The sequence below is a fragment of the Halioglobus maricola genome (assembly GCF_009388985.1).
Taxonomy (GTDB): Bacteria; Pseudomonadota; Gammaproteobacteria; order Pseudomonadales; family Halieaceae; genus Halioglobus; species Halioglobus maricola.
Window position 1 is genome coordinate 3,414,969 of sequence record NZ_CP036422.1, and the last position, 226,609, is coordinate 3,641,577.

Genomic DNA, 226,609 nt, shown 5'->3' on the forward strand with positions numbered 1-226,609 from the left:
TGCGGCATAGGAGAGGTCAATCAGACGGTCGCCGTGGAACGGGCCGCGGTCATTCACCCGCACCACCACACTGCGCCCGTTGTTCAGGTTGGTCACCCTGGCATAGCTGGGCAGCGGCAAGGTCTTGTGGGCCGCCGAGGGTGCGTACAGATCGAAAATTTCGCCATTGGATGTCTTGTGGCCGTGGAACTTACTGCCATACCAGGAGGCAGTGCCCTGCTCCCGGTAGTTGCGATAGTCCGTGAGAATCTCGTACGTGACGCCGTTGACGGTGTAGGGGCTCTTGTTCCCGGCCGCAAGGATTGGGTCCGCCCGGGGCACGGCATCCTGCACATCGTCCGGGCCGATATGTTTCAGCGGTGCGGCATCCTGCTGCTGCTGGTAGCGAGTGGCCTGGTACTCATCACTGGCACTGGGTTCATAGCCGGGCTTTGAGTCGCTGCCAGAACAGGCCTGCAGCAGTGCCGCGAGCATCAGCCCCGCAGCAAGCGGGCGCCCCCTCATTCGCGCATGCCCTTGCCGATCGCCATGCTCAGTTGGTAGACCGCCATCGCGTACATGGCACTGTGGTTGTAGCGGGTAATCACATAGAAGTTGTGCAGTCCCAGCCAGTACTCCATGCTCGCCGGCTGCTCGAACTCGATGGCGATCGCCATGGCCTGAGAATCTTCGGTATCCTTGAACTGGAACCCAGCGGCAGCGAATTCACCCAGCGTGTAGCGCGGCTTGAGCTTGCGCCCGCGGCTGAGCATTTCCTCCGGAACTTCTGCCGGCGGCTCGGCCGCGAGCACAACCTTCTCTCCCGGCCGCCAGCCATGTTCGATAAAGTAGTTGGCCACGGAGCCAATGGCATCGGTCTTGTTTTCCCAGATATCGGTCTTGCCATCGCCATCAAAGTCGATCGCGTAGTGGCGATAACTACTGGGCATAAACTGACCGAAGCCCATGGCTCCCGCGTAGGAGCCCACCGGCGTCAGTGGATCCATTTGCTGGTCGCGGGTCAAGATCAGGTAATGCTTGAGTTCACTGGTGAAAAATTCCGAGCGGCGCGGGTAGTCGAAAGCCAGAGTAGAGAGAGCATCGATAACCCGGTAGCTCCCTCGAATTTTGCCGTACAGGGTTTCGACGCCGATGATGGCAACAATGATCTCGGCAGGCACGCCGGTTTCTGCCTCTGCCCGCTCCAGAGCGTCCTTGTTATCCCGATAAAACGCCTGCCCACCGGCAATTCGCTTGTCATTGAGGAAAATCTTGCGGTATTCGTGCCAGGCCTTGGTCTTCTCCGCCGGCCGGTTCATGGCCTTGATAATACTGTCCTGGCGGTGGGCATCGGCCATGATGGTCAGCAGGGCTTCGCGCTCAAAGCCCTCTTCCTCTACCAACTCGTCAACCACCGCCATCGCCGCGGGATTCGCGCCGTAGTTGTCCTCGGCCAGCGCGATGACGGGGCTCAACAGCGCGGCTGCGAGTGCGATTCTTAAAGTCTTGTACATAGTTGTATCTCGCTTTTGTGGGCGCGCCTAGCGCGTCACCAGTTTTCTTTCCGTACTCACCGCCATCAGGATACCGAAACCAGCCATCAGGGTAACCACCGATGTACCACCGGCGCTCACCAGCGGCAAGGGTACCCCCACCACGGGTAACAGGCCGGCGACCATGCCCATATTCACAAAGATGTAGACGAAGAACGTCAGGGTAAGGCTACCTGCCATCATCCGGCCAAAACTGGTTTGGGCGTTAACCCCAATCCAGAAACCGCGCAGCAGGATCAAAACATAAATGGCCATAAGGACCATCACACCGCGCAGGCCATGCTCTTCTGCCAGCACCGCGATAATGAAGTCAGTATGGCTCTCCGGCAGAAAATCCAGCTGCGACTGGGTACCATCCAGCCAGCCCTTGCCCTTCCAGCCACCGGAGCCAATCGCGGTTTTGGACTGGATGATATTCCAGCCCGCGCCGAGCTTGTCGCTCTCTGGATTGAGCATGGTGAGAATACGCTGCTTCTGGTATTCCTTGAGCACAAACGTCCATGCGGGCCAGGCCGACGCCAGCGCCAGTATCACCGCACCGAAAATGTAGCGCCAACCAATGCCCGCCATGAACAACACAAAAAGGCCTGAGGAGGCGATCAGGAGCGAGGTACCCAGATCCGGCTGCTGCAGGATGAGCAAAAAGGGGATAGCGACCAGCACCAGCGCCGCCAGAATATGCGTGAACCGCGGTGGCAGCGCCCTGTCGGCGAGGTACCAGGCAACGGCCATCGGCACGACCAGTTTCAGGATCTCAGACGGCTGGAAACGAAATCCGCCAATCTGCAACCAGCGCTGGGCCCCCTTGGCGCCCACGCCGAAAAACATCACGCCCACGAGCATGGCGACGCCGGCCAGGTATAACCAAGGCGACCACCGGGTATAGCGCTGCAGGCTGATCTGAGCGCCGAGGATCAGGATCACGTAACCCACGGCAAAATATCGCCCCTGACGAATCACAGCGCCCATACTCTGGCCAGAGGCACTGTACAGCACAAACAGGCCGTAGCCGGTCAGCATCATCAGCAAAATCAGAAGCGGAAGGTCGATATGAAAACGAGCGAAGGCGCTGGGCCTGCGCGCGAGATCCGCACTGCCCTGGTGGGGCATCTGCCTGACGTAATCGCCCATCAGGCAGGATCCTCATAATCTGAGCTACCAAGCAACCAGGTGTCGATTACCTTGCGTGCTATGGGCGTAGCCGCCGAACTGCCGCCACCGTTCTCAACGATAATGGCCACCGCAATGGTCGGAGCTTCGGCGGGTGCAAAAGCGATAAACAGACCGTGGTGACGGTGACGTTCATTGACCTCGTCCTCGTCGTACACTTCACCCTGGGCGATGCCAATCACCTGCGCAGTACCGGTCTTGCCAGCCATGTTGTAGCGAATACCCTTGGCCAGATACTTGGCCGTACCCTTCTTGCCATGCACCACCTCAAGCATGCCGTCGTAAACAGCAGCCCAGTTTTCCTCTTTCGCCACCAAAGGCTGGAGTTCTGGTGCTTCCAGAACCTCACCGTTTATCGAGTGCAGGAAACGGGGAATACGTCGCTCACCCTTGCTCGCCAACACGGAAGTCGCAGCCGCGAGCTGCATGGGTGTCGTCAACATGTAACCCTGACCGATACTGGCGCTAATCGTCTCACCGGGATACCAGGGCTGCCCCAGGGCGTCTCGCTTCCACCGGGTTGAGGGTAAGACACCCTTGCGCTCATTCGTGGTATCTACCCCGGTGCGATCCCCGAGGCCGTAGGGCTCGAGATACTCGTACATGGTATCGATGGTCAGCTTGCGGCCCAGATCATAAAAATACGTATCACAGGATTCGGCAATGGCCATCTTCAAATCAACTTCTGGCGCATGGCCAGTACCGCGAATGCGCAGAATCCAGTCGCGATAGCGATGCCTGTCTCCGGGCAGGCTGTACCAGCCAGGATCCGGCACGGTGGTCTCAGGCGTCACAGTACCGGATTCAAGCCCCGCCATGCCCATCATCGGCTTGATAGTCGACCCGGGGGGATATTGGCCCTGTACCGCGCGGTTGAAGAGCGGCACGTCGGGCGAATCCCTGAGGGCGCTGTAGTCCTTACTGCTAATGCCATTGACGAACAGATTAGTGTCGTAGCCGGGTGTGGATACCAGGGCAAGAATACCGCCGGTATGCGGATCCATGGCCACCACGGCGCCGCGGCGATCTCCGAGCGCATCGGCGGCTGCCTGCTGCAGGCGAATATCCAGATGCAGGGTAATATCTGAGCCCGGCGCCGGTGGATTGCGCTCCAGCACCCGCAGCACCCGACCGTGGGCGTTAGTCTCGACGTTCTGGTAACCCACGTCGCCGTGGAGCATATCCTCGTAGTATTTCTCTATGCCAACCTTGCCAACGTGGTCTGTGCCCGCGTAGTCGCTTTCGTCGAGTTCCAGCGCCTCGCGTTCATTGATCCGGCCAACATAGCCGAGGGCGTGGGAAAACAGTTCGCCGTGCGGATAATGGCGCAACAATTGTGCTTCCACCACAACACCGGGCAAGCGATAGCGGTTGACCGCCAATGCCGCCCGCTCCTCCTCTGTGAGCCGGAACCGGAGGGCTACAGGTTCATATGGGCGACGCCGTTTCAGGCGGGTTTGAAAACGTTCGAGTTCACTTTCGCTGATGGGCACCAGGCCGGCGAGGACGGCCATGGTCTCGTCGAGTTCGCGCACTCGCTCCTTGATAACCGAGAGAGTAAAACTCGGCCGGTTGTCGGCCAGCAACACACCATTGCGATCGTAGATCAGGCCACGCTTGGGCGGCAGTGGTTGCAACTGAACCCGGTTGCGGTCCGACTGGGTGACGTATTGTTCGTAATCGGTGATCTGGAGACTGTGGTAGCGGGCAAAGATCACCCCCAGCATACCGACGACAACGATGATGGCAGCCACCGTTCTCGCGCTGTAAATGCGGGCCTCCCGATGAGGATCCTTCAGTGCGATGGGCTGGGGCATGAAACAGCGTGGCCTGGTGCTTTCTTATGTAGGGGAAACTATTCGCGATGATACGGGTGATTGACAGTGATTGTCCAAGCCCGATACAGCTGCTCTGCCAACAAAATTCGCACCAGTGGGTGTGGCAGGGTCAGGTCAGAGAGCGACCAGCGCCGTTCCGCCTTCTCCAGGCAGGCTTTGGAGAGGCCATCCGGGCCGCCGATGAGCAGACTGTAGTTGGCGCCGGACATCTGCCAGTTGGCAAGCTGGTCGGCCAGTTGCTCGGTGGAAAGTGACTTACCGCGAACATCCAGGGCGATCACCTTGTCGCCCGCGGGAATAGCCTTGAGGATCTGCTCCCCCTCCTTCTCCCGCAATTTATCCGCACTGGTGCCCTTGCCCCGCTGAGCTAGCGGAAGCTCCTTCCACTCTACCTTGAGTTCGCGCGGCATGCGCTTGCTGTATTCGTCTACCCCCTGGCTGACCCAGGGGGGCATCTTGGTACCAATGGTGATGATGCGCAGGCGCATCAGTCAGCGTCGGGCTTGGGATGATCCGCCCACAGGCGTTCCAGGTCGTAGAAATCACGGGTGGCAGGCAGCATGACGTGAACTACAACGTCGCCAAAATCTACCAGTACCCACTCCCCGGCGTCCTCACCTTCAACGCCCAGGGCTCGCTCGCCCTGCTTTTTGGCTTCGAGGCAGACATTGTCCGCCAGAGATTTCACGTGACGGTTGGAGGTGCCACTGGTAATGACCAGATAGTCCATCACATCGGTAAGCCCGGTCACGTCCATGGTCACGGTATTTACCGCCTTGAGATCGTCGAGTGCTTCGACGACCAGTTCAGTCAATTGCTCAGCTTGCATCGCGTAGATGGCTGTTCATAGATGTGCCATTCCTCTTCATAGATAAAGTTGTCTCTCCTGAATATAGTCCAATACGCACTCGGGGAGCAGGTATCGGGGGGAGCGTCCGTTTGCCAGCAGCTCGCGCACCTCGGTTGAGGAGATGTCCAGCGGCCTTAGTTCCTGCACAAGCACGCTGCCGCAGGTATCCCTGTGCAGCACATCCGACGCGTCAGCCCGGTGCTGTGCCAGCCAATCTGCCACCTCCCCCTCAGTAGGGAATTGCCAGCCTGGCCTGGCCAGCACGACGATATGAGCCACATCGAGCAGCTCATCCCAGCGGTGCCAGCTGTTGATCTTGTGTACCGCGTCACTGCCCATCACCATGGTCAGGCTGTGGCGCTGATCGAGTTCAGCACGCAGGTCGAGCAAGCTGTCGATCGTATATGACACGCCCTCGCGCTCTAGCTCACGACGGTCACAACGCAAGTGGGGCTCGCCAGCAACAGCCAACTCAACCATGGCAGCGCGATCCTCAGCACTGCACATGGGTGCCTGCCTATGCGGCGGCGTGGCACAGGGCATCAATCGCAGATGATCGAGGTCAAGGTGTTCAACCAATTCGAGCGCCGAACGCAAATGGCCGTAGTGCACCGGATTAAACGTTCCACCGAAGACGCCTACCGGCGTCAGTGGCCTGGCAGCAGGGTTCAAGTGCGAACCTGACCCTCGCCCATCACCACGTATTTCTGTGAGGTGAGCCCTTCAAGGCCAACCGGCCCGCGAGCGTGGAGCTTATCGGTTGAAATCCCGATTTCCGCGCCGAGACCATACTCAAAACCATCGGCAAACCGGGTCGAGGCATTGACCATGACCGAGCTGGAATCCACCTCTCGCAAAAAGCGCATGGCCCGCCCGTGATCGGCAGTAACAATACTCTCGGTATGCTGGGAGCTGTACTGGTCGATATGTGCCATCGCCTGCTCCATGTCATCTACCACCCTCACCGCGAGAATGGGCGCGAGATACTCTGCGTGCCAATCCTCTTCAGAGGCAGCCACTGCGCCCGCAATGATTGCCCGGGTGCGCTCACAGCCGCGCAGTTCAACGCCCGCACTGCCGTAAGCCTGTTCCAGGCGCGGCAAGATAGCAGACGCTTCCGCAGCATGCACGAGCAGCGTTTCCATGGTGTTGCAAGTACCGTAGCGCTGGGTCTTCGCATTAACCGCAATACTCTCGGCCATATCCAGGTCCGCACCCTCGTCGATATAGACGTGACAGACCCCATCCAGATGCTTGATCACCGGTACTTTGGCGTCGGCGCTGATGCGTTCAATCAGGCCCTTGCCGCCCCGGGGGACAATCACATCCACGAACTCGGGCATAGCGATCAGGCGACCCACAGCTGCGCGATCAGTGGTGTCGACCACCTGCACCGCCGCCGCGGGCAGCCCGGCCTGTTCCAGACCCTGCGCGAGACAACGCGCTATCGCAAGATTGGACGACAAGGCCTCTGAACCGCCGCGCAGGATGGTGGCGTTACCGGATTTCAGGCACAAGCTCGCTGCCTCGACGGTCACGTTCGGCCGCGACTCGTAAATGATGCCAATGACACCCAGGGGAACGCGCATACGCCCGACCTTGATGCCACTGGGCATGGTATTCATATCGGAGATGGCACCCACGGGGTCGGCCAGCGATGCGACCTGGGTCAGACCTTCCAGCATCGTATCGATACGCGCCGGTGTCAGCTCAAGCCGGTCCATCAGCGGGCCCTCGAGGCCATTGGCCGCGCCTCGCTGCAGATCTTCTGCGTTGGCAGCAGCCAGTTCCGGTCGAGCAGCATCCAGCAAGTCGCGCGCGGCCAACAAGGCATTATTGCGCGCGGCGGTTGTGGAAGCGGCCACCTGACGCGCTGCTGCGCGTGCCTGGCTGCCCAACTGCTGCATGTACTGCTCTACGTCCATTTCAATTCAAGTCGCTTGGGAAAAAGGCCGGCAATTATACCCGGTCTTGGTTCGTTCTCCACCCACCCTTTGTTGCTTCTATATAAGCCGGCACGGGGGGCAAAAAAAAAGCCCGGGACAATGCCCGGGCTCTTCGTCTGGCAACTGTCACCGAGAACTACAGCTCTTCAGAGTTCTCAGACAGGTAGGCAGCCACACCATCGGGCGAAGCATTCATGCCCTTGTCACCCTTGTTCCAGCCAGCAGGGCAAACTTCGCCGTGCTCTTCGTGGAACTGCAGTGCTTCAACCAGACGGATCAGCTCGTCTACGTTCCGGCCCAGGGGCAGGTCGTTCACCAGCTGGGAGCGAACATTGCCTTCTTTGTCGATCAGGAAAGCGCCACGGAATGCCACACCACCTTCAGCTTCAACGTCGTAGGCACGACAGATGTCATGACGCACGTCAGCAGCCATGGTGTAGGTCACAGCGCCGATGCCGCCGTCATTGATGTCAGTGTTGCGCCACGCGTTGTGCGTGAACTGGGAGTCGATGGACACAGCCACGACTTCCACACCCAGCTCGCGGAACTTGTCCATACGGTGGTCCAGAGCAATCAGCTCGGAGGGGCATACGAAAGTGAAATCCAGCGGGTAGAAAAATACCAGACCGTATTTGCCGGCCATGGCTTCGGAACGCTTGTAGGAATCGACGATCTCGCCATTGCCCAGTACCGCGGCCACGTCAAAATCAGGTGCAGGTTTGCCAACTAATACGCCCATTTGTTCTTACTCCAATATAAAGGGTCATACAGAAAACGAGGCGCTGCCTCGCAGGTCGGGTGTGAATAATACACAGGCTATGTGACAGCGCAATTTGATTCTGCGCATCCCCAATATAGGAAAAAACTATCAAGACTCCTGCAATGATTGTTTGGTCGCGATATTTAGTGAGAAGACTCATCAATATCGACTGTCCGAGGGCAGTTTACGCGAATGTAGTTGACAATCATTCTCGTTATTATTAACGTAACCATCATCTTCTACAAAATTGAATCACCGCACCAGAAACCAAGCTTATGTACGTCTGTCTCTGCAAAGGTATTACCGACACCCAGATCCGTGCCGCCGTCCAGGATGGCGCGAGTTCACTGCGTGAGGTCAACCGCAACCTGGGTGTGGCCAGCCAGTGCGGCAAGTGCGGCATCATGGCCAAGGAAATCGTGCAGGAGTCCCTGAACGATCTGGCGGAACGTGACGAGCAGCTGTTCTACGCCGTCAGCTAAACCCCTTCGAATACAAAAAAGCCCGGGCACTGCCCGGGCTTTTTTGTTTGTGCTTTGGCTAAATGAATAGCCAGCGCGGCTTACACCACGCCCACGGTTACTCGCTCTCGGTCTGGGCGGCCGCAGCTTCCTTGACCAGCGTCTGCAACTCACCGCTTTCGAACATTTCGGTGACGATGTCACAACCACCGACAAGCTCACCACCTACCCACAGCTGGGGAAAAGTCGGCCAGTTGGCATACTTGGGCAAGTCGGTGCGCACGTCTGGATTGGACAGCACGTCGACATAGGCAAAGCGCTCGCCACACTGCATCAGTGCCTGCACGGTGCGCGCAGAAAAACCACACTGGGGCTGATTGGGAGAACCCTTCATGTAAAGAAGAATCGGGTTGCTTTCAATTTGTTCTTTGATGGTATCGATAGTATCCATGTCAATTCCTGTTGCAATGTACGTCTGTGCCCCCGGATTCGAGAAGGCGCATCCTGTCTCAAGGCCGCGCATTCTAACCCATTCTGGCGCCAAAATATCCACGCGCTTTTCAGGTGATTTACAAGCGCCGCGACGGGGTCTATAGTGCTCGGTCCCCAGGCAGCCCGAGCTGCCTTTTTTTGTTTGGGCTTCCGCAAGAAATGGGGACGGAGCCCACGAATTACAAGGAGTTAGCAGCATGTCGGCCTTGATGCCCACTTACGCCAGATTACCCGTTACTTTCAGTCATGGAGAGGGGGTATACCTCTTCGACACTGAAGGCCGACGATATCTGGACGGCATCTCCGGCATCGCCGTCAACGGCCTGGGGCACAATCACCCCGGCGTGACCGCCGCGATCCAGGATCAGGCCGGCAAACTGGTGCACACCTCCAACCTGTACGGTGTCGGCCCGCAGGAAGAACTGGCTTCTCGCCTGGCCGAGATTTCCGGCATGGAGCGCTGTTTTTTCGGCAATTCGGGCGCAGAAGCCAATGAAGCGGCAATCAAGATCGCCCGCCTCCACGGCCACAATCGCGGTATCGAGAAGCCCGCCATCGTGGTGCTGGAAAACGCCTTCCACGGCCGCACCATGGCCACGCTGAGCGCCACGGGTAACCGCAAGATCCAGGCAGGTTTCGAACCCCTGGTCAGTGGCTTTATCCGCGCGCCCCGAAATGATCTGGAAGCTATTCGCCAGATCGCTGTAAACAACCCGGATGTGGTGGCCTTCTTTGCTGAGCCGATCCAGGGCGAGGGCGGCGTTCATCCGCTGGACGAGGACTACCTCCGAAGCGTACGCGCACTGTGTGAAGAACAGGGCTGGCTGATGATGCTGGACGAAGTCCAGACCGGCAATGGCCGCACTGGCACCTGGTTCGCTTACCAGGGCATGGGCTTCACCCCCGACGTAGTGACCACCGCCAAGGGCCTGGGTAACGGTGTCCCAATTGGTGCCTGCCTGGCCCGCGGCGAAGCAGCGGCAACTTTCGGCCCCGGCCACCACGGCTCCACCTACGGCGGCAACCCGCTGGTCTGCGCGGCAGCGCTGGCGGTGGTGGAGGCTATTACCGGCGAGGAAGTGCTGGCGAACGTGGAACAGATGGGCGCCTTGATCCGCGACGTCATCACCTCAGACCAGGCAGCCGCGCCGCGTATAAAAGAAGTGCGAGGCCGTGGCCTGATGCTGGGTTTCCAGCTGGACCGCGACTGCCCCGGGCTGGTCCAGGAAGCCCTGGAGGCCGGCCTGCTGATCAACGTCACCGCCGGCAATACGGTGCGCCTGCTCCCTCCACTGATCATTAGCGAACAAGAAGCGCGCGAACTCGCCGAGGGCGTCGCCAATCTGATTGCCGGCCTCTAGGCCGCGTCGTAAAAAGTTTTAGAGGAATAAACAATGGCCCATACAAGGCATTTCCTGACCCTATTGGACTTTAGCCCCGCGGAATTAAACGACATTATCGCGCGGGCAATAGAGATGAAGAAAGAACACCGCGCAGGCGCAGATCAGCGCAAATTTCCCGGCCAGGTGCTGGGCATGATCTTCGCAAAGTCGTCTACTCGAACTCGCGTTTCCTTCGAAGCGGGCATGGCCCAGCTTGGAGGCCACGCCATGTTCCTCTCGCCCACCGACACCCAGCTGGGTCGGGGCGAACCGATTGAAGACTCGGCGCGCGTCATTTCCTCCATGGTCGACATCGTCATGATCCGCACCTTCGGCCACGACATCGTTGAAACCTTTGCGGCGAATTCGTCTGTACCCGTAATCAACGCGCTCACCGATGACTTCCACCCCTGCCAGCTGCTGGCGGATATCCAGACCTACGTCGAGCATCGCGGCAGCATCGCCGGCAAGACCGTGACCTGGGTAGGCGACGGCAATAACATGGCACAGAGCTATATCAATGCCGCACGTCAGTTCGACTTCGAGTTGCGTATCGCCTGCCCTGAGGGCTACGACCCCAGTGCCGAACTCCTTGCGGCCAACGCCGGACGTGTGAGCATTGTGCGCGATCCCATGGCCGCCGCCGAGGGGGCAGATCTCGTGGTCACCGACGTGTGGGCGTCCATGGGCCAGGAAGAAGAGCAAAAGCAGCGAGAAGCAGCCTTCGCCAACTACCAGGTGAATGGTGAACTGATGTCGCGTGCCGCCTCGGACGCTCTCTACATGCACTGCCTGCCAGCCCACCGCGGCGAGGAGATCAGTGCCGAGTTGATGGATGCGGCAGACACCGTTATCTGGGACGAAGCAGAGAACCGCCTGCATGCGCAAAAAGCGCTGATGGAGACCCTGCTACTGGCAAATCAGTAGCAGCATTGCTGTGGGAACCGCATGGTGCCCACAGCTTCATAACAAACCCACATATCCGCTCCCTTTTTTAGAACAAAAAATTCATAATCGCTCTGTCATATGGCCACCCCGCCAGATTCATGGGCTTTAGCGTAAGTGGCCACCTACCTAGCCCCCTATCAACAAGTTATCCACAGAATAAACCCAGTATGGTGCCTTGCATAACCGGGGGGGCCGCATTATCTTGTACCTATTCCAGCGACAAACCCCAATATATGGGATATCCGGTGATCAAAAAATAAGCAAAATGCATCGGGATGTAACGTCACTGTTACCCTTCTGCACAGTTTAGGATCATCAAGACACACCGCTGAGAAGAATTAGGAGATCGCTTCCAGCTGAACCCTCGACCAGGGGCCAGCCATTAATCGGAACGCGAGAGAAACAGGGGAGTTATCGCCACCCGGCAGGAGAACTGGGCTACCCAGTCACCCGTTTTGTGGCCACCAATCCTCTTCCGACAAGCAACATCTGACAACAATAAGGCGAACAGCCACAAGGAATCGGAGAGATATGCAAACAGAGACCAATCCCAGCGGCACCAGCACCGGAGCCACCAGCCCAGAACTGAACACCCCCGTGAGCGGCGGCATCGCGGCTACTGCCCCGGGCCAATTGCGCGTTATCAAACGCAATGGCACGGTCGTTCCCTTCGAGGGCAGCAAAATTTCGGTGGCCATCACCAAGGCCTTCCTCGCTGTTGAGGGTGGCACAGCCGCTGCATCCAGTCGGATTCACGAAACCGTCGCCAAATTGACTGAGCAGGTCACCGCTACCTTCAAACGACGGATGCCCTCCGGGGGCACTATCCACATGGAGGATATCCAGGATCAGGTCGAGCTGTCGCTGATGCGCGCCGGTGAACACAAGATCGCCCGCGACTATGTGATCTATCGCGAAGAGCAGGCCCGCAAGCGCGCCGCCAAAGCGTCGCTGTCACAGGAAACCCAGGACGCGGCCAACGCCATCGGTGTGGTACAGGCAGACGGCAGCCGTGTCCCGCTGGATCTCGAGCGTCTGCACACGATTGTCAGTGAAGCCTGCGATGGTTTGTCTGACGTCAGTGAAGCCGATATTCTCGACGAAGCGCTGAAGAACCTCTATGACGGTGTGACCGCCGACGAATTATCCACCTCACTGGTGATCACCGCTCGCACCATGATCGAGCAGGACCCAAACTACAGCTACGTGGCCGCCCGCCTGCTGGAAGACAACCTGCGCGCCGAGGCACTCTCGTTTATGGGCCTGGCCAATAGCGCCACCCACGCCGAAATGGTGCAACTGTATCCAGCAGCGCTGCCCGCCTACGTTGCCAAAGGTGTAGAGCTGGAGCTGCTCGCCCCGGGGCTTCTCGATTACGATCTGGAACTTCTGGGCCGCGCCATCCTCCCTGAGCGCGACAAGCAATTCACCTACCTGGGCCTGCAGACTCTCTACGACCGCTACTTTATCCACAGCGATGAAGTGCGCTTTGAGCTGCCACAGGTATTCTTTATGCGCGTGGCCATGGGCCTCGCCACTGAAGAAGCCGATAAGAACGCCCGCGCAATTGAGTTCTACGAGCTGTTGTCCTCCTTTGACTACATGAGCTCTACCCCAACCCTGTTTAACGCCGGTACCCTGCGCCCGCAGCTCTCTTCTTGCTACCTGACAACCGTCCCGGACGACCTGCATGGGATCTACGGCTCCATTCAGGACAATGCGATGTTGTCCAAATTCGCCGGCGGCCTCGGCAACGACTGGACACCGGTGCGCTCACTGGGCGCCTACATCAAGGGCACCAATGGCAAAAGCCAGGGCATTGTGCCCTTCCTGAAAGTGGTGAACGATACCGCGGTGGCGGTAAACCAGGGCGGCAAGCGCAAGGGCGCGGTATGCGCCTACCTCGAAACCTGGCATATGGATATCGAGGAATTTGTCGAACTGCGCAAAAACACGGGTGATGATCGTCGCCGCACTCACGACATGAACACCGCCAACTGGATTCCCGACCTGTTCATGAAACGGGTATTCAACGACGAAGAATGGACTCTGTTCTCCCCCAGCGACGTGCCCGACCTGCACGATCTTTACGGCAAGGCCTTTGAAGAGCGCTACGCATACTACGAGGCTATGGCAGCCGCCGGCGAGATCAAACTGTTCAAGACCGTGAAGGCCGAGAACCTGTGGCGCAAGATGCTGGGCATGCTCTTTGAGACCGGCCATCCCTGGATCACCTTCAAGGACCCCTGCAACATTCGCTCCCCGCAGCAACATGTCGGCGTGGTGCACTCGTCTAACCTCTGTACCGAGATCACCCTCAACACCAGTGCCGACGAGATTGCGGTTTGTAACCTGGGCTCAGTCAACCTGCCCCAGCACATCGATGAAAACGGCCTCAACCTGACCAAGCTGCGCAAAACCATCGGCACCGCCGTGCGCATGCTCGACAATGTCATCGACATCAACTACTACTCGGTGGACACCGCACGCAACTCGAACATGAAACATCGCCCGGTGGGCATGGGCGTCATGGGTTTCCAGGACGCACTGTACAAGCAGCACATGTCCTACGCTTCGGAGGAGGCAGTCACGTTTGCCGACCGCTCCATGGAAGCGATCAGTTACTACGCCATCGAAGCCTCCAGCGCGCTGGCGGCCGAGCGCGGCACCTACTCCAGTTACGAGGGTTCGCTCTGGAGCCAGGGCATCTTCCCCGTCGACTCCCTGCAAACTCTGGTCAATGAACGCGGTGCCGATTACATCTCGGCGAACTTTGACCAGACATTGGACTGGCCGGCCCTGCGTGCGCAAGTTCAGCAGAACGGAATGCGCAACTCCAATGTGATGGCGATTGCTCCCACAGCTACCATCGCCAACATCACCGGTGTGTCGCAATCCATCGAACCCACGTACCAGAACCTGTATGTGAAATCGAACCTCTCCGGCGAGTTCACCGTGGTGAACCCTTACCTGGTCAGCGATCTCAAAGAGCGCGGCCTATGGGACGGCGTGATGGTCAACGACTTGAAATATTACGACGGTTCCGTCCAGGCCATCGACCGTGTCCCGGACGACCTCAAGGCCATTTACTCCACCGCCTTCGAGGTGGAACCACGCTGGCTGGTAGACGCTGCCTCACGCCGCCAGAAGTGGATCGACCAGGCCCAATCACTGAACCTGTATATCAACAACGCCAACGGCAAGAAGCTGGATATCACCTATCGCATGGCCTGGTACTCGGGCCTCAAAACGACCTACTACCTGCGATCGCTGGCCGCAACCGGCACTGAAAAGTCCACCATCGATACCGGGGCACTCAACGCGGTATCCAATGAAGCAGCCGAGCCAGCGCCCGTGCCGGCGGCCTGCTCACTGGACGACCCCGACTGCGAGGCCTGCCAGTAGGCAGCAGGAAAGGGTAAACACAATGACAAGCAGAGTAACAACAGCCAGGGGAAAAACTAGATGTTGAGTTGGGATGACTACCACAAAGAAGAAGCGACACCGGCCGCAGCGGCACCACAACAAGCCGCCAAACCGCAAGCACTGGTAGCCGAAATGGAGACGCCACCTGGGGCAGTGGCAGTTCCACGAGAAGAACCGCAGCCAGAACCCGAGGTAGCCGCTGCACCTGTATCTGCGCCGCCGAATGATCCCGTGGCGCGCGCCGCGGAAGCCGTGGCCAGTATCGACGTGGCTCCTGGTCTGGAAGAGCTGGAAATGGGCGCCGCCCGGGTTTCAGTCGATGAAAAGGCAATGATCAATTGCCGCGTCGACCTCAACCAGTTGGTGCCGTTCAAGTACGACTGGGCCTGGCAGAAATATCTGGATGGCTGCGCCAATCACTGGATGCCCCAGGAAATCAACATGACGGCAGACGTCGCCACCTGGAAGAGCGCAGACGGCTTGTCCGAGGACGAGCGCCGAATCATCATGCGCTCGCTGGGCTATTTCTCTACCGCCGACTCACTGGTGGCGAATAACCTGGTGCTGGCAATTTACCGCCTGATCACCAACCCCGAATGTCGACAGTACCTGTTGCGCCAGGCATTTGAAGAGGCCATTCACACCCACGCCTACCAGTACTGCATCGAATCTCTTGGCATGGATGAAGGCGAAATTTTCAACATGTACCGAGAAGTCCCCTCGGTGGCCGCCAAGGCCGCGTGGAGCCTCAGTCATACCCACAGCCTGAGTGACCCCACTTTCAACACAGGCACCCTGGAAACTGACCAGGAACTGCTGCGCAACCTGATCGGCTTCTACGCAGTAACCGAGGGCATCTTCTTCTACTGCGGCTTCACCCAGATTCTATCCATGGGCCGGCGCAACAAAATGACCGGGGTGGCAGAACAATTCCAATACATCCTGCGTGATGAGTCCATGCACCTGAACTTCGGGATCGATGTGATCAACCAGATCAAGCTCGAGAACCCCCAGTTGTGGACAGAGAGCTTCCAGGACGAAGTGATCCAGATGATTCTGGAAGGCACTGAGCTCGAAATCCAGTATGCACGGGACACCATGCCCCGCGGCGTGCTGGGAATGAATGCGGCGATTATGGAGGAGTATCTCCACTTTATCTGCAACCGACGCCTGTCACAGCTGGGCCTGCCTGAGCAGTTTACCGGCGCCCAGAACCCATTCCCATGGATGAGCGAAATCATGGATCTGCGCAAGGAGAAGAACTTCTTCGAAACGCGGGTTATTGAATACCAGACGGGTGGAGCCCTTAGCTGGGATTGATAGCCCTTAGCTGGGATTAATAGCCCAGCTGAGATTAAGAAACCAAGTCCAGCCGGCTGCCCCTGCAGTCAATGGGGCGGCTGGATGGCACCAACAGCGGTAGGTCGAATAACGAGGACTTTTTTATGCCAGAGAACGACAGACCCACGGAAACAGAGACCATTCTGATGGCGCTTGACCAGATCAGCCAGACCATCGATGTCATGACCAGTGTGGTAAATCGCTTGCGCAACTACGTTCACCAGCAGGAGGCAGCCGCTGCAGAGCAGTCCCAGGAGCTGGCGGCGGAAATGCAGGGCGACCACATCATTCACTAGCGAACGCCCGATTCGCGGCGGTGTCGGGCATGGCCCCGAGGCCCCGCCATCCCTACCTCTACCGCACTGGTGGCGCTGGCGGCCACTCTTCTGGCGCCCACAGCCATTCGGTAATAGAGCTTCCTGACGCAAACTGCGAATGTGCCCATAATCAGGACGACAGCCATGACCAGCAAGAAAAGATGTGAACCCGACGAAACCATGCTCATCGCACTGGAAGAAATAGGCCATACCCTGCAAGTCATGGAAAGCCTGTTCCAAAGGCTGGAAAAGCACGTTCACTCACGCATGGGTGAAGCGCAGGAATCTGGCCATGCCCAGCTCGACCACGATATCCCGTCAGAGCGCACCGTTCACTGACGCCCTTGGCAGCGGCGGTCAACCGCGTATCATCCCTGGTGATACCCTTCAGGAGACCGCCGTGTTCGCCGCCTTTGATCGAGTCTATATCGACGTACCCTCACCGCACGATGCTATCGCCGAGTACGCCACACTGCTTGGTGTTGTCGCGGACGGCAGCCGCCTATCTCTCGCCAATCTTGATATCTGCCTGCGGGGCGATACTGAAACTGCAGCCATAGCCGGCCTGAATCTGCTCGACACGGCGTTACCACCGGCTACCGAGCAAGTTGTATCAACTGGCGAGATGCCCATCCAGCTAGCGGCCTCAAACTATCGCTCGCCCGACTACCGAAGCACCGACTCTACGACCGGCATTTATGCCGTGGATCATATTGTCCTGCAGACCCGCGACGCCGACGCCTGCATCGCCCTGTTCCGCGACCAGCTGGGCTTGCGCCTGGCACTGGACCAGGCCGTACCTGAATGGGGCGGCCGGATGCTCTTTTTCCGTCATGGCAAAATGACACTGGAGGTCATCCAGAATCTGAAAGAGCCGCCACCAAGAGACTTCTTCTGGGGTATCACCTACCTCTGCCACAACATCGACGAAACCATTGAGTTGCTGGACGTACGAGGCGTCGCTCACTCACCCATTCGCGAGGGTCGCAAGCCGGGCACACGCGTTGCCACCATCAAGAGCCATGCACTGGGGTTGCCCACGCTGATCATCGGGCCAGCCTGAAATTTGATCCAGAATATCCCTTCCCGGTACTGTCTGTACTAAAGTGATACGGTAGAAACCATCAGCCCAGAGAGGAGAAAGAACACGTGAGCACCATTATCGACGGCGTAGATTACGGCCCCCTGCACCAACTCATCGGCACCTGGTGGGGCGACAAGGGCCTGGATGTGGCCCCGGAGCCAGATGGCGATGACAAGCACGCCTATATTGACCAGATCATCTTCACCCCGGCGGGCGCCGCTGAAAACGCCGAAGAACAAAATCTGGTGTGCGTGAAGTACCACCAGCTGGTCCGCAAACGCAATAAAGGCACTGTCTTCCACGACCAGATAGGCCACTGGATGTACGAGCCCAGCAGCGGAATCATCATGCACTCGCTGACGATTCCACGCGCCGTATGTGTCCTGGCGGGTGGCGAGTTACAACAGAACGGCGATGAAACCATCTTCGATGTTGCAGCGACCCAGGGCAGCGAGACCTTCGGCGTGGTGCAGTCACCTTTCATGCTCGAGAAAGCAAAAACCACTGCTTTCAAAATGACCATGAAGGTCTCGGGGGATGAACTCGTCTACGAGGAGACGACCTCATTGGATATCTACGGCCGTCTATTCGAACACACCGACGGCGCAACGCTACAGCGTATCGTTTACGACTAGCGGCGGTAGCTCAGGCCCACTTTGATGGTGCGCGGCATATTGCGCCGCGCGCCGATCAGCTTCCCGCAGAACATCTGAACCTTTCCAACGCTGCCGCAGTTCGCCCCTGAAAGGGGGGCTTTACCCGGGCAATGTAATCGCTGTAAACTTCACCTCTCGAACCGGTGCCATTAGCGTAAATCCGCCCCCATTATCACGGGCATCAACTACACTTATGGCCCCCTCACCGAGCAGCGGCTACACTCCAATGCCTCGATTAACACCCCACTAACCTGAGACAGGACACCGACATGATCTACCAGAGTGACCAGCTCACGATCACGCGCCTCGAAGGCGACATCGCGGAGCTGAACTTCGACCTGCAGGGCGAATCCGTCAACAAATTCGACCAGGCTACTGTTGCCAGCCTTACCGCTGGCCTCGACGCCCTCGAAGCCGAGAGTGGCATCAAGGGCCTGCTGGTCACATCCGGCAAGCCAGTCTTTATTGTTGGCGCGGACATCACTGAGTTCGTCAGCCTGTTCGGCGCGAGCAAAGAAGAGATCAAGCCCTTCACCGGCACCAACAACAAAAACTTTAACCGCCTCGCGGCCCTGCCATATCCATCTGCGGTCGCCATCAATGGCTTCGCCATGGGCGGCGGCCTGGAAGTGTGTCTGGCCTGCGATTTCCGCATCATGAGCACCGCGGCTAAAGTCGGCCTGCCCGAAACCAAGCTGGGTATTCTCCCCGGCTGGGGTGGCACCGTGCGTCTACCGCGCATCATCGGTGTCGATGAAGCTGTGATGTGGATGGCCACCGGCGCGGACAAGCGCCCCGACGACGCGCTGAAAGCCGGCGCTGTTGACGCTATAGCGGCTCCCGAACAACTCCGCGACGTGGCATTGGCAACCCTGAACAATGCCGTCGAGGGCAACCTCGACTACGAAGCTCGCCGCGCCGAGAAGCACGGCCCCCTGCCCCTGAATGATATCGAAGCCATGATGAGCTTCTTCACCATCAAGTCCATGGTCGGTCAGCAGGCTGGCAAGAACTACCCCGCGCCGATCAAGGTCGTAGACGTGATTGAGCAGGCCCGCAAGATGAGCCTCGAAGAGGCCCTGGATGTGGAAGCTGAAGGCTTTGCCGAGCTCGCCACAACACCCGTCGCTGCGGCGCTGGTTGGCGTATTCCTCAACGACCAGCTGCTGGGCAAGGTCGCCAAGGGCTGGGAGAAAAAAGCTGACAAGAAGATCGAACACGCTGCCGTACTGGGCGCGGGCATCATGGGTGGCGGCATCGCCTACCAGAGCGCGTTCAAGGGCACCCCGATCAAGATGAAGGACATCAACCAGGACGGTCTCGACCTGGGTCTGTCCGAGGCCAACAAGCTGTTGGCCAAGCGCGTTGCAAAGGGTCGCATGACCCCCGCTAAAATGGGCGACGTTCTCAACAGCATCGACCCCACTCTTACCTACGCCGGCTTTGAAGACGTCGATATCGTGGTTGAGGCCGTGGTCGAGAACGAGAAGGTCAAAGGCATTGTCCTGGCTGAAACCGAGAAAAATATCGACAAGGACGCCGTACTGGCCTCCAACACCTCTACTATTTCCATCACCCGCCTGGCGGAAAACCTGGAGCGGCCTGAAAACTTCTGCGGCATGCACTTCTTTAACCCGGTACATGCTATGCCACTGGTAGAAGTGATTCGCGGTGAGAAGACTTCCGATAATGCCATCGCCCGCACCGTGGCGTATGCCAACAAGATGGGCAAGAAAGCGGTTGTCGTTAACGACTGCCCTGGATTCCTGGTCAACCGGGTACTGTTCCCCTACTTTGGCGGCTTCAATGCCCTGCTGCGCGACGGCGCTGACTTCCAGGCGATCGATAAAGTCATGGAGCGTTTTGGCTGGCCCATGGGCCCCGCCTACCTGATGGACGTTGTCGGCATCGACACCGGCGTTCACGCTGCCAACGTGATGGCAGAGGGTTTCCCCGACCGCATGCAGCCCGACTTCAAGAGCGCTACCGAGGTGATGTTCGAACTCGAGCGCTACGGCCAGAAAAATGGCAAGGGCTTCTACGAGTACGTCACTGACAAACGCGGCAAGCCGAAGAAAGTCGTCAACGAAGACGTCTACGGCATGATCGCTGACGTCTGTGGTGACCGCGCCGAGTTTGAGAAAGATGACATCATCATGCGCATGATGCTGCCCATGGCCATCGAGATGGCTCGCTGCGTCGAAGAAGGCATCGTCGGCACACCCGCCGAGGCCGATCTGGCGCTGCTGTACGGCGTGGGCTTCCCGCCCTTCCGCGGTGGCATCTTCCGCTGGATGGACACCGTTGGCATGGCAACCATAGCAGCTGCCTCAGAGAAGTTCGCTTCGCTGGGCAAAGCCTATGAGCTGACCGACAACATGAAAGACATGCTTGCCAACGGCAAGACCTACTACTGAGTTAGGCGAGAATTAAGGAGAAATACTGTGAGTTTGAATCCGAAAGACGCAGTGATTGTAGATTACGCCCGCTCAGCCATGGGGCGTTCGAAAAACGGTTGTTTCCGCAACGTACGCGCAGACGACCTGTCTGCCGCTGTCATCAACGGCATGCTGGCCCGCCACGAGTCATTTGACCCGGCGGAAATCGACGACCTGATCTGGGGCTCGGTGATCCAGCGCGGCGAACAGGGCATGAACCTGGGCCGCATGGTTGTGCTCAATGCCGGCTTGCCCCACACCGTCCCGGCGCAGACAGTCAATCGCCTTTGTGGCTCCTCCATGAGCGCGCTGCACACCGCAGCCGCGAACATCATGGCAGGCGTCGGCGACGTATACCTGGTGGGCGGTGTGGAACATCTTGGCCACCTGCCAATGATGGACCCTGCCAACGTGGACCCGAACCCTCGCATGGGTCGCTCCGTGGCCAAAGCCGCAGGCATGATGGGCATGACGGCTGAAATGCTGGCGCTCATGCACGGTGTCAGCCGCGAAGATCAGGACAAGCTGGGGCTGCGCTCCCACCAACTGGCCCACAAAGCCACACTGGAAGGCAAGTTCAATCGCGAGATCATCGCGATCGACGGCCACGATGAGAACGGCGCACTGGTCTCGGTCACGGCAGATGAAACTATCCGCCCCGAAACCACTCTGGAAGGCCTCGCGGCCCTGAAGCCCAGCTTCAACCCCCAGGGCGGTACCGTCACTCCCGGCCAATCCTCGCAGATCTCCGATGGCGCCTCTGCGATGCTGGTAATGTCTGCCGAGAAAGCCCAGAGCATGGGCCTGACGCCGATTGCCAAGATCCGCTCCATGACGCTCGCCGGTGTGGACCCCTCCATCATGGGCTACGGCCCTGTGCCGTCCACCCAGAAAGCCCTGAAGCAGCTGGGCCTGACCATCGACGACATCGACATGGTTGAGCTCAACGAAGCCTTCGCAGCACAGGCGCTGCCTGTACTGAAGGATTTGGGCCTGCTGGACAAGATGGAAGACAAGGTGAACGTCCATGGCGGCGCGATCGCTCTGGGCCACCCCTTCGGCTGTTCCGGCACCCGCATCACCGGTTCACTGTTGAACGTGATGGAAGACCGGGACCTGACCCTGGGTATTTCTACCATGTGTATTGGTCTGGGCCAGGGTATTACTACCGTGGTCGAACGGGTGTAACACCTGCTCTTTGACAGCGCTGCTTCAGCAGCGCCCACAAAAAAGGCCCGCTTTAGCGGGCCTTTTATTTATTTAGACAGCCCTGGTTTCGATACCGCCGCTACAAGCTGCTCAATGTGCAGCAGAAGACCCTCAGCCGGTGGTGATCAGCTGGTCTACCCGCTGCAACGCCGCCACCAGTCCACCTACCGACAACTCGCTGCCGCGAAAGTACTCTTCTGCCATCGGCGCGATACTGCACTTCTCTGGGAGAGGGCTTTGCTCGTCCAGCATCCGGTAGATTGTTGGAAGAAAAACAAACTGCAGCCACTGTGGCAGCGTCAGTGTGTCAACACAGAAAGGCTCAGTGGAAGCCAGCGCCTCAGTAGAAGGCGCTATCTTCTCCCACAGGCTCAACTGGCGCAGCTGGGCTTCGACATCAATCAGGACTTCGGCAATTTCGGTGTGCATGGTATCGCTCAACACTCTGTGGGCAGCATTCTACAACGAACTATGAGTAAACGCCCTGCAGCTTTTGACCCCGACACATAGCGGAGTGTAATCTGCCAACTCAAGCGGGTGTAGTTCAATGGCAGAACGGCAGCTTCCCAAGCTGCATACGTGGGTTCGATTCCCATCACCCGCTCCAATGCTTGCTGGGCTTTCACATGCGTGTTCTTGCTACCAATATCTCCCAACCCAGGGAAATCCAGTTCCGCGGCGAGACCCACCTCACGGGCATTTTCAAGACACCGACTGAAGAGCCTGTCTACCTCGGCCGCGAAGGGGTCCGAAACGATGCCGTGATCGATCTGGTTAATCACGGCGGGCGTGACAAAGCGATATATGCCTTTGCGTCTGATCACTACGACTATTGGCGCGACACCTTGGACAAGCCAGACATGCCCCCTGGCGCATTCGGCGAAAACCTGACTATAAGCGGGCTGATTGAGTCCGATATTCATATCGGCGATCAGCTGGCCATCGGCAACGCGATTCTGGAAGTGAGCCAACCGCGGGTACCGTGTTTCAAACTGGGCATTGCTCTGAACGACGAACGCGCGCCCGCCCTGTTCACCCGCCACTTCTTCACCGGCGTGTATTTCAGGGTCCTGCGCGAAGGTGAGGTCAGAGCCGGTGATACGGCATCAATCGTCCATCGGCACGGAGCCGCAGTGAGCGTTCACAGCCTGTTTCGCGCCAGATACGACTCCGCCTGGGACAGCGCGACAGAGACGATGGAAAGCGCGCTGGATGTGGCGGCGCTTGCGCCCGAGTGGCAGGAAAAAGCCCGGACATATCTCGCCAGACGTTAAGCCCGCAATGACCTCAGCCCAGTTCGCGTCTGAACGGCGGCAGCGACTCCAGAATGGCCTGGCCATAGCGTCGGGTTTTGATACGTCGATCCAAGAGCGTTACCCGGCCGCTGTCGGTCTCGGTACGCAGCAACCGGCCCGACGCCTGTACCAGGCGCAATGCCGCATCCGGCACACTGATTTCCATAAAGGGGTTCTTACCCTGGGCTTCCATCCATTCTGCCAGCGCTGCCTCCAGGGGGCTGTCGGGCACTGCAAATGGAATCTTGGCGATCACCACGTGACGGCAATAATCACCTGGCAGGTCCACGCCCTCGGCAAAACTCGCGAGGCCAAAAATCACACTGCCGAAGCCACTGTCGATCTCGTCGCGATGGCGCCGCAATATTTCCTGCTTGCTGTAGTCACCCTGCATCAGAATGCGATCGCCCAGCACGCCGGTAACGCCTGCATACACATCCTGCATCTGGCGACGGGAGGAAAACAACACGAGCGAACCCTCATTGATGTCCAGCAGCCGCGGCAATTGCTCGATGATGGCATCTGTGTGTGCCTGGGCATCGCCCGGGTCACAGTCCATCGCCGGCACCGCGAACACCGCATTGCCGTAATCGAATGGGCTGATGACCTGCTTGAAGCGACTATCACGTGGCGCTCCGGAATGCAGAATAAAACGCTCAAAGGAATTCAACGCAGTGATCGTCGCAGAAGTAATAATTACTCCCGCCGCCCGCGACCATAAATTGTCTGTGAGAATATCCGACGCGAGTACCGGGCTGCAGCGCAGGTCAAATGCGTACTGCCCACCACTGGTCACCATGGTGATCCAGCGCGCCACCGGCGGCTCACTGGGCTCTCCTCCCTCAGCATAGGCCCGCCACAGGGCGAGCGCTCCTTCGGCGCGCCCCAGCATACCGCCCAGATTGATGTGCCAGGTCTCCAGGTCCGAGCGATCCAGACCGGAAAAGTCATCCTCCAGTGCGTCTTCCAGCACTTTCTCCATGCGCCCGAGCACACCCGCGAATTTGTCAAAGCGCTCTGCGAGAGACAGCGACAGGACGCGTAATTCTTCCGGCACAACACCGTGATCAAAACGCACCTGGGGGTCGTCCCGGCTTCCCTCCGGGTCAATATCCTCGAACAGAACGGCCACCTGTTGCTCGACCGCCTGCAGGCTCATCACCAGCTCGTCGACATCGGCGGGAAGGTTCGCGAGCAGGCGCTCCAGATTGTCCAGTGGCGCCAGTATCGGCGCGGCTTGACCGAACGCCTTTTTACAATCCTGCAGCCAGCTCACGGTGGTGTGCAGCCGACAGAAGCTGGCGAAATGCGACAGTGTCTTGTCCGGCAGGTGATGGCCCTCGTCGAACACGTAGATGCAGTCGTCGGGATCCGGCAGAATGGCGCCGCCACCCAGCGCCAGATCGGACAGCGCCAGATCGTGATTGGTCACAATGATATCGGCGTTCTGCAATTGGTCCCGCGCCTTGAAAAAACTGCACTGGGAAATATTGGGGCAGCGCCGACCCGTGCACTGGGCGTGATCTGTGGTGACTCCCCACCACACTTCATCTGCGATCGTGTCGGGCCAATTGTCTCGATCACCATCCCACTGACCGCGGCCCATGGCATCGATCATGGCATTGTAAACAGGCACGGCCTCGGCACTGGCGGGGGTATTCATCTCGTCGGGATAAAGCGCGAGCATACCGCTCTCGCCCTGCCCTTCCATCAACTGGCGATCGAGCTTAGACAGGCACACATAGCGGCGGCGTCCCTTGGCCAGGGCAAACGTAAATGCGAGACCGCTGTGATGACGAATGTCCGGCAGGTCTTTATTGATGAACTGTTCTTGCAAGGCAATCGTGGCAGTGGCCACAACCAGGCGCTTCCCCAGGGCCTGGGCCATAGGGATTGCAGAGACAGCGTAGGCGATGGTCTTACCGGTACCGGTACCGGCCTCGATCACACAGACCGCAGGTTCGTTGGAGGGGGCCTGCCCCGGGCCGGGAATTCTACTCAGAGCATTGGCAATTTCGGCGATCATCTGGCGCTGACCCCAGCGTGGGGTGAGCTCTTTGCTCTCCATCAGCGCCGTATAGGCGGCGCGAATGTCGTCCTTAAGTTGGTCCGTCAGCAAGGGTATTGAATGGGTTCAGCCCGTTGCTGTTCCGCCAGATCCAATTTGTTCATTACCACATTGGCGTAGATCGCCAGCGCGAAAGGCCGATGCGCCTCGGGCATGGCGTTAATGCGAGCTTCGAACTCCTCGCGGGAGCAATCACCGTCTTCGGAGTAAAAATCGTCAGGAATCGCTGGGGCATACTCGCCATAAAGCATTTCATAGGCGTACCGATTGGTGGGGTGCAGGCAGTACAACTCGAACACCTGGCGATCGATTTCCTGGGCCACATGATCGGCATCATCAAAACGCGGGCCCAGCGGTGTGCCAAAAGAGACATGCACACGACCTTTCTGGCCTGCGATGCCCTGGCCAATCGAGGCCACATCTTCCTGCTCACCTTTCTCATAACTGCCGTTCTCGGCCAACTCATGCAGTTCGTTGGCCTTCAGCGCATCACAGGGATCCAGTTCATAGGAAATCGCCACCGGGACAATACCCAGGCCGGCGATGTGATCACCAAAACTTTCATTGCTCTTGTCGCGACTCATGCCGATCATCTTGATCACGGCGGGCTCGGTGCGATCGTGGCCGTCTTTGGCCCGCCCTTCGCGCTGGGCCAGCCAGACCGGGTTGCCGTCGGCCCGAACCGAATGGCGAATGTAGTTGGCCAGATTACGCGACGCTGCAAGCAATTCTCTTGGTCCGCCCAGATTACGTTTGACGATAAAACTCTTATTGAGCCGCATCAGGTCAGAAACCCAGGATTTCGTCAGCAGATTATCGCCGATCGCAATACGCACGGTTTGGTGCCCGCCCTGATGCAGTGCGTAATTGGTAAACGCGGGGTCCATCGCGATATCGCGGTGATTGCTGATAAAAAGATAGGCGCGGGAAGGGTCGAGGTTTTCAAGGCCCGACACCGTGAAACCACCGCAGGAGTCGGCGATCATTTTCTCCACATGTGTTTTGATAACCATCTGCATGCTGTGGACATCCTGAACGTCCTTCAGCTGCCGCTTGAGCCCCATGCGCACCAGCGGACGACGCAGGAACGCGGGTAATCGGGCCACAAAACCCTCGGTGCGCTCTCCGAGCAGATCGAGTAGTTCGGACTCGCTCAACAGGCGCGAAAGTACGTCAGTTACCTCGTGGTCCTGGTAAGGGCGTATATCTGCGAAGGGATCAGACAAGCTCAGTTCCTCAGCCTAAAAAATAGCCGTAAACAATACCCAATATTGCCCTGCTAGTCATGCTCATGACTGACTTAAATACACCTTTCTGCTAACCTGCCGCGGCTAAAGCAAGAATTCACCATTTCTGGAGGAAATATGGACGCGGCAAGTGCCTCACTCACTACCCTTGGCGTAGCAGCAATGCTGGTCAGCTACATTCTGATGATGATTACTTCCTGGAAGGAAGATTATGCGTGGGGCCTGTGCACCCTCTTTCTGCCACCGCTTTCCTACCTGTACGGACTGGCGCGCCTCGACAAGGCTGGCGATGCCTGGATCGTCGCGATTGTAGGCTGGTTATTGATCTGGTTTGGACTCGGCTAAACCCGGACTGTTACTTTCGGGAAGTATTACCTAGATTTAATGTTTCCCGAAAAAACCCTCCAAAATCCCCATTATTTTATTTTAAAACAATAACTTATAGAAAAATAACGTCACGAAACTCTTCGCGACCGTTACTTCAATTCTCAAATAATTACCTATTAGTAACACTCCACAGCCAGCGAACCGCCGTATAATGCCGGTACTTGCAACGGGAACTCTCTGTGCATCGCACGACCCATTTCAGGTTCCATAGGAAAACATTGAGGTTATTAGTGATGAAATTCATCAAAGTCGCGGCATTTGCCGCCCTGGCAACAGTATCCGCCGGCAGCTTCGCTGCAAAACCCACCAGCATCGTGTTCGACGCGAACAACGAAACCGCTGACGGCACCCCCTTCGCCACTTACTACGTAAAGTGCTCCAATGGTAAGAAGCAAGAGCTGACAGCCTGGGATGGCCGCAAAAAGTGGTGCGTAGGCGACGCAACCAGCGAAGATTGTCAGAAGAAGCAAATCAAGGCAGCCAAGGCCGCCTGTAAAGCTGCCTGAGCCCGTCTCTGCCCAGTTGCAGGAGCCTGACATTCGGGCTCCTGTTCCTGCACCCCTACACCAGATAGCGCCGGCGCAACTCCGCCATTTCAGCATTCCCAACGCCTAGCGCAGACTCAAGATACGTCTCCACCGACCCGAACTGCTCATCGATACTGAGCAGGGCCATTTCCAGATAATCCTCGTGGACTTCCAGCATCGGCCTCACTGCCGATGAATCCATGTGCGCCATGTCATACTTTGCCTTGAGTCGCTCAATTTCCCGCTCGGGCAGGAAAAAGCGCGAGGTGAGCATATAGTCCCGCATAACGACATCCCGCGGCACGCCCAGCGCCAACAGCATCATCGCTGCCGCAAAACCTGTGCGATCCTTGCCCGCGGCACAATGGACAAGAAAACGGGCGTCTTCGGTCTCCAGGATCTCGTGAAACATCCGAGCATAGGTGGCCTGCTGCCCCTCAACGAAGTCACGGTTAATCTCCCGCATGAAGGCGAACATGGCCTCGCGCCCGAACTCGAGCTGACCACCCCCCTGCTGCTCCGCTTCCTCGAAGAAACGTGAGTTGCTGCCGGGGATGATGGGCAGGCTGCTGATTCGGGGGGCTCCCTGGGCCGGCATGCGGCTCGGGTCGCTCTCCTGTTCCTCAACCCGACGAAAATCAAAGACCACATCGAGATCGAGACTGCCCAGCAGATCGAGATCGCGATCAGTAAGGGCAGAAAGCTGGCCAGAACGGTATAGGTACCCCCACTTCACTTGCTGCCCGGCAGCGTTGCGATAGCCGCCAAAATCGCGGAAGTTCGGTGTTCCTTCCATACCCAGTTTGCGCTCGGTGGCCACCACTTCATTGCCATGCTCATCGCGCAGGCGGAAATAGTGGCGCTTGCCATGAGGCAGGCCACTCACCTTCGCACGGCGGTCGGGGTAGTGTTCTACATCATGGGCGACTTCCAGCACTGGCTCCACCACCACGGCCTGATCGGCCTGCTCTGTATCCCACTCAAGATGATAGTCACCGCCGGCATCGCGCCAGACATGCACTGCATCAGGTATCAACATATTGCTACAACTCTCTATTACGGTGCCGCAAAGAACCGCATCTATTCCTCGCGATAGGCGAACACGGCCTTGAGCAGGGTGCGCACCAGGGTCAATTGGTTTTCAAGCGCCTCTTCACTGAAAGGGTCTTGCCCCAACAGATCGCGATACATTGGCGCCATGGTGACATAGGACATCACAAGATTGTTAAAACCCATCACGGCCCAGGGCTGCAGTCCCAATTGGTGCAATTGACCAAACTGATCACTCATCCCGGAGCGCTCATCCATCGGCTGAAACATAGGCTGGAACAAGCGTTCAATAATTTCATTGGTATGGGGCCCGCCTGAGAGGGCCGCATGCTGCAGCAGTCGCGCCAGGTTTGGGTTGGCGTGATGCTGCCGTACGATCGTTTCCAGCCACTGCATCACCCGGTCTTTGTCTGGCACTTTCTGGCTCGAAAGCGCCGCCAGCGGACCGCTGAACTCGGCAATCAGGCGCTCGAGCACGGCTTGGTACAACGCTTCCTTGTTGCGAAAATGGTTGTACAGACTGGGGGAGCGAATGCCCACCCTGTCAGCAACATCGCCCAGGGAGGTGGCGCGATAGCCCTTCTTCGCGAAAAGGTCTTCTGCGGCGTCGAGGATGCGCTCTGCGGTGGTGCGCGGCGCTGATTCGGGGGCTACTTCAATTGACATATAGGCGATGTAGACTCGGGCGCTTCGGCCATCAGGTAACAACTAATAGCCATTAGTATACTCACAGGACCCAAGCGATGACACAGCACAAGCCCACCGTTAGCGCGAGCAAGCAGACAAAAGCTGCCGGCAGTATGATGACCAAGCCCGGCCGCACCGGTATCGCGCGACTAACCGCCGCCACGCGCTATTCATGGCAGGGTTTCAAGGCGGCTTGGCTGCACGAAGAAGCGTTCCGGCTCGAGGCAAGCCTGGCCCTGGCTTTCGTGCCGCTGGCGTTCGTTCTGGGTGAGTATCTCGCCCACCAGATCGCCCTTGTGATCACCTGTGGGCTGGTCATCCTGGCGGAGGTCATCAACACCGCCATCGAGTCGATTGTCGACCGAATAGGCCCGGAGCACGACCCGCTATCGGGCCAGGCCAAAGATCTCGGCTCAGCAGCCGTTTTCGTGACCCTGAGCCTGTTCCTGCTGGTATGGCTGGTGAGTGCTTGGCATTATTTCCAGGGGGGCTGAATCCGGTTGACAAGCGCCACCCTAATGTGAATAATCGCGCCTCTTGAATTTTTGACCTCCAGAGGACATTAAAGTGGCCAATTCCCCACAAGCTAAGAAGCGCGCCCGCCAAGCCGAAAAGCGTCGCTCACACAACGCCAGCCTCCGTTCGCTGGTTCGCACCAACATCAAAAAAGTACTCGCTGCTATCGACTCTGGCGACGCTGAAAAAGCACAGGCTGCTTACGCAGCGGCTGTGCCTGTCCTGGACAGCATGGCTGACAAGGGCATCATCCACAAAAACAAGGCCGCTCGTCACAAAAGCCGCCTGAACACGCAGGTCAAAGCGCTCTCCGCGTAAACCTTGCGAACACAAAAAAGCCGGCTTATAGCCGGCTTTTTTTATGCCTGAAGGCGCGGCATGCGCCGCGCCCCAAACAAGACCCATCAGGCTGCCGTATCCGCCTCGTGCTCCCCGTGGGCAGCCTTGAAGTTCTCGAGCATGCTCTGCTCATGAGCCTGAGCCTCAGAGGTGTCGAGCGGACGCTCCAGCGCAGCCCAGTCTATATCCCCGTCGGTCGCCATGTTCTCGTATTCGAGAATCCCCAGCTCTTCAAACTTGGGCCTGATCTCATCGGTTAACAGGCCAATACGAGCCAGATTCGGCACAACGCGCTGGAACAACAAGTTGCGGAAAGTCGCCATGACGAAGCCGTCCAGCACCCGGCGACGAGCGTCTTCCACATCCCAACCAAAGTGGGCAAACACATCGGTCATGATCAGGCGCTCGCGGCTGATAACGCAGGCCTCATAGGCGAACTGGGCCCGCTCGTTCTTCTCCTCTTCGGAAAGCGTTTTCACGAATTCTTCCAGGTAGTTCACACCAAAGGTCACGTGACGCGCTTCATCTCGAATCACCAGGTACACCACATCTTTGAGCACCGGATCAGGCGTCGTTTCCCGCGTGGTGTTGAAGGCCGACAGCGCCAGCCCCTCGATCACGATCTGCATGCCGATGAACTTCATGTCCCAGCGCTCATCAGTGAGGATCTTGTCGATGATGCTCTTGAGATGCGTGTTAATGGGGTACATCATGCCAAGTCGCTGCTGCAGGTACTTATTGAATACCTCCACGTGACGCGCCTCATCGAAGGTTTGGGAACCGGCGTATAGCTTGGCGTTCAGGGTGGGTGCGCAGGAACACAGCTGTGATGCCACCAGCAGGGCACCCTGCTCCCCGTGCAGGAACTGGGACAAACTCCAGGCGCTACTGTGCAGCCAGAATTCTTTCTTTTGCTCATCACTGAGGGCCATATAGGGCGGATAGTCAGTGAGATTCATGATGTCCGCTTGCGCGGCGGGGTCAAACTCGGGCCAGGGCCGATCCCAGTCGATATCGACTTCGGGATCCCAGTTGAGCTGCTTGCCCAGATCGTAGAGTTTCTTGATCCGGTCGTCCTGGATGCTGTAGTTCCAATTGTAGGCACCGGTCAACGGTGTCTTGAAAATCTCCGCGATATGATCCACATCAGCGGAGGTCAGCACGTCCTCCATATCAGGCGTGATATCCGGATTATCGGATTCCGCAAACGTCTGGATTTTGCGCGGCGCTTTGTCAGTCCAATTCACCTGCATAAGGGTACTCCCTCTTTTATTCATTAATGTTGCAACAATATCGACCAACGAGGCACGCGCAACAAGGTGAAGTATTGTCAATTTGCGGTCAAATGTGGCCAAATAGGGCATGCCGACAAAAACCACACCTGCTCAATACGCTCTCATCCTGATCGACATGGTCGAACAGCGCGGTGGAGAGCGCCAGCAACTGTTGCAAGGCACCAGTATGGCCAGCGGCAGTTTTGCCAGTATCGGCGCGCGGGTAGAAGAAACGGACTTTAGCGGGCTGGTCACCAATGCCCTCTCCATGACTCGCGACCCGGCCCTGGGCTTACACCTGGGCATGCGCCTCAATCTGGGGGCACATGCAATCCTGGGGCAGGCATTCATGACTTGCCGCAACCTGGGTGAAGCACTGGACCTGTTTCTTAAATACCACCATCTTTTGTCCTCAAACCTGAGCCTGGCGTTTGACGCAGGCGAAGACTGGTGCTGTCTGGCGAGCACTGAACGGCCACTGGAGCTGCCGGAGCAGTTCTCTTATGAATTGTTGTTCGCCGGCATACTCAACACCCTGCGCGGCCTGCTCAACGACCCCAATCTGGAAGTGCATGTGGACTTCCCCTACCCGGCACCAGACCACGCTGACGACTACTACCGAGTGTTCGGTCCGCAGGTGCGCTTTGATTGCGCTAAGCCGGCACTTCGCTTCCACTCTCGACTACTCACCACAGCTCTGCCTGCTTCCAACCCGGCGCTGCGCAGCCTTTACGAACAGGAATGTGCCCGCCTGCTGGCCGACCTGGAAAGCGAGATGTCGGTGGAAGAACAAACCTTGCGCCTGCTGCGCAAACTGGAGGGGCAATATCCACAAATGCCGCAGGTTGCCCACATGCTCAACCTGAGTGCACGCACCTATCGCCGGCGCCTGCAGGACGAGCAACAATCCTTCCAGAACCTGCTCGACCGTGTGCGCGCGGAACACGCCACCCACTATCTAATCAATACCCGCCTGCCGCTATCCACTATCGCTTATATGGTGGGCTTCAATGACTCTTCCAATTTCCGCAGGGCCTATGCCAAGTGGACCGGCGATTCCCCAGGCGAGGTAAGACGTGGCGGCTAGAGCCCTGGCGATACATATGGGCAGGGAAGCGGCTCAAGCCATCGAACGGGATGGCTGGACCCCGGCTCTCTTCAGCCTCTTGCTCGGCGCATCCGGCGGTCCAAAGTGTTTTATCCTGGCAGGCCTGGACCGATACCTGTTTAACGATTTCCTGCAGCGCAGCGATGCCCCCCTGAGCACCCTGGGCTCCTCAATCGGCTCATGGCGCCACGCTTGTCTGGCGCAGGACGACCCGGCCGCTGCGGTAGATCGAATGATCCACCACTACATGCACCAGAGCTATAGTTCTGCCCGGCCCGGGCCGGAAGAAATCAGCGCCGGCAGTCTGCAAATTCTGGATGCGATCCTGGGTGAACGCGGAGCGCAAACCATCGCCAATCACCCCCGTATCCGCAGCCATATTGTTACCGCGAGGGGTCGCGGTGCCGCCGGCAGCCGTTCCAGTGCACTGCTGGCCACCGGCATGGGGGCGGCGGCACTGGGGAATACTGTGAGCCGAAAGTGGCTGCGACACTCCTTCCAGAGAGTGGTCTTTCACAACAGCGAGACACCGGAAACCGGCCTCTCATTCCCGGATTTCGATACCGCCTACACTCGCCTGCAAGCTGACAATGTCGCACCCGCCCTGCACGCAAGCGGCTCGATACCTTTTGTTCTCACCGGCGAGCGCGATATACCCGGCGCACCACAGGGTCAGTACTGGGACGGCGGCATCATCGACTACCACTTCGATCTGGAGCAGTATCACGGCGACGGCTTGATTCTCTACCCGCACTTCAGCGCGAATATTGTGCCCGGTTGGTTCGACAAGTTTTTGCCCTGGCGCAAAGCGCCCATCGACGACGCGAGGCGCCTGGTATTGCTGTGCCCCGATGAGCGTTTCGTTGCTGGACTGCCCGAGGGCAAGATACCCGACCGATCCGATTTCACACGCATGAGTGAGGAGGCAAGGATCAGCTACTGGCAAGCCTGTGTGGAAGCGGCCGGCGCTATGGCGGAGGAATTCGCCTCTCTGGTGGAGGGCTCCGACCCGCTGGCCGGAGTAAAGGTGTATACCTAGCTGACGTGTTCGTCGAGGTAGCGCTGTACTTCCTTGCGCAACGGGCCCTCAAACATGGAGGCCAGCAGACCCAACTTCACTGACACATCGATCAATCCGTCGTGAAACGAGAGCTGCCCATCTACCCCGGCCCCCTTAATGCGCACCTTGTCACCATCCCAGCGCGAGCGCACCCCGTGATCGCGGGCAAGGCTCTCAGCGAGGCCTTCCGCCGCAGCGCGCACGTCGTCCTTGGGCATGGTATAGGGTTTGGTTATGCGGAAACCGGCCATCTATCACCTCGTTTTTTGCCGAAGTATAGATCAAGCAGCGTCCGCGGGCACTCTCGCATGGCTAACTGAACTGGTTATCCACCAGGGTAAACACCTGGCCAACCACCTCCTCTTGCTCCATCCGCGCCATCAGTGTGGCGTCCTCGGAATAGGCCACAGTGCGACGGCCGTCATCCAGATCGAACACCGCAACACCGCGCCAAGGGTTGCTGCCTTGATAAAGCACGGTATAACCGGCGACAGTTGCCTCAGACTGCACATCTGCAACGATCTCCCGGACGTCCAGCTCGGCCTCGACCTGCGCTGTGACATCGTCAAAGCCCCAGTCACTCTCTCCCGGGTCACAGGACCACAGTGCCACCCCCTGCTTGGTCAGGAAACTGCTGACTGTCGTTACCAGGCCGGTCTCGTCAGGCTGCTGCCGCAACAACTGGGCCATGCGGACGGTCGCCTGATATACAAAGTTATTCAGTGGTCCGCCGCCAAACGGCATAGCCCCCGTCACCGAGAGGTCGCCCTCACCGGACATGCCGAATTCATGTAACTGGGACCGGACCGCCAGCGGGAAACAGGAATACAATTCACGCAGCTTGATATTGTCAAAATCGACCCCCGCTCGCGCCGCTGCGGCCCGGCCGGAGAGGCGGAAGCCAGGGCAACCGCCGAGGTCACCCCGGCTCGCCACCACCGACATGAAATTCGCTTCCGCGAAGGCTCTGGGGAACACCCATTGTGAACGAGGAATGCCCAGGCGTTCCGCGGTGGCAACGTTGCAAAAAATCAGGCCCGCGGCCTGGTCAACGTTCCACTGACTGTTGTGATATTTCGCATAGGGAAAGGCCAACATTCGGTTGCCAGGGCCCGGCTCGACGATCTCCTCGGCGGTGACCGGCGCATCACTCCAGGCATCGGGATTCTCAGCCGCTATCTCACTGAAGCGCGCGTACATCGCCCCCATCTGGGCTCTGTGTTCATCCGGGGTAAGGCCCTGCTTGTAACGCAGCGCACTGTCCATCATTGCGTAGTAACCGACCGGCATACCCAGGCCGGCGGCAGACTCCACCTCAGACCAGATCTCAGCTTCCGGGTGCAGGCTGAGGTCGGGCTCTTCATCCTGCTGTATGGTCTCCTCGGCTTCCGCTCCGGCCTTGGCGGCACACAGGCTGCGGTACTTGGCCTCGCCACCCACAACCACCGCTACCGAAATTTCTCCGTCAGCGATGCGCTGGCAGGCTCGCGTGAGCAGAGTCTGCTGCGATACACCAATCTCCGCCAAAACAGTGGTGGCCCGATCGGCCCCGATCGCCCGGGCGACAAGCCGAGCAGGGTCGCTGTAGCCCCAGATACCCTTGGGCACGAGAATTTCGTCTGCGCTGGTGAGCAAGTCTGCGCTGCCTGCATCCTGAGCTGCATCGCGCACCGCGCGCTCCATCAGCGCAATAGCCTCCTCCGCTTTATTGAAGTCAGCATTTTTCTGCTGGACGGCGCTAACGCCGACCAGAACGGGAGTATTGGGGTTCATATTAGTCCTGAATAAAAGTAGATGCGTACCACTGTAGCATGCCGATTTTCTCTTCCAGAGATTTGTCTGGCTCCATTTCATAGACGTTGCGGAACCCGATAACAACATCGGTCACGCCTATCGATTCAAGCCTTGCTATACCCTCTTCGGTGAACGCATCCTGCCCAGTGGTGAAGAAGCGAAACGGTCGGTCTGCGGTACCGTACTCTTCTCGCAATTGATTAATACGGCCGATATAAGATTCGACTTGCTGAGTATCTGCGCCGGCACACATCCAACCGTCGCCTACCCTGGCCGCGCGCTTGAGAGCCACGTCTGCGTGCCCGCCAATCAACAAGGGAGTAGCGACACCCGTGGTCGGGCACATCTTGTTGGCCGGCATCTTGATCAAATCCCCGTCGTAGCCAAAAAACTCACCGGTCTCAAGGCCGCGCAAAATATCAATCTGCTCATCAAAGCGCTTTCCGCGCTTCTCCCAGGGCACGCCGCAGATGGCAAAGTCCTCTTCCCATGGGCTGATGCCGATCCCGAAATCAAAGCGATCACCGGACAAGGCCTGGATACTCTGCACTTGCTTCGCCACCGGCGCCACCTGGCGCACGGCGAGCTTGTAGACGAAAGTGGCAAAGCGAATCCGCTCAGTGACGGCGGCCATTCCGGTCACCGCAATCAGCGACTCCAGAAACGGCACGCTCTCGAGGAACTCCCGCGAGCCATCCTTGTTGTACGGATACTTTGAGCTGGCCTCCTCGGGATAGCAGATGCTGTCTGGGATGACGATCCCATCGTATCCCGCCGCCTCTGCGGCCTGGGCCATAGGATAATAGTGGCCGGGGTCACACATACCTACCTGAAGGCTGAATCTCATCGACTTTCTCCTGAATTCGGTTAATTGCGCTCTACTGTATCCCGCTGCATCCGTCAGGTCAGCGGCTCCTTGAATTTTCCCGGTATCGGCCTCAAATACTGAACCCACACCCGTTCAACTCTGTACGCTAGCGGTGAGGAACGAGATCAACACCACACAACGCGCTGCATGCGCCAGAAGTGACTAAACTGAAGCCATGAGTAATAAAACCCTGCCCTCACGCGACCGAGCCCAGCGCTTTCTGTTTGAGGAAACCGATATCCGCGGCGAGATCGTCCAGCTGGACGCCACCTACCGCGACATTCTTACCGTGCACCAATACCCACCGGGCGTTGCACGCCTCCTGGGTGAATTCATGGCAGCAGCCGTGTTACTCGCTACCACGCTCAAATTCGAGGGCAAACTGGTGCTTCAAGCCCGCTCAGAGGGCCAGATTCCACTGCTCATGGCTGAATGCAACAGCCTGCTGCAGGTGCGCGGCATTGCCCGCGGCGCGCAGGAGGCTACGGCTGACAACTTCGAGCAATTACTGGGTGGCGGCCAGTTGGCGATCACCATCGACCCTGACTCAGGCCAGCGCTACCAGGGTATTGTCCCGCTACAGGGATCCCTGGCCGCCAGTCTGGAGATGTATTTCGAGCAGTCCGAGCAACTGGGCACCCGGTTCTGGCTAAGCGCGAACGAACAGTCCGCGGCCGGCATGTTGCTGCAGCAATTGCCCACACAGCTGGTACCAGACCCAGCCGAACGGCAAGCCCACTGGGAACATGCCACAACCCTGGCGGCCACGCTCAGAGACGAGGAATTACTGGGCCTGGCTGCGCCGGAAATCGCTCATCGGCTCTACCACGAAGACCCATTGCGGCTGTTCGAAGCACTGCCGGTCAGTTTCAAATGCACGTGCTCCCGCGAGCGAACGCTAGCAGCCCTGTCCAGCATCCAGACAGCCGACATTGAAGAACTGCTGGCAGAGCTGGGCAGCATCACAATGGATTGCGAGTTCTGCAACCAGCAGTACCAATTCGTCCGTGAAGACCTCGATGGTGTCCTCGGTGAAAGCAAGCCTGTCGTCCATTGATCGTCTTTATGGCGACAATCAGTTATTTCATACCCGACGCGTTTCGCATCTGCGGACGATTCTGACATAATTGGCGCCCCAAAATAGCCGCTATGAAGGCCGGAGCACTGATTTCGGCCCATGAACAGGACTCACAATGACCGCCAAAAGCCAGACTCCGCAAGAGTTTACCGACCTTGCGCCATCCCTCCTTATTGAACAAGCCCTAGCGCGCGGTGAAGGTACCCTCACTGACACTGGCGCCCTGCTGATCACAACCGGTAACCGGACCGGCCGTTCCCCGGCTGACCGCTTTACCGTGCGCGAACCGAGCACGGAAGAGAGTATCGATTGGGGCAGCGTGAATCGGCCTTTCGACGCCGATAAATTTGACGCCCTCTGGGACCGGGTAGAATCCTATCTGGCAGAGCGCGATCGTTTTGTCTCTCACCTGCATGTTGGCGCCCACGAAGACCACTACATCCCGGTGAAAGTCACAACCGAGACCGCCTGGCAGAACCTGTTCGGTCGCAATATGTTTATCCGCCCCGAAAGCGACAGCTACAACGCCGGCCGCAAGGAAGAATGGAGTATTCTCAACGTCGCCAGCTTTGTCTGTGAGCCCGAGCGCGACGGCACCCATTCTGATGGTGTTGTCATCGTAAACTTTGCCAAACGCAAAGTATTACTGGCTGGTATGCGCTACGCCGGCGAAATGAAAAAGTCCATGTTTGCAGTGCAGAACTTCCTGCTGCCTGAAAAAGATGTGATGCCCATGCACTGCTCCGCCAATGTCAGCGAAGACGGCGACACCACCTTGTTCTTCGGCCTCTCTGGCACCGGCAAGACAACGCTTTCAGCCGACCCTGAGATGTTCCTGATTGGCGACGACGAGCACGGCTGGGCCAAGGGCTCTGTATTCAACCTGGAAGGCGGCTGCTACGCCAAAACCATCAACTTGTCACAAAAGAATGAGCCCATTATCTGGGATGCCATCCGCTTCGGTGCCATCGTGGAAAATGTCGTCGTCAACGACGCGCGTCACGCCGACTACGACGATACATCCCTCACCGAGAACGGCCGTTGCTGTTATCCGCTTGAACACGTGGAAAAGCGCACTGAGACCAATGCCGGCGGCGAGCCCAAATGTGTCATCTTCCTAACCTGTGATGTATCGGGCGTACTGCCACCAGTCTCCATCCTCTCCAAGGAGGCTGCGGCCTACCACTTCCTGAGTGGCTACACCGCCCGCGTTGGCTCGACCGAGATTGGCGCTGAAGCTGGCATCAACCCGACATTTTCTACCTGCTTTGGCGCACCTTTCATGCCGCGCCCTGCCGGTGACTACGCCGAGTTGCTGATGAAGCGCGTGGAAGACTTCGACTCCCAGGTCTACCTGGTCAACACCGGCTGGACAGGTGGCTCCGGCGCTCCTGGCGGCACCGGTGCGCGCTTCCCTATCCCGGTAACCCGGGCCGTTGTGCATGCCTGCCAGAGCGGCGCACTGATAGGTGCGGACACCACTCACATCGATACTCTCAACCTGGATTTCCCGACGGTCATTCCCGGCGTAGACGCAAACTATGTCGATCCGAAGGCATCCTGGGGCGACGATGCAGCCTATGAAGAGCAGGCTGCAAAACTGGCTGCGCTGTTTACTGAGAACATCAAGAACTTCGACGTCTCCGACGCCATCATTGCAGCCGGCCCCAAAGCCGACTGAGCGACTATCCTCGCTAAAAAAGCCCGCCGTCGCGGGCTTTTTTTTGCCTGGAGAACCGCGACAAAGGTCCGGCAATTCTCCCTGCCAACATTAGTATGTTTATTCTAATTTTTAACCGTATTCTTTCCTTGTTCCGGCGGGAAAACCGCCACACACGCAATGAAGGAGTGAGACCATGGCTGAGCAAATCACCATCGACGAAGCAGTGAAAACTGTTAAGAAGACCGCCAAGAAAGCTGCGCCCAAGCGCAAGGCCCCTGCCAAGAAGGCAACCGCCAAGAAAGCAACCGCCAAGAAGAAGCCAGCTGTGAAGCGCAAGCCCGCCGCCAAGCGCAAAGCTACTGCGAAGAAAGCTGCTCCTGATTTCGCTGCCCGCGCCAAAGAATCCGGCCGCAATGCATTCCTGGCCAGCCTCGGTTTCTACGGCAAGGCCTTCGACCAGGTACAAGACCAGTTCGACAGCATCCAGAAGCAGCTGGAAGACCGTCGCAAGAACGCCGAAAAGACCTACAAAGAGCTGGTTAAGCGCGGTGAGAAAGTAGAAAAGGAAGCCAAGAAAGCCGTCGACGACATCGAACTGCCCAAGTTCGAACTGGACAGCCTGACCGACCGCCAGAAGCTTGACGCTCAACTGGACAAAGCGAAAGCACGCTTTGAAGAGCTGAAGGAATCCGTCAGCTTCAAAACCGCCGCCTGATTTCAGGTAGCGGTCCCATCCAGGACCACTTATCCCTGATTTTTCAGGGAATTTTTTGGGGGCTACACTTGTAGCCCCTTTTTTTGTTCTAATAACTCGCCCTGGCGCGGCTAAAGCCGTGCCCCTATTCCGATCATTCCGGGAGACGAGCCATGAGCGACGACAAGAGCAAGGTCACCGACAAGGCTGGCGAAATCGCCAAAAACATCTGGCTGGCTGGCGTGGGCGCCTACGGCAAAGCCGTGGACGAAGCCCAGGACAATCTGAAGAAAGCGACTCCCTCGCCTCCGAAACTGTTTCGGGATCTGGTCAAAGCCGGCACGGAACTGGAGGAGGAGGCCCGCGAAACACGCGCCCTGGCGCGCAGCTCGGTCGAGGAGCGTATTGCCCGAGTCCGTGACAATTTCAATATGGCGCGCCCCGCGCGAGTCGAGGACCTCGAAAGCCTGCACCGCAAGGTAGACAAACTCTCCCGCAAGATTGACGCGCTATCGAAACTGCTCAAGGAGCAGGCAGAACCAAAGCCCAAAGCCAAGAAAGCCACCGCGAAAAAGAAGGCTCCCGCCAGGAAAAAGGCCCCGGCAGCGCGGAAGACCCCCAGCAGTCGAAGCAAAGGCTGAGTCCGGGCAATAGATGAAAACCCGTGATCGAATCCTGCACACCAGCCTGGCGCTATTTAACGATGAAGGAGAAGAGCAGACCACGACCATCGACATCGCCAATGAGATGGACATCAGCCCGGGCAACCTCTACTACCACTTCAAGGGCAAGGATGAACTGATCGCAGAGCTGTTTGGTCAGTATGAACTGGCACTGTCAGGCACTCTTACTGCCCCTATCGAGAGCCCGCTGAGTACTTCACAGGGCAATATTGAGGACAACTGGTATTACCTCTACGTGGTCATGGAAGAGATGTACCAGTACCGGTTTCTCTACCACAACCTCGACAATATTCTGCAACGCTACCCGGATATACGCCGCCGTTTCAAACGGCTGATTCAACTGCAGCGGGCCGCCCTGTTTGCGATCTGTCAGGCACTGATCCAGGAATCGGTGATCGAAACCGGCGAACAACAGCTGCTGGGGCTGGTCGACAACATGACCCTGAACCTCACATTCTGGCTGAGCTACGACAGCCTGCTGCATGGCGAGCGCAAACCTGCAATGACCATCCATCAGGGTGTATTGCAGTTGCTGACGCTGGTGGCGCCCTATCTGGGCAGTGAACAACTGGGCTTCTACCGCGACTGCGAGGCCATTTATCACACCATGCTGGAGCAGGAAGACTGAGCGTTTTCACCCTGGCTTGTGCAACAAGATCACATCACTTCCCAGAATCTCAAGCTCGCCGCCATGACGCTCAGCCCACCAGCGCCACGTGGCCCTGCTGAAAAAACATATGTGAGTCGGGTCGCTTTTGTAGTGCCAGGTCGCAAATGCCACAGGATTGCGCACCAGCTTGGTCATCACCCCCAATACTCCGCCCGGGCGCAGGCAATGCCATAGCCGGCTGAGTTCCATGCCTGGTTGGGCCAGATGTTCCACCACTTCGGTAGCGCACACAAAGTCATAAGTGTCGCCCAGAGGCGCAGTTTCGGGGTGGTAGTAGATGTCATAGAGAGTCACACAATGGCCTGCTTCACCCAACATTGCCGCAAGCGCGGGACCCGGCCCACAGCCGAAATCCAGGCCAGATGAACCCGGCGTCAGATGTTGCAGCATGGGGGTGGCAAGGCGAGATAGAAAACGGCGGTACCCCGGGTCATCGACATTGTTTTCATGGAGGTCATATTCCGCCTTCTCGCGTGCCGCATCGAGGTGAAACGTCGGTGGCACGAACACGAGATCACACGTTCCGCACTGGCGGTAGGGGCGGCGATCGTCGCGGTGATAGTCGCTATTCTCGTCGCTGGCACAAAGCGGACAGTGCAACTCGGCCTTCATCTGCTATATTCCCCGGGCTACTAACCAAAAAGGAGTCATAAATGACCATTCAAACAGGTGACAAAATCCCCGCTGGCACAGTCAAAACAATGGGCGCCGAAGGCCCCCAGGACCTCAGCACTGACGATATCTTTGCCGGCAAAAAAGTACTGATGTTCGCCGTGCCAGGAGCCTTTACCCCCGGCTGTACCCTCACACATCTACCGGGCTATGTGGTGCATGCCGATGCGATCAAAGCCGCTGGCGTTGACACAATAGCCTGCCTGGCAGTCAACGATGTCTTCGTTATGGACGCCTGGGGCAAATCGCAGAACGCCGAACACCTGCTGATGCTTGCCGACGGCATGGGTGAATTCACTGCAGCCCTGGGCCTGGAGCTCGACGGCAGCGCCTTCGGTCTCGGCACCCGCAGCCAACGCTATGCACTGATCGCAGAAGACGGCGTCATCACTCAACTCAATGTTGAGCCCGGCCCCGGCGTCGATGTGAGCAGTGCCGACACCATGATGGCCCTGCTATAACTCAATCACTTGCGGGTGCCGTACTGACGGCGCCCGCAAGTCGTTTCCGGTCAGCATTCGTGGCTGGAGTACCTGTCTCGTAAAAGTGTTTCATTCCTGCAGCGACCTGTACCAACTGCTTGCTCATTGGCCCTGTTATACGACCACCCAACCAGCTACCCAGCCGCCCCCATGGCATGGCAAATTGCAAAGCCAGGTCGGCCCGGGTGCTGCCGTCACCCTCTTCGCTGAGAGCATAAATAAAGTAGGCCTCACGGAACGGCGGCATGGGCTTCTCTCCCTTATGCAAACGGATGGTAAAGCCTCGACCTTCCAACCATTCTACGACCGTCTCTTCAAGATACGACTTGCCGGTATACACCCGTCGATGAGCACCCTCACCGCGCTTTTGCTCCGAAACAATGTCAGTCGCCGTTAGCCGAGGCACGTAGTTGTGCGCGCTGGAGAAGTCCTCCAACTTGCGCCACGCCTCTGCCAGTGGGATATCGATGACCGCGCTCACGGCCGCCTGCTGCAGGGCCGTTTCAGGCTGCATGGTCGACCCCCTTAAGCGCCGGCTCCCTTACCAGCGCCCCGGCAAATATGGAGAACAGGCAATACGCCAGGAAATACCAGAAGCCCGATTCCAGCCGCGCATGCATGGTGAGCAGTTCGCCCATCTCTCCAGAGGCGCTGCCGGCCATATACGCGACCAAAAGGCCCATAACGAACACATCTGCCATCGACCACTTGGACAAGGCTGCATTGAGCCACAGCAATGGCGCACGCCAGTCGGCGCGAGGCAGGCATAGCGCCAGCGCCTGCAGGCTAAGTTTGAAAACCGGGATAACGACACTGAAAAACACAATGAGCAGGGCGACCGGCAGGTTTCCTGTAGAAGCGAGTTCCTCGACGGTTCCCCAGATTGAACGCGTCGTTGCGTAGGCCTCTATCTGGCCCTCAATCTTGTCCAGGCCCAGGAAGCTGGAGAACATGGCGAGCATTTGCCGGGACTGGGCATCCGCGTCTTCCCCGGCGATCATATCGATACCCAGATCGGCGATCATCGACTTTTCTATCGTGCCGGTAAGAGTCATTACCGGTTGGGTTACTCCCGGATAGAGCAGTCCGATGGAGGCAACAATTGCAGCCAGCGCCATCAGGCGACGGATGGGCGACATGAGTTTTTCCTATGCGTTGGCAAAGCCCGCATGATACCTCATCAAGCGATCAGGCGAGCCGCCAATAACAGACAGAAGCGATAACGACAGCCCCCAGCAGATTGAGCGCAAAGCCCTCCCTCGCCATCCGTGCCGTAGTGACCAGGCCACTGCCGAACACGACTGAATTAGGAGCGGTGGCAACCGGCAGCATAAATGCGCAGCTGGCACTCATCGCGGCGGGCACCATCATGAGCTCCGGGGCAAGCCCGGCACCCACAGCGGCCGCCGCCAGAATGGGCATCAGCAGCGTCGTGCTGGCAGTGTTGGATGTCGTCTCGGTCATAAAAGTCACGACCAGCGCAATCAGCAGCACCAGCAGGAATAGAGGCAGTGCATCCACCTGGGTAAACAGAGCGCCCATTATCTCGCTCATTCCCGAGCTCACAAACCCCTTGGCAAGACAGATACCGCCGCCAAACAACAGCAAAACGCCCCAGGGAATCCGCACCGCTCGCTCCCAGGTGAGTAATTGGCCACCCTTACCATTGGGCACAATAAATATCGCAACGACAGCCAACAGAGCCACTGAGGCGTCGTTAGCCTGGGGCAGACCCAGCCACTCACTCCAGCCACCAAAGGGCTCACTGCGCGTTATCCAGGCCAGCGCGGTCAGCCCAAATACCAGCATCACTCGCTTTTCCGCCGAACTCCATGTGCCGACAGAGGGTAACTCCACGTGCAGCTCACCCCGCAGATTGCGGGTGAGATAGAGCGCCATCAACGGCACCATCACAACAACAACGGGTATCGCCCAACTCATCCATGTACTGAAGCTGATTGGGTCACCACCGGTTTCTTCATAGACCTGCATGAATATCAGGTTCGGGGGAGTGCCAATCGGCGTGCCAATACCGCCCACGCTGGCCGAGTAAGCAACGCCCAACAGCAGCGGCACAGCCAGCTTCTCCTTCTGCGGCGCCGCATCAAGGACCGCGAGCACCACCGGCAACAGCATCAGCGTGGTAGCCGTGTTCGATATCCACATGCTGAGCATCGCCGAAGCCGCCATAAAACCCAGCACCAGCCTGAAACCACTGTTCGCACCGAATAAGTGCACCATACCAATGGCTATACGGCGATGGGCGCCGGAGTACTCCATCGCCTGAGACAGAAGAAAACCACCCAGCAGCAGCAGGATGATGGGTGACCCATAGGACTGCCCCACTTCAGCGGGCGTCAGCACCCCGAGCAGAGGCAGGACCGCCAATGGCAGTAGCGAAGTAACGGGAATGGGAATGGGTTCAAGGACCCACCAAACCACACACAGCAGGGCCACAAAACCCACCACCGCGATATCCCGATCGTAGCCGGCACTAGTGAGAACAGCCGCCACGCCAAGCGCGAGTACAGGCCCCAGCCACAGAGCCAATTCACGCATACCCGGGGCCTCCCACAGGGCCTAAAAATGGCGTCATTTACATCCCCTTGTTGTTATCACACACCATCATCGTGGTGTTTCTTCGATCATCTTGCGGCGCACAATAATTGCCAGCGCCTATCGTGTCCCATGCGGCAAACGCTGTAAAGCGCTAGCCCAGTGCGGACAAAGTCCCTAAACTGCTAAGCATGCCAATTGCCCTCCCCAACACCCTGGTTGATCGTTTCGGCCGCACTGTCGACTACGTCCGCCTGTCAGTAACAGACCGCTGCGATTTTCGCTGCGTATATTGCATGGCGGAAGATATGACCTTTGCGCCAAAGTCCGAAATCCTCAGCCTTGAGGAGCTATTTCAGGTTGCCAGCGGAATGAGCCAACTGGGCGTGCGCAAGATTCGCCTGACTGGCGGCGAGCCGCTTATCCGCCCCAATATCATGTCGCTGATTGAGCGTCTGGGAGACCTCGAACAACTGGATGAACTGGCCCTGACGACGAATGGCTCACAGCTACAGCGTCTGGCACCCGCGCTCCGGGACGCCGGAGTGAGCAGAATCAATATCAGCCTCGACAGCCTGAGCCCGCGCAAGTTTCGCCATCTCACCCGCCATGGCAACCTGGACCAGGTTATCGCGGGGATCGACGCTGCCATCGCCGCTGGCTTCGAGGGGATCAAAATCAACGCCGTGATTCTCAAGGGGCGCAACGAAGACGAGGTCCACGACCTCGTACAGTTCGCTCGTGAACGCGAGATCGATATCGCCTTTATCGAGGAAATGCCACTGGGACGTATCGTTGAGCACGACCGGGAACTCACCCTCTGCAACAGCGACGAATTGCGCCAGAGGATCGCCTCAGAGCACCCCCTGACGGCGTTGGGGGAGCCCTCGGGTACCGCCGGCCCTGCGCGATACTTTCAGCTCGATGGCTACCAGAGCCGCGTGGGCTTTATCTCTCCCCACAGCAACAATTTCTGCCACCTGTGCAACCGGGTACGGGTGACAGTAGAGGGACGGCTGTTGCTGTGCCTGGGCAATGAACATTCCGTGGACCTGAGAGACGTGTTGCGCCGCGAACACTACCACCCGGACCTTCTCAAGCGCGCTATCATCGATGCAATGGAGCTGAAACCCGAGCGGCATCATTTCGACAATGCCGCCGAACCCCAAATCCTGCGTTTCATGAACGCCACAGGCGGCTGAGCCAGATCCAGCACAACTATCCAGCACAACTATCCGCGGGACCACGGCCTCGCTACAATGGCCGACCTCACACAGGAATTGACAGAGTGCATACCCAAGATTTCCCCCAACTCTCCTCGGTAGAGACTATCCAGGAAGGCTTCGAGTCTTTCGGTTATATCTGCTCGGACAAAATCGCTACCGCCGTATTCCTGGCTTTCCAACTGCGCAAGCCTATCCTCGTGGAAGGGCCTCCAGGCGTTGGCAAGACCGAGCTTGCCAAAACAACGTCTCAACTATTGGACACGCCCCTGATTCGTTTGCAGTGCTACGAAGGGCTGGATGAGGCCAAGGCGCTGTACGAATGGAAATACGGCAAGCAGCTGCTTTATACCCAGGTCCTGAAAGAAAAACTGGGAGACCTGCTGCAGGGCGCACAAGGCCTCGCCGAATCCGTTGAGCGCCTGCACCAGTTCGGCGATATTTTTTACTCGGAAGAATTTCTCGAACCACGCCCGCTACTCAAGGCCATGCAACAAGAGCGCGGCGCCATTCTCCTCATCGACGAGGTGGATAAATCCGACTATGAGTTTGAATCGCTGCTGCTGGAAATTCTCTCGGACTACCAGATATCGATTCCGGAAATCGGCACGGTCAAAGCGCGCACCTCGCCCATGGTCTTTCTCACCAGCAACAACACGCGCGACATTTCCGATGCACTCAAACGACGCTGCCTGCACCTCTACATTCCCTTCCCAAGCATCGAGCTTGAAGAGCGCATCGTGCGCAGCCGGGTACCCGATGTGGAGGAGCATCTGCGGCATCAACTGGTCGAGTTCGTGCACTCCTTGCGCCAACTCGACCTGAAGAAATCTCCCGCCATCTCCGAAACCATCGACTGGGCCCGCAGCCTGCTGCTACTGCACGCTGACCAACTGGAGGAAGAAGTGGTTCGCTCAACACTGAATGTCCTGCTCAAATTTGAAGACGACATCGAGGCTGCAGACGGCGAACTGAACAAGCTCGTGCGAGACGCAAGGGAGGGTTAGGAACATGCCCGGCAACCTGGTCAATTTTATCCAGGTACTGCGCAGTCACGATGTGCGGGTCTCCCCTGCGGAAACCCTCGACGCCATGAATGTGGCGACCACGCTGGGCTACGGCGATCGCGATCGCCTGCGCGATGGACTGGGAATGGCGCTCGCCAAGACGCCAGCCGAAGAAACGGTGTTCAATCAGTGCTTCGATTCCTATTTCACCCGCGGCCTTGCAGACTTCAGTCTGGAACAGGACGAGAGCGATACGGAAGAGAACCCACCTGCAACTGCAGAGGCGCCTGACGACAGCGAGCTGCAACCCTCTGCTTCTGATGCAGCAGCCCTCGAAGCAGCCGCGGAAAACAACCCCGAACTGGCAGCAGTCATGGACTCCGAACTCATGCGGGCCCTGCTCGCCAACGATCGCAACGCCCTGACGATAGCCATGACCCAGGCCGGTGAAGGCTCCGGTCTGCAACAGATCCAGATGTTCACCCAGAAAGGGCAGTTCACCCGTAAAATGCTCGATGCAATGGGCGAGCAGCAATTGCGCGGTGCGATCATCGAGCTGGAACGGGCCGGCGACCCGGCCCTGGCGAACCTGCAGCGCTTTCGCGATCTGCTACGTGAGCAGGTACGGGACTTTGTCGATCGGGAATACCTGTTGCACGCGGAGGGCCGCAACCAGCAATTCATGGAAGATGTTCTGAGCAAGACCCGCCTGAGCAATATAGAACACAGCTATCTACACAGGGTGCACGAGCTGATTCGTAAAATGGCGCGCAAGCTCGCCGCGCGCCACGCGCGCAGGCGCCGCCAGTATCGCAGGGGACATCTTGATATGCCGCGCACCATGCGTCGCGGCGTGGCCAATGACGGCCTGATGTTCAACACCTACTGGCGGCAGGTAAAACGTGAAAAACCGCAGTTACTCGCGATCTGCGACGTCAGCGGTTCTGTGGCAGCCTACGCCAAGTTCCTGTTGTTGTTTCTCTACAGCCTGCAGGATGTGCTGCCCAAGGTGCGCAGCTTTGCTTTCTCCAGCCACCTGGGTGAAGTCAGCGATCTGTTCGCTGAACACCCGGTCGAAAAAGCGATTGAAATGGTCAACTGGAAGTACGGCGGAGCCACTGACTATGGCAGCAGCTTGCAGGATTTTGCCGACCTGGCCCTTGATGACATTACCAGTAACACCACCGTTATCATCCTTGGCGACGCTCGCAACAACAATGGCGACCCAAGAATGGACATCATGCGCGCCATCTACCAGCGCTCGCGCCAGGTCATCTGGCTCAATCCGGAATCGCGCCGCGCCTGGCAAACTGGAGATTCCGAGATGTTTCGGTACTTAAGCGCTTGTCATTTCTCTGCCGAGTGCAATAATCTCAAGCAACTGGAACGTGTTGTAGACCAACTGTTAAAGAGCACCCGATAATCACATGGCTTTTATCTGCAAGGAATGCAGCTATCGCGGAGTGAGAAGCGCTCAGGGCGGCCAATGTCCTGCCTGCGGCTCGTTTAATATCCGGGTCCAGCAACCACGTACCGAAGAACCCGAGCCGCCCCCCCGCTGGCGACTGCATTTACTCATTGTGTCCTGGGCAATCCTCTTGCTCATGATCATCTGGAAGTTGATCAACTGAAATTAAGTGAAGACAAGATTCCGCTTGTGGTGTCGCTGCAAAAAGCAGTGACCAGAAGCTTTGCTGTGCCCGAACAGTCCAACATGCAACAACCTGCGCTGGAATGGGATGAATTACTTGGCTACCTCCGCGAAATAGAAGATTTCAACAAACCTCCACTGGACGCCTTGCTCGCGCAAACTGAAGTGGTCGGCGATCCGTCCATGCCGAAGCCCGCCGAATGTGCCGTGTTACGCTGGATCGACCGCATATTCCAGGAGTGGGAGCAGAGTTTTCCCCTCGAATGGGAGCTCACCTACAAGCTCCGTGCACTAAAGCCTGCCATGGCCATTGCCTCGTTAAGCGAAGAACCTTTTTTCCGCCCCGGGCAACATCCCCTACACCAGATGATGGACGCCATCCACGATGTCGCCATCGGCTGGCAGGGTGATCTCGGCCGAGCCGGCCAACCCGTAATTGCTCTGGTCGACAGCGCCATCAGCGATGTTCGAGCATGCCTTGACCAAAGCGGAGATGTTCGCGGGATCGCTGACCGGGTCATTGCCGATGCGGCACGAATACACGCTCGCGCGAAAAAGATGACCGAACGCACAGTAGCGGCCGAACAAGGCCGCCTGCGCGCCGCGCGGGCCAAAACCATCGCCGCGGATGTTATCAATGAACAACTTCAGCGCTACCCGGCGCCCGCGGCAATGAATTCGCTGCTGCACGGCCCGTGGTACGAAAGCGCCCAGTTGACCTATCTAAAATTCGGGGACAAGTCCGCCCAGTGGCGAGACTTCAGTGACACCACAGGCCAGCTCCTGCAAGCCATGCAGCCAACCTCCGAGCTAGGCGACGAAGAGCGCGAACAACGACAGAAGCTGGCGACGATCCTGCCGGCGGAGTTGCGGCGACTACTGCTGAGCATCCAGCATGAGAGCGACCTGCTCCAACAGGAAACTACTGCCTTCGAATATCTGCTGCAGCGCGTGGCGCAGAATCAACCGCTGGAGCTTTCCTATCTGCTGCCCATTGCCAGCGGCACCACATCAGCGCCAGCCCCTGCCGACGCGGCCGGCGCGAACGTGGGCCAGTGGTATGAGGTATGCCAGGACAGCGATGTTCTGCGCCTGCAGGTAGCCATGCTGGAAGCCGGCGAAGTGCTCCTGTGTAACACCAGCGGTGCCAGGGCGCTCTCCATGCCGCTCGCAGAATTTACCACGAAAATTCGCTCTGGCGACGCCCAACCCCTGGCGACCGGGGCAACGTTCAGCCGGGCCGCAGCTGCGGCTGCCGGGGTCGATTCCGACGAGGCCCTGGCAAAACTGAGTGCACCCTCCACCTCCCAATCAGCTTCAAGTAGCGCACCAGCGCCAGCCGATGGCGATTCTGTCCCGGATTTACCGATAGGGACCTGGCTCGGCTTTCACGACACAGACCCACCCATGCTCGCCAAGCTCGCCCTGCACGACAAGGTTCAAAGCCTGCTGATTTTCGTCAATCGCCAGGGCATCGAGTTACGCCGTCTCCGGGAAGACGAGTACCTTGCGCTCATCCAGGCAGGACAAGTGGACATCATGGAAGCGCGCAACAATTTCCGTGAACAAGTCGAACGAGCCCGCACGCAGATGCAGCAGGACCAAGGGCCGGAGGGTTTATGAGCTGGACTGAACGCAAACATCAACGCCTGCCCATAGAGAGTCGGGTTTTTATCGAACTGGTGGCCGCTCCGGCCGGCAGCGGTGAAGATGCGCAAATCGCCATCTGTAAGACGATGAACGTTTCCAGCCACGGATTGATGGTTGCCCTGGAACAAGAGCTACCGGTGGAAGCTTTTCTGCAAATCGGGGTAGAACCGCCGCGCGATACTGGCAGTGAAGCTTTTTACATGCTGGGACAAGTGCGCTGGTGCAAACCCAGTGACGATCCTGAATTCCCCTGGCTCGCGGGATTTGCGCTACAGCAGGCTGAACACTCTGATATCAGCAGTTGGATCAAGCTGATCACTGCTTTGGAACCCGGCAGCTAAAACAACCTACCCGGGCCCTTCTGACCGGTTCCCTCGTCACTCTCCGACGGTTCCGGGCGGCGCACTTTAACATCCTCAATCGGCGTCGCGGTCTCGAAAACGGGAGGCGGCGTGCTCCCGACAGGCGGCACTGCTGCGCCCATCAATTCTTCCTCCAGAGAGTCCTCGATGGTGAGATCTGTGCCCGTGAAAGATTCTTCGCCGAACACCATTTCCTGCTCGACGGCCTGCTCTTCCGCAGCCGACGACGGCGTAAAGACAAGCTCGGAAGCGTCTTGCTCCACTGTACCGAGCGGGCCGCCAGGCAACGCCGATGCGCCTTCTTCCTGCGCAAATTTTATTTGCAGGCGAACATTGTTCGGCGAATCAGCATTGCGCAGCGCCTCCTCCTCGGTAATTCGACCCTGCTGATACAACTCAAAAAGCGCGGCATCAAACGTCTTCATGCCGACAGTACCGGACTTTTCCATCGCTTCCTTAAGCCCCTCCAACTCGCCGCGCAGAATCAAGTCTGCTACCAACGGAGTTCCCAACAAGACCTCTACCGCAGCGCAACGAGTGCCATCGACGGTGGGGATCAAACGCTGGGAAACAAATGCCTGGAGGTTGAGCGAAAGATCCAGCAGCAACTGCTGACGCCGCTCTTCAGGGAAGAAGTTGATTATACGTTCCAGCGCCTGGTTCGCGTTATTGGCGTGTAGCGTGGACAGGCAGAGGTGGCCGGTCTCGGCAAACGTAATCGCCTGCTCCATCGTCTCACGGTCACGAATTTCGCCGATCAGAATAACGTCGGGGGCCTGGCGCAGGGTGTTCTTGAGCGCATTGTGCCAACTGCGGGTATCCACCCCCACTTCACGCTGGTTCACCAGGCTCTTCTTGTGGGTATGAACAAACTCGACCGGGTCTTCGATAGTGACGATATGCCCGGCACTATTGGCATTGCGATAATCGATGAGTGCCGCCAGCGATGTCGACTTACCCGAACCCGTGGCGCCGACCAACAGCACCAGCCCCTGCTTGCGCATAATCACTTCGGGAAGAACCGGTGGCAGCCCAAGATCCTGCCACTGGGGAATGTCTGCAACAATATTGCGACAGACCATCGCCACCTCATTGCGCTGCACAAAAATATTCACGCGAAAGCGCCCGAAACCGGGAATTGAAGTCGCGAGGTTCATTTCCAGCTCGCGCTCAAATTCCTCCTGCTGGGTCGCGTCCATGACCTCGTAGGCGATTTCCTTGATCTCTCCCGGCTGCAGAATGCCGCTGGCGATGGGGCTTAACTGGCCTTCAAATTTCGCGCAGGGCGGCGCACCTGTACTGAGATAGAGGTCCGATCCATTTTCCTGGGAGAGTATTTTCAGCCATTCAACGATTCGCATGCCTGTCCCTGATAACGTGCTAAAACACCCACTCTAGCAGCTTGTTTCGCCGCCTCCTACAGCCCCATGTGGGGTAGTTGGCGCGGACCCTGGAAATCAATACACTATACGGATGTATAGCTAAAGACAGGAATTCACGCCATGGACAGCGAACGCCCCACTCCCCTCGTCGAGGACGTCGACGGTATCCGCCGCAAGCTGGAGGCCTGGTTCAGCGAGCGCCGGGGATCGCGCGTCACCATTGGCGAACTGAATATTCCCGAAGGAACGGGGATGTCCAACGTCACCTTACTGTTCAATATCCAATGGCAGGAAGGTTCCCGGACAATGCAATCTGCCTGCGTCGGCCGCCTGCAACCACAGATCGAACGCCCGGTTTTTCCCGACTACGACCTGAGCCTGCAATACCAGGTGATGGAAAGCATCGGCGCCAACAGCGATATTCCCGTACCCACACTCCTCGGCCTGGAGACAGACACCAGTATTCTGGGCGTACAGTTCTATGTCATGGCCTACACCCCGGGGCGAATCCCGCCTGACATGCCTCCCTACAACATGGACGGCTGGCTCATGCACGAGGCCAGCAATGAGCAACGCGAAGCCATCTGGTATGCCGCCGTAGACGCGATGGGAGCCTGTCATCAACTGGACTACAAGGAGCTGGGTTTCGAGCACCTGGCGGAGGAAGGCAAGACGCCGCTGCAACAGCAACTGGAGTACTGGCAGCGCTATCACGACTGGGGCCTGGAGGGCAGCCGCCACGTCATTGGCCAACGCGCGCTGGATTGGCTGCAGGCAAACCAGCCGCAAGATGAGCCAACAGTGTTGTGCTGGGGGGACTCTCGTATAGGCAACGTGATCTTCAACGAGGCGCTGGACGGTGTAGCTGCGCTGCTCGACTGGGAGATGGCTGTGCTGGGCAACCCGGTGCAGGACATCGCCTGGTACAACTACCTGGATGCCACATTTGCCGAAGGGCTCGGCCTGCCTCGCCTCGAGGGTCTGCCCTCCTATGAGGACACGGTGGCTCGCTGGGAACATGCCTCGGGCTTCAGCGCGACACACTACAACTACTATCTTATTTTCGCGGGCACTCGCTACGCCTTAATCCTGTCACGCATCATGCTGGCCACCGGACAAGAGAGCGAGGTTCAGGGGAATTTCGCCTGCCAATTACTGAACAAACATCTGGAGCGCATCGGCGCCTGAGGGCACCTGTACTCGCTGCGCGATGAGGGCTAAACTTGTGCCGACTTTCAGCCGGTGCCGCAACATGCCCTGCCGGCACTCCCCCGTACAAGGAGCTCCTGTTGTCTTCAAATTTGCTAGCGCAGGTCAAAAAACTCGCGCAACCCGATCGCAAACAGTTGCTGCGCCAGATTGGCCGGGGTATCGAAAAAGAGAGCCTCAGGGTAAGCCCGAAGGGCAAGCTCTCGCAACAAGTCCACCCTGAAGCGCTGGGGTCGGCCCTGACCCACGGATCAATCACCACAGATTATTCCGAGGCGCTACTGGAGTTCATCACGCCGGTCAGTGCCGACATCGAAGAGAGCCTGACCCAGCTGTCCGACATCCACGCCTTCACTCATCGCAATATCGGTGAGGAACTACTGTGGTCTACATCCATGCCGTGCGTGGTCGGCGGCGACGACTCCATCCCCGTTGCCCGCTACGGCGATTCCAATGTGGCCCGCATGAAAACGGCCTATCGCTATGGTCTCGGGCACCGCTATGGCCGCGCGATGCAAACTATCGCGGGCATTCACTACAACTTCTCCATGCCCCATCGCTACTGGGAGCTGGAGTGGGAAGCGGCGGGTGAACCCGGCAAGCTGAAACACTTCATCACCGAGCGCTATCTCGACCTGATTCGAAATTTCAAACGCTATTCCTGGCTGCTGGTGTACCTCTACGGCGCCTCGCCTGCCCTGTGTCCCAGCTTCCTGCAGGGAAGGGAACACAACCTGGAGACGACCGCAGACGGCAAGAGCCTCTACCTGCCCTACGCAACATCACTGCGCATGGGTGACCTGGGCTATACCAGCAATGCCCAAAAAGACCTGAGCATCTGCTACAACTGCCTGGACAACTATGTCGACACACTGCGTGAGGCCATCATGACGCCCCACGCTGAATACGCGGGTATTCCCCACGGTGAAAATGACGACTATCAACAGTTGAACGACAGCCTCCTGCAAATCGAGAACGAGTTTTACAGTCCGATTCGACCCAAACGAGTGGCTAATTCGGGCGAGACCCCACTTTCAGCACTGCGCCGAGGGGGCATCCAGTACATCGAGGTGCGCTGTGTCGACGTGAGCCCGTTCACGCCACTGGGCCTGGACGCCGAGCAAATCCGCTTCATGGACACCTTCCTGCTTTACTGCCTGCTGGCCCCCAGCCAGGTCTGTAATGACGAGGTACAAGCGGTGCAAGCGGCGAACCTGACCACCGTGGTCAACCGCGGCCGTGAGCCCGGACTGATGCTTCAGGACACCGAGGGACCCCGCGCCCTGAGCGAATGGGCAGAAGCATTGTTGGCGGAAATGGCACCCATTGCGGAGCTCTTTGACGAGGTCAACGAAGCCGATGACCACGCCAACGCGATGGCGACCCAACTCGCCAAGGTGCAGGACCCTGAATTAACACCCTCCGCCAGGGTGCTGCGCGAAATGCGCGAACAAGACCTGCCCTTCTTCCGCCTCGCCATGCAATACAGCGAGCATTGGGCAGGATATTTTCGCGAGCTCGATGTCGACCCGGGACTCATTAGCGGGCTGCAGCAGGAAGCGGTGGCCTCACTCGGCCGCCAGGAGCAGTTGGAAGCTGCGGACAAGGTCAGCTTTGAACAGTACCTGAAAGAATTCTACGCCCAGTACGAACTCGTGTAGGCCCTGTGAACCATCTGGCGCACTTCCACCTGGCGTGGCCGGACGATTCGCTGATTGCAGGCGGTCTCGAGGGCGATTACCTGAAGGGCCCCCTGCCGCAGGCGCTGGACCCAGGACTGCGCAATGGCGTGCATTTACACCGCCTCATTGATGCCTATACAGACAGCCACCCGACACTGGCTGCGCTGCGCGGTGAATTCCCGCCAGAGCTGCGGCGCTACGCCGGGATACTGACCGATCTCGCCTTCGACCACTTCCTGACGCAACACTGGCTCAGGTACACCGACATTGAGCTCAACGATTTCACCCGCCTGACCTATCGCAGCCTGGAAGCGCACACGGCAGCCCTCAGTCCCGGTGCCCAGCGCATGGTTCAGCGCATGGTCAGGTACGACATTCTCGGTGCCTATGGCGACTGGGAAGCTGTACCCGCGAGCGCGCGCCGTGTGGGCGAGCGTTTTCGTCGCGGCAACCCCCTTACCGCGACCGACAGCACGCTGGCCGCCATCCGGCCGCAGATGGAGGCAGCCTTTCTGGACTTTTACCCTGAGCTGCTCGCCTACGCAGACGAGCAGAAAGCCAGCCTTGGCTAATGTCTCAATTCTGTTGACCGTGGCCACAGCCATCAGCCTGTGGCAGACTCTTCGAAGTTACTCACAGGAAAGCTGACATGCCCCAATCCAGCCAGGACCCGGTCGTTCAATTCGAAACGGTGGAGGATATCCTCACTCGATGGCTGAGGGAGCGGCGCGAAGTGCTCGGCAAGTACACAGAGATCGCTGTCGCACTGGACGGCGTCCTCGGCCCTGACGGCGTCACCGAGCGCCAGACAGCCCTCTGCGAGATTCTGGTCGACTACGTTTCAGTGGGCCACTTCGAAGTGTTTCACGAGCTCCTGGCGGAAGCGGAGAGCTTTGATGACGGCAGTATTTCACTGGCGCAGCGCGTCATGCCGGCGATAGCCGACACCACAGAAGTAATCATGGCTTACGATGATAAATATGGGGAAGGGAGCGGCGGAGAGAAAAAGCTAAAGCGCGATCTCTCCGCACTCGGCGAAGCACTTGAGGCGCGCTTCGCCCTGGAAGACCAGCTCATCGCTGGCCTGCACAACAGTCACCGACGCCAGTAAAACCAGCGCCGGTAAGCCGCTTTACTCAGCAGCTGCCTGGCTGGGTACTGAAATCAGTTCCACTTCAAACACCAATGCTGCATTGGGGCCGATCATCTGGCCAGCACCACCGGCGCCGTAACCGAGCTCGGGTGGAATGTACAGCTTGTACTTGGAACCCACAGGCATCAGTTGCAGTGCTTCGGTCCAGCCAGCAATCACCTGGCCTACACCAAAGGTCACAGTCTCGCCACGTTTGTGGGACGAATCGAACTCCGTGCCATCAACCAAGGTACCGGTATAGTGAACTTCGACAGTATCTTCCAGGCTGGGCTTGGGACCTTCTCCTGCTTCAAGCACTTCGTACTGAAGGCCGGACTCGGTAACCACTACGCCTTCACGCGCCTTGTTTTCCTCAAGGAAAGCGACTGCTGCAGCGAGGTTTGCTTCGCCCAGTGACGCCTGCGCAGCTTGCTGCTCAGCCATCATCCGTTCCTGAAACGCCTGCATCTCAGCGGCAATTTCTTCTTCGCTCATACGGCCCGCAGTGCCGCTGATGCCATCGCGGAAACCGGCGACAAAGGCGTCGACATCCAGCGGCATGGCGTCCATAGACATACGCTTGCCGAGGCCATAGGCCATGCCGTAGCTCAGGCGTTGCTCGGTGCCCTCGAGGGCTACTTCTGCTGCAGGTGCAGCGGCGGCCGCACTGTCTGTGTCGGCAGATTGTTGGTTACACGCTTGCAAGGTGACAGCGCCAACCAGTGCAAGAGGCAGTGCATACTTCTTCATAGACTCATTCCATTAATTGTTGAAACAACCGCGATCGCGATGGCGCAACAGTGTACTACCCGCCCTCAGCTTGTGCCAGCCCCGGCGGGCTGGCGAGTAAGCGGGCACCAAGCCCGCAGGGTTTCAGACACGCTAACTCTAGCGACGCTGGCGGAAAGGTACTAGTTCCGGGCAGTAGCGGCCTGTCGCAGCGCCTGAAGAGTGGCGATTTCCTCAGCTGTGAGAGAGGGATTGTTTTCGCAACGCGGGTCAGTCTTCTGTAACAGCACCAGCATGTCCCGGGTTAAGGGTATCGGATCGCAACCATGACCGGTTTCACAAATCATATCCCACCTGGCTTCAGCCTTCGCATGGCAGTCCAGACAGTTCCCCCCAAAACGGTTCACGACATCAGCGAAACCGCGCTTGCGGATCGCGGTGCCTTCAGGGGAGACATCCAGTTCAAAGAACTCCCAATCGTTGGTTGCGGGGCTCGCGCCGGCGGAAAGTTTAACCATGGCCTCACCGGGAACCAACTGGACCAGCGAGCCCTCAGGGTAAACTGCACCATCAGGTGCGCTGGCGGCTGCCAAGGTAGCCTTGAGATCACCAGAGAGGTTATCGACGTAGAAGCCTCGGACCGGCGTCATGTCACGAATACAATAGAATGCTTCGCTGTCGATCTCGTTTGTCGCTGACGGGTCAGCGGCCAGCTGCGAGCTTCCAACAGACAGTGAAATCAGAGACAGCACAAGAGCAAAGGCACGGATATTCATAGGTTCTCCTTCATACAATTTTATTTTGCGCGCAAAGTATATGACCAAGCGTATGCCGCTCCACTTGCAATGTCAATTACTTTGCGTGCAAAATAAACAACCATGAGCACAAGAAATCCCAGCACCAGCAAGCCCCACGTATTGGATCTGGACCGGCAGATCTGTCATTCGCTGTATTCAGCGGCCAATGCCCTGGTTCGAGCCTACAGACCACTGTTGCAACAACTCGACCTGACCTACCCCCAGTACCTCGTGATGCTTAGCCTGTGGCAGCGAGACGGCGTCAGTATTTCCAGCCTCGCAGAGCACACGCGATTTGACGCCGGCACCCTGACCCCAATGCTCAAGCGTTTACAGGACAAGGGACTGATCGATATCCGTGTGGCACAAGAAGATGAGCGGCGCAGGGAAATCAGCGTAACAAACAACGGCCGCACACTGAGAAAAGCCGCGCAAAATATCCCCGAGCAGATCCTTTGTACAGTCGACATGCCCGCGGAGGATGGCCTCCAACTGAAGGCTCTGTGCGAAACCCTTATCGAAAAACTGGGAACAGACCCCAATTAATACACCGTGGTCTGCCCTCTTTTCCTAATAAAATCAGCCAGGAGTAAAAGTATGATAAAAGTGTACGGCGTGCACATATCGCCCTTTGGCCGCAAGGTGCTGATTGCCCTGGATTACAAAGACACCCCCTAATGATCATCCTCAAAGACATCGAATTACGTCGCGGGAGCAAACTGTTGCTCGGCGGCGCCAACGCCACCATTCAACCGGGCCAGCGGCTCGCCCTGATCGGCGCCAATGGCAGCGGAAAATCCAGCCTGTTCGCCTTTCTACTGGGCGACCTGCACCAGGATCAGGGTGACGTAGAGGGCATTGCCACCCTGCGGCTTGCGCACATGGCCCAGGAAGTCCACGCCACCGACCTGCCTGCAGGTGAATATGTGTGGCGCGGCGACGCCAATCTGGCGGAACTGCTGGACCGCCTGGCTGCGCTTGAGGCGCAGGGGGACTACACCGCAGCGGCGCCCATCCATACGGAACTGGAAACCATGGATGGCTATAGCGCCGAGCGCCGCACTCGCCTGCTCCTCCAGGGGCTCGGCTTTGCCGAGGATGCCTATGAACGCCCGGTGAGCGATTTCTCCGGTGGCTGGCGTATCCGCCTCAACCTGGCCCGGGCGCTAATGACCCCCTCGGACCTGCTACTACTCGACGAGCCCACCAACCACCTGGACCTGGATGCGACCATCTGGCTGCAACAGTGGTTGCAACAGTACCCGGGTACGCTGCTGATGATCTCGCATGACCGCGACTTCATCGACGCCACCTGTGAGCGCATCCTGCACATCGAGCAACAGCAGTTGTCCAGCTACAAGGGCAACTATTCCCAGTTCGAGTCGCAGCGCGCCGAACGCCTGGCCAATCAACAAGCGAGTTACGAGAAGCAACAGCGCCGTATCACAGAAATCGATGCTTTCGTGGCTCGCTTCCGCTACAAGGCCACCAAGGCCAAGCAGGCCCAGAGCAGGCTTAAAGAACTGGAGCGCATGCAGACCGTGGCGCCAGCCCACGCCGATTCGCCGTTTGATTTCAGCTTCCCCTCACCCGACAAAACCAGCGACCCGCTGTTGCGCCTGGACGAGGCCAGCCTCGGTTATGGCGACACCCGGATTCTCAATTCGGTAGAACTGGAACTGCGCCCGGGCAGCCGCTTCGGCCTGCTGGGCCGCAATGGGGCAGGCAAATCCACCCTGCTCAAGACCCTGGTGGGTGAACTTCCCTTACTCACGGGCCAACGCAGTGCCGGCGAACACCTGCATATCGGTTACTTCGACCAGCAGCAGCTCGAAGTCCTGGACATGGAGGCGAGCCCCGCCCAGCATATCCAACGTATGAGCCCGGGCGTGCGCGAGCAGGAAATTCTGAACTTCCTCGGCGGCTTCAACTTTCGCGGCGATGCCGCCACCAGCGCAGTAGCGCCCTTCTCCGGCGGCGAGAAAGCACGCCTGGCGCTGGCGATGGTAGTGTGGCAAAAACCCAATCTATTGGTCCTGGACGAACCCACCAACCACCTGGACCTGGAAATGCGCCACGCCATGGAAGTGGCCCTGCAGGCCTATGAAGGTGCCCTGGTACTGGTAAGTCACGATCGCCACATGCTGCGGAACACCGTGGAAGAACTGCTGTTGGTTCACGATGGACGGGTTGAGGAGTACCGGGATGACCTGGAGGGTTACGAGAAATGGATTCTGGCACAACTGCGGGACGACAAACCGCCAGCTCAGCCAACTGCGAACACTGAACCCTCGGCGAAAGCGAAGCGCAAACAGGCGGCTGCGCAACGGGAGAGACTGCGGCCCTTGAAAAAGCGGCTGGATAAAGTCGAGAAGGATATGGCAGCGGTTGAGAGCCAACTCGAGACACTCCAGCAACAACTCGCTGACGCTACGATCTACGAAATTGAGCGCAAGGACGATCTGTCTGCGCTGCTGCTACAGGAATCAGAGCTCAAACCGCGGGCTGAGACGCTGGAAGCTGAGTGGCTAGAGTTACAGGAAGAACTCGAGGCGCTCGAGGCAGGCTAGCTATCCCGCCCCTTCAATTTCCCCGATTCCGACAGGGTGCGCTTGTAAAACTTTCCCAGCGCCTTGTCTGCCGACCGTCGTTCGGCCAGGCTCGCGCTGTTGAACGCATCCTCCCGGCGCAGCTTGAGATAGCTCTCCAGCCTTCGCTCGTCCAGTTCGCCGCGCTCAATAGCACGCCGCACCTCACAGCCGGGTTCGGACTGGTGCAGGCAGTCGGAGAACCGGCATTGACGCGCGAGTTCTGCAATCTCGGCAAACGTCGTGTCGATACCACTCTCGCTATTGGCCAGCTGAATCTCGCGCATGCCGGGAGTGTCCAGCATCAGGCCACCTTGCTCCAGGGGCAGCAGGGACCGACTGGTAGTGGTGTGACGACCCTTGCTGTCATCGTCGCGAATTGCTCCGGTCAGCTGGCGCTCCTTGCCGGCCAGGGTATTGATCAATGTTGACTTACCCACCCCCGAAGAGCCGAGCACGGCTATCGTCGCCCCCTCAGCCATCCAGGGTGCCAGGGCCGCAAGGCTCTCCTTGCTCAGGCCATTCACGGATTCAACCATCACCCCCGGGTTCGCCTGCTGAACCTCGCGCACCCACTGGGTGGGATCCTCCACCAGATCGGCCTTGCTCAACACCAGCACCGGTTCCGCCCCGGCCTCGTTCACGAGCGCCAGATAACGTTCAATACGATTGAGGTTGAAGTCATCATTAATGGAACAGACGATGAATGCCGTATCCACATTAGCCGCGATGAGTTGCGAGCGTACTTCAGTGCCTGCGGCTTTACGTTGAAACAGCGTCTTGCGCTCCAGGAGACGCTGAAAAACCTGCGCCTCATCCAGCAACAACCAGTCGCCGACCACCATTTTCGGCATTGCATGTTGCAGCGGAATAACTGTCTCACCCTGTTCACTGAGCACGCGCATTTCGCTGCGATGGTATTCGAGCACCCGTGCGGGTACAGCACTATCCCATTCATCGAGCGTCAGTTGTTGCTGAAAAAATGGCTGCCAGCCAAGGCTGGCTAGTGGCACCAGGTCACTCATAGATTTATCCATTTGAGTTTCTCCTCACGGCTCAGCTTCTTGATTGCTGCCTCGCGCCGTTGAGCCGCCCCGCGATCAGCTTCGGCACCAGACCAAAGCAATCGAACAGGCCTTCGCCCACGCGTATATTTCGGGCCGCCCACGAGTTCGCCGTTATGCTGGCGCAGGCGCCGCTCGAGATCCCTTGCTATCCCGGTATAGAGCGTGCCGTCAGCACACTCCAGGATATACACCTGCCAGTTCAAAGCAGCGCAGCCACTAACCGCCGCGATTAAAGCGATGATATCGCTCTACGAACTTCAGCAGGCCCTCTGGCTTGCGCGCCTTGCGCCACTCGCCGGCGAGGAACTTGTTGCCCTCAGACAGGGTGGGATAAATATGAATGGTGCCGAGGATTTTGTTCAGCCCCAACCCATGCTTCATTGCCAGCACGAACTCGTTGATCAACTCCGCCGCGTGGTAGCCCACAATAGTCGCACCCAATATCCGATCGCTACCCGGTCTGGTCAGTACTTTCACAAATCCTCTCGCTTCGCCATCGGCTATCGCCCGGTCAAGATCATCGAGATCGTAGCGGCTCACTTCATAGGGAACGCCCTGCGCCTTCGCATCGGTTTCATTCAGCCCGACCCGCGCCACTTCGGGATCGACAAACGTGGCCCAGGGCACCACTGAGTAGTCCACGCGGAATTTACGGAACCGTCCAAACAACGCGTTCACAGCGGCATACCAGGCCTGGTGACTCGCCATATGAGTAAACAAATAGGGGCCAGCGACATCACCGGCCGCGTAGACTGACGGCACCGCGGTACGCAGGAAGTCGTCTACCTGAAGATGACCCGCGGGATTGAGCTCCACACCCAGCTCCTGCAGGCCCAGGCCCTCAACATTGGGGCTGCGCCCAACGGCCAGCAACACAGTATCGAAGGCGACAGTGGCGCCACTGGCGAGCCGGCACAAACCGGCTTCAAAGGCCACCGGAGAATCACCGAGATGCAATGATATTCCTTCGCTGGTAAACGAGGCCTCGACGACGTCCGAGACCTCCGGGTCCTCGCGCGGCAACAAGCGCTGCCCACGGGTAGCAATACTCACCGCAGAACCCAGTCGGGCAAAAGCCTGCGCGAGTTCACAGCCAATCGGCCCGCCACCGAGCACCAGCAAGCGAGGTGGAAGCTCTTCGATCTCCCAGATCGTATCTGAGGTGAGATAAGGCACCCCGTCGAGTCCGGGAATATCAGGTATCTGCGGCCGACCACCAGTCGCGATAACAATGTGACGGGCGGTAATCCTCTCACCATTCACTTCGACTTCCCACGGCGAGACCACATTCGCCTGCCCCTGCACGCAGTCAACCCCCAGGCCGGTGAAGCGCTCCACGGAATCGTGCGGCTCGATAGTGGCGATCACTTTGCGGACCCTCGCCATCACCTCGGGAAAGCGCACCTGCACATCCACAGGCGCCAGGCCGAACTCCGCGGCGCGGTTCGCGTAATGGGCAATGCGCGAGGAGCGAATAATTGCCTTGCTAGGTACACATCCCGTATTGAGGCAGTCGCCACCCATACGATCCCGCTCAATAAGAGTGACCTTGGCGCGCACTGTCGCGGCAATAAGCGCGGTGACCAGCCCGGCAGACCCGGCACCAATCACCACCATGTTGGTATCAAATGCTGTCGGACGATCCCAACGTGCCAGCGCCCTGCGATGCTGCAGGGCATTGAGCAGCAGGCGCGCCAGCAAGGGAAATACGCCCAGCAACACAAAAGACACTAGCAAGGGGGCCGAGACAATGCCCGCCAGCGAGTCCAGCTGGCCCAGCTGGGTTCCCGCATTCACATACACCGCAGTGGCGGGCAACATGCCCAATTGCGACACCCAGTAGTATCGCCAGGTGCCGATCGGCAATAAGCCCATCGCCAGATTAATGACAAAAAACGGGAACAGTGGCACCAGACGCAGGCCGAACAGGTAGAACGCGCCATCTTTGGCAAAGCCTTCATTCACCGGCCGCAATTGCTTGGCGAAGCGCTGCTGCACCCAGTCGCGCAGCAATGTGCGTGAAATCAGGAAGGCTACCGTGGCACCAATACTGCTGCCGAAAGACACCAGTACCAGCGCATACCAGAAGCCGAAGAGAGCACCTCCGGCCAGCGTCATCACCGCCGCACCGGGAATGGAGAGCCCCGTCACCACCACATACAAGGCCAGGTAGAGAACACCCGCCAACAGCGGGTTGGCGCTGTACCAGTCGCGTAAATCGCCCATTTTGCCCTGCACCCAGGACAGTTGAAGATACTGGCCGAGGTCGAGACCAAACCAGGCGATAAGCGCCGCGACAATTATGCCCAGCAACAGTTGTTTTTTATTCAAAACGCCCCCATAGAGTTCGCAAGAGTTCGTCATCAGACGCCATGTCTGTTTATAACACAGGGCAATTAGAGCATTCCTAAAAACTCTGGATGCGCTGCTTGTGCCGCCCCGGGTGGCTGGCTATGATGACCGACGTCAACACTACGCGGGAGATGCCCCCGCAGATCAACCGGAGAGCACAATGTCAGACCAGATCGTACACGTTACCGACGCATCTTTTGATGCCGAAGTCCTTAATTCCGATATCCCCGTATTGGTGGATTTCTGGGCCGAATGGTGTGGCCCCTGCAAAATGATCGCCCCGGTACTGGACGAGATTGCATCCGAATACGAAGGCAAGCTGAAAATCGCCAAGGTCGACGTGGACGCGAATCCCGAGATTCCGCCCAAGTTCGGCATCCGCGGCATTCCTACCCTGATCGTCTTCAAAGGCGGCAATGCCGAAGCGACCAAAGTAGGCGCATTGTCCAAGTCCCAGTTAACTGAATTCATCCAGGAAGTGGTCTAAATCACACTGATTTGACCCGCGTCATTGTTCCGGCCACTCTGGGTATGGCTTGATTGTTTTTTTCAGAGCAATTAAAACAGGAGTCCCCAGGTGGTCGAGCAACATCTCAATCCCGTACCCAGCAACAAGCCCAAGATAGCCGAAATCAACACTCAGGCAATATCAACGCCTGAGCTTCGGCCCGAACTCGAGGGCACCCTGAATACAGCCGACGACATCCGCGAGTTGTTTACCAGCGGGGTATACCCCTACGTCTCTAAAATGAGCCGCGACGAGTACGAGTCGACCAAGCGCCTGCTGCAGGTCGAACTCCTGAAAGTACAGCGTTGGGTCAAGGAATCCGGCCAGAAAATCGTCGTCCTGTTCGAAGGTCGCGACGCGGCGGGCAAGGGGGGCACCATCAAGCGTTTCATGGAACACCTCAATCCTCGCGGCGCCCGCGTGGTGGCGCTGGAAAAACCCACTGAGCTGGAAAAGGGGCAATGGTATTTCCAGCGCTACATCAAACACCTCCCCAGTAATGGGGAAATCGTGCTGTTCGACCGCAGCTGGTATAACCGCGCTGGTGTCGAGCGGGTAATGGAATTTTGCACACCGGAGGAATACCTCGAATTCATGCGCCAGACTCCGGAGATGGAGCAAATGATGGTGCGCAGCGGCGTCAAGTTATTCAAGTACTGGTTCTCTGTGACCCAGGAAGAACAACATGCACGCTTCGATAAACGCCGCAATGACCCGCTAAAACAGTGGAAGCTGTCTCCCATTGATGAGGCCTCCCTCGACAAATGGGACGAATACACAGAAGCCAAGGAGGCCATGTTCTTTTACACCGACACAGCCGACGCACCCTGGGCTATCGTGAAGTCCTCCGACAAGAAGCGCGCCAGGCTGGCCTGTATGCAGCACTTCCTCAGCTGCCTGGATTACCCCGAGAAGAACCATGACGTGGTGAAGATCGACCCACTGATCGTCGGCCAGAGCTCCCACGTGATTGGCAAGTCCAGACACATACTCGGGCCGTCACTGAGTTCGTGGTAAGCAGTTCGGTGATATGCGCGGCCACGGTCGCGCATATCCGCCCTCAGCGCAGCTAAAGTCGCGTCCACAAAAGAAAAAATAGGTGTAGACGCCCCCTACCACCCGTGCTACCTTTTGATCTGTCGCACGTTCCTGTGCAGCAATAATAACTCTGCTATTCAACGTTTAGATCCATTCGGCCGGCATGTGCCGCGCGTATTCGTTTAATTCCTATTCCTTTCACGCCCCAATAACGCCCCTAGTTTATGAATCTTACTGATCTGAAGAACAAACCTACCCAAGTACTCATCGATCTCGCTAAAGAGATGGGCATCGAGAACATGGCCCGCTCTCGCAAGCAGGACATTATTTTCGCGATCCTCAAGCGCCACGCCAAAAGTGGCGAAGATATCTATGGTGACGGAGTACTGGAAATCCTGCAGGACGGCTTCGGCTTCCTGCGCAGCGCAGACAGCTCCTATCTGGCAGGGCCCGACGACATCTACGTGTCGCCCAGCCAGATTCGCCGCTTCAACCTGCGTACCGGCGACACGATTTCGGGCAAGATTCGCCCGCCGAAAGACTCAGAGCGCTACTTCGCGCTACTGAAAGTCGGCGAGGTTAACTTCAGTAAACCTGAACAATCCAAGAACAAGATCCTGTTCGAGAACCTGACGCCGCTGTTCCCGGATGAGCGCCTGACGCTGGAAAAAGGTAACGGCAGCTCCGAGGATCTCACCGGCCGTATCATCGACCTGGTGGCGCCCATCGGCAAAGGCCAGCGCGGCCTGCTGGTTGCGCCTCCCAAGGCCGGTAAGACCATCATGATGCAGAACATCGCCCAGGCGGTGATCAGTAACAATCCCGAGTGCGACATCATCGTCCTGTTGATCGATGAGCGCCCCGAGGAAGTCACTGAGATGCAGCGATCTGTAGGCGCACGAGGCGCCGAAGTTGTCGCATCAACCTTCGACGAGCCCCCCTCGCGCCATGTACAGGTTGCCGACATGGTGATCGAGAAGGCCAAACGCCTGGTCGAGCACAAGCGCGACGTCATCATCCTGCTCGACTCCATCACTCGCCTGGCCCGCGCCTACAACACCGTCATCCCCTCCTCCGGTAAAGTACTGACCGGTGGTGTTGACGCCCACGCACTGGAGCGCCCCAAACGCTTCTTCGGTGCGGCCCGTAACATCGAGGAAGGTGGCAGCCTCTCCATCATCGCCACCGCTCTGATCAACACTGGCTCCAAGATGGACGAAGTGATCTACGAGGAATTCAAGGGCACCGGCAACATGGAACTGCACCTGGACCGCAAAGTGGCAGAGAAGCGGGTTTATCCTGCGATCAACATCCGCTCCTCAGGTACTCGCCGCGAAGAGTTGCTCACCGGCGAAGAGGAACTGGCGCGCATGTGGATTCTGCGCAAACTGCTGCACGGCATGGAAGACACACCTGCCATTGAGTTCCTCATCGACAAGCTCAAGGACACCAAGACAAATGATGAGTTCTTTATGTCCATGAAGCGTAAATAAACGTATAAACGCTCGTGAAATACAGAGACCTCCGCGAATTCATCGCCGAGCTGGAACAGCGAGGCGATCTTGTTCGCATTAAAACCGAGGTCGATCCCAAGCTGGAAATGACCGAAATCGCCGACCGTACCCTGCGGGCCGGCGGCCCAGCCCTGTTATTCGAAAACCCCAAAGGCTTCAACACCCCCGTGCTCGCCAACCTGTTTGGCACTGAACAGCGCGTGGCGCTGGGCATGGGCGAGGAAGACACCGCCGCCCTGCGCAAAATTGGCGAACTTCTCGCCTACCTGCGCCAGCCAGACCCTCCCAAGGGATTCAAGGATCTTGCAGACAAGGCGCCCGTACTCAAGCAGGTGCTCAATATGGGCCCCAAGCAGGTGCGCAACCCGCCCTGCCAGTACCACGCGAAACAAGGTGACGAGGTAGATCTCTACCAACTGCCCATTCAGACCTGCTGGCCGGGCGATGCTGGCCCGCTGGTCACCTGGCCCCTGGTCATTACCCGCGGCCCTGCCAAGGAGCGCCAGAACCTGGGTATCTACCGCATGCAACTGATCGGCAGGAACAAGCTGATCATGCGCTGGCTGTCGCATCGCGGCGGCGCTCTGGACTACCGCGAGTGGCAGCTCAAACACCCCGGTAAACGCTACCCGGTTGCCGTGGCGCTGGGCGCTGACCCGGCGACCACGCTGGGCGCTGTCACCCCAATACCGGATCCAGTCTCCGAGTACGCCTTCGCCGGCCTACTGCGAGGCTCGAAAACAGAAGTTGCTGAATGCTTCACACCGCTGTGCCGCGAGCATGGCCTGCAGGTACCCGCAAGCGCAGAGTACATTCTGGAAGGCTATCTCGAGCCCGGCGACGAAGCCGACGAGGGCCCCTTCGGTGACCACACCGGTTACTACAACGAGGTAGAGCGCTTCCCGGTATTTACCGTGGAAGCGATCACCCATCGGGAAGATCCGATTTACCACAGCACGTACACCGGGCGGCCACCAGATGAGCCGGCTGTGCTCGGCGTGGCGCTCAACGAAGTATTTGTGCCGCTGCTGCAGAAGCAGTTCCCGGAGATCGTCGATTTCTATCTGCCACCAGAAGGCTGCTCGTATCGTATGGCCGTGGTGACCATACGCAAGGAATACCCGGGTCATGCCAAGCGAGTGATGCTCGGAGTGTGGTCATTCCTGCGCCAGTTCATGTACACCAAGTTCGTGATTGTCACTGACGAGGACGTGAATGCGCGGGACTGGAAGGATGTTATCTGGGCAATGACCACGCGCATGGATCCGCACCGAGACAGCGTGTTTATCGAAAACACCCCCATCGACTACCTCGACTTTGCGTCGCCGGTCGCGGGCCTTGGTTCCAAGGTAGGATTCGATGCCACCAACAAGTGGCCCGGGGAAACTGACCGCGAGTGGGGTGAACCCATCGCGATGGATCAGGCAGTGAAAGATCGTGTGGACGAGATCTGGGACGAACTAGGCATCCAGTAGGATAACGTCCAATTCATCGCCAGGCGCCACTGTCGTGCCGATCGGAATGACTGCCAGCGCATTGCAGTAGCTCACAGAACTCAACACACCAGAACTCTGGTTGGCGAAACGCTGTGCCACCAGCCCTGTATCGCTCTGCTCCACATTGACCCGTAAGTAGTCCTGGCGGCCACCGGCACGTTCGACGCTGAATTCCGCACGTGCTTTTAGCGTAGGCAGGCCTGGCTCATCGAGACCCTGCATTTTCTGCAGGAAGGGTTTCGCCACCAGATTGAAGGTCACGAACACCGAGGTAGGATTACCTGGAAGTCCGATAAAGGGGGTCTCACCGATGCGCCCGAAAGCCAGTGGCTTGCCCGGCTTTATCGCCAGCTTCCAGAGCGAGAGTGCACCAAGCCGCTCCACCTGCCCCTTCACATGGTCTTCTTCGCCGACGGAGACACCGCCAGACGTAATCACCACATCGGCCCTGGACGCAGCGTCAGCGAGCGCTTCAGCGGTCGCCTCAGGCGTGTCCGCAACAATGCCACCATCGACAAACTCCATGCCCAGTGCGCGAATCAGCCCGGACAGTGTGTAACGATTGGAGTTGTACAATTGCCCCGGAGCCAAATCGCCTTGCCCCGGTTCTCTTAATTCGTCGCCTGTCGACAACACCGCAATGCGCAGCCTGCGGTAAACACTCACCTCAGCCCTGCCGACCGATGCCAGCAGGCCCAGATCCTGGGCGCGCAACTGACGCCCCCGCTGCAGCACAGTGGAGCCCGCCGCGATATCCTGCCCGCGCGGCCGCACATTGGCACCCACACTTAATTCACCCTCGATACTGACCTCGCCACTCTGCTCAATACAATTTTCCTGCATCGCGACCGCATCGGCACCGGCTGGAAGTTCGGCACCCGTAAATATACGTGCGGCCGTGCCGGGCGCCAGCGGGGCACCGACCACGCCGGCAGGTATTCTCTGAGCCACGGGCAGTGGCTTGTGTGACTCTGCAGCGCGCAGTGCATAGCCATCCATAGCTGAGTTGTCGCCGAGAGGCACATCAACAGAAGAGGAGATATCTTCGGCCAGTACCCGGCCGAGGCCGTCCATCAGAGCAACGTCTTCCCGTTCCGGGGCACAAGGCGCTTGCGCCAGCACTTGCTCGAGCGCGTCTCCCAGCGGCGTCAGGCCACTCAACCCTGCTCGCTCCGGACGCGCAGCACTCCCACGAAGTTACAGGGCCGGTAGGTGGAGTCCAGTTGATCGCGAATCAGGCCTCCCCAGGCAGTGCGGCATGCACCAGTGGAACCGGGCATACAGAAGATAACCGTGTTGTTCGCGAGGCCAGCGAGTGCTCGAGACTGGACCGTAGACGAGCCGATCTCTTCGAAAGACAGGGCGCGGAATACCTCGCCAAACCCATCGATCTGCTTGTCGAACAAGGGGGCAACCGCCTCCGGCGTCGAATCACGGCCAGAAAAGCCCGTACCACCGGTGACCAGCACCGCCTCAACATCGCTGTCGGCTATCCAGGAGGAAAGCACGGCGCGAATCTGGTAAATGTCGTCGATCACGATTTCCCTGGCGCGCACTTCATGGCCGGCGTCAGTGAGGGCTTCCAGCAGAAACTGGCCGGAAGAATCGGTGTCCTTGGTACGGGTATCAGAGACGGTGAGTACCGCCACCCCCAGCGACTGGGGTGCGTCGTCAGTGGCCTTGGCCATGGAGAGAACTCCTTATGCTTGTTGTTCGTAGTATTGCTTGACCATATCACCGATCGTGTTGCGCCAGGGCAACTGCTTGATGGCGAAGGTGTTACGAATTTTGCTGCATTCCAGCGAGCGATTGAGGCTGGGCGTATCCGCCGCCAACTGCTGCAGCTCGACAGCATCCGGGCTGAAATCAGAGAACTGGGATGAGGCGGCGAGCACCGACTCGGCAAATTCATAATAGGTGGATGTCTCTGAGCTGCAATAGTGATAAAAACCCCAGAGCTCCGCGCCGGTGCTGAGCTGGTCAATAATGGCGGAGACAACCCGGGCACCGTCGCCGGAAGAGACCGGACAACCGCGCAGATTGTTATCCAACACCAGGTTCTCGCCCTTGGTCATGTCAGCCAACATCTGGGTGACCAGGTTCGGGCCATCGCTGGCAAAGACTGGCCCAAGCCGCAGAATCAGGTGGCGCTCGCAATTTTCACGCACCACCTGCTCTGCTGCTGCCAGCAACTGGCCCACGCCCTCTTCGCTGTCAGGAATGTCCTCTTCATTGTACATACGGTCGAGTTTCCCGGAGAACACTCGGGCGCTGGAGACAAAAAAATGGGCGGCGCCGTCACGCTGACAACACTTGGCAACCCAATGGCTGCGCTTCAGGTCGAGTTCACCGATCTCCTGGCCACTGTCGGCGACAGCCTCGATGCGAATATCCACCACCAGTTCTGCCTTGACTCGCCGAATGGCCTTTTTCGCCTGCCGCTCACTTTTCCAGCGCGAGGCCGACCAGGTAACAGTGGTGACCTCATGGCGACCAGTCTCAGCGAGAAACTCACCAAGGGCACGGCCCAAGGGGCTGTCGGAACCGAGAAGAAGAATGCGCAAAATGTTACGTCTGCATGGGTTATTGAGTCCCAAAAGGTAACATATTTGCCGCCCGCTGGGCGCTGTAGCGGTGAAATCCGGAAAAAGTACCGGGAGGCCCCACAGGCCTCCCGGCGGAGTACATCAGGGAACGAATGACCCGGGCTTCTGCCGCTGGGGGAATTTCTCGAAAGTCGCCTTGAATTGCGCCACTTTATACATGGCGGGCGCCATCAGGAACATATGCTCAGCCCACCATTGCGGGTAGCCGGCGCCCTCCTTCTGCATGCGCTCGAAAGGGTCCATTCGCAAGTTGAAGATCAGGGGTGCACGCAACTCCGAGTAGGGATTAGTCCACACCCAGATACCGTGCTCGCGCTGCTCCCGGAACAGAAGCTTGTAATCGCCATCACGGAAAGCAACGATGTCACCCGTATCGGAGCTGTAAACATAATCGTTGCGCGGCCCTTTCTCCTCCTCACCAGTGAAATAGGGAAGGAAATTGTATCCATCCAGGTGCACTTTGTAGGACCTGCCACCTACACGCTTACCCTTTTTCAAGTCAGCGACAATATTGTCCTCGCCAGCAGCCGCCAGCAGCGTTGGCATCCAATCCATCATCGCGATGATGTCATTGGACACCTGGCCGGCCTCAATCCTGGCTGGCCAACGCACCATCATTGGTACGCGATAGCCACCTTCCCAGCTGGAATTCTTCTCGCCGTGATAGGCGGTGTAGCCGCCATCAGGCCACAGGGCCAGTTCCGCGCCATTGTCCGTGGAATACATAACGATAGTGTTGTCGGCAATACCCAGCTCATCCAGCTTGTTCAGCAACTGCCCCACATGGCCGTCGTGCTCCGCCATACCATCGGCGTAGAGGCCCTGGCCTGTCACGCCCTGCGACTCAGGCTTGAGCCGGGTGAATACATGCATGCGGGTAGAGTTAAACCAGACGAAAAACGGCTTGCCGCTCTTGTGGGACTTGTCGATAAACTTCAGCGCCTCGGCAAGGAATTCCTCATCGGCGGTTTCCATGCGCTTGCGGGTCAGCGGGCCCGTATCTTCCACCCGGCCATCCGCGTAACTGTGAATGACGCCACGGGGGCCGAAACGCTTCTTGAATTCAGGATCTTTGGGGTAATCCGGGTGCTCGGGCTCCTCCTCCGCATTCAAGTGGTAGAGGTTGCCGAAAAATTCATCAAAACCGTGGTTAGTCGGGAGGTGCTCATCTCGATCGCCCAGATGATTTTTGCCAAATTGGCCTGTTGCGTAACCCATCGGCTTAAGCAGCGCAGCAATGGTGGGGTCTTTTTCAGAGAGGCCTTCCGCAGCACCCGGCAAACCTACCTTGGTCAGGCCGGTGCGCATGGGGTGCTGGCCGGTGATAAAACCAGCGCGACCCGCGGTGCAGCTCTGGTCACCGTAGGAATCGGTAAAAATAATCCCGTCGGCTGCAATGCGGTCAATATTGGGCGTGCGGTAACCCATTCGCCCCATGTTGTAGGCGCTGATATTGTAATCGCCAATATCGTCTCCCCAGATAATCAGGATATTGGGCTTGTCCTGGGCGAAAGCGCCAGTCGCCGCTACTAACAGCAGGGCTCCGGCGGTCACTAACTGATTCAACACACGGGGCATAAAGTTCTCCTTGATGAAAGCGATACCGCTTCTATAGATATAGCAGAGGCTGGAATATCTGCCCTCAGAGGGGCAATAAAAAAGGCCGCTAGATGCGGCCTTTTGGAGATCTTTCAGAACGGGATATCGTCGTCGAACTCGCCGAAATCCTGAGGGGCAGGCTGTGCTGCCGGTGCACCTTGCGCGGGCGCGCTGCGAGGCGCCGCAGCTGGTGCAGCGCCGCCCTGTGCGGGCGGTGCCTGACTGAAACCGCCATCGCCACCACCATAGCCGCCTGCCTGCCCACCCGCCTGGCCACCACCGGCGCCGCGTGGGTCGAGCATTTGCATCTCATTAACCACAATCTCAGTGGTATAGCGGTCCTGACCGGACTGGTCCTGCCACTTCCGGGTTTGCAGAGCGCCTTCCACATAGACCTTGGAACCCTTCTTCAGGTATTCGCCGGCAATCTGGCCCAGACGGTAATTGCCGCGGTCGCGGAAAACCACCCTGTGCCACTCAGTTCTTTCTTTCTGCTCACCGGTCTGGCGATCCTTCCAGGTCTCGCTGGTGGCAATACTGGCATTGGTAACGGCACCGCCGTCGGGGAAAAATCGGGTTTCAGGATCGTTGCCCAGATTGCCGACAATGATCACTTTGTTCACTCCGCGTGAAGCCATGGAGGTTCCTCTCGAGACTGGTAAAAAGATTATTTTTGCGAGCTAACGACTATAACAATCCCCTGCGCCGAATGCGACATCAGCTGCGCTCAAGTGCCATCAATTTGGGGCTATTGTAAGCAGGGTCAATCCCCGGCCTGTGCCGTCACTTGGTTGGCGCGGGCAAAGCCCGGCAACGAGAACAACCACCACAGCACTCCAAGGCCCAGGCAAATAGCGAAAAGCGCCTGTGTCCCACCGTATTCCAGCAGCGCCCCGCCCAGCGCGCCTCCGGCGAATGCGCCGAGGAACTGACAGGTTGAAAACACCCCAAGCGCGGTGCCCTTGCCACCAGCAAAAACGGCCTTGCTCACCAGCGACGGCAAGGTCGCTTCGAGATAGTTGAAGCCAATGAAGAATATCCACAACCCCAGATACAACAGAACGGGTGCGCTAGCGCTACCCATCATCACCAGTGCTCCCAGCACCAGGGTGATGGCGAGCAGGAACACTTCCCGCAGCTTACCCTTGCGCTCGGCCAGAATCATCAGCGGCACCATCCCGATAATGGAAAGGAGCAGCGCCGGCAAATACACCTGCCAGTGGCTGTCGCGATCAAGGCCCGCAACGTCTCGCAGGTACTGCGGAAGTACCAGGAAACACGCCATGAGAATAAAGTGCAGGCAGAACACACCGAAGTTCAAACGCAATAAATCGGCATTGCCCAGGCTGCGCCACACCAGATCACTGCGCAAGCCCACATCATCGTGTCGCTGACCCCGCTGCGGGTTAGGCACCAGCAGGAGCACAATCAAGATGCCAACCAGCGAGAGCCCAGCAGTAAACCAGAACACCGCGGCGAGCCCCCCGGCGGTGGCGATTGCTGGCCCGAGAATCAGGGCGACTGCGAACGACATACCAATGCTCATGCCCACCATCGCCATGGCTTTGGTGCGCTGTTCATCCCGGGTAAGGTCGGCTACCAGCGCCATCACCGTACTGGCGATTGCGCCGGCGCCCTGCAGGGCGCGCCCGGCGATAATGCCGTAAATGCTGTCAGCGGAGGCTGCCACCACACTGCCCAGGGCGAATACCAACAAACCCCCGACAATAACGGGCTTGCGACCAACACGATCAGACAACCAACCCAGAGGAATCTGCAGCACCGCCTGGCTCAGGCCATAAATACCCAGGGCCAGGCCAATGGCGGTTGGGCTCACCCCCGCCAAATCGTCTGCATACAGCGCCAACAGCGGCAGGACCATAAACAGGCCGAGCATGCGGAAACAGTAAAGCAGTGCCAGGGAGCCGACTGCACGCCGTTCCTGGGATGTCATGGGGTGTTCTGTAATCATGAATGAGTAGCCGTAAACAAGACGGTAATCATAACAGCCCGCAACTAGACTTTGCATGCCCTGTACCGGTAGCAATATACTGGTTCGTTTCGATTCTTCTGCGGTATCGGTTTCTATGGACACCATTCACGTTCGCGGCGCGCGCACGCACAATCTCAAGAATATTGACCTGGATATCCCCCGCGACAAGCTGGTGGTGATTACCGGGTTGTCGGGTTCGGGGAAGTCCTCACTCGCCTTCGACACCCTCTACGCCGAGGGTCAGAGGCGCTATGTCGAGAGTCTGTCCACTTACGCTCGGCAATTTCTGTCGATGATGGAAAAGCCCGATATGGACCATATCGAGGGCCTGTCACCCGCCATCTCCATCGAACAGAAATCTACCTCTCACAACCCTCGCTCCACCGTGGGCACCATCACCGAGATTTACGACTACTTGCGCCTGTTGTTCGCGCGAGTCGGCGAGCCCCGCTGCCCCGATCACGGCCTGGGCCTGCAGGCGCAGACCGTCAGCCAGATGGTAGATACCGTACTGGCGCTGCCAGAGGGCAGCAAACTGATGCTGCTGGCCCCGGTGGTGCGAGAGCGCAAGGGCGAACACCTGCACATTTTCGAAGAGCTGCGCGCAGCCGGGTTTGTCCGGGCCCGTATCGATGGCATCGTCACCGACCTCGACGATGTGCCCGAGCTGGAAAAGAACAAGAAACACCGTATCGAAGTGGTAGTCGATCGCTTCAAGGTGCGCGATGACCTCGGCCTGCGCCTGGCGGAGTCCTTTGAAACCGCGCTGGGGCTGACCGATGGCCTGGCCTCGGTGTCGTGGATGGACGGTGATGGCGATGAAATGGCCTTTTCAGCACGCTTTGCCTGCCCGGAGTGCGGCCACAGCATCGACGAGTTGGAGCCGCGGTTGTTTTCGTTCAACAATCCGGCGGGCGCCTGCAGCGGCTGCGATGGCCTCGGTGTTAAACAGTATTTCGACCCTGAACGTATCGTGTTGCACCCGGAGTCCAGCCTCGCCGAGGGCGCGATCCGCGGCTGGGACAGGCGCAATGTCTACTACTTCCATATGCTCACTTCGCTCGCGGAGCACTACGGTTTCGACATCGACGCGCCCTTTGAGAGCCTGAGCAAAAAACACCGCCAGGTGATCCTCCAGGGCTCCGGCAAGACTGAAATCGCTTTCTCCTACATCAATGATCGCGGCGATGTCTTCAAACGGACCCACCCCTTCGAAGGCATTATCCCCAATATGGATCGCCGCTACCGGGATACGGATTCAACCTCTGTCCGCGAAGACCTGGCCAAGTTCCTGGCCACCCAGCCCTGCCCCGACTGCGAGGGTACTCGCCTGCGCACTGACGCGCGTCACGTGTTCGTGGACGAGCGCACCCTGCCCTCGATTACCGATATGTCCGTGGGAGAAGCGGAGGACTATTTCAACGCGCTGGAACTGGGGGGTCGCCAGGGCGAAATCGCCGACAAGATCCTCAAGGAGCTGCGCGCCCGCTACCGTTTCCTGGTAGACGTAGGGCTCAACTACCTCACTCTCAATCGCAGCGCCGAAACCCTGTCCGGCGGCGAGGCCCAGCGGATTCGCCTGGCGTCCCAGATCGGCGCGGGACTGGTGGGCGTGATGTACATTCTCGACGAGCCATCCATTGGCCTGCACCAGCGAGACAATGAGCGCCTGCTCAAGACGCTGACTCACTTGCGCGACCTTGGCAATACGGTACTCGTGGTCGAGCACGATGAAGACGCGATCCGGACCGCAGACCACATTATCGATATCGGCCCAGGCGCCGGCGTGCACGGAGGCCAGGTGGTCGCCGAAGGCACGATGAAGGAGATCCTTGCCAACAAAGCCTCGCTGACCGGGGACTACCTATCCGGCCGCCGCAAAATCGACATACCCGCAAAGCGCAACAAGCCCGACCCCAAGAAGCAGTTGGTACTCGCGGGCGCGACAGGCAACAACCTGCAGGAGGTCACCCTTGAGATTCCGGTTGGCCTGCTCACCTGTGTGACCGGCGTATCCGGCTCAGGCAAATCTACCCTGATCAACAGCACCCTCTATCCGCTCGCCGCCACTGAGCTCAATGGCGCCACGACCCTGACACCTGCTGCGCACCAGTCGATTGAGGGCATGCACCATATCGACAAGTGCATCGACATCGACCAGAGCCCCATCGGCCGTACCCCCCGCTCGAACCCCGCCACCTATACCGGCATCTTCACGCCGGTGCGGGAGCTCTTTGCCGGCACCCAGGAAGCGCGCTCCCGTGGCTACAAGCCGGGCCGGTTCAGTTTCAACGTCAAGGGCGGCCGCTGTGAGGCCTGCCAGGGCGATGGCGTCACCAAGGTAGAGATGCACTTCCTGCCGGACGTCTATGTGCCCTGCGACGTGTGCAAGGGCAAGCGCTATAACCGAGAAACCCTGGAAATCCGCTACAAGGGCAGTAACATTCACGAAGTGCTGGAAATGACAGTTGAAGATGCACTCGAGTTCTTCGACGCAGTGCCGGCGATCAGGCGCAAGCTGCAGACCCTGATGGATGTGGGCCTGTCCTATATCCGCCTGGGGCAGGCCGCCACCACCCTGTCCGGGGGCGAGGCCCAGCGGGTCAAGCTCTCCCGCGAGCTGTCCAAGCGCGATACGGGTAAAACCCTCTACATCCTGGACGAACCCACCACCGGCCTGCACTTTGAGGACATCAAGCAGCTGCTGGAAGTCCTCCACCGCCTGCGCGACCACGGCAATACCATGGTTATCATCGAGCACAACCTGGACGTGATAAAAACCGCAGACTGGATCGTAGACCTGGGGCCGGAAGGCGGCTCGGGCGGTGGGCAAATCATCGCCACCGGCACACCGGAAGACGTGGCCAAAACCAAAGGGTCATTCACCGGCCAGTTCCTGGGGCCGTTGCTCGACACCAAGAAGGGCAAAGCGGCGGCTTAAGCCGCCCGGGCCGAACATGAAGATTCTGGTCGTCGATGACGAGCAACTGGCCCGGGAGCGATTGCTGCGCTTGCTCGGAAAGCTGCGGCCTGGCGCTGAATGTCTGGAAGCCAGCGACGGCATTACAGCGCTGCAAATGGCACGCCAGCACGGCCCGGAGCTGATACTGCTGGATATCCAGATGCCCGGTAGCAACGGCATTGAAGTCGCCGCCGCACTTGCTGAGCTGGAAGCGCCCCCAGCGATTATTTTCTGCACCGCCTATGACGAATATGCGCTCGAGGCTTTCCAACACCAGGCCGTCGCCTACCTGCTGAAGCCCGTGCGCGAAGCTGACCTGGAAAAAGCACTGCTGACGGCGGGCAAGATCAACCGCATGCAGCTGGCGGAACTCAGTGGCCGCGAAGAGAGCGACGTTGAACTGATCTCCAGCCAAACCCACCGCGGTGTCGAATCACTTCCGCTGAAGGATATCCGCTGTTTCATTGCCGAGCACAAGTATGTGACTGCTCATACGCCCCGCTCGGAGCTGATCGTTCAACAAAGCCTCCGTGAACTGGAGGACACCTATGGTGACCGGTTCCTACGTGTGCATCGCAACACTCTGGTGGCGGTATCGCATATCCAAAAACTGGAACGGGACGAGGATGGCAGTTGGCGGGTAGTACTGGAAGGTATGCATGAAAGGCCGATAGTAAGCCGAAGGCATCTGAGCCAGGCCAAGGCAAGAGTGGCGAGGCCGCAGTAAAGCGCTATTTGGGTTTCAGCGACCAGTCGTCGTGACCCGCGCTAAAATCATCTGTTGTAGCCTGGGCATCAAGAATCCCTGAATTTGCGACCTTGATATACGTTTCCAGCCGCGCCTGGGCCTGCAATTTGTCGCCGAAAGGCCCTTCAGTGGAGCCCTCGCGCGTGGTAAAAAACCATTGACCGTTGTGTTCAAAAAAGCGATCTGTCTGGAACCAGGACTTATCACTTTTGTCACTTTTACGCCGATCGTTCATGGAGCTCAGGGCCTGGAGTCAGTACTGCGGAGGGGAAGCAAGAACTGTAGCACAAGGATTTAGTGTCACCCGTGAAAAACTGAGAACCAGGTCACACTTTTTGCCGCCGCTGGACGCGCTGCAGCTGCCGGTCCATTATGGAATTCAAATCGAAATGCAGGGAGGCGGCGCATGTCCGCAGGGTTGCCGGCAAACGGCAGCAATAACGGCACAGCTCACAGCAAGGGGAGCGAGCTCTTCATTCCCAACCTGTGCAGCCCCCAGCCCGTGCTCTTCATGGTACTGCTCACCGAATTGGTAGTGCTGGTCCATGTCCTCGCCGGCAGCGGGCTGAGGGCATTTGACTGGACATTGTTTGCTGGAATTTCACTGCTGGCCCAGTGGGTGGTGTTACTGACCGCCGCCCTGCTCTGCTGGCTGCGCGTTCCGCTCAGCCGGTTCGCCCTGCCCATTGTGTCCGCCCTGTGCCTGTTGCTCATCAGCGTTATTACCGCGGCCAGCAGCGCCCTCGCCCAGGCCCTGCTGGGCCCACTGCTGGATATCCCACCGGACTGGAGTTGGGTGGGGCGCAATATCCTCATCGCCAATGTGCTGGGCGGCATTGCCCTGCGCTATTTCTACCTGCAACAACAGCTGCAGATCCAGCAGCGAGCGGAGCTGCAGGCCAGGCTGGATTCGTTGCGCGCCCGCATCCGGCCCCACTTCCTGTTCAACACACTCAACAGCATTGCGAGCCTGATCGAAACGCGCCCGGAACGTGCCGAACGCGCGGTCGAGGACCTCGCCGAATTGTTTCGCGCCACGCTCAAGGAAAGCAGCGCCAGCACCACCGTGGCGGACGAAATCCGACTACTCGAGCTGTATCTGGACATCGAGCAACTGAGATTGGGCGAACGCCTTGCCATCAACTGGGCGATCCAGCCCGGCTGCGAGGAACTGCCGATGCCGTCACTACTGCTGCAGCCACTGGTAGAAAACGCGGTTTATCACGGTGTGGCCTGTATCCCCGAGGGCGGCACAATTGAGATACAGGTGTCCGCGGAGGAAGAGCATCTGTACGCCCGGATTGAGAACCCGCTACCCGCCGAGGCGACCCCCTCGGAGGGCAACCAGATCGGGCTTGCCAATGTTGGCCTGCGCCTACAGGCCATGTACGGTGAGGACGCCTCTATCGCTGCAGACCAGGCCGCCGGCCGATTCATCGTAGAGCTGAACTATCCCGCCAGAAAAATAAGTGACTAAAATCACATTTTTCCTTTGATTCTCGCCGCTTATCGCGGTTTCTTACCGTTTATCAATCCACTTGTTGCTTGTCCCGAGCCAGTTCCTACACTAGTTTTGGGGATAAGCACTGCAGGAGTGCATCTTGCTCGAACTACAAAGACAGAAGAACACGCCAACAGCTGCCCGGAGTGAAGGTTTCACCCTGATCGAGCTGATGGTCGTGCTCGCAGTGCTGGCGGCACTGCTGCTAGTGGCCGCACCCGGCCTCGCCGACCTTATTCGCAACAACCAGATGGTTACGGATGTGTACGCACTGCGCGCAACTCTCAACAATGCGCGCTCCGAGGCTATCACCCGCCGTGCGCCGGTGGTGGTCTGTCCATCCAGTGATGGCGCCACATGCCTTGCGTCCAATGATTGGAGCAATGGTTACATCACTTTCGTCGCTATGAATAACAATACTGCACCCGACCCCAACGACCCGGACGAGGAACTCATCCAGTGGGAACCCAGGGACAGGGCTATGAACATTTTTTACAGCAACTCAGAGCAACAAGTGATTTTCAATGCTCGCGGTACAGCACTGGATTACGAGGGCACCTTTGAATTTTGTGATGAGCGTGGCACCGAAGATGCCCGCGCGCTGATCCTCAATCCGGTGGGCTCGGTTAGCTCAGCCACTGATACCGACACCAATGGCATAGTCAACGATCACGGAGGCGCAGATGTCACCTGCAGCTAATATGCATTCGCGTCACCAGCAAAAAGGCATGACCCTGATCGAAGCCTTGATCGCTGCGGTTATCCTCGCCATCGGTATTCTCGGCATTGTCAGCCTGCTCGGAATCTCAAAAGTGGCACAGCACGATACCGTGCAGCGCACCCGGGCAGTCTCTCTGGCAGACGATCTGCTCGAACGGATTAGAAGAAACCCTGAAGGTGTGAGCGAATATATTAACTACAACCCGCTGAACGGCAGCAGTGCACCGAGCATTGGCGCAGATTGCACCACAACTACGTGCTCCGCTGAAGACCTCGCCAAATTCGACCTCGACGACTGGGACAACTTGCTCTCAGGTGCTGCAGTGACTGCTCCGGACCCTAACGGCGCCGCCAGCAATACCGCCGTACTGCCCAACGTCGCTGCCTGCGTCAATTTCACCGCGGACACCGGCAAGGTCAATACCGGCATCGTAGACGTTGTTATTCAGTGGCGAGGCCTCAGCGAAACGTTTGATGCAGCCGATGGCGATACGATTTGTGGTACTGACTGGAGCGACGAAGAAAAGCCCTATCGCCGCCAGGTTGTGATCAGAAGCTTTATCCTGGATGAGGAAGACCTGTTATGAGCCAAGGGGCAACACTGCGCCGTTTCGCGCGAGATCAGGGGGGCTTCTCGCTGATCGAATTTATGGTGGCCATGGTTCTGGGAATCATCGTCATCGCTGGCGCTGTCTCAGTTTATGTCGCTTCGAAGCGCTCTCTCACCGAGGTGGACCAGGTGGCGGGCATCTCGGAAAACGGCCAATTTGCCATGCAAATGATCGGTTATTCCGCAAAACATGTGGGTTTTTTTGGTGGAACATACTTTCAGGACATCACTCAGGACGGCTCGCTGGGCACCACGATTGTCAACGACTGCACTGGTGACGCTGCCGCCTACGACACAGACACCTCCCTGCTGGCCATGACGGTTGGCAGTGACAATACCGCGTTTGGCTGCATTACCGATGCGCGCGAAAATACCGATGTACTGGTCATCAAAAACGTCGTTCCCGCACCCATCGCCGCCGACCCGAATGATGCAACCGGCAACACCTTCCCCGCCGGCTCGATCGATCCAGAGACCACGTATATTCTGGCTAATACCGAAGTGGCACTGATGATTGATGGCGCGGACACCCTGCCAGATGTCGGCGCGGGTGCGACTTACGCCCTGGCTGCAGCCTGGCCCTACAACGTGGAAATATACTACGTACGAGATACTGATACTCCCACCCTGAGCCGGCTCACGCTAGGCTGGAACGGGACGGCTATGGCAATGCAGCGCCAGGACCTGGTTCAGGGCGTTGAGGATATGCGCCTGCTATTTGGCTTTGACACCAACAATGACGGCACTGCTGACACCATGGCGGGCGACCCCAACGAAGTGGGCAGCACCGACTGGGACCAGGCTACCTCGATGCAGGCCTACTTGCTGCTGCGTGCCGAAAATGATGATTACGACTACACCAACGAAAAAACCTACACATTGGGAGACCGGCAGGTAACTCCGAATGACACCTTCCGCAGGGTATTGCTGCACGCTGACATCACGCTGCGTAACCCTCGAATTCTTCTCCGGGGAGGCGCGTGATGCGAACCGAAATCTCTCACAATCAACGTCAGTCCGGCGTTGCCCTGGTAACAGCACTGCTGTTCCTGCTGGTCGTCACCATCATTGCTGTGACCGCCGCCAACAACAGCGCACTAGGGTTGAAAATGTCTACGAATATGCAGGATTCCTACCAGTCGTTTCAGGCAGCTGAAGCCGGTATCTATGGCGTACTGTCACTCGCAGGCTCCAGTACTGAGCCCTTTGATCGACGCACTCAGGTCTCCGATCCTTTCGCCGGGTTGTCAGCTTCCCACCCTTTGCGCAACCTGGCTGATGACCCCAACAGCCCGGTGATAGACAACATTGATACGGATGTCTTGCTGTTGGGCGTAGATCGATCTTGCCCTCGCCCTCCCGGCTCGAGAGGCGGCAACAGCGTTGGGCTGTTTGATTGCGACTTCTACCGCATACAGTCAGAACACAACGAACCCGGCCGCGCCAGAACCCGTGTGGAACTCGGCGTGGTGAAAACCGTCATCGGCTCCAGTGGCTGATAACACCAAATTCTATGTTGCCGGCACCGCCGGCACTCGTTACATGTAGTGGAGGATTCTCCCATGGCAGCAAAACTGAATCGCGCATTGGCCGCAGTACCGCTTGTCGCAGCTATGGCCGCGGCAAGCCTGATTGGCCCGGCCCAGGCTGACGATACCGAGATCTACAAAGCAGTATTCAGCTCGGATACCGGTTACAAGCCCCAGGTCATCATCCTGTTCGACGACTCTGGATCCATGCGCAATACTCAGAGCACCAAGCCACGCTACGATGGCGACACCAACTACAGCGACGACGGCTCTATTCCGGCCAATCGAATTTATTGGTCCACCGATGGGGATGTGCCGGAGGTCGGCAGTAGCCAGTGGTTCACCGCGGACGCGAACCAGTGCGCAACCTCGACCGACCGCCTGGACGACAAAGGCTTCTTCCTCGCCAGTGGCGCATTACGCTGGTATGACCCTGAGGATGATGTCGATACCTGCGGACCCTATTATTGCGCAGACGGCAGCCATACCTACTATGAATTTGATCCAACCGGTGGCACCCAGAACAACGCATGCTGGACAACTTCATCGATCACTACGCCTGCCGATGTCTGGGTAGAAGACGATAACGATACCCTTGTTAGCTCCTTTTTCGGACCTTACTGCGACGACCCCGATCTCGGACTGTTTGATGACTTTTTCTCTGGCCACTCTACAGTTCTCGAAGTAGACGGAACCGACGGTTGCTACGACTTAGTCGAATCCGGTGCGTCCACCTCAGGCTATGTAGCAAGAGGAGACGATGACGACGGAAGCTGCCCCTCCCCCGAAGTTTATATTGATGGTGGCGGCACTAGTGGCTGCTTCGAGTACGTCACGGGCGAAGTCGGTGAAGAAACTGGAACCACTTACTCCTACCAGACCACCGCGATCCAGGATTGCCCTTCTGGTGTCGTCACCACCGGCGAGTGGCTCGGCCTGAGCGATGAGGTCAACACCCCTACACATGTCGAATGTTACGACGATGTCGAGGATGACAACGACAGTAACCCCAACCACGACACTGACGGTTTCCCACAGGACAACGTGAACGACGGCTCCGAATACGCAGCTACCGTGGATGAAACCGTGAGTTGGGGCAACACCTCCTACTATTTCTACACCTCCAATTACATGCGCTGGCAGCACGACACCACTGACTCGATCAGCAACACTGATAGAAGCAAACTCGACATCGCCCAGGAGGTTGTTGAGGATATCGTCTATACCACCCCTTCTGTCGATTTTGGCCTGCTCGAGTTCAACCATCAGCAGGGTGGTCGCCTGACCCAGCGCGTGATCGCTAATATGGATGATACTGACATCACCACAGATGGTGTCACCCGAGACGCGCGAGAGAACCTGATCTACCTGGTGAATGAATTGCAGCAGGGCGGCAATACGCCCATGTGTGAGTCGTTGTATGAAGCATATTTGTACCTTTCACGTTCAACACCTGAATGGTACGACAATGCCAGTAGCTCAGATGGTCACGATCCGCAGCCCTACGACAGTGCCGCGATAGTGGGCGGCGTGTATGCGCCGCCAGTGACCCCGTGTGCCAACACTTACCTGATCCTGATGACTGACGGCAAGCCCAACAAAGATGTCGGCTCCAATGATGCTATCAAAACGGTCATAGCCGAGGATCCTGACATCTCCCCGACAGGCTCAAATGGTAACTGCACGATTTACCCAGACGACGACGGCAACACCAATAGTAGCTGGAGCTTGACTGATGCCGACGGCAATACCAGCTCAGGCTCAAACGGCGGTGAGTACTGCATGCCTGAGCTGGCCGAATACATGGCCAACAATGATTTGGATGACAACGAATCTAACGGAAAGCAATATGCCAAGACCTACACCATTGGTTTTGCCACCAACCAGGAAATTCTGCAGCACACAGCGGAAAAAGGCGATGGCGCGTTCTACGAGGCTAATAATGCCCAGGCACTGCGAGATGCCTTCCGTGACGCGCTGATATCCATTCTCGCCGATGAGACAACCTTTACCTCACCCGCGGTGGCTGTTGACACCTTCACCCGGACCCAGAGCCGGAACGAGATTTTCTACGCTATGTTCGAGCCGGGCGACACTGTCGACTGGGCAGGTAATATCAAGAAACTCAATCTCGTCATCAATGATGACGGCGCCGTTCTACAGGGCGGCGACAATCAACCCGCCCTGGACGAAAATACCGGCGAGTTTCTCTCCACCGCTGTAACTGTATGGAGTACCGAGGCAGATGGCGGCACGGTTACCAAGGGAGGCGTTGGTGGCCTACTTGCTGCTCTGCCCGATTTGTCAGTGCGAAACCTCTACATCAACACCGGCACAAACGGTGCGCTGGAGGCCTTTAATACCACCAATATCGATGCTGACGCGATGGGTGTTGGCAGTGACAGCGCCCTATATCAGCTGTTTGGCACCAACAGCGCCACTGCGTTTGCCAAGCAGATTGCCTGGGGTCAGGGCTACGATGCCTACAATGAAGATGGCGATGCGGACGTCACCGATAACCGCCCATGGATCATGGGCGATATCCTCCACAGCCAACCGCTGGTGATCAACTATGGCGCGCTAGGCAGTGCGACCATAGAGAATCCAGATCTGCGCATCGTGGCGGGTACCAATGCCGGCTGGATACACATGTTCGGCAATACCGACGGGCATGAAGACTGGGCTTTCTTCCCCAAGGAACTGGCCTCGAAAATGGCTGCGCGCCGCGCCGATGCTGAGAGCGCACAGAACGTCTACGGCATGGACCTGACCGCTACGCTATACACAAGCGATATTGGTCTGGACGGAACAATTGACTCGTCCGATGGCGACAAGGCATTTATCTTTATGGGACAGCGTCGTGGTGGCAAGGCCTACTATGCTCTAGACGTCTCAAACCCCGATGTGCCAGCGTTTAAATGGATGATAGACAACAGCACCGCCGGATACGACGAGTTGGGTATGACGTTCTCGCAACCGATCGTCACGTTTATCCCCGGCTATGTAGACGCTAACGGTTACTCCAAACCGGTACTTGTCTTCGGCGCAGGCTACGACACCAATAAAGACTCGACGGCCATAGGCAGCGTAGACAACGAAGGCCGCGGCATCTTTATCGTAGACGCCGACTCCGGCGCCCTGGTTTGGAGCGTGACGCCTGGAGCAAATAGCGCAACTAACCTGAATGAACCAGATCTGAACCACTCGGTTCCAGCCCAGGTAAGCGTCCTCGACAGTAATGGCGACCGACTCACTGATCGTATTTACTTCGGCGATACCGGGGGATTCCTCTGGCGCGTGGACCTGGCGGGCAATAGCTTACCGGATTCAAATCAGGACACTTGGCTAATTACCAAAGTGGGAGACTTTAATGACGGCTCTACCCTCACAGATCGTCGATTCTTCAACGCGCCAGATATTGTCCGCATCCGAGTGGACGGACAGGCCGTCGACGCGGTAATCATCGGTACCGGAGACCGTACCAACCCGAACGGCACCGATGTGGATAATACGCTGTATATGATCCGGGATGTGGCTACCACGCCCTACTCGACGGCCGAACCCAGCGTATCAGACTGTGCCACCGACGGTTTTGTTGACTTCCGTTGCGACCTTCCGCTGACAGAAGCGGACCTGTATGACATTACTGATAATGCCATCAACGACGGTTCAGATACTGAAATGGCGGACGCTGTTGACGCACTGCAGGCAGCACATGGTTGGAAGTTTGACTTGGTGAACCTCGGCGAGAAGAGCCTGGCGCAAACCCTCTCCATTGATGGCAAGGTCTATGTACCGACGTTTACGCCTTCAAACGAGGTATTTGATGATGGTATAAGCTGCGGCCCCAGCCCCGGCACCGGCATCATGTACATCATTGATCTCTACGACGGCGAGCGAGCAGTGCTGGACATGGGCGATATTATTCCCGACACGCCCTCTCTCCACGTGGCAGAAGACGGCAAGATCCGCCTGCTCCTGCCCCCTGGAACGCCCGCCGCCAACTCGGATGAGCCTGGCGAGATTGACTGTGAAGGCGGCATCTGTGACGTCAACGAGAGCCTCAGGCCGCCCTACGGCAACTACTGGTTCCAGGAGGACTACTAGGAATGCGCACTATGATTGCAATGGCACCGCGCCGCCACTCAGGCTTCACCTTGATAGAAGTGATGATCGTGGTGATTATCGTGGGCATCCTGATGTCTGTCGCCCTGCCCTCCTATCAGGAGAGTCTGCGTAAAGGCAGACGGGCGGAAGCCAAGGCTGCCATGGCCGATGTCGCAAATCGACAGGAAGCATTCATGCTTGATCGCAGCAGCTATACTGACGACATGACCCGCCTGGGGTTCGGTGCTGACCCCTTCACCTCTGCTGAGGGGCACTACAGTATCGACTCTAGCGGTGCGTGCGATCCTAACGGCCCAAGCGATATCACCCGCTGCTATACGGTGACCGCGACACCCGTATCCGGAGGTATCCAGGACGAGGATACCCGATGCCATACGTTTAGCCTGTCATCCCGTGGCAGTAAAACAGCGCTCAAGAAAGATGGCAGCGATGCCGACGACTTATGCTGGTAACAGCTTGGAGGACATGAATATGACCATCAAAACTATTTTGCTGACAGCCGCCATCTGTTGCACAACGTCAACACTGACATTCGCCCAGTCCGGTAATGTCAGCGACTACGAATGCCAGGTGACTACTACATCTGGCGTTCGCGGTTTGATCATGCTCACTGCAGCATCAGCAAAGGTCGCTGAGGAACGCGCTGTGGGGCTCAACGCCTACACAGGTCGCGGCATCCCCGACGAGGCTGCCGAAGTGGTTGAATGCATCAACCGCACAAACGAAGAGAAATTCAGCGACTACCGTTTCGAATGGTGGTCAATGAATGAGGTTGATCGCTGAAAGCGGACCACACAGTCAGACACAAAAAAGCCGGGCAATGCCCGGCTTTTTTATTGGGCGCAGCCACTGCCACACCCGTTACAACGAGAAATCAATCCTCGTCGTCGAATGCCTCAACCTGCGGGCGATCCACCAGCTCAACGTAGGCCATAGGCGCTTTGTCGCCAGCGCGGAAACCGCACTTCATGATACGGATATAACCACCGGGACGTGACTCGTAGCGCGGGCCCAGCTCGTTGAAAAGCTTGCCTACAGCTGCCTTGTCGCGGGTGCGGTCGAAAGCCAGGCGGCGGTTAGCCACACTGTCTTTCTTGGCCAGGGTGATCAGCGGCTCAGCATAGCTGCGCAGCTCTTTCGCCTTGGGCAGGGTTGTTTTGATCAGCTCGTGCTCCACCAGGGACACAGTCATGTTGCGGAACATGGCCTTACGGTGGGAGCTGTTGCGATTCAGTTGACGTCCACTTTGACGATGACGCATTTTTCCAATCTCTCTTTTAAGGTGCTATCTCAGCACTCAGCTATTCGGTTGACCGGGGAGCTTAAACGCTCAGGACCCGGTCGTCGTTTTTCAGGCTGGCAGGCGGCCAGTTGTCCAGGCGCATGCCCAGGGACAGACCACGAGAAGCCAGTACATCCTTGATTTCGGTGAGCGACTTTTTACCCAGGTTCGGGGTCTTGAGCAGCTCAACCTCAGTGCGCTGCACCAGGTCGCCGATGTAGTAAATGTTCTCTGCCTTGAGACAGTTGGCGGAGCGAACAGTCAGTTCCAGATCGTCCACGGGGCGCAGCAGAATTGGATCTACTTCGTCCTCTTCCTCAACAGACTCAGACTCAGATTCGCTTTCCAGGTCAACGAACACGGCCAACTGCTGCTGCAGAATGGTCGCGGCGCGACGGATCGCCTCTTCCGGGTCAATAGTGCCGTTTGTCTCCAGGTCCAGAATGAGCTTGTCCAGGTCGGTGCGCTGCTCAACACGAGCGGCGTCAACAACATAAGACACACGGTGTACTGGGGAGAAAGTAGCGTCCAGCTGCAGGCGGCCAATAGAGCGCGTTTCCTCTTCCGGATTCTCACGGGAATCAGCGGGAGAGTAGCCGCGGCCACGAGCCACAGTCAGCTTCATGTTAATTTCGCTGTCGCCATTAAGGTGGCAGATAACGTGGTCCGGGTTGCGGATCTCGATATCGTGGTCAACCTGAATGTCGCCGGCAGTTACTGCACCTGGGCCTTTCTTGCTCAGGGTCAGTTCAGCCTCGTCCTTGCCGTTCATCACCAGGGCAACGCCCTTGAGGTTCAGCAGGATTTCGATAACGTCTTCATTAACACCTTCGATTGCACTGTACTCGTGCAATACGCCGTCTATCTCCACCTCGGTGATTGCACAACCGGGCATGGAGGACAGCAGGATACGGCGCAGGGCGTTACCCAGAGTGTGGCCAAAGCCACGCTCAAGGGGTTCCAGGGTTACCTGGGCGCGAGTCGCGTTCTTCTCGTCAACGTTGATCACACGCGGGGTCAAAAATTCAGTCACTGCACTCTGCATACGGGGCACCTTTGTAGGTTATTCCTAACGTGGATTACTTGGAGTAAAGCTCGACGATCAGGTTTTCGTTGATCTCGCTGGAGAGATCTGCACGATCGGGTACTGACTTAAAAGTACCTTCCAGCTTCTCAGAGTTAACTTCAATCCACTCGGGTTCGCCGCGCTGAGCAGCCAGGGCCAGTGCAGACTGAACACGCAGCTGCTTCTTGGCCTTTTCACGCAGGGAGACAACGTCTCCTGCCTTAACCTGGTAGGAAGCAATGTTCACTACCTGGCCGTTTACCAGGATTGCTTTGTGGGCTACCAGCTGACGGGATTCGGAGCGGGTAGAGCCAAAGCCCATGCGATAAACAACGTTATCCAGACGGGATTCCAGCAACTGCAGCAGGTTTTCGCCGGTAGCGCCTTTCAGGCGGGCGGCTTCCTTGTAGTAGTTGCGGAATTGCTTTTCCAGAACACCGTAGATACGACGTACTTTTTGCTTCTCACGGAGCTGTACACCGTAGTCAGACAGGCGGCCGCGACGGGCGCCGTGCTGGCCTGGCTGGGTTTCTGCTTTACACTTGCTTTCGAGTGCGCGCACACCGCTTTTCAGGAACAGGTCTGTTCCTTCACGACGGGAGAGCTTGCACTTGGGTCCAATATATCGAGCCATGTCTAGTTCTTCCTTTATACGCGACGTTTTTTGGGCGGACGGCAGCCGTTGTGGGGAATCGGCGTAACATCGGTGATGTTGCTGATCTTGTAACCACAGGCGTTCAGTGCGCGGACGGCAGATTCACGACCAGGGCCGGGGCCCTTGACCTGCACATCCAGATTCTTGAGACCATATTCCTTGGCCGCTTCACCAGCACGCTCTGCTGCAACCTGGGCTGCGAACGGGGTGCTTTTGCGTGAACCACGGAAACCAGAGCCACCTGCGGTAGCCCAGCTCAGGGTATTGCCCTGACGGTCGGTGATAGTAATGATGGTGTTGTTGAAGGACGCATGCACATGCGCGATTCCATCGACAACAGTCTTGGTGATTTTCTTACGAGTGCCTTTGGCACCTGGCTTAGCCATATCGTAGTTCCTACTTTAATATCGACACTGCACACGGTGCAGCTACACTAAAAAGGATTCGCTGTAGTAGGCCGTCAGGCCTCGAAAACTCTGCTAGAGCTCCTTACTTGCGAATCGGCTTACGCGGGCCCTTACGGGTACGCGCGTTGGTCTTGGTGCGTTGACCGCGCAGCGGGAGGCCGCGACGGTGACGCAGGCCGCGGTTGCAGCCCAGGTCCATCAAACGCTTGATGTTCATTGAGACTTCACGGCGAAGGTCACCCTCGACGGACATCTCAGCCACTTTCCCACGCAGTGAGTCCATCTGCTCTTCAGACAGTTCGCCAATCTTGGCGTTCTCTGCAACGCCGGTAGCGGCACAGAGTTCTTTAGCAGTGGTGCGACCTACACCAAAAATGTAAGTCAGTGAGATAACAGCATGCTTGTTATCAGGTATGTTGACGCCGGCAATACGAGCCATCCAACTTTCTCCAATTACTTTCTTCGTCGCTAGACTGCGGTTTGCGCAAGCCTATGATTTTTCTCGGTTTTCCGAAAATTACCACGAGGTGCGCGCGAAAGGCGCAGCATTCTAGCGATATCGTGACTAAAAATCAACTACGCCTGGAATTAACCCTGACGCTGCTTGTGACGCGGATCGGTGTTGCAGATTACCCGCACTACACCGTTGCGGCGCACAACTTTACAGTTGCGGCAGATCTTCTTTACTGATGCACGTACTTTCATCGTTACTACTCCGTATCATCCGACGCTTAACGAACGCGACCGGAACTACCAATATTTTTCAGGTTGGCCTTTTTCATCACCGAATCGTACTGGTGAGACATCAGATGACTCTGCACCTGGGCCATAAAGTCCATCACCACGACAACCACAATCAACAGTGAGGTGCCGCCGAGATAGAACGGCACGTTAGCCGTTACTACCAGGAACTGAGGTATCAGACACACAATCGCGATATACGCAGAGCCAAATACCGTCAGCCGAGTCAGCACGCCATCGATATAGTTGGCGGTCTGCTGACCGGGGCGAATACCAGGTACAAAAGCACCGGATCGCTTCAGGTTGTCCGCTACTTCTGACGGGTTAAACATCAACGCCGTGTAGAAGAAGCAGAAGAACACAATAAATACCGTGAACAACAAAATGTTCAGCGGTTGGCCGGGACCAATCGCCACGGCGAGGTCCTGCAACCAATCAGCACCACCTTCGCCAGAGCCAAACCACTGGGCAATGGACGCAGGAAACAGCAGAATGCTACTCGCGAAAATAGCCGGGATAACACCCGCCATGTTCACTTTCAGGGGCAGATGCGAGCTCTGCGCCTGGTACATCTTGCGGCCTTGCTGACGCTTGGCGTAATTCACCGTGATGCGGCGCTGGCCTCGCTCGATAAAGATAATCGCAAAGATCATCACAATCGCGAACGCCAGGATGCCCAGTAGCAGCAGGATATTCAGCTCACCCTGGCGCGCTTGCTCCAGAGATTGGCCAATCGCAGCAGGCAATCCCGCTACGATACCGGCGAAGATCAACAGCGAAATACCGTTGCCCACGCCTTTTTCCGTAATCTGCTCACCGAGCCACATCATGAAGACTGCGCCGGTTACCAGGGAAGTAATGGCAATCACATAAAACAGCAGTGATGTGTCGTAACTCATACCCTGATTGGCCATACCCACGGTCATACCAGTGGCCTGGATAATAGCCAGCACTACTGTCAGGTAGCGCGTGTACTGACTGATCTTACGGCGGCCAGACTCGCCTTCTTTCTTCAACTGTTCCAGTTGGGGCGTCACCGCCGCCATCAGCTGCATGATGATCGATGCAGAGATGTAAGGCATGATGCCCAGCGCCAGGATCGACATACGCTCCAGAGCGCCACCGGAAAACATGTTGGCCAGACCAAGGATGGTTCCCTGTTGCTGGTTAAACAGTGCCTGCAGTTGGTTAGGGTCAATTCCCGGAACAGGGATATGCGTCCCGATCCGATAAACGATAATTGCCAGTAAGACAAAACGAAGGCGAGCAAATAGCTCGCCCATGCCTGCCTTGTTTACTGAAGGCGCCTGTCCCGCCATTTATTCCTCGATCTTCCCGCCAGCTTTCTCGATAGCTTCGCGGGCACCTTTGGTGACCGCCAGGCCTTTGACAGTAACTGCCTTGCTCAGTTCGCCTGAAAGGAAAACGCGAGCGCGGGTTACGTCCTGCTTGACCAGATCGGCAGCCTTCAGGGCTTCCAGGTCGATTACTTCAGCTTCAACCGCATTCAGCTCACCGAGACGGATCTGCGCAGTAGTGCGCGCGATGCGAGAGGTGAAGCCGTACTTCGGCAGGCGCTTCTGCAGCGGCATCTGGCCACCCTCGAAACCGGGACGAACACTGCCGCCGGAACGAGACTTCTGACCTTTGTGACCACGGCCGGCAGTTTTGCCGTTGCCGGAGCCGATACCGCGACCAACGCGCTTGCTGTTTTTCCGAGCACCAGGTGCGGGGCTCAGAGTATTCAGTCGCATTACTTCTGACATGATTTAGTCCTCAACCCGTACCAGGTAGTTAACTTTGTTGATCATGCCGCGAACGGAAGGAGTATCTTCCACTTCAACGGTATGACCAATTCGACGCAGACCGAGGCCGGCAACGCACGCCTTGTGGTTCTTAAGGCGGCCGTTAGCGCTCTTGACCTGGGTAACTTTGATCATTGCTTTTGCCATGACGAATCAACCCAATACTTAGTTCAAAATTTCTTCGACAGACTTGCCGCGCTTGGCAGCAACGTCTTCGGGAGCAGCCATATCACGCAGACCGTTAAAGGTCGCGCGAACCACGTTCACCGGATTGGTGGAACCGTAGGCTTTGGCCAGTACATTGTGTACACCGGCGATTTCCAACACGGCGCGCATCGCACCACCGGCGATAACGCCAGTACCTTCGGATGCAGGCTGCATGTATACCTTGGAAGCGCCGTGAGTGGCGGTTACAGGGTACTGGATAGTGCCGTCGTTCAGCTCTACCTGAATCATGTTGCGACGGGCAGCTTCCATTGCTTTCTGGATGGCGACTGGCACTTCACGCGCCTTGCCACGGCCGAAGCCAACTTTGCCATTGCCATCGCCTACTACAGTCAGTGCGGTGAAACCGAAGATACGGCCACCTTTAACTACTTTAGCTACGCGGTTGACCTGTACCAGCTTCTCTTGGAGATCGCCTTCGGTCTGCTGCTGCTTTTTCTGGTCGTTAAAAGCCATTTACTCGTACCCTTAGAATTCCAGTCCACTTTCACGGGCGGCGTCGGCAAGAGCCTTTACACGACCGTGATACTTGTAACCTGCGCGGTCGAAGGCAACTTTCTCGATGCCTGCGGCCTTGGCGCGCTCTGCAACCAACTTGCCGACAGCTGCGGCAGCGTCAGTGTTGCTTGTAGCGCCTTTGCGCAGTTGGGCGTCCAGGGTAGAAGCGCTGGCCAGTACCTTGTCACCTTGCGGTGCAATTACCTGGGCATAAATATGCCGAGGAGTACGGTGCACGCTCAGGCGGTTAACACCCAGGGTACGCATACGGGCGCGAGCGCGACGTGCGCGACGCAGCCTTGAATCATTCTTTGCACTCATCTCAACTTACCTACTTTTTCTTGGCTTCTTTACGACGGACATATTCGTCAGCGTAACGAATACCTTTACCCTTGTAAGGCTCGGGCGGACGGAAGCTGCGAATTTCGGCAGCTGCCTGGCCTACGGCCTGCTTGTCGATACCCTTGACCACGATCTCGGTCTGGCTGGGAGTTTCCGCGGAAACGCCCTCGGGCAGTACATAGTCGACAGGGTGGGACAAACCCACGGTCAGGTTGACGGTCTTGCCGGAAGCTTTGGCACGGTAACCAACACCGTTGAGAACCAGCTTCTTCTCCCAGCCTTCGCTGACGCCCTTGACCATATTGTTTACCAGTGCGCGAGTTGTACCGGCAATAGCTCGGCGGTTCGCGTCATAGGCTACGGTCAAGACGTTGTCATCCTGGTTTACCTGCACGCCATCGGCCAGTGACATGGCCAGCGTACCTTTGCTGCCTTTGACGGAGAGGTCTTGACCATCGATCTTGACCTCAACGCCGCTCGGCAGTGATACCGGATTATTTGCGACTCTAGACATTGTGAATGCTCTTTAAATCTAACGTTAAAAAATCAGAATACTGTGCAAAGCACTTCGCCACCGACACCGGCAGCGCGCGCAGCGCGTTCAGTCATCACACCTTTGGAGGTGGATACGATCGCTACACCCAAACCACCGCGAACGGAGGGGAAACCATCTTTACCTGCGTAGCTACGCAGACCGGGACGGCTGATACGATCGATTTCTGCGATTACGGGCTTGCCCTGGTAGTACTTCAGCTCAATGGCCAAACGGGGCTTGCCGGAATCAGTAGTGGCGTTGAAGTCAGCGATGTAGCCTTCTTCCTTCAACACATTGGCAACAGCAGCTTTCAGCTTGGAACCAGGCATTTCTACACCGGTCTTACCAGCCATCTGTGCGTTGCGAATACGGGTCAGCATATCTGACAGCGGATCTTGCATGCTCATTTCAATATCTCTCCGTTACCAGCTGGCTTTAACGAGGCCAGGCACATCACCGCGCATAGCTGCTTCACGCAACTTGTTACGGCTCAGGCCAAACTTACGATATACCGCGTGGGGACGGCCGGTGAGCTGACAGCGACGCTGCTGGCGAACCGGGCTGGCGTCACGGGGCAGCTTCTGCAGGGCGATCTGTGCGTCCCACTTCTCTTCGTCAGAGGCGTTCACATCAGCGATAATCGCTTTCAGTGAGGCGCGCTTCTGAGCGTATTTAGCTACCAGACGTGCACGCTTGTTCTCACGCGCAATCATAGATTTCTTAGCCATGAATAAAGCCTCTTAACCTTTCAGGGGGAAGTTGAAAGCACGCAACAGTGCGCGGCCTTCATCGTCCGTACGAGCGGAAGTAGTGATAGTGATATCCATGCCGCGCAGGGCATCTACCTTGTCGTAGTCAATTTCAGGGAAGATGATCTGTTCAGTCACACCCATTGCGAAGTTGCCGCGGCCGTCGAAAGACTTGGGGCTGATGCCACGGAAGTCACGGATACGGGGAATCGCGATGCTGATCAGACGATCCAGGAACTCATACATACGCTCAGAGCGTAGAGTTACCTTACAACCAATAGGCCAGGCCTCACGCACCTTAAAGCCCGCGATTGATTTACGCGCCTTGGTGACCACTACTTTCTGACCGGAGATTTTCTCCATGTCAGCAACAGCGGCTTCGAGAACCTTTTTGTCGCCCAGTGCTTCACCAACACCCATGTTCAGGGTGATTTTGGTGATACGGGGAACTTCCATTACGTTATCCAGACCCAGCTCTTCTTTCAGCTGAGCTGCGATCTCGTTTTTGTACTTGTCTTGCAAAGTTGCCATTTCTTTTACCTGTTAACCCTTGCGCTTAGCTAATCGCTTCGCCACTGGATTTAAAGATACGAATCTTGCTTTCGCCTTCGACTTTGAAGCCCACACGATCGGCCTTGCCGGTAGTGGGGTTAAAGATCGCCACATTAGAAACCTGAATGGGCGCTTCTTTTTCCACGATACCGCCAGCAACACCCGCTTGGGGGTTGGGCTTGGTGTGCTTCTTCATCATGTTGATACCGGATACGATCAGTTTGTCGTTATCCAGCACCTTGCGAACCTTGCCGCGCTTACCCTTGTCCTTACCGGCCAGGATAATCACTTCGTCATCGCTTTTGATCTTCAACATTTCTCTATCCTCTCCTCGGCCTTAAATAACTTCAGGGGCCAGGGAAATAATCTTCATGAACTTTTCGCCACGCAGTTCGCGAGTTACCGGCCCGAAGATACGGGTGCCGATAGGCGCGTCCTGGTTGTTCAGCAGAACTGCAGCATTGTCGTCAAACTTGATCAGGGAACCGTCGCCTCGGCGAACACCCTTCTTTGTCCGAACCACAACAGCAGTCATCACCTGGCCTTTCTTAACCTTGCCGCGGGGAATAGCTTCCTTAACGGTCACCTTAATCAGGTCACCTACACGCGCGTAGCGACGCTTGGAACCGCCCAGCACCTTGATGCACATCACACGACGTGCGCCACTGTTATCTGCGACTTCCAAATACGACTGTGTCTGAATCATCTCTTACTCCAAACTGCGGTTTATCACCGCAAAATCTCTGTCCTGTGCCCGGTGCTTAGACCGCGGCGGCGCTCTCTACTACTTCTACCAGTTTCCAGGTCTTGCTCTTGGAAATCGGACGAGACTCGGCAACAGTTACAGTGTCACCCATTCCGCACTGGTTGTTCTCATCGTGCGCATGGATCTTGGAAGAACGAGTAATGTATTTGCCATACACAGGGTGCTTGACCCGGCGCTCGACCAATACAGTGATCGTCTTATCCATCTTGTTGCTGACAACCCGACCGGTTGCCGTACGTGTACGATTTTCTGCAGCTGACATATTTAGTTACCTGCCTTCTGTGTAAGTACAGTCTTAACGCGCGCGATGTCGCGCTGGTTCTGCTTGAGCAAGTGTGTCTGCCCCAGCTGACCAGTAGACGACTGCATACGCAGCTTGAACTGCTCTTCACGCAACTCAAGCAACTGCTTGTTCAGGTCCTCAGCGGACTTTTCACGCAATTCGCTAGCTTTCATCACATCACCGACCGTTTAACAAATGTTGTGGCAACCGGAATCTTGGCAGCAGCGAGCTCAAACGCTTCACGCGCCAGCTCTTCAGATACGCCCTGTACTTCGTAAAGTACTTTGCCGGGCTGAACCTGGGCTACCCAGTATTCAACGTTACCTTTACCTTTACCCTGACGTACTTCCAACGGCTTGCCTGTAATAGGCTTGTCGGGGAAGACACGAATCCAGATTTTACCGCCACGTTTAATGTGACGAGTCATAGCACGACGAGCCGCTTCAATCTGGCGCGCTGTAACGCGGCCGCGACCTGTCGCTTTCAAACCGTATTCGCCAAAACTCACTTTGCTGCCGCGATGGGCAAGGCCGCGGTTACGACCTTTCTGAGTTTTGCGAAATTTTGTACGCTTTGGTTGAAGCATCTGCGTAACCCTTAATTAGTTGCTGACTTCTTCTCGTTGGCTTCGTCGCCACCGATAACTTCGCCTTTGAAGATCCAAACCTTCACACCAATGATGCCGTAGGTAGTGGCGGCTTCGTAGGTTGCGTAGTCAATGTCGGCGCGCAGGGTGTGCAGAGGCACACGACCTTCGCGGTACCATTCAGTACGCGCGATTTCAGCACCGCCCAGACGGCCACCTACCTGGATCTTGATACCTTCGGCGCCCTGGCGCATGGCATTCTGTACGACGCGCTTCATAGCGCGACGGAACATAACGCGACGCTCCAGCTGCTGAGCTACGTTCTGAGCTACCAGCTTGGCATCCAGATCCGGCTTGCGGATCTCTTCGATGTTGATGTGCACAGGCACACCCATCTGCTTGGTGAGTTCCTTGCGCAGTGCGTCAACATCTTCACCCTTCTTGCCAATCACGATACCGGGACGAGCAGTGTGGATGGTGATGCGAGCAGTCTGTGCAGGGCGCTCGATTACAACGCGGCTTACAGATGCGTGATCCAAAGCCTTTTCGATGTATGCGCGCACTTCCAGATCAGTAATTAACTGCTTGGAGTAGTTTTTGCTGTCGGCGTACCAGATAGAGTTATGGTCTTTAACAATACCCAGGCGGATACCGACGGGATGTACTTTCTGACCCATGTCTTGGTCTCCTTAGCCTTCGTCGTCCGCAACTTTCACAGTAATGTGACAGCTACGCTTCAAAATTCGGTCTGCGCGACCCTTCGCACGGGGGCGCAGGCGCTTCATGGTCATGCCTTCGTCAACAAAAACAGTAGAGACTTTAAGTTCGTCTACATCTGCGCCTTCGTTGTTCTCGGCATTGGCAATCGCAGAGTCAAGGATCTTCTTGACGATGTGAGCTGCCTTCTTGTTGCTGAATTCCAGCAGGTTCAGCGCTTCTTCCACAGGCTTGCCGCGGACCTGGTCAGCGACCAGACGGGCTTTCTGCGCGGAGATACGCGCGCCTTTCAGTCTTGCTGCAACTTCCATTTCCTAAACCTCGTTACGCAGCGCTTAGCGCTTCGCCTTCTTGTCTACGATATGGCCTTTGAAGGTGCGGGTTACTGCGAACTCGCCCAACTTGTGGCCAACCATGTCTTCGTTAATCAGTACAGGTACGTGCTGACGACCGTTGTGAACGGCGATAGTCAGACCAACCATGTCCGGAGAAACCATTGAACGGCGCGACCAGGTCTTAATCGGACGACGATCGTTGCTTTCAAGCGCGGTTTCTACCTTCTTCATCAGGTGCAGGTCGATAAAAGGACCTTTTTTAAGTGAACGCGGCACAATCTATTCCTCTAATCTCTAGTCAACCGTTACTTCTTACCGCGGCGACGCACGATAAGTTTGTCGGTACGCTTGTTCTTGCGTGTCTTGTAACCCTTGGTAGGAGTACCCCATGGGCTGACCGGATGACGGCCACCTGAAGTACGGCCTTCACCACCACCATGGGGGTGATCAACCGGGTTCATCGCAACACCGCGAACTGTCGGGCGAACACCGCGCCAGCGTGCGGCACCAGCTTTACCCAATTTACGCAGGCTGTGCTCTGAGTTGGACACTTCACCCAGGGTAGCGCGACAGTCAGCCAGTACCTTACGCATCTCGCCGGAGCGCAGACGCAGGGTGGCGTATTGACCTTCGCGAGCAACCAGCTGAACCGAAGCACCAGCGGAGCGAGCTATCTGAGCGCCTTTACCAGGCTTCAACTCAATCGCGTGCACAACAGAACCCACTGGGATGTTGCGCAGCGGCAGGCAGTTGCCTGTCTTGATCGGTGCAGCGGAACCGGACTGCAGAACGTCACCGGCTTTCACGCCCTTGGGGGCAATGATGTAGCGACGCTCACCGTCGGCGAACAACATCAGCGCAATGTGCGCAGTGCGGTTCGGATCGTATTCCAGACGCTCAACCTTGGCGGGAATACCGTCCTTGGTGCGTTTGAAATCGATAACACGGTAGTGCTGCTTGTGACCACCGCCAACGTGACGTGTGGTGATACGACCGTTGTTGTTGCGGCCACCGTTGCGGCTCTGCTTTTCCAGCAAAGGCTTATGCGGTGCACCTTTGTGCAGATCCTCACTGACAACGCGGACGACGTGACGACGACCGGGTGAAGTGGGCTTACTCTTCATTACTGCCATGGTGATCCGACTCCTTACTCAACAGTCGCAAAGTCGATGTCTTGACCCTGCTCCAGTCGTACATATGCTTTCTTCCAGGTCGGCTTCGCGCTGGCACCGAAACGGTTGCGCTTTACCTTGCCCTTCACCTTGAGGGTGCAGACATTGTCGACCTTGACCTTAAACAGCTGCTCGACAGATTTCTTGATCTCTGCCTTGGTTGCGTCAACGGCAACCTTGAAAACAAACTGGTTGTTCTCATCAGCCACGATGGCGGCCTTTTCGGAAACGTGCGGGCCTACCAACACTTGGAATACGCGCTCCTGGTTCATCCCAGCATCTCCTCAAACTTCTTCACTGCATCAACAGTGACAATCACTTTGTCGTGAGCGATCAGGCTGACAGGATCGACACCATCTACATCACGTACATCAACCTTGTGCAGGTTGCGAGACGCCAGGTAGAGGTTCTCACCTACTTCAGTGGAAACGATCAAAGCGCTCTCCACACCGAATTCGCCCAGCTGCTGAACCAGCAACTTGGTTTTGGGCTGTTCCAGATCCAGGCTCTCTACCACTACCAGACGATCCTGGCGCGCGAGCTCAGACATAATGGTGCGCAGCCCTGCGCGATACATCTTGCGATTCACTTTCTGGCCGTGATCCTGCGGCTGGGCCGCGAAGGTCACACCACCGGAACGCCAGATGGGAGAACGGATAGTTCCCGCACGAGCGCGACCGGTGCCTTTCTGGCGCCAGGGCTTCTTGCCACCGCCAGAAACCGCAGCGCGGTTCTTCTGGGCACGAGTGCCCTGGCGAGCGCCTGCCAAAAAGGCAGTAACAACCTGGTGAACCAGGTCTTCGTTGTACTCTTTAGCGAAGGCAACATCAGAAACAGACACTTTGCCTGCTTCTACATTACCCGGCTTAACTACATTCAGTTCCACGTTAGAGACCCCCTAACCTTATGCCTTGATGGTGGGGCGTACGACGACGTCACCACCGGGAGCACCTGGTACGGCACCCTTAATGAGCAGCAAATTGCGCTCGGCATCAACACGGACGATTTCCAGACCCTGGGTAGTTACCTGTTCGGCACCCATGTGGCCCGCCATCTTCTTGCCCTTGAATACACGACCAGGTGTTTGACACTGACCGATAGAACCAGGGGCACGGTGTGAAATAGAGTTACCATGCGTGGCGTCCTGCATGGCAAAGTTCCAGCGCTTAACACCGCCCTGAAAACCTTTACCCTTGGACTTACCAGTAACATCCACAATCTGGCCAGCTTCAAAACGCTCGACAGTCAGCTCGGAGCCAACTTCAGGCGCTTCGTCTGCTGTTTCCAGACGGAATTCCGACAGGCTAACGCCTGCTTCGACACCCGCTTTCGCGAAATGTCCCGCTTCGGATTTACTCACTTTAGAGGCCTTGCGGTTTCCCGCAGTGACCTGAATTGCTCGATAACCATCGGTCTCGAGCTCTTTGATTTGAGTAACGCGGTTTGGAGAAACCTCCACTACGGTTACTGGAACGGATGCGCCGTCTTCGGTAAAGACACGAGTCATACCGGACTTACGGCCGACTAAGCCAATAGCCATTTTGCTAACCTCTCAGTGTACGGGGCTACTTACCCTCTATGGCTGCCCAACCGCTCAAAAGAGTAGCTGGGCATTACACACCCGGGTCACTTAATAAGTAATCCCGAGCAGGTCTTGCTACGAATTGTCGTTAGCCAAGACTGATCTGTACTTCTACACCTGCTGCCAGGTCCAGTTTCATCAGGGCGTCTACAGTCTTCTCTGTAGGCTCCACGATGTCTAACAGACGCTTGTGCGTACGAATTTCGTACTGGTCACGTGCGTCCTTGTTTACGTGCGGGGAAACCAGCACTGTGTACTTCTCCTTCCTGGTAGGAAGGGGAATGGGGCCTTTAACCTGTGCACCAGTACGGCGCGCAGTTTCCACAATTTCCTGAGTCGACATGTCGATCAGCTTGTGGTCAAAAGCCTTGAGACGGATACGAATACGTTGATTCTGCACCTGACCTAACTCCAATCAAATAAAAAACCAGAGGCCCGCAAAGGGACCCCCCGAAAAAGGAAGCCGAATTCTAAGGATCAGCCGGGGTACTGTCAAGGCGGGTTTGGAATTAATTTAGCAGAGACGCCAGAACGGTGATTTTTACCACTTTGATGGCTCAGGTGGCACTGAGGGCAGGGCCAAAATGTAACCACTTTCCACCCAAACCGGGCGCATTATACCGACTGGTTATATAAAGACCAACGACTTACGCATACGGAAGGAAAATGGACCCCGCAGGGCCCCACTATCAGGCGTCAGCGCAGCTCACACAGCGCGTTGCCTCGGGGATTGCCTTTAGGCGACCCTCCCCGATGTCGCTACCACAAGACTCACACAGGCCGTAGGTGCCATCAGCGAGCTTATCCAGAGCAACCTGGATATCGTGCAGGGACAGGCGCGTTTCATTGCCGATGGCGTCGACCACCTCGTCGTTCTCTCGCTCCTGGGCCTGTTCCGCCGAATCGCCAGAGTGCTCCTGGGTGACATCTGCCTTGATACTGGCCAGACGCTTCTGCATCGCAGCCAGACGCTGCTCCAGTTCCGTCTTAAGTGCTTCGTAGGCCATGCTCAAGCTGCCGTAAGCATCCGGTAGAGCTCGTCCTTCAGGTGCAGGCGGCGTACCTTCGCTTCCTCTTCGGTGCGCGTCGCGACCGGCGTCACCTCGTCTTCCATCTTCTCGATGTTGGTCGTGAGCTCATGGTATTCATCAAACAAACGGCGAAAATGCGCATCGTTCATCTTTAATTCGTGAATACGATCGTGAAGATCGGGGAATTCGTGGTGTAAATCGTGGTGCTCTACGGACATACATGCTCCTCAAAAAAAGCGAATGGGGTTTACTGACTAGCCTACCGTCTTACGGGCACACAGCCATGATCCAGATCAGTATAGACAACGCACTGACCAGGCAGCCCCTTGACGGCGATAGCTGCAGCCAACACCATGGCTGGGCATTCATCACAGGAGAAGGACGTTGAACCGACAGGAAGGCACGCACTCTGTATTCATGGGCTACCTGCTGTGGATCTTCGGATTTATCGGCGCCCACCGCTTCTATTACGGCAAGCAGATCTCAGGCGCAATCTGGTTCTTCACCCTGGGCCTGTTCTTTATTGGCTGGATTATCGACCTGCTACTGATTCCCGGAATGTCGCGGGAAGCCGACCGCCGCTTCGTGCCCGGCCCGGTCGACTACGACCTCAGCTGGATTCTGCTCACCTTCCTTGGCTGGCTGGGCATACACCGCATGTATATGGGCAAGTGGTTCACCGGCATCCTCTATATGTTTACTGCCGGTTTGCTAGGCCTGGGCATTCTGTGGGACTTCCTGACCCTTAACGAACAGCTCTCGGACGTCAACGAAGACTACTGACCAGCCAAGGCGCCGCCCCCCCCCGACTCAGTGCAGCGACTTGTCCTTGCGGTGCTCGTGAAACACAAACTCGAAGACCTCGCGGTAGTTGCGTGCGAAGTGCACGTTAATACCCTCCCGCAGGAAATCTGGCAGCTCCTCGAAGTCGCGCCGGTTCGCATGTGGCAGGATTAACTCCATGATCTTGCTGCGCCGGGCGGCAATCACTTTTTCGCGGATCCCTCCCACCGGCAGCACCTGCCCCGTCAAAGTCAGCTCCCCGGTCATCGCCAGCGGCCGCTTGATGCGCTCCTTGCGCGCCAGAGACACCAGGGCTGTGGCCATGGTGATACCGGCGCTGGGCCCATCCTTCGGGGTTGCCCCTTCCGGCACGTGCAGGTGAACCATCGACATATCAAAGAAGTCACGGTCGCAACCGTAATCCTTGAGATGGGCGATGACATAGCTATAGGCGATCTCGGCCGATTCACGCATCACCTCACCGAGGCGCCCGGTCAGCTTGAACCCCCGATTCAGGGTATGAATCTGCGATGACTCGATCGGCAGTGTCGCGCCCCCCATGGCTGTCCAGGCGAGGCCAGTGGCCACGCCCAGGCCTCGCACGGGCTTATCCGGCACGAAAGGCGGCTTGCCGAGCAGGTCGTCGATGTCTTTTTTACCGACTCGCAGCTTCGTCTCGTCGCCATCGAGCATCCGCACTATGGATTTACGCATAATGCGGGCCAGCTGCTTCTCAAGGCTACGCACCCCCGCCTCACGGCAGTAGGAATCGATCACATACTTGAGACCGGCGTCGTTGATTTTGAGCTGATCCGACTCCAGGCCGTGGCGCTTGAGCTGCTTTGGCCAGAGGTGGTTGCGGGCAATCGCCAGCTTCTCTTCGGCCACATAGCCCGAGAGCCGGGTCACCTCCATGCGGTCGAGCAGCGGCCCTGGAATGGTATCCAGCTGATTGGCCGTGCAGACAAACAGCACTTTGGAGAGATCCACGCGGAGGTCGAGATAGTGGTCGAGAAATTCACTGTTCTGCTCCGGGTCCAGAACCTCCAGCAGCGCTGAGGCCGGGTCCCCCTGATAGGAGGCACCTATCTTGTCGATTTCGTCGAGCATGATCACCGGATTGGAAACTTCGACCTCTTTCAGCGCCTGGACAAATTTTCCAGGCATCGCGCCGACATAGGTGCGCCGATGGCCCTTGATCTCAGCTTCATCGCGCATCCCGCCGAGGCTGAAGCGATAGAATTCGCGCCCGAGGGCATCTGCCACCGAGCGACCGATGCTGGTTTTACCCACGCCTGGCGGCCCCACCAACAGCAGAATTGAGCCGGAAATCTCACCCTTGAAGGACCCCACGGCCAGAAACTCGAGTATCCGCTCTTTTACATCCTCGAGCCCATCGTGGTGATCTGCGAGTACACCGCGTGCGTGCTTGATATCCAGATTGTCGTCAGAGTGCACACCCCAGGGCACGGAAGTCGCCCAGTCGAGGTAGTTCCGGGTGACGCCATACTCCGGTGAACCTGTCTCCAGTACCGACAGCTTCTGCATCTCATCGTCGATGCGTCGGGCCACGGCCTCCGGCAACTTGAGGCGGGAGATCCTCTCCTCAAACATCTCGGCGTCGGAGGTGCGATCGTCCTTGGAAATACCCAGTTCTTTCTGGATGATCTTCAACTGCTCGCGCAGGAAGAATTCCCGTTGCTGGTCACTGACCTTCTCGTTCACCTGACTGGTAATCTGGCCCTGGAGTTCTGCGACCTCGCGCTCTTTGCGCAGCAGGTTCAGCACTTTTTCCATGCGCGAGCGCAGTGGCAAGGTATCGAGTATTTCCTGCAGGTCCTCGCCCGACGCCGTGGTGAGCGCTGCGGAGAAGTCTGCCAGCAAGCTGGGCTGGGTGGGACTGAAATTAGACAGGTACCGCTTGAGCTCCTCGCTGTAAAGCGGGTTCAGCGGCAGCAGCTCCTTGATCTCCTTAATCAGGGCCATGGCATAGGCCTTGATCTCATCGGAGTCCTTGTCGCCCTGACTGCGGGGGTACTCCACTTGCACCATGTAAGGCGGTTTTTCACTCAACCAGCGCACAATGCGGAAGCGACGCATACCCTGGGCCATAAACTGGCCTGGCTGCTCGACACCCTTTGGCGGCTTGTGCAGGCGCACCACACAACCCATTTCCGGGAAGCGACGGAGGTCAATTTTGCCGTTTTCTCCCGGCGGCACATAAGATAAGCCGATCAGGCCCGTGCCAGACTTCGCCACCGCTTCCAGCGTACTCGCCCAATCCTGAGGATTAATACCCACGGGCTGCACCTGACCGGGAAAGAAGGGGCGGTTGGGGACCGGCATCAGGTATAGGGTATCCGGCAGCACATCGTCGGCAACAGCGGGAGTGCTGGCCGCGTTTTCAGGCTCGAGAATTTCTGCCTCTACCGCTTCTTCTTCGTGCTCGTTCATGCGTGTCCTCAGGGATATACAACTCCCTTGGATATGCGGCCGCAACCGCCAAATTCAAGCGTGAAAGGCTCGGCGACTGTTCCGTCGGACGCCTCACGGCTATACTCCCCGCCTCAAAGTCTAGACCACAGTAGGAAGGTCCCGTGCATATCGAGCAAATGTCTGCCGCTGAACTCAACAGCGAATTCGAAGCCCTTCAATCCCAATACCAGGCACTGGCCGAGCGCAATCTCGCGCTGGACCTCACCCGCGGCAAACCCGGCACCGAGCAGGTGGCACTATCGGATGCCCTGGACGGCATTCTCGAGGGCGACTACACCGCTGCCAATGGCACCGATGTGCGCAACTACGGCGGCATCGACGGCCTGGCCGAGGCCAAGGCCCTGTTCAGCACAGTACTGGGCACCCCTGACAACGAGATCGTGATCGGTGGCAACTCCTCCCTTACCCTGATGTACACCGTGGTCGACTTCGCCCTGAGCGTAGGCCTGCGCGGCCCCGAATCCGCGTGGGGCAACTCAGACGAGGTGAAGTTTCTGTGCCCCGTGCCCGGCTACGACCGCCACTTCGCCATCTGTGAGCACCTGGGCATCGAAATGATCCCTGTGCCCATGGATGAGAACGGCCCACTGATGGACGAAGTTGAAAAACGGGTGAGCGCCGACCCTGCCATCAAGGGCATCTGGTGCGTACCCCGCTTCTCCAATCCCACCGGCTGCGTCTACAGCGACGACACGATCGAGCGGCTGGCCAAACTGGGTAACATCGCCGGCGACGACTTCATCGTCATGTACGACAACGCCTACGCCGTGCACACTATCAACGCCGCCGCCCCTGCCCTGGCCAACTTGCGCGAATACTGCGTAAAACACGGCACCGAAAGCAGCGTATTCCAATTCGGTTCCACTTCAAAAGTCACCTTCGCCGGCGCCGGCGTCGCTTTCATGTCGAGCAGCGCGGCCAACCTGAGCGCCTTCAAAGAGCACCTCGGCTTCCAGAGCATCGGCCCGGACAAGGTCAACCAGCTGCGCCACGTAAAACTACTCCAATCTGCAGCAGGCATCGCCGCCCACATGGAGAAACACGCCGAACTGCTGCGCCCCCGCTTTGCGGCGGTGCTGGCAACGCTGGAAAGTGAACTTGGCGGCACAGGGATGGGAGAATGGCTTTCACCCGAAGGCGGCTACTTCATTTCCTTCAATACCCGCCCCGGGCTGGCCAGGGAAGTCGTGAAACTGGCAGCAGATATCGGCGTCGCCCTGACACCCGCCGGTGCCACTTATCCCTACGGCAACGATCCAGAGGATTCCAATATCCGATTGGCCCCCAGCTACCCTTCGCTGGAAGATGTGCAGGCGACAGCAGAAGCTTTCGTACTCTGCGTCAAACTAGCCAGTATCAGACAAGCATTGCGTTAATGACTCGAGATTTCGCTGGTAATGAGCCCACCGGGTGGTGGGCGACTGGGCGAGAAAAACCCAAATGGAGAGTCTATTCGTCTGAAGTCTGCGGCGGCGGAGAACCCGCAAATGGGAAGCTGGCCACATTACCGCCAGACTCGACCGGCTGAACATCCGAAATCTTGACCTCGCCTTCCTTGTCGACCTCGTCAATACGCAAGATCGCCTGCATAGGAATATAGCTGCGCGTCACCCCCGCGAACTCAGTCTTGAGCTTCTCTTCGGAAGGATCGACCACAATCTGCGAGCGCTCGCCAAAAACGAACTCTTCAACCTCGATAAAGCCCCACATATCACTCTGGTAAATCTGCCGGGCAAAGACCTCAAAGACCTGGTTGCCGTTCTGGAAGATGACTTTGTAGACGGATTGAGCTGGCATGGTTTCCTCGTGGGACGGCTGATTGGTCAATCCCTGAACAGCCGTGATTTTCAGGGGGCGGCAATATTACCACCATCTGCCACAATTACCACCCCGAAAGCCGCGCCAGCACTAGGTTTCACAGAAATCCCTCTGTATAATCCGCAGCCCTTTTCAAGATCGAACTTACCAGCGGCAATGAACCCGCGGGAAACGAGGATTTGTGAGCAAGAAACTGTACATCAAGACCCACGGCTGCCAGATGAACGAATACGACTCCGCTCGTATGCGCGACTTGCTCGAGGACAGTCATGACCTGGTGCAAACAGACAGCCCGGAAGAGGCCGACGTCCTGCTCCTAAACACCTGTTCTATAAGAGAAAAAGCCCAAGAGAAGGTATTCCATCAACTGGGCCGCTGGAAACACCTGAAGCAAAAGAATCCGGATCTCATTATCGGCGTGGGCGGCTGTGTCGCCAGCCAGGAAGGCGAGGAAATTGGCAAGCGTGCTCCCTATGTCGACCTGGTATTCGGCCCCCAGACCCTGCACCGCCTGCCCGACATGATGGAGCAGCGAGAGGCCAACAAGGGCCCTGGCGGCACGATTGTGGTCGATGTGAGCTTTCCCGAGATCGAGAAATTCGACCGTTTGCCGGAACCCAGGGTGGACGGCCCAACGGCCTTTGTCTCCATTATGGAAGGCTGCTCCAAGTACTGTACATTCTGCGTGGTGCCCTATACGCGGGGTGAAGAGGTCTCCCGCCCGCTCGACGACGTTATTGCCGAGGTAGCCCATCTGGCCGGTGAAGGCGTCCGCGAGGTCAACCTGCTCGGGCAGAATGTGAATGCCTACCGCGGCGATAGCCACGAGGGTGAGATCGTCGATTTCGCCGAACTGCTGCATTACGTGGCGAAAATTCCCGGTATCGAGCGAATCCGCTACACCACTTCTCACCCGGTCGAGTTTTCCGATGCGCTGATCGAGGCTTACGCTGACATCCCGCAGCTGGTCGACCACCTGCACCTGCCGGTACAAAGCGGCTCAGACAAGATTCTCAATGCCATGAAACGCGGCCACACCGCGCTGGAATACAAGTCCAAGATTCGCCGCCTGCGCAAGATCCGCCCCGACATCAGCATCTCTTCCGACTTTATTATCGGTTTCCCCGGTGAATCCGAGGCCGATTTTTCCGACACCATGAAATTGATCGAAGACATCGGCTTCGATATGTCTTTCAGCTTCATCTACAGCGCCCGCCCCGGCACGCCAGCTTCCGACCTGCCTGACGACACGCCGGAGGAACTGAAGAAGCAACGCCTGCAGATTTTGCAGAACCGAATCAACCAGCACGCCCAGGACATCAGCCGCCGCATGGTAGGCTCCACCCAGAAAATCCTGGTCACCGGCGTCTCGAAGAAAGATCCGGGCCAGTTGCAGGGGCGCACCGAGAACAACCGCGCCGTCAATTTCTCCTGTACCGACCACAGCCTCATCGGCCAGTTTGCCGATGTTGAAGTGATGGAAGCCTTACCCAACTCACTGCGCGGTGTACTCGCCGCGAGTTGACGGCGCGCCATTCCGGTATATCCTTTACCCTATCAATGACAGCCCGGTTGCGGGCCCACTACTAATTTGAATAGCGAAACCCCAGCGCCTGACCCGGCTCCCCAGCCGGCGACGCAACAAAGCCTTACCCTCGAACCCAATGACGCCCGTCATCTGGCCATGCTCTGCGGCCATCTGGACGGTCACCTGCGCCAGATTGAACAGCGCCTGGGTATCCAGATCAGCAATCGCGGCAACCAGTTTCAACTGGCAGGGCCGGCGGTCAACGTCGCCACCGGCAGAGAGCTGCTGGTGCACCTTTACGCAGAGTTGTGCCAGGGGGTGGGCCTGAGCCCGGAATCCCTGCACCTGCAGCTGCAGCAGGCGGGGCTGGAAAGCCTTGCCGAGGCCGCTGAGAACGGCTCTCCGGTTGAAACCATCCAGGTCATCCGCACCAAGCGCGCGTCAATCAAACCCCGCGGTAAAAACCAGCAGGGCTACGTGCGCACAATCAAACAGAGCGATATCAATTTTGGCATCGGTCCCGCGGGTACCGGCAAAACCTATCTGGCGGTGGCCTGCGCGGTTGAAGCCTTGCTCGAGGAGCGCGTACGCCGCATTCTGTTGGTGCGGCCAGCGGTGGAAGCGGGCGAAAAGCTCGGCTTCCTGCCCGGCGATCTGTCGCAGAAGATCGACCCCTACCTGCGCCCGCTATACGACGCGCTGTATGAGATGCTTGGCTTCGAAACCGTCAACAAGTACATCGAGCGCAATATTATTGAAGTTGCCCCACTCGCCTTCATGCGCGGCCGCACGCTCAACAATGCTTTCATCATCCTCGATGAGGCCCAGAACACAACGCGGGAACAAATGAAGATGTTCCTGACCCGGATCGGTTTCGGCTCTACGGCGGTGATTACCGGTGACGCCACCCAGATCGACCTGCCCCGCGGCGCTCAATCCGGCCTCACCCACGCCAGCAATATTCTCGACGGCGTGGAAGGCATCGGCTTCACCTACTTCGCCAACAAGGATGTCGTGCGCCACCCACTGGTACAGCGTATCGTGCAGGCCTACGACACCCACGAGAACACGGCAAAACCACTGGATTCCGGCAAGCTGTGAACCTTGAGATCGACATTCAGCGCGAGAGTGCTGACCCGGCCCCCGACGAGGATGACATACGGCGCTGGATCACAGCAGCCCTGGCCGAGCAGCGACAGGCAGATAGCGAGATCAGCGTGCGCCTTGTAGAGGAAGCCGAAATGACGGCTCTCAACCAGGCCTGGCGCGGCAAAACCGGATCCACCAACGTGCTGTCGTTTCCCAGCGACCTGCCACCCGAACTCGAGCTCCCACTGCTGGGCGACATCGTCGTCTGCGTGCAAGTCGTGGCGCGCGAAGCGAGGGAACAAAACAAGCCCCTCGATGCCCACTGGGCCCACATGTTTATCCACGGCACCCTGCACCTGTTGGGTTACGACCATATCGACGACGAGGAAGCCGAGGTCATGGAGGCCCTGGAAACAGAGATCCTCTCGACCCTTAATTATCCTTGCCCCTACCGGGGTGATCAGCTCGAGGAGCAAGTGAGCGCATGAGCACAGACCCATCAGGCCCCGACAACGGGGAGAAATCCTGGCTGGAAAAAATTGGTCAGCTGTTTTCAGCTGAACCGCGCACGCGCAAAGACCTGGAAGCCGTGATGGCGGTGGCCGCGGAGAACGAGGTCATCGACGAAGACGCTCGCAACATCATCGAGGGCGCCATGCAGGTCAGCGATATGCAGGCGCGTGACATCATGATTCCGCGCGCGCAGATGGTACTGATCAGGGCGGAATCCACGCTCGAGGAAATTCTGCCTCAGATTACCCGTTCCGCCCACTCGCGCTACCCCGTAGTCGGCGAGAGCTCTGACGATATTCTCGGCATCCTGCTGGCCAAAGACCTGCTGCCGCTGGTACTGAGCAAAGAACACAACGATTTCCGCCTGGAGCCGCTGTTGCGGCCCACAGTTGTCGTACCCGAGAGCAAGCGCCTCAATGTTCTGCTGCGGGAATTTCGTGAGAATCGCAACCACATGGCCATCGTGATCGATGAATACGGCGGTGTCGCCGGGTTGGTCACGATCGAGGATGTCCTCGAAGAAATCGTGGGCGAGATCGAGGATGAGACCGATGCAATGGCAGATCGCTTCATTCGCAAGATCAGTGACGACGACTACTTTATCAAGGCTCTCACCCCCATCGAAGATTTCAACGAACACTTCAAAACCAGTTTCAGCGACGAGGAATTCGACACCATCGGCGGCCTCGTCATCCAGGCGTTTGGCCACATGCCCACCCGCAATGAAGTGGCTGTGATCGACAACTTCGAATTTCAGGTAATCAACGCCGATCAACGCAAGGTTCACAGCCTGCGCATGCGGCCCGGCAAGAGCTGACCCCCGGACCATGCGCAGCGATCAGCCCGGCTTACACCCCCTGCTGGTTCTCCTGCTGAGCCCACTGGCGGGAGCCCTGGTGACCCTGTCATTGGCGCCCTACAACTTCTGGCCAGGCGGCATACTCAGCTGCGCCCTGTTCGCTTACTTACTCAGTACCTGCAACCCTCCTCGCGGGTTCTGGCGCGGATGGCTGTTCGGCCTGGGCCTGTTTGGCACTGGCGCATCGTGGGTCTACGTGAGCATCCACGAACACGGGAATGCCGGTGTACCGCTGGCAATTTTCCTGACAGGGCTGTTCTGTGCCGGCCTGGCTCTACTTCCCGCTGTCTTCGCCTGGCTCTATGTGCGCTTTGTGCGCCCCCTGCCCGGTGGCATGCTGGTGGGCTTCCCGATGCTGTGGGTGCTCTTTGAATGGCTGCGCAGCTGGTTCCTCACCGGCTTCCCCTGGCTGTTCCTCGGTTATGCCCACATCGATACGCCCATAGCGGGCTGGGCTCCGATTGTCGGCGTTTACGGCCTGTCCCTGATCTGCGCCCTGACCGGTACCTGCCTGTTCCTGGCCTGGCGCAGCCGCCAGGGTATTGCCCTGATGACCTACGCCGTGATCGTGGCCACCCTGTGGGCCGGCGGCGGGGTGCTCAAACCCATTCAGTGGGTCGCCCTGGCCAGCGAAAAACCGCTATCAGTGGCCATTTACCAGCCCAACATTCCCCAGGAACACAAATGGGAAAAAAGTTACTACCTACCCATCCTGCATCAGCTTCGCGGCGCCAGTATGCCGCTGATGGGCCACGACATCCTGGTGTGGCCCGAAGCTGCCATCCCCAACCTGTACGAGCGTGCCCGACCCTTCCTCGACCCGATCGCCGCGCGGGCGCGGGAAGCGGATACCACGCTGATCACCGGCATACCCAATCGCCCGGAGGGGGACGAGCGCTACTACAACAGCATTACTGCCCTGGGCCAGGGCAGAGGCGTATACCTCAAACAGCGCCTGGTGCCCTTCGGTGAATATGTCCCGCTGGAAAACTACCTGCGAGGCCTGATCGAATTCTTCAATCTGCCCATGTCGTTCCAGAGCCGCGGGCCGGCAGACCAGCCACCGCTGGAGGTCGGCACCTACCGCGTGGCACCCTCCATCTGCTACGAGGTCGTCTATCCCGACCTTGTCGCTGCCGGTGCCCGCGATGCCGACCTGCTCATCACCATCAGCAACGACAGTTGGTTTGGCGACTCTATCGGCCCCCTGCAACACCTGCAGATGGCGCAGATGCGCGCCCTGGAGAACGGGCGCTATATGATCCGCGGCACCAATAACGGAGTGTCGGCACTGATTGACCACCGCGGGCAGGTGATCAAACAGTCCGAGCAGTTTGTTGAAGCGGTATTGACGGGGGAAGTCCAGCCCATGTTGGGCAAGACGCCATTTGGCAGCTTCGGGTCCTTCCCTGTCATCATCATCTGCGCCATGGGTCTGCTGCTGATGTGGCTCATGTATCTGAGTTTCTGGCGGGAGTCGGAATAGCGTCCGATTACTGGTAGACTTCGCCCTCTTTTTTTCACTGAAATTACACGAGCACAGCGACCGCAATGGAGCAGCAATACAAGCCCGACATCCTGGAGCGTGATGCCCAGGCCCACTGGTTGGCAAACAGCAGTTTTGCCGTGGCACAGGACGACGATCGCGAGAAGTTCTACTGCCTCGCCATGTTCCCCTACCCCAGTGGCAAGCTACACATGGGCCACGTGCGCAATTACACGATTGCCGACGTTATCGCCCGCTACCAGCGCATGCAGGGCAAGAACGTGCTGCAGCCCATGGGCTGGGATGCATTCGGCCTGCCGGCGGAAAACGCGGCGATCAAGAACAACGTGCCCCCCGCTGCCTGGACCAAACAAAATATCGAGTACATGCGCGAACAGCTGCGCCAGCTCGGTTTTGCCTATGACTGGGACCGAGAGCTCGCCACCTGTGACCCGGACTACTACCGCTGGGAGCAGTGGTTCTTCACCCGCCTGTTTGAGAAAGGCCTGGCCTACAAGAAGAAGGCCGAGGTGAACTGGTGTGAAACCGACCAGACCGTGCTCGCCAACGAACAGGTTGTCGACGGCTGCTGCTGGCGCTGCGACAACCCGGTGGAGCGCCGTGAGATTGACCAGTGGTTTATCAAGATCACCGATTACGCCCAGCAACTGCTCGACGACCTGGACGGCCTGGACCAATGGCCGGAACAGGTTCGCACCATGCAGCGCAACTGGATCGGCCGCTCGGAAGGCGTCGAGCTGGACTTCGACTTCAACGGCAAGCCACTCTCCGTCTATACGACTCGCCCTGACACCCTGATGGGCGCCACCTATATGGCCGTTGCACCGCAACACCCGGTGGCCAAACAGGCGGCTGAAAACAATCCGGCACTGGCAAAATTCATCGAATCCCAGGCCAACGTCAAAGTGGCCGAGGCCGACATGGCCACCATGGAAAAACTGGGCATGGATACCGGGCTTACCGCCACCCATCCGCTCACTGGCGCGCCGGTACCCATCTGGGTCGCCAACTTTGTACTGATGAGTTACGGCTCAGGTGCGGTCATGTCTGTTCCCGCCCACGATGAGCGCGACCACGCATTCGCTACCAAGTACGGCCTTCCCATTGTGCAGGTGGTGAGCAAAGAAGGTGCTGACTACGATGCCGGCACCTGGCAGGACTGGTATTCGGAAAAGAGCAAAGACACTCGCACTGTGAATTCCGGCGAGTTCGATGGCCTCGACTTCGACGAGGCCTTTAAAGCAATTGCCGACAAACTGGCCGCTCAGAACCAGGGCCAACGCAAGGTGAACTTCCGCCTGCGCGACTGGGGCGTTTCCCGCCAGCGTTACTGGGGCGCACCCATCCCCATTATCAACTGCGACGACTGCGGCGCGGTACCTGTGCCAGCAGAAGACCTGCCCGTGGTGCTGCCCACTGAGGTCGCTTTCGAGGGCATCGGTTCACCGTTAAAGCAAATGCCCGAGTTCTATGAGACCAACTGCCCCAAATGTGGCGGCGCTGCAACGCGCGAAACCGATACCTTCGACACCTTCATGGAATCGTCCTGGTACTACGCTCGCTATGGCTGCGCCAATAATGACCAGGCTATGCTGGATGGCGAGGCCGACTACTGGGCCCCGGTAGACCAGTATGTAGGCGGTATTGAACACGCGATCCTGCACCTGCTCTACTCGCGCTTTTACCACAAGTTGCTGCGCGACGAGGGCCTGGTCACCTCCGACGAGCCGTTTATCCGCCTGCTTACCCAGGGCATGGTGCTGAAAGACGGCGCCAAGATGTCCAAATCGAAAGGCAACACCGTCGACCCACAATCACTGATCGACCGCTACGGCGCCGACACCGTCCGTCTGTTCTCCATGTTCGCTGCGCCTCCGGAACAGTCCCTGGAGTGGGCCGATTCCGGTGTAGAAGGCGCCAATCGTTTCCTCAAGCGTCTGTGGAAACTGGTGAACGGCCATATAGAGGCAGGCCCTGCACCCGCGCTCGATGTAAGCGCCTTGAACGAACAGCAGAAGAATACCCGCCGCAAAGCCCACGAGACGATTGCCAAAGTCAGCGACGATTTCGGTCGCCGCCAGACCTTCAACACCGCCATCGCCGCGGTGATGGAGTTGTGCAACGAACTGGGCAAACTGGGTGATGAAGACCAGAGCCGCGCCGTACTCGATGAGGCCCTGCGCGCTATCGTGCTGATGCTAAACCCGATCACCCCGCATATTTGTCATCAACTCTGGCCCGCTCTTGGCGGCACCGGCGATGTGCTCAACGCGCTCTGGCCCACCGTCGATGAGGCCGCCCTCACCCGCGACAGCATTGAGATGGTGGTACAGGTGAACGGCAAGGTGCGCGCCAAGATGGAATTGCCGGCCGACGCCGACAAAGCCGCTGCCGAGGCCGCCGCCCTTGCCCAGGACAATGTCCAGCGGTTCCTCGATGGGGTCACAGTACGCAAGGTGATTGTAGTGCCGGGTAAATTGGTTAATATTGTTGCCAACTGATATCTCACCGGTAATGACTATGCAGCGGCGCCTTGCCTCCACTCTCATCGTCCTGTGCGCTGCGGCGCTGCTGGCCGGATGCGGCTTCCAGCTGCGCGGCGCCGGTGGCACCAGCGTGCCCGAGGAGTGGCGCTCACTATTTCTGGTCACCAGCAACCCCAACAGCGAATTCAGCCGCGAGGTAAAGCTGCGCTTTGCCAACGCTGGTATCCAGTGGGCCGAAGCCCGCGATGAGGCCAACTTCCTGATGGTGCTTGGCCCCGAGCGGTTCAGTCAGCGCAACCTGTCTCTGGACGCAGATACTCGTGCCGCAGAGTTCGAGCTCACCATGCGCTCCACGTTTTCACTGAACAGCGTCAACGGCCAGAGCGTGATGCCCGACACCACGGCTACAGTGATCAAACAAATGGAGAACGACCCCCAGAACGTGGTGGGCAAGGCCGAAGAAGTCCGCATTCTCAAAGCCGAGATGCGCAGTGAACTGTCGCAGCAAATTTTGCGCCGCATCGCTTTCTTCGCCGCCAGCCAGGCGCCTGAGGCTTAACTTCTCTCGATGCGCCTCTACCCCGAGAAACTCGCCGGCCATCTCAAGCAACAACTTCTTCCTGTTTATCTGATCAGCGGCGACGAGACCTTACTGGTGCAGGAGTGCTGTGACATGGTGCGCAGGGCCGCACGCGACGCCGGTTGCGCCGACCGCGAGATCATCGACGTCGTGCCGCGCTTCAACTGGGATGAGATTCTGCACAGCGCTTCCAGCATGTCCCTCTTTGCTGAACGCAAACTGGTGGAGATCCGCTTGCCCAGCGGCAAGCCCGGCGCCGACGGCAGCAAGGCCCTGTGTGAATACCTGGAAATGGCCGCAGACAGCGAGGATATTCTGCTCATTGTCTCCGGCAAGATCGACAAGCAATCGACTAATAGCAAGTGGTACAAAGCCCTCGACAAGGCCGGTGCCACGCTGCAGATCTGGCCGGTAGAGGCCCGCGACCTGCCACGCTGGCTGCAACAACGCTTCAGCGGTGCCGGCATGACCATCGACAACGACGCCCTGCAGCTCCTCTGTGACCGGGTCGAAGGCAACCTGCTGGCCGCCGTACAGGAAGTGGAAAAACTCAAGCTTCTGGCCGCCGACGGCCACATCAGCGCTGAGACCATCACCGCGTCAGTGTCCAACAACGCCCGCTACAACTTGTTTGACATGACCGACCACGCGCTCAGGGGCAACGCCAGTGACAGCCTCAAAATGCTCCACGGCCTGCGCAGTGAAGGCACTGAGCCCGCCGTGGCCCTATGGGCCTTGCTGCGGGAAATACGCACCCTGTATCAAGCTCGCCAGCAGGTGGACGCAGGACAGTCGCCGCAGCAGGTACTGAGCGGGCTGCGCGTGTGGAAGAACCGCATGTCGCTCATGCAGGGGGCACTATCTCGCCACAGCAGTGTCTCCCTCACCTCGCTGCTGGAGCAGGCCTCCACTGTCGACGGTTCGATCAAGGGTTTTGCCAGCGGCAAACCCTGGGACAATCTGGAAAACCTCGTCCTGCGGCTGGCCATTAAGCCCTGAGACCCACCTGTCGTTTTTTACGACACACTCTCTTTTTGCCAACTAATTCCCCTGCCCAGGGCCTTGCATTCTGCCTGCAGCACAACTACTGTGAATACATACAGTGTATAAACATACAGTAGATTAGCGAATACAGCAGACAGCAAAGAGAAAGAGAGGCCCAATATGAACCAGGCACTGCAGCAAGTTATCAATCGCAACGACACCTGGCGCGGCAATTATGCCGCCCTTTCCGCCAATGGCGACCGCCATCTGGACGTAGAAGCCCTGAGCACCGGCTACAACACCCTGAATAGCGAATTGCGTGGCGGCGGCTGGCCTCTGGGCAACACCGTGGAAGTCCTGAGTGACGGCTGCGGTCTGGGCTCCATGGGCCTGTTCCTGCCGGCGATGGAAAAACTCAGTGCCGAGGGCCGCTGGCAGGTATTCATCGCCCCTCCGTTCACTCCTTACGCTCCCCTGCTCAAGGCCCGCGGCATCGACACCGACCAGATCTTGCTGGTACATCCAAAGAGCCGCGAAGACCTGCTCTGGGCAACCGAGCAGGCTCTGCGAAGCAGTACCAGCAGCGCCGTATTCAGCTGGCTGGGGGCTCACGAGTATAGCTACGGTGAGCTGCGCAAGTTGCAACTGGCAGCCGCCGACAGCGACAGCATGGCAGTATTGTTCCGCCCCCACAGTGCAGCGCGTAACCACGCCCCCGCCGGCCTGCGCCTGCAGATGCGTGAGTACCGCAAGGTGCACATCCTCAAACAGCGCGGCGGCAATCAGTATATTGATGTGGCCCTGCCTCCGGCGGAAGATATTCCTGAGCAACCCCAGTTGTGGGAAGTGCCCGTGTGGCAGGACAGCCCGCAACAACAGCCGGCCTTCTCCTTCGCCTGAACCTGATTTCACTCTGCTACAATCCTGCTCAACCAACCCATAGCAGGAGTAAACACCGTGCAGGATTTCCCCCACCACTACCAGGTCAGCGCTGCGGCAGAAGCAGACGGTAATATCGCCATCGACAGCGGCAATATGCCGCAACTGGTATCCGCTCCGCCGGCTGAATTTGGCGGACCCGGTGACCAGTGGTCGCCAGAGCACCTGCTGGTGGCCTCGGTAGCGGACTGTTTCATCCTCACCTTCCGCGCCATCGCCCGCGCTTCAAAGCTGGAATGGAACACGCTGGAAGCCAACGCCGATGGTGTTCTGGACCGGGTCGAGCGGATCACCAAGTTCACCGCCATTAACATAAACGCGACCCTCACCGTCCCCGCCGGGACCGATGAAGCCAAAGCCCTCAGGCTGCTGCAGAAAGCCGAGGACGCCTGTCTGATCACCAATTCAATGAGCGCTGAAACCCACCTGGAAGCTGCTATAATCGCCGCCCCCTGAACGTCGCCCCAGGAGTAGGTTGTGGACGAGTGGCTGACAGAATACGGCGTCACCCTTGGGGTCGGCGCCCTTATCCTGTTTATGATTTTCATCGTGTGGGACCTGGCCAAGCGCAGCAACGCCGGTAGGTTTGGCACGATCATCCTCTATATTGGCCTGGCCATGGGTATCTTTGGCTTTGTGATCAAGTTTGTTATCACCTACCTCCTGGAAAACGCCGGAGCCGCAGGCTAGGCACTCACCTGCTCGCCTGGGCGACAGGTACCTGCACCTGACGTGGACAAAATCCACCTCCTGATAAATACTGTATATATGTACAGCACTTATCGAATTCAATGACCCTGTGGCTATGCCTGCGCTTCCACCTGCTACCCCTCAAGTGCCTCGAACGCACCGAGGAGCGAGCCGTCGTGGTGCTGGAAAAGCAACGCGTACTGCGGGTCAACGACTGCGCTGCAGCGGCCGGCGTCCGCGAGGGCATGAAGCCCGCCACTGTACGCGCCCTGCTCGGCGAGGAGCCACTGCAGTTACTGGAACGCGACACTGCTGCGGAAGAGCGCTGCCTGCAACAGTTGTGCTGCTGGGCTTACAGTATTTCACCCAGCCTGCACAGTTGGCAAAGCGACTGCCTGCAACTGGAAATCGGTAGCTGCCTCGCCCTGTACCGTGGCCTGCCCCCCTTGCTGGACGAGGTCCGCAGCGGCCTGGCAGCTCGCGGCTTCAACGCCTGCTTCGCTCTGGGCCCCACCCCCAAGGCAGCCTGGCTTTTATCCTTCGCGGAAGACGAACAGGCACTGGCCATCGAGCAACCCCTGGAGCTGCGCCTGGCCGCCCTGCCCCTCACGCTGCTGCAGGCGCACACCGGCCCGGTGGACTCTCTGCGCCGGGCAGGCCTGCACACCCTCGGCGACATTCTGGCCTTGCCCCAGGCCGCCATAGGCCGGCGCTGCGGCAAAACATTCATCCACTTCCTGCGACAAGTATTGGGCCAACAGGAGGACATCCATCCGGATTACCAGCCCCCCTCGAACTTCAGTGACGAGTACTGGTTTGGCTACGAGGTGAAAGCCAACGATGAATTGCAGCCCGCCATCCAGTTGTTACTGCAATCCCTGTGCAAATTCCTGCGCAACACCCAGTTGCAGACGGCGGAGATTGTCTGGCAGCTGATCGGTATCGATCACTCCCTGCGCAAAATGCGGGTGCGCAGCACCAGTAGCCACAGCGATTGGCAGAGCTGGTTCAGTCTCACCCGCATCCACCTGGACCGGCTCGAATTGGCAACCGGGGTTGAAGGCATCGCCCTTGAGTGTGTTGAGCTGCGCGGAGGCCAGTTGGAGAACATCGACCTGTTCAACCCACGCAAGCAAAAGGAACCCCTGGCCAGCCTGCTGGATCGGCTGCGCAGCCGGCTGGGCCTGCAAGCGGTGGAACAGGTAGGCTGCCGCGACGAGCACCTTCCAGAGCACGCCCTGCATACTTGCAGTGAACGGCCTGCCGGAGGCAGTGCGAACAGCTTGCAACGCCCGTTCTGGCTGATGGCGCAGCCACAACAGCTATCATGCCGCCGCAATCATCTGCATTGGCAAGGGGAGTTGGACCTTGTCTACGGCCCCGAACGCATTGAAGACAACTGGTGGCAGCAACCGGTGAGCCGCGATTATTACATTGCCCGGGGCGACCAGGGCCAGCACTACTGGGTGTTTCGCGATCGGCTGGAACAGGCCTGGTATATGCACGGCATTTTCGCCTGAGCGGCCCAAGCCACGACAAATTTAGAGTGCCAATTCTAATAGTTTGCGAGAAAATGGCCCCATATCAGTGCAAAAGAGCAGCAGCACAATGGAATTGAACAGGTTTCTTGTCGTATACGACCCCACCAGGGAAGAGCAACCGGCTCTGGTGCGCGCTGCGGCGATCGCCGGTGAGATCGGTGCCAGCCTGCACTTGTTTGCCTGTATCCACGGCAACATCGCGGGGGCCGACCGCGAGTCCGAAGAAGTGAAGCGCCAACTGGCCGAGCAACAGGCTGTACTCGAGCAAAGCATGGCCCCCATCGCTGCTGCCGGTATAGACACGAGTTGTGAAGTTGAATGGGACAAGGACTGGCATCACGCCGCTGTGCGTGCGGCCTCCCGCAATCGCGCCGACATGGTGTTCAAATCATCCTTTAAACACTCCACCAGCCAGCGCATGCTGACTTCGACTTCAGACTGGACCCTGATTCGCGAATGCCTTTGCCCGGTCCTCTTGATCAAGGATATCGACCGCCCCCCGGTGCCGCGCATTCTTGCGGGCATTGATATCAGCGCCCGCACCGAGAACTACGAAAAGCTCAACGAACATATCCTCGAATTCAGCCGCCAGTTGCTGGAGAGCGAGATGGCCGAAGTACACGTGGTTAACGCTTTCCCGGATTTTCGAGTAAAACCCGATCGTCAAAAATTGATGGAAGTGGCCGGTGTCGACAGCGAGCACGTGCACATCAAACTTGGAGAGCCGGACAAGGTTATCGTGGATGTAGCGAAAAAACTGGATGCCAGCTTGGTGATCGTGGGGAACTCCCACCGCTCCGGCATCGCTGCGTTGATGCATGGCAACACCGCCGAGAAGATCCTCGACAAGCTGGATTGCAACGTACTGGCGATGCCCTAAAGGGTCGGCCTGGCTCGCCAGACACTCACGCTTTTTTCACAAACTGCGATTTGAGTTTCATCGGGCCAATACCATCGATCTTGCAGTCGATATCGTGATCGCCTTCCACCAAGCGAATGTTTTTCACCTTGGTGCCCACTTTCACGACCAGGGATGAACCCTTCACCTTGAGATCCTTGATGACGGTCACTGTATCGCCGTCGATCAGTGGATTGCCATTAGCGTCCTTGATCGCAGGCTCTTCACTCTCCTCTGCCTGTGCAGCCTGGGGCCACTCGTGGCCACACTCGGGGCAGACGTACTGATCCCTGTCTTCATAGGTGTAACCAGATCCGCACTCCGGACAGGGCGGTAAATCACTCATTGGCTTACTCCGTTATTCTGCTGGCGGCTTGTCGGGAATCAATCGTTTGCCCAGGCTGACCACTTCATCTTCGCCGTAACCCATGGCCCGATAGAACGCCAAAACCACTTCATTACTGCGCCGGACCTGTAGGTTCAGTTTGGGGCAGCCACGTTCCAGCAGTAGCCCCTCGATTCGACGCATCAGCACGACACCGAAACCCTTCCGCCGATGCTCATTGCTGACGGCAAGGTAATTCACCCAGCCGCGATGGCCCTCGTAACCGCCCATGACGGAAGCGATAATCTCACCGTCTACCTCGCCCACCAGAAACAGCTCACGGCCGACCTCAAGCTTGCGCGCGATATCCCGATGCGGATTATTCTGGGGCGCGAGCAAACCACAATCGCGCCAAAGGTCGATCACGGCGGATTCGTCCGCTTCACTAAATTGCCTGATATTCATGTCAGTAGTATACCGCCTGGGTCTGACTGACACTGCCAGCAGAACTCGAAAGCCTGATCATTTTCCTCGCCGCAGCGTTTACAGCGCCACGGAGCGGCGCCTGCGGGACTCAACGCCTGCTGAACGATCTGCTCGGCCCTTGGGAAATCCCGTTCTTTCACCACCCAGAGCTCAGGCCAGGTATCGAAAACCGGTATCTCACCCACGGCACTTGAGACATGCTCATTGCGCAGGACCACTTCAATACCCTGGGCCTCCAGCAAGTTGCGGATATTGCCCACGTAGAACCGATTTTCACTGGTGTAGACTTTTTTCATACCTGCGGGTCACCTTCACAACTTCCACCGAATAGGCACTGTACCAACGCTCCGCACCAAGCTGCTGCGCCTGCTTGTGTGCAGGGTCCCGCCTCCAGGCGAGGATATCTTCTTCACTGTTCCAATAGGAGATAGCCACCTCGCTATCGCCCTCAGTCCAGGCCGCGAATTCAACACAGCCAAACTCCGCCATAGCACGCTGGCGCATCGCTTCAGCTGTTGCCGCGTATTCCTCATCCAGCTGCTTAATCCTTGCGCGAAAAATGACGGCAAACACGGTTACTCACCCTCGTAGTAGTCAACCTGGCTGCTCTCGTGGGCAATAAAGGCCTTCCAGCTGCCATCGGGTTGTTGAGCGTAGGCAGCGTACTTGCCAGAATCAGGGTAATAGCACATGGCAGGGTCGGCATGTGTACTCATTGCCAGGTAGCGCAAAGGGGCACTGGAGTTGTTAATGATCTGATGCGCAGTTCCTTCGCCAGGGGGAGTGAACAGTACATCCCCGGGTCCGATACTGTGCTCGCCATCGCCATAGCGCATTAAGCCAGTGCCCTCTATCACGACAAAGAGCTCCTCCTCACCGTAGTGCAGATGGAACGGCCAACCTTTTTCGCCCGGGGCAAGCTCAACAATGCTGCACCCCATGCGCTCCATCCCGAGCAAGTCACCAAACCGCGCAGCGGAGGCCGAGAAGCCCTCGCCATTGCCGACCCGCCGCAACTCGATGTTGTTAAAGTTTGATCTGGGTAAGTCGCTCACTGTCATTCTCCTGGCTTTGATCTCGCTCAGCTGGCATAACCCGCCGCATCGACAAGTTTCACTTTACTGCGCACAAAAATACCGTTGCCGCGGCCAATTTCCCGCTCCTCTGAATCATAGACCACTGCCTCGGCGATGAACTGACTGCGGTTGAAGTTAACCACCTTACCTACCGCCCGCATCCTGCCATCGGCCACAGGTCGGGTGATATAGGTAGTGAATGAGGTCGTAAGCACAAAGACCTCGGGCTCCAGCGAATTGGCGGCGAAAAAGGCCGCGTCATCAAGCATCTTGAAATAAACTGAACCATGCACGCCACCACCGGAGTGGTGATGCTGCGGACCAGCTTCGATTTCAATCACGGCCTCGCCTTCAATCACGGTCATGATCGGCTTGTAAAACGAATTGATAGGTGCCGCTGCATACATGCATTCCAGTGCACGATAGTGCTCTGCGCTACTCATTTGGATTGTCGCTCCCTATTTCTATTGCCAGATCGGCAGTGTGAGTGAGCAGTTCGAGCCCGCCCGGTGCACCGTGGCCAGGCAGGACTGTCACAGCTTCGTGAAATTTCTCCTGCACCCGTAGGGCGGACCCGGCCCAGGCAGCAATGTCTGCATCCGCTGTATTGCCCATACTCCGGGCATCTGCAGCGCGAACGAGGCAACCCCCGACAAGAATCTTTTCCCGCGGCAACCACACAACAATGTTGTCTGCGGTGTGCCCACCTCCCGGATACCAGGCGTAGATCTCATCTTGCAGCAACCACACACCCTCACCGTCGAAAGTGTGAGCGGCAGTGGCACTACCCCCTGCCTGCAAAAATTCATTGGTCATCGCGAAGGCCCAGGTGGGAATATCGCGTTCGTTCAGCGTGGCAATACCGGAGGCACGATCCTCGTGATAATGCGTGGAGATACTCGCTTGCAGTTCCCAGCCCTGGGCCTCGACCCAGCGCAGCAGCTCGCCTGTGTCAGGAACGAGCCAGGGCGTGTCGATAAGATATGCCTGCTGATCGCGAACCACGACCAGGCCATTGGACGGATAGAAACCGATATTCGGCAGTGCCGCATAGGATGTATGGAGATACACACCCGACGCGAGTTTGCGAATCTCCATCTCCCCATCATCTGGCCCTGCTTCGGTTGCGATTGCCATACAAAGCAAAAAAAGGCCGACCAGACCGCGTCTTACATCAGCGCCTGCGTTGCTGCGATTCCAGCCTTGCACTCGGCTATTGCTTTGCACCCGGCTATATCTTCGCAACAGTGTCGCTCACTTTCACGAGGCCGGGCGTCACTACTTTCGCATTGATACCACGGAGATTGAGCGCCTTACCCTCGTCCGAATTAACAAACATAACAGCGTCGCGGCCATAGCGTTGCTTGAACTTGGCACAGCCCAGGTGCGGTTCAGCGGTAACCTCTATCACAGCCTGCCCGATTGCCAACTGGGTACCAGGCGGCAAGTTTTCATCACTGAGGTCCAGGTCGACGTAGAACTGGTCACCCGCCAGGGGCCAGCGCGTAGCATCGGGTTCAATAGCGGCGATGACACGAACATTCATCAGGTTTAGCTGCATCTCCCGGTTGGCCGGTTTACCGTGCTCGTCTTCATCCCCGCGCGCCTGCCAGTTATCACCAAGCAATCCCGCCTCCACACTCAGCTCACAGGCAGCAAGATTGCGGCGCTCGTTCACCGCTGGACGACACACAATCATCTCGACAACACCCTTTTCACGCGGGCTGTCCTTGATACCCGCAAGGCTTGCCTGCAGCTGTTCGGCTGTCTGAAACTCGGATTCAGCGTCCATCTGATTACTCCTCTGGCTCATCCTGATTCAAATATGACCGCACGGAATAGAACCGGTAAACACCGACTACCAGTACAACCGCTCCAAACACCAACAACAGCCATGCCATAGCGACATGAGTGTGCTGGCTGGAGAAAAATTGGAACAGCACCGCTGCGGCAGCTATGAGCGAAAGACCCGTTCGCACATAGGCCAGAAGCGTACGCTCATTGGCCAGCCGGGTCCGCTCAAGCGCCAGGCTGTCACGTATCGAATCCATTGCTTTCACTTCCTTTCACAAGGTCAGGCAACAAGCCTAGCATCTCTGCCAGGGTTCACATATCGACGCGCCCGGATTTTCTGATTCTGCCTGAAATAATACGATAGCCTGCATCCAGGTCTGTCTGATTCATCAATTCCCGATTACGTTTTAGCCACCTTCCGGAATCGAGATCATCACGCAACCGCCGAAAGCGATCGGATGATCCATCGACATTCGCAAACGAGGATATCGACTGCCTCACCTGAGAATCGAGATACGCCGCCGGGCGCTTCCAGTAAGCCGCAAGGAAGCCGTCGATGCAGTCCTCTGGAATAAGCACTGGCTCACTCTGAACATCATCAAAAAAAGAAGCGAACAATTGCGAGCCTGGAAAAACCTTGGCGTCTGATGCATAGAATTCAGGAAAGTAGTCTCGGGTGAGCCAGAAAGCCCCTGCATCGGGCAGCCAGGTCAACGCCACAAATGCGTCAGTGGCTACGCGGGCAATCTCGGCAAAAGCAGCCTCACGGTCCCGCCAGTGGTGCATCGAGAGCACAGTCATTACATGCGTGAAGCTGTTGTCAGCGAAGGGCAATGCTTCCGCTACACCCTGGACCACCACAGGCGCAGTGTCCGTGCGCTGGGCGATCATTTCTGCGGAGGGTTCCAGTGCCACCAGCGGCAGGTGGTCAGGCTCATACGATCCTGCACCTGCGCCTATATTCAATACCGAAGTAGCGGCTGTCAGGTGGCTGTAGATCTGCGCGGCAATACGAGAGTCTGTCGCCCTTCGATCAGAGTACCCAATACCAATCCTGTCGTAGATTTCCATAACGTCACTGCTAACGCTTAGTCGACAGCTTGCTCCAACTCCTGCACCAAATAACCTATTTCTTCTGACTTCTCTGTAAACAGCGCGTGAGCGTCATGCAGACCGCTGTTATAGAACGACGGACCAATTTCCTGCGCAAAAAAATCGATCAGAAACTCAGCTTCAAAATTGCCGATTTCCTGCCCGAGCTCGTCATCGAAATAGCGCTTTATCTTGGCCACAATTCTGTCTTTTTCGTCTTGGGAAAACTTAATTTCACGCATTCGTTAACTCAACCTTGTTGTCAGGCTCCGCACCCACGCATCCAGCTGCTATTGAGGGATACTAATATCGAGAGTACTAAGCAGTTCGTAATAAGCGACCACGGTGAGAATACCCAAGCCAAGAACCAACAACAGGCGGTAGTTGAAACCATGCCTATGGTGCTTCTCCCGCTGCTGATGGCTGGTCACATCCATCATTTCATCACCAAAATAAATGGATAAAAAAGTACCCGCCGCGCTAATCAGCAAGATCGCCCAGTAAGGATATATCTGCGTCAATATTTGGTGTAGGAGTTGAGTGAGGAATGTTAGCTCATACGTTTCTGGAGATTCGTAGAGCATGTATAGATTCACGGCTACAGCAACAAACCAGACAACACCCTGGGTAATCGCCATTTTCACACCAAACAGGAGGCGTATGGGAAATGCGACGATAAAACCACCGTCCGCCACCGGTGTGCACAGTACAAAAAAACTCCAAGCGAGTACCGCGAGACCGAACCCCGTAGAAGCATCATACTTCCAGCTCATGTAGCCAAAGTAGGAAACGAGAATCGCAGCCAGCGCCAGAAACTTCAGCAGGGTTTCCTTATGAGTGGCGTGCTTCTGGTTGAACGCTATGGGGGTGTTGCTCATTCTTGCCCTACTCCTGATGATCTGGCACGAGACAAAGCCTAGCACGAGTGATGCATGGCATGCTCAGCACACAAAGTTCGCGCAAGGTAGCCTCGCCACCCAGACTTCTGGCACCATGAGTCATCCCAATAATAATGAGCATTTTCATGAGCCTGAGCACACCGTCCGTCAGCATGCGAGCAAAACCACTGGCCTGCATCGTGGCAGCCCTTCACGCCTTCACTGCCCCTTCCACCCTGGCCCAGCAAGCGACTCTTGAAGAAGTCATTGTGACCGCGCAGAAGCGCGAGCAGAATATGATGGATGTACCGGTGGCTCTCACGGCCGTCTCCACCAGGGACCTGCAGGTTTACGGTGTTCGAGACACCGCCGACCTGACCAAGCTCAGCCCTTCGCTAACCTACGACCAGACTACGCTGGCGCAGAACTCGGGCTTCCGAATTCGCGGCATCGGCACCGTGGTGTACTCAGTGAGTGCCGAGAGTGCCGTGGCGGTGGTGATCGACGATGTCGCGACATCCCAGGCCGGCCAGGCCCTGGCTGACCTCACCGATATCGAGCGTGTCGAAATCCTGCGCGGCCCTCAGTCAACGCTATTCGGCCGCAATGCCTCCGCTGGGGTGATTAACGTGGTTACCCGGGGGCCTACCAGTGAATTTGAGGCAAATGCTGAGCTGACCTTCACCGACGACAATCAGGAGAAGATCAGCGCCTCGATCTCCGGCCCCATCAGCAACGCGCTCGCCTACAGGCTGAGCGGCTATCACGATGAAATCGATGGCTGGGTGAACAACCTGCATGACGGCGACGAACTCGACGGATCCAGGCGCTGGGGCGTTAACGGCCGTCTGGACTGGGATCTTAGCGACACTTTCAGCTTGGACTTTCAGGCCAAGTACGACGACAGCTACAGCGAATGCTGCTCCCCTGCGTTCACCTACATCGAAGATGTTGAGCAGGCAAAAGTGCTCACGGTGGTTCCACTGACCGAGGCAGCGCCTGAGATCATCCCCTACGTCGACGATGAATCTACTACCGTCGTCATTGACGACCGGCCGGAGGCGGACTCAGAAAATCTACAACTTTCTATGAAGGCGAGTTGGGACATACAGGACCACAGCCTGCTCTCTATCACCGCCTACAACAACTGGGATCACAGTGAGTTTAATGAACTCGATACCACAGCCTATCCGGTCATGAGCTATCCCTTTGGCAACGGCACCCTGGGCGACCCCCTCGGCACGGGAATCGAACCCTACAACCCCGCGGTAAATGGCGGCGTCGTACAACTGAACCTACTGGACGTAGACTCCGTCTCGCAGGAATTCCGCTTGCTGTCTCCCGATGCTGCCTGGGGGAACTACATTGCCGGGCTCTACTACTCCAATATGGATGCAGACCGCCAGTTCGATCGCTGGGCACCCGGTCTGGGCGTGGCTGCGGGCCTGGACGCCCACAACCTGTCAAACAATGTCGTATCGTCGCTATCTGCTTTCGGCCAGGTCACCTGGAATATCGGCGAGCGTTCCAGGCTAACGCTAGGCGGCCGCTATCAGTACGAGGAAATCGAGTTTGACCTGACCAATGTCGATTTCTATGGGGGCGGCCCCGACACGGATGTTTCCTACGAGGATGACGACAACATTGCCCTGGGCAGTGTTGCCTACCAGTACGATGTGTCTGAAGACGGAATGCTCTTTTTCCGCTACGCACAGGGCCACAAGGGCCAGTTCTTCGATGCCGCGGCGTCCACTGCGTTCACCGGCGAACTTGAACCCGTGGAGAAGGAATCCTCAGATGCATTCGAGCTCGGTTACAAGGCTGAGCTTTTCGATAACACCATGCGCCTCGAGCTGGTGGGCTTCTACACACTCTACGATGATTACCAGGCGCAGCAGACAACAGTCACTGATGCCGGCGCCATCACCTTCTCCACTGAAAACGTGGGAGAACTGGAAACCTATGGTATTGAAATCGACAGCACGACGTTAATTGGCGACAACTTCACACTGCAGTTGGCTGCCGCCTGGGTCGATGCCACGATCAAGGAGTATCCGGACGCAGAGTGCTACTTCGGCCAAACTCTCGAGGAAGGCTGCGTGCCCGGCGACAACGGCATCAGCACCCAGGACCTCGCAGGCGAAGATCTGCAAAACTCCCCGGACTTCAAGTACAACATCGCCGGCACTTATGTCTGGCCCGCCAACAATAAACTGCCCGGCGATGTATTCGCCAATCTCTCCTACAGCTGGACGGACAAGGTCAATCACGACTTACAACTTGCGCCCTGGATGGAGGCGGACAGCTACGGCGTGCTCAACCTGTCACTGGGAATGGATGTCGAGGGCGACATCAACTACGCGGTCACCCTGTTCGCCAACAACCTGTTGGACGACAATTACGACAGCGGCCTACTGGACAGCTCGCAGGCCGCGTCGGTGGAGGCCACCAGCCGCTTTGTCCCACGGGATTATGAGCGTTACTTCGGCGTGAGATTGAAGGTGGGGCTGTAGACCACTGGGGCTGCTCACACTATGTAATCAAATACATAGCGGTGCTCGCCGCCTTCCTGAATAATTGTCATATGGCCTCCAATACCTTCAAGGTCACCGCGCCCGGATCCCGCGACAACGGTTACTTCAAGCGATTGACCAGCGCTGGACATCCGGCCGACATGAAACAAGCTAAAGCCCCCCGTCTTGCCATCGAGGGCGCCGTCAAACTCTTCAACGGCTGAATATACTGACTCCCCCGCCTCAGTGCGCTTGCTAATCATTTGGCCCAACGCAGTGCCCACCAGACCACCCGAATACACTTTGCGCATGCTCATCCTGCCAGCCGGCGCCGCCACATCCTGCTGCGGTTCCAGCGTTACTTCAAATTTTCCCTCTGTTGCCATTGTGCACTCCTATCGACTAATAGAATCTCATTTATACGCTTTCCAAATTGGGGCCCTTTGGGCCCCGAAACTCGCGGCACCCCAAGCTGCCGTAGTAGAGAGCCAGCACCATCAGGATAGCAGGAACGGCAATTCCAAACTCACCCAGAAACCATGCCGAGCCAGCATATTCAGATGTCATTGGACCGAAAAATTTCTGCAAGAAAACATTGTGACTCATGTGCAAGACGACGGCCGGCCAAAGACTACCCGTCTTGAACCTGAAGTAGGTGATTACGACAGACATGCACATAATACATAGCGTGAAGCACGCCAACTGATAGAAAATTGGCGTGGCGTCCGAGGCACCGTACAACCCCATAAATATTAACGGCCAGTGCCATATGGCCCAGAGCAAACCCGAGACCAGCGATACGCCGGCAAAAGACATCAGCCTGGACAACTCAGGCACAAGCAAGCCTCGCCAGCCAATTTCTTCACCCAGAACGGAAGGCAATAGTAGAAGAAAGCTGACTGTCGCAGTGAGCAGAAAGCGCAACAAGATAACCGCCGTATCAGACCAGGCGGTCAGGTTGTAGTCTTCCTTCAACGCGCTGACGAAATCGACTTCGTACCAGCCACCTATTCCAAACACCCAGATGAAACCATACGCCAGCGCCGAGTAGCACAACGGCAGGAGATAACTCTGCCACTGTATCCTCCAACTCCCCCAGTGCCAGCCCAGGGTGCGCAGATCTTTCCGGACCACAAGACAAGTAACGATGGCAGCGAGCCCCACTGATAGCATCAATGGTGTCGCGCTGCCCAGGCGAAAGATCAGCCATACCCCTGCAGCATACAAGATTGCCGTCAACACCAGGAAGACAGTGATGACTCGAACAGGGCTTTGAGACGCTCTAATACTAACGCTCACCTACCAAAAGCCTTTCGCCGAACAATGAGCTTGCTTCCATATCTCATGGACGCAAAGCCAATAGCACAAAACAGCAACAATGCGCCCAGGAACGTCAGCAGCTCGCCACCGGCCTCATTGCCATCTGTGCCGATGAATCCTTTGAAGGCGACAAGAGCAAAACTCCCCCAGACCAGAACGCCCCAAGCAATACAAAGACAACCTGCAAGCTGTAACATATATCCAATTATACGAGACATATCCCCATCACCTTATGTACCAACACCATTGTGCGAAACGCACCCTGAAACCATGTTAAGGCCTCCCCATTGGCGGAATAGATTTAGGCAAACCCACCTCATCAACCCGCGCGCGAATCAGGGCCATAGCCTCTGGATTGTCACCGTAAGCATCTTCAAACCGTTGCATGTCTCGATCAAAATCAGTGCTCAGGTTCATACAGGTGTTGAACAGCGCGATATCGCGGCGCAACCTGTCATCAGGAATCGTCACCGTGTCACACATGACGGTTCGCGCATACCAGCTGTCCACCCAGACATGCAGTCCGGTAGGATTCTCAGTCGCGATTCTAGCCACCTTCATATGAGTGGTCTCTCTGCCCTCGAAGCAGTCATACAAACCTTCATAAATGCTCCGAGATTTATCTTCTTCGTAACTACATACGGTCGCAATGGTATTGCTGCTATCTATCTCGCCATACTTGCCCCACTTGAGAAGCTGCATACTGTTTGTAAAAACAATCGCTTCATGCTCAGTGTTGGCATTCATCCAGGGGACGCCGAGTGAGCTTTTCTCGCGCAGCCAACCCAGCAGCAACTCTTCGTCATATTCTGCTGAGGTGAAGATGAACTGGGTTTCCTGGCCACGGTTGTCTCCAGGCGCCACCCCACCAATCGAAAATTCAGGGCCAGACACTTTATTGGCCACATGCTGAGCCGCTAACACAGCGAGGGGCGCGAGAACCGCGATCGTGACATTTGTTCTATCGAATCGCGCTCCTTTGATCATTGCATAAATCCAAACCCAGAACGCATCGCAAATAGTGAACAGAAAGAGCATGTTGCTCTCAAAGCGAATGGGAGACCCGGCGGGTTGGTAATCGGTAGTCAGCCAATTGTAGAAGCGCTCGAAATCGAGATGCAGCGTGAGCATGACAACAAACAGGGCGAAGGCACCATAAGCAATAGCGTGCTTTATGCCCTCTTCTCCAGTGTTAATGGCTTTAAACGCCAAAAAACTCAGTACCAGCCCTGGAATGTGAAAAGCGCCGCCGGCAACAGGGAGCGGAATCAGGTATTCGGCAAACGCACTACCCGTGCCCCAGATTCCTGACCAGCCGAGCATGCCGGCGATAACTGCCGGCGTAATCCAGATCAATAACAAAAACAGATAGTGCATAAGAAGAATTACCCGCCGACTCGTTCAGCCTTTTATTACAACCGGATGACACCAATTTTGGCGCCAGCGCTCGCATTTTTGCTCGGCCGTTTGATCGCTGAAATTGCGCTTCACTGCGACCGAAAAACCAAACTTGTTATCGAGATGATTTGCGTTCAGAGCGCCAAATAGCGCGCCATCAATTTCGGATGTGACAAAAACCATCTGGTCACAGTTAGCACACTCGTGAAATACCGCACTGTTACTCCCGTGCCGAACTTTCGTATGTAGATTTTCGTTGCGAATGGTGACCTCGAAACTCGTTCCCGACTTCGCGACGTACGCAGCTCTTTTCGATAAGCAGTAGTCGCATTGGCAAGCCCTGGGCACTAGACTCAAATCAATGGTATGCCACTTGATTTCAATATTTTTGCAATTGCAGCCACCGCTAACACTCATTTAAGTTACTCATAGCCAGTTCCAGGTTGCGACCAATGCTAGCTGCCCTCACTAATATCGTAATGCCTCTCAGCGTTAGCAGTAATGCTACCCCACAGCGATCCTTCAACACGGCTTTGGTGTGCCTCAAAGGCAGACCTGTTGGAAAACTTTTCATACACCCGAAATATTCGCGCATCGCCAGAATCTTGTGTAACTTCGAAAGCCTTGCAACCGCTTTCTTGCAACGTTAGCGCAATATGCATGGGCAACTCTGCCACGACGGCCGCCAGATCCTCTTCTGGAACCAGGATATATCCCTGTAGCGTTATCTCACTCAAACCTGACTCTCAACGGACAAATAGCCGGCCCGGGTAAGCTGTCGATCTCGATTGCTTCTCTAACTGTCTCATACGACAACGGCGCTACTCTTGATTGACGAAAATCAATTCGTCGGTTTTATATCCGGCATCTCCAACTCTATTGAGAAATCTCTCCTTAATTTGCTCGCTAACTGTAGGTGTCCTGGAAAGAAGCCAAAGAGTGTTTTCGCCTCCAGTGATAAAGGCATATCGATAGTTCTCTTTATCTAACTCGAAGATCACATAGGATCCGTAGAATGGCCCGAAAAACGACACTTTCAGATGCCCGACACTTTCATCTCCCGCAAATTTTGCCTTCCCTACAGCATCTTCCCATTCGTTACTGCTCGTTGAAAAACCTCGATTCTCAACACGCACAGTACCATCATCATTTATCAGGTAAGTGGCCGTGACTTTCTCAAGGCCTCTTTCAAAGCGATGGTCTAGCCTGGCAACCTCATACCACTTACCGGAGTACTTTTCTAAATCAAAGCCAGATACAGGCTCGATTCCTTCAGGAATACCCCCACAGGCAGACAAGAGAAAGAGTAACGCTATAAGGCCTATGCTTTTAATGGGAACTCCTTGATATCATCACCAATGTCAGAGGACTACTTGCACACCACGCCAGAATGCAATCATGCCCTTGATATGCGCTGCCTTCTCCTTCGTTTCAGGATAGTACCAGGCAGCCTCCCTGTTCACTTCACCATCCACTTCCAGGTCGTAATAGCTTGCTTCACCTTTCCAGGGACAAACAGATTTAGCAGCACTATCTTTGAAATATTCGCGAACAATCGAACTTGCCGGGAAATAATGGTTTGATTCAACGATCACTGTGTCGTCGCTTTCCGCCAGGACCTTGCCATTCCATATAGCTTTCATTCACTGCTACCTCTCTTTCTGGATACAACACTCGTTCTATCATTGAATAAATGCCATCACCTCAGCTTCAAACTGCCCCGGATCTTGCATGCTCATCGCGTGACCGACACCCGGCAAAACCACTCTCCTGGCATCTTCAATTTTTTCTTGCAAAAGTACAGCCTCGGCCAGGTAGTGCGTGTCGTTTTCGCCTACCAGAATCAATGTAGGGCACGTTATGGCATCAAGCTTGTGCACCAAACTTGGTCGATCAATAGTGACTCGAAAACAGCCTTTGAATCCTTGCTCCGTCGCTCTTACCCGGGCCTGTGCAATGCGATCGCGAAATTCTTCCTGTTCCATCAGCCCTTCGAACAACGCGCCCGAAAAATAGAAGTCGTAGGTTTCTCCGATCCCTTTTCTGTCCAACATATCTTCGACTAATCTTGCTCGCTCTATAATCGGCTGGGGCAACCGAGAGGCCATCGCTGACGCCAGAATCAGACGACTCACCCGGCCTGGAGAACGGATAGAAAATGACAGGGCCGGAATAGCGCCCATAGAAAACCCCAGCACAATGGCGCTCTCAACACCAAGCTCGTCCAGCACTGCTGTCAGGTCATCGCCAAATTTCTCAACTGTGTATGGACTCCCGGGGCCCTCCTCAAAAGCCGGATGATCAGATGCGCCCGAACCCCGCTGATCAAACGTGATAAACGTATTAGCTTGAGAAAACCGATCTCGATGGCTGTCATACATCGTGTGATCGCTTCCCATGGCATGACAACAGACCAGTGCCGGGCCGCGACCGGAAACCTGGTAGGCAATGCGGACCCCATCAGGCGTTCTTGCAAATCCTTGCCTGACATTTACGCTGTAGATACTCATATTCAGAACCCGAGACTTGGGGCGGAGCACTGCTCACATCTTCCCGAAGTGAAACGCTCTTGCTGGAACGTGATCATCTGAACCGCGCTTTCCAATTGCCATCATTCTCGATATCACAGTCTTCTTCGGTGTCAAAGCTTACTTGCCGCCCTATGTCTTTGATCTGAACACCCAAGGCTCTAAGCTTTTCACCAATCAATGATCTTATAAATTCATCGTGGTGGTTCACTAGTGCCAATGATAAATCGCTTTGTTTGTCGAACACACAAACAACCGACAATGAATCAGGGAAGGCATTGTAGTTCACAAAATGCGTTAACCACTTGAATCCTTCAACGTCTTTAAGGGCGACATCACAAACCTCAGTAAGCGCCTCTCTGATACCGTTTTCAATTTTTCTGTCCGTTTTACGCATTAACTATGGAGCCTACTGTTGCTCATATGTATTTCAGAAAAATCGCAAAGCCAAGCTGAAATTCTGATACCGCCCATCCTGGATGAACGGCTGTCGGTTTAAACTGAACTACCAATACATAGCCTAATTGCCCCGTAACAGGCATAGACTTCCCCCCTCGTGATGTCCGCCTCTGGCGCTCCATACTCTGGGCCATCCTGTTGATACTGGGCCTGCTCATTGAAATGGAATAGATTCAATGCGCCTACTGGCTCGTCAGCAGGCATTGATTGCAATTTCGCTATCTGTTCTTCTGTGGGTACCGGTGCAGACATAGAAATCTCCACATTGTTTGTACCAGTGATAACGCAAACACCCACCGAGGCGCAGCCGTTTGCGCGCCCGGCCCCATAGGGACGAACTACCAGTGCTTGTTATGTGCAGACTTCATTGCCCGTAAACACCGTTTTCTTGCCCGAAAACCGCTCGAGCAGGCCCTGGTGTGCTGAACGCGAAAATGTGTCATTACGGCTTTCGTATTGCGATATCCATTCTATAAGCATAGGCAAATTCTCGTCTTGCGCCTTCTTTGATTCATACTTATGCGATTCCCAAGGCCGTCTCTTTGCGTTTGCGATGCAGGCCTCTATAGGTAGATCCATATAGACTAATTCTGCGGCCTCAGATAGAACGAACTCTATCAGATCAGAGTAACAACCTTCGATTACCCAATTTGAATTGGATGCGACAAAGCCATCGATTTCCATTCGAGACTCTGCGAGTGATCTTCGTTCTGGCGGCGAAACAGGCTTCCACGCAACAGTATCCAGATCAAAGTGCGCCAATTTTTCTGATCTACAGAGATTCTTAGCGAGAGTCGATTTCCCAGAAGAGGAATTTCCAAAAATGACTATTTTCGTCAACTTGAGAACCTCTGGTGCACATAACGCTTCAAGCAGGGACGCCGATTACTGCGCCCCCTTGGCATCGACTTGTTAGGTGCAAGATCCAATTTCTCGGGTCTATTTCCAACCATGCAGCCACCTACTATCATCTTCCAGCTCATGCCAGTCTATTCGAATAGATCGCTTTGACATCACTGCTTCAATGGAACACAGAACGACAACGTCCTCTTCGTCGAATTCAACTTCAGATACTATGAAGTGCTTTTCTTTCTTGGTCGGTTCTATGGCCGTCCATTTGCTATTGAGTAGCTTCTTCGGATTGATTCTATTCATTAGACACGTAACGCCTCAAACAGCGGTGAGCCAGCTTGCTGGCGATTCGATGCTTTGACTTGTTGAATGTGGTTTGTCGGTTTGAAGCCGACCTCATTGGTCTAAAGCCTGCCTAACTTTGCTAAATCTTCTTTAATGGCTTCCAAGGATTCTCCTTGATTCTCATACTGGAACTCTTTTAGAGGTGCTGCCTGAATCCACTCTGGCATATCACGCGTCCAAACTGCCATTTCAGGCGCATCGAATTCCGGGTCAAAAAAGCATCCAACAGCTATTTGGATAACATCTACGTCGAAAAGCGCTAACCCCATAGGCGGCTCGACAAATAACGTAGTACCACAATTCGGGCAAAAGCCAGATCGTAAGTTGTTACCACTAAGTGCGGCTCGTTCAAATATCTTGTATTTTCCTGAGAGTTGCACTTCGCTTGCTTTGTACCAGACTTGGAAGCTTGAAGGTGTACCCGTACGCCGCTGACAATCTACACAAGAACACTGAACATGCATCAAGTATCCGTCTGGGCAAGAGGCTGTTAACTGACCGCATTGGCAGGATGCCTTTTTCATCTAGATCTCCGATATATTCGCAGGATAGACATTTAGCGCCGCAAGCACCGACGGCAAAACCGCGCAGCGGTTTTGACCTCCGAGTGCCTTACCTTGTTATGCAGCACCCATATCTTAGAAAGCAAACTCTAATGAAGCATGTGCCACCAATTTTTCGGAGGATACGTACGTCACTTTGGTTTCCAAGAATGCCGTAGTCTTGCCGAACCGTAAAACCTGCGCCTCCACCCGTAGATTGTCTGAAAGTGCGGGGCGTAAGAAGTGAGTGTGCTGATAAACGGTGCCTTTTGACAAGCGATCGGTTGTTGCCACCGCTATTGATGCCACGGTGTCGATGGCAGACATAATGATTTGGCCACAAATTGCGCCGTTAGAGAACTGCAACTTCTCGTTCTGGGGAAGTATTGCAACGGCTTGACCATGAGATACGTTAATATCTTGAAGCCCCATTTCTTTAACCCAGGGAGCAAATAACCAGTCATAGAACTCTAGTACATTTTCATTTGTTACAGGCAGTGCCACTTCACTCACTCGGAACCTCCTCGTGAAGCGCCTTCGTTGCCTTGACTTGTTATGTGTCGAAGGACATTCATCCGATAGGCTCTGTTATCAGGGGTCTTGTTACCAACACTTCAGTTGCCTCTAGACCAGATTCTCGATGAACCAGAGCCGCCTGATACTCTGGATCCATGAGCATGTCGGTGAATGCTTCAATATTTCGATACTCCATTGTTGCGATTCGATGCCAATCTCTGGAATCTCCTACTACTTTTTTCTCAATGTTGTTCAGGGTTATAAGGCGTCCACCCCTTTTGGTAACTTGCGACAACGCTACCGCTCCGTACTTATCATATGCGTCGGCACCGCTTAGTTGATGACTAGCCAGCTCATGGTCGGAGGGATAATCAGCAACCTCCTTAAAAACTAGCAGATTCACAAAATGAAAGGGGCCCTGCAGATTACCGCTCAACAGGTTACGAATTTGCTCCGCGCTAGGATCGATAGTGCCATGAGAAAGCTCAATTAGCTCGGTAATCAGGCTCTCGGTTTCCACTTCATTCATTTACTCTCTCCAAATTGCCTTCAAGCATGTACGTGGAACAGCACATAACTCTTCAGGCTGAGGCCGCTGTAAGCGGTCCTTAGCCCTGACTTGTTATGTGGCCCGATCGGTACATTCATGATCGAACCTTAGGACGAACCAGAAAAGCGAAAGGTATAGAGAATGGACCAAACACTTGGCCGATAACTGCCCAAAGTGGACCATTACCTTGCCGGTTGGTTGCCACCTTCCAGGCAATTCCTCCGCAGACAATCCAGAACAGAACAAATACGTATGGAGTGATCATAGAATTACGTCCTGACTTTGAATGAGGGCCACATAACGCCGCTGGCACAGGCGAAGGACGCAGTGCTGAGTCCAGCCCGCTTGCGGGCGATTGTGCCCCGCCTTGTTATGTTTCTTTACCTCTGGCCTCATAGTAGGAAATACTCATCTTTGAAATTTTCGACCATACCCATAGTGAGAACGCGCAAGGCAGCCAGAGCATAGCGGTAAAGAATGCTCCAAAAGCGACTATGAGTGGGTAAGACACTAACACAAACTTTGCTAGAGAAATCTGCTGTGCCACTGCATCTTCACCTTTTCCCTGATTGTAGTTCACCACAAAATCGCCGCTAAACAGATGAAAAAGAATGACAACTGTATCGATCAGAATCCAAGGAAAAACGGATGTGATCAACATGATCTTTAGTAGAGTGATCGATGACAGGCGCTCGATTCTAATCGTTTTCTTCATAGTCCAGGAAACATAACGCCTTTAGCAGTCGCTGTTTTGGAGCGGCGAAGCCGCGGAAAAACTGTCCAGCCACGAAGTGGCGTCGCTGGCTAAACTTGTTATATTTTTTGCTGGGTAAAAACGACATTTTCAGACACGGCGTTAGGCTCTAACCTTGTGGAATGCATTTGTAAAATTAGCCACATACCATTCACTTTCTTGATAACCGCACTTTCCAGCCAAATCACATCTTCGCTGCTCTTCTTGTTGTCAAAGTTTGCTTTATTCCAGTAATTAACTAGAGCAATATCATTCATTGTTTCGATGTTGATAATGCTGAAAAAATTTGTTCTGGCGTATTCAGACGGGGAAACAACACTAATTAGATCTTCAATAGTCCATACCTCACCATCCTCCAACAGAACAAAGGATTCCGTAACAGTGGCCCTCATATCCTGGTGCTTCACATTCGATATAGCTGCGAACAATTTGTCAATCGGCTCGAATACTTCAACCTCCGTGCTCGCTTGACTATTGATTGAAACGACAAACTGTAAAAGTAGCGTAAGAAAAATCCTATACATAGACATATCCCTGATCGAAATATAACAGCTACTTCTGTGGGCTTTGGCTGTGCGCGTGTATTGGTGTGATCGGGGCATTCACTTGCTCCTTACCTGGGAAAATCCATTTAAACCATCGCGTTGGGGAAGATGGTGTTGCGCTAAAAGCTTACACAATGAAAAGGGCATTGTGCACTGACTAATTTTTCGCCCTTTGTTCAGGGAAAGCAGGCGTAGAAAATCCAACAGTATCAACAGTCTGGCGCTGGATTGTCAGGCATACGCGATCATCTCCCATGAACAACGGCCAACGCATTGTAGCCGGGGTTATGCCTACCCTACCGAGCGCACCTATCTGCACTGGATCAGGCGCTACATCCACTTTCACAACAAGCGCCACCCGACAAAAATGGGGAAGGCGGACATCTAGGCATTTCTCAATCACCTGGCGGCACATGCGCGCGTCTCGCCCGCTACCCAGCGCACCGCGTTCAATGCCCTGATGTACCTGTACACCAAGTTACTGGGGCACGAGGATGTGACCACCACCCAGATCTATACCCATGCTGTGGGGCGCGGTGCTCTCGGGGTAGTCAGCCGGCGGATAGCTGAACGTCAGGATTGACGAATCTCTTAATACTGTATAAATATACAGTATATGTCAATCTACGCCGAACTCCACTGCCTGTCCTGTTACAGCTTCCTGCGCGGCGCCTCCCATCCCCATGAACTGGTGGAGCGGGCGGCGCAGCTGGGCTACAGGGCGATAGCCGTTACCGATGAATGCTCGCTCGCAGGTATAGTGAAGGCTCACGTGGCGGCAAAAGAGGCGGGCATCCAACTGATTGTAGGCAGCGAATTCCGGCTGGAAGAAGGCTTCCGGCTGGTGGCGCTGGCACCAAGCCGGGCGGCCTACTCTGAACTCTCCGGGCTGATCAGCACCGCCCGCCGGCGCAGCCCCAAGGGGGAATACCAGGCCTCTCTGCGCGATGTGATCTTTCATCTCAAGCGCTGCCTGCTGATCTGGCTGCCGGAAGAAGACAGCGAACAGAGCCGGGCCTGGGGCAAGCAACTGGCGCGGCTGTGCAAAGAGCGGGTGTGGCTGGGTATCAGCCATCTGCTGGGCAACAACGAGGTGGGCCGCCAGCAACAGCTGCTGGCTATGGCCCGGGCGCTGAACATACCCCCTGTGGCCTGCGGCGATGTGCGTATGCACGCGGCAGCACGCAAGCCACTGCACGATGTCTTCACCGCACTGCATCACAACACCAGTATCGCCCAGTTAGGCATGCGCCGTCTGGGCAACAGCCAACAGCACCTGCGCTCAATGAAAAAAATCGCCCGGCTATACCACCCGCAACTGCTTGCGGAGACTGTTGCCATCGCCCGCCGCTGTCAGTTCACCCTGGAGGAGCTGCGCTACGAGTACCCGGAGGAAGTGGTGCCTGAGGGCCACAGTGCCAACAGCCACCTGCGTGCACTGGTCGCCGAGGGTAGTAAACGCCGCTGGCCCGCGGGCGTACCGGCTAAAGTCCAACAGCGTATCGAGCGGGAGCTGGCGCTGATTGAGGAGCTTGAGTACGAATACTACTTCCTCACGGTTTACGACATCGTCGACTTCGCCCGCACCAGGGGCATCCTGTGCCAGGGCCGGGGCTCTGCCGCCAACTCGGTGGTCTGTTACTGCCTGGGCATCACCGAGATATCACCGGAACAGATCTCACTGCTGTTTGAGCGCTTCATTTCCAAGGAGCGGGACGAGCCGCCAGACATCGATGTGGACTTCGAGCACGAGCGTCGCGAAGAGGTCATCCAATATATCTACCGTAAGTACAGCCGCAAGCGTGCAGCGCTGGCCGCCACTCTCATCACTTACCGCGCCCGCAGTGCCGTGCGCGATGTGGGCAAGGCACTGGGACTGGACCCAGCCTTCGTCGACGATCTGGCCCGCTCCATGGCCTGGTGGGACCGCACCGGGGATCTCAAACAGCGCTTCGAGGAACAGGGCGTGGCTGGCCACAATCACCAGGCGGAGCTGTTCTATTCGCTGGTCCAACAAATTCTCGGCTTCCCGCGCCACTTGTCGCAACACGTGGGCGGCTTTGTGATTACCCGCAGTCCCATCTCCACACTGGTGCCCGTGGAAAACGCGAGCATGGCCGAGCGCACGGTAATTCAGTGGGACAAACAAGATATCGAGGCGCTGGGGCTGCTCAAGGTAGATGTACTGGCCCTGGGCATGCTTTCAGCTATTCGTAAAAGCTTGCAAATGCTGCACCGCTACAACCCCGCCATCAAAACCGTGAGCGATATACCCAAGGAAGACAAAGCCACGTATCAGATGCTGCAGCAAGCCGACACCGTGGGCGTGTTCCAGATCGAATCCCGCGCCCAGATGTCGATGCTACCCCGACTCAAGCCGGCCTGCTTTTACGACCTGGTGATCGAGATCGCCATCGTCCGGCCAGGACCTATCCAGGGCGACATGGTACACCCCTATCTGCGGCGCAAGCAGGGGCTGGAGCCTGTCACCTACCCCTCAGAGGCGATCAAAGAAGTCCTTGAGAGCACTCTGGGGGTGCCCATCTTTCAGGAACAGGTCATCAAATTGGCCATGGTGGCAGCGGGCTTCTCCGGCGGTGAGGCGGATCAACTGCGTCGGGCCATTGCCAACTGGGGCCGCGATAGCAGGCTCGGAGAATTTGAACAGAAGCTGACCAAGGGCATGATCGAGCGCGGCTACGATGCAGACTTCGCCCGCCGGCTGTTCAACCAGATCAAGGGCTTTGCCGGTTACGGCTTTCCCGAATCCCACTCCGCCAGCTTCGCCCTGCTGGCCTATGTCTCGTCCTGGCTGAAACGCCACCACCCGGCGGCGTTTTTCGCCGGCCTGCTCAACAGCCAGCCCATGGGTTTCTACTCACCTTCACAGCTGGTACAAGACGCCCGTCGCCACGGCGTGGCCATGCTCCCCATCGACGTCAACCAGAGCCTGTGGGACCACGAACTGCTGGATGACCCGACGCACCCCGTGCGCCTGGGCCTACGACTGGTCAAAGGCCTCAGCCGCGAGGGCGCACAGCGCCTGGTAGAGGCTCGCCAGCAAGCGCCTTTTCGCCAGGTCAGCGACCTGCGCCGCAGGGCACAGCTGAATAAACGCGATATGGAAGCCCTGGCGGACGCCGACGCTCTTAACAGCTTGAGCGGCCATCGTCACCAGAGTCAGTGGCAGATCATGGCACTGGAGGAGAGCCGCCCGTTGCTGCGCGACGAGGAATACCAGAGCGGCCGCTACTTCAATGACGAGGTGCTACTCCCAGCACCCGCAGTGGCCGAAGAAGTATTATCAGACTATCGCGCCACCGGCCTCACCTTGCGCGCCCACCCTATGAGCTTGCTGCGCGAGCGCGCGCCTTTCAATCGCTGCAAGCGTCACAGCGATCTTGCGACATTGGGCAATAAACGTTTTGTGCGGATTGCCGGCCTGGTCACCTGTCGCCAGCGCCCGGGGAGTGCCTCGGGTGTATTGTTTCTCACCCTGGAAGATGAAACCGGCAACAGCAATATCGTGGTGTGGCAGCGCACTCAGGAGCACTTTCGTCAGGCACTGATGTCCGGGCAGCTGCTACTGGTCACCGGCATATTGGAAACAGTGGACAGCGTGATTCACGTGATCGCTGGCAAACTGGAAGACTACACCCATGAACTGGAGAGCCTGCGGTTAAAATCCCGCAACTTTCACTAAGCCTGTACAAAAAGGGCCGGCAGAATTGCCGGCCCGCAGCATCAGCTTCTGGCACATACAAAGCACCTAGTACTCAATCAGCTCGATCTCATTGCCGTCCGGGTCGAAGAAATACAATCTGCTCCCTGGCTCATATTCCTCCACCTCGGTGGGCTCTACCCCCAGATCACCGAGCAGAGTGCGAAAGTGATCCAGACTATCTACCTCAAAGCCCAGGTGGTTAAAGCCCACTTTTTCATAGCCTGCCGGAGCGCGCCCTTCAGAGTCGGCTTCAAAGAGTGACAGGTAAGTGTCCTCAACGCCCACGTGGGCAGCCCGATTGCCAGCACTGGTGGTACCCTGCCAGCGAATGTGGGCCCCAAACAGCTTCTGGTAGAAGGCCACACTGGCATTCACATTGGTTACGGTAATATTGGCATGTTCAATTCGCATGATACTTACTCCTGTGTTGTGTCAGCGACAGTTGAAGCATATCCTTGCTGGGCATTATTTTGTCTTTTTGGCTGATATATTGCCAACATGCTAATAGAGGAGCCGCCCGTGAGTGAACTCGAGAACGTATCAGCCTACCTGGCCGACAACATCATCGCCCTGCGTAAGCGCAGCGAACTGAGCCAGGGAAAACTAGCCGAGAAAGCGGGTATTCCCCGCTCGACCCTTACCCATATGGAATCAGGTGCGGGCAACCCCTCACTCACCAATTTGTGCAAGCTGGCTGCCGCCCTGGGGGTAAATATCGAGGAACTGCTGTCGCGCCCGCGCAACGAGTGCAGCCTGCTGAAGGCAGATCAGGTGCCGATACTCAAGCGCAGCGGTGGTAAGGTCCAGGTTCACAAGCTGATGCCAGACAAGGTGCGGGGGATCGAAATCGACCGGATGCAGTTCGTCCCGGGAAGCTCGATGGCGGGCAAGCCCCATCTGCAGGGCACTAAGGAATACCTTGTGACCTTACTCGGTAGCGTCGGTGTCGCAGTGGGCGGGCAGAGCTGGGAGGTCGAGGCCGGTGATGTGCTTGCGTTTCCTGGCGACCAGAAGCACGGCTATCGCAATCTCGGCAAAGGGAATAGCGAAGCACTCAGTATCGTGCTGCCGCTACCCTACCCCGTGCCGTGAATAAGCGGGTCAAATAGAGGAGAAGAACGCCCAGATTAGTTCTGCGCCATCCGCCTGATGGCTGGTGGTACCCAGAATGCGCGGGCCGCTGTATACAGGATGCAAAAACTGGTGCCCCCCGCCGCGCACAGTCATCAGTTCCACAGGTGCTTTGTCCGCCTCATTCCATACCAGGCGCTCAAGGCTAGTGTCATCATCCGGATTACTCTGAGGCAAAGCCTCACGCACTCCAGCGCCGCTATATCCCGCCAGTTCGGCCCAGTAAGTCGCGCTGGCCTCTGCCGATAGCACTAGCGCCCGGCTGGCATCGCCGAACAGCTCCACCGTCCCGCCGCCATAGGGATTGATGCCGTCATCGGTACCATTGAGGATATACATCGGCACAGCCTCGCCACGCTGCTCACAATCCAGATTGTCCGGCACCGGCATATTCGCGACGACTGGCGCTGCGCCTGCAATCAGCTCTGGCGCTTCCATGGCCATGCGATAGGCCATATGGCCACCATTGGAAATGCCGGTGACATACACCCTTGTTTGGTCGATACCATGCCGCTCGGCCAAATCTGCCACCAGTTTCCGCAAGAAGCCAACATCATCAATATTGCGCTGGTTAGCGGCATAGTTGGCGTGCATCCGACAATCGTTCCAGTGCTGTTCAATTCCGTCTGGGTAGGCAACCACGAAACCCTCGCGCGCAGCCAGCACATCGAAGCTGTAGAACGTGCCCGAACGAGCGACAGTACCATCAGACATCGATCCGTGAAGCACGAGTACCAGCGGCGGGTTTTCGCCGGCAGCGTCAGGCACATAGGCCAACCAATTGCGCTCCAGACCCTCGTGCTCGAGCGACCCTCCCTGCACCTGGCCGGGCAATTGCGGCGGTTCAATTTCATCCCAGCGCAAATACCAGGAAGCCGTGAGCGCCAGACCAACGATCACGAGGACCAGAGCGAGCGCCAGATATTTAAAAAACAGTTTCATAGGCTTCCTTCCAACCGGAGCTGCTGTTCTAAAGCAAGTCCCGTCCCTTGTTCGCTGCGATCCGCATACGCAGAGCGTTAAGCTTGATGAAGCCTTCCGCATCTTTCTGGTCGTAAGCGCCGGCATCATCTTCGAAAGTAGCAATACTTTCATCGAACAGGCTGTCAGCAGATTTACGGCCGGCAACGATCACATTGCCTTTGTAGAGCCTGAGCTTAACCGTTCCGTTCACCACGTCCTGCGACTCGTCGATAGCCGCCTGCAGCATCTTGCGCTCCGGGCTCCACCAGTAGCCGTTATAAACCAGCTTGGCGTAACGCGGCATGAGCTCATCTTTCATGTGCGTCACTTCGCGGTCCAGGGTAATCGACTCTATAGCACGGTGCGCCTTGAGCAGAATGGTGCCTCCCGGAGTCTCATAGCAGCCGCGTGACTTCATACCCACGTAGCGGTTCTCGACGATATCGTCGCGGCCAATACCATTGGCACCGCCCACCTTGTTCAGGGTTTCGAGCACTGTGGCTGGGCTCATGGCCTCGCCGTCGATGGCCACCACGTCACCTTTCTCGAAGGTCAGCTCCATATAGGTGACTTCATCGGGGGCGTCTTCAGGGCTCACACTCCAGCGCCACATATCTTCCTCAGGCTCGGCCCAGGGGTCTTCAAGCAAGTCGCCCTCGTAGGAAATGTGCAGCAGGTTGGCATCCATCGAGTAAGGCGATTTTTTCTTGGCGTTGGCGAAATCGACCGGAATATCGCGCTCGGCGCAGTATTGCATCAGAGATTCGCGGGACCCGAGGTCCCATTCACGCCAGGGAGCAATCACTTGAATACCCGGCTTAAGTGCGTAGGCACCCAGCTCGAAACGCACCTGGTCGTTGCCCTTGCCGGTGGCGCCGTGCGAAATCGCTTCGGCCCCGGTTTCGTTGGCGATCTCGATCAGGCGTTTGGCAATCAGCGGCCGGGCAATTGATGTGCCCAGCAGATACTCGCCCTCGTAGACGGTATTGGCGCGAAACATGGGAAAAACGAAGTCGCGCACGAATTCCTCGCGCAGGTCATCGATATAGATTTCCTTGACCCCCATGGCTTCAGCCTTGGCGCGGGCCGGCTCGACCTCTTCGCCCTGGCCGATATCGGCGGTGAAGGTCACGACTTCACAGTTGTAGGTATCCTGCAGCCAGCGCACGATTACCGAGGTATCGAGGCCGCCAGAATAGGCCAGTACGACTTTCTTCACGTCTGACATGTCTTGCTCCATTGAAGATTGCTCAAAAAGGCCGCGTATTCTACTGGAACCGGCGCGGGAATTCATTGCCCTGACGCAAGCGAGCGCCCAGCTATGTTATTGGCGAATAGCGGGGGTGATATTCCTTTTGTGGTAGCATGCGCGTTTTCTCGCTATCTCGGCTGACAACGTGAACGAAATTACCATCACCCGCCCCGACGACTGGCACGTCCACCTGCGAGACGGTGCCGCTCTGGAACAGACCTGCGCTGATATGGCCCGCTATTTCGGCCGCGCCATCGTCATGCCAAACCTGACACCGCCGGTAACCAGTGTGGCCGAGGCCGCGACCTATCGCGACCGGATCCAGCGCGCCATGGCCGGCTTGCCGCGGCAATTCGATCCACTGATGACACTCTATCTGACAGACCAGACCGATGGAGCCGAGATTCAGCTGGCAGCCGCCTCGGATTTCGTCCACGCGGTGAAACTGTACCCCGCCGGCGCCACGACCAATTCCGATGCCGGTGTCGCCGAGTTGGACGGCCTGTTCCCGGTACTCGCTGCCATGGAAGAAGCGGACCTTCCACTACTGATTCACGGCGAAGTCACCGAGAGCGAGATCGATATTTTCGACCGTGAAAAAGTCTTTATCGACCGCCATCTGGCCCCCATCGCCGCGCGTTTCCCAGGCTTGCGCATCGTGCTGGAGCACATCACAACCCGCGACGCCGTGCAGTTTGTGCGCGAGGCAGGCAACAATGTGGCGGCGACGATCACCGCGCATCACCTCATGTTCAACCGCAATGACATGCTGGTGGGTGGCATCCGCCCCCATTACTACTGCCTGCCGATTCTCAAACGCAATATTCACCAGAATGAACTGATTGAGGCCGCCACCTCCGGCAACCCGAAGTTTTTCCTCGGTACTGATTCTGCACCTCACGCCCGCCATCGCAAAGAAACCGACTGCGGCTGCGCTGGGGTGTATACCGCCCACGCGGCCATCGAATTTTACGCGGCGGTGTTTGAGGAGTGCGACGCGCTGGACAAACTGGAGGGGTTCGCAAGCCACTTCGGCCCCGACTTCTATCGCCTGCCGCGCAACAGCGACACGATTACCCTGCGCAAACAGGCATGGCCGGTGCCCGCCGATATCCCACTCGGCGAAGACATCCTCAAACCCCTCTCCGCCGGCGAATCACTCAACTGGCAGGTGGCCTGATAACGTGGATAGTTCCCAACATCGTATCTGTGACCGCTTTCGCGGCTTTCTGCCGGTTGTCATCGACGTGGAAACTGGCGGCTTCAATGCCGGCACAGATGCCATTCTGGAGATAGCTGCCACACTCGTGCGTATGGACGAAGACGGCATGATGGCTGTTCACCGCACCCTGGAATTCAATGTAAAACCCTTCGAGGGCGCCAATATCGAGCAGGCGGCTCTGGATTTCACCGGCATTGACCCTTACCACCCCTTCCGCGAAGCGGTGGATGAGGAGGAAGCCATGGGCGATATTTTCCGTGCCGTGCGCAAGGAGATCAGGGAGCAGGGTTGCAGCCGGGCCATTCTGGTGGGCCACAACGCGCATTTTGACGCCGGGTTTATCAATGCGGCAGTAGAACGCTGCGCCATCAAGCGCAACCCTTTTCATCCGTTCTCCTTCTTCGACACCGCCACACTTTCAGGTCTTGCCTATGGCCAGACCGTACTCGCCAAGGCCTGTGGTGAAGCGGGGATCAGTTTCGACAACAGCGAAGCCCACTCAGCGGCGTATGACGCTGAACGAACCGCTGAATTGTTTTGCGATATTGTCAATCGCTGGAAGGAGTCCGGGGGCTGGCTCCCGGACTTCGGTTAAAACGAAAGGAGGTGGGGTTACCCCCGGCTGCTTACTGCAGCCGGAAGTTAACCGGGATCATCAGCACGTAGTTTGTGCCGTCATCCGAGATGAATTCTTCCTGGGCCACCAGGCTCAGAGGGGGGAATGGAGCGCCTTCTTCCACGGCGGTAACCGCGGCGCGATCCAGCAGACCATGGCCTGAAGACTCCAGCACTTCAACCGAAAGTAGCTTACCCTCGAGGCTGATTTCCGCCAACATCTCAACCTTGCCCTCGAGTTCACGATTCACCGCACGGCGCGGATAACGCACCTCACGGAATACCATGCCAAGTACAGTCGCCAGGTATTCATTCAGTTGACGCTGGTACTCCCGGTCATCCATCTCCGCCAGCGCGTAGGCTGGATCGTCGGTGGCGGGCTGCGCTGGTTCAGGCTGCGCTTGCGCAGGTTCAGGTAAAGGTTCGGGCTCCGGCTCAGGCTGGGGCGCAGCAGCGACCGCAACCGGCTGTGGTTCGGGCTGAGGCTCCGGCTGAGCTGCCGCTGGCGCTGGCGCAGAAACGGGTGATGAGGCAGGTGTAGCTGCAGCAACAGTGGCTGCAGCGGCGGCCGCAGCAGCTGCAGCGGTATCCACTTCAGGCTCGGGCTCGGGTTCAGGCGCTGCCGCCACCACAGGCTCCGGTTCGGGTTCGGGCTCGGGCTCTGGCTCTGGCGCCGCGGCCACCTGCTCGGGTTCTTCAGCACCGTCTGCCCAGCCGGCGACAGTCTCTACCCGGTCATTGAGCGGGATCAGGCTCTCAAAGCGGTTCATCACTGTCTCATCCAGGTTGCCGGAGCTCAATGGCTCGCGCAGCAACGCGGAAGCAGAGGAACCCAGCCAACCCTGCAGAAGGAATCCGAAAGTCTCGCTGCCATCGACATCAAACAGACGTGTACCGTCGAGGTTAAAGACGGTATTACCGTTCTCGGTCAGGCCAATCTCAAACTGGTCGCCCATCAACAATGAACCCTGCATGGTGCTTTTCAGTTCACTTAGAGCGTCGACAACCGCATCGGGAGCCCGCTGACCAGAGCCAAGCTCGGCCTGCAATAGCAAGGTACCGGAGAAACCCCGGGCACTGATTCGACGGGTAGTAATCCGATATTCCATGATCATGGGGCCCTGCAGGGCGCTCATATCGGGAACGGGTTGGCCATCGGAAGTACGCAAGCCCGCCACATAAATGTCGCGAGCGGTATCGGTGTAGATCGCCAGGCCAGCCAGATCCAGGCGACCCTGCGCCTGTGACTGGGCTACGACAGCCACCAGAAGAGTAATAACAGTCAGGTTGCGGATACCTGACCACATGGAATTCAGCATTTCTATGCCCCTAGGTCTTGAATAGTTCTTTTATAGACTGCTTATAAAGGTGCAATACCCTGCAGCGACTCTCAAGTGAAATACTGCAGAATTGTTAATCAAGTCGCGTTTTTTCTAGTCACTGCAAGTTATTTGCAGGCCACTGCAGCTTACTTGCAAAACGCGGAACTCGATCACAAAAACAACACTTTTTGGTTTGCACCTTCACTTTCGCCCCCAATACTCCCAATTGTTCGAACAAAGAAACGTCCCGGCGGCCTACAGGCCTCCATCGGATTGACAGGAGAAATAACAACCATGTCTCAGGAACAGAATAGCCAGAAGCGACGGGTACTTCTTGTCGATGATGACAAGATCATCAGGCTCAAGGCAACCAAGATGCTGGAACAGTGCGGCTGTGACGTAGCCACTGCGGAGAACGGCTGGGATGCCGTGACTCAGCTGGACGATGTCAAGCCAGACCTGATTCTACTCGATATCACCATGGAGCCGCTGGACGGTTTCAAGACCCTGACCCTGATCAGGGCCAGTAAAGGGGAGTTCAAGGACACCCCGGTGGTCATGCTGAGCTCCCACGACGACGTCTTCACCATGGGCAAATCCAAGGACCGCGGTTGCTCCGCCTACCTTGAGAAGCCTCTGGATATGGATGCGCTCAAGGCAGTGTTGCAGGAATTCCTGTCAATACAGGTAGCCGTGTAATGAGCGGGGACGCCTTCCAGACGCTGCGCATATTGTCGCAGCAGGTTATCGACTATGCAGCGCCGGTACCCGCTACCCAGGAACTGATCCAGAACTGGCACGGTGCCGCGTTCGATCTGCTGGGTACGCGCTGTGTGATCAGCGCCGACGAGACCCGCATGATCGTAGACCTCGGGGACACGATCCCACTCCCCGGTGTCAAGCACTGGGTACGTGGTCTCGCCAACGTTGGCGGTCGCGTTGTGGCTATATCGGACCTGACTTCTTTCCTCTCCGGTGGCGCCAAGTCGTCCGGGGGCAAGCAGGCATTGATCGTCAACGGCCGCGGTATTCATACCGGCTTGATGATTGAGCACAGTTACGGCGGCGTGAGGCTCTCCACCGAGCAGTTGCGCACAGACATCGAGGTTGCAGACGAGCTGCGGCCCTATATCAGTGGCGTTTTTGCCACTAACGACGGGGAATACGCCCTGTTCGACACATCCAAATTACTGATAGACGCAGACTTCACTGAAGCCAGCGTCATAACAACTAGCTAGGGCAGGAGAAGAGCAATGAGTTCTATTATTTCAAAACAAAGAGGGGCCACTGACTCCGTGCTGCTGCTTACCGGAGCGGCACTGGTAGCCACCGTCGCCGGCCTGGGCATCAATATGTATCAGATGTCAGCGGGCGCTGAGCAGGATGACCAGTATCGCAGCATCGCATCAGAACTGCGTGTACTGACTCAGGACATCAACGTGGAGTCCAGGGAAGCCTTCGGCGGCCTCGCGACTGCCTATGATGAGCTGGCATTCTCTCGCAGCCAGTTCCCGGGCCAGCTGGATTCACTCCAGAACGGCAACGAGGAAGTGGACGCACCCGGCGAATCAATGACGCCTTACACGAATGCAATTGCCGAGCAATGGGGCACAGTCAGTGCTGACATCGACGCAATTCTGGGCGCCAAAGACCGAATCCTCTTCGTACGTGAAGTGTCTTCGAACCTGAACGCCAACATCAAAACGATCCAGGCGAACTATAAGGATCTAGTGGACATTCTCGGCGACAGCAGCGTTTCCAACGAAACCTTGCTGGCCGCGCAAGAGCAGCTGTTCCTCATTGAGCGTATTGGCCGAAACATCGACCGGATTCTCGAAGGTGGCAGCGACGCAGCGACAGCTGCGGAAGAATTCAAACAAGACGCCCTGGCCTTCCAACGCACCATGGAAGGTCTGCGTGACGGCGACCGCGCTCGCGGCATCGACCGCCTGCGAGGCGCCGATGCACTGGACGTGTTGAACGAAGCGGAAACGCTCTACGCCCAGATCTCCGGTTCTGTAAACGACATTTACGACTCTCACCAGGAGCTGATCCGCGCGGCACAGGCCGCCAACTCCATCGCTGACACCACCCCCACCCTGAGTGTGGCGGCTGGTAACGCCATGGTTCACGTCGACCAACTGGCCGAGAATCGCACCTGGTCCGGGACTACCGCCACATGGCTGGTACTGCTGGGAATCGGTCTTATGGCCGCCATCGGTATTCGCTTCAACGGCTCGCGCGCTCAAGAGCGCCAGCAACAGGAGCAGGCCCAGGCCACTGAAGCCGAGGTAGCACAGAAGGTACGCGAGATTGAGCCGCTGGCTGCAGGTAACCTGAGCCGGGACCTGACCGTAACCAAGGGTATTACCCAGCCGATTGCGGTGGCTGTAAACCAGCTGCTCGACTGGATGCGCTCGGTGGTAACCTCCGTGAACAACTCTTCTGAGCAGGTTCGCGAAGCGGTAGAGGAATCTTCACAGGCATCCAGCGACGTAAAAGTGTCCCTGGGCGAAGTGGGTAGCATCGTGGCAGACACGGCCTCCACCTCTGTAGAACTGCGTGAAATCTCCGGCCACATGTCCGAGCTCGCGGAAACCACCTCAAAAGCTTCGGAAGAAGCGGTATCCGCGGCACGCGAAGGTGACGTTGGTATTGAAACCCTGATGGTATCGGTAGAAGACATTCGCGAATCGCAGCAGACCGTTGCGAAAACATCGAAACGTCTGGGTGACGATATCGAGATCGTAGCCGACCTGCTGTTCCGTATTCGAGAGGTTGCGAACGCGATTTCTACCCTCGCGATGAACACGCGTATTGAGGCTGCATCGCAGTCCGGTGAAGGTGGTCAGCGATTCGCGGGTATTGCCGACGAAACCGGTAAGCTGGCTAACCAGACCAACGAAATTGTACAGGAAGCTGACCGCGCGATTCGCTCGGTATCTAACCGTATGGCGGAATCTAACCGCAACATGGAAGGTGCCACGCAGTCACTCGTGAAGCTGACCGGTATTGCCGGCGATGTACGTAATCGCTTCGGCCACATTCTGTCCATGTCCGAGAACGCGCGGAACTACATGGTTGAGATGAGCGGCCAGATCGTTCAGTCAGGCGAATCTTCAAGCCGGGTGACCGAGTCGGTATCCGACATTTTGGAAAAGACCCTGCAAACGCAGCGTGCTGCGGACCGAATGGACTCCGCTACCAACGAACTGCGTCAGCTGTTCGACCGCCTCGCAGAAGACACCGCACGATTCAAGCTGGCTGAAGAAGCCGCTGCCAAATCGTCAGGTGCCGCTGTGACCAACGTTGCCGACGCTACTGGTAAGAAGTCAGTAGATATGGGCGACAGCTTGGCCAAGAAAGCAAGCTAGGCGTCACACGAGCAGCATCAGGGATTAAAGCTGGACTATAAGGTAAACGGACAACAGCTATGACTCAATTTGTAGATTTTGTCGCACTGGGGTGGGTTGAAAAAAACCTGCGGGACGAAATGGAAGCGGCGCGCACATGCCTGCACCGTTACCAGCGCGAGCCTGACACCACGGAGCACCTGCTTGAAGCAGAGCGCAACATCCATATGGCCGCAGGTGCACTCCGCCTGTGCGCCCTGGACCCCGCCGCCATCCTCGCTGAGGAGATAGAACGGGTACTGGGTGAACTGCGTGAAGGCAATATCGCAGGCGACAAGAGCAAGCTGGCCATGACTGAGCTGGTAGCCGCCATTGAGGCGCTACCCGCTTATCTGGCAAGCGTTCGCGCCAAACGCGAGGTCACACCTGGCAGCATCGCCACGGTGGTTAACGACCTGCGCGCCCTGGACCATCGCGCCAGCCTCCCTGAATCCCTGTTCTTCAATCCTCCTCTGCCCGATAGCGCCGGTATCAACCGCGATGTCCCTGTGGCGCTGGAAGACGAGATCAAATCCATGGCCAAACAGGCCATGAAATCAATGCATCAACACTCCGAGGCGGCGATCAAGAGCAGTAAAGAAGCTCTGTCGCAGCTGCGAACAGCAGGCGGCCTCGCCTGTCACGCGCTGGCGGGAACGCCCCTGGAGCCCTATTTCCGTTGCTTTACTGCGTATGCAGAAGCACTTGGCAAGGGAACAGCGCAGTCTGACGAAGTGACTCCGCAATTGTTCCAGCACTGTTTCGATACCCTGCGTCTTCTTGAAGAGCGAGGCTACGACGCGCTGGATCGCGCCGGTGCTGCTGCCAACATCAAGAAGATGCTGTACTACATCGGCAAGCAGAAGCGCCCCACCAAAGAACACAAGGCCCTGCTTAAAGCCTTCAGAATTGAAGACGTAGAACGCTACACCGCTGCAACCGAAGACCACATGATCCAGGAAGATGACCTCCTGGACGCGTTGCAACAGACCCAGCAGCAGCTGGTGGAAGTCATGGGCTTCCTCGCCGGCGAGAACAACAATATCTGCACCGCCAACACTACCCTGTCGGCGCAGACACTGCCCAGCCTGCAGCAGGTTGGCCTGCAGTTACACGTTGTCGGACTGCCCGAACAGGCATCCGTTATCAACGAACAATTCAAGGTCCTGCGCGGCTACGCAGAACAGGACCAGCCCGCCGATCCAGCAGACCTGGTGGACTTTGGCGGCGCGCTGAGCAATGTGCGCGATACTATCGAGTACAAGCTCAAGCACGGCCTGTCAGCAGAAGGCGACGCCGCTACCCTGGATCTGGAAGCGGCCATCACCGAGCAGGTCACACGCTGCCTGCGCGGCATGAAAGAACAAATTAACCGCGAGTTTTCCCGCCGTGACCTGATCGCACTGACCAGCACCGCACCGGAAGACCTGCAAGTGACTATCGGCGGCCTCCGCCCGCTGTTTCGCGCCGCGCGCCAGCTCGGCGAAACCGATCTGCTGGATGCGGTAGAACTGTGGGAACAGAATGGCTTCCCGACGGCGGTCACCCTGCTCACCATTGGCAGCAAGTTGCTACAGCAGTTTGGTGACGACGACTTCGTCGCCAGCGCCCGCTCCGAACTGGAGCAGGTTCTCTCTGTCTTGGGCATGCTGGCAGAGAAAGAACAGGAAACCGCTGTTCTCGCCAGCTGCGCAAACTACCTTGAGCGCGCGGTAGAGATGGGCGGACTCATCAACGACGATTCCATGCAGTGCTTTGCCTCAAGCATCGCCGCACTAGAGCAGTACATGGAGTCGCGCCTGATCGACCCCAAAGGCAACCCTGCGCAACATCTGCGCCGCGCCCAGTCACTGTCACAGGAACTCGAAGCTTATACCTCGCGCCGCGCCAACATGCAGAATCCCGAGGGCAACATTGTCGAGTTTGCGACCAAGCCTTCTCTGGAATCGGAAATACTCGACGGCACCGACGACGCCAGCATTGTAGACCTGATCTCAGGCGAAGCCGTTGTGGAAGATCCCGACGCGCTGGCAGAGGAACTCCTCGCAATGGAGGTCGAAGAGGCCGAAGAAGCGCCTGCCACAGCTGTGGCCTCTGCCGGCGGCGAAGCGCCCTGGCGCGACGGCATGGCCCACTGGGCCGGCGCCGCTATCGCACGCGCCCCGGAACCGCTCCAGGATGGTCCTGAAGGCGAAATAGACCAGGAACTGCGCGAGTGCTTTGTCGAAGAGTGCGAAGACTATGTCAAACGCCTGGATGCAGCCCTTCCGGGCTTCCAGGCCGATCCGACGGACAAGAAGGCCATCGGTGAAATCCGCGTTGTATTCCACACCATGAAGGGCAGCGCCAAGACTATTGAACTGCACGCCTATGGCGAGTTCATGCATGATCTGGAGATCATCTTTAACTCCCTGCGTGACGGCTACATCACCGGCACAGTGGAGATCGCTGAGTTTGTCGGCATCGTCGCAGGCAAACTGGCGACGTTCTCCGAACTGATTGCCCAGCGCATCCCGCTGGAAGAGGAAGACTTCGCCATACCGCACAGCATTGCGGCGGCCATGGCCGACAAGTCCTTCACTGACGCATTTACCGTCACCCTGCCGGAAACCGGTGCGGCAGACGACACGACTACCGACGCCGCCGAGGTGGAGGAAGTCGAAGAAGCAGTGGAAGAGGCAAGCCTGCCCTACGCCGCAGAGCTTTGGACAGACAATTCGTCGACCCAGTTGCTCACGTCGATCACAGCCGTGCTGGAAGAGGCCGCTGCCAGCGAGAACCGCGCCGCTATCGAACAGGCGGAAGAACTCATTGCCGCTGCGGTGCCCGCGCTGGTCGAATTGCGCGACGCTGCCGACCTGACCCTGAGCACCGAGAACGTGGCTTACCTGTTCGGCCTCAGTCGCCTTGAGCATATCGCCAGCGGTGCTGTATACGGTCTGGTAGAGTCCTCTGAAGGCCAGAGCCGCATTGAACTGTCGACCAGGGCCAGCGACAAGCTGTACGCCTACCTGGATCTGATCAACGATACCGAAGCGCTCATTCCGGTGCACAATGCGGCGATTCGCCTGCTCTGCACCCATCTGTCCCTCACCCCACCAGAGGAAGAGGACACGGCGCCAGCAGCACCAATGCAAGCGGCCCCGGACAACGTCGTGGTGCTGCGCAAGCAGGCCATCGAAACACAGCCAGCCGAAGAATCGGACATCGATACGGAACTGCTGGATCTGTTCATCGAGACGCTGGACGAGTACACCGAGTCCATCGATTCGGCCCTGACCGCGCTAACCGGGGGCGACGACGCTGCCCTGCGCGATTTGAAGAACACTTTGCACACAGTGAAAGGGGCTGCCAATTCCATTGGCCTGACCACGCTCGGTGCCATGGTGCACGACTTTGAAACCCAGCTGGGCGAACTCGAATACAAGGGTGAGATCAGCTCCAAGGAAGCTCGCGCAAGCATCGAAGGTCTGGCCTCAGAGTTCCACGATGCCACCCGCTTTGTGCGCGTCAACAAGACAGACTGGAACCCCAACCTCGCCAGTGGCGATGCCAGCGAGGAGGCACTGGAACAAGCTGCCATCGAGCAGGCAGCAGATCGCGGCGATGCCGACGAGCGCCGCACCGACACACTCCGTGTCGACACTCCGCGAATCGACAAGCTGCTGGATATGGGCCTCGAGATCAGCATGAGCAACGTGCGGACGCGCCAGGCGCTGGACGCGGCAGGTGCAGACCGCAACGAAGTACAGAGCCTCTCGCGCCGCGTACTGACGCTGGTGGATCAGCTGTCACTGCAACTGGACACCGAAATCCAGGCGAAGTCCGAACTGACCGAATCCGAGCACTTCGACCCGCTCGAGATGGATCGCCTGACGGAGAAACAAGGTCTCGCGGCGATTCTGCGCGAGGCAGCGTACGACTTGCAGGAAGAGTCCCGCGAAATGGGCATGCATCTGGACGACGCTCAGCGCGAAGCCCAGAGTTCCAGCCGCCTGCTCCAGACCAACCAGTCAGAATTGCGCCAGCTACGCCTGGTAGAATTCTCCCGTCTCGGCCCCGGCCTGCGCCGCCTGGTTCACCAGGTCAGCCGCCAGCTCGGCAAAGAGATCGACTTTATCTTTGACTGTGGCAAGGGTGGCCTCGACATTCGGGTCTTCGAACAGATCCGGGTTGCACTGGAGCATATGCTGCGCAACGCCATCGACCACGGTGTCGGCACGCCCAATGAGCGTCAGGCCCAGGGCAAGGTAGAGCACGGCAACGTCAAACTGAGCATCTCCCGCTCCGGTTCAGAATTCCTGATCCGCCTGGTAGACGACGGCAACGGTATTGACCCCGACGCCATGATCAAGAAAGCGATCGGCCTGGGCCTCATCAGCAAAGACGAGAATATTTCCGACGCTGATGCCCTGCGCCTGATTTTCCGCTCCGGCTTTACCACTGCCAAGCAGGTGACCGACGTCTCCGGCCGCGGTGTGGGCATGGACGCGGTATACCAGGCCATCAGCCAGGCCGGCGGCTCTGTCGACATCCAGTCCAAGCCAGGCTTCTACACCCAGTTCGATGTGCGCGTACCTGCCAGCATCATGGTAAACGAGGCACTCCTGGCAACTGTTGGCGAAGAAGAGATTGCGATCCCGCTGACGTCCCTCAAGGGCTCCGAGTTCCATCGCCGCGACGACATCCACAAGGTGGCTACCGAGACCGACGGCCGCATTTCCTTCCGCGGCGAGCAATACGAGGTACGCTATCTCGGCGTAGTGCGAGGCACTGCGCCTCAGCCCACGCTGGAGGCTATGCCCGACTTCGTGCCGGTGCTCTTCGCCCAGCACAACCGTCGCCGCGTGGCCTTCTACGCAGACGGCCTGAGCACTGCTGAGGACATGGTGATCCGGACCTTGGGCGTTCAGTACACCAACGTTCCCGGCATTGCGGGCGGTGCGGTGAAATCAGACGGCCAGCCGGTACTCGCACTGGACCTGAACGAATTCATCCTGCAGGTAGAACACGCCGACACAGTGTCTGCATCCGACAGCCACGAGCAGGAATCCAGCACCTTGGTACTCTGTGTGGACGACTCGGTAATGATGCGCCGCACTTACGAGAAACGTCTGGCCAGCCTGGGCTACAAAGTGGTCACAGCGGTAGACGGTGCAGACGCACTCGACTACCTGTCACAGGCCACCCAGATCCCGGACTTCATCTTCACTGACCTGGAGATGCCGAATATGAACGGATTCGACTTCATCGCTAACCTGCGCCGTGCGCCGGACCTGACGCACATCCCCTGCATCATGGTGTCTTCACGGGATGCCGACAAGCACCGGGCAGAAGCGGAACGTGTCGGTGCCAATGGCTTCCTGGCCAAGGGTGCCAACACCGCCGAGGGTATGCAGGCAGTGATCAACCGCCACCTGCAACAAGATACAGCGATGGTCAGCTGAGGAATTAGAGAATGTCTGAATATATCAACGAAACTCTGGATCTCGCGGCCCTGCCTCTGGCAGACGGCCGCCAGGTACTCCTGCCCCTGCTGACGCTCGCCGAGGTACAGCAGGTCAAGTTTGAGAAGGGAGATGCCGGCGACATGGGCACCCTGAGCTGGCGTGGACACGAGGTTGAAGTGACCTCACTCGAGGCATTTTGTGGCCTCGAAGCGGCGCCACGCGAGCAGCACACCACGGTAGGGATTTTCCGTGCGAACAAAGATGCCAAACAACCGTATCACGCACTCGCTTTCTGCGGACTGGCCGCTCACATGAACGTCAGTGCGGAAGATGTCCAGAGCGAGGAGCTACCTGAGGAAGGCTCTTTTGCTTCAGCTGCGACGATCGAGGGGGAAACGTACCTGGTAGCCAACCTGGAGGCGCTGGGCTACAAAGAAGGCACCGTGCACTAACCGGCGATATTGAACTCTGACTCGTCACCCGACCAGAGCTGCTGCTCATCGGCTGCGCCGGACTTCTCGCGAAGATCCTGAATATACGCGAAACGATTGGGGTAGAGCTTGCGCATCATTTCGACAACCTTGGGTAAATCCAGCACCCCGGTCTCGATAACGAAATAGCGCTTGGCATTGCGATCGTGGTTAAACACGACGCCGTCCTGGTCCCGGAGCCGATTTTTGACATAGTGAAGCGTGCGCTCACTGCAATCAGCAGCCTCGCAAAGCAAGTCAGGGTCATCCGAGTGCACCATATGAAGCGCGACCAACACCAGATATTTACGGTGTGGGCTCTTGGCAGGAACCGGTTCAAGGCTCGGTGCCTGCATTTCATGGTAAGTGACCGGATTGTCAGATATTTGTTTTTTGTTCTGTCTGGTCATGGCTATCAGCGGGTCCGTTTCTCTAGATACTCCCTACCCTTTTCCTACGATCGTCAATTCAGCTAGGCTTACTAACATATATTTGCACAGAAAATGTGCAAGCACTAACAACAATTTTCTCTACTTTTCTGCAGAAAATACGCGTTTTTGCCAACTTTTCATGCTTCCCCGCTGATCTCATTCAGAGTCTTATCCAGGGCGTTCATCAGCTCGTCGATGTCGCTAAAACCCAACATCTCGTACTTGGCGTACTCTTCTAACGGCAGAAGTTGTGCCAGGGCCCAACCGACCTGCCACGCGTCGTCAAAATCCGGTGTTAAATTCAGCCGCTGGACGTGAGGGTGCGCCTCGAGGCTCTTGAGCACGTCCAACAGGGACTGCCAGCGGGCCTCCATAGCGACGGGCTGCGGGTGCGAACGCGACGACACTTCCCCCACCACCAGCCCGTTGGCCCGGGTTTCAGTCGTGTGTAAATCGAAGCGCTCACCGCCCTCGATCGTGATACCGAGCAGGCCGTTGGGCAACTGGTCCCAATCGACAATATGCGCGCTGCACCCAACATCCCCAAGGTCTGGCGATGCCTTGCCCCGTTGTGACACCTCGGCGCCGCGCCGAATCCACACAACGCCAAATGGCTGCCCGGATTTCATACAATCCCGCACCAGGTCCAAATAGCGCTGTTCGAAAATCTGCAGCGGCACCCGCCCGCCCGGGAGCAAAACACCAGACAGGGGAAACAGCGACATCGTGCTAACTTCCATGGGGGTTACTCGCGTGTTCAAGGGCATAAATATTCACCAGTGCCTGATCGCGATCGCCGCCGCAGATACCAGGCTCAGCAGCAAACGCGTTGCACAGTGCCGGCCGGCTGGGGTCACCAAACAGTGCGCACCTGAACTCGCAGTCGAGGTGGATACAGCGCTCGCCTGCCGCCTTGCCTTGTGGCATTCCCGGCAGCGGCCCGGTAATGGAAGGCGCAATACAGCAGGCACCGCAAGCAACACGACACTCCACGCTCACTCGCCCTCGGGGCCGAGCGGCTTGAACATGATAATCAGCTGTGGCAACAGCAACAACGCTCCAAGCACGGCAGTAATCATGGCCAGCACAGTGAGCAGGCCAAAGTAGATGCTGGGATTGAAATTGGACAGGGTCAGCATGCTGAAACCCACCACTACTGTGAGCGTCGTATAGTACATCGCGCGCCCGATACTGCCGTGGCAGCGATGCATCGCTGCCCGGTAATCCCGGTCGACCCGGAATTCACGCATATAGCGGTGCACATAGTGAATACAGTCATCGACACCGATTCCCACCACGATCGCCGCAATAGTGATCGTCATGATATCCAGCGGAATTCCCAGCAGCCCCATCACCCCCAGGACCAATCCCGCGGCCAGGACATTGGGCGCAAGGGCAATCAAGGCCAGGCTCAGCGAGCGGAACAAGAGCAGGAACATAATCAGGATGGCCGTAAACACCGCCCCTAGGGTAAGGATCTGGGAGCGGAAAAGACTCTGCAGTACGTTGTTATACAGCACCAGCATGCCTGTGAACTGCACCTGCTCTTCGGCAATGCCCATGTCATTCACGAGGTGGCTGTGTAAGTTCTTCAGGAACTGATCCCGGCGCAAATTCTCACTCGTTTCCTTGACCCGTACCGACAACCGAGCCTGCTCGTTATCCACCGAGAAGTATGGGTCCACCATCATTCCCTTGATGTCCTCCGGCAGACTCTTCTGCACCAGCGCCAACTCGACGCTGCCGACATCCTCACCCAGCAAGCTTTTTACCACAGCAAAAACGGTGGACAGCGAAAGCACCTTGCCCGTCTCCGGCAGCGAGTCGACATAGGCGTGTACCGCGTCCAATTCCCGCATACCTTCCAGACTAAACCAGTAACTGGGCTGGAAATCGTCATCAGCAGTGGCAAAATCGTCGAAACCACTGTCGAAATCGTCACCCCATTCATCTTCGAACCCACCCTCGAATTCGTCGTCGACCGGCACTGACGGTGCCACGTCCGCAGCCGGTGTGCTCGCCGCGAGGCCTGGCAAATCTGCATTGAGGTCAGGTGCGTCGAGCAGGATGTCCAATGGGATCGTGCCGCCGAGCTTGGAGTCGAGCAATTCCATACCCTGATAAATTTCGGTCGATTTGGCGAAGTAATCAATAAAGCGGTTTTCCACTATCAGCCGACTGCACCCCACTCCGATGAGCACCATCAGCATCAGGGTTATGCCGATAATGGTCCCGCCACGCTTGTCGGTCAGCCGGGCAAACCAGGCCGTGAGTGCGGGATCAGCGCCGGTGTGCACGTGAGGTTTGCCCTCGGGCCAGACCAGCATGAGACAGGGTACGAGCACAAACGACATCAGCAAACCGACCGCGATGCCAACAGTCATCATCCAACCGAAATCAATCACCGGCTGGAGACCTGACACCACCAGCGAAACAAACGCCACGATGGTCGTGATGCCGGTATAAAAACAGGGCACTGCCATCAGGCGGACAGTCTCTGCCACGCGCGGTAGCAATTCGCCGTCGGGGTCCAGCGCATGTAGCTCGCGATACCGCACAATCAAATGAATACAGATGGCGAGGGTGATAATGAGCAGCACCGCCACAAAGTTGGAAGAGATGACCGTCATACGCCAGTCCAGCGCACCGAGCAATCCCAGCATCACGATCACCGTTGAACTGCAGGTAACGAGGGGAATCACGACCCAGCGCACGCGCCGGAAAACCAGCGCCAACACAACGAGCATGACACCGAGTATGGCACTGCCAAACGTGACCAGGTCGCTGCGAACAAAACTGACCATGTCCACCGCTATCATCGGCACACCGCCCACAAAGAGCGTGGCATCGCCGGTGTAACGGGCAGCTATATCGCGCACCGATTGCACCAACTCGCCGCCCTGTTCCAGGCTCTGTGCCGTATGCGCCTTGAACTCACGCTCAGCCTCTCGCAGGCGCTTGTGTCCAGCGTTATCGAGCGCGCCCTCTTCGCGTTCAGCGCGGAGGCGGTCACGAGCATTCAGCAACTCGAAGTATTTGTCATCCCGGGCCAGATTGATCTGCACCGCAGTGAGATCGCCATCGCGACTGGCCAACAGATCGGCATAGATGGGGCTCGTGGTGAGCTCTTGCAACACCAGATCCAGATCGATATCAGGATCAGTCAGGCTGGGCAGGGGATCGGCTGAGGTAATATCGGAAAGCGTGACTGGAGGGCTCTGTAACAGCGGCACATCCCACACCGTAACCACCGAGGACACGCCGCGAACCTGGCGCAACTCGTCCGCCATTGCACGCAGCGGCTGCAGTGATTCAGGAGCGAGTAGCGGCCCTTCCGGCTGCCAGGTAATAAGCACAAAGTCTTCTGATGAGTAACGCGCACCTACTTCACGGAACACTTCTAGCGACGGGTCACCATGCAGCATCAGGGAGTCCGCCGAGGCATCGAGCTTTATCTTCGGCATCTGCGATGCCGCAGCGCCCACCAGTACAGCCATCACCAGCAGCCACAACCACGGGCGACGCAGGACCAGTGTTTCATAGCTGCCGGCGAGGAAAGAACTCACGCCCGAACCTCCAGCGCCGCCAACAATTTGCCATGAATCCCGCCAAAACCACCGTTACTCATCACCACCACACTATCTCCAGGTTGACTCTGGGCAACCACCTCGGCCACCAGGTCATCAATATCCCGACTGAGACTGGCATTGCCAGAGGCGTCAATCACATCCTGCATATCCCAATCCACACCGGGCCCCTGATACCAGAACACACGATCTGCTTCTGCCGAACTCGGCGCCAATTTCGTGCGGTGTTCGCCCATACGCATGGTATTGGAACGCGGCTCGATAAGTGCTATCAGCCGTCCACTACCCGGCCTTGCGCGCATCCCGGCTAGCGTAGTCGCAATCGCTGTCGGATGATGGGCAAAATCATCATACACGGCAACATCGGCCACCGTACCCAGGTGCTCAAGGCGGCGCTTGATACCTTTGAACTGGGCGAGCGCGGCCGCTGCTATCTCGGGCAGTACGCCGACATGCTCTGCCGCTGCCATGGCAGCCATGGCATTTTCAACATTGTGCATTCCACAGTGTGTCCATCTCACTTCCACCTTGTCCGAGTGGGGGCTACTGACCAGGAACGCCGAGCCATCGGCCTCGAGCAACTCCGCTGACCAGTCTCCCGCGCCCGCCGCATTGAAGCTCACGCGCGGCGTCCAGCAGCCCATGTCCAGGGTACTGGCGACCGCGTCGCTATCGGCGGGGTGAACAATCCGGCCCAGGGCCGGGACGCAGCGCACCACGTGATGGAACTGGCGCTGGATAGCGGCCAGATCGGGAAAGATATCTGCATGGTCGAATTCGAGATTGTTGATCACCAGCGTCCGCGGGCGGTAGTGGATGAATTTCGAGCGCTTATCGAAGAAAGCGGTGTCATATTCGTCGGCTTCCACGACGAAAAAGTCGGTACCTCCCAGGCGGGCCGAAATACCGAAATCAGCCGGCACACCACCAATCAAAAAGCCCGGCGACATCCCTGCATACTCGAGAATCCACGCCAGCATACTACTGGTACTGGTCTTGCCATGGGTACCGGAGGCTGCCAGCACCCAGCGCCCCTGCAACAGGTTTTCGGCCAGCCACTGTGGCCCCGAGGTATAGGCAAGGCCCTGATCGAGCATGTATTCCACCGCAGGATTACCGCGGCTCATGGCGTTGCCCACTACGACACAATCCGGTGCCGGCTGCAGGTGCTCCGCTTCATAGCCTGTCATCAGATCTATGCCGGCAGCTTCCAACTGGGTGCTCATAGGAGGGTAGACATTGGCGTCGGAACCGGTGACCCGGTAGCCAAGCTCCCGGGCAAGCAGTGCGATGCCGCCCATGAACGTTCCGCAAATGCCCAGAATATGAATATGGCCTTTCAAAAAGCTTCTCCTTAAATCAGCGCGCAATGGTATCACGGAGTGCCCTACATTGACCCAAATCAGCGCCTGAACGTGCAAGCATACGGGTATTTGCCGTATCATTGCCTGACACCCAAAACCCGTTGGCGCAATGGCCGCGTCACCACCAGGGACACCCCACAAGGGATACCGCTCCATGCCAAAGAAAAACGCTTTCTACGCCCAGTCGGGCGGGGTGACTGCTGTCATCAACGCCTCAGCCTGCGGCACCATCGAAACCGCGCGCAAACACAAAGACAAGATCGGCAAAGTCTACGCCGGCCGCAACGGCATCATCGGCGCCTTGCGAGAAGAGCTCATCGACACCAGCAAAGAGAGCCGCGCTGCCATTCACGGCCTGCTGACAACACCGTCCGGCGCATTCGGCTCCTGTCGTCACAAAATGAAGAGCATCGAAGAGAATCGTGCTGAGTACGAGCGGCTGATCGAGGTATTCAAGGCGCACAATATCGGCTACTTCTTCTACAACGGCGGCGGCGATTCTGCCGACACCTGCCTCAAGGTTTCCCAGCTGAGCGAGGCCATGGGTTACCCACTGCAGGCGATCCACATACCCAAGACCATCGACAACGATCTGCCCCTCACAGACAACTGCCCCGGCTTCGGCTCGGTGGCCAAGTACATCGCCATCTCCACCCGGGAGGCCGCCCTGGACGTGGCCTCCATGTGTGAATCCTCAACCAAGGTTTTCATCCTCGAGGTCATGGGCCGTCACGCCGGCTGGATTGCCGCGGCCGGCGGTCTGGCCGCAGAACAGGAAGGCGACGCGCCACACATCATCCTGTTCCCGGAAATTGCCTTCAACCGGGAAAAATTCCTGGCCAAAGTAAAACGCACGGTGAAGAAACACGGTTTCTGCGTCATCGTGGCGTCAGAGGGAGCCCAGTACAAGGACGGCACCTTCCTGGCCGAATCGGGCCTCAAGGACGCCTTCGGCCATAGCCAACTGGGCGGTCTGGCCCCCAATCTGGCGCAAATGGTCAAGGACGAGCTGGGCTATAAGTACCACTGGGCCGTGGCCGACTACTTACAGCGTAGCGCCCGCCACATCGCTTCCCAAACCGATGTCGACCAGGCCTATGCTGTTGGCGAAGCGGCCGTCGAGATGGCTCTCGCTGGCAAAAACGCGGTGATGCCCGCGATCGTCCGCGGCAAAGGCAAGCGCTATCGCTGGTCCATTGGCGAGGTGCCCCTCGCCGACGTCGCCAACGTTGAAAAAATGATGCCGCGAAATTTCATCACTCGCGACGGGTTCAATATCACCGACGCCGCCCGCGACTACCTGGAACCCCTGATTCAGGGCGAAGCCTACCCCGACTACAAGCGCGGCATGCCCAAATACGTTCGCCTCAAGAATGAGATGGTGCCCAAGAAACTCAAGAAGTCGTTCAAGATTTAGGACACGCTGACCCGGCAGGTCCGGGAGCAGGCACAGGGGCCTCGGCAGGCCCTGAGCCTGGTTCACAGGCAGCAACCTGAGAAATCGACCAAGGTAGAGCGGATTTTACCGGTCAATCCCTGTACAATTCGCGCCGTCCATATTGAAGCAACCCATTAAAGGAAACGATTATGTACAGCAATCGCGATTTCAACCGCTGGCGCCGGCACCCCTGGCACGGCCTCCACATCAAGGCCGATGATGCTCCTGAAGATATCTACCAGGTGTACATCGAGATGACCGCTGACGACGTGGTCAAGTATGAACTGGACAAGGCTTCCGGCTTCCTGATGGTCGACCGCCCCCAGCGCACCACTTCCAGCCCCCCCGCCCTTTACGGCTTCCTCCCTCGCACACACTGCGCCGAGGAAGTGGCCAACCTGTGCCCCGATGTCGACGTTGCCGACGGTGACCCGCTGGACGTTTGCGTATTCTCCGAACGTCACATCACCCGCGCTGACATTATTCTGAATGCGCGCGTCATTGGCGGCATCCAGATGATTGACGGCGGCGAAGCCGACGACAAAATCATCGCAGTACTGGAAGGTGACAACATCTGGGGTGACGTGCACGACATCGCTGACCTGCCCAAGATCAAGGTCGAGCGCCTGCAGCACTACTTCTCCACCTATAAGCTGGTGCCGGGGAAGGATGTGAACATCAAAGTGGACCATGTCTACGGTCGCGACGAGGCCCTGCGTGTCATTGCAGCTGCCGAGAAAGACTACTGGAATCACTTTGGTCACCTGCACGAAGCGGCCAAGCGAGAAGAGAACGCCTAAGCTGTGTTTGCCCGGTGCGCCTCGCGCGCCGGGCACCCTACCCTAACCCGCTGATGCCGCAGGACACCAACCAATCGGCACGCTGACATAGCGGGCAAATATTGCCGCCAGCTCCCGCTCTACCTCTTCACGTAAACCGAGCTCTATACCTACCCAACTCGCTTGCAATACGGCCGGCGTAAGCGCGCCTTCACAGCCGCTGGCCAGCGGTGCATAGCTCAAATGCCAGCGCTCCGGCGCCACCCCTCCGCGGTCTTCGCCATAGGGCCGGAAGAAACCGTGAGACTCGCCTTGCTCCATGCGCGCATCCAACCAACAATGCATAGCGTCGAACATGCCGCCAGGGGCGACTTCCTCAGGGCTCAGATGCAGGTGATACCCCTGCGGCATTGCATTCGCATCGTAGACATCGAGATCCGTACCCCAGTGATGACGCGACGCGCCAGGCAAGGCCGAAAAACGCAGAATAGCGTGAAGCCGCTCCACGGGCGTGAGCGAAAGAGCATCCAGCACACGCCCCCCGTCATCGTGGACAGGCCGCTCACCGGCGGCCTTACCATTAAATATCGCCAACTGGCGCTCGAACGAGCGGAAACAACTGGCAGTTGCGAGCTCAAAGCCAGCTGCCCGCGCATCATCCTGCAGTCGAGCAAACGCAGCCACCACCTCCGGACAAAGCCTGACGCTGTCTCCGGCGGCCACCAGATGCGACTCATCGCGACCTAGCAATTGCTCAGTTGTTAAGCTCATAACGGATCCACGCTAAAACCGAGAGGGCGCTCAACGCGCATCTCTTCCGGGCTGATCTTTGCACCCCAGGCTAACACCTCTACACCTGCCGCCACGACCTCTGCCAGCGTGTCTCGGTACCGAGGGTCGATCTCGCCGGCGGCACTGACGTGATCAACACCCTCATGCAGAGCGCAGAAAAACATCACTGCTCTTGTATCGGGAGCCAGCACATTACGCAGTTCCCGCAGATGCTTACGGCCCCGGTCGCTGACCGCATCAGGGAACAGCCCCTGACCGCCAGCCGGGCACAACGTTACCGACTTGACCTCCACAAACACCTTGCCGGGATCGCCTTCGAGCACCAAGTCGGCCCGGCTGCCCTCGCCGTACTTCACCTCGGTGCGTATCTCGGGGTAGTCGCTGAAACCCGGAATCCTGCCCACTGCAAAGGCCTCTTTCACGAGCTTGTTCGCGCGCGCCGAATGGATACAGGCCATACCTGTGTCGGTCTCAACCAACTCCCATGTGTGGGGATACTTGCGGGTTTTCGAATCGGAGCGGCTCAGCCATACTTTCCAGCCCGGCTCCGCACAGCCAGTCATAGCACCGGTATTGGGGCAGTGGACGGTAATCACTTCACCGCTGGACAGCTGTACATCTGCGAGGAAGCGCTTGTAACGCTTGATTAACACGCCCTCGATCAGGCCACTCGCATCAGTGCTCACTTCAACACTCCTGCCAACCGCTCCACAGCCTGTTCGAGACGTTCCATGGATGTCGTGTAGGAAAATCGTAAATGCTCCGCGGCACGATGATGGCCGAAGTCCAGGCCCGGCGTCAGGGCAACGCCATGCTCCTCCAGCAACCGCATGCAGAACGCCTGGCTGTCGTCGGTAAACCGGGAGGCATTGGCGTAAATATAAAACGCGCCCTCCGGCTTGCAGCCCACGTCAAAGCCCAGGTCCTGCACCGCAGGGTAGAGAAAATCGCGGCGCTGGCGAAACGTATCCCGCCGCGCGTTCAGTTGCTCGCGGGCCGCTGGCTCAAAACCCGCGAGCGCAGCGTGCTGGGCCATGGTAGACATGGAAATAAACAGATTCTGGGCCAGCTTCTCCATCTCGGCCACCGCTGCTTCCGGGGCCACCAGCCAACCCAGGCGCCAGCCGGTCATGCCGAAATATTTTGAAAAACTATTGATGACAAAGGCGTCCTGATCCACCTCGAGAACACTGGGCGCCGGCGCGTCATATCCCAGGCCATGATAGATTTCATCCACCACAAGATGCCCCTGACGAGCTTTCACTGCCGCCGCCATGCCAGCGAGTTCCTCTCTTGATAAAGCAGTGCCGGTGGGATTGGCAGGCGAGGCAACCATGGCGCCCACGGTGTTCTCTCGCCAGTGTTCGGCCACTCGCTCAGGCGTCAACTGATAGCGCGAGGCCGCATCGACGGCCACCAACTGCCCCTCACCTTCCACCAGACGCAGGAAATGACGGTTACAGGGATAGCCCGGGTCTGCCATCAACATGCCCTCGCCCGGATTCACCAACAGAGCAGCGACCAGCAGCAGAGCACCGGAGGCGCCCGGTGTAATCATGATGCGCTGCGGCGCGATGTCCAGACCGTACTCCGATTCATAAAAGGCTGATAGTGCCTCGCGCAGCTGGGGAATTCCCGCAGCTTCAGAATAGTGCGTGGCGCCATCGGCCAGTGCCTTGCGACCCGCTTCAACGATAGGCGCAATGGTGGCGAAATCCGGCTCACCCGCGGCGAGATGAACAACATCCCTCCCCTGCGCCTCAAGCTCCCTGGCACGGGTCAATACTTCCACCACCCGAAAAGGCTCGATGTCCTGCAGACGCCGGGCAAAACCGCCGGCGCCGTAATGTTTGTTCATATATCCCCCGCATCAGTGCACGCCATTCTAACAACAGACTAAAAAGCTGGCACGCCGGCAATGAATCTGGTAGTTTCTCCGCCCTTGGTCGAGACGGGTTTGCCGAAACGACCATTCTGTGAGTATTGTGTCGTCAATGTTTTTAGTTATGGAAAGCAGCCATGCCTAGAGCAGCAGCTAAAAAGCCCGCCAAAAAAGCAGCCTCCGTCGAGTTCAAGAACTTCGTCCCGTATAAGCCAAAGCGCGGCGAAGAGTACATGAACGAGAAGCAGCGCGAGCACTTTAAATCCATTCTTCTCAGCTGGAAAGCCGAGCTGATGGAAGAAGTAGATCGCACTGTGACGCATATGAAAGATGAGGCCGCTAATTTTCCCGATCCGGCGGATCGTGCCACCCAGGAAGAAGAGTTCAGCCTCGAGCTGCGCACCCGCGATCGCGAGCGGAAGCTGATCAAGAAGATCGACTCCACTATGGAGCGTATCGAGCAGGATGACTACGGTTTCTGCGACGCCTGCGGCGTCGAGATCGGCATCAAGCGCCTCGAAGCGCGCCCCACCGCCAACCTCTGCATCGATTGCAAAACGCTCGATGAGATCAAGGAGAAGCAGGAGATGGGCTGAGCGACTTGTCGCCTGTCTCCACTGCCTATCGGGGGCGCTTCGCCCCCTCGCCCACCGGGCCACTCCACCTCGGCTCGCTAATCGCAGCACTCGCCAGCTACCTGGATGCCCGCGCTTGCAATGGCACCTGGCTGGTGCGTATGGAAGACCTCGACCCACCGCGAGAACAGCCCGGCGCAGCGACAGCGATCCTGCAAAGCCTCGAAGATCACGCCCTGACCTGGGACGAAAGCGTACTGTGGCAAAGTGACCGCCACACGGCCTACGCCGATGCGCTGGCGGATCTTGATCGCTCCGGACACCTGTTCAACTGCGACTGCACCCGCGCCATACTAGGTCCGAACGGCGCATGCGGCGATCGCTGCCCGCCACGACAGGGCGAACTCGAGCCTCCCGCCGCCACCCGTATTACAGTGCCCGCAACAACTGAAGTTAGCTTCATCGACGCCATTCAAGGTCAACAGCGTTGCCCTCTCGGCAGTGAGCTCCCTGATTTCACTCTCAGGCGCAAAGATAAACTCTATGCCTACCAGCTCGCCGTGGTCGTGGACGATGGATTCCAGGACATCAACCGCATTGTGCGCGGCTCCGACTTGCTTGACTCAACTCCCAGGCAGCACTATCTCCAGCAATGCCTCGGCTTACCTCATCCTGTGTATGCCCACTTTCCAGTAATTACCAATGCGCTAGGGCAAAAATTCAGCAAGCAGAATCACGCGCCAGCCATCACCTCGGCACAGGCAGCCAGCAATCTGCGCAACGCCCTGGCGTTCCTGCAGCAGGAAGCACCACCACAGGATATGGACCAGCCACCGGACATTCTCGCCTTCGCCACGGCCCACTGGGACTTGCAGCGAGTACCAGGGGGAACGGCTATTGCCGCCGAACCGCCAGGCGAGGGCTGAACTTTACCGCTCCGCCGCGCACGCGTAGTATCGCCGGAGACTCGCCCAGACCGTTATCACGGGGAATTGCCCACACCATGTACATCCAACGCACCCTGCTACTGACCCTGGTCGTTCTGCTCGTGTGCTTCCCGTTTATCGCCGACTGGCTAACCAGTGACTTTAGTGCCTGGCATCGCCCTTATCTGGTGTGGAGCTTCATTATTTTTATCGCCTGGCTCAGCCAGCGTTCTCGGCACAGCGATGAGCTTTAGTCTTACCCAGATCCTGCTGCTGGTCGCGTGCTACCTCTCGGTATTGTTCGCCATAGCACACCTGGCGGAACGCGAGATCATTCCTCGAGCCATCAGTAGCCACCCACTGACATATGTTCTCTCGCTCGGGGTTTTTGCCGGCGCCATGGCCAGCAACGCGGTCATCGATGTAGCCTATCGCTACGGCTACAACTTTTTACTCTACTACTGCGGCATTGGCCTGGTGTTCCTGCTCGGCGCCCTGATACTGATCCCGGTGCTACGCCTGTCCAGGGTCTACCAGCTGGCGTCGCTCGCCGACATGCTGGCTTTTCGCTTCCGCAGCCCCCGCGTCGGAGCAGCCATCACGATCACCATGTGCATTGCCCTGCTGCCACTGCTGGCCCTGCAGATTCAGGCCATCGGCGACAGTGTCCACTACCTCTCCGGGCACAACATCTCAGAGACTCACTCCGACGTTCACCACGACTCAGTAGCGCTGGTCGTATGCCTGGTGATCATTGTCTTCGCGATCCTGTTTGGCACCGGTCACGCCTCTTCGCGTAAGCGCAATACAGGCCTTGTGACTGCGATGGCTTTCGAATCACTGGTCAAGCTCGCCGCCCTGATTGGCCTGATGATCGCCGTGGTCTACCAGGTATTCGAGGGGCCCGAACACATGGCCCAGTGGCTGCGAGACTACCCGCCAGTAAGGCAACAACTGACCACCCAGCTAAGCTTCGAGAACGCCCATACCCTACTGCTGGTTTTCTTCGCCGGGGCGGTGTGCATGCCCCACATATTTCACATGATGTTTGCAGAGAACGCCGAGAGCGAGCACCTACATGCCGCGTCCTGGGGCATTCCTCTCTATCTGATGCTCCTGAGCCTGCCGATACTGCCACTGGCATGGGCAGGTATGGTGCTTGAACACCCCATGCCCATGGCTTACTCGGGGCTCGCGGTGGGCCAACACCTCAACTCGCCTCTCGTGTCGGTGATGGCTTTTGTCGCCACACTGTCCGCCGCCAGCGCCACTATTGTGGTCACCACCCTCGCACTCGCCAATATGTGCCTCAACCACCTGGTGTTGCCATCTGGCCTATTGAGGCTCGCCGAAGAAACCGACATCTACCGCCCGCTCCGGCACATTCGCAGGCTTCTGATTGCTGTCCTTATTCTCTCGGGCTACGCGTTCTACTTCACCCTGGCCGATAGCCAGAGCCTGACGGCACTGGCCCTGGTCGCATTTGCCGGTACCCTCCAGTTCTTACCCGGTGTGATCGCCACGCCCCACTGGCCACGCGCTAATCGCCGGGGCCTGCTCGCCGGTCTCACCGGCGGCCTGGCCACCTGGTTTACGCTAATCATGCTGCCGGCTACGCAGGGCCAGGCCCAGCTACTGGGCTATCTGTTTTCGTCTCTCGCGGCAGACCAGTTGAGTATTTGGGCCATGGCAACCATGCTGTCACTAGGCGTAAACGTGGCGCTCTTTGCATTGGTTTCACTGACCTCCGAGTCGACACCGGATGAGCGCATTGCCGCTGAGATCTGCTCGATGGACGAGCTCTCGCGGCCGACGCGACAAATCCTGCCACTCACCTCCGCCGCACAATTTGCCGAGCAACTCGCCCCTGCACTGGGCCATACCGCCGCCGCAGGCGAAGTTGAACGCGCACTCGACGAGCTGCGCTTTCAGCCAGATGAGAGCCGGCCGTATGCCCTGCGTCGCCTCCGCCGCAGGATCGAAGCCAATCTTTCGGGCTTGTTGGGCCCCGCGATTGCCCACAGCATCATTGAGCGGGCCATCCCGTTCCGCGATAGCGGCACTGAGGACATCAACCTGATTGAACGAAATCTGGATTCTGGCCAGGTGCAGTTTACCGGCCTGGCCGCGGATCTCGACAATCTGCGCCGCCGCTATAGAGAAACCCTGGAACAGCTCCCCATCGGCGTTTGCTCCATGGGTACCGACGGCGAGATGCTGATGTGGAATGACGCCATGGAAGCGATCACCGGTGTCGCCGCGAGCGAGGTACAAGGCTCACTCCTCTCCACACTGCCTGCCCCATGGCAGCAGTTGCTGGCCGACTTCCAACAAAGCAAAGACAACGCAGTGCTCAAAACCGACGTGACGACGGATCCCGCCGAGCCCAGCTGGGTCAGCCTGCATAAATCCGGTGCGGCAGGTGGCGACACCATCATTCTGGTGGAAGATATCACGGCCTACGAACTCCTCGAGGCGGAGCTGTTACACAACGAACGCCTCGCTTCAATAGGCCGCCTGGCCGCCGGGGTTGCACACGAGATCGGCAATCCCGTCACTGGTATCGCCTGCCTGGCGCAAAACCTGGAGTACGCCGACGACCCGGAAGAGATAGCCCTCACTGCGCAGGACATCCTTAAACAAACCGGCAGGGTAACCAAGATCGTCGAGTCCCTGGTGAACTTCTCCCACGCCGGCTCCAATAGTGAATCAATCGAGCTCGGACCCTGCAATCTCGCGGACTGTATCGACGAAGCCATTCATCTGCTGACGCTGGATCGGGACGCACAACTGGTGACTTACAGCAATCACTGCGACCGTGAACTGGTAGTGCTCGGTGACAGCCAGCGCCTGCTACAGGTGTTCGTAAACCTGATCGGCAACGCCCGGGATGCCTGTGATGATAGGGGACATGTGCAGATCCAGGCCTATCCCAAAGACGACGTGGTGCTCGTCGACGTAGATGACAATGGCAGCGGCATTCCAGTGGAATTACAACACCAGGTGTTTGAGCCGTTTTTTACGACCAAAGATCCCGGATCGGGTACCGGCCTCGGTCTGGCCCTGGTCTACAGCATCATGGACGACATGGGCGGCTCGGTGCAGCTAACCAGCCCACTGCAGGAGGGACCTCGCCCCGGCACCCGCTTCACCCTGACACTTGCTACCAGTAGTTACGGTATTGAGTTTGAAGTGTAACGAGGGTCTACACTTTCAACCCCCAAACTGGAAAGTTAACGTGTCTAGGAGTATGTTGTTTCAGTTGTACACAACAGGTAACAATCCATGCAGCAAATTCTCGTTGTTGAAGACGAAACCGTCATTCGCACTGCCCTGCGTCGTCTACTCGAGCGCAGCAGCTATGAAGTGAGTGAGGCCGGCTCCGTGCAACAAGCGGAAGCCGAATTCAGCTTTGGGGATTTCGACCTGATTATCAGTGACTTACGTCTACCTGGGGCACCGGGCACCGACCTGATCAAAAAGGCTGGCGACGTTCCTGTCCTGATCATGACCAGCTACGCAAGCCTACGCTCCGCCGTAGATTCAATGCGTATGGGCGCTGTAGATTACATCGCCAAGCCCTTCGACCACGCCGACATGCTCAGCGCGGTAGAACGCATTATCGCCGACCATCCGACCGCCCGCGCAGAACAGCAGAAAGAGAGCCAGCGCAAAGCGCTCGATGCTGGCAACGGCGCCGGCATCGTCGGCAAATGCCCCGCCATGCTGGACCTGTTTGAACATATCGGCCGTTTCGCGCCGACCGAGTCGACCGTTCTCGTGCTCGGCGAAACCGGCACCGGCAAGGAGTTAGTTGCCCGCAGTGTTCACCAGCGCAGCAGCAGGGCGGAGAAAACGCTTATATCCGTCAACTGCGCGGCGATTCCTGACACCCTGATCGAATCAGAACTGTTCGGCTACGAAAAAGGGGCCTTCACCGGCGCCAATACCAGCCGTATGGGCCTGATCGAGGCCGCCGACGGCGGCACGCTGTTCCTCGACGAAATTGGCGAACTGCCGATGGAAGCCCAGGCACGCTTGCTGCGCTTTATTCAGGAAGGCGAGATCCGTCGCATTGGGTCAGTTCACTCGCGCAAGGTCAACGTTCGCCTGATCTGCGCCACCCACAGGAACCTGCAACAACTCTCCGCCGAGGGCCAATTCCGCCAGGATCTGTACTACCGTATCAACGTGCTGCGCCTGTCTTTGCCGCCCCTGCGCGAACGCGGCAAGGACATCCTGCACCTGGCCGAGAAGATGGTGGAGTCCCAGTCCCATAAACTGGGACGCCAGGGAATGCAGTTGGCGCCCAAGGCCATCCAGGCCATCACTACCTACCAATGGCCCGGCAATGTCCGCGAGCTGGAACACGCGATCGAGCGCGCTGTGGTCCTGACCAGTGGCACTGAGATCGACAATGAAAGCCTGGGCATTGATCTGGAGCTGGTAAACATTAACCGCATCCGCGGCCAGGATGGTATCGCAGCCACACCCATGCAGCGCACAAGTACCGCCAGCGAGCCGCAGGAAGACCTCTCCCTGGAAGACTACTTCCAGCGTTTCGTGCTGGAACACCAGGACTCCATGAGCGAGACCGAACTGGCCCAGAAACTCGGTGTCAGCCGCAAGTGCCTGTGGGAGCGGCGCCAGCGCTTTGGCATCCCCCGCAGCAAGGGCGGCGGTACGACAAGGCGGCGAAAAACCGCAAACGAGGGCTGAAAGTAACGTTACCCTACCCCCGCGCAGTTACGAAACACGGGGTAGGATGGTAACAATACTGCTATTTCAGCATATTCTAGCAATCGCTAAAAACACTTATCTCATTGTTTTTTATAGATATTTCTAATATTGGCACAACACCTGCTATTCTACGCCCGCATCACAAATAAAAATAACAGATGCGCTAATAAAAATAATACTCTTCACTATGGACCTGGATGGGGAAGTACTGCTTCCCCCTCAATTTCATAACAATAATTTCCCCACAGGTAGGGTTTGGCTAACGATGATGTAGGCCATTGCCCTGTTTGTAACTTATTAACAGTTATGAGCAATAGGGCATTTAACAAAACTATGTTTTGATAAGTGTCTATAAAAATAATAGCACCTGAGAAATAATAATAACTCTCGATGTGAGACCTGGATGGGGAAAACTTTGTTTTCCCCATTATTCATTCCACTACCCTAAACCGCGCCGCCCAAGCTCAGCGCCAGACGTTTGTGTTAGACTGCGCGCCTGCTATTGCCCCGTGACACAGGCTGATCATTCCTTGAACGTAATCCCCCGGGACCAACATTGTATTTCGCGCAAAAACATCAGTGACAGTGCGCTGAAGGTTATGTCGCGTCTGCGCAGCGCTGGCCACCAGTCTTACCTGGTGGGAGGCGCCGTGCGCGACCTCTTGCTGGGAGGCCACCCCAAAGACTTTGACATTGCCACTGATGCCACGCCGGAAGAAGTCCACCAACTGTTTCGCAACTCACGCATCATCGGCCGCCGCTTCCGAATTGTGCACGTCCGCTTCGGCCGCGAGATCATCGAAGTCACGACGTTCCGCGGTCATCATGAGAACGGCGAGGACAGCGCCCGCGCCAACAGCGGCAATCACTCACGCCAGTCCGCCAGCGGGCTACTCCTGCGCGATAACGTATACGGGACCCTGGAAGAAGACGCGGTGCGCCGCGACCTGACAGTCAACGCCCTTTACTACGACTCTGGCACCTTCGAAGTGTACGACCATGTACACGGGCTTGAGGACCTCGAGAACAGGCAGATCTGCATCATCGGCGAACCAGATGTTCGTTTCCGCGAAGACCCCGTAAGAATGCTGCGTGTCGTGCGCTTCGCCGCCAAGCTGGACTTTGGCATCGATGACGCTACGGCACAGGCCATACCGGAGTGCGCCCACCTGCTGCGCGAAATACCTTCGGCGCGCCTGTTCGACGAGTTCCTCAAACTGTTTCTGTCGGGATACGCTGCCGCGACCCTGGAGCAGCTGTTGCGCCACGACCTGCTCAAGTACCTGTTCCCCGAGACCAGCGCACTATTACTGGAAGACGAACATTACCTCGCCCTGATGCGCGCAGCGATGGCCAACACTGACCAGCGCATTGCTGAAGACAAGCCAGTGACGCCGGCCTTTTTGCTCGCCGCCCTGCTCTGGCCTGTAGCCAGCCGGCTGGCCGCGCAACTAGAGGCCCAGGGCACACCCCCCATCCCCGCCATGCATGACGCCGCACAACAAACAATTGCTGAGGCGGTGCAATTCATCTCCATCCCGCGCCGCTTTAGCCAGCCCATGCGAGAGATCTGGGAATTTCAACTGCGCCTGAAGAAACGCCAGGGCAAGAAAGCCGCCGACCTGGTCGAGCAGCGCCGCTTCCGCGCGGCTTACGACTTTCTTCTGCTCCGTGAGCAGGCGGGCGAGGAAACTGATGGCCTGGGCGAATTCTGGACCCAGTTCCAACACCTCGCACCCAGCGACAGACAACAACAAACAGAAAGCGACGGCCCACGCCGCCGCCGGCGCCCGCGCAGGCGACGCAATAACAAGAGCACATGACTCGAGCCTATATCGCTCTGGGCAGCAATCTCGCTGAACCACTCACGCAGTTGCGCCGCGCAGCCATTGCCCTGGCCGACCTGGCCCAAACTCGCCTTGTCGCGATCTCACCCGCCTACCGCAGCGCTGCGGTGGGCCCCGGCGACCAACCCGACTACCTGAATGCCGCCGCCAGCCTTGAGACAACACTGGCACCAATAGTGTTGCTGGATGCCCTCCAGGCGATCGAAAACCAGCAGGGGCGCGAACGCGAGGTCCGCTGGGCTGCGCGAACGCTGGACCTGGACATCCTGCTCTATGGTGATCGGGACATCGATGAACCGCGTTTGCGCGTGCCTCACCCGCGGTTGACTGAGCGCGATTTCGTCCTGCTGCCGCTGGCAGATATCGCGTCGGAAAATTTGATGCTGCCGGACGGCCGCGATCTTGATACATTAGTAACCCGCTGCCCGAGAGGTGAGCTGGTTCGCACTGAACTGGACCTCGCTCCCATCGACCAAGGCCCTGACTGGGAGACCCGGCCATCAAGATCGACCTGAAAGGACGCACACCGCCCGCCTATATCGCCGTGGAAGGCCCCATCGGAGTCGGTAAGACGACCCTGACCAAGCGCCTCGCGACGACATTCAATTACCAGACTCTGCTCGAGGAAGCGGAACAGAACCCATTCCTCGACAAGTTCTACCGCAACCGCCAACAAGCCGCGCTCGCGACCCAACTGTTCTTTCTGTTCCAGCGCGCACAGAAAATTCAGGACCTGCGTCAGGCAGACATCTTTGAACCCGTGCGCGTGGCCGATTTCCTGATAGAAAAAGATCCACTGTTCGCACGTATCAATCTCGACCGGGAAGAATTCCAGCTTTACGAAAAGGTCTATCAACAGCTCACCATCGATGCCCCACGACCCGATCTGGTGATCTATCTACAAGCCTCTACAGACGTCCTTCAGTCGCGCATCGATCAGCGCGGAATCGCCTCGGAGCAGGCCATAGACAGGGACTATTTGGAGCGCCTGAACGAAGTGTACAGTGAGTTCTTTCTATATTACGATGGCGCCCCTCTGCTGATCGTCAACGCCAGTGAAATTGATCTGGCCAGCGGCAACAGGGACTACGAACACCTGGTGGACTACTTGCTGGACATTCGCAGCGGCCGCCACTATTTCAACCCGACTTTTTTTGGATAGAGCGCGACCGCCATGGCCAAGGTAACCACCAGCACCCTGGACAAGATGAAGGCAGCTGGCGAAAAGTTTGTCTGCATCACTGCCTATGACGCCACCTTCGCTCGCCTTGTGAGCGAGGCGGGTGCCGAAACTATCCTCGTCGGCGACTCCCTGGGCATGGTCCTGCAGGGTCACGACAGTACGATTCCGGTCACGGTCGACGATATGGCCTACCACACTGAATGTGTGTGCCGGGCCCAGCCAGACTCCCTGGTCATCGCCGACATGCCGTTCATGAGCTACACCACAGCCGAACAGACCATGGCCAACGCCACTGCCCTGATGCAGGCTGGCGCCCAAATGGTCAAGATGGAAGGTGGCACCTGGCTGTCCGACAGCATCAGTATGCTGGTTGAACGCGGCATTCCCGTGTGCGCACACCTCGGTCTTACCCCGCAATCAGTCAACCAGTTCGGTGGTTTCAAGGTGCAGGGGCGCACCCCGAAGGAAGCAAAGTCGATTCTCGCCGATGCCGTTGAAATTCAGGACGCCGGCGCCAGCCTGCTGGTACTGGAATGTATCCCCTCACACCTGGCCACGGACATCAGCGCCAAACTCGACATTCCCGTCATCGGGATCGGCGCAGGTGCGGGCACAGACGCCCAGGTTCTGGTTATGCACGACTTACTCGGACTGTCTGAACACACCGCCCGTTTCGTGGAAAATTTCATGGACGGCCAGGCGACTATCCAGAGTGCACTCAAGGCTTTTGTGGAAGCCGTCAAGGCCGGCACCTACCCCCGCGAAGAGCACAGTTACCGCTAGTTTGGAACCTCTTGTTGCACCACATTGGTGCAACCCCCTCTCTTCACGCAAGCCATTGATTTGTAGAAGATATTCCCATTTGTTACGAAACACCGCTTCCTAAGGTAACAAACAGCGTGAATTTTTCATAAATCCCCATTGCCCGACTCTGGGGCATGGGGCATACTTGCCTGCCCTGAAAAGCCGCACGGTCATTCAGGGATCCAACGAGTGTCATTTGCTGGTTTAGCGTCACCACCCACCGCGTGGGAAAGGGGTAGATATGCGAACTTACAACAACGCCGCACAGTTGCAGGCCGCCCTGGGCAAGTTCCGCCTCGAGGGCCTTTCGATTGCCTTCGTGCCCACCATGGGCAACTTGCATGAAGGTCATCTCGATCTCGTGCGCAAGGCGCATACCCTCTGCGATATCGTCGTTGTCAGTATTTTTGTCAACCCGCTCCAGTTCGGCGCCAACGAAGACCTCGATGCCTACCCCCGCACCATGGCCGCAGACAAGGAAAAGCTGTTTAGCGAAGGCGTAGACGCACTCTATGCACCCGGTGCCGAAGATATTTACCCCGAAGGCATGGCCGCCCAAACTGCGGTACAGGTACCCGATCTCGGTGACACGCTCTGTGGTAGCAGCCGCCCCGGTCACTTCGATGGGGTCACCACGGTCGTCAACAAACTGTTCAATATCGTCCAGCCTGACGTGGCCGCGTTTGGCGAGAAAGATTTCCAGCAACTATCGATCGTGCGCAAAATGGTGCGCGATCTGTGCATGCCGGTCAAAGTCATTGGCGTGCGCACCCGCCGCGATGAAGACGGCCTGGCCATGAGTTCGCGCAACGGCTACCTCAATGCCGAGGAGCGCGAGATCGCTCCCCTCCTGCACGAAACACTGAATAATTGCCGCGAGGCGATCGCCTGCGGGTTCGACAATTTCCTACAGCTGGAATCTCACGCCCGCATGAAGTTGTTGCAGGCCGGGTTCGAACCGGATTACTTCGCGATTCGTGACGCCCGCACGCTGCGAGCGGTGACTGAAAACAGCGAAGAGATCGCCATTCTGGCGGCGGCCCGCCTGGGCAATACCCGCCTGATCGACAACGTGAGACTCTCACTGAACCCGGTATCTGACTGGGGCATGCTGGCGGACGGCTAGGCAGCCAATCGGATCAGGCGATAACCAGGTTATCGCGATGAACCAGCTCTTCGTCACCGACATAACCGAGAATACCTTCTATTTCACTGGATGCTGAACCCATGATCCGGCGGGTTTCGGCTGCGCTGTAGTTCACCAGCCCACGGGCAACTTCCCGGCCCTCGCTATCTCGGCATGACACCATGTCGCCACGCTGAAACTCGCCATGAACACCGCGGACCCCGACGGCCAGCAAGCTGCGGCCCGAGTCGCGCAGCACCCGCACGGCGCCGTCATCCAACTCGAGACTCCCGCGTATCTGGACCATGGAAGCCAACCATTGCTTACGCGCATTCTGTGGCTGCTTGCCGGTGCGCAGCCAGGTGCCAATGTTCTCGCCCGCGGTTACCCGTGCGATGACATCGTCCACTCGCCCTCCGGCAATAACGGTCTCGCTGCCAGAACGGGCTGCCACACGAGCTGCCCGCAGCTTGGTCACCATGCCGCCACGACCCAGGGCACCGCCCTCACCCGCCATAGCGTCCAGCTCGGGCGCGTTTACTTCACTGCTCTGGACGAGTTCGGCGTCAGGATTCTGGCGCGGATCTTCGCGATACAGACCCTGTTGATCGGTGAGCAGGAGCAGCGCATCCGCATCGATCAGATTTGCTACAAGAGCACCTAGCGTGTCGTTGTCACCGAAGCGAATTTCATCAGTCACCACCGTGTCATTTTCATTTACGACCGGCACCACCCCCAGGCCCAATAGCGTATTCAGCGTGCCTCTGGCATTGAGATAGCGGTCACGGGCAATAATATCGTCGTGGCCCAGCAACACCTGGGCGGAAATAAGATTGTGAGCGGCGAAGGCATTTTCATAAGCCTGCACCAGCACCGACTGCCCCGCCGCTGCCGCTGCCTGCAGTTCGTGTAACAGGTGCGGCCGGGCGCTCATCCCGAGGCGCACAACGCCTGCCGCAACCGCGCCACTGGACACCAGCACCACTTCACAGCCACGGGCACGCAGCCGCGCGAGCTGTTCAACCAGCGTGCTGATCATCTTCTGGTCCAGGCCGCGCCCATCATCCGTCAGCAGTGCACTGCCAACTTTGACCACCCAGCGTTTGCCGGCGGCAATTTCAGCTCGCTTAGTCATTCAGGGCACGTACTCTACATCCACGTCGTATTCGTCTTCATCCCAATCGTCGTCATCTTCGGTGTCGGCATCCGGGTCACGACGGCGCTGGGTGCGCAGCTCGGCGATTCGCTGGCGCGCTTCGTCCTGCATCTGATGCTGCAGCTCTACATCTGCCTGAGCCAACTCCGGGTCGGCCGCCTCGCGCTCGCGCAACTCTTCCAGGTAGACCATGAGGTCACCGCACAGCCTGTCCGTGCCTTCACCTTTAATGGCAGATATCTCGTAAACCGGACCCTGCCAGTCGAGCGCCTGCAGCACTGCCGCCTTGCGCTCGGCGAAGGTGTCAGCGTCTACCAGATCGGTCTTGTTCAGCACCAACCAGCGCTCCCGCTCTGCCAGCGTGGGGCTGAAGCGGCCCAACTCGGCAGCAATCGCTACGGCAGCATCGGCTGGCTCGACGCCGTCATAGGGCGCCATATCCACAATGTGCAACAGAATACGATTTCGGGTGAGGTGCTTGAGGAAACGAATACCGAGGCCCGCCCCTTCGGACGCACCTTCGATAAGACCCGGGATATCGGCCACCACAAAACTGCGGTGAGCCTCTACTTTCACGACACCGAGATTGGGAACCAGCGTGGTGAAGGGGTAGTCGGCAACCTTGGGCTTGGCCGAAGACACAGCGCGAATAAAAGTCGACTTGCCCGCATTGGGCAGCCCCAGCAATCCGACATCAGCCAACACTTTCAGCTCGAGCTTGAGCGAACGAACCTCGCCGTCACTGCCCGGAGTTGTCTGGCGCGGAGCGCGGTTAGTACTGGATTTAAAGCGAGTATTGCCCAGCCCATGGTAACCGCCCTGGGCTACTTTCAGCTGCTCTCCATCCGCCTGGATGTCGCCGAGGATTTCACCGGTGTCCTCGTCGAGCACGGTCGTTCCTACCGGCACCTTGAGGATCAAGTCGTCGCCGCCTGGGCCGGTGCAATTGCGGCCTTTGCCGCCCTCGCCACTCTCTGCTTTGTAGGTGCGCACAAACCGGTAGTCGACCATGGTATTGAGGTTGTTGTCGCCCTCCAGGATGACGCTGCCGCCATCGCCACCGTCACCGCCGTCCGGGCCGCCTCTGGCGACATATTTCTCGCGACGAAAACTGAGGGCACCGTTGCCACCCTTACCGGCGTGTACGGTGATACTTGCCTCATCTACAAATTTCATAACTTTATCTACCTGTTAGAGATACCGCAGACTCTACCTCATAGTAGGAGATGATTCCCAACCACGCCCGGTGCATCCAAAGACATAAAAAAAGCCCCGTCCGTTATGGACGAGGCTTTTCGATACGAATCGCTGTCAGTGCGATCAGGCGCCCACCACCTGAACGAACTTGCGGTTCTTTGGACCGCGGGTAACAAACTCTACCTTGCCGCCGGCGAGGGCGAACAGAGTGTGGTCTTTGCCCATGCCTACGTTGTCACCTGCGTGGAACTTGGTTCCGCGCTGACGAACGAGGATATTGCCTGCCAGAACTTCCTGACCGCCGTAGCGCTTGACGCCAAGGCGTTTACTCTCGGAATCGCGTCCGTTACGGGTACTACCACCAGCTTTTTTATGAGCCATTCTTCAAACCCTCCTGTTTACGCCGAAATTCCAGTGATCTTCACTTCGGTAAACCACTGGCGATGGCCAGTTTCTTTCCGATGGTGCTTACGACGGTTGAACTTAACAATTTTGACTTTCTTGTGGCGGCCATGGGCAACCACTTCTGCGGTGACTTTGGCGCCGTCAACAACGGGGGTGCCAATCTTTACTTCTTCACCGGCGCCTGCCAGCAGGACCTTGTCAAACTCGACGGTCTCACCAGTAGCGGCTTCAATTTTTTCCAGCTTGAGGGTCTCGCCCTCAACTACGCGGTGTTGCTTACCACCGGCTTCGATTACTGCGTACATGTTGTACTCCGTTTAATTAGCCTGCTCGCATTCTCAAAAAACCCTTATAAATCAAGGGGGCAGAGCCAGGCACAAACAGTTGATTGATTCTTCCGCCACTGCCGCGACGGGCGCAGCAGGGGTCAGAGGGCGGCGATTTTACTGAAATACCTCGACCCTCGCAAGCGTTAATTGTTCGCTAAAAACAATAACTTGCGCAGGCCACGGACAGGGGGCCGGGCGCGCTTGACAGGGGGTAGGGCTGGCCATAGCATGCGGGGCACTTTCTTGCTCCCTCTTCTATATGCACAACATACGCGCCACCGTGGCCTCCGAATTCGAGCAGGTCAACGAACTGATTGTCGACCAGCTCCATTCTGACGTTGATATGGTCGAAAACATCGGCCACTACATTGTTGACGCCGGCGGCAAACGCCTGCGTCCGCTCCTGGTACTGCTCAGCGCAGCCGCCCTTGGCAAGTGCGGGCCAACCCACATCAAGTTCGCCGCAGTGATCGAATTCATCCACACGGCAACGCTGCTGCACGACGACGTGGTCGACATCTCCAGCCTGCGCCGCGGCCGCCCCACTGCAAACGCGGAGTTTGGCAACGCGCCCTCGGTGCTGGTGGGCGACTTTCTGTACACCCGCGCCTTTCAGCTGATGGTGCAGTTGGCAGATATGGATATTCTGCGCCACATGGCCGACACCACCAATACCATTGCCGAAGGCGAAGTGCTGCAATTGGTGCGCGCCGGCAATGCCGAGACCACAGAGCAGGAATATCTGGACGTTATCACCCGCAAAACAGCCATCCTGTTCGCGGCAGGCTGCCGCGGAGCCGCGGTATTAAGCGGTTGCGATGAAGCCCGAAGTCAGGCCATGCACGACTTTGGCCTCAATCTCGGCATCGCGTTCCAGATGATCGATGACGTACTCGACTACGAGGGCGATCCAGCCACAATGGGCAAAAACGTCGGCGACGACCTCACCGAAGGCAAACCGACGCTACCCCTGATTTACACTCTGGCCAACGGCACAGCCGACGAGCAGGCGCTTGTGCGCAAGGCTATCGTGGAGAAAACCGCCGAGGATATCGATCAAGTACTGGCTGCAGTGCAGCGCAGCGGCGCCCTGGCCTATACTCGGGCACAAGCGCAGCACTACCACGACCTGGCACTGGCCAACCTCGAAGGCCTGGACGCCAGCCCCGCCCGCAGCGCTCTGGAGGCGGTCACGGCGCTTTCAATTGATCGCGACCACTGATTAGCGATTGCGCCGTCAGGCGGCTGTTTCTATACTCAACCGAACTAACGGCGCTTCAACAATGGGGCGCCACTCTGCAGCATTCCTAAAATCACAAAGCTGCCAAACCCCACCGCCGCATAAACTACAAGGACGACGGCAATGGCTGCTACTTCTCTTCTCTCCCAACTTCACGGTTTCGGGACACTTTCTGATATGGCCCTGGCAATGAGCGAAAGCTCGGTCCCGGCCCTGTTTGAAGACGACCCCGCGCGAGCTGAGGATTTCACCCTGGAGGCCGCCGGCCTCAAACTCGACTACAGCAAGCAATTGCTGGATCGTGAAGCACTGGCTGCACTTATGGCGCTCGCTCGGGATGCCAAGCTGGATAAGGCAGCGACCGCACTGCTCAGCGGCACCGAAGTCAACAACACGGAGGGCCGCCCCGCCCTGCACAGCCTGCTGCGCGCCACCAACGCACCCGGACTGGAAGACAAACTGGCGGAAGTAGAAAGCAGCCGCGCCAGAATGCGCGAATGGGCCGACCGCCTGAACACTGGCAAGCACCTCGGCTTCAGTGATGCCGTCATCACTGACGTGGTCAACATCGGCATCGGCGGCTCTGATCTCGGGCCACGCCTGGTGACCGAGGCGCTACGCCCTTTTCAAGGTAGCGTTGCCTGCCACTATGTCGCCAACGTCGACCCGGCGGATATACAGGACACGCTACTGGGACTGAACCCGGAAACCACACTGTTTATTGTCTGCTCCAAGTCCTTCCGCACTGAAGAGACGCTGACCAACAGCCTGGTCGCAAGGGAATGGATGCTCAATGCCGGCGCCACCGAAGCCGACCTGGCCAAACATTTTCTGGCCATCACTACCAACCTGGAAGCAGCCACCGAATTCGGCATCGACGCCGCAAACTGCCTGCCGATGTGGGACTGGGTGGGTGGCCGCTACTCCGTGTGGTCAGCTGTGGGCCTGTCCTGCGCTATCGCAGTGGGCTGGGACAATTTCGAGCAGTTCCTGGCCGGTGGCGCGGCCATGGATCAACACTTTGCCGAGGCCCCGCTGGAACAGAACATGCCAGTACTGCTGAGCCTGCTGGAAGTGTGGTACTGCAACTTTTTCGGCGCCGGAAATCACGTCATTCTACCCTACGACAATGCGCTGCAGCGTTTCCCGGATTTCCTGCAGCAACTGACCATGGAGAGCAATGGCAAGGGGGTTGGCAAATCGGGCCAGCCAGTAGACTACGCCACCGGCCCGGTCCTGTGGGGCTCCGCCGGCACCATGGGCCAACACTCCTTCCACCAACTCCTCCACCAGGGCACCGAACTCTGCCCCACCGACTTCATCCTGCCGCTCACCACGCACACCGGCATGACGGAGCAACACCGCCGCCTGGTGGCCAACTGCCTGGCCCAGAGCCGGACAATGCTGGTTGGCCGCACTCTGGAAGACGCTCACGCGTCTCTGCTAAACCGGGGTGTGGATGAAGCCAGAGCCGAGGAACTGGCCCCTCACCTGGCAATGCCGGGCAACCGGCCCAACAGTGTTATCACCATGCAGGCGCTCACGCCTGCCACCCTCGGCGCACTGATCGCCCTCTACGAGCACCGCACATACTGCAGTGGCGTTATGTGGGGTATCAACCCGTTCGATCAGTGGGGCGTGGAACTGGGCAAGGAAATTGGCGTGCAGATTCTCGGCATTATGTCGGGGGAGGATACCGATAGCGCTACCGATCCGGCCACGGATCGGCTCATTCGCGAATGGGCGCTAGCTCAGGAGTAGCGTCATATTTGTCAAGCGGATCAGGCGCGGCTCAAACCGTTCCTGATCCTCTTTTCCAGTGCTACTTTGAGTGGTCTAACTCTCGATCAAAGCCAACAGCTCTGCCGTCTTCGCTTCCATCAAGGAAGCATCACCCTTGGACTCCACATTGAGCCTGACAACCGGCTCGGTATTGGACATCCGCAGATTAAATCGCCAGCTACCACAATCAACGCTCACACCGTCGGTGTGATCGATTTCGCCCTGGTCGGCATAGGCCGCTTCGGCTTTCGCCAGCACCGCTCCAGCGTCATCGACTGAGCGGTTGATCTCACCGGAACAAGGATATGCCGCCATACGCTCTGCCACCATGGCGCTCAGTGGTTTGCCGGAGGCGATGATCAGGTCGGCCACCAGCAGCCAGGGAATCATGCCGCTGTCGCAGTAGGCAAAGTCGCGAAAATAGTGATGGGCACTCATCTCGCCGCCGTAAGCGGCATTCTCAGAGCGCATGCGCTCCTTGATGAAAGCGTGGCCACATTTGGTGAGCACGGGCTGGCCGCCCGAGGCTTCGACCTGATCGATGGTGTTCCAGGTGAGGCGCGGGTCGTGGACGATCTTGGCGCCGGGCTCCAGCTTGAGAAACGCCTCTGCCAGCAGGCCAACCACATAGTAGCCCTCGATGAATTCCGCATTCTCATCGTAGAAGAAGCAGCGGTCGAAATCACCGTCCCAGCCTATACCCAGATCGGCATTGTGCGCTCGCACGGCTTCTATCGTGGCCGCGCGGTTCTCCGGCAGCAGGGGGTTGGGAATGCCGTTAGGGAAATGACCATCGGGTTCGTGGTGCAACTTGATAAATTCGAAAGGGAGATGCGGTTCCAGCAAGTCAACGACTCGGCCTGCGCCACCGTTGCCAGCGTCGACCACGATCTTCAGCGGCTTGAGCTTGCTAACGTCAACGTAGGACAGGAGATGCTCAATGTAAGCAGCAGCGGTGTCCAGTGCTTTCATCTGGCCACGCTCGGCCGCTGGGCTGAAAGTGTTTCGCTCTGCCAGGGCCCTGATCTCTCCGAGACCACTATCCGCAGAAATCGGCTTGGATTCTTCGCGCACGAACTTGATGCCGTTGTAATCCTTGGGGTTGTGACTGGCCGTCACTACAATGCCACCGTCCATATTGGCATGGGAGGTCGCGAAATAGATTTCTTCGGTACCACACATACCGATGTCGTAGACATCGACTCCCTGCTCCATCAAACCCTCACTGAGGGCAGCCTTGATGGATTCACTGGAGAGACGAATATCGTGACCGACTACTACTTTCTTCGGCTTGATGACCTCCGCATAGGCGCGGCCTATGCGACGGGCGATATCTTCATTTAACTGATCGGGAACGCGCCCGCGTACATCATAGGCCTTGAAACAGGTTATCTCACTCACAGTGCCAGCCTCAGTCTTTACCGTAATAATTTTCATACACGTGGTTGGTCGCCTCGACAAAACCAGGCACTGAGCCACAGTCGAAACGTTTGCCTTCAAACTTGTAAGCCATAACGCAACCGCGCTTGGCCTGGGTCTGGAGTGCATCCGTAAGTTGTATCTCGCCATTGGCACCCGGCTCGGTCTCTTCAATAATTTCGAAGATATCCGGGGTCAGGATGTAGCGGCCAATGATGGCCAAATTGGAAGGAGCGTCCTCCTGAGAGGGTTTCTCAACCATATCATCGACACGATAGATGCCATCTTTCAGGCTCTCACCCTTGATCACACCGTACTTGTGGACCTCCTCCATGGGGACTTCCTGAATGGCGACAATAGAGCAGCGAAACTGGTTGTACAGCTCGGCCATCTGGGCCAAGACACTCGCACCCTCAGCATTGAGGCAGAGGTCGTCCGACAGAAGCACGCCGAAAGGCTCGTTACCAATCAGCGAACGACCGGTGAGAATCGCGTGCCCCAGGCCTTTCATTTCACGCTGACGCACCATAGTGAACACGCCTTCTTCCAGCACACCGCGGATACTATCGAGATAGGCCTCCTTGCCGGTGCCGGAAATCTGGTGCTCGAGTTCGTAGCTGATATCAAAGTGATCGGCGATGGATCGCTTGCCGCGGCCCGTCACGAATGCACAGGTGGTCATACCTGCTTCTATAGCCTCCTCAACCCCATATTGCACCAGCGGCTTGTTCACGATGGGCAGCATTTCCTTCGGCATGCTCTTGGTCGCAGGCAGGAAGCGAGTGCCGTATCCCGCCACGGGGAAAAGACATTTCTTAATCATGAGTACTCTCCTTGTACCGGCCTACTTACTGCGGCCGTATTGGTCGTCAAATCGGATGATGTCGTCCTCGCCCAGATAGGATCCGGACTGCACCTCTATCAATTCCAGTGGAATGCGCCCCGGGTTGGCCAAGCGATGCTTGTGGCCCAGGGGAATGTAGGTAGATTCATCCTCCCCCAGCATGAAGACCTTGTCTTCACAGGTAACTTCCGCCGTGCCGCTCACAACAATCCAATGCTCCGCGCGATGATGGTGAAGCTGCAAGGACAGTCGCTCCCCGGGATTTACAGTAATGCGCTTAACCTGAAAGCGATCGGCAACAATCAGGCTCTCGTAGCAGCCCCAGGGGCGGTATACGCAGCTGTGCAGGCTGTGCTCGGGGCGGTCGGCAGCCTTGAGCATGGCCACGATATTCTTAACGTCCTGAACTTTATCCCGCTCAGCAACGAGCACAGCGTCAGCGGTTTCAACCACCACCAGGTTATCTACACCGGTGGCGGCGAGCAGCCGCGATTCGCTGCGGAAATAACTGTTGTCGCAGTTGTCGAGGATAACGTCACCCTTTACAACATTGCCCCGGTCATCGCGGGGATGCACGTCCCACAGAGCAGACCAGGCACCAACATCACTCCAGCCACAATCGAGCGAGACCACAGCGCCGAGTTCCGTTTTTTCCATCACTGCGTAGTCGATACTGTCGCTTGGGCAGGCATCAAACGCGACCGCGTCAGGGCGCACAAAATCCATATCTGCCTGAGCACCCGCCATGGCTGCTTCACACGCTGACAACATCTCGGCATGGTGCCGGCCCAGTTCGGTGAGATAGCTATCGGCGCGTAGCAGGAACATCCCGCTGTTCCACAAAAAATTGCCGCTCTCGACATAGGCCTGGGCAGTATCCAGGTCGGGCTTTTCAACAAAACGCTCGAGATCGTACTGCTCGTCACCCAGTGCCGCGCCGCACTTGATATAACCGTAGCCCGTCTCAGGGCTGACGGGCACAACACCGAACGTCACGAGCCGGCCCTGCTGGGCCAGCGGGATCGCTCTGGACACCGCCTCGGTAAAGGCCGCCACATCCTGAATAACGTGATCTGCGGGCAGCACCAGAAGCAGGGCCTCCGGGTCGTCCTGCTGCGCCTGTAATGCAGCGAGAGCTACCGCAGGCGCGGTGTTGCGGCCGGCAGGTTCGAGGATCAGGGCGCTGGCCTTGAGCTCAACCTGGCGCAGTTGCTCGGCCACCATGAAGCGGTGCTCCTCGTTACACACAACCAGCGGAGCGGACTCCTCAATACCGGAAGTGCGCCTCAGGGTTTCCTGGAGCATCGAAAGTTCTCCAGCCAGCGGCTGGAATTGTTTGGGATGAGCCTCTCGCGACACGGGCCATAAACGGCTGCCCACGCCACCTGAGAGGAGAACAGGTGTCAACATTTTAGTCCTTGAGTATCAGACGAAGATTCAGGCCTATCTTTGTAAGCTTAAGTGCTATCTGGCGGGAAAAACAATGATTCATCTTAACCAAAGGTGCTCCTATAGGCTACTGCCCGCAACAGCCGCGCTGGACTTGTGCCCTGCAACTATTAGAATGGGCACGCTTCATCGCTCCCTAAGGGCTACTGACCTAATTATCTGGAAAGAAAATGACAGGAAAAAGCGCGTATACCAAGGAAGAACTGATTGCTTGCGGCCACGGCGAACTCTTCGGCGAGGGCAATGCCCGCCTGCCCGTGGACAATATGCTCATGCTAGACCGCATCGCCAACATCAGCTCTGAGGGCGGCGAGCACGGCAAGGGCGAGATTGTCGCCGAACTGGACATCCACCCCGACCTCTGGTTTTTCGACTGCCACTTCCCCTCAGACCCGGTGATGCCTGGCTGCTTGGGGCTGGACGCCATGTGGCAACTGGTAGGCTTCTTTCTCGGCTGGCGCGGAAACCCCGGTCGCGGCCGTGCACTGGGCTGCGGCGAGGTGAAGTTCACAGGCCAGATTCTCCCCAGCGCTAAGAAAGTGGTCTATAACATCAATATGAAGCGTGTCATCGAGCGCAAACTCGTAATGGGCATTGCCGACGGCAGTGTGTCCGTCGATGGACGCGAAATTTATACAGCCTCCGACCTGCGGGTCGGCCTGTTCCAATCCACGGAGTCTTTCTGAACCGATGAGCAGACGCGTAGTAGTCACCGGCCTGGGAATCGTTTCCTGCCTGGGCAATGATGCCGAGACAGTCGCGCAAGCGCTGTATGAGGGCAAGTCAGGCATTAGTACCCGCCAGGAACACATTGACATGGGCATGCGCTCACATGTGGCCGGTACACCCGAGATCGATTTCAAGGAACTGATCGACCGCAAGCAACTTCGCTTTATGGGCGATGCCGCCGCCTATTCCTTCATTGCCATGCAACAGGCCATCGAAGACGCCGGCCTGGAGGAGCAGCATGTCTCCAATGTCCGCACTGGCATTATTGCAGGCTCAGGTGGCGCCTCTGCCTCCAGCCAGACCGAGGCGGCAGATATCCTGCGCGAGCGCGGTCTGCGTCGTGTCGGCCCCTATCGCGTTACCCAGACCATGGGCAGCACGGTATCCGCCTGCCTGGCAACGCCGTTCAAAATCAAGGGCGTAAACTATTCCATCTCCTCCGCATGCTCTACCAGTGCCCACTGTATCGGTAACGCAATGGAGCAGATCCAGCTGAACAAGCAAGACATTGTCTTTGCCGGCGGCGGCGAGGAGCTGCACTGGACCCAGAGCAGCCTGTTTGACGCGATGGGCGCACTTTCGACCAAGTACAACGACACGCCGGCAAAGGCGTCCCGTGCCTATGATGCCGATCGCGATGGCTTCGTGATTGCTGGTGGTGGCGGCATGCTGGTACTGGAAGAACTGGAACACGCCCTGGCGCGCGGCGCGAAGATTTACGCCGAGCTGGTGGGTTACGGCGCCACCTCCGACGGCTACGACATGGTAGCTCCCTCCGGGGAAGGCGCAGTTCGCTGCATGCAGCAGGCGCTATCCACTGTTGAAGGGCCCGTGGATTACATCAACGCTCACGGCACTTCCACGCCGGCAGGCGATATTCAGGAACTCAAGGCGGTTAAGGAAGCTTATGCGGACGCCGACAGCATTCCCATTGTAGGTTCTACCAAATCGCTCTCTGGCCACTCGCTAGGCGCGGCCGGCGTGCAGGAAGCCATCTACAGTCTGTTGATGCAGCAGCGCGGCTTTGTCGCTGCGTCCGCCAATATTGATAACCTGGACCCTGAAGCAGAAGGGTTGCCCATCGCCACCGAACGCCGCGATAACGTCGATCTGGTTCGGGTGATGTCCAATAGCTTCGGTTTTGGCGGCACTAACGCGTCACTGGTTTTCCAGAAATACGCCGACTAACATTTCGCTCAGGCCTGGCTCGATCAGGCCTGACGCCTAGTGGCCTCTGGCAGCGGTATGTCAGGCAGATTGTCACTCTGGCTCATTTGCAGGCCTTCGCGGTGGTACGCTGCGGCGACTTTGGGTTCACCGAGTGCTAGCAACAGGCGGCCCAGTTCTGCACAGACTTCCGGCGTGCGCTCCAGCCGATAACTGCTTTCAAAATAGTCCCTGGCCTTACCCCAGAGCTTATCTCGGGCGCTGAGCCTGCCCAGGCAGAGCAAGAGCTGCGCATCCTCGGGATAACTCGCCAACCAACTCTCCGCTTGTGTCAGTTGCCGAGCGGGCTGCTCGCTATTTATGTAACCATAGTGACGCACCAGTGAGGAATCCCACTGCTGCTTCAGCGCACGCACAATGACCTTCTCCGCCGCAGCGGTGTGCCCACCGCTCACCAGCACTGATACATAACCGTCGAGTATTTCCGCATCCTGCTTGAGTGGTGCCGGCATCTTTTGCCACAGCTGACGCAGCTGGTCGCCACCGTTCTCTCCGTTGGCGCTGACTTTCAGCAGCTCGCTGTAGACCTGGCGCTCCAGCGCAGTGACAGCGGTATCGTCCAGCACTTTGTACTTGCGCAGTTCCGGCAGCAGTTCGGCCAACTGGCCCCAATCTTTCAGGCCAAAGTAGGCGCGATGGAGAAGGTCGAGCACATAGGGATGACGGCTGGCGTTGCGTCGTGCACGCACCAGAGTCGCCAGAGCCTGCTCGTATTGACCGGCGTCCAGCTTCATCTCAGCCTGGGTCAGCTCAACCGCGATACCGGCTTCGGCTTCAGCCTCTTCCGCCGCCCCCAGATACTCGCGCATCTGATCCGGCTCATTCAGACGATAGCTCGCCCGGGCCGCCATCAGGTAGTTGATCAGTGGCGCTTCACTATTTTTCGCTCCGCGCAGCAGCTGCCGTCGAGCTCGCTGCCAGTTGCCCTCGATATAACTGATCATACCCTTGGTGGTAAACCGGGAAGATGCACGCGAGCGGCGCCCGCCCAGCCAGGTCGACAGTGAGTTCTGTCCGCCAACCAGGCGGCGAAACAGGCGCACAATGAGATAGATTACCAGCGTAAAGAGGGCCAGGATCAGCAAGCCTACCCAGAGACTCGTCTCCACGGTGTAGTTGCCGTAGGCCACCAGGACGTATCCCGGGTCGGTCTCGATAACGGCAACAATGCCAACACCGAGCAAAAGCGCTATCAACGCCAACAGGAAGAGCTTGCGCATGACTTACTCCAAGCCCCCTTGCTGTATTGCCGTTTTCATCGCTTTATCCAGAGCCTTCAGTGAGCGAGTCAGGTCCGGCATAATCACCTGCACGGTGCGCCGTTCCAGCTGGCGAATTTCCCGCGCCATGGCGCTAGCGCCTACTTCATCAGAGTCGGAAAACTGCTCGACCCAGTGCAGCGAGCGCTGCAGGCTCTCGGTGTACAGCGTCTGGTTACCCGACAGCAGAGCTACCTGCGCCTGCTCCAGCAACATCCTGAGATTCTGGCGAACCAAGCCCTCCCACTGGGGGTCCATCAGGGCGCGCATGGGCACGTCACGACGGCGAATAACAATGTAGTCCGAGAGTTTCTGGGTTGCTTCTTCATAGCCACGCTCCAGTCGGTTCTGCCAGTCGTCAGCGGGCGCCTGCTCAGGCTGTGCTTCCGGCTCCAGCATCTGGAATATCACCAGGGCGTCGGCCTGCTCGATCAGCGCCGAGAGGCTGAGGTAGATACCCTCCACATCCACCTTGGGCACCGCTCGCAGGGCTGCCTGCTCAGAGGCGACAGCCGCTCGCACCTCATACAGCGAGGGGTCACCCAATTCTTCGAGAATACTGTCGGCGCTGCCAAGCAGAGCCTGCGCAGAGACCACGTCGCGCGCCATAATCAGGCGCTGGTTAGCCAGACGCAGCAAATATTGCGCCTCTGCCCGCAGCCAGGCTTCATGGTCGTTGGCACTGAAACTGGCGAGGCGCTCCTGCTGATCGCGGATCTGGCCGCGTAGCTCAGCCAGTTCGGCGTTCTGCTGGGTAATCGCGGCGCTCGATGCTTCCATACCCCGATCAATCTGCTGGCGCAGCTTGCGCTCGAAGCCATCCAGATCGATATCTTCACCGGCCAGTTCCTCGCTCATTGCATCCATGCGCTGTTGCAGCGCCGCTTCTCGCTGCATGCCCTGCTGCACCGTCCAGGCGGCGGCGGCACCGAGAATCAACACCAGCAGCAAGGCCAGCCAGGCGATAAAGGATGAACCCTTGCGCGGTGTGGCAGAAGATGTTGTAGAAGGCGCAACTGGAGCTACCGGCGCGTCGGTTTTGCTCGACCCCTTATCCACCAGGGGGCTCCCCGATCGTGGCGGCGACTCGGCAGACTTGCCCTGATCAGGCTTGGACTCTTCGGTGACGGCCGGCTTTTCTTTTTCTTCACCGACCTGCTTTTGCTCTTCGTCGCTCACTCGCTTTTCTCCGGATTAGCGCTGTTACAGGGCAGCCAGCATGGCCTCATCTGAGGCGTTAGCGGCTGTTTTCACCTGCGTAAAACCTGCCTCGCGCGCCTGCTTCTCCACCCGGGGAGACGGCACAACGAGGCGAATATCCCTAAACTTAGTGCTTTCTTCCTCGCTAAGCAATGTCAGCATATTCTGCAGACCTTCGCCGCTGGATATCAGCACTGTTTCAATCTGCTCTCGGCTTAACAGTTCGCCAAGCTCACCCGCCGGCAGGACTGGGCAGCGCCGGGTATAACAGGCCAATTCATCGACTCTGGCACCGCGCGCATCCAGCTCCCTGCGCAAGGTATCGCGACCGCCCTGACCTTTTACGATTAGCACCCTGGCCCCCGCGACATCCTGCAAGGATTCGACCGCCAACAAGCCTTCACTGCTCATCTCGGCGCCTGGCTCTATAACATCCAGGCCGCGCTCGGCCAGTAGCCCAGCGGTGATGCCGCCAATGGCGTACCAACCAAGCCCCGCTGGCAGCTGTGGCCAGTAGTCGTCGATAAGGGAGAATCCAAAGCGCACGGCATTGGCGCTGATAAAGATAACGTGCTCATAGAGGTCCAGATCCAACAGGAGCTGGCGCTGCTGTGGAGAAACTTCCTCCAGCGCTGTGAGCTCCAGCATCGGCTGGTGTAGAGGCCGATAACCCAATTGCCGCAGCCGTCCCTTCAGGCTGTCGCCCTGCCCGGATGGCCGCGTCACCAGCACCGCGGGCAACTCAGTTGCCATAGACCTCGGCGAGGATTTCGCCCGCACCCTGACCCAACAAATCCTGGGCCACAGCCTGCCCCAGCGCGTCCGCTTCTGCGGCGGGCGCCTGTGCCTCTGCACGCAGAATTTCGCTGCCATCTGGCCGGCCCACCAGGCCACGCAGCCATAACTCCCCGTCACGATAGTCCGCGTAACAAGCGATCGGCACCTGGCAGCCGCCCTGCAGCGCCCGGTTCACAGCGCGCTCGGCGATCACCCTGCGAGCAGTGGGCTCGTGGTGAACCGCCTGTAGCAGTTCCAGGGTATCGCTGTCATCTGTGCGCAGCTCAATGCCTACCGCACCCTGTCCGCCCGCGGGCAGTGAATCCTCCACGCTGATGGTAGCTGCGATTCGCTCGCCAAAACCCAGCCGGATCAATCCGGCGCTGGCGAGAATAATGGCATCGTATTCACCGTCGTCGAGTTTGCGCAGGCGGGTGTTCACATTGCCACGCAGGAATTTGACCTCAAGATCGGGCCGCTGCGCACGCAGTTGGCACTCGCGACGAAGGCTGGACGTACCGACAACACTGCCCGCAGGTAACGCATCGAGGCTTGGATAGCTGTTGCTGACAAATGCGTCGGTAGGATCTTCACGCTCACAGATCACCCCCAGGGCCAGTCCGTCGGGAAACTCCATCGGCACATCTTTCATGGAGTGCACCGCGATATCGGCACTGCCGTCGAGCAGCGCAGTTTCCAACTCCTTCACGAACAGGCCCTTGCCCCCCACCTTCGCCAGCGGCACGTCGAGCAACTGGTCACCGCGCGACGTCATTCCCAGCAATTCAACCTCGAGCCCTGGATGGGCCTCCTCGAGGGCGCTGCGAACGTACTCGGCCTGCCACAGGGCGAGCGGACTCTCGCGGGTGGCGATGGTCAATTTGCGGGACATCTGTCTTTCCTTGGCTCTTGCATCGGGTGATAACGGAAGTGCGCATGATACCACTGTACAGGCGCCGAAGCTGGTATACTTCGCGGCCTCAAAAACAGCAAAAATTGATTTAAACCCAGTGGGAGAGGGCAATGAGCAAGGATAAAGACACCAGTAAACTGTGGGGTGGCAGGTTCAATGAACCCACCGACAGCTTCGTGCAGCGCTATACCGCATCGGTCACATTTGACCAGCGCATGGCCGCCGAGGACATCGCTGGATCGCGCGCTCACGCAAGCATGCTCGCCAGCGTGGGTGTCCTGACCCAGGCTGAGCTAGAGCAGATTCTGGACGGCCTCGACCAGGTTGCCGCTGAGATTGAAGCCGGCGAGTTCAACTGGTCGATCGAACTGGAAGACGTGCACATGAATATTGAAGCGCGCCTGACCGAACTCATTGGCATTACTGGCAAGAAGCTGCACACCGGCCGCTCGCGCAACGACCAGGTTGCGACCGACATCCGCTTGTACCTGCGCAGCGCGATTGATCGCATCGCCGAGGAACTCACTCGCCTGCAGCGCGGCACCATCGGTCTCGCGGCAGACAACACCGCCACCATCATGCCGGGATTCACCCACTTGCAGACTGCACAGCCCGTCTCCTTCGGCCATCACCTGCTCGCCTGGAACGAGATGCTCGAGCGTGACCACGGCCGCCTGATGGACTGCCGTACGCGCATGAACCAGTCGCCACTGGGCGCTGCAGCACTCGCAGGAACGACCTACCCGATCGAGCGGGAACACACCGCGGCAGCACTCGGTTTCGACAAACCCACCGAAAACTCACTGGATTCCGTATCCGATCGCGATTTCGCGATTGAATTCTGCTCCTTCGCCTCGCTGCTGATGACCCATCTGTCGCGCATGTCAGAGGAACTGGTGATCTGGGCATCGGCCCAGTTCAACTTCATCGAACTCCCCGACCGTTTCTGCACGGGTTCTTCCATCATGCCGCAGAAGAAAAACCCGGACGTACCGGAATTGGTTCGCGGCAAGGTTGGCAGGGTTAACGGCCACCTGATCTCCCTACTGACCCTGATGAAGAGCCAACCGTTGGCCTACAACAAGGACAACCAGGAAGATAAGGAGCCGCTGTTCGATACCGTCGACACAGTGCTGGACTCGCTGCGCGCGTTCGCCGACATGGTTCCCGCAATCAAACCCCGCGTGGAAAACATGCGCGAAGCTGCTCGCTCAGGTTTCTCGACTGCTACCGATCTCGCCGACTACCTGGTCGGGCTCGGGCTGCCGTTTCGGGATGCACATGAAGTTGTGGGCACCGCGGTAGCGCACGGCGTTGAGACCGGCCTCGATCTGGCTGAGATGGAACTGGCAACCCTGCAGGGGTTCTGCGCGGACATCCGCGAAGACGTATTCGATGTTCTGACACTTGAGGGATCCATCGGTGCTCGCGATCATCTTGGCGGCACAGCTCCCAATCAGGTGGCGGCGGCCGCCGGGCGGGCATTGGCGTTGGTTGAGTCTCGGTAGCTTCTTTCCGGGGATGCAGTTTCGAGAGCGGCGGAGATCCGCTTTCCAGCTGTTCCCCCATGGTGCTATGGGCGATATCTCAGGCTTCCCTGGAAAATCACATCCGGTGCAGTTTCGACTTGAATGTCTTCGACGATGGACAAGTCCACGGCCCACCCCGGGCTGAATCGCCATCTTGCACCTGCGGTTAGCATCACCGCCTCATCACCCAGCGCCGTGACTTCGCTACTCATCGGCGCAGCGTGAGCGTCAATCTGGCCGATCAACGACCAGCGCTCGCTCAGGACCCAATCCATACTGAGCCCAGCGAACCACAAGTCCTGCTCCTGGGCTGCTCCCAATAAATCGGATTCACCCGCGTAGAGATAGCCCAGCTGGCCGTGCCAGCGCAGAGGGATTTCGTCGTTGCGATGGTCTCCGGAGAAACGGGCTACAAGATAGGCATCGTCTTCGCCGCTGCCCAGGAAGTCATTCTCGTTACCGGTGCCGAACTTGTAGCCCGCCGAGACACTGGCTGCAAAAATCTCATCGCGCGCAAACTGCCAGGTGAGAGAAAGGCTTGTGTCGCCGATGCCGGAAGCGTCGTCATCAAAGCCAAACTCTGCGCTGGGGCCAGCGTAGCTGAAGTCCAGCAGATCCTGGTCCACGGCCGAACGACCGCCATCCGACATGCCCCACAAGTCGTGCCAGTTATCGATCAGCGAATCGAGATTGCCGCCGGAGTGATCCAGCCAGGGGACTTCGAGCTGCAGGTCCCAGTTGTCGGCGATGGCATAGCGCAACTCCAGCGCCAACCGCAGGGTCTCACCATCGAGATTGACCTGCTCATCGCCACGGGCTTCGTTGATGTAGTTATTAGCGACACTGGTGTGCAGGCTGAAATCCAACGCGCCAGCCGGGCCGGTGCCCGCGAAACGCTGCGAAGGCAGGCCGAACAGGCCACTGACGGGACTCAGGTTTTTCGCGTAGAGAGGCTCATTGTCCTGACTGGCGGCAGGCAGTGCCGCGGTGGCCAGGACCAGCGCCACAAGCCGCCTTACAGCCACTCGAACTCCAGCCCAGCCTGGGTGCGCATCTGCTCTACCACGAACGGCCGGAATAACTGCCCGTCGCGCGTATTGCGCCAGTCATCGGCCTCGTGGTCATACTCGAAATGGAATCCGCCGGAGCGCGCGGCCAACCAGAGTTGGCGCACCGGGGGTTGACGGCTGAACACCATGGTGGTGCCGTTCTCGAAGTCTACGGTCAACACGCCACCGCCGGCCTCATAGTCGAGATCGCTGTCGATCTCGTCCAGAGCCAATTCAACAGCCTCGAAGGTAGCGTCAACACGCTCACCAAATTCATTCTCAGATATCACGATAATCTCATCACGCCAAAGTTAGCCACAATAATAAGGGCTGCTCGCACGGCTTACTACCGGCAGGTATACTTGCCGCTTTTGAATTTTCAGGAAAGTATCATGCGATCTCCAGTCGTTCGGATAGCGGCTCTGGTCATGCCGGCCCTGCTTGTGGCTTGCGGCCAGACCGGGCCACTCTACCTGCCCGGCGAGGCGCCACAGCCTCGCAGCTCGCAGCCGGCCCCAGCCGAGACAACGGCTGACACCGCCGAGATCGCCGACTCTCCTGCACAATCGGAATAGACCATGGAACCGTTCAACTACCGCGACAACCAGCTCTGCGCTGAAGAACTACAGATAGCCGCCATCGCGCAGCGTTTCGGCACGCCCTGCTATATCTATTCCCGCGCAGCGCTGGAGGCCCGTTTCAAGGAATACCAGGATGCGCTGTCAGGTGCAGAACACCTGATTTGCTACGCCGTGAAAGCCAACTCCAATCTGGCTGTGCTCGACATTCTGGCCCGCCTTGGCGCGGGCTTTGACATTGTGTCCGGCGGCGAAATGGAACGCGTGATCACCGCCGGCGGTGACCCCGCAAAGATCGTTTTCTCGGGGGTCGGCAAAACACCTGCCGAGATGGCCCGCGCGCTGGACCTGGACATCGCCTGCTTCAACCTGGAATCCGCACCCGAATTAGAGCTACTGGCCCGGGTCGCGGCGGAAAAGAACATGGTGGCCCGCGTCTCCGTGCGTGTTAACCCCGATGTCGATGCACAGACCCACCCCTACATTTCCACCGGCCTGCGCGAAAATAAATTCGGCGTTACTGTCGAGGAGGCCATGGCAGTCTATCGCCGGGCGGCGGAACTCCCGTCGATCGAGGTGGTGGGTATCGACTGCCATATCGGCTCCCAACTGACCCAGATCAGCCCCTTCATCGACGCCCTGAAGCGCCTGCTGGCGCTGGTAGACGAGCTCGCCTCGGAGGGCATCACACTGCACCATTTGGACCTCGGGGGCGGCCTCGGTGTCTGCTACAAAGACGAACAACCCCCCTCGGTAGCCGAATATATCGCCGCGGTGCGCGCCGAGCTCGGCGATCGGCCGCTCAAATTGGTGTTCGAGCCCGGCCGTTCCATTGCCGCCAACGCCGGCCTGTTGGTAACCCGGGTGAACTACCTCAAGCCCACCGCCGAACACAACTTCGCGCTGGTCGACGCCGCCATGAACGACATGATCCGGCCAGCGCTTTACCAGGCCTGGCTGGACATCCGCCAGGTTGACCTCGCTTCCGAGGGCCAGACGGCGACCTGGGACGTGGTAGGGCCAGTCTGTGAGACCGGCGATTTCCTCGGCAAGAACCGCGAGCTCACGGTCGCCCCGGGCGATCTGTTAGCGCTGTCCGGCGCCGGTGCCTACGGCTTTACCATGAGCTCCAATTACAATTCGCGCCCGCGCGCGGCCGAAATCATGGTCGACGGCGACCAGGCCCACATTGTGCGAGCCCGGGAAGAGTTTGAGGACCTGATCCGCGGCGAAGCCCGCCTCCCCGATTAGCGGGCATTGAGAGTACACTAAGGGCATGATCCTGAAATTCACCAAAATGCACGGTGCAGGCAATGACTTCGTGGTTATTGACCTTGTCAGCCAGCGCTGCAAACTTCGCCCCCGGGACTTTCGCAACATCGCGGACCGGCGCTTTGGCGTGGGCTGCGACCAGATCCTGCTGGTAGAACCTCCGGGCAGCCCCGAAGTGGACTTCCGCTACCGGATATTCAATGCCGATGGCGGCGAGGTAGAGCAATGTGGCAACGGCGCCCGTTGCTTTGCCCGCTTTGTGCGTGAAAAGAAACTGACCGCCAAGCGTGTGCTGAAGGTGGAAACTGCGGGGGGCGTCATCACCCTGCGTGCCCATGAACAGCACCAGGTCGAGGTCGACATGGGCGTCCCTGAATTCGCTCCCGCCAATATTCCCTTTGCGGCGGAGCAACAGGCCGACAGTTACCGCCTCGCTGTGGCCGACCAGACTTTCGAAATTGGCGCCGTGTCGATGGGTAATCCCCATGCTGTTACCCGGGTTGATGATGTGGACGCCATGGACCTGGAAGACCTTGGCCCCCAGATCGAGAATCATCCGGACTTTCCCCAGCGCGTGAACGCCGGTTTCATGCAAATAGTCAGCGAAAATGAGATCAAGCTGCGGGTTTTCGAGCGCGGGGTCGGTGAGACCCTCGCCTGCGGTACCGGCGCATGCGCCGCGGTTGTCTACGGCCTGCAGCGAGGCTGGCTGCAGGATTCCGTGACAGTTCAGCTGCCCGGCGGTAAGCTGTCCATATCCTGGCCCGGGGACGGTCAGGGCGTGATTATGACAGGGCCCACTGCGGTGGTGTTCGAAGGCACAATAAAAATCTGAGGGGCCAGCGCCCCGACCAGCAGGGGAGCGACATTATGTCAGCAGGCAACGAACCAGCCCAGGCGGCAATAGCCGATATAGAACTGAGCGACGAACAGGTGCGCGCGTACCTCAAAGACAACAGCGATTTCCTGCAGCGCAATCCTGACATGCTGGACCACCTGCACATCTCACACGCCTCTGGCTCCGCGGTCTCGCTGGTGGAAAAACAGGTCAGCGTGCTGCGCGAGCGCAACATGGAGATGCGTCATCGCCTCAACAGCCTCACCGCCAACGCCCGTGCCAACGACAAACTCTACGACCAGACCCGCCAGTTGGTGCTCTCACTGTTAGACGCGAGAGACCAGGAACAACTCTACAAAAACTACATGCAGTCCATGGCCGAAGACTTCAAGGTAGAGCACGCCAGTATGATCCTCTTTGGAGAGCCTGACACAGCGGTCGAATGCCGTATCGAAAGCATCGAGTCTGCGAAAATTGAGATCGGCGGTCTGCTGCGGGGCAACAAACCTGTCTGCGGTGTGCTCCGCAAGGAAGAACTCAGCTACCTGTTCCCGGATGCCGGCGACGTGGGCTCCGCGGCTCTCGTACCTCTGGTAAAAAATGGCCAGGTTGGCATCCTCGCAGTAGGTAGCTCAGACGCCAACAAGTACAGCAGCAACATGGACACCCTGTTCCTGTCTCACATCGCCGAAGTTGTGGCGAGACTGTTGCCAAAACTGCAAGCGGCGGACTGATGTGAGCGAGTCCCTGGCCAAATCCTGCCAGCGTTTCATCACCTATTCGCGGGACGTCCGCCAACTTTCCCCGCACACTCTCAGCAATTACGAGCGTGACCTACAGTCACTACAGGCCTGGTCTGAAAGCAATAATCGACCCAGTGCCGACCAGTTGAACGAGGCTGATATTCGCGCCTGGGCGAGCCTGCTCCACCGGCGCGGCCTTGCGGGCAGCAGCATCCAGCGCAGCCTGTCGGCAGCCCGCTCCTTTTTCAACTTCCTCGGCAAGGAAAATGGCTACCCGCGCAACCCTGCTGCCAGCGTGCAAGCGCCGCGCAAACCACGGAAATTGCCCAAAACCATGGACGCAGACCAGATGGGCCGCTATCTGGAATTCGACGATACCAATCCCACAAGCCTTCGCGACCGGGCCATTGCCGAGCTCTTTTATTCCTCGGGACTGCGCCTCGCTGAGCTGGCAAGCATCGATATCGTTGATATCGACCGCGACTCCCGCCTGCTCACGGTCACCGGCAAGGGCAGCAAGACACGCACCGTACCGGTAGGCTCAACGGCGCTTGAGGCCATCGACGCCTGGCTGGCAGTGCGCCCGCCGGCAATGAACGGCGAAGACGATCAAGCGCTGTTCACCAGCAATCGCGGCACGCGAATCAGCGCTCGAAACATTCAGGCCCGCCTGAAACTGCAGGGCCGCAAAGCGGGCATGCACCAGGACGTTCACCCACATATGCTGCGCCACTCCTTTGCCAGCCACATGCTGGAATCCTCGGGTGATTTGCGCGCCGTACAGGAGCTGCTGGGGCATGCCAACATCTCCACCACCCAGATCTACACACACCTGGATTTTCAACATCTGGCCAAGGTCTACGACGCCGCTCACCCCCGCGCCAAGCGGCGCAAGCAGGACTAAGCCATGGCGATCAAGGTCATCACCTTCGATCTCGACAATACCCTCTGGGATGTGGAGCCTGCGCTGCTGCGAGCGGAAGACGCCCAGCGCGAATGGCTGCTGCAACACCGCCCCGGCACCATCGAGAATTACGGCCACGAAGAACTGTGGGCATTCAAAAAAGACCTGTGGCGTCGTCACCCAGAGCTGGCCCACAACGTCACCGCCATGCGCATGCAGATGCTGCGGGAACTTCAGCTGGCCGCCGGCTACAACCAGGCCCAGGCCGATGAGGGCGCTGACAGGGGCTTTGCTGAATTTCTGCGCGAACGCCACCGTGTAGAGCTCTACGAGGAGGCCCTGGGGGTGCTGGAAACCCTTGCCAGGGACTACAGCATCGGCGCTCTAACCAACGGCAACGCAGACATCTACAAGACCGACGCCGGCGAACACTTCGACTTCGCCTTCCTTGCCGAGGAATTTGGCGCCAGCAAACCGGCACCCGATATGTTTCACGCCGCGATGGAACGCTCGGGCGCGGCAGCTGCAGAAATCATTCACGTGGGTGATAACCCGGACCACGACATCCGCGGTGCTCTTGAAGTGGGCATTCACACTGTGTGGGTTAATTTGCGAGGAACAGAGTGGCCGGGCGGGACCCGGGCACACATGGAGATTACCGAGCTGGCCGAGTTACCCTCAGCCATCGCCCGGATAGCCGGCAATATCAGATAGCGTCTTCGCCGGTCTCGCCAGTACGAATCCGGATGACCTGCTCGAGCGAGGAGACAAAAATTTTGCCGTCGCCGATCTTACCGCTGTTGGCTGCGGAGATGATTGCTTCAATCGCTTTATCGACTTCCGCCTCCGCCACCGCGATCTCCAGCTTCACCTTTGGCAGGAAATCCACTACGTACTCCGCGCCACGATAAAGTTCAGTGTGACCTTTCTGCCGACCAAAGCCCTTAACTTCTGTAACAGTGACACCCTGAACACCAATCTGCGACAGCGCCATCCGCACGTCGTCCAGTTTGAAGGGCTTGATAATGGCAGTGACCAGTTTCATGGAGTGACTCCTGAGTGAAGAGCGACTAACTATAGGAGTTAATCCCTGAACTGTAAATTGAGCTGGGTCATCGATGCGGCATCCCGGGACCAACATCCAGGCAACACCCACAAAAAAGGGCGCCGAAGCGCCCTTTCGTGACAAACGTCGCTTTTACATGCTCTTGGAGACAGTAAATACCACGGTATCGTCAGCCCAATCGGTATCGAACACGTCTTTCTCGTCCAGTGTGGTACCCACGTAAGCGAGGGACCAATCAACTGCCAGCCATGAAGTGCTCAGGGCTACGGAGTAGTCGGTGTAGGAATCTTCTTCGTTAGAGAGGAAACCGCCGTCTTCATCCAGATCGTTGTAGCCAACGTGGAAATCCAGGGAGAAGTTCTCGCCCAGGCCCAGGCTGTAGTCAGCGTAGTAGTAGAAGAACGTGTCAGTTTCGCCGTAGTAGTCGTCGGAGTACGCCATGCCCACAGTGAAGTCGTGGAAGGAGAAGGAACCGTACAGCTCCTGGTAGTCACCTTCGTCACCGTCATCTCCGGGGTAATCGTAGTACAGGTAGCCCACGTCGATAGCAGAGTTTTCGCCAACGTCCATGCCCCAGCCTACGTAGTAGTCCAGCTCCAGGGAGCCGTCGAAACCGTCTGCGCTGTCAAAATCAACCGTAGAACCCCAGGTGCCGAGGTAAATGCCATTGTCGAAGGCGTAGTCAAAACCACCCTGCAGAGCGATGCTTTCGTCAGACTGTGAGATACCGCGGAAACGGTAGTCGCTGGTCAGGGCCACGTTCGCACTGATTTCACCAGCTTGTACAGTTGTCGCGGTGGCACCGGCCAGCACGGATGCTGCAATTGCAGCGGGGAGTAATTTTTTCAACATTTTCACTATCTCCATATAGGTGTGTGTTTTAGCTGTGCCCCCTTATCAGCTACCCCTACAGAGTGAGCTACCGCTTTATTGTCGGTACTACAGCGACGCCTAGTGTAGGAAGGGAAGGTGAAGTAATTAAGGACTTATTGCGGAGTGAGAGTGTGAATTTGTTGCAGACTATCAACAAAAAAGGGGGGCCAAAAGGCCCCCCAAGTACACGCATTATTACAATGCGCCCGCAAGATGGTTACGAGTTAGTGAACTCGGGGTATGCCTCCATACCACACTCGGAGATGTCCACACCTTCGTATTCTTCCTCTTCGCCAACCCGGATACCCATGATCATCTTGAGTACGAACCAGGTGATGAAGCTCGCGCCGAATACCCAGACGAAGATCACCAGAGTACCTACCAGCTGACCCATGAAGGTCGCGTCGGCGTCGGACAGCAGTACTGCGAAGATACCCCACAGGCCTACCACACCGTGCACGGAGATGGCGCCAACAGGATCGTCCAGCTTCAGCTTGTCGAGAGTAACGATGGAGAACACAACGATGATGCCACCGATTGCGCCGATGATAGTCGCCAACAGGGGAGACGGATCAGCAGGCTCAGCGGTGATCGCTACGAGGCCAGCCAGGGCACCGTTGAGGGCCATGGTCAGGTCGGCCTTGCCGAACATGATGCGCGCGACAACAAGAGCAGCAATCAGGCCGCCAGCGGCAGCTGCATTAGTGTTCAGGAACACGTTGGCCACTTCGTTGGCAACACCGATGCCACCCAGTTTCAGGGTAGAACCGCCGTTGAAGCCGAACCAGCCCATCCACAGGATGAAGGTACCAAGAGTCGCGAGGGGCAGGTTGGCACCGGGGATGGCGTTAACCTGGCCTTCAGGGCCGTATTTACCTTTACGGGCACCCAGCAGCAGAACGCCTGCGAGGGCAGCAGCAGCACCAGCCATGTGGACGATACCGGAGCCCGCGTAGTCGGAGTAGCTCAGCTCACCAATGAAGGGAACTGCCTTGCCACCCCAGGTCCAGCCGCCTTCGATCGGGTAGATGAAGCCAGTCATGACAACTGCGAAAGCCAGGAAGGCCCACAGCTTCATGCGCTCAGCTACAGCACCGGATACGATGGACATGGCAGTTGCTACGAAAACAACCTGGAAGAAAAAGTCAGAAGCGCCGGCGTATTCGCCCATGTCGCCAAAGCCAGATTCCTTGGAGGCTTCCAGTACAGCGGCAACGGCAGCGTCGTCCATCTGGGCAACGGTGGTTACACCTGACAGGAACATACCGCCGTCGTACATGAAGTGGTAACCACAGATCAGGTACATGGTGGATGCCACTGCAAACAGGGCGACGTTCTTCAAAAGAATTTCAGTTGTGTTTTTGGAACGGACCAGACCAGCCTCGAGCATTGCGAAGCCGGCTGCCATCCACATTACCAGTGCGCCACAGACAAGAAAGTAAAACGTGTCCATTGCGTACTGTAGTTCGAAAATATTGTTTTCCATGGGAATACTCTCTGCAGACAGTAAAAGGGTTTAGATGGCTTCTTCGCCGGTTTCACCGGTACGAATCCGGATAACCTGCTCAAGCGGTGAGACAAAGACTTTACCGTCGCCGATCTTGCCGGTGTTGGCCGCTTTGGTGATGGCTTCGATAGTCTGGTCGACCACGCTCTCAGCCACAGCCACTTCGATTTTCACCTTGGGCAGGAAGTCGACAACGTACTCAGCGCCACGGTACAGCTCGGTGTGGCCTTTCTGACGCCCAAAACCCTTTACTTCAGTCACGGTGATGCCCTGAACGCCGATTTCTGACAGCGCTTCGCGCACGTCGTCCAGCTTGAAGGGCTTCACGATAGCCGTGATTAATTTCATGTTTCTCTCCTGGAGTTCTTGTTATGGCGCCCCGCGGATGAGGCGCCACGTGTTACAGAGTCACGTATGTTTACATGCTCTTGGAGATGGTAAATACGACTGTGTCTTCACCCCAATCGGTGTCGAATACGTCTTTCTCATCCAGTGTGGTACCCACATAGGCGACAGAGAAATCAGCAGTCAGCCAGGAGGCACTCAGAGCCACCGAGTAGTCGGTGTAAGAGTCTTCTTCGTTAGACAGGAAACCGCCGTCTTCATCCAGGTCGTTGAAGCCAACGTGGAAATCGAGAGTGAATGTCTCGCCCAGGCCCAGGCTGTAGTCAGCGTAGTAGTAGAAGAACGTGTCAGTTTCGCCGTAGTAGTCGTCGGAGTACGCCATGCCCACAGTGAAGTCGTGGAAGGAGAAGGAACCGTACAGCTCCTGGTAGTCGCCTTCGTCACCGTCATCTCCGGGGTAGTCGTAGTACAGGTAGCCAACATCGATAGCGGAATTCTCGCCAATGTCCATGCCCCAGCCTACGTAGTAGTCCAGCTCCAGAGAGCCATCGAAGCCATCTGCGCTGTCAAAATCGACAGAGGAACCCCAGGTACCGACATAGATACCGTTGTCAAAGCCCAGATCGAAACCACCCTGCAGGGCGATACTTTCGTCAGACTGGGAAATACCGCGGAAGCGATAGTCACTTGTCAGGGCTACGTTAGCGCTGATTTCAGCGGCTTGTACTGAGGTCGCGGTTGCACCTGCGAGTACTGAAGCGGCGAGAGCAGCGGGGAGTACTTTCTTAAGCATGTTCCAAATCTCCATGATTCGTTTTAAGTGTCAGATCAGTATTGCTTCGTCTATTTCGGGCACACTGTGCGTGCTATACAAATCTGCCCATTAGATAGCAGATGGTGTGCCAGATTGCTTATTTCTCATTTATTTCAATCACATAGATGTATAGCCGTAATACCACCCCTCACCCTGCGCACCAAAAGAAGGCTCTCTTCGCACCAATTACGCACCACGCACCAAGTTAGTGCGCCAAAATGGAGCATCCCTGAAATATGAGGGGTTTTTACGCGAATGATCGCTTCTGATCTGTGTCCATCCCGTCAAATCCTCTAAACTCTGCACCCACAAAGAACTCTCAAGGCAGTAACAATGGCGATCAAACCCCCTCCACCCCCATGGGAAGTCCTGCAACAGGTAGGCGAAATGGTGGGCAACCCAGGCCTGCGCGACGAGGTCGACAAAGGCGTGCGCACACTCGCACAAGGCGCACTCACACGCCTGGATGTCGTCAGCCGCGAGGAATTTGACGTGCAGGCAGAAATTCTCAAGCGCACCCGCGAGCGTGTAGTGGCACTGGAAGCTGAACTCGAGAAACTCACTGCCGAACTGGAAACGCTGGCCAAAGAAAACTAAGTACGCCGGCTAACACATGAACCTGCCGCTCAAGGAAGAGCAATGGAACTTTCGATTATTCACAGCCGCGCGCTGGCGGGCCTGTCTGCACCGCCAGTACAAGTAGAAACCCACCTCTCCAACGGGCTGCCCGCTTTTCACATCGTGGGCATGCCAGAGACAGCAGTGCGCGAGAGCAAGGACAGGGTCCGCTCCGCCATCCTCAATTCACATTTCGACTTTCCCGACCGTCGCATCACGGTCAACCTCGCTCCGGCTGACCTGCCCAAAGGCGGCGGTCGCTTCGATCTGCCTATCGCCCTGGGCATCCTGGTGGCGTCTGGGCAGGTCCCCAGGGATCGCCTGGAAAATCATGAGTTTCTGGGAGAACTCGCGCTCAACGGCGGATTGCGTGCGGTATCCGGTGTTATATGTGCAGCGCTTGCCGCCAGCGCCAGCGGTAAACAATTGGTTGCGCCCGAGCAGTGTGCCGGAACGGCCGCCGCAGTACCCGAAGTGCGCCTCATCGGCCCACCCGACCTGCTCACACTCTGCGCCCACCTCAACGGCAGCGTGCCACTTCACCCGGTGAAAATCCCAGCTGTAACTGCCTCCGGCGAGACCGGCAGTGATCTCGCGGAAGTCGTCGGCCAGGATGCGGCCCGACGCGCGCTGGAAGTGGCTGCCAGCGGCGGACACAACCTGCTGCTCGCTGGACCTCCCGGGACAGGCAAGACACTCCTTGCCAGCCGGCTTCCGGGCATCCTGCCACCACCCGACCACGATGAGTCACTGGTCATTCTTGCTCTGCGTGACTTTGGTGGCGTTGCCAGGCCCGGCGAGGCACTTGTGCGCCCATTCCGCGCACCCCACCACAGTGCCAGCGCCGGCGCCCTGATCGGCGGCGGCAGCCCTCCACTGCCAGGCGAGGCTTCCCTCGCTCATGGTGGAGTACTGTTTCTGGATGAGTTGCCCGAGTTTTCCCGCCACTGCCTTGAAACCCTGCGAGAGCCCATGGAATCAGGCCATGTGACGCTGTCACGCGCCCGGCACAAAGCGAGCTACCCGGCGAGCTTCCAGCTGATCGCGGCCATGAACCCCTGCCCCTGCGGCTATCTGGGAGACCCTGAACGCGCTTGCCGTTGCTCGGCTGACCAGATTCAGCGCTATACCGCCAGGGTGTCGGGCCCCCTGCTGGATCGGATTGATCTCCACGTCCAGGTCTCGAGAGTGGCCCCGGCCCAGCTATTGCAGCGCGAACACGATGGCGAAGATTCCGCCACGGTCAGGCGCCGGGTCAGTCGTTGCCGGGCCCGCCAACTGGAGCGCCAGCACTGCGTCAATGCCAGGCTCCACAGTGACCGTCTACTGGACATCTGCACCCTGGGCAGGGGCGAGCGCAAGATACTGGAGCAGGCAGCACAGCGTCTGAAGCTCTCAGGCCGCGCCATCCATCGGACGCTCAGAGTCGCTCTTACGTTGGCCGACATGGCGGAGGTAGACCATATCCATGAACTTCATCTGGCAGAGGCCCTGGGCTACCGCGCGAGCTGAGCCAATTGCCGCGCGGTCCAATAGATAAGACCGACCCACCTTTACCTGCATGCCTCCCTGTGCCAGACTTTTCCGCAAACTAATGGTCATTAGTCTGGCGGTGCCCTCACTGCCAGAAGACAGGAGATACCAGTATGAGCCAGTGCCCTTTTTCCAATCTGCTCGACCCGGATACGTACCGGGACGGCATGCCTTACGACATGCTCAAAGACATCCGTAAAGCCGGGCCAGTCGTGAAGATGGAGGATCCCATCACCGGCATACCTTACTGGGTGGTCACCCGCATCAAGGACCTGGATGAGGTCTCCAAGCAACCCCTCGTCTTCTCGTCAGAACGACAAGGCGCATTCCCCATGGAAATGGAGGAAGCTGCGCTGGAAATGCAAAAGAACACCATCATCAACATGGACCCCCCGAGACACCAGAAAGTCCGCCGCATTGTGCGCAATGCGTTTACACCCAAACGCGTAGATTCCTACGAACCTCTGTTCCGCAAGCACGCAAAAGAGATCGTCGATGCGGTTGCCAACCGCGGGACCTGTGAGTTTGTGGAAGAAGTTGCAGCAGAACTCCCCCTCATCGCCATCCTGGAACTCCTCGGAGTACCGAAGGAGGACCGCAAGCAGTTCTTCGAGTGGACCAACACCATGATCTTCGCCGACGACCCGGATATGGCAACCTCTGAGGAAGACGCCCAGATCGCGGCAATGGAAGCAATAGGCTATGCCATGAGCCTGGTGGAAAAGCACCGGGAGCAGCCGATGGACAACATCACCGGGGCCCTCCTCGACGCAGAGCTGGAAGGAGACTCCGTCAGCGAGGACATGTATGCATGGATGTTCATTCTGATTCTGGTGGGCGGTAACGAGTCAACCCGCACCGTGATCGCCCAGGGCATGCGGCTGCTCATGGAAAACCCTGACCAGCTTCAATACCTGGTCGACAACCCCGATAAAATCAGCAATGCGGTAGAAGAAATTCTACGATTCAACACGGCCTTCATCTCCATGCGCCGCACAGCCACAGAAGATTGCGAACTCGGCGGGCAACAGGTGAAAGCGGGCGACAAAATCATCCTGCATTACCACACCGTCAACCACGACGAGGATGTGTTCGGCGAAGACGCCACGAATTTCGACGTAACCCGCGCCGAGCGTATGCCCGATCTCTACAATCAATTGCGCTCTTTCGGCATTGGCCAACACTTCTGTATCGGTACCCACCTGGCAAGACTGGAACTCAACGTGATGTTCGAAGAGATCATCCCGCGCCTGCGCAACCCCAGGTTCGCCGAAGAACCGAAGTTTGTGCGCTCCTTCTTTGTGAACGCCATGAAGGAAATGCAAATTTCCTTCGACCCTGAAGCTAGCGCCGACGCGGCATAAACCTGTGCTATTCTCCCGGGCCTTGTCCCGAGGGAATAGCAAATGACCGCCTACAAAAAACTCGAAGCCACCCATAAACGCCTGTCCGCCTTGCGCAACGCGGAGGGCATTCTGTTCTGGGACCACGAGACCATGATGCCGCCCGGGGCGGCAGCCGGCCGCGCCGAAGTTGAGGCTGAGCTCAGCCTGATCCAGCACGAGATCCAGACAGACCCCAGGATCGCCGACTACATCGCTGAAGCAGAAGACGAAAACCTCGATCAGTGGCAGAGTGCCAACCTGCGCGAGATCAAGCGCCTTTATCAGAACGCCAACGCGGTACCCGCCGATCTGGTAGAAAGAATGGTCATGGCGCGCTCCGAGTCCACCATGGCCTGGCGTGAAGCGAAGCCCGCGAATGATTTCAAACGCCTCGCGCCCAAGCTTGAGGCGCTGTTTGCCCTGAAACGGGAAGAGGCGCAGATCAAGGCCGAACTGTTCGGCATCACACCTTACGAAGCAATGATGCAACAGTACGATCCGGGCCGAAGTGAGGCCCAGGTCGATGCGATTTTTGATGACCTGGCGGCGTTTCTGCCGGAATTTCTGCAGCAAGTGCTGGCCAGGCAGGCAGCAGGCCCGGCACTTATCATGCCGCCAGGCCCCTTCCCGCTGGACAAGCAGGAAAAGCTCAGCCGCGCAGTGATGGAAACGCTCGACTTCCCCTTTGATCGCGGACGGCTGGATGTGGCGGCACACCCGTTCTCCGGTGGCGCCGACGGCGACAATCGAATCACCACACGCTACCTCGAAGAAGACTTCACCGCCAGCCTGATGGCCGTCATTCACGAGGTCGGCCATGCCCTGTATGAAGATGGCCGCCCGCAGGAGTGGCGCAGCCAACCGGTGGGCAACAGCCGCGACATGACCGTGCACGAGAGCCAGTCATTGTTGCTGGAGATGCAGGCAGGACGCTCGGAAGAGTTTATTCGCCATCTGGTTCCCATGGCGCGTGACATCCTGGGTGGCAATGGCCCGGCATGGGAGGTCGATAATATCGTGCGCTTGCAGCACAAGGTGGAGCCCGGACTCATCCGTGTCTATGCCGACGAGGTCACCTATCCTCTACATGTGATTCTGCGTTACAAACTCGAAAAAGCCATTGTCGCCGATGACATTGCCATCGCCGACCTGCCGCTGGCATGGAACGACATGATGGAACAGTACCTGGGCATACGTCCGGAGAGCGATACAGACGGCGTCATGCAAGACATCCACTGGCCGGAAGGCCTGTTCGGTTACTTCCCCACCTATTCACTGGGTGCCATGGCTGCCGCCCAGATCTTTACCGCCGCCAAACGCGACGAGCCCGGGATTATGCCCGGACTCGCTCAGGGAAATGTCAAACCACTGTTCGGCTGGCTCAATGAGAACATTCGCTCCCAGGGCTGCCTCTACCTCCCCGATGAATTGATCGAGCGAGCGACAGGCGAGCCGCTGGGAACGGCGGCTTATAAGGCAGCGATCGCCGCGCGATATCTTAACTAGGCGAAGGACTCTCCCTTCGCCGCCATATCGAGCAGTAACTGTGGCGGCTCGAAAGCATCACCATACTGAGCCGCCAGCGCCTTCGCCCGCTCAGTGAACGCACTGATCCCGTAGGCGTTCACACACTGGTAAACACCCCCCGTATGGGGCGGGAAACCGATCCCCATGATGGAGCCGATGTTGCCGTCACCAACTGAGGTCAGCGTACCCTCCTCCATGATCCGAATCGCTTCGAGCACCTGAGAGAACAGCAGGCGATCCTTAACATCCTCATAGGGGATATCGATGTAACCATCGCTGGCGAACAGGTCCTTCAGGCCTGCCCAGGTGCTTATCTTCTTGCCCTTGGCGTCGTAGTCATAGAATCCTGCGCCCTTGGCCTGGCCGACCCGCTGCGCCTCTTCCACCATGATGCGGATCACTTCGGATTCCGCCGAAGGCTCAACCGTCTCACCGCGAGCCTCGGCATCCTCTCGCTGCTGGTTGGCGGCGTGGTAGGCGGTCTCCAGTGAAATGGTATCGAGGGTTTCCAAGGGACCCATCGGCGAGCCATTAAAGGCTGCGCCGTTCTCAATCAGTGCAGGGTTCACACCCTCGGCGAGCATGCGCTGGCCCTGGGTAATGGTCTGGCCAATCACCCGCGTGGTGAAGAAGCCCGGAGCATCCTTCACCACGATGGGTTTCTTGCCAAGCTTCTGCGCCAGGTCAAAGGCCCGGGCCAGGCACTCATCCGAGGTCTTCTCGCCGGTAATGATTTCTACCAAGGGCATACGTTCAGCCGGAGAGAAGAAATGCATGCCGATGAAATTCTCGGGGCGCACCGAAGCCGCAGCCAGCTCAGTGATGGGCAGGGCCGACGTGTTGGTAGCAAATATGGTGGATTCGCCTAATACCGCCTCGGTTTCACGGGTTACGCTGGCTTTTACTTCACGGTTTTCAAAGACCGCCTCGATCACCAGGTCACAGCCAGCGAGATCCGCCAGCTCGGCCGTTGGCTGGATGCGCGCCAAAATTTCCCCGGCCTGCGTTTCATCGATGCGCCGGCTCTTTTCGCAAGCCGCTGCCGCGTAGGCCTTGCCCTTGTCCGCATTCTCCTGGGTGAGATCCTTGAGCACCACGTCTATCCCTACCTTGGCCGCATTGAATGCAATACCTGCACCCATAACACCCGCCCCGAGGATGCCGAGTTTTTTAACCTCGGTCTTTTCGACGCCCTTCGGGCGAGAGGCACCGGCGTCCAGTGCATTCATCTGCACAAAGAACGTGGTCATCATATTGCGCGACACCTGGTCCAGTAGCAGGCGTTGAAAGTAGCGCGACTCGATCTTCTGCGCGGTATCGTAGTCGACCCTCGCCGTGTCAATGACCGCAGCGATGATCACCTGAGGCGCGGTCATATTGCCCTTCGTCTGGTTCATCACGTTAACCGGGCCGAAATAGGTGAGGCCCTGTGTAGCCTCATCGTCTGGCGTACCGCCAGGCATCACGTAAGCGGGCTCTTCCCATGGCTGCTTCGCCTCCGGGTTGGCCTTGATCCAGGCCTTAGCCCTGGCGGCCATCTCGTCTTCGTCTGCGGCAAGTTCATGCAACAGACCTTTCTCCACCGCCTTGCTGGCAACGAGCTGCTTGCCCTGCGAGATCAGCGTCAGTGCCTCCTGCATCCCCAGCATACGAGTCATGCGCACAATTCCCCCGGCACCCGGCAACAGACCCAGCATGGCTTCCGGCAGACCAACCTTCACCTTGGGTGAATCCAGCGCAATACGGTGATGGCATGCCAGCGCAATCTCGTAACCACCGCCAAGAGCGGGACCATTGATACCCACAGCAACAGGAACGCCCAAGCGCTCAATTCTCGCCAGCGGCTCCTTGGCATCCAGCAGGCCCTGATACATTTCCTCCCGCTCTTGCTGTGACGGGTTCAGGTCCATCTCCAGCATCAGGGTGATATCACCACCGGCGAAGAACTGACCAGGCTTGCCAGAGCGGATGTACAAGCCCTTGAGCTCATCGCCCATAGCCTCCAATTCATCCAGTGCCCTGGGCATGGCCTCGGCGTACTCCTCGCCCATCACATTTACAGATTTCCCCTCCTGATCAAAGATCAGGTCGACAATGCCATCGGCGTCTTTTTCCAATCGGATATAGCTCATCTTATTTCTCCTTAAACGCGCTCGATGATGGTGGCAATGCCGATACCGCCGCCGGCACACAGCGTCACGAGCCCGGTATTCAGGTCTCGGCGCTCCATCTCGTCCAGCAAGGTGCCAAGCACGATGGCGCCGGTGGCGCCGATGGGATGACCCATGGCGATCGCGCCGCCATTGACATTGATCTTGTCCGCGGGAACATCCATCAGCTGTTGATAACGCAGTACGACAGAGGCAAAAGCCTCATTGAGCTCGAACAAATCAATATCGTCCGTGGTCATGCCTGCCAGCTTCAGCACCTTCTCCGATGCTGGCGCCGGGCCAGCTAGCATGATGGTTGGCTCAGAGCCAGTAACCGCCATTGCCTTGATGCGCGCGCGGGGCTTGAGGCCCTGATCATCTCCCGCCTGTTTATTACCCAACAACACCAGGGACGCCCCGTCCACCACGCCGGACGAATTCCCGGGCGTGTGCACGCAGTCGATTCTCTCCACCTGGGGATACTTGAACTTGAGGAAGTCACCGTGGCCAAAATCGTTGAACATGGCGAAGGAAGGGTTTAGCCCCGCCAGCACTTCCATGCTGGTCGGCCGGATTAACTCATCGTGAGCAAGGACGGTGACACCGTTGAGATCCTTGACCGGCACAATGGAATTGTCGAAATAGCCGTTGTCTCGGGCGTGGGCTGCGCGGCGCTGGGATTCGCAGGCGTAGCGATCCACATCCTCGCGGCTAAAGCCGTCGAGATGGGCCAGTAAATCGGCGCCCAGCCCCTGGGAGATGCCATAACTTTTCATAGCAACCCAGGCATCCCCCGCGGCGGCACCGGAGGCACCGATGCCAAGGCGCGACATACTCTCCACGCCACCGGCGATACCCATGGACTCCATACCGGACATGATTTTCATAGCGATATTGTTCACCGCGTCCAGGCCACCGGCACAGTAACGATGCAACTGGGCACCGACAGTCACGTCATCCCAACTGGAGTAGACCAGGGCAGTTTTGGCAATATTCTGCCCCTGTTCATTCACCGGCTCACCGGTCGCACAGATAAAGTCTTCCACCTGAGTGGTATCAAGCTTGTGCCGGGCTTTCATCTCTTCCAGAAGATTGGTGACCAGATCGATCGGCTTGACCTCATACAGGCCCCCACCGGGTTTTCCCTTTCCGCGTGGAGTGCGGATAGCATCGTAAATATAGGCGTCTTGGGGCATGGTGTGTTCCAGTGTGAGGTCATTCATTGGGCAGCCAACATACCCGAAGACGACGCGGCCACAAGCGATCGAACGTAATTAGGAAGCGGCGTTTATCCATTTGAACTACGGTTCGGAAGTAGCTGTGCCAATCGGCCACAGGCTGATGACAAATTCTGCCACCGACGCCAGCACCGCCACCAAACCATGCTAATCTTGGACGCTATATTGTCGACATCATTCAGCTGAGGACCGAATCAGTGATGGAAGAACTGCAACATCTCACAGGCCAGCTTGCCGGCTATGGTTCCGTCATCGCCACCATCCTGGCCGTCATGCTGGGAGGTATCGCCGCAGTGGTTATGCTGTACAAGCTCGCCACGTCTGTCATCAACCCTGCTGGCCACTACGCCCGGGCAATGAAAGTTGGCTTCGGCACTCTCTACGCCATGATCCTCGTGGTCACGTGCCTGCTGGCCGCAGAAAAAATTGGCCTGAATGTGGCTGGCCTTGGAGGCCCTGTCATCCTCCTGGTCATGGTGGCCTCGGTCATCGTCTTCTTCCTCCTTCCGTTTCTGCCCCGCCTCCCCTTCGTAGTGGGGGACATGGTGCAAATAAAGGATGTGATGGGCACCGTCGAGGCAATGACGGCCTACCAGGTTGTAATGCGCACATTCGATGGCCAAACCGTCTTCATTCCCACCGCAGTAGCGATGGCCTCCGCCATTCGCAATTTTTCAGCCATACCTCACCGCCGCATCGAAATGAAGATCGACATCTACGCCGCCGACGATATCGAACGGGCCCGATCCATGCTGCTGGAAAAGATGAACGACAACCCCAAGGTAATCGAAGATCCGGCCCCAGCAGTCTATATCGTCAACGTGACCGGTGAACGCGCCAGCATGGTCGCGTACTGCTGGGTGGAAAACGCCGACTGGTTCGCTACTCGCGATGCACTGTGGGTCGCTGTTTCCAGCACATTCGCCGCTGACGATAAAGTAAATCTGGCATTGCCACAGCTGGATGTAATATCAGCGCCATAGCGACACCGATAATCTGATAGACTTCTGGCCTCGAAGTACCTCCCGGTTGTAAAACTCAGTGACCCAACTCAATCCCCGGCAGCGCGAGGCTGTCCGCTATATCGACGGCCCCATACTGGTGCTGGCCGGTGCCGGCTCAGGCAAGACCAGCGTAATCACCCAGAAGATCGCCTACCTCGTCAAAACCTGTGGCTACCGCGCCAACCGCATTGCCGCGGTCACCTTTACCAACAAGGCCGCCCGCGAAATGAAAGAGCGCGTCGGCAAGTTGCTCGGCAACAATGCCGAAGGCCTCACGGTGAGCACCTTCCACCAGCTTGGCCTCAAGATCATTCGCCAGGAGCGCAAGCACCTGAGCCTCAAGAATGGCTTCTCGATCTTCGACGGCCAGGACACCCAGGCCCTGATCAAGGACCTGCTGATCCAGGAACACGGCTCCGATGGCGACCAGGCCCAGACTATCGCCAACCAGATCTCCAACTGGAAGAATGACCGACTGCTGCCAGAGCAGGCGGTGGCGAAAGCCAAGAGCCCTGCAGAAATACTCTGCGCCCAGGCCTACCTGCGCTATCAGCGCGCCCTGAAAGCCTACAACGCGCTGGACTTTGACGACCTTATCCTGCTGCCCACAGTGCTTTTCGACGAGCACCCGGACGTGCTGGAGAAATGGCAGAACCAGGTTCACTATCTTTTGGTCGACGAGTATCAGGACACCAACTCCAGCCAGTATCTGCTGGTCAAACAGCTCGTAGGCCTGCGTGGCGGCCTCACGGTGGTGGGCGATGACGATCAGTCAATCTACGCCTGGCGCGGTGCCAAGCCGGAGAATCTGGCGATGCTGCAGGAGGATTTCCCGGCCCTGAAACTGGTGAAGCTAGAGCAGAACTATCGTTCCACCTCACGGATTCTCAAGGCGGCCAACACCTTGATCGCCAACAATCCCCACGTCTTCGACAAGTCGCTGTGGAGTGAACTGGGCTATGGCGACCCGCTGCGAGTCATCCGCTGCGCCGATGAAAACCACGAAGCCGAGCAGGTTGTGGCGGAAATTATCGATCACAAACTGCGCAAGAAAACGCGCTACGGCGACTACGCCATTCTCTACCGCGGCAATCACCAGGCCCGGCTGATGGAACTCGCGCTGCAACAGCAGCAGGTGCCCTATCATCTGTCCGGTGGCACCAGTTTTTTCAGCCGCAATGAAGTCAAGGACATCATGGCCTACCTGCGCATGCTGGTGAATGAGAACGACGACAACGCCTTCCTGCGCATCGCCAACGTGCCCCGCCGCAAGCTTGGGGCGTCTACTCTGGAAGCACTGGGCAATGTTGCCAACGCCCGCCACTGCAGCCTGAGCCAGGCCTGCGGCCGCGCCGACAACGGCGACATCCCCGACGCAGGCCTCAATCGGCTGCGGGAATTCCGTAGCTGGGTCGACGGCTTCCGCCGCAAGGTGGAGGGCGGCGAAGGCATTTCGGCCGTGCGCCAGATGATTCGCGAAATGCGCTACGAGGATCACCTCAACCAATTGAGTTCCAGCGAGGATGTCGCCCAACGCCGTATGAGCAATGTGCATTTCCTGGTGGACTCCTTGCACAAGGTCATGAGTGACGAGGACGTTGCCCTGGAAGAGGCCATTTCGCGGCTGATCCTGCGCGACCTGCTGGAGCAACAGGAGGAAGAGGACGCCAGCCCCGACAATGTGCAGATGATGACCATGCACGCATCCAAGGGTCTCGAGTTCCCCCACGTGTTTATCATCGGGATGGAGGAAAACCTCCTGCCCCACCGCTCCAGCGTGGAAGATGGCAACGTGGAAGAAGAGCGCCGCCTGGCCTACGTGGGTATTACCCGGGCGCGTGAAACCCTGGCCATGACCATGGCTGCCAAACGTCGCCAGTTTGGGGAAACGATCAACTGTGAACCGAGCCGGTTCCTGGATGAACTACCGGCCGACGACCTGACCTGGCAGGGCGGAGTAGATGAAGAGGAAGGGGCGAACGAACAGCGCGGCCAGGAAACCCTGGCCGGGCTGATGAATATGTTTACTTAATAACGCGGAAGAACGGATCCAGAGGCTGGTCAGGGCAACTATCGGCGTAGACCGTGTACTTATAGTTGAAGCCTTCTTTTGCGCTTTTGGCCACCGGCGGCGAAGTCGCCACCCCATTACCCCCGGGCTTTATCGGAGTCCCTACAAAGGGGTCGTACCAGATACTAAAATCCTGCGCAGGCATGGGCGTTCCGGTCTCATCGTAGGCACGCCATTCAACTCTCGTCGGAGGATTAACCCCTGCGTTCAGATCGACCACAAGCGGCACCACCGAGATTGGGCAACCATTCTTGAAAACGATCGCCACCTCCTCGCGATTGTTGTTTGCCTCGGGCTCTTCAGACGCATTGACACTCGGGCCGGCACAGCCGGAAATTCCTGCAAATGCAGCGGCCATCACAATGGTCTTGATACTGCATAGCGGGGTGCCCGAAATGGGGCTGCTCTTTTGGTTCATGTATATCTCCTTGGTTTTTATCGCGCAGTTTTATTCCCTCTGCGCCATTGAAGCCTCATAGCGAGGCAATTCCTTCAGTCCGTTTAAATTAGCATCTGCCAGCGCCACGTGCATGGGAAAACCATTGTCCATAGCCGACTCCAGTGAACCCATGGCGTCGTCGTAGTCACCCAGAGAGGCCAGCGCTGTCGCGGTGGAATATTTAACGTAGACATCATTAGGGGCGAGGCCCAGGGCTCGACTGATGTAGTCACGCGCCATATCGGTATCACCAAGCGCCGCATGATAATGACCCATTAGTGCCAGAGTATGGGCATCGTTCTCATTGATCGCCAGATGCTGCTCTGCCAGCTTGATGGCATTTTCATACATCGGCCCAGCCATCTCACTGCCACCCGAAGCGTATCTATAGACATCGCCAAGATTGCCCCAGAGCTCATAGTCCTGCGGAGAGAGCTCTACCGCCTTGTGATAGAGAGGTAGGGCTTCATCGTAGCGCCTCATGAAATAAAGGCTGGTGGCGACATTGGCATAGGTCACACCCGAGGGACTGAGGTCCAGCGCTATTTCCCAGGCATCGACTGCTCGCTGGTACTCTCCCGTCATGAAATAGGCCGCCCCCAGATTGTTGAATGCACCTGCACCATCGGGCATCAGGTCGGCAATCCGCTGGTAATACGGTATGGCCTCTTCCGGCCTACCACTGTCAAACAGGAAATTTCCCATCTTCTTTTGGGCTCGCCAGTTATCAGGATTGAGGGCCAGGGCGCGGCGGTAATGCTCGCCTGCCTCCACCATCAACTGCTGTCCAAAATAGGCATCAGCACGCCCCAGCAATGCCTCGACATAGCCCGGCTTGAGCGCCAGAGCAGTGTCAAACTCAGTTAACGCTTGCTGATACTGGCCAGACACCAGATAGAGGTTGCCCAGCCCGATGTAGACCCCGGGCGAACGGCGGTCCAGGGTCAGTGCTTTCTGACACGCTACTTCCGCCTCGGAAAATAGTGCGGGCGCCCGCGCCTCCGAATAAAGCCCGAGCAGCGCTTCACACTTGCCCGCATAGGGGTCGGCGAACTCTGGATTGGCAGCAATAGCCTTGTCGAAAAGATTGATCGCATAGGTGAGATTTTCCGGATCGCCAACAGTGCGGAGATAGGCCCGCCCGCGGAGATAAAATTGATAGCCCTCACCATCCAGTTTTTCGCCCCGTGCCAGCACATCTCGAGACTCATCAGAAATAATAAGTTCGAGCTGCTTCACCACCTGGGCGGCGATTTCATCCTGAAAAACAAGCGCATCCTCCAGCGAGCTATCGTAGGTTTCAGACCAGACGTGGAATCCATCCTCGGTATTGATGAGCTGCGCCGTTACCCGCACCCGGTCGCCGGCAGGGCGCACACTACCCTCCAGTACATGCTCAACGCCGAGCCGGCGTCCCACTGTCTGAATATCGAGGTCCTTGTCCTTGAAGTAAAATGAGGAGGTGCGCGCTGCAACATTCAGTTCATTGATCCGCGCCAGCAGGTTCAGAATTTCCTCCGCCAGGCCATCCCCTAGATACTCAAGCCCCGTGTCCTCACTCAGATTTACGAACGGCATTACCGCGATGGAGGCTTCAGCAAGCGCTTGCTCAGCGGGCGCAGAGCTCGGAGGGCTGGCCAGACGGCCGACGTAGAGATAGCCGACCAGGCCGCACAAGATCAGAACGAGGGTGAGCTCGATAATACGTGCGGAAGAAAATTGGCCGTCGGCAGTTGCTTCACCGCCGCCATTTTCGGTTCCGCCCTTCCCCTCTGGTGAAATCTCAAACAACCAGGACAGAATCAGGGCAAGGGGAAATCCGAGCGCGGCGATCACCAGAACGGCGCTGACCGTCCAATCGGGGAGCCCGACTACCGGGAAAATCACGTCAGCGACTTGCAGCAGTGCCCATGCGCCGGCGCAATACACCGCCGCGGTGCGGTAAACCTTTCGGCTTCTCAGCTCACTGACAAACTGCCGTAACTCCATGTCGCTGCACAGCCAGGGAAAGAATCTCTAAGTGTATGTCATTTTCAGGATTCAGCAATGGGCGGGTTTCCCCGCCCATCCTAGTCTGGATCGCGCGGTGCGGCGGGAGGGAGCACAACCCCTTTCAGCCGCTCGCGCGTGCTCTGCACAATGGCGTAGAAACCGGGCACAAAATACACCCCGACCAGAAGCGCCGCCACCATGCCACCAAGCACGGTTACGCCCAGTGATTGCTGCCCTGCAGCACCGGCGCCTGTGGCCAGCGCCAACGGCAAAATGCCTAGAATAAATGAGATCGCAGTCATGCAAACAGCGCGGAAGCGCAAGCGGGCGGCATCCCGAGCCGCCTTGATAATGTCCACGCCATCTTGCTCGCGTTTCTGGCGCGCAAATTCGACCACCAGAATCGCGGTCTTCGCCGACATACCAATCAACAACACGATACCTATCTGGGCGTAGAGATTGAGCGCGATACCGCTAATCACGAGCGCGGCAACTGCGCCCCCCACGGCCATCGGCACTACCAATAGAATGGCAGCTGGAATCGACCAGCTTTCATATTGCGCTACCAGAAAGAGGTAGACGAAAATCAGCGCCAGAAGATAGGCAAAGATCGCTGCGCTACCAGCCTTACGCTCCTGATAAGACATTCCGGTCCAATCAACGGTATACCCCGCTGGCAGGCTGCTGCGGGCAATCTCTTCCATCGCCGCCATCGCCTGGCCACTGCTGTAGCCCGGCGCCGCGGTCGCCTGCACCGAGGCAGAGCGGAACAGGTTGTAACGGCTGGCGATATCCGGACCGAGAATAGGCTTGGTGTTAACAAACGTACTCAATGGCACCATGTCGCCCATACTGGATTTCACATAAAATCGATCGAGGTCTGACAGGTCGGATCGATAATTCGATTCCGCCTGCATGATCACGCGATAGGTCTGGCCGAACTTGTTAAAGTCATTGATATACAGCGATCCCATCTGCGCCTGCAGGGTCACGAACACTTCGTCGAGGCTCACCCCAAGGTTCTTGGCCTTGACCCTATCCACATCCACAAAGTACTGGGGTACGTTGGCGCGATAGGTGCTGAAGACACTGCGCAGCGCCGGCGACTGGTTCGCCTCAACAATAAAGTTATTGAGCGCCGTTGCCAGCTCCTGAGAGGACCGCGACAAACTGTCCTGCACTATTAATTCCAGACCACCTGAAGCCCCCATGCCGGGTACCGCTGGTGGCGTGAGCGCAAACACCTGAGCCTCCGGCACGAGCATAAAGCCCTGGGCATTAACACGCTCTGCTACACCAAAAGAACTCGACTCATAGTCCTGGCGCTCATCCCAGGGTTTAAGGCCGACGAACAAAGTACCGCCGTTACTGCTCATTGCTCCTGAAAGCAGTGAAAAGCCCGAAATCGCAGTGACGTTTTCAACCGCCGGGTCCAGAGAAATAAGGCCGTTAAGCTTGTCCATCACCTGCTTGGTGCGATGCAGGGAAGAACCATCGGGCAACTGCACGCTCACCATCATTGCGCCTTTGTCTTCGCCGGGCACAAAACCAGTTGGGGTAGAGACAAAGCCAAATGCAACCGCCGCTGTGAGCCCAATGAAAATCAGCGTAAGGGTGCGGAGTCGGGCCAACAACCAACCGACACCGCCATCGTAGACCGTCGTAAGCCGGCCAAAACCCGCCAGGAATTTATCGTACCAGCGGGCATTCACCTGCTTGCCCGGCTTTAGCACAAGACTGCAAAGCGCCGGGCTCAGCGTGAGCGCATTCAGCGAAGAGAAACAAACCGCGATACAAATTGTGACAGCAAACTGACGGTACATGACTCCGGTAATACCCGGCAGCAAAGCCACCGGTATAAACACCGCCAGCAGCACCAGGGTAGTGGCGATAATCGGGCTCCCAACTTCCTGCATGGTGACCTTGGCCGCCTCTGCCGGTGTCATATTGGGGTCTTCCCTGAGATGACGATCGCAGTTCTCTATCACCAGAATCGCATCGTCCACGACGATACCAATCGCCAGAATCAGGCCAAACAAGGTGATCGTATTAATGCTCATCCCTACAGTCAGCAGTACCGCGAAGGTAGCCACCAGCGACACGGGAATGGCCACTGCAGGCACCAGGGTGGCGCGGAACGAGCCGAGAAAAATATAGGTCACTGCAATAACCAGGAGTACCGCCTGGAACAGGGATACCACGACCTGGCTCACTGCGGTGCTAACGTAGCGCGTGGTGTCGTAGGGCAGCACGTAGTCCATACCCTCAGGAAAGTCGCGAGACAAGCGCTCCAGCAACTCGTCAACTTCTGCGCCTACCTCCAACGCATTGGCGTCCGCCAACTGGTATACGGCCAGGTTCACCGCTGGGATACCATTGGTTTCACCATAGAAATTATACGCCGACTGCCCCAACTCGACCCGGGCGATATCCTTGAGATAGATCGCAGAACCGTCTGCGGCTGCACGCAGCACAATATTCTCGAACTCACTAACCTCCTGCAGCCGACCCTTGGTTTGCAGGCTGAACTCTGCTTGTAACGGCCCCTCAAAAGGCGGCGCGCCGATCTTGCCCGCTGCGACCTGCACGTTCTGCTCGCGCAATGCCGAGTAGACCTCGCTCACGGACAGACTATAGATAGCCATCTTGTCCGGGTTCAGCCACAGACGCATAGAATAATCCGCCTCACCCAGGATTGACGCTTCAGACACACCGGGCAGGCGCGCCAGCGCGCTCTGCAGATTTATCTTCACGTAGTTGGAAACAAACTTGTAATCCAGTTTTCCACCCGGTGCGGTAAAACTGATCAGCTTGAGAATATCCGGCGATCGCTCAGAGATATTGAGCCCCATTGCAGTCACCTCGGCGGGGAGCGAAGGCTCAGCCAGCTTGACCCGGTTCTGCACCCGCACCAGGGCCATATCGGGGTCCGCCCCCACCTCAAAAGTCACAGTGAGTGAGTAGCTGCCGTCATTGGCGCTCTTGGAAGACATATAAATCATGTCCTCTACACCGTTTACAGCGTCTTCAATGGGGGTGCCCACAGTGGTTTCTACGATCTCGGCAGAGGCGCCGGGGTAAACACCGCTCACCACAATATTCGGTGGCGAGATGGCCGGGTATTCATTGACTGGCAGGGCGTAAATGGAAAGCCCACCAGCGAGGGTCAGCACAATGGCGATGACCATCGCAAACTTGGGCCGCTCGATAAAAAACGCACTGAACATGAGTTTACCCCGTTACTCAGAAACAGGCGCGGCAGGCGCGCTTGGCATGGGCGTTGCTTTGACAGTCATGCCCGGACGCACCTGCTGCAAGCCACGGACGACAATAATGTCGTCTTCTTCGAGCCCTTCAAGCACCAGGACATTGGTATCGAGGCGGAAGCCCAGCTCCACATTGCGCCGCACAATCTTGCTCTCTGCATCGACCATCAACGCGAAAGCGCCCTGCTGATCAGCCTGAACAGCGGCCTGGGGTATGAACAAGCCATGGAGCAGCTCGGTCTCGTGCAGGATTACCCGCACGTACTGGCCCGGCACCAGCAGCGACCGCGAATTGGGAATACGTGCGCGTGCCTCCAGCGTGCCGGTGGCCTGGTCCACACGATTGGCGAAGTAGTCGATTCGCCCCACTTCCGGGTAGGCGAGACCGTTTGTCAGCTCGAGAGTGACCTCTACTGACCGCAGCTTGTCCAGGTCCAGTTCTTCAGTAAACCGCTGTTTCATTGCCGCTACATAGGTGGACTCACTGATCCGGAACAGCGCTTCGATGGGATCAATGCTCACCAGGGTGGTGAGATTACCGGTGCTGGGCCCAACCAGGTCGCCGACACTGACCAGGCTACGACCAATACGACCGGTAATCGGTGCTTTGATCGTGGTGTAACCCAGATTGACCTGAGCGCTGGTCACCTCGGCCTGGGCGGATTCAAGCTGGGCATCGGCATCCAGGCTCTTGGCGGTAAGTTCATCCATCTCAGCCTGGGAAATCGAACCTGTGGGTATCAGACCCAGACCTCGCTTGTAGTTGCGTTCGACATTACTCTGATTTGCCACGGCTGCAGCATAACCTGCCTCTGCCCGCGCCAGAGCGGCATCGTATTCGGATGCATCCAGGGTGTAGAGCACATCTCCCGCCTGCACGAGCTCACCCTCGCGGAAATCCCGACTCGTGACATAGCCACCGACTTTAGCCTGGATTGCGACGTCGTCAATTGCTTCCAGGCGGCCCACAAATTCCTGTTCGGGTTGATAGGGCTCAGACACAACCTTGTCGACGATAACCTCGACCATGGGCATCTGCGGCGCCTCTTCGGAGCAAGCGCTTATGAGTGGTAATAGCAGGGCAGCGAGCAGGATACGCGGCATGAAAAAACCTCCGGGAAACATATACTTAAATGTAGCAAGATTTGACCGATCTGCCGCATGATAATTGCGAACACAAAAAAGGCCGCGATGCGTTTGCAGCGCGGCCTTCCTGGTCATCGCTGGGTTACTGGCTGCCGGCGACCATGTAGTCAACTGCAGCGGCAACTTCCTCATCGGAGCAGCTCATACAACCGCCCTTGGCGATCATGCCCGTGCCGGGCACACCGTTGACACCGCTGGCGTACAGCGCGTCGTTACCTTTGGCGATACGATCAGCCCAGGCCGCAACATCGCCCAACACAGGTGCGCCACCTGCACCCGTGGTGTGGCAGGCCATACAAGCAGCGTTGTATACGTCTTCACCAGAACGAGGGCCGCTTGAAGCAGCCACAGCTGCTCCGCCGCAATCGCTGTCGCCCTGCAGGCACACTTCGCCGATCGGCTTGAGGCGCTCTTCAATAGCAGCTCGCTGCTGTTCTGTAGGTTCGGCAGTGGCACCGAGTGCCAGAATCATGGCCACCAGGCCGAGGGCGTAACGAATAATCACAATGAGGTCCTCTATCAGTCCGGCGCGCATTATAGCCACTATTGGAGTGGGGGAAAACTCACTCTGGCCGGAATATTGGCACAGACGTCAATTCAACCTACCATGACTTGCGCCATATCAGGCCGGCATAACCACCAAGGAACCCTGCAGATGAAGCTCTACACCTACGATCCCGCTCCCAATCCCCAGCGTCTGGGCCTGTTTCTCAAGTACAAGGGGATCGAAATCGAGACCCAGCAAGTGGATCTGATGACGCAAGAGCAGCTGGGCGAGGCGTACAGTGCCATCGTCCCCGACCGGACCGTGCCGGCACTGGTGCTGGATGACGGTACGGTGCTGACCGAAGTGATAGGCCAATGTATCTATCTGGAGGGCCTCTACCCGCAGAAACCGCTGCTGGGCACCACAGACCTGGAGCGCGCCCAGATCATTAACTGGGACCACAAGTTATACCTGACCCTGCTCCAGGGTGTCGCCGAGATCCTGCGCAACACCAGCAAGGGTTTCGTCGACCGCGCCATACCTGGCCCGATGAACCTGCCACAGATTCCGGAGCTCGCCGAACGTGGACGCGCCCGGCTGGAATTTGGATGGAAAGAAATGAACGCTGAGCTTGAGAGCAAGACCTGGCTGGCTGGCGACTCATTTTCCTTCGCCGATATCGATATGGCTGTACTCTATGGATTCTCTGGCTGGGTAAAGGCTCAACCTCCAAAAGAGCTGGAAAACGTACATGCTTATCTGGCAAGGGTGCAGGCGGAGCTGGCCTGAGCCACAGGAACAGCGCTCAAAAATAGAAACCCACTTGCACAAACACGGCCGGGCCGGTCGCCAGGGTCAGCCCGTCCACGCCGGTTTCCAGGCCACCAAATTCAGTGCCGCTGGGCCCCACAGGCAAATTCAGAGCCCCCA

At 57.6% G+C, this 226,609-nt stretch carries 240 protein-coding genes, 1 tRNA gene and 1 pseudogene (2 of these 242 only partly in view); 107 read left to right on the forward strand and 135 right to left on the reverse strand.

Annotated features, from left to right (window positions below):
* The 9 genes from EY643_RS15430 to EY643_RS15470 form a co-directional block, all read right to left on the reverse strand.
* Positions 1–504, reverse strand: partial view of a septal ring lytic transglycosylase RlpA family protein gene (locus tag EY643_RS15430; protein ID WP_240732732.1) — the 5' portion only. The gene continues 330 nt to the left of window position 1, outside the view; 504 of the gene's 834 nt are visible here — the first part of the coding sequence; it begins with the start codon at positions 502–504; its stop codon lies beyond the left edge, outside the window.
* Positions 501–1,493: a lytic murein transglycosylase B gene (gene mltB, locus EY643_RS15435; protein ID WP_153240071.1), complete on the reverse strand. Its 993-nt coding sequence runs from the start codon at positions 1,491–1,493 to the stop codon at positions 501–503. Before mltB ends, EY643_RS15430 begins: the two co-directional genes overlap by 4 nt.
* A gap of 27 nt (positions 1,494–1,520) precedes the next feature.
* Positions 1,521–2,663 carry a rod shape-determining protein RodA gene (gene rodA, locus EY643_RS15440; protein WP_153240072.1) on the reverse strand — a complete coding sequence of 381 codons (1,143 nt, stop codon included), beginning with the start codon at positions 2,661–2,663 and terminating at the stop codon, positions 1,521–1,523.
* Positions 2,663–4,519: a penicillin-binding protein 2 gene (mrdA, locus tag EY643_RS15445; RefSeq protein WP_153240073.1), complete on the reverse strand. Its 1,857-nt coding sequence runs from the start codon at positions 4,517–4,519 to the stop codon at positions 2,663–2,665. Before mrdA ends, rodA begins: the two co-directional genes overlap by 1 nt.
* A 38-nt stretch (positions 4,520–4,557) precedes the next feature.
* On the reverse strand, positions 4,558–5,028 hold the full coding sequence (gene rlmH / locus EY643_RS15450) for a 23S rRNA (pseudouridine(1915)-N(3))-methyltransferase RlmH (protein WP_153240074.1): 471 nt from the start codon (positions 5,026–5,028) through the stop codon (positions 4,558–4,560).
* Positions 5,028–5,369 (reverse strand): ribosome silencing factor, encoded by a 342-nt coding sequence (rsfS, locus tag EY643_RS15455; RefSeq protein ID WP_153240075.1) that lies wholly within the window; start codon positions 5,367–5,369, stop codon positions 5,028–5,030. Before rsfS ends, rlmH begins: the two co-directional genes overlap by 1 nt.
* Before the next feature lie 36 nt (positions 5,370–5,405).
* Positions 5,406–6,062 (reverse strand): nicotinate-nucleotide adenylyltransferase, encoded by a 657-nt coding sequence (gene nadD, locus EY643_RS15460; protein ID WP_153240076.1) that lies wholly within the window; start codon positions 6,060–6,062, stop codon positions 5,406–5,408.
* Positions 6,059–7,315: a glutamate-5-semialdehyde dehydrogenase gene (locus EY643_RS15465; protein ID WP_153240077.1), complete on the reverse strand. Its 1,257-nt coding sequence runs from the start codon at positions 7,313–7,315 to the stop codon at positions 6,059–6,061. The genes nadD and EY643_RS15465 overlap by 4 nt, the downstream gene beginning before the upstream one ends.
* A 157-nt stretch (positions 7,316–7,472) precedes the next feature.
* A complete protein-coding gene (locus tag EY643_RS15470; protein WP_153240078.1) occupies positions 7,473–8,075 on the reverse strand; it encodes a peroxiredoxin in 603 nt (200 codons plus the stop codon).
* 296 nt (positions 8,076–8,371) lie between these two features.
* Between EY643_RS15470 and EY643_RS15475 the strand changes: the two genes are divergently transcribed.
* Positions 8,372–8,578: a bacterioferritin-associated ferredoxin gene (locus EY643_RS15475; RefSeq protein WP_153240079.1), complete on the forward strand. Its 207-nt coding sequence runs from the start codon at positions 8,372–8,374 to the stop codon at positions 8,576–8,578.
* A gap of 97 nt (positions 8,579–8,675) precedes the next feature.
* On the opposite strand, the gene grxD is transcribed toward EY643_RS15475, so the two are convergent.
* Positions 8,676–9,008, reverse strand: a complete 333-nt coding sequence (grxD, locus tag EY643_RS15480; protein ID WP_153240080.1) for a Grx4 family monothiol glutaredoxin — start codon at positions 9,006–9,008, stop codon at positions 8,676–8,678.
* 238 nt (positions 9,009–9,246) lie between these two features.
* On the opposite strand from grxD, the gene EY643_RS15485 reads away from it, so the two are divergent.
* The 10 genes from EY643_RS15485 (at position 9,247) to fadA (ending at position 21,829) form a co-directional block, all read left to right on the forward strand.
* Positions 9,247–10,410: an aspartate aminotransferase family protein gene (locus EY643_RS15485; protein WP_153240081.1), complete on the forward strand. Its 1,164-nt coding sequence runs from the start codon at positions 9,247–9,249 to the stop codon at positions 10,408–10,410.
* A gap of 33 nt (positions 10,411–10,443) precedes the next feature.
* Positions 10,444–11,358: an ornithine carbamoyltransferase gene (gene argF, locus EY643_RS15490; protein ID WP_153240082.1), complete on the forward strand. Its 915-nt coding sequence runs from the start codon at positions 10,444–10,446 to the stop codon at positions 11,356–11,358.
* A 552-nt stretch (positions 11,359–11,910) separates the two neighbouring features.
* Positions 11,911–14,784, forward strand: a complete 2,874-nt coding sequence (locus EY643_RS15495) for a ribonucleoside-diphosphate reductase subunit alpha (protein WP_153240083.1) — start codon at positions 11,911–11,913, stop codon at positions 14,782–14,784.
* Positions 14,785–14,844: 60 nt separating this feature from the next.
* On the forward strand, positions 14,845–16,125 hold the full coding sequence (locus EY643_RS15500; protein ID WP_153240084.1) for a ribonucleotide-diphosphate reductase subunit beta: 1,281 nt from the start codon (positions 14,845–14,847) through the stop codon (positions 16,123–16,125).
* 125 nt (positions 16,126–16,250) lie between these two features.
* The gene (locus EY643_RS15505; protein ID WP_153240085.1) at positions 16,251–16,442 is read left to right on the forward strand and encodes a hypothetical protein; all 192 of its coding nucleotides are present in this window, start codon (positions 16,251–16,253) and stop codon (positions 16,440–16,442) included.
* A 165-nt stretch (positions 16,443–16,607) separates the two neighbouring features.
* A complete protein-coding gene (locus tag EY643_RS15510; RefSeq protein WP_153240086.1) occupies positions 16,608–16,802 on the forward strand; it encodes a hypothetical protein in 195 nt (64 codons plus the stop codon).
* Positions 16,756–17,526: a VOC family protein gene (locus tag EY643_RS15515; protein WP_153240087.1), complete on the forward strand. Its 771-nt coding sequence runs from the start codon at positions 16,756–16,758 to the stop codon at positions 17,524–17,526. The genes EY643_RS15510 and EY643_RS15515 overlap by 47 nt, the downstream gene beginning before the upstream one ends.
* 86 nt (positions 17,527–17,612) lie before the next feature.
* Positions 17,613–18,182: a heme-binding beta-barrel domain-containing protein gene (locus tag EY643_RS15520; RefSeq protein ID WP_240732733.1), complete on the forward strand. Its 570-nt coding sequence runs from the start codon at positions 17,613–17,615 to the stop codon at positions 18,180–18,182.
* A gap of 290 nt (positions 18,183–18,472) precedes the next feature.
* Positions 18,473–20,620: a fatty acid oxidation complex subunit alpha FadB gene (gene fadB, locus EY643_RS15525; RefSeq protein WP_153240088.1), complete on the forward strand. Its 2,148-nt coding sequence runs from the start codon at positions 18,473–18,475 to the stop codon at positions 20,618–20,620.
* A 27-nt stretch (positions 20,621–20,647) separates the two neighbouring features.
* Positions 20,648–21,829, forward strand: a complete 1,182-nt coding sequence (gene fadA / locus EY643_RS15530) for an acetyl-CoA C-acyltransferase FadA (protein WP_153240089.1) — start codon at positions 20,648–20,650, stop codon at positions 21,827–21,829.
* A gap of 132 nt (positions 21,830–21,961) precedes the next feature.
* Here fadA and EY643_RS15535 read toward each other — a convergent pair whose 3' ends face one another.
* Entirely contained in the window at positions 21,962–22,294 is a 333-nt protein-coding gene (locus EY643_RS15535; protein ID WP_240732734.1) for a YqcC family protein, read from the reverse strand.
* Between the two features lie 89 nt (positions 22,295–22,383).
* Between EY643_RS15535 and EY643_RS15540 the strand changes: the two genes are divergently transcribed.
* Both EY643_RS15540 and EY643_RS15545 read left to right on the forward strand, forming a co-directional pair.
* Positions 22,384–22,457: transfer RNA gene (locus EY643_RS15540), tRNA-Gly, on the forward strand.
* A 19-nt stretch (positions 22,458–22,476) separates the two neighbouring features.
* Positions 22,477–23,124 carry an MOSC domain-containing protein gene (locus EY643_RS15545; RefSeq protein ID WP_153240091.1) on the forward strand — a complete coding sequence of 216 codons (648 nt, stop codon included), beginning with the start codon at positions 22,477–22,479 and terminating at the stop codon, positions 23,122–23,124.
* A 13-nt stretch (positions 23,125–23,137) separates the two neighbouring features.
* Here EY643_RS15545 and dinG read toward each other — a convergent pair whose 3' ends face one another.
* Positions 23,138–25,264, reverse strand: coding sequence for an ATP-dependent DNA helicase DinG (gene dinG / locus EY643_RS15550; RefSeq protein WP_170287424.1), 2,127 nt, complete (start codon positions 25,262–25,264; stop codon positions 23,138–23,140).
* The gene (locus tag EY643_RS15555) at positions 25,258–26,439 is read right to left on the reverse strand and encodes a 1-acyl-sn-glycerol-3-phosphate acyltransferase (protein WP_153240092.1); all 1,182 of its coding nucleotides are present in this window, start codon (positions 26,437–26,439) and stop codon (positions 25,258–25,260) included. Before EY643_RS15555 ends, dinG begins: the two co-directional genes overlap by 7 nt.
* 138 nt (positions 26,440–26,577) lie before the next feature.
* Here EY643_RS15555 and EY643_RS15560 point away from each other — a divergent pair, with 138 nt between their 5' ends.
* Together EY643_RS15560 and EY643_RS15565 are read left to right on the forward strand one after the other, a co-directional pair.
* A complete protein-coding gene (locus EY643_RS15560; RefSeq protein ID WP_153240093.1) occupies positions 26,578–26,805 on the forward strand; it encodes a hypothetical protein in 228 nt (75 codons plus the stop codon).
* A 275-nt stretch (positions 26,806–27,080) separates the two neighbouring features.
* The gene (locus EY643_RS15565; RefSeq protein WP_153240094.1) at positions 27,081–27,353 is read left to right on the forward strand and encodes a hypothetical protein; all 273 of its coding nucleotides are present in this window, start codon (positions 27,081–27,083) and stop codon (positions 27,351–27,353) included.
* Between the two features lie 55 nt (positions 27,354–27,408).
* On the opposite strand, the gene EY643_RS15570 is transcribed toward EY643_RS15565, so the two are convergent.
* Positions 27,409–28,413, reverse strand: coding sequence for a tyrosine-protein phosphatase (locus EY643_RS15570; protein WP_153240095.1), 1,005 nt, complete (start codon positions 28,411–28,413; stop codon positions 27,409–27,411).
* Positions 28,414–28,454: 41 nt separating this feature from the next.
* A complete protein-coding gene (locus EY643_RS15575; RefSeq protein ID WP_153240096.1) occupies positions 28,455–29,090 on the reverse strand; it encodes a TetR/AcrR family transcriptional regulator in 636 nt (211 codons plus the stop codon).
* Between the two features lie 77 nt (positions 29,091–29,167).
* Here EY643_RS15575 and EY643_RS15580 point away from each other — a divergent pair, with 77 nt between their 5' ends.
* Complete coding sequence (locus EY643_RS15580; RefSeq protein WP_240732735.1) at positions 29,168–29,605, forward strand: diacylglycerol kinase; 438 nt, start codon at positions 29,168–29,170, stop codon at positions 29,603–29,605.
* Positions 29,606–29,678: 73 nt separating this feature from the next.
* The gene (gene rpsT, locus EY643_RS15585) at positions 29,679–29,945 is read left to right on the forward strand and encodes a 30S ribosomal protein S20 (RefSeq protein ID WP_153240097.1); all 267 of its coding nucleotides are present in this window, start codon (positions 29,679–29,681) and stop codon (positions 29,943–29,945) included.
* A gap of 86 nt (positions 29,946–30,031) precedes the next feature.
* Here rpsT and EY643_RS15590 read toward each other — a convergent pair whose 3' ends face one another.
* Positions 30,032–31,219, reverse strand: a complete 1,188-nt coding sequence (locus tag EY643_RS15590) for a ferritin-like domain-containing protein (RefSeq protein ID WP_153240098.1) — start codon at positions 31,217–31,219, stop codon at positions 30,032–30,034.
* Positions 31,220–31,328: 109 nt separating this feature from the next.
* Here EY643_RS15590 and EY643_RS15595 point away from each other — a divergent pair, with 109 nt between their 5' ends.
* Both EY643_RS15595 and EY643_RS15600 read left to right on the forward strand, forming a co-directional pair.
* Positions 31,329–32,327 carry an AraC family transcriptional regulator gene (locus tag EY643_RS15595; RefSeq protein ID WP_153240099.1) on the forward strand — a complete coding sequence of 333 codons (999 nt, stop codon included), beginning with the start codon at positions 31,329–31,331 and terminating at the stop codon, positions 32,325–32,327.
* Entirely contained in the window at positions 32,317–33,387 is a 1,071-nt protein-coding gene (locus EY643_RS15600; protein ID WP_153240100.1) for a patatin-like phospholipase family protein, read from the forward strand. Before EY643_RS15595 ends, EY643_RS15600 begins: the two co-directional genes overlap by 11 nt.
* Here EY643_RS15600 and EY643_RS15605 read toward each other — a convergent pair.
* From EY643_RS15605 to EY643_RS15615, 3 genes are all read right to left on the reverse strand, one after another.
* A complete protein-coding gene (locus tag EY643_RS15605; protein ID WP_153240101.1) occupies positions 33,384–33,659 on the reverse strand; it encodes a polyhydroxyalkanoic acid system family protein in 276 nt (91 codons plus the stop codon). The two genes, EY643_RS15600 and EY643_RS15605, sit on opposite strands and share 4 nt — an antisense overlap.
* A gap of 61 nt (positions 33,660–33,720) precedes the next feature.
* A complete protein-coding gene (locus EY643_RS15610; RefSeq protein ID WP_153240102.1) occupies positions 33,721–35,181 on the reverse strand; it encodes an acetyl-CoA acetyltransferase in 1,461 nt (486 codons plus the stop codon).
* A gap of 1 nt (position 35,182) precedes the next feature.
* Positions 35,183–36,049, reverse strand: a complete 867-nt coding sequence (locus EY643_RS15615) for an LLM class flavin-dependent oxidoreductase (RefSeq protein WP_170287425.1) — start codon at positions 36,047–36,049, stop codon at positions 35,183–35,185.
* Between the two features lie 196 nt (positions 36,050–36,245).
* Between EY643_RS15615 and hslO the strand changes: the two genes are divergently transcribed.
* From hslO to EY643_RS15640, 5 genes are all read left to right on the forward strand, one after another.
* On the forward strand, positions 36,246–37,127 hold the full coding sequence (gene hslO / locus EY643_RS15620; protein WP_153240103.1) for an Hsp33 family molecular chaperone HslO: 882 nt from the start codon (positions 36,246–36,248) through the stop codon (positions 37,125–37,127).
* A gap of 136 nt (positions 37,128–37,263) precedes the next feature.
* Complete coding sequence (locus EY643_RS15625; protein WP_153240104.1) at positions 37,264–38,829, forward strand: phosphoenolpyruvate carboxykinase; 1,566 nt, start codon at positions 37,264–37,266, stop codon at positions 38,827–38,829.
* 175 nt (positions 38,830–39,004) lie between these two features.
* Positions 39,005–39,526: a hypothetical protein gene (locus EY643_RS15630; RefSeq protein WP_153240105.1), complete on the forward strand. Its 522-nt coding sequence runs from the start codon at positions 39,005–39,007 to the stop codon at positions 39,524–39,526.
* Positions 39,527–39,678: 152 nt separating this feature from the next.
* Positions 39,679–40,146 (forward strand): phasin family protein, encoded by a 468-nt coding sequence (locus EY643_RS15635; protein WP_153240106.1) that lies wholly within the window; start codon positions 39,679–39,681, stop codon positions 40,144–40,146.
* Positions 40,147–40,159: 13 nt separating this feature from the next.
* Entirely contained in the window at positions 40,160–40,816 is a 657-nt protein-coding gene (locus tag EY643_RS15640) for a TetR/AcrR family transcriptional regulator (protein ID WP_153240107.1), read from the forward strand.
* A gap of 6 nt (positions 40,817–40,822) precedes the next feature.
* Here the strand turns inward: EY643_RS15640 and EY643_RS15645 are convergent, their stop codons facing one another.
* Positions 40,823–41,470, reverse strand: coding sequence for a class I SAM-dependent methyltransferase (locus EY643_RS15645; RefSeq protein WP_205743085.1), 648 nt, complete (start codon positions 41,468–41,470; stop codon positions 40,823–40,825).
* Positions 41,471–41,511: 41 nt separating this feature from the next.
* On the opposite strand from EY643_RS15645, the gene EY643_RS15650 reads away from it, so the two are divergent.
* Positions 41,512–41,991: a peroxiredoxin gene (locus EY643_RS15650; RefSeq protein ID WP_153240108.1), complete on the forward strand. Its 480-nt coding sequence runs from the start codon at positions 41,512–41,514 to the stop codon at positions 41,989–41,991.
* Position 41,992: 1 nt separating this feature from the next.
* On the opposite strand, the gene EY643_RS15655 is transcribed toward EY643_RS15650, so the two are convergent.
* The 3 genes from EY643_RS15655 to EY643_RS15665 are packed head-to-tail and all read right to left on the reverse strand — an operon-like array spanning position 41,993 to position 44,571.
* Positions 41,993–42,526: an SRPBCC family protein gene (locus EY643_RS15655; protein ID WP_153240109.1), complete on the reverse strand. Its 534-nt coding sequence runs from the start codon at positions 42,524–42,526 to the stop codon at positions 41,993–41,995.
* Complete coding sequence (locus tag EY643_RS15660; RefSeq protein WP_205743086.1) at positions 42,516–43,151, reverse strand: paraquat-inducible protein A; 636 nt, start codon at positions 43,149–43,151, stop codon at positions 42,516–42,518. The genes EY643_RS15655 and EY643_RS15660 overlap by 11 nt, the downstream gene beginning before the upstream one ends.
* A 49-nt stretch (positions 43,152–43,200) precedes the next feature.
* Positions 43,201–44,571 carry an SLC13 family permease gene (locus tag EY643_RS15665; protein WP_153240110.1) on the reverse strand — a complete coding sequence of 457 codons (1,371 nt, stop codon included), beginning with the start codon at positions 44,569–44,571 and terminating at the stop codon, positions 43,201–43,203.
* A 188-nt stretch (positions 44,572–44,759) separates the two neighbouring features.
* On the opposite strand from EY643_RS15665, the gene moaA reads away from it, so the two are divergent.
* The 5 genes from moaA (at position 44,760) to EY643_RS15690 (ending at position 50,440) form a co-directional block, all read left to right on the forward strand.
* Positions 44,760–45,770 (forward strand): GTP 3',8-cyclase MoaA, encoded by a 1,011-nt coding sequence (gene moaA / locus EY643_RS15670; RefSeq protein ID WP_153240111.1) that lies wholly within the window; start codon positions 44,760–44,762, stop codon positions 45,768–45,770.
* An 86-nt stretch (positions 45,771–45,856) separates the two neighbouring features.
* Complete coding sequence (locus EY643_RS15675; RefSeq protein ID WP_153240112.1) at positions 45,857–46,798, forward strand: AAA family ATPase; 942 nt, start codon at positions 45,857–45,859, stop codon at positions 46,796–46,798.
* Positions 46,799–46,802: 4 nt separating this feature from the next.
* Positions 46,803–48,221: a VWA domain-containing protein gene (locus tag EY643_RS15680; RefSeq protein WP_153240113.1), complete on the forward strand. Its 1,419-nt coding sequence runs from the start codon at positions 46,803–46,805 to the stop codon at positions 48,219–48,221.
* A gap of 255 nt (positions 48,222–48,476) precedes the next feature.
* Positions 48,477–50,072: a DUF1631 family protein gene (locus tag EY643_RS15685; protein WP_153240114.1), complete on the forward strand. Its 1,596-nt coding sequence runs from the start codon at positions 48,477–48,479 to the stop codon at positions 50,070–50,072.
* Positions 50,069–50,440: a PilZ domain-containing protein gene (locus tag EY643_RS15690; protein ID WP_153240115.1), complete on the forward strand. Its 372-nt coding sequence runs from the start codon at positions 50,069–50,071 to the stop codon at positions 50,438–50,440. The genes EY643_RS15685 and EY643_RS15690 overlap by 4 nt, the downstream gene beginning before the upstream one ends.
* Here the strand turns inward: EY643_RS15690 and EY643_RS15695 are convergent.
* Entirely contained in the window at positions 50,437–51,822 is a 1,386-nt protein-coding gene (locus tag EY643_RS15695) for a PilT/PilU family type 4a pilus ATPase (RefSeq protein ID WP_338035548.1), read from the reverse strand. The two genes, EY643_RS15690 and EY643_RS15695, sit on opposite strands and share 4 nt — an antisense overlap.
* A gap of 141 nt (positions 51,823–51,963) precedes the next feature.
* Between EY643_RS15695 and EY643_RS15700 the strand changes: the two genes are divergently transcribed.
* The 4 genes from EY643_RS15700 (at position 51,964) to EY643_RS15715 (ending at position 55,845) form a co-directional block, all read left to right on the forward strand.
* The gene (locus EY643_RS15700; RefSeq protein ID WP_153240116.1) at positions 51,964–53,031 is read left to right on the forward strand and encodes a phosphotransferase family protein; all 1,068 of its coding nucleotides are present in this window, start codon (positions 51,964–51,966) and stop codon (positions 53,029–53,031) included.
* Between the two features lie 101 nt (positions 53,032–53,132).
* Positions 53,133–54,713, forward strand: a complete 1,581-nt coding sequence (gene gshA / locus EY643_RS15705; RefSeq protein WP_153240117.1) for a glutamate--cysteine ligase — start codon at positions 53,133–53,135, stop codon at positions 54,711–54,713.
* A gap of 5 nt (positions 54,714–54,718) precedes the next feature.
* Complete coding sequence (locus EY643_RS15710) at positions 54,719–55,306, forward strand: acyl carrier protein phosphodiesterase (protein ID WP_170287426.1); 588 nt, start codon at positions 54,719–54,721, stop codon at positions 55,304–55,306.
* 77 nt (positions 55,307–55,383) lie between these two features.
* Positions 55,384–55,845: a sigma D regulator gene (locus EY643_RS15715; RefSeq protein ID WP_153240119.1), complete on the forward strand. Its 462-nt coding sequence runs from the start codon at positions 55,384–55,386 to the stop codon at positions 55,843–55,845.
* A gap of 21 nt (positions 55,846–55,866) precedes the next feature.
* On the opposite strand, the gene EY643_RS15720 is transcribed toward EY643_RS15715, so the two are convergent.
* Together EY643_RS15720 and EY643_RS15725 are read right to left on the reverse strand one after the other, a co-directional pair.
* Positions 55,867–56,616: a BamJ family beta-barrel-assembly machinery protein gene (locus EY643_RS15720; protein ID WP_153240120.1), complete on the reverse strand. Its 750-nt coding sequence runs from the start codon at positions 56,614–56,616 to the stop codon at positions 55,867–55,869.
* A gap of 161 nt (positions 56,617–56,777) precedes the next feature.
* The gene (locus EY643_RS15725; RefSeq protein WP_153240121.1) at positions 56,778–57,371 is read right to left on the reverse strand and encodes a hypothetical protein; all 594 of its coding nucleotides are present in this window, start codon (positions 57,369–57,371) and stop codon (positions 56,778–56,780) included.
* 102 nt (positions 57,372–57,473) lie between these two features.
* Here EY643_RS15725 and EY643_RS15730 point away from each other — a divergent pair, with 102 nt between their 5' ends.
* Together EY643_RS15730 and EY643_RS15735 are read left to right on the forward strand one after the other, a co-directional pair.
* Positions 57,474–57,938, forward strand: coding sequence for a MarR family winged helix-turn-helix transcriptional regulator (locus EY643_RS15730; RefSeq protein ID WP_153240122.1), 465 nt, complete (start codon positions 57,474–57,476; stop codon positions 57,936–57,938).
* A 131-nt stretch (positions 57,939–58,069) separates the two neighbouring features.
* Complete coding sequence (locus EY643_RS15735) at positions 58,070–59,962, forward strand: ABC-F family ATP-binding cassette domain-containing protein (RefSeq protein ID WP_153240123.1); 1,893 nt, start codon at positions 58,070–58,072, stop codon at positions 59,960–59,962.
* On the opposite strand, the gene rsgA is transcribed toward EY643_RS15735, so the two are convergent.
* From rsgA to EY643_RS15750, 3 genes are read right to left on the reverse strand one after another with little or no spacing between them, the layout of a single operon-like run.
* Complete coding sequence (gene rsgA, locus EY643_RS15740; protein ID WP_205743087.1) at positions 59,959–61,017, reverse strand: ribosome small subunit-dependent GTPase A; 1,059 nt, start codon at positions 61,015–61,017, stop codon at positions 59,959–59,961. The two genes, EY643_RS15735 and rsgA, sit on opposite strands and share 4 nt — an antisense overlap.
* Positions 61,002–61,238: a GIY-YIG nuclease family protein gene (locus EY643_RS15745; RefSeq protein ID WP_338035549.1), complete on the reverse strand. Its 237-nt coding sequence runs from the start codon at positions 61,236–61,238 to the stop codon at positions 61,002–61,004. The genes rsgA and EY643_RS15745 overlap by 16 nt, the downstream gene beginning before the upstream one ends.
* A 25-nt stretch (positions 61,239–61,263) precedes the next feature.
* Positions 61,264–63,378: an FAD-dependent oxidoreductase gene (locus EY643_RS15750; protein WP_338035550.1), complete on the reverse strand. Its 2,115-nt coding sequence runs from the start codon at positions 63,376–63,378 to the stop codon at positions 61,264–61,266.
* 181 nt (positions 63,379–63,559) lie between these two features.
* On the opposite strand from EY643_RS15750, the gene trxA reads away from it, so the two are divergent.
* From trxA to ubiD, 4 genes are all read left to right on the forward strand, one after another.
* Positions 63,560–63,886, forward strand: coding sequence for a thioredoxin TrxA (gene trxA, locus EY643_RS15755; RefSeq protein ID WP_153240125.1), 327 nt, complete (start codon positions 63,560–63,562; stop codon positions 63,884–63,886).
* 90 nt (positions 63,887–63,976) lie between these two features.
* A complete protein-coding gene (ppk2, locus tag EY643_RS15760; RefSeq protein WP_153240126.1) occupies positions 63,977–64,924 on the forward strand; it encodes a polyphosphate kinase 2 in 948 nt (315 codons plus the stop codon).
* Positions 64,925–65,169: 245 nt separating this feature from the next.
* Positions 65,170–66,438 carry a transcription termination factor Rho gene (gene rho, locus EY643_RS15765; protein WP_153240127.1) on the forward strand — a complete coding sequence of 423 codons (1,269 nt, stop codon included), beginning with the start codon at positions 65,170–65,172 and terminating at the stop codon, positions 66,436–66,438.
* A gap of 14 nt (positions 66,439–66,452) precedes the next feature.
* Positions 66,453–67,934 (forward strand): 4-hydroxy-3-polyprenylbenzoate decarboxylase, encoded by a 1,482-nt coding sequence (gene ubiD / locus EY643_RS15770; RefSeq protein WP_153240128.1) that lies wholly within the window; start codon positions 66,453–66,455, stop codon positions 67,932–67,934.
* On the opposite strand, the gene EY643_RS15775 is transcribed toward ubiD, so the two are convergent.
* The 6 genes from EY643_RS15775 to EY643_RS15800 all read right to left on the reverse strand — a co-directional run bounded on the left by EY643_RS15775 (position 67,920) and on the right by EY643_RS15800 (position 74,189).
* On the reverse strand, positions 67,920–69,116 hold the full coding sequence (locus EY643_RS15775; RefSeq protein WP_153240129.1) for a molybdopterin molybdotransferase MoeA: 1,197 nt from the start codon (positions 69,114–69,116) through the stop codon (positions 67,920–67,922). The genes ubiD and EY643_RS15775 overlap by 15 nt on opposite strands.
* Positions 69,113–69,643 (reverse strand): molybdenum cofactor biosynthesis protein B, encoded by a 531-nt coding sequence (moaB, locus tag EY643_RS15780; RefSeq protein WP_153240130.1) that lies wholly within the window; start codon positions 69,641–69,643, stop codon positions 69,113–69,115. Before moaB ends, EY643_RS15775 begins: the two co-directional genes overlap by 4 nt.
* A 12-nt stretch (positions 69,644–69,655) precedes the next feature.
* Positions 69,656–70,519: an SDR family oxidoreductase gene (locus EY643_RS15785; RefSeq protein WP_170287427.1), complete on the reverse strand. Its 864-nt coding sequence runs from the start codon at positions 70,517–70,519 to the stop codon at positions 69,656–69,658.
* Positions 70,520–70,642: 123 nt separating this feature from the next.
* Positions 70,643–72,139, reverse strand: a complete 1,497-nt coding sequence (locus EY643_RS15790) for an arylsulfatase (protein WP_153240132.1) — start codon at positions 72,137–72,139, stop codon at positions 70,643–70,645.
* 113 nt (positions 72,140–72,252) lie between these two features.
* Positions 72,253–72,798 carry a single-stranded DNA-binding protein gene (gene ssb / locus EY643_RS15795; RefSeq protein WP_153240133.1) on the reverse strand — a complete coding sequence of 182 codons (546 nt, stop codon included), beginning with the start codon at positions 72,796–72,798 and terminating at the stop codon, positions 72,253–72,255.
* A 125-nt stretch (positions 72,799–72,923) separates the two neighbouring features.
* Complete coding sequence (locus EY643_RS15800; protein ID WP_240732736.1) at positions 72,924–74,189, reverse strand: MFS transporter; 1,266 nt, start codon at positions 74,187–74,189, stop codon at positions 72,924–72,926.
* A 58-nt stretch (positions 74,190–74,247) separates the two neighbouring features.
* Between EY643_RS15800 and uvrA the strand changes: the two genes are divergently transcribed.
* Positions 74,248–77,094 carry an excinuclease ABC subunit UvrA gene (uvrA, locus tag EY643_RS15805; protein ID WP_153240134.1) on the forward strand — a complete coding sequence of 949 codons (2,847 nt, stop codon included), beginning with the start codon at positions 74,248–74,250 and terminating at the stop codon, positions 77,092–77,094.
* Positions 77,095–77,110: 16 nt separating this feature from the next.
* Positions 77,111–77,842, forward strand: a complete 732-nt coding sequence (locus EY643_RS15810; RefSeq protein WP_153240135.1) for a LytR/AlgR family response regulator transcription factor — start codon at positions 77,111–77,113, stop codon at positions 77,840–77,842.
* Positions 77,843–77,846: 4 nt separating this feature from the next.
* On the opposite strand, the gene EY643_RS15815 is transcribed toward EY643_RS15810, so the two are convergent.
* Entirely contained in the window at positions 77,847–78,098 is a 252-nt protein-coding gene (locus tag EY643_RS15815; protein WP_153240136.1) for a DUF6316 family protein, read from the reverse strand.
* Between the two features lie 171 nt (positions 78,099–78,269).
* Here EY643_RS15815 and EY643_RS15820 point away from each other — a divergent pair, with 171 nt between their 5' ends.
* From EY643_RS15820 to EY643_RS15855, 8 genes are all read left to right on the forward strand, one after another.
* The gene (locus EY643_RS15820) at positions 78,270–79,340 is read left to right on the forward strand and encodes a sensor histidine kinase (RefSeq protein WP_153240137.1); all 1,071 of its coding nucleotides are present in this window, start codon (positions 78,270–78,272) and stop codon (positions 79,338–79,340) included.
* Positions 79,341–79,464: 124 nt separating this feature from the next.
* A complete protein-coding gene (locus EY643_RS15825) occupies positions 79,465–80,064 on the forward strand; it encodes a GspH/FimT family pseudopilin (RefSeq protein WP_153240138.1) in 600 nt (199 codons plus the stop codon).
* Positions 80,048–80,671, forward strand: a complete 624-nt coding sequence (gene pilV, locus EY643_RS15830; RefSeq protein WP_153240139.1) for a type IV pilus modification protein PilV — start codon at positions 80,048–80,050, stop codon at positions 80,669–80,671. The genes EY643_RS15825 and pilV overlap by 17 nt, the downstream gene beginning before the upstream one ends.
* The gene (locus EY643_RS15835; protein ID WP_153241091.1) at positions 80,668–81,678 is read left to right on the forward strand and encodes a PilW family protein; all 1,011 of its coding nucleotides are present in this window, start codon (positions 80,668–80,670) and stop codon (positions 81,676–81,678) included. Before pilV ends, EY643_RS15835 begins: the two co-directional genes overlap by 4 nt.
* Entirely contained in the window at positions 81,678–82,193 is a 516-nt protein-coding gene (locus EY643_RS15840) for a pilus assembly PilX family protein (RefSeq protein ID WP_153240140.1), read from the forward strand. Before EY643_RS15835 ends, EY643_RS15840 begins: the two co-directional genes overlap by 1 nt.
* Positions 82,194–82,256: 63 nt before the next feature.
* Positions 82,257–86,330, forward strand: coding sequence for a pilus assembly protein (locus EY643_RS15845; protein ID WP_153240141.1), 4,074 nt, complete (start codon positions 82,257–82,259; stop codon positions 86,328–86,330).
* Between the two features lie 2 nt (positions 86,331–86,332).
* Complete coding sequence (locus EY643_RS15850; RefSeq protein WP_276612653.1) at positions 86,333–86,803, forward strand: type IV pilin protein; 471 nt, start codon at positions 86,333–86,335, stop codon at positions 86,801–86,803.
* Positions 86,804–86,822: 19 nt separating this feature from the next.
* Positions 86,823–87,134, forward strand: coding sequence for a hypothetical protein (locus tag EY643_RS15855; protein ID WP_153240142.1), 312 nt, complete (start codon positions 86,823–86,825; stop codon positions 87,132–87,134).
* A 91-nt stretch (positions 87,135–87,225) separates the two neighbouring features.
* Here the strand turns inward: EY643_RS15855 and rplQ are convergent, their stop codons facing one another.
* The 30 genes from rplQ to EY643_RS16005 all read right to left on the reverse strand — a co-directional run bounded on the left by rplQ (position 87,226) and on the right by EY643_RS16005 (position 101,898).
* Entirely contained in the window at positions 87,226–87,612 is a 387-nt protein-coding gene (gene rplQ / locus EY643_RS15860; RefSeq protein WP_153240143.1) for a 50S ribosomal protein L17, read from the reverse strand.
* A gap of 61 nt (positions 87,613–87,673) precedes the next feature.
* Positions 87,674–88,678: a DNA-directed RNA polymerase subunit alpha gene (locus EY643_RS15865; protein WP_153240144.1), complete on the reverse strand. Its 1,005-nt coding sequence runs from the start codon at positions 88,676–88,678 to the stop codon at positions 87,674–87,676.
* 34 nt (positions 88,679–88,712) lie between these two features.
* Positions 88,713–89,333, reverse strand: a complete 621-nt coding sequence (rpsD, locus tag EY643_RS15870) for a 30S ribosomal protein S4 (protein WP_153240145.1) — start codon at positions 89,331–89,333, stop codon at positions 88,713–88,715.
* Positions 89,334–89,347: 14 nt separating this feature from the next.
* On the reverse strand, positions 89,348–89,740 hold the full coding sequence (gene rpsK / locus EY643_RS15875; RefSeq protein ID WP_066055329.1) for a 30S ribosomal protein S11: 393 nt from the start codon (positions 89,738–89,740) through the stop codon (positions 89,348–89,350).
* A gap of 103 nt (positions 89,741–89,843) precedes the next feature.
* The gene (gene rpsM, locus EY643_RS15880) at positions 89,844–90,200 is read right to left on the reverse strand and encodes a 30S ribosomal protein S13 (protein ID WP_153240146.1); all 357 of its coding nucleotides are present in this window, start codon (positions 90,198–90,200) and stop codon (positions 89,844–89,846) included.
* A 149-nt stretch (positions 90,201–90,349) separates the two neighbouring features.
* Entirely contained in the window at positions 90,350–90,466 is a 117-nt protein-coding gene (gene rpmJ / locus EY643_RS15885) for a 50S ribosomal protein L36 (RefSeq protein ID WP_066055334.1), read from the reverse strand.
* 26 nt (positions 90,467–90,492) lie between these two features.
* A complete protein-coding gene (gene secY, locus EY643_RS15890) occupies positions 90,493–91,821 on the reverse strand; it encodes a preprotein translocase subunit SecY (protein ID WP_153240147.1) in 1,329 nt (442 codons plus the stop codon).
* Positions 91,822–92,256, reverse strand: coding sequence for a 50S ribosomal protein L15 (gene rplO / locus EY643_RS15895; RefSeq protein WP_153241093.1), 435 nt, complete (start codon positions 92,254–92,256; stop codon positions 91,822–91,824).
* A 15-nt stretch (positions 92,257–92,271) separates the two neighbouring features.
* Positions 92,272–92,454 (reverse strand): 50S ribosomal protein L30, encoded by a 183-nt coding sequence (gene rpmD, locus EY643_RS15900; RefSeq protein WP_153240148.1) that lies wholly within the window; start codon positions 92,452–92,454, stop codon positions 92,272–92,274.
* An 18-nt stretch (positions 92,455–92,472) separates the two neighbouring features.
* Positions 92,473–92,988: a 30S ribosomal protein S5 gene (rpsE, locus tag EY643_RS15905; RefSeq protein WP_153240149.1), complete on the reverse strand. Its 516-nt coding sequence runs from the start codon at positions 92,986–92,988 to the stop codon at positions 92,473–92,475.
* Between the two features lie 12 nt (positions 92,989–93,000).
* Positions 93,001–93,351 carry a 50S ribosomal protein L18 gene (gene rplR, locus EY643_RS15910; RefSeq protein WP_153240150.1) on the reverse strand — a complete coding sequence of 117 codons (351 nt, stop codon included), beginning with the start codon at positions 93,349–93,351 and terminating at the stop codon, positions 93,001–93,003.
* Between the two features lie 10 nt (positions 93,352–93,361).
* Positions 93,362–93,886, reverse strand: coding sequence for a 50S ribosomal protein L6 (rplF, locus tag EY643_RS15915; protein WP_153240151.1), 525 nt, complete (start codon positions 93,884–93,886; stop codon positions 93,362–93,364).
* Positions 93,887–93,918: 32 nt separating this feature from the next.
* Entirely contained in the window at positions 93,919–94,314 is a 396-nt protein-coding gene (gene rpsH, locus EY643_RS15920; RefSeq protein ID WP_153240152.1) for a 30S ribosomal protein S8, read from the reverse strand.
* Between the two features lie 15 nt (positions 94,315–94,329).
* Positions 94,330–94,635, reverse strand: coding sequence for a 30S ribosomal protein S14 (gene rpsN, locus EY643_RS15925; protein ID WP_153240153.1), 306 nt, complete (start codon positions 94,633–94,635; stop codon positions 94,330–94,332).
* A gap of 12 nt (positions 94,636–94,647) precedes the next feature.
* Positions 94,648–95,187, reverse strand: coding sequence for a 50S ribosomal protein L5 (gene rplE, locus EY643_RS15930; protein WP_153240154.1), 540 nt, complete (start codon positions 95,185–95,187; stop codon positions 94,648–94,650).
* Positions 95,188–95,212: 25 nt separating this feature from the next.
* On the reverse strand, positions 95,213–95,524 hold the full coding sequence (rplX, locus tag EY643_RS15935) for a 50S ribosomal protein L24 (protein WP_153240155.1): 312 nt from the start codon (positions 95,522–95,524) through the stop codon (positions 95,213–95,215).
* Positions 95,525–95,545: 21 nt separating this feature from the next.
* Positions 95,546–95,914 (reverse strand): 50S ribosomal protein L14, encoded by a 369-nt coding sequence (gene rplN / locus EY643_RS15940; protein ID WP_153240156.1) that lies wholly within the window; start codon positions 95,912–95,914, stop codon positions 95,546–95,548.
* A 55-nt stretch (positions 95,915–95,969) separates the two neighbouring features.
* Positions 95,970–96,236, reverse strand: a complete 267-nt coding sequence (gene rpsQ, locus EY643_RS15945) for a 30S ribosomal protein S17 (protein WP_153240157.1) — start codon at positions 96,234–96,236, stop codon at positions 95,970–95,972.
* A gap of 2 nt (positions 96,237–96,238) precedes the next feature.
* Positions 96,239–96,430: a 50S ribosomal protein L29 gene (gene rpmC, locus EY643_RS15950; protein WP_153240158.1), complete on the reverse strand. Its 192-nt coding sequence runs from the start codon at positions 96,428–96,430 to the stop codon at positions 96,239–96,241.
* On the reverse strand, positions 96,430–96,843 hold the full coding sequence (gene rplP, locus EY643_RS15955; RefSeq protein WP_153240159.1) for a 50S ribosomal protein L16: 414 nt from the start codon (positions 96,841–96,843) through the stop codon (positions 96,430–96,432). Before rplP ends, rpmC begins: the two co-directional genes overlap by 1 nt.
* Before the next feature lie 11 nt (positions 96,844–96,854).
* Positions 96,855–97,520 (reverse strand): 30S ribosomal protein S3, encoded by a 666-nt coding sequence (rpsC, locus tag EY643_RS15960; RefSeq protein WP_153240160.1) that lies wholly within the window; start codon positions 97,518–97,520, stop codon positions 96,855–96,857.
* A gap of 12 nt (positions 97,521–97,532) precedes the next feature.
* On the reverse strand, positions 97,533–97,871 hold the full coding sequence (rplV, locus tag EY643_RS15965; protein WP_153240161.1) for a 50S ribosomal protein L22: 339 nt from the start codon (positions 97,869–97,871) through the stop codon (positions 97,533–97,535).
* Between the two features lie 24 nt (positions 97,872–97,895).
* Positions 97,896–98,171 (reverse strand): 30S ribosomal protein S19, encoded by a 276-nt coding sequence (rpsS, locus tag EY643_RS15970; RefSeq protein WP_066055377.1) that lies wholly within the window; start codon positions 98,169–98,171, stop codon positions 97,896–97,898.
* Between the two features lie 29 nt (positions 98,172–98,200).
* The gene (rplB, locus tag EY643_RS15975; protein WP_153240162.1) at positions 98,201–99,028 is read right to left on the reverse strand and encodes a 50S ribosomal protein L2; all 828 of its coding nucleotides are present in this window, start codon (positions 99,026–99,028) and stop codon (positions 98,201–98,203) included.
* Positions 99,029–99,042: 14 nt separating this feature from the next.
* Positions 99,043–99,339 carry a 50S ribosomal protein L23 gene (rplW, locus tag EY643_RS15980; RefSeq protein WP_153240163.1) on the reverse strand — a complete coding sequence of 99 codons (297 nt, stop codon included), beginning with the start codon at positions 99,337–99,339 and terminating at the stop codon, positions 99,043–99,045.
* The gene (gene rplD / locus EY643_RS15985; RefSeq protein WP_153240164.1) at positions 99,336–99,953 is read right to left on the reverse strand and encodes a 50S ribosomal protein L4; all 618 of its coding nucleotides are present in this window, start codon (positions 99,951–99,953) and stop codon (positions 99,336–99,338) included. The genes rplW and rplD overlap by 4 nt, the downstream gene beginning before the upstream one ends.
* A gap of 18 nt (positions 99,954–99,971) precedes the next feature.
* Positions 99,972–100,607: a 50S ribosomal protein L3 gene (gene rplC / locus EY643_RS15990; RefSeq protein WP_153240165.1), complete on the reverse strand. Its 636-nt coding sequence runs from the start codon at positions 100,605–100,607 to the stop codon at positions 99,972–99,974.
* A 130-nt stretch (positions 100,608–100,737) separates the two neighbouring features.
* Complete coding sequence (rpsJ, locus tag EY643_RS15995) at positions 100,738–101,049, reverse strand: 30S ribosomal protein S10 (protein WP_117955610.1); 312 nt, start codon at positions 101,047–101,049, stop codon at positions 100,738–100,740.
* A gap of 289 nt (positions 101,050–101,338) precedes the next feature.
* Positions 101,339–101,656 (reverse strand): TraR/DksA family transcriptional regulator, encoded by a 318-nt coding sequence (locus EY643_RS16000; RefSeq protein WP_153240166.1) that lies wholly within the window; start codon positions 101,654–101,656, stop codon positions 101,339–101,341.
* A 2-nt stretch (positions 101,657–101,658) separates the two neighbouring features.
* Entirely contained in the window at positions 101,659–101,898 is a 240-nt protein-coding gene (locus tag EY643_RS16005; protein WP_153240167.1) for an HP1242/YdcH family protein, read from the reverse strand.
* A gap of 199 nt (positions 101,899–102,097) precedes the next feature.
* Between EY643_RS16005 and EY643_RS16010 the strand changes: the two genes are divergently transcribed.
* Entirely contained in the window at positions 102,098–102,463 is a 366-nt protein-coding gene (locus tag EY643_RS16010; RefSeq protein ID WP_153241094.1) for an NINE protein, read from the forward strand.
* Between the two features lie 27 nt (positions 102,464–102,490).
* Here EY643_RS16010 and lon read toward each other — a convergent pair whose 3' ends face one another.
* Positions 102,491–104,917, reverse strand: a complete 2,427-nt coding sequence (lon, locus tag EY643_RS16015; protein ID WP_153240168.1) for an endopeptidase La — start codon at positions 104,915–104,917, stop codon at positions 102,491–102,493.
* A gap of 143 nt (positions 104,918–105,060) precedes the next feature.
* Here lon and EY643_RS16020 point away from each other — a divergent pair, with 143 nt between their 5' ends.
* Positions 105,061–106,335, forward strand: a complete 1,275-nt coding sequence (locus EY643_RS16020; RefSeq protein WP_420841627.1) for an aspartate aminotransferase type Ic — start codon at positions 105,061–105,063, stop codon at positions 106,333–106,335.
* A gap of 73 nt (positions 106,336–106,408) precedes the next feature.
* On the opposite strand, the gene EY643_RS16025 is transcribed toward EY643_RS16020, so the two are convergent.
* On the reverse strand, positions 106,409–106,756 hold the full coding sequence (locus EY643_RS16025; RefSeq protein ID WP_153240169.1) for a DUF1820 family protein: 348 nt from the start codon (positions 106,754–106,756) through the stop codon (positions 106,409–106,411).
* Between the two features lie 241 nt (positions 106,757–106,997).
* Here EY643_RS16025 and miaB point away from each other — a divergent pair, with 241 nt between their 5' ends.
* From miaB to EY643_RS16090, 13 genes are all read left to right on the forward strand, one after another.
* Positions 106,998–108,302: a tRNA (N6-isopentenyl adenosine(37)-C2)-methylthiotransferase MiaB gene (miaB, locus tag EY643_RS16030; RefSeq protein WP_240732914.1), complete on the forward strand. Its 1,305-nt coding sequence runs from the start codon at positions 106,998–107,000 to the stop codon at positions 108,300–108,302.
* Between the two features lie 66 nt (positions 108,303–108,368).
* Positions 108,369–109,406 (forward strand): PhoH family protein, encoded by a 1,038-nt coding sequence (locus EY643_RS16035; RefSeq protein WP_240732737.1) that lies wholly within the window; start codon positions 108,369–108,371, stop codon positions 109,404–109,406.
* Positions 109,403–109,882: an rRNA maturation RNase YbeY gene (ybeY, locus tag EY643_RS16040; RefSeq protein ID WP_153240171.1), complete on the forward strand. Its 480-nt coding sequence runs from the start codon at positions 109,403–109,405 to the stop codon at positions 109,880–109,882. Before EY643_RS16035 ends, ybeY begins: the two co-directional genes overlap by 4 nt.
* Complete coding sequence (locus tag EY643_RS16045) at positions 109,879–110,724, forward strand: HlyC/CorC family transporter (RefSeq protein WP_153240172.1); 846 nt, start codon at positions 109,879–109,881, stop codon at positions 110,722–110,724. Before ybeY ends, EY643_RS16045 begins: the two co-directional genes overlap by 4 nt.
* Positions 110,725–110,734: 10 nt before the next feature.
* Entirely contained in the window at positions 110,735–112,252 is a 1,518-nt protein-coding gene (gene lnt, locus EY643_RS16050) for an apolipoprotein N-acyltransferase (RefSeq protein WP_153240173.1), read from the forward strand.
* A gap of 65 nt (positions 112,253–112,317) precedes the next feature.
* On the forward strand, positions 112,318–114,774 hold the full coding sequence (gene leuS / locus EY643_RS16055) for a leucine--tRNA ligase (protein WP_153240174.1): 2,457 nt from the start codon (positions 112,318–112,320) through the stop codon (positions 114,772–114,774).
* 19 nt (positions 114,775–114,793) lie between these two features.
* The gene (locus tag EY643_RS16060) at positions 114,794–115,318 is read left to right on the forward strand and encodes an LPS-assembly lipoprotein LptE (RefSeq protein WP_153240175.1); all 525 of its coding nucleotides are present in this window, start codon (positions 114,794–114,796) and stop codon (positions 115,316–115,318) included.
* 9 nt (positions 115,319–115,327) lie between these two features.
* Positions 115,328–116,338, forward strand: coding sequence for a DNA polymerase III subunit delta (holA, locus tag EY643_RS16065; protein WP_153240176.1), 1,011 nt, complete (start codon positions 115,328–115,330; stop codon positions 116,336–116,338).
* Positions 116,339–116,503: 165 nt separating this feature from the next.
* Positions 116,504–117,223, forward strand: coding sequence for a translesion DNA synthesis-associated protein ImuA (gene imuA, locus EY643_RS16070; protein ID WP_153240177.1), 720 nt, complete (start codon positions 116,504–116,506; stop codon positions 117,221–117,223).
* A gap of 57 nt (positions 117,224–117,280) precedes the next feature.
* A complete protein-coding gene (locus tag EY643_RS16075) occupies positions 117,281–117,718 on the forward strand; it encodes an OsmC family protein (RefSeq protein WP_153240178.1) in 438 nt (145 codons plus the stop codon).
* Positions 117,719–117,739: 21 nt separating this feature from the next.
* The gene (locus tag EY643_RS16080; protein WP_153240179.1) at positions 117,740–117,952 is read left to right on the forward strand and encodes a DUF2788 domain-containing protein; all 213 of its coding nucleotides are present in this window, start codon (positions 117,740–117,742) and stop codon (positions 117,950–117,952) included.
* 101 nt (positions 117,953–118,053) lie between these two features.
* Entirely contained in the window at positions 118,054–119,472 is a 1,419-nt protein-coding gene (locus tag EY643_RS16085; protein ID WP_153240180.1) for a Y-family DNA polymerase, read from the forward strand.
* Between the two features lie 88 nt (positions 119,473–119,560).
* Positions 119,561–120,373: a universal stress protein gene (locus tag EY643_RS16090; RefSeq protein WP_153240181.1), complete on the forward strand. Its 813-nt coding sequence runs from the start codon at positions 119,561–119,563 to the stop codon at positions 120,371–120,373.
* A 25-nt stretch (positions 120,374–120,398) separates the two neighbouring features.
* On the opposite strand, the gene EY643_RS16095 is transcribed toward EY643_RS16090, so the two are convergent.
* The 12 genes from EY643_RS16095 to EY643_RS16150 all read right to left on the reverse strand — a co-directional run bounded on the left by EY643_RS16095 (position 120,399) and on the right by EY643_RS16150 (position 126,042).
* On the reverse strand, positions 120,399–120,737 hold the full coding sequence (locus tag EY643_RS16095) for a zinc ribbon domain-containing protein YjdM (protein ID WP_153240182.1): 339 nt from the start codon (positions 120,735–120,737) through the stop codon (positions 120,399–120,401).
* Between the two features lie 12 nt (positions 120,738–120,749).
* Positions 120,750–121,181 (reverse strand): GNAT family acetyltransferase, encoded by a 432-nt coding sequence (locus EY643_RS16100; protein ID WP_153240183.1) that lies wholly within the window; start codon positions 121,179–121,181, stop codon positions 120,750–120,752.
* Positions 121,178–121,498 (reverse strand): putative signal transducing protein, encoded by a 321-nt coding sequence (locus EY643_RS16105; protein WP_153240184.1) that lies wholly within the window; start codon positions 121,496–121,498, stop codon positions 121,178–121,180. Before EY643_RS16105 ends, EY643_RS16100 begins: the two co-directional genes overlap by 4 nt.
* Entirely contained in the window at positions 121,476–121,775 is a 300-nt protein-coding gene (locus EY643_RS16110; RefSeq protein ID WP_153240185.1) for an antibiotic biosynthesis monooxygenase family protein, read from the reverse strand. The genes EY643_RS16105 and EY643_RS16110 overlap by 23 nt, the downstream gene beginning before the upstream one ends.
* 2 nt (positions 121,776–121,777) lie before the next feature.
* Entirely contained in the window at positions 121,778–122,257 is a 480-nt protein-coding gene (locus tag EY643_RS16115) for a cupin domain-containing protein (RefSeq protein WP_170287428.1), read from the reverse strand.
* A 26-nt stretch (positions 122,258–122,283) separates the two neighbouring features.
* Complete coding sequence (locus tag EY643_RS16120; protein WP_153240187.1) at positions 122,284–122,721, reverse strand: PaaI family thioesterase; 438 nt, start codon at positions 122,719–122,721, stop codon at positions 122,284–122,286.
* Positions 122,714–123,415, reverse strand: a complete 702-nt coding sequence (gene bla, locus EY643_RS16125) for a subclass B1 metallo-beta-lactamase (RefSeq protein WP_153240188.1) — start codon at positions 123,413–123,415, stop codon at positions 122,714–122,716. Before bla ends, EY643_RS16120 begins: the two co-directional genes overlap by 8 nt.
* Positions 123,416–123,509: 94 nt before the next feature.
* A complete protein-coding gene (locus tag EY643_RS16130; protein ID WP_153240189.1) occupies positions 123,510–124,070 on the reverse strand; it encodes an MOSC domain-containing protein in 561 nt (186 codons plus the stop codon).
* A 4-nt stretch (positions 124,071–124,074) separates the two neighbouring features.
* Positions 124,075–124,329 (reverse strand): YidH family protein, encoded by a 255-nt coding sequence (locus EY643_RS16135; RefSeq protein WP_153240190.1) that lies wholly within the window; start codon positions 124,327–124,329, stop codon positions 124,075–124,077.
* A gap of 55 nt (positions 124,330–124,384) precedes the next feature.
* On the reverse strand, positions 124,385–125,143 hold the full coding sequence (locus EY643_RS16140; RefSeq protein WP_153240191.1) for a class I SAM-dependent methyltransferase: 759 nt from the start codon (positions 125,141–125,143) through the stop codon (positions 124,385–124,387).
* 17 nt (positions 125,144–125,160) lie between these two features.
* Positions 125,161–125,406 carry a DUF2164 domain-containing protein gene (locus EY643_RS16145; RefSeq protein ID WP_153240192.1) on the reverse strand — a complete coding sequence of 82 codons (246 nt, stop codon included), beginning with the start codon at positions 125,404–125,406 and terminating at the stop codon, positions 125,161–125,163.
* Between the two features lie 48 nt (positions 125,407–125,454).
* The gene (locus EY643_RS16150; protein WP_153240193.1) at positions 125,455–126,042 is read right to left on the reverse strand and encodes a hypothetical protein; all 588 of its coding nucleotides are present in this window, start codon (positions 126,040–126,042) and stop codon (positions 125,455–125,457) included.
* 146 nt (positions 126,043–126,188) lie between these two features.
* Between EY643_RS16150 and EY643_RS16155 the strand changes: the two genes are divergently transcribed.
* Positions 126,189–128,555: a TonB-dependent receptor gene (locus EY643_RS16155; RefSeq protein ID WP_170287429.1), complete on the forward strand. Its 2,367-nt coding sequence runs from the start codon at positions 126,189–126,191 to the stop codon at positions 128,553–128,555.
* Positions 128,556–128,569: 14 nt separating this feature from the next.
* Here the strand turns inward: EY643_RS16155 and EY643_RS16160 are convergent, their stop codons facing one another.
* From EY643_RS16160 to EY643_RS16235, 17 genes are all read right to left on the reverse strand, one after another.
* Positions 128,570–128,941, reverse strand: a complete 372-nt coding sequence (locus EY643_RS16160) for a DUF3224 domain-containing protein (protein ID WP_153240195.1) — start codon at positions 128,939–128,941, stop codon at positions 128,570–128,572.
* 31 nt (positions 128,942–128,972) lie between these two features.
* Positions 128,973–129,854, reverse strand: a complete 882-nt coding sequence (locus tag EY643_RS16165; protein WP_153240196.1) for a CPBP family intramembrane glutamic endopeptidase — start codon at positions 129,852–129,854, stop codon at positions 128,973–128,975.
* The gene (locus tag EY643_RS16170; RefSeq protein WP_153240197.1) at positions 129,851–130,093 is read right to left on the reverse strand and encodes a hypothetical protein; all 243 of its coding nucleotides are present in this window, start codon (positions 130,091–130,093) and stop codon (positions 129,851–129,853) included. Before EY643_RS16170 ends, EY643_RS16165 begins: the two co-directional genes overlap by 4 nt.
* Before the next feature lie 55 nt (positions 130,094–130,148).
* Positions 130,149–131,252 carry a hypothetical protein gene (locus EY643_RS16175; RefSeq protein ID WP_153240198.1) on the reverse strand — a complete coding sequence of 368 codons (1,104 nt, stop codon included), beginning with the start codon at positions 131,250–131,252 and terminating at the stop codon, positions 130,149–130,151.
* 24 nt (positions 131,253–131,276) lie between these two features.
* Positions 131,277–131,690 (reverse strand): GFA family protein, encoded by a 414-nt coding sequence (locus EY643_RS19940; RefSeq protein ID WP_476729740.1) that lies wholly within the window; start codon positions 131,688–131,690, stop codon positions 131,277–131,279.
* 38 nt (positions 131,691–131,728) lie between these two features.
* Positions 131,729–131,950, reverse strand: coding sequence for a putative quinol monooxygenase (locus EY643_RS16180; protein WP_240732916.1), 222 nt, complete (start codon positions 131,948–131,950; stop codon positions 131,729–131,731).
* A gap of 144 nt (positions 131,951–132,094) precedes the next feature.
* Positions 132,095–132,571 (reverse strand): lipocalin family protein, encoded by a 477-nt coding sequence (locus EY643_RS16185; protein ID WP_240732738.1) that lies wholly within the window; start codon positions 132,569–132,571, stop codon positions 132,095–132,097.
* Between the two features lie 63 nt (positions 132,572–132,634).
* The gene (locus tag EY643_RS16190; RefSeq protein ID WP_153240201.1) at positions 132,635–132,916 is read right to left on the reverse strand and encodes a DUF427 domain-containing protein; all 282 of its coding nucleotides are present in this window, start codon (positions 132,914–132,916) and stop codon (positions 132,635–132,637) included.
* Between the two features lie 39 nt (positions 132,917–132,955).
* Positions 132,956–133,783: an alpha/beta fold hydrolase gene (locus EY643_RS16195; RefSeq protein WP_153240202.1), complete on the reverse strand. Its 828-nt coding sequence runs from the start codon at positions 133,781–133,783 to the stop codon at positions 132,956–132,958.
* A gap of 73 nt (positions 133,784–133,856) precedes the next feature.
* On the reverse strand, positions 133,857–134,198 hold the full coding sequence (locus EY643_RS16200; RefSeq protein ID WP_153240203.1) for a Fis family transcriptional regulator: 342 nt from the start codon (positions 134,196–134,198) through the stop codon (positions 133,857–133,859).
* 413 nt (positions 134,199–134,611) lie between these two features.
* A complete protein-coding gene (locus tag EY643_RS16205) occupies positions 134,612–134,944 on the reverse strand; it encodes a hypothetical protein (RefSeq protein ID WP_240732739.1) in 333 nt (110 codons plus the stop codon).
* Positions 134,945–135,199: 255 nt separating this feature from the next.
* Positions 135,200–135,415 (reverse strand): TIGR02450 family Trp-rich protein, encoded by a 216-nt coding sequence (locus EY643_RS16210; protein ID WP_153240205.1) that lies wholly within the window; start codon positions 135,413–135,415, stop codon positions 135,200–135,202.
* A gap of 101 nt (positions 135,416–135,516) precedes the next feature.
* Positions 135,517–135,981, reverse strand: coding sequence for a GFA family protein (locus tag EY643_RS16215; RefSeq protein ID WP_153240206.1), 465 nt, complete (start codon positions 135,979–135,981; stop codon positions 135,517–135,519).
* Between the two features lie 114 nt (positions 135,982–136,095).
* A complete protein-coding gene (locus EY643_RS16220) occupies positions 136,096–136,512 on the reverse strand; it encodes a PaaI family thioesterase (RefSeq protein WP_153240207.1) in 417 nt (138 codons plus the stop codon).
* 58 nt (positions 136,513–136,570) lie between these two features.
* Entirely contained in the window at positions 136,571–137,044 is a 474-nt protein-coding gene (locus EY643_RS16225; RefSeq protein ID WP_153240208.1) for a DUF1330 domain-containing protein, read from the reverse strand.
* A 391-nt stretch (positions 137,045–137,435) separates the two neighbouring features.
* Positions 137,436–137,780, reverse strand: a complete 345-nt coding sequence (locus tag EY643_RS16230; RefSeq protein ID WP_153240209.1) for a hypothetical protein — start codon at positions 137,778–137,780, stop codon at positions 137,436–137,438.
* A 98-nt stretch (positions 137,781–137,878) separates the two neighbouring features.
* Positions 137,879–138,343, reverse strand: coding sequence for a nuclear transport factor 2 family protein (locus EY643_RS16235; protein WP_153240210.1), 465 nt, complete (start codon positions 138,341–138,343; stop codon positions 137,879–137,881).
* A 193-nt stretch (positions 138,344–138,536) separates the two neighbouring features.
* On the opposite strand from EY643_RS16235, the pseudogene EY643_RS19915 reads away from it, so the two are divergent.
* The 3 genes and pseudogenes from EY643_RS19915 to EY643_RS16250 form a co-directional block, all read left to right on the forward strand.
* Positions 138,537–138,797 (forward strand): annotated as a pseudogene (locus tag EY643_RS19915) (site-specific integrase); the annotation flags it as partial.
* Positions 138,798–138,824: 27 nt separating this feature from the next.
* Positions 138,825–138,947 carry a hypothetical protein gene (locus tag EY643_RS19870; RefSeq protein WP_276612654.1) on the forward strand — a complete coding sequence of 41 codons (123 nt, stop codon included), beginning with the start codon at positions 138,825–138,827 and terminating at the stop codon, positions 138,945–138,947.
* A 33-nt stretch (positions 138,948–138,980) separates the two neighbouring features.
* A complete protein-coding gene (locus EY643_RS16250) occupies positions 138,981–142,067 on the forward strand; it encodes an error-prone DNA polymerase (RefSeq protein ID WP_153240212.1) in 3,087 nt (1,028 codons plus the stop codon).
* Between the two features lie 66 nt (positions 142,068–142,133).
* Here EY643_RS16250 and EY643_RS16255 read toward each other — a convergent pair whose 3' ends face one another.
* Positions 142,134–142,499 (reverse strand): VOC family protein, encoded by a 366-nt coding sequence (locus tag EY643_RS16255; protein WP_153240213.1) that lies wholly within the window; start codon positions 142,497–142,499, stop codon positions 142,134–142,136.
* A 108-nt stretch (positions 142,500–142,607) separates the two neighbouring features.
* Between EY643_RS16255 and EY643_RS16260 the strand changes: the two genes are divergently transcribed.
* A complete protein-coding gene (locus tag EY643_RS16260) occupies positions 142,608–143,180 on the forward strand; it encodes a helix-turn-helix domain-containing protein (protein ID WP_170287431.1) in 573 nt (190 codons plus the stop codon).
* 9 nt (positions 143,181–143,189) lie between these two features.
* Here the strand turns inward: EY643_RS16260 and EY643_RS16265 are convergent, their stop codons facing one another.
* Both EY643_RS16265 and EY643_RS16270 read right to left on the reverse strand, forming a co-directional pair.
* Positions 143,190–144,161, reverse strand: coding sequence for a CE1 family esterase (locus EY643_RS16265; RefSeq protein WP_170287432.1), 972 nt, complete (start codon positions 144,159–144,161; stop codon positions 143,190–143,192).
* Between the two features lie 28 nt (positions 144,162–144,189).
* Positions 144,190–145,410 carry an argininosuccinate synthase gene (locus tag EY643_RS16270; RefSeq protein ID WP_240732740.1) on the reverse strand — a complete coding sequence of 407 codons (1,221 nt, stop codon included), beginning with the start codon at positions 145,408–145,410 and terminating at the stop codon, positions 144,190–144,192.
* A 169-nt stretch (positions 145,411–145,579) separates the two neighbouring features.
* Between EY643_RS16270 and pyrC the strand changes: the two genes are divergently transcribed.
* On the forward strand, positions 145,580–146,614 hold the full coding sequence (gene pyrC / locus EY643_RS16275) for a dihydroorotase (protein ID WP_153240217.1): 1,035 nt from the start codon (positions 145,580–145,582) through the stop codon (positions 146,612–146,614).
* Between the two features lie 4 nt (positions 146,615–146,618).
* Complete coding sequence (rnt, locus tag EY643_RS16280) at positions 146,619–147,251, forward strand: ribonuclease T (RefSeq protein WP_153240218.1); 633 nt, start codon at positions 146,619–146,621, stop codon at positions 147,249–147,251.
* A 31-nt stretch (positions 147,252–147,282) separates the two neighbouring features.
* Here the strand turns inward: rnt and EY643_RS16285 are convergent, their stop codons facing one another.
* Positions 147,283–148,590, reverse strand: a complete 1,308-nt coding sequence (locus EY643_RS16285) for an energy transducer TonB (RefSeq protein WP_153240219.1) — start codon at positions 148,588–148,590, stop codon at positions 147,283–147,285.
* A 297-nt stretch (positions 148,591–148,887) separates the two neighbouring features.
* Here EY643_RS16285 and EY643_RS16290 point away from each other — a divergent pair, with 297 nt between their 5' ends.
* Genes EY643_RS16290 through EY643_RS16310 form a run of 5 tightly spaced genes read left to right on the forward strand, consistent with a single transcriptional unit; the run spans position 148,888 to position 157,887 of the window.
* Complete coding sequence (locus EY643_RS16290) at positions 148,888–149,292, forward strand: response regulator (protein WP_153240220.1); 405 nt, start codon at positions 148,888–148,890, stop codon at positions 149,290–149,292.
* On the forward strand, positions 149,292–149,831 hold the full coding sequence (locus EY643_RS16295) for a chemotaxis protein CheW (protein WP_153240221.1): 540 nt from the start codon (positions 149,292–149,294) through the stop codon (positions 149,829–149,831). Before EY643_RS16290 ends, EY643_RS16295 begins: the two co-directional genes overlap by 1 nt.
* Before the next feature lie 15 nt (positions 149,832–149,846).
* Positions 149,847–151,967, forward strand: a complete 2,121-nt coding sequence (locus EY643_RS16300; protein WP_153240222.1) for a methyl-accepting chemotaxis protein — start codon at positions 149,847–149,849, stop codon at positions 151,965–151,967.
* Between the two features lie 59 nt (positions 151,968–152,026).
* Complete coding sequence (locus tag EY643_RS16305; protein WP_153240223.1) at positions 152,027–157,432, forward strand: hybrid sensor histidine kinase/response regulator; 5,406 nt, start codon at positions 152,027–152,029, stop codon at positions 157,430–157,432.
* An 11-nt stretch (positions 157,433–157,443) separates the two neighbouring features.
* Positions 157,444–157,887, forward strand: a complete 444-nt coding sequence (locus EY643_RS16310; protein ID WP_153240224.1) for a chemotaxis protein CheW — start codon at positions 157,444–157,446, stop codon at positions 157,885–157,887.
* Here EY643_RS16310 and EY643_RS16315 read toward each other — a convergent pair.
* The 5 genes from EY643_RS16315 to mpl form a co-directional block, all read right to left on the reverse strand.
* Positions 157,884–158,315: a hypothetical protein gene (locus EY643_RS16315; RefSeq protein ID WP_153240225.1), complete on the reverse strand. Its 432-nt coding sequence runs from the start codon at positions 158,313–158,315 to the stop codon at positions 157,884–157,886. The genes EY643_RS16310 and EY643_RS16315 overlap by 4 nt on opposite strands.
* A 158-nt stretch (positions 158,316–158,473) precedes the next feature.
* Complete coding sequence (locus tag EY643_RS16320) at positions 158,474–159,076, reverse strand: LON peptidase substrate-binding domain-containing protein (RefSeq protein ID WP_153240226.1); 603 nt, start codon at positions 159,074–159,076, stop codon at positions 158,474–158,476.
* Positions 159,066–159,329: a YkgJ family cysteine cluster protein gene (locus EY643_RS16325; RefSeq protein ID WP_153241098.1), complete on the reverse strand. Its 264-nt coding sequence runs from the start codon at positions 159,327–159,329 to the stop codon at positions 159,066–159,068. The genes EY643_RS16320 and EY643_RS16325 overlap by 11 nt, the downstream gene beginning before the upstream one ends.
* 2 nt (positions 159,330–159,331) lie before the next feature.
* Positions 159,332–161,902: an efflux RND transporter permease subunit gene (locus EY643_RS16330; RefSeq protein WP_153240227.1), complete on the reverse strand. Its 2,571-nt coding sequence runs from the start codon at positions 161,900–161,902 to the stop codon at positions 159,332–159,334.
* Positions 161,899–163,266 carry a UDP-N-acetylmuramate:L-alanyl-gamma-D-glutamyl-meso-diaminopimelate ligase gene (mpl, locus tag EY643_RS16335; RefSeq protein ID WP_476729741.1) on the reverse strand — a complete coding sequence of 456 codons (1,368 nt, stop codon included), beginning with the start codon at positions 163,264–163,266 and terminating at the stop codon, positions 161,899–161,901. The genes EY643_RS16330 and mpl overlap by 4 nt, the downstream gene beginning before the upstream one ends.
* A 175-nt stretch (positions 163,267–163,441) precedes the next feature.
* Between mpl and EY643_RS16340 the strand changes: the two genes are divergently transcribed.
* Together EY643_RS16340 and EY643_RS16345 are read left to right on the forward strand one after the other, a co-directional pair.
* Positions 163,442–164,704: a 6-phosphofructokinase gene (locus EY643_RS16340; protein ID WP_153240229.1), complete on the forward strand. Its 1,263-nt coding sequence runs from the start codon at positions 163,442–163,444 to the stop codon at positions 164,702–164,704.
* 170 nt (positions 164,705–164,874) lie between these two features.
* The gene (locus EY643_RS16345; RefSeq protein ID WP_153240230.1) at positions 164,875–165,525 is read left to right on the forward strand and encodes an inorganic pyrophosphatase; all 651 of its coding nucleotides are present in this window, start codon (positions 164,875–164,877) and stop codon (positions 165,523–165,525) included.
* A 42-nt stretch (positions 165,526–165,567) separates the two neighbouring features.
* Here the strand turns inward: EY643_RS16345 and EY643_RS16350 are convergent, their stop codons facing one another.
* From EY643_RS16350 to EY643_RS16360, 3 genes are read right to left on the reverse strand one after another with little or no spacing between them, the layout of a single operon-like run.
* Positions 165,568–166,275: a M15 family metallopeptidase gene (locus EY643_RS16350; protein ID WP_153240231.1), complete on the reverse strand. Its 708-nt coding sequence runs from the start codon at positions 166,273–166,275 to the stop codon at positions 165,568–165,570.
* Positions 166,272–166,982 carry a DNA/RNA nuclease SfsA gene (gene sfsA, locus EY643_RS16355; protein WP_240732741.1) on the reverse strand — a complete coding sequence of 237 codons (711 nt, stop codon included), beginning with the start codon at positions 166,980–166,982 and terminating at the stop codon, positions 166,272–166,274. The genes EY643_RS16350 and sfsA overlap by 4 nt, the downstream gene beginning before the upstream one ends.
* The gene (locus EY643_RS16360) at positions 166,979–168,154 is read right to left on the reverse strand and encodes a pyridoxal phosphate-dependent aminotransferase (RefSeq protein WP_153240232.1); all 1,176 of its coding nucleotides are present in this window, start codon (positions 168,152–168,154) and stop codon (positions 166,979–166,981) included. The genes sfsA and EY643_RS16360 overlap by 4 nt, the downstream gene beginning before the upstream one ends.
* A 161-nt stretch (positions 168,155–168,315) precedes the next feature.
* Here EY643_RS16360 and dksA point away from each other — a divergent pair, with 161 nt between their 5' ends.
* The 10 genes from dksA to panC all read left to right on the forward strand — a co-directional run bounded on the left by dksA (position 168,316) and on the right by panC (position 179,379).
* Positions 168,316–168,774: an RNA polymerase-binding protein DksA gene (dksA, locus tag EY643_RS16365; protein WP_153240233.1), complete on the forward strand. Its 459-nt coding sequence runs from the start codon at positions 168,316–168,318 to the stop codon at positions 168,772–168,774.
* Positions 168,775–168,779: 5 nt separating this feature from the next.
* Entirely contained in the window at positions 168,780–169,679 is a 900-nt protein-coding gene (gene gluQRS, locus EY643_RS16370; protein WP_153240234.1) for a tRNA glutamyl-Q(34) synthetase GluQRS, read from the forward strand.
* Positions 169,680–169,756: 77 nt separating this feature from the next.
* Positions 169,757–169,933 (forward strand): hypothetical protein, encoded by a 177-nt coding sequence (locus EY643_RS16375; protein ID WP_153240235.1) that lies wholly within the window; start codon positions 169,757–169,759, stop codon positions 169,931–169,933.
* A complete protein-coding gene (locus EY643_RS16380; protein ID WP_153240236.1) occupies positions 169,923–172,877 on the forward strand; it encodes an ATP-binding protein in 2,955 nt (984 codons plus the stop codon). The genes EY643_RS16375 and EY643_RS16380 overlap by 11 nt, the downstream gene beginning before the upstream one ends.
* A gap of 87 nt (positions 172,878–172,964) precedes the next feature.
* Positions 172,965–174,398: a sigma-54-dependent transcriptional regulator gene (locus EY643_RS16385; RefSeq protein ID WP_153240237.1), complete on the forward strand. Its 1,434-nt coding sequence runs from the start codon at positions 172,965–172,967 to the stop codon at positions 174,396–174,398.
* A 551-nt stretch (positions 174,399–174,949) separates the two neighbouring features.
* A complete protein-coding gene (pcnB, locus tag EY643_RS16390) occupies positions 174,950–176,242 on the forward strand; it encodes a polynucleotide adenylyltransferase PcnB (RefSeq protein WP_153240238.1) in 1,293 nt (430 codons plus the stop codon).
* On the forward strand, positions 176,239–176,781 hold the full coding sequence (gene folK / locus EY643_RS16395) for a 2-amino-4-hydroxy-6-hydroxymethyldihydropteridine diphosphokinase (protein WP_153240239.1): 543 nt from the start codon (positions 176,239–176,241) through the stop codon (positions 176,779–176,781). Before pcnB ends, folK begins: the two co-directional genes overlap by 4 nt.
* A gap of 29 nt (positions 176,782–176,810) precedes the next feature.
* Positions 176,811–177,428 carry a deoxynucleoside kinase gene (locus tag EY643_RS16400; RefSeq protein WP_240732742.1) on the forward strand — a complete coding sequence of 206 codons (618 nt, stop codon included), beginning with the start codon at positions 176,811–176,813 and terminating at the stop codon, positions 177,426–177,428.
* Between the two features lie 12 nt (positions 177,429–177,440).
* A complete protein-coding gene (panB, locus tag EY643_RS16405) occupies positions 177,441–178,232 on the forward strand; it encodes a 3-methyl-2-oxobutanoate hydroxymethyltransferase (RefSeq protein WP_153240241.1) in 792 nt (263 codons plus the stop codon).
* Between the two features lie 262 nt (positions 178,233–178,494).
* Positions 178,495–179,379 (forward strand): pantoate--beta-alanine ligase, encoded by an 885-nt coding sequence (gene panC, locus EY643_RS16410; protein ID WP_153240242.1) that lies wholly within the window; start codon positions 178,495–178,497, stop codon positions 179,377–179,379.
* 13 nt (positions 179,380–179,392) lie between these two features.
* On the opposite strand, the gene proB is transcribed toward panC, so the two are convergent.
* The 4 genes from proB to rplU all read right to left on the reverse strand — a co-directional run bounded on the left by proB (position 179,393) and on the right by rplU (position 182,442).
* Entirely contained in the window at positions 179,393–180,514 is a 1,122-nt protein-coding gene (gene proB, locus EY643_RS16415) for a glutamate 5-kinase (protein ID WP_153240243.1), read from the reverse strand.
* On the reverse strand, positions 180,515–181,711 hold the full coding sequence (gene cgtA, locus EY643_RS16420; RefSeq protein WP_153240244.1) for an Obg family GTPase CgtA: 1,197 nt from the start codon (positions 181,709–181,711) through the stop codon (positions 180,515–180,517).
* A 144-nt stretch (positions 181,712–181,855) separates the two neighbouring features.
* Positions 181,856–182,113: a 50S ribosomal protein L27 gene (rpmA, locus tag EY643_RS16425; protein WP_153240245.1), complete on the reverse strand. Its 258-nt coding sequence runs from the start codon at positions 182,111–182,113 to the stop codon at positions 181,856–181,858.
* Between the two features lie 17 nt (positions 182,114–182,130).
* A complete protein-coding gene (rplU, locus tag EY643_RS16430; protein WP_153240246.1) occupies positions 182,131–182,442 on the reverse strand; it encodes a 50S ribosomal protein L21 in 312 nt (103 codons plus the stop codon).
* Positions 182,443–182,725: 283 nt separating this feature from the next.
* Here rplU and EY643_RS16435 point away from each other — a divergent pair, with 283 nt between their 5' ends.
* Together EY643_RS16435 and pgi are read left to right on the forward strand one after the other, a co-directional pair.
* Complete coding sequence (locus EY643_RS16435) at positions 182,726–183,688, forward strand: polyprenyl synthetase family protein (protein WP_153240247.1); 963 nt, start codon at positions 182,726–182,728, stop codon at positions 183,686–183,688.
* 141 nt (positions 183,689–183,829) lie between these two features.
* The gene (gene pgi, locus EY643_RS16440) at positions 183,830–185,467 is read left to right on the forward strand and encodes a glucose-6-phosphate isomerase (RefSeq protein ID WP_153240248.1); all 1,638 of its coding nucleotides are present in this window, start codon (positions 183,830–183,832) and stop codon (positions 185,465–185,467) included.
* Between the two features lie 75 nt (positions 185,468–185,542).
* Here the strand turns inward: pgi and EY643_RS16445 are convergent, their stop codons facing one another.
* Genes EY643_RS16445 through EY643_RS16455 form a run of 3 tightly spaced genes read right to left on the reverse strand, consistent with a single transcriptional unit; the run spans position 185,543 to position 189,161 of the window.
* The gene (locus tag EY643_RS16445; RefSeq protein ID WP_153240249.1) at positions 185,543–186,889 is read right to left on the reverse strand and encodes a phosphohexomutase domain-containing protein; all 1,347 of its coding nucleotides are present in this window, start codon (positions 186,887–186,889) and stop codon (positions 185,543–185,545) included.
* A 10-nt stretch (positions 186,890–186,899) separates the two neighbouring features.
* The gene (galU, locus tag EY643_RS16450; RefSeq protein WP_153240250.1) at positions 186,900–187,730 is read right to left on the reverse strand and encodes a UTP--glucose-1-phosphate uridylyltransferase GalU; all 831 of its coding nucleotides are present in this window, start codon (positions 187,728–187,730) and stop codon (positions 186,900–186,902) included.
* Positions 187,731–187,751: 21 nt separating this feature from the next.
* Positions 187,752–189,161, reverse strand: a complete 1,410-nt coding sequence (locus EY643_RS16455) for a mannose-1-phosphate guanylyltransferase/mannose-6-phosphate isomerase (protein ID WP_153240251.1) — start codon at positions 189,159–189,161, stop codon at positions 187,752–187,754.
* 209 nt (positions 189,162–189,370) lie between these two features.
* Here EY643_RS16455 and fabA point away from each other — a divergent pair, with 209 nt between their 5' ends.
* Complete coding sequence (fabA, locus tag EY643_RS16460; RefSeq protein ID WP_153240252.1) at positions 189,371–189,886, forward strand: 3-hydroxyacyl-[acyl-carrier-protein] dehydratase FabA; 516 nt, start codon at positions 189,371–189,373, stop codon at positions 189,884–189,886.
* 4 nt (positions 189,887–189,890) lie between these two features.
* The gene (gene fabB, locus EY643_RS16465) at positions 189,891–191,117 is read left to right on the forward strand and encodes a beta-ketoacyl-ACP synthase I (RefSeq protein ID WP_153240253.1); all 1,227 of its coding nucleotides are present in this window, start codon (positions 189,891–189,893) and stop codon (positions 191,115–191,117) included.
* Positions 191,118–191,140: 23 nt separating this feature from the next.
* Here fabB and EY643_RS16470 read toward each other — a convergent pair whose 3' ends face one another.
* Genes EY643_RS16470 through hemC form a run of 4 tightly spaced genes read right to left on the reverse strand, consistent with a single transcriptional unit; the run spans position 191,141 to position 195,284 of the window.
* Positions 191,141–192,376, reverse strand: a complete 1,236-nt coding sequence (locus tag EY643_RS16470) for a heme biosynthesis protein HemY (RefSeq protein WP_153240254.1) — start codon at positions 192,374–192,376, stop codon at positions 191,141–191,143.
* A 3-nt stretch (positions 192,377–192,379) separates the two neighbouring features.
* Positions 192,380–193,594 carry a uroporphyrinogen-III C-methyltransferase gene (locus EY643_RS16475; RefSeq protein ID WP_153240255.1) on the reverse strand — a complete coding sequence of 405 codons (1,215 nt, stop codon included), beginning with the start codon at positions 193,592–193,594 and terminating at the stop codon, positions 192,380–192,382.
* A gap of 24 nt (positions 193,595–193,618) precedes the next feature.
* Positions 193,619–194,368 carry a uroporphyrinogen-III synthase gene (locus EY643_RS16480; RefSeq protein ID WP_153240256.1) on the reverse strand — a complete coding sequence of 250 codons (750 nt, stop codon included), beginning with the start codon at positions 194,366–194,368 and terminating at the stop codon, positions 193,619–193,621.
* On the reverse strand, positions 194,358–195,284 hold the full coding sequence (gene hemC / locus EY643_RS16485; RefSeq protein WP_153240257.1) for a hydroxymethylbilane synthase: 927 nt from the start codon (positions 195,282–195,284) through the stop codon (positions 194,358–194,360). The genes EY643_RS16480 and hemC overlap by 11 nt, the downstream gene beginning before the upstream one ends.
* Positions 195,285–195,415: 131 nt before the next feature.
* Between hemC and argH the strand changes: the two genes are divergently transcribed.
* Positions 195,416–196,813, forward strand: a complete 1,398-nt coding sequence (argH, locus tag EY643_RS16490) for an argininosuccinate lyase (protein WP_153240258.1) — start codon at positions 195,416–195,418, stop codon at positions 196,811–196,813.
* Positions 196,814–196,878: 65 nt separating this feature from the next.
* Here argH and EY643_RS16495 read toward each other — a convergent pair whose 3' ends face one another.
* Both EY643_RS16495 and cyaY read right to left on the reverse strand, forming a co-directional pair.
* Positions 196,879–197,859, reverse strand: a complete 981-nt coding sequence (locus tag EY643_RS16495) for a DUF3187 family protein (RefSeq protein WP_170287433.1) — start codon at positions 197,857–197,859, stop codon at positions 196,879–196,881.
* Complete coding sequence (cyaY, locus tag EY643_RS16500) at positions 197,850–198,173, reverse strand: iron donor protein CyaY (protein ID WP_205743090.1); 324 nt, start codon at positions 198,171–198,173, stop codon at positions 197,850–197,852. The genes EY643_RS16495 and cyaY overlap by 10 nt, the downstream gene beginning before the upstream one ends.
* 102 nt (positions 198,174–198,275) lie before the next feature.
* Between cyaY and lptM the strand changes: the two genes are divergently transcribed.
* The 6 genes from lptM to EY643_RS16530 are packed head-to-tail and all read left to right on the forward strand — an operon-like array spanning position 198,276 to position 202,932.
* Complete coding sequence (gene lptM, locus EY643_RS16505) at positions 198,276–198,458, forward strand: LPS translocon maturation chaperone LptM (protein WP_153240261.1); 183 nt, start codon at positions 198,276–198,278, stop codon at positions 198,456–198,458.
* Positions 198,459–198,461: 3 nt separating this feature from the next.
* Complete coding sequence (lysA, locus tag EY643_RS16510) at positions 198,462–199,712, forward strand: diaminopimelate decarboxylase (RefSeq protein WP_153240262.1); 1,251 nt, start codon at positions 198,462–198,464, stop codon at positions 199,710–199,712.
* A 25-nt stretch (positions 199,713–199,737) separates the two neighbouring features.
* Entirely contained in the window at positions 199,738–200,568 is an 831-nt protein-coding gene (gene dapF, locus EY643_RS16515; RefSeq protein ID WP_153240263.1) for a diaminopimelate epimerase, read from the forward strand.
* Between the two features lie 35 nt (positions 200,569–200,603).
* The gene (locus EY643_RS16520) at positions 200,604–201,305 is read left to right on the forward strand and encodes a DUF484 family protein (RefSeq protein ID WP_153240264.1); all 702 of its coding nucleotides are present in this window, start codon (positions 200,604–200,606) and stop codon (positions 201,303–201,305) included.
* A gap of 1 nt (position 201,306) precedes the next feature.
* On the forward strand, positions 201,307–202,218 hold the full coding sequence (xerC, locus tag EY643_RS16525) for a tyrosine recombinase XerC (protein WP_153240265.1): 912 nt from the start codon (positions 201,307–201,309) through the stop codon (positions 202,216–202,218).
* Positions 202,219–202,221: 3 nt separating this feature from the next.
* On the forward strand, positions 202,222–202,932 hold the full coding sequence (locus tag EY643_RS16530) for an HAD family hydrolase (RefSeq protein ID WP_153240266.1): 711 nt from the start codon (positions 202,222–202,224) through the stop codon (positions 202,930–202,932).
* On the opposite strand, the gene EY643_RS16535 is transcribed toward EY643_RS16530, so the two are convergent.
* The 5 genes from EY643_RS16535 to EY643_RS16555 form a co-directional block, all read right to left on the reverse strand.
* A complete protein-coding gene (locus EY643_RS16535) occupies positions 202,925–203,263 on the reverse strand; it encodes a P-II family nitrogen regulator (protein WP_153240267.1) in 339 nt (112 codons plus the stop codon). The genes EY643_RS16530 and EY643_RS16535 overlap by 8 nt on opposite strands.
* A 153-nt stretch (positions 203,264–203,416) precedes the next feature.
* Entirely contained in the window at positions 203,417–204,136 is a 720-nt protein-coding gene (locus EY643_RS16540; protein ID WP_170287434.1) for a TorF family putative porin, read from the reverse strand.
* Positions 204,137–204,374: 238 nt separating this feature from the next.
* Entirely contained in the window at positions 204,375–205,643 is a 1,269-nt protein-coding gene (locus tag EY643_RS16545) for an ammonium transporter family protein (RefSeq protein WP_153240269.1), read from the reverse strand.
* Positions 205,644–205,673: 30 nt separating this feature from the next.
* Positions 205,674–206,012: a P-II family nitrogen regulator gene (glnK, locus tag EY643_RS16550; protein ID WP_133209572.1), complete on the reverse strand. Its 339-nt coding sequence runs from the start codon at positions 206,010–206,012 to the stop codon at positions 205,674–205,676.
* A 70-nt stretch (positions 206,013–206,082) separates the two neighbouring features.
* On the reverse strand, positions 206,083–206,802 hold the full coding sequence (locus tag EY643_RS16555; RefSeq protein WP_170287435.1) for a TorF family putative porin: 720 nt from the start codon (positions 206,800–206,802) through the stop codon (positions 206,083–206,085).
* A 354-nt stretch (positions 206,803–207,156) separates the two neighbouring features.
* Between EY643_RS16555 and EY643_RS16560 the strand changes: the two genes are divergently transcribed.
* From EY643_RS16560 to EY643_RS16575, 4 genes are all read left to right on the forward strand, one after another.
* A complete protein-coding gene (locus tag EY643_RS16560) occupies positions 207,157–207,420 on the forward strand; it encodes an accessory factor UbiK family protein (RefSeq protein ID WP_153240271.1) in 264 nt (87 codons plus the stop codon).
* A 42-nt stretch (positions 207,421–207,462) separates the two neighbouring features.
* Positions 207,463–208,953, forward strand: coding sequence for a YifB family Mg chelatase-like AAA ATPase (locus tag EY643_RS16565; RefSeq protein ID WP_153240272.1), 1,491 nt, complete (start codon positions 207,463–207,465; stop codon positions 208,951–208,953).
* A 134-nt stretch (positions 208,954–209,087) separates the two neighbouring features.
* Positions 209,088–210,338, forward strand: a complete 1,251-nt coding sequence (locus EY643_RS16570) for a cytochrome P450 (RefSeq protein WP_153240273.1) — start codon at positions 209,088–209,090, stop codon at positions 210,336–210,338.
* A 42-nt stretch (positions 210,339–210,380) separates the two neighbouring features.
* On the forward strand, positions 210,381–211,865 hold the full coding sequence (locus EY643_RS16575; RefSeq protein WP_153240274.1) for a carboxypeptidase M32: 1,485 nt from the start codon (positions 210,381–210,383) through the stop codon (positions 211,863–211,865).
* Here EY643_RS16575 and EY643_RS16580 read toward each other — a convergent pair.
* Both EY643_RS16580 and EY643_RS16585 read right to left on the reverse strand, forming a co-directional pair.
* Complete coding sequence (locus EY643_RS16580; RefSeq protein ID WP_153240275.1) at positions 211,862–214,018, reverse strand: 3-hydroxyacyl-CoA dehydrogenase NAD-binding domain-containing protein; 2,157 nt, start codon at positions 214,016–214,018, stop codon at positions 211,862–211,864. The two genes, EY643_RS16575 and EY643_RS16580, sit on opposite strands and share 4 nt — an antisense overlap.
* A gap of 11 nt (positions 214,019–214,029) precedes the next feature.
* Positions 214,030–215,259 carry an acetyl-CoA C-acetyltransferase gene (locus EY643_RS16585; protein ID WP_240732743.1) on the reverse strand — a complete coding sequence of 410 codons (1,230 nt, stop codon included), beginning with the start codon at positions 215,257–215,259 and terminating at the stop codon, positions 214,030–214,032.
* A 215-nt stretch (positions 215,260–215,474) separates the two neighbouring features.
* On the opposite strand from EY643_RS16585, the gene EY643_RS16590 reads away from it, so the two are divergent.
* Both EY643_RS16590 and rep read left to right on the forward strand, forming a co-directional pair.
* Positions 215,475–216,257 carry a mechanosensitive ion channel family protein gene (locus EY643_RS16590; RefSeq protein ID WP_153240277.1) on the forward strand — a complete coding sequence of 261 codons (783 nt, stop codon included), beginning with the start codon at positions 215,475–215,477 and terminating at the stop codon, positions 216,255–216,257.
* Positions 216,258–216,315: 58 nt separating this feature from the next.
* Positions 216,316–218,310 (forward strand): DNA helicase Rep, encoded by a 1,995-nt coding sequence (gene rep / locus EY643_RS16595; RefSeq protein ID WP_153240278.1) that lies wholly within the window; start codon positions 216,316–216,318, stop codon positions 218,308–218,310.
* Here the strand turns inward: rep and EY643_RS16600 are convergent.
* From EY643_RS16600 to EY643_RS16620, 5 genes are all read right to left on the reverse strand, one after another.
* Positions 218,303–218,767, reverse strand: coding sequence for a hypothetical protein (locus EY643_RS16600; RefSeq protein WP_153240279.1), 465 nt, complete (start codon positions 218,765–218,767; stop codon positions 218,303–218,305). The two genes, rep and EY643_RS16600, sit on opposite strands and share 8 nt — an antisense overlap.
* A gap of 30 nt (positions 218,768–218,797) precedes the next feature.
* Positions 218,798–220,777 carry a tetratricopeptide repeat protein gene (locus EY643_RS16605; protein WP_153240281.1) on the reverse strand — a complete coding sequence of 660 codons (1,980 nt, stop codon included), beginning with the start codon at positions 220,775–220,777 and terminating at the stop codon, positions 218,798–218,800.
* Positions 220,778–220,857: 80 nt separating this feature from the next.
* On the reverse strand, positions 220,858–224,007 hold the full coding sequence (locus EY643_RS16610; RefSeq protein ID WP_153240282.1) for an efflux RND transporter permease subunit: 3,150 nt from the start codon (positions 224,005–224,007) through the stop codon (positions 220,858–220,860).
* Between the two features lie 12 nt (positions 224,008–224,019).
* Positions 224,020–225,150, reverse strand: coding sequence for an efflux RND transporter periplasmic adaptor subunit (locus EY643_RS16615; protein ID WP_170287437.1), 1,131 nt, complete (start codon positions 225,148–225,150; stop codon positions 224,020–224,022).
* Positions 225,151–225,274: 124 nt separating this feature from the next.
* On the reverse strand, positions 225,275–225,697 hold the full coding sequence (locus EY643_RS16620; RefSeq protein WP_338035551.1) for a c-type cytochrome: 423 nt from the start codon (positions 225,695–225,697) through the stop codon (positions 225,275–225,277).
* Positions 225,698–225,847: 150 nt separating this feature from the next.
* On the opposite strand from EY643_RS16620, the gene EY643_RS16625 reads away from it, so the two are divergent.
* Positions 225,848–226,468 carry a glutathione S-transferase family protein gene (locus EY643_RS16625; RefSeq protein ID WP_153240286.1) on the forward strand — a complete coding sequence of 207 codons (621 nt, stop codon included), beginning with the start codon at positions 225,848–225,850 and terminating at the stop codon, positions 226,466–226,468.
* Positions 226,469–226,484: 16 nt separating this feature from the next.
* Here EY643_RS16625 and EY643_RS16630 read toward each other — a convergent pair whose 3' ends face one another.
* On the reverse strand, positions 226,485–226,609 hold the end of the coding sequence (locus EY643_RS16630; protein WP_153240287.1) for a hypothetical protein. The gene runs 1,126 nt beyond the window's last position; the window shows 125 of its 1,251 coding nt (coding positions 1,127–1,251); the start codon falls outside the window, past its right edge; its stop codon occupies positions 226,485–226,487.

What these genes read in the sequence shown, in the direction of transcription:
- rsgA (WP_205743087.1), bottom strand. Translation starts at nt 61,017, where the DNA reads ATGGATAAATCTATGAGTGACCTGGTGCCACTAGCCAGCCTTGGCTGG.
- rplQ (WP_153240143.1), bottom strand. Translation starts at nt 87,612, where the DNA reads ATGCGTCATCGTCAAAGTGGACGTCAACTGAATCGCAACAGCTCCCAC.
- hslO (WP_153240103.1), top strand. Translation starts at nt 36,246, where the DNA reads ATGAGTAATAAAACCCTGCCCTCACGCGACCGAGCCCAGCGCTTTCTG.
- EY643_RS16255 (WP_153240213.1), bottom strand. Translation starts at nt 142,499, where the DNA reads ATGCGAATTGAACATGCCAATATTACCGTAACCAATGTGAATGCCAGT.
- rpsE (WP_153240149.1), bottom strand. Translation starts at nt 92,988, where the DNA reads ATGGCTTTTAACGACCAGAAAAAGCAGCAGCAGACCGAAGGCGATCTC.
- EY643_RS16090 (WP_153240181.1), top strand. Translation starts at nt 119,561, where the DNA reads ATGGAATTGAACAGGTTTCTTGTCGTATACGACCCCACCAGGGAAGAG.
- rplN (WP_153240156.1), bottom strand. Translation starts at nt 95,914, where the DNA reads ATGATTCAGACACAGTCGTATTTGGAAGTCGCAGATAACAGTGGCGCA.
- EY643_RS15690 (WP_153240115.1), top strand. Translation starts at nt 50,069, where the DNA reads ATGAGCTGGACTGAACGCAAACATCAACGCCTGCCCATAGAGAGTCGG.
- EY643_RS16625 (WP_153240286.1), top strand. Translation starts at nt 225,848, where the DNA reads ATGAAGCTCTACACCTACGATCCCGCTCCCAATCCCCAGCGTCTGGGC.
- EY643_RS16530 (WP_153240266.1), top strand. Translation starts at nt 202,222, where the DNA reads ATGGCGATCAAGGTCATCACCTTCGATCTCGACAATACCCTCTGGGAT.
- holA (WP_153240176.1), top strand. Translation starts at nt 115,328, where the DNA reads ATGCGCCTCTACCCCGAGAAACTCGCCGGCCATCTCAAGCAACAACTT.
- cgtA (WP_153240244.1), bottom strand. Translation starts at nt 181,711, where the DNA reads ATGAAATTTGTAGATGAGGCAAGTATCACCGTACACGCCGGTAAGGGT.
- EY643_RS15475 (WP_153240079.1), top strand. Translation starts at nt 8,372, where the DNA reads ATGTACGTCTGTCTCTGCAAAGGTATTACCGACACCCAGATCCGTGCC.
- rpsM (WP_153240146.1), bottom strand. Translation starts at nt 90,200, where the DNA reads ATGGCTCGTATTGCCGGCGTCAACATACCTGATAACAAGCATGCTGTT.
- rpsD (WP_153240145.1), bottom strand. Translation starts at nt 89,333, where the DNA reads ATGGCTCGATATATTGGACCCAAGTGCAAGCTCTCCCGTCGTGAAGGA.
- EY643_RS16140 (WP_153240191.1), bottom strand. Translation starts at nt 125,143, where the DNA reads ATGGAAATCTACGACAGGATTGGTATTGGGTACTCTGATCGAAGGGCG.
- EY643_RS16060 (WP_153240175.1), top strand. Translation starts at nt 114,794, where the DNA reads ATGCAGCGGCGCCTTGCCTCCACTCTCATCGTCCTGTGCGCTGCGGCG.
- fabA (WP_153240252.1), top strand. Translation starts at nt 189,371, where the DNA reads ATGACAGGAAAAAGCGCGTATACCAAGGAAGAACTGATTGCTTGCGGC.
- EY643_RS15595 (WP_153240099.1), top strand. Translation starts at nt 31,329, where the DNA reads ATGCCGACAAAAACCACACCTGCTCAATACGCTCTCATCCTGATCGAC.
- rplP (WP_153240159.1), bottom strand. Translation starts at nt 96,843, where the DNA reads ATGCTTCAACCAAAGCGTACAAAATTTCGCAAAACTCAGAAAGGTCGT.
- EY643_RS15485 (WP_153240081.1), top strand. Translation starts at nt 9,247, where the DNA reads ATGTCGGCCTTGATGCCCACTTACGCCAGATTACCCGTTACTTTCAGT.
- rplO (WP_153241093.1), bottom strand. Translation starts at nt 92,256, where the DNA reads ATGCGACTGAATACTCTGAGCCCCGCACCTGGTGCTCGGAAAAACAGC.
- rplE (WP_153240154.1), bottom strand. Translation starts at nt 95,187, where the DNA reads ATGGCAACTTTGCAAGACAAGTACAAAAACGAGATCGCAGCTCAGCTG.
- EY643_RS16190 (WP_153240201.1), bottom strand. Translation starts at nt 132,916, where the DNA reads ATGAAAGCTATATGGAATGGCAAGGTCCTGGCGGAAAGCGACGACACA.
- grxD (WP_153240080.1), bottom strand. Translation starts at nt 9,008, where the DNA reads ATGGATACTATCGATACCATCAAAGAACAAATTGAAAGCAACCCGATT.
- EY643_RS16135 (WP_153240190.1), bottom strand. Translation starts at nt 124,329, where the DNA reads ATGGATTCGATACGTGACAGCCTGGCGCTTGAGCGGACCCGGCTGGCC.
- EY643_RS16160 (WP_153240195.1), bottom strand. Translation starts at nt 128,941, where the DNA reads ATGGCAACAGAGGGAAAATTTGAAGTAACGCTGGAACCGCAGCAGGAT.
- rplU (WP_153240246.1), bottom strand. Translation starts at nt 182,442, where the DNA reads ATGTACGCAGTAATCGAAGCCGGTGGTAAGCAACACCGCGTAGTTGAG.
- EY643_RS16600 (WP_153240279.1), bottom strand. Translation starts at nt 218,767, where the DNA reads ATGAACCAAAAGAGCAGCCCCATTTCGGGCACCCCGCTATGCAGTATC.
- EY643_RS15645 (WP_205743085.1), bottom strand. Translation starts at nt 41,470, where the DNA reads ATGAAGGCCGAGTTGCACTGTCCGCTTTGTGCCAGCGACGAGAATAGC.
- EY643_RS16310 (WP_153240224.1), top strand. Translation starts at nt 157,444, where the DNA reads ATGTCTGAATATATCAACGAAACTCTGGATCTCGCGGCCCTGCCTCTG.
- EY643_RS15575 (WP_153240096.1), bottom strand. Translation starts at nt 29,090, where the DNA reads ATGTCAATTGAAGTAGCCCCCGAATCAGCGCCGCGCACCACCGCAGAG.
- rpsH (WP_153240152.1), bottom strand. Translation starts at nt 94,314, where the DNA reads ATGAGCATGCAAGATCCGCTGTCAGATATGCTGACCCGTATTCGCAAC.
- EY643_RS15635 (WP_153240106.1), top strand. Translation starts at nt 39,679, where the DNA reads ATGAGCGACGACAAGAGCAAGGTCACCGACAAGGCTGGCGAAATCGCC.
- EY643_RS16480 (WP_153240256.1), bottom strand. Translation starts at nt 194,368, where the DNA reads ATGGCAACTGAGTTGCCCGCGGTGCTGGTGACGCGGCCATCCGGGCAG.
- EY643_RS15725 (WP_153240121.1), bottom strand. Translation starts at nt 57,371, where the DNA reads ATGAATATCCGTGCCTTTGCTCTTGTGCTGTCTCTGATTTCACTGTCT.
- EY643_RS16520 (WP_153240264.1), top strand. Translation starts at nt 200,604, where the DNA reads ATGTCAGCAGGCAACGAACCAGCCCAGGCGGCAATAGCCGATATAGAA.
- EY643_RS16350 (WP_153240231.1), bottom strand. Translation starts at nt 166,275, where the DNA reads ATGAGCTTAACAACTGAGCAATTGCTAGGTCGCGATGAGTCGCATCTG.
- EY643_RS16535 (WP_153240267.1), bottom strand. Translation starts at nt 203,263, where the DNA reads ATGAAACTGGTCACTGCCATTATCAAGCCCTTCAAACTGGACGACGTG.
- miaB (WP_240732914.1), top strand. Translation starts at nt 106,998, where the DNA reads ATGAACGAATACGACTCCGCTCGTATGCGCGACTTGCTCGAGGACAGT.
- EY643_RS15495 (WP_153240083.1), top strand. Translation starts at nt 11,911, where the DNA reads ATGCAAACAGAGACCAATCCCAGCGGCACCAGCACCGGAGCCACCAGC.
- EY643_RS15790 (WP_153240132.1), bottom strand. Translation starts at nt 72,139, where the DNA reads ATGCCCCGTGTGTTGAATCAGTTAGTGACCGCCGGAGCCCTGCTGTTA.
- EY643_RS15510 (WP_153240086.1), top strand. Translation starts at nt 16,608, where the DNA reads ATGACCAGCAAGAAAAGATGTGAACCCGACGAAACCATGCTCATCGCA.
- EY643_RS16000 (WP_153240166.1), bottom strand. Translation starts at nt 101,656, where the DNA reads ATGGCCTACGAAGCACTTAAGACGGAACTGGAGCAGCGTCTGGCTGCG.
- panC (WP_153240242.1), top strand. Translation starts at nt 178,495, where the DNA reads ATGCGAACTTACAACAACGCCGCACAGTTGCAGGCCGCCCTGGGCAAG.
- rpmC (WP_153240158.1), bottom strand. Translation starts at nt 96,430, where the DNA reads ATGAAAGCTAGCGAATTGCGTGAAAAGTCCGCTGAGGACCTGAACAAG.
- rlmH (WP_153240074.1), bottom strand. Translation starts at nt 5,028, where the DNA reads ATGCGCCTGCGCATCATCACCATTGGTACCAAGATGCCCCCCTGGGTC.
- EY643_RS16235 (WP_153240210.1), bottom strand. Translation starts at nt 138,343, where the DNA reads ATGTATAGGATTTTTCTTACGCTACTTTTACAGTTTGTCGTTTCAATC.
- imuA (WP_153240177.1), top strand. Translation starts at nt 116,504, where the DNA reads ATGAACCAGGCACTGCAGCAAGTTATCAATCGCAACGACACCTGGCGC.
- EY643_RS15650 (WP_153240108.1), top strand. Translation starts at nt 41,512, where the DNA reads ATGACCATTCAAACAGGTGACAAAATCCCCGCTGGCACAGTCAAAACA.
- EY643_RS15700 (WP_153240116.1), top strand. Translation starts at nt 51,964, where the DNA reads ATGGACAGCGAACGCCCCACTCCCCTCGTCGAGGACGTCGACGGTATC.
- EY643_RS16380 (WP_153240236.1), top strand. Translation starts at nt 169,923, where the DNA reads ATGAGCTTTAGTCTTACCCAGATCCTGCTGCTGGTCGCGTGCTACCTC.
- rplV (WP_153240161.1), bottom strand. Translation starts at nt 97,871, where the DNA reads ATGGAAGTTGCAGCAAGACTGAAAGGCGCGCGTATCTCCGCGCAGAAA.
- EY643_RS15465 (WP_153240077.1), bottom strand. Translation starts at nt 7,315, where the DNA reads ATGGACGTAGAGCAGTACATGCAGCAGTTGGGCAGCCAGGCACGCGCA.
- EY643_RS16300 (WP_153240222.1), top strand. Translation starts at nt 149,847, where the DNA reads ATGAGTTCTATTATTTCAAAACAAAGAGGGGCCACTGACTCCGTGCTG.
- EY643_RS15610 (WP_153240102.1), bottom strand. Translation starts at nt 35,181, where the DNA reads ATGAACCCCAATACTCCCGTTCTGGTCGGCGTTAGCGCCGTCCAGCAG.
- leuS (WP_153240174.1), top strand. Translation starts at nt 112,318, where the DNA reads ATGGAGCAGCAATACAAGCCCGACATCCTGGAGCGTGATGCCCAGGCC.
- EY643_RS15505 (WP_153240085.1), top strand. Translation starts at nt 16,251, where the DNA reads ATGCCAGAGAACGACAGACCCACGGAAACAGAGACCATTCTGATGGCG.
- EY643_RS16295 (WP_153240221.1), top strand. Translation starts at nt 149,292, where the DNA reads ATGAGCGGGGACGCCTTCCAGACGCTGCGCATATTGTCGCAGCAGGTT.
- EY643_RS16575 (WP_153240274.1), top strand. Translation starts at nt 210,381, where the DNA reads ATGACCGCCTACAAAAAACTCGAAGCCACCCATAAACGCCTGTCCGCC.
- EY643_RS15820 (WP_153240137.1), top strand. Translation starts at nt 78,270, where the DNA reads ATGTCCGCAGGGTTGCCGGCAAACGGCAGCAATAACGGCACAGCTCAC.
- EY643_RS15590 (WP_153240098.1), bottom strand. Translation starts at nt 31,219, where the DNA reads ATGCAGGTGAATTGGACTGACAAAGCGCCGCGCAAAATCCAGACGTTT.
- EY643_RS16320 (WP_153240226.1), bottom strand. Translation starts at nt 159,076, where the DNA reads ATGGAAGTTAGCACGATGTCGCTGTTTCCCCTGTCTGGTGTTTTGCTC.
- EY643_RS15855 (WP_153240142.1), top strand. Translation starts at nt 86,823, where the DNA reads ATGACCATCAAAACTATTTTGCTGACAGCCGCCATCTGTTGCACAACG.
- EY643_RS16565 (WP_153240272.1), top strand. Translation starts at nt 207,463, where the DNA reads ATGGAACTTTCGATTATTCACAGCCGCGCGCTGGCGGGCCTGTCTGCA.
- trxA (WP_153240125.1), top strand. Translation starts at nt 63,560, where the DNA reads ATGTCAGACCAGATCGTACACGTTACCGACGCATCTTTTGATGCCGAA.
- EY643_RS16290 (WP_153240220.1), top strand. Translation starts at nt 148,888, where the DNA reads ATGTCTCAGGAACAGAATAGCCAGAAGCGACGGGTACTTCTTGTCGAT.
- EY643_RS16610 (WP_153240282.1), bottom strand. Translation starts at nt 224,007, where the DNA reads ATGTTCAGTGCGTTTTTTATCGAGCGGCCCAAGTTTGCGATGGTCATC.
- EY643_RS16560 (WP_153240271.1), top strand. Translation starts at nt 207,157, where the DNA reads ATGGCGATCAAACCCCCTCCACCCCCATGGGAAGTCCTGCAACAGGTA.
- moaB (WP_153240130.1), bottom strand. Translation starts at nt 69,643, where the DNA reads ATGGCCAAGGCCACTGACGACGCACCCCAGTCGCTGGGGGTGGCGGTA.
- panB (WP_153240241.1), top strand. Translation starts at nt 177,441, where the DNA reads ATGGCCAAGGTAACCACCAGCACCCTGGACAAGATGAAGGCAGCTGGC.
- EY643_RS15840 (WP_153240140.1), top strand. Translation starts at nt 81,678, where the DNA reads ATGCGAACCGAAATCTCTCACAATCAACGTCAGTCCGGCGTTGCCCTG.
- EY643_RS15800 (WP_240732736.1), bottom strand. Translation starts at nt 74,189, where the DNA reads ATGCAAAGTCTAGTTGCGGGCTGTTATGATTACCGTCTTGTTTACGGC.
- EY643_RS16200 (WP_153240203.1), bottom strand. Translation starts at nt 134,198, where the DNA reads ATGCGTAAAACGGACAGAAAAATTGAAAACGGTATCAGAGAGGCGCTT.
- EY643_RS16025 (WP_153240169.1), bottom strand. Translation starts at nt 106,756, where the DNA reads ATGCCAGCTCAATCCGTCTACAAAGTCATCTTCCAGAACGGCAACCAG.
- EY643_RS16545 (WP_153240269.1), bottom strand. Translation starts at nt 205,643, where the DNA reads ATGGAAAACAATATTTTCGAACTACAGTACGCAATGGACACGTTTTAC.
- EY643_RS16285 (WP_153240219.1), bottom strand. Translation starts at nt 148,590, where the DNA reads ATGCTGAATTCCATGTGGTCAGGTATCCGCAACCTGACTGTTATTACT.
- rpmA (WP_153240245.1), bottom strand. Translation starts at nt 182,113, where the DNA reads ATGGCTCATAAAAAAGCTGGTGGTAGTACCCGTAACGGACGCGATTCC.
- EY643_RS16470 (WP_153240254.1), bottom strand. Translation starts at nt 192,376, where the DNA reads ATGCGCAAGCTCTTCCTGTTGGCGTTGATAGCGCTTTTGCTCGGTGTT.
- EY643_RS16305 (WP_153240223.1), top strand. Translation starts at nt 152,027, where the DNA reads ATGACTCAATTTGTAGATTTTGTCGCACTGGGGTGGGTTGAAAAAAAC.
- ssb (WP_153240133.1), bottom strand. Translation starts at nt 72,798, where the DNA reads ATGGCTTCACGCGGAGTGAACAAAGTGATCATTGTCGGCAATCTGGGC.
- lon (WP_153240168.1), bottom strand. Translation starts at nt 104,917, where the DNA reads ATGAACGAGCACGAAGAAGAAGCGGTAGAGGCAGAAATTCTCGAGCCT.
- EY643_RS16270 (WP_240732740.1), bottom strand. Translation starts at nt 145,410, where the DNA reads ATGTCAGACGTGAAGAAAGTCGTACTGGCCTATTCTGGCGGCCTCGAT.
- pilV (WP_153240139.1), top strand. Translation starts at nt 80,048, where the DNA reads ATGTCACCTGCAGCTAATATGCATTCGCGTCACCAGCAAAAAGGCATG.
- EY643_RS15560 (WP_153240093.1), top strand. Translation starts at nt 26,578, where the DNA reads ATGGACGCGGCAAGTGCCTCACTCACTACCCTTGGCGTAGCAGCAATG.
- EY643_RS15570 (WP_153240095.1), bottom strand. Translation starts at nt 28,413, where the DNA reads ATGTTGATACCTGATGCAGTGCATGTCTGGCGCGATGCCGGCGGTGAC.
- EY643_RS16215 (WP_153240206.1), bottom strand. Translation starts at nt 135,981, where the DNA reads ATGAAAAAGGCATCCTGCCAATGCGGTCAGTTAACAGCCTCTTGCCCA.
- lnt (WP_153240173.1), top strand. Translation starts at nt 110,735, where the DNA reads ATGCGCAGCGATCAGCCCGGCTTACACCCCCTGCTGGTTCTCCTGCTG.
- EY643_RS15580 (WP_240732735.1), top strand. Translation starts at nt 29,168, where the DNA reads ATGACACAGCACAAGCCCACCGTTAGCGCGAGCAAGCAGACAAAAGCT.
- EY643_RS16045 (WP_153240172.1), top strand. Translation starts at nt 109,879, where the DNA reads ATGAGCACAGACCCATCAGGCCCCGACAACGGGGAGAAATCCTGGCTG.
- EY643_RS16005 (WP_153240167.1), bottom strand. Translation starts at nt 101,898, where the DNA reads ATGTCCGTAGAGCACCACGATTTACACCACGAATTCCCCGATCTTCAC.
- rho (WP_153240127.1), top strand. Translation starts at nt 65,170, where the DNA reads ATGAATCTTACTGATCTGAAGAACAAACCTACCCAAGTACTCATCGAT.
- argF (WP_153240082.1), top strand. Translation starts at nt 10,444, where the DNA reads ATGGCCCATACAAGGCATTTCCTGACCCTATTGGACTTTAGCCCCGCG.
- EY643_RS16230 (WP_153240209.1), bottom strand. Translation starts at nt 137,780, where the DNA reads ATGAAGAAAACGATTAGAATCGAGCGCCTGTCATCGATCACTCTACTA.
- proB (WP_153240243.1), bottom strand. Translation starts at nt 180,514, where the DNA reads ATGACTAAGCGAGCTGAAATTGCCGCCGGCAAACGCTGGGTGGTCAAA.
- EY643_RS15640 (WP_153240107.1), top strand. Translation starts at nt 40,160, where the DNA reads ATGAAAACCCGTGATCGAATCCTGCACACCAGCCTGGCGCTATTTAAC.
- EY643_RS16205 (WP_240732739.1), bottom strand. Translation starts at nt 134,944, where the DNA reads ATGGAAATCGATGGCTTTGTCGCATCCAATTCAAATTGGGTAATCGAA.
- bla (WP_153240188.1), bottom strand. Translation starts at nt 123,415, where the DNA reads ATGGCAATCGCAACCGAAGCAGGGCCAGATGATGGGGAGATGGAGATT.
- EY643_RS16580 (WP_153240275.1), bottom strand. Translation starts at nt 214,018, where the DNA reads ATGAGCTATATCCGATTGGAAAAAGACGCCGATGGCATTGTCGACCTG.
- EY643_RS15730 (WP_153240122.1), top strand. Translation starts at nt 57,474, where the DNA reads ATGAGCACAAGAAATCCCAGCACCAGCAAGCCCCACGTATTGGATCTG.
- rplR (WP_153240150.1), bottom strand. Translation starts at nt 93,351, where the DNA reads ATGAGTGCAAAGAATGATTCAAGGCTGCGTCGCGCACGTCGCGCTCGC.
- EY643_RS16605 (WP_153240281.1), bottom strand. Translation starts at nt 220,777, where the DNA reads ATGGAGTTACGGCAGTTTGTCAGTGAGCTGAGAAGCCGAAAGGTTTAC.
- uvrA (WP_153240134.1), top strand. Translation starts at nt 74,248, where the DNA reads ATGGACACCATTCACGTTCGCGGCGCGCGCACGCACAATCTCAAGAAT.
- rplC (WP_153240165.1), bottom strand. Translation starts at nt 100,607, where the DNA reads ATGGCTATTGGCTTAGTCGGCCGTAAGTCCGGTATGACTCGTGTCTTT.
- EY643_RS15625 (WP_153240104.1), top strand. Translation starts at nt 37,264, where the DNA reads ATGACCGCCAAAAGCCAGACTCCGCAAGAGTTTACCGACCTTGCGCCA.
- EY643_RS16540 (WP_170287434.1), bottom strand. Translation starts at nt 204,136, where the DNA reads ATGTTGAAAAAATTACTCCCCGCTGCAATTGCAGCATCCGTGCTGGCC.
- EY643_RS15565 (WP_153240094.1), top strand. Translation starts at nt 27,081, where the DNA reads ATGAAATTCATCAAAGTCGCGGCATTTGCCGCCCTGGCAACAGTATCC.
- mltB (WP_153240071.1), bottom strand. Translation starts at nt 1,493, where the DNA reads ATGTACAAGACTTTAAGAATCGCACTCGCAGCCGCGCTGTTGAGCCCC.
- EY643_RS16385 (WP_153240237.1), top strand. Translation starts at nt 172,965, where the DNA reads ATGCAGCAAATTCTCGTTGTTGAAGACGAAACCGTCATTCGCACTGCC.
- EY643_RS15515 (WP_153240087.1), top strand. Translation starts at nt 16,756, where the DNA reads ATGCCCAGCTCGACCACGATATCCCGTCAGAGCGCACCGTTCACTGAC.
- EY643_RS16265 (WP_170287432.1), bottom strand. Translation starts at nt 144,161, where the DNA reads ATGAAACTGTTTTTTAAATATCTGGCGCTCGCTCTGGTCCTCGTGATC.
- EY643_RS19940 (WP_476729740.1), bottom strand. Translation starts at nt 131,690, where the DNA reads ATGAGTGTTAGCGGTGGCTGCAATTGCAAAAATATTGAAATCAAGTGG.
- EY643_RS15660 (WP_205743086.1), bottom strand. Translation starts at nt 43,151, where the DNA reads ATGTCGCCCATCCGTCGCCTGATGGCGCTGGCTGCAATTGTTGCCTCC.
- EY643_RS16360 (WP_153240232.1), bottom strand. Translation starts at nt 168,154, where the DNA reads ATGAACAAACATTACGGCGCCGGCGGTTTTGCCCGGCGTCTGCAGGAC.
- EY643_RS15715 (WP_153240119.1), top strand. Translation starts at nt 55,384, where the DNA reads ATGCCCCAATCCAGCCAGGACCCGGTCGTTCAATTCGAAACGGTGGAG.
- secY (WP_153240147.1), bottom strand. Translation starts at nt 91,821, where the DNA reads ATGGCGGGACAGGCGCCTTCAGTAAACAAGGCAGGCATGGGCGAGCTA.
- EY643_RS16210 (WP_153240205.1), bottom strand. Translation starts at nt 135,415, where the DNA reads ATGAATAGAATCAATCCGAAGAAGCTACTCAATAGCAAATGGACGGCC.
- EY643_RS15835 (WP_153241091.1), top strand. Translation starts at nt 80,668, where the DNA reads ATGAGCCAAGGGGCAACACTGCGCCGTTTCGCGCGAGATCAGGGGGGC.
- EY643_RS16225 (WP_153240208.1), bottom strand. Translation starts at nt 137,044, where the DNA reads ATGAATGAAGTGGAAACCGAGAGCCTGATTACCGAGCTAATTGAGCTT.
- EY643_RS16105 (WP_153240184.1), bottom strand. Translation starts at nt 121,498, where the DNA reads ATGAAAAAAGTCTACACCAGTGAAAATCGGTTCTACGTGGGCAATATC.
- rplF (WP_153240151.1), bottom strand. Translation starts at nt 93,886, where the DNA reads ATGTCTAGAGTCGCAAATAATCCGGTATCACTGCCGAGCGGCGTTGAG.
- rpsQ (WP_153240157.1), bottom strand. Translation starts at nt 96,236, where the DNA reads ATGTCAGCTGCAGAAAATCGTACACGTACGGCAACCGGTCGGGTTGTC.
- lptM (WP_153240261.1), top strand. Translation starts at nt 198,276, where the DNA reads ATGCGATCTCCAGTCGTTCGGATAGCGGCTCTGGTCATGCCGGCCCTG.
- EY643_RS15615 (WP_170287425.1), bottom strand. Translation starts at nt 36,049, where the DNA reads ATGAGATTCAGCCTTCAGGTAGGTATGTGTGACCCCGGCCACTATTAT.
- rpmD (WP_153240148.1), bottom strand. Translation starts at nt 92,454, where the DNA reads ATGGCAAAAGCAATGATCAAAGTTACCCAGGTCAAGAGCGCTAACGGC.
- fabB (WP_153240253.1), top strand. Translation starts at nt 189,891, where the DNA reads ATGAGCAGACGCGTAGTAGTCACCGGCCTGGGAATCGTTTCCTGCCTG.
- EY643_RS15470 (WP_153240078.1), bottom strand. Translation starts at nt 8,075, where the DNA reads ATGGGCGTATTAGTTGGCAAACCTGCACCTGATTTTGACGTGGCCGCG.
- EY643_RS16155 (WP_170287429.1), top strand. Translation starts at nt 126,189, where the DNA reads ATGAGCCTGAGCACACCGTCCGTCAGCATGCGAGCAAAACCACTGGCC.
- folK (WP_153240239.1), top strand. Translation starts at nt 176,239, where the DNA reads ATGACTCGAGCCTATATCGCTCTGGGCAGCAATCTCGCTGAACCACTC.
- EY643_RS15720 (WP_153240120.1), bottom strand. Translation starts at nt 56,616, where the DNA reads ATGAAGAAGTATGCACTGCCTCTTGCACTGGTTGGCGCTGTCACCTTG.
- glnK (WP_133209572.1), bottom strand. Translation starts at nt 206,012, where the DNA reads ATGAAATTAATCACGGCTATCGTGAAGCCCTTCAAGCTGGACGACGTG.
- EY643_RS15695 (WP_338035548.1), bottom strand. Translation starts at nt 51,822, where the DNA reads ATGCGAATCGTTGAATGGCTGAAAATACTCTCCCAGGAAAATGGATCG.
- rpsC (WP_153240160.1), bottom strand. Translation starts at nt 97,520, where the DNA reads ATGGGTCAGAAAGTACATCCCGTCGGTATCCGCCTGGGTATTGTTAAA.
- EY643_RS16315 (WP_153240225.1), bottom strand. Translation starts at nt 158,315, where the DNA reads ATGACCAGACAGAACAAAAAACAAATATCTGACAATCCGGTCACTTAC.
- EY643_RS15605 (WP_153240101.1), bottom strand. Translation starts at nt 33,659, where the DNA reads ATGGCCGGTTTCCGCATAACCAAACCCTATACCATGCCCAAGGACGAC.
- EY643_RS16585 (WP_240732743.1), bottom strand. Translation starts at nt 215,259, where the DNA reads ATGAATGACCTCACACTGGAACACACCATGCCCCAAGACGCCTATATT.
- EY643_RS16570 (WP_153240273.1), top strand. Translation starts at nt 209,088, where the DNA reads ATGAGCCAGTGCCCTTTTTCCAATCTGCTCGACCCGGATACGTACCGG.
- EY643_RS15850 (WP_276612653.1), top strand. Translation starts at nt 86,333, where the DNA reads ATGCGCACTATGATTGCAATGGCACCGCGCCGCCACTCAGGCTTCACC.
- EY643_RS15545 (WP_153240091.1), top strand. Translation starts at nt 22,477, where the DNA reads ATGCGTGTTCTTGCTACCAATATCTCCCAACCCAGGGAAATCCAGTTC.
- EY643_RS16085 (WP_153240180.1), top strand. Translation starts at nt 118,054, where the DNA reads ATGACCCTGTGGCTATGCCTGCGCTTCCACCTGCTACCCCTCAAGTGC.
- EY643_RS16455 (WP_153240251.1), bottom strand. Translation starts at nt 189,161, where the DNA reads ATGTTGACACCTGTTCTCCTCTCAGGTGGCGTGGGCAGCCGTTTATGG.
- EY643_RS16340 (WP_153240229.1), top strand. Translation starts at nt 163,442, where the DNA reads ATGCCAAAGAAAAACGCTTTCTACGCCCAGTCGGGCGGGGTGACTGCT.
- EY643_RS16100 (WP_153240183.1), bottom strand. Translation starts at nt 121,181, where the DNA reads ATGAATATCAGGCAATTTAGTGAAGCGGACGAATCCGCCGTGATCGAC.
- EY643_RS16120 (WP_153240187.1), bottom strand. Translation starts at nt 122,721, where the DNA reads ATGAGTAGCGCAGAGCACTATCGTGCACTGGAATGCATGTATGCAGCG.
- rplB (WP_153240162.1), bottom strand. Translation starts at nt 99,028, where the DNA reads ATGGCAGTAATGAAGAGTAAGCCCACTTCACCCGGTCGTCGTCACGTC.
- EY643_RS16435 (WP_153240247.1), top strand. Translation starts at nt 182,726, where the DNA reads ATGCACAACATACGCGCCACCGTGGCCTCCGAATTCGAGCAGGTCAAC.
- dapF (WP_153240263.1), top strand. Translation starts at nt 199,738, where the DNA reads ATGATCCTGAAATTCACCAAAATGCACGGTGCAGGCAATGACTTCGTG.
- rpsN (WP_153240153.1), bottom strand. Translation starts at nt 94,635, where the DNA reads ATGGCTAAGAAATCTATGATTGCGCGTGAGAACAAGCGTGCACGTCTG.
- rplW (WP_153240163.1), bottom strand. Translation starts at nt 99,339, where the DNA reads ATGAACCAGGAGCGCGTATTCCAAGTGTTGGTAGGCCCGCACGTTTCC.
- EY643_RS16175 (WP_153240198.1), bottom strand. Translation starts at nt 131,252, where the DNA reads ATGCACTATCTGTTTTTGTTATTGATCTGGATTACGCCGGCAGTTATC.
- rpsK (WP_066055329.1), bottom strand. Translation starts at nt 89,740, where the DNA reads ATGGCTAAGCCAGGTGCCAAAGGCACTCGTAAGAAAATCACCAAGACT.
- moaA (WP_153240111.1), top strand. Translation starts at nt 44,760, where the DNA reads ATGCCAATTGCCCTCCCCAACACCCTGGTTGATCGTTTCGGCCGCACT.
- rsfS (WP_153240075.1), bottom strand. Translation starts at nt 5,369, where the DNA reads ATGCAAGCTGAGCAATTGACTGAACTGGTCGTCGAAGCACTCGACGAT.
- rpmJ (WP_066055334.1), bottom strand. Translation starts at nt 90,466, where the DNA reads ATGAAAGTACGTGCATCAGTAAAGAAGATCTGCCGCAACTGTAAAGTT.
- EY643_RS16010 (WP_153241094.1), top strand. Translation starts at nt 102,098, where the DNA reads ATGGGCTACCTGCTGTGGATCTTCGGATTTATCGGCGCCCACCGCTTC.
- rodA (WP_153240072.1), bottom strand. Translation starts at nt 2,663, where the DNA reads ATGGGCGATTACGTCAGGCAGATGCCCCACCAGGGCAGTGCGGATCTC.
- rplX (WP_153240155.1), bottom strand. Translation starts at nt 95,524, where the DNA reads ATGTTGAAGATCAAAAGCGATGACGAAGTGATTATCCTGGCCGGTAAG.
- EY643_RS16250 (WP_153240212.1), top strand. Translation starts at nt 138,981, where the DNA reads ATGTCAATCTACGCCGAACTCCACTGCCTGTCCTGTTACAGCTTCCTG.
- EY643_RS16150 (WP_153240193.1), bottom strand. Translation starts at nt 126,042, where the DNA reads ATGAGCAACACCCCCATAGCGTTCAACCAGAAGCACGCCACTCATAAG.
- EY643_RS19870 (WP_276612654.1), top strand. Translation starts at nt 138,825, where the DNA reads ATGTACCTGTACACCAAGTTACTGGGGCACGAGGATGTGACCACCACC.
- hemC (WP_153240257.1), bottom strand. Translation starts at nt 195,284, where the DNA reads ATGTCCCGCAAATTGACCATCGCCACCCGCGAGAGTCCGCTCGCCCTG.
- galU (WP_153240250.1), bottom strand. Translation starts at nt 187,730, where the DNA reads ATGATTAAGAAATGTCTTTTCCCCGTGGCGGGATACGGCACTCGCTTC.
- EY643_RS15630 (WP_153240105.1), top strand. Translation starts at nt 39,005, where the DNA reads ATGGCTGAGCAAATCACCATCGACGAAGCAGTGAAAACTGTTAAGAAG.
- EY643_RS15500 (WP_153240084.1), top strand. Translation starts at nt 14,845, where the DNA reads ATGTTGAGTTGGGATGACTACCACAAAGAAGAAGCGACACCGGCCGCA.
- EY643_RS15815 (WP_153240136.1), bottom strand. Translation starts at nt 78,098, where the DNA reads ATGAACGATCGGCGTAAAAGTGACAAAAGTGATAAGTCCTGGTTCCAG.
- dksA (WP_153240233.1), top strand. Translation starts at nt 168,316, where the DNA reads ATGCCTAGAGCAGCAGCTAAAAAGCCCGCCAAAAAAGCAGCCTCCGTC.
- EY643_RS16590 (WP_153240277.1), top strand. Translation starts at nt 215,475, where the DNA reads ATGGAAGAACTGCAACATCTCACAGGCCAGCTTGCCGGCTATGGTTCC.
- EY643_RS16615 (WP_170287437.1), bottom strand. Translation starts at nt 225,150, where the DNA reads ATGCCGCGTATCCTGCTCGCTGCCCTGCTATTACCACTCATAAGCGCT.
- EY643_RS15845 (WP_153240141.1), top strand. Translation starts at nt 82,257, where the DNA reads ATGGCAGCAAAACTGAATCGCGCATTGGCCGCAGTACCGCTTGTCGCA.
- lysA (WP_153240262.1), top strand. Translation starts at nt 198,462, where the DNA reads ATGGAACCGTTCAACTACCGCGACAACCAGCTCTGCGCTGAAGAACTA.
- EY643_RS16375 (WP_153240235.1), top strand. Translation starts at nt 169,757, where the DNA reads ATGTACATCCAACGCACCCTGCTACTGACCCTGGTCGTTCTGCTCGTG.
- EY643_RS16130 (WP_153240189.1), bottom strand. Translation starts at nt 124,070, where the DNA reads ATGGACGCTGAATCCGAGTTTCAGACAGCCGAACAGCTGCAGGCAAGC.
- EY643_RS15810 (WP_153240135.1), top strand. Translation starts at nt 77,111, where the DNA reads ATGAAGATTCTGGTCGTCGATGACGAGCAACTGGCCCGGGAGCGATTG.
- EY643_RS16170 (WP_153240197.1), bottom strand. Translation starts at nt 130,093, where the DNA reads ATGTCTCGTATAATTGGATATATGTTACAGCTTGCAGGTTGTCTTTGT.
- EY643_RS16345 (WP_153240230.1), top strand. Translation starts at nt 164,875, where the DNA reads ATGTACAGCAATCGCGATTTCAACCGCTGGCGCCGGCACCCCTGGCAC.
- EY643_RS16555 (WP_170287435.1), bottom strand. Translation starts at nt 206,802, where the DNA reads ATGCTTAAGAAAGTACTCCCCGCTGCTCTCGCCGCTTCAGTACTCGCA.
- EY643_RS16145 (WP_153240192.1), bottom strand. Translation starts at nt 125,406, where the DNA reads ATGCGTGAAATTAAGTTTTCCCAAGACGAAAAAGACAGAATTGTGGCC.
- pgi (WP_153240248.1), top strand. Translation starts at nt 183,830, where the DNA reads ATGGCTGCTACTTCTCTTCTCTCCCAACTTCACGGTTTCGGGACACTT.
- EY643_RS15655 (WP_153240109.1), bottom strand. Translation starts at nt 42,526, where the DNA reads ATGCAGCCTGAAACGGCCCTGCAGCAGGCGGCCGTGAGCGCGGTCATC.
- fadB (WP_153240088.1), top strand. Translation starts at nt 18,473, where the DNA reads ATGATCTACCAGAGTGACCAGCTCACGATCACGCGCCTCGAAGGCGAC.
- EY643_RS16095 (WP_153240182.1), bottom strand. Translation starts at nt 120,737, where the DNA reads ATGAGTGATTTACCGCCCTGTCCGGAGTGCGGATCTGGTTACACCTAT.
- mrdA (WP_153240073.1), bottom strand. Translation starts at nt 4,519, where the DNA reads ATGCCCCAGCCCATCGCACTGAAGGATCCTCATCGGGAGGCCCGCATT.
- EY643_RS15735 (WP_153240123.1), top strand. Translation starts at nt 58,070, where the DNA reads ATGATCATCCTCAAAGACATCGAATTACGTCGCGGGAGCAAACTGTTG.
- EY643_RS15665 (WP_153240110.1), bottom strand. Translation starts at nt 44,571, where the DNA reads ATGCGTGAATTGGCTCTGTGGCTGGGGCCTGTACTCGCGCTTGGCGTG.
- EY643_RS15680 (WP_153240113.1), top strand. Translation starts at nt 46,803, where the DNA reads ATGCCCGGCAACCTGGTCAATTTTATCCAGGTACTGCGCAGTCACGAT.
- EY643_RS16195 (WP_153240202.1), bottom strand. Translation starts at nt 133,783, where the DNA reads ATGAGTATCTACAGCGTAAATGTCAGGCAAGGATTTGCAAGAACGCCT.
- argH (WP_153240258.1), top strand. Translation starts at nt 195,416, where the DNA reads ATGAGCAAGGATAAAGACACCAGTAAACTGTGGGGTGGCAGGTTCAAT.
- EY643_RS15865 (WP_153240144.1), bottom strand. Translation starts at nt 88,678, where the DNA reads ATGCAGAGTGCAGTGACTGAATTTTTGACCCCGCGTGTGATCAACGTT.